This window comes from Bradyrhizobium sp. 14AA, from assembly GCF_054185205.1.
The window spans coordinates 56,311-256,023 of sequence record NZ_JAVAYM010000012.1; the positions used below are offsets into that span (position 1 = coordinate 56,311).

At 64.1% G+C, this 199,713-nt stretch carries 181 protein-coding genes and 4 pseudogenes (1 of these 185 only partly in view); 85 read left to right on the top strand and 100 right to left on the bottom strand.

Annotated elements, in window-relative coordinates:
- The 4 genes from RAD15_RS21850 to RAD15_RS21865 all read right to left on the bottom strand — a co-directional run.
- Positions 1–594, bottom strand: partial view of a DsrE family protein gene (locus RAD15_RS21850; RefSeq protein WP_458180243.1) — the 5' portion only. Its footprint begins 6 nt before the window's first position; 594 of the gene's 600 nt are visible here — the first part of the coding sequence; its start codon is at positions 592–594; its stop codon lies beyond the left edge, outside the window.
- 36 nt (positions 595–630) lie between these two features.
- Positions 631–1,251, bottom strand: coding sequence for a hypothetical protein (locus RAD15_RS21855; RefSeq protein ID WP_458180244.1), 621 nt, complete (start codon positions 1,249–1,251; stop codon positions 631–633).
- Positions 1,248–2,294, bottom strand: a complete 1,047-nt coding sequence (locus RAD15_RS21860; protein WP_458180245.1) for a TAXI family TRAP transporter solute-binding subunit — start codon at positions 2,292–2,294, stop codon at positions 1,248–1,250. Before RAD15_RS21860 ends, RAD15_RS21855 begins: the two co-directional genes overlap by 4 nt.
- A 92-nt stretch (positions 2,295–2,386) precedes the next feature.
- A complete protein-coding gene (locus RAD15_RS21865) occupies positions 2,387–3,826 on the bottom strand; it encodes a hypothetical protein (protein ID WP_458180246.1) in 1,440 nt (479 codons plus the stop codon).
- A gap of 269 nt (positions 3,827–4,095) precedes the next feature.
- On the opposite strand from RAD15_RS21865, the gene RAD15_RS21870 reads away from it, so the two are divergent.
- The 4 genes from RAD15_RS21870 (at position 4,096) to RAD15_RS21885 (ending at position 8,976) form a co-directional block, all read left to right on the top strand.
- A complete protein-coding gene (locus RAD15_RS21870) occupies positions 4,096–5,739 on the top strand; it encodes a polysaccharide biosynthesis/export family protein (protein ID WP_458180247.1) in 1,644 nt (547 codons plus the stop codon).
- Complete coding sequence (locus RAD15_RS21875; RefSeq protein WP_458180248.1) at positions 5,736–6,590, top strand: methyltransferase domain-containing protein; 855 nt, start codon at positions 5,736–5,738, stop codon at positions 6,588–6,590. The genes RAD15_RS21870 and RAD15_RS21875 overlap by 4 nt, the downstream gene beginning before the upstream one ends.
- Before the next feature lie 240 nt (positions 6,591–6,830).
- Positions 6,831–7,688 carry a class I SAM-dependent methyltransferase gene (locus RAD15_RS21880; RefSeq protein WP_458180250.1) on the top strand — a complete coding sequence of 286 codons (858 nt, stop codon included), beginning with the start codon at positions 6,831–6,833 and terminating at the stop codon, positions 7,686–7,688.
- A gap of 196 nt (positions 7,689–7,884) precedes the next feature.
- The gene (locus RAD15_RS21885; RefSeq protein WP_458180251.1) at positions 7,885–8,976 is read left to right on the top strand and encodes an acyltransferase family protein; all 1,092 of its coding nucleotides are present in this window, start codon (positions 7,885–7,887) and stop codon (positions 8,974–8,976) included.
- Between the two features lie 83 nt (positions 8,977–9,059).
- Here RAD15_RS21885 and RAD15_RS21890 read toward each other — a convergent pair whose 3' ends face one another.
- The 9 genes from RAD15_RS21890 to RAD15_RS21930 all read right to left on the bottom strand — a co-directional run bounded on the left by RAD15_RS21890 (position 9,060) and on the right by RAD15_RS21930 (position 20,630).
- Complete coding sequence (locus tag RAD15_RS21890; protein ID WP_458180252.1) at positions 9,060–10,391, bottom strand: lipopolysaccharide biosynthesis protein; 1,332 nt, start codon at positions 10,389–10,391, stop codon at positions 9,060–9,062.
- 5 nt (positions 10,392–10,396) lie between these two features.
- Positions 10,397–11,659, bottom strand: coding sequence for a glycosyltransferase family 4 protein (locus tag RAD15_RS21895; protein ID WP_458180253.1), 1,263 nt, complete (start codon positions 11,657–11,659; stop codon positions 10,397–10,399).
- A 14-nt stretch (positions 11,660–11,673) separates the two neighbouring features.
- A complete protein-coding gene (locus RAD15_RS21900; protein ID WP_458180254.1) occupies positions 11,674–12,432 on the bottom strand; it encodes a hypothetical protein in 759 nt (252 codons plus the stop codon).
- Complete coding sequence (locus RAD15_RS21905) at positions 12,419–14,275, bottom strand: hypothetical protein (protein WP_458180255.1); 1,857 nt, start codon at positions 14,273–14,275, stop codon at positions 12,419–12,421. The genes RAD15_RS21900 and RAD15_RS21905 overlap by 14 nt, the downstream gene beginning before the upstream one ends.
- 119 nt (positions 14,276–14,394) lie before the next feature.
- Positions 14,395–15,561, bottom strand: a complete 1,167-nt coding sequence (locus RAD15_RS21910) for a glycosyltransferase family 4 protein (RefSeq protein ID WP_458180256.1) — start codon at positions 15,559–15,561, stop codon at positions 14,395–14,397.
- 44 nt (positions 15,562–15,605) lie between these two features.
- Positions 15,606–16,295 carry a glycosyltransferase family 2 protein gene (locus tag RAD15_RS21915; protein WP_458180257.1) on the bottom strand — a complete coding sequence of 230 codons (690 nt, stop codon included), beginning with the start codon at positions 16,293–16,295 and terminating at the stop codon, positions 15,606–15,608.
- Between the two features lie 95 nt (positions 16,296–16,390).
- On the bottom strand, positions 16,391–17,647 hold the full coding sequence (locus RAD15_RS21920; protein WP_458180258.1) for an FAD-dependent oxidoreductase: 1,257 nt from the start codon (positions 17,645–17,647) through the stop codon (positions 16,391–16,393).
- A gap of 218 nt (positions 17,648–17,865) precedes the next feature.
- Positions 17,866–19,410 carry a glucosamine inositolphosphorylceramide transferase family protein gene (locus RAD15_RS21925; protein ID WP_458180259.1) on the bottom strand — a complete coding sequence of 515 codons (1,545 nt, stop codon included), beginning with the start codon at positions 19,408–19,410 and terminating at the stop codon, positions 17,866–17,868.
- A gap of 2 nt (positions 19,411–19,412) precedes the next feature.
- Positions 19,413–20,630, bottom strand: a complete 1,218-nt coding sequence (locus RAD15_RS21930) for a carboxylate--amine ligase (RefSeq protein ID WP_458180260.1) — start codon at positions 20,628–20,630, stop codon at positions 19,413–19,415.
- 205 nt (positions 20,631–20,835) lie between these two features.
- On the opposite strand from RAD15_RS21930, the gene RAD15_RS21935 reads away from it, so the two are divergent.
- The 6 genes from RAD15_RS21935 (at position 20,836) to RAD15_RS21960 (ending at position 31,349) form a co-directional block, all read left to right on the top strand.
- On the top strand, positions 20,836–22,008 hold the full coding sequence (locus RAD15_RS21935; RefSeq protein ID WP_458180261.1) for a glycoside hydrolase 5 family protein: 1,173 nt from the start codon (positions 20,836–20,838) through the stop codon (positions 22,006–22,008).
- Entirely contained in the window at positions 22,005–23,009 is a 1,005-nt protein-coding gene (locus RAD15_RS21940) for a glycosyltransferase family 2 protein (RefSeq protein ID WP_458180262.1), read from the top strand. The genes RAD15_RS21935 and RAD15_RS21940 overlap by 4 nt, the downstream gene beginning before the upstream one ends.
- A 57-nt stretch (positions 23,010–23,066) precedes the next feature.
- Complete coding sequence (galE, locus tag RAD15_RS21945) at positions 23,067–24,173, top strand: UDP-glucose 4-epimerase GalE (RefSeq protein ID WP_458180424.1); 1,107 nt, start codon at positions 23,067–23,069, stop codon at positions 24,171–24,173.
- 676 nt (positions 24,174–24,849) lie between these two features.
- Complete coding sequence (locus tag RAD15_RS21950; protein ID WP_458180263.1) at positions 24,850–27,180, top strand: family 16 glycosylhydrolase; 2,331 nt, start codon at positions 24,850–24,852, stop codon at positions 27,178–27,180.
- A gap of 109 nt (positions 27,181–27,289) precedes the next feature.
- Positions 27,290–29,938: a type I secretion system permease/ATPase gene (locus RAD15_RS21955; RefSeq protein WP_458180264.1), complete on the top strand. Its 2,649-nt coding sequence runs from the start codon at positions 27,290–27,292 to the stop codon at positions 29,936–29,938.
- A complete protein-coding gene (locus RAD15_RS21960; RefSeq protein ID WP_458180265.1) occupies positions 29,925–31,349 on the top strand; it encodes an HlyD family type I secretion periplasmic adaptor subunit in 1,425 nt (474 codons plus the stop codon). The genes RAD15_RS21955 and RAD15_RS21960 overlap by 14 nt, the downstream gene beginning before the upstream one ends.
- A 178-nt stretch (positions 31,350–31,527) precedes the next feature.
- Here the strand turns inward: RAD15_RS21960 and RAD15_RS21965 are convergent, their stop codons facing one another.
- Positions 31,528–32,421: a LuxR C-terminal-related transcriptional regulator gene (locus RAD15_RS21965; protein ID WP_458180266.1), complete on the bottom strand. Its 894-nt coding sequence runs from the start codon at positions 32,419–32,421 to the stop codon at positions 31,528–31,530.
- 708 nt (positions 32,422–33,129) lie between these two features.
- On the opposite strand from RAD15_RS21965, the gene RAD15_RS21970 reads away from it, so the two are divergent.
- The gene (locus RAD15_RS21970) at positions 33,130–33,837 is read left to right on the top strand and encodes a LuxR C-terminal-related transcriptional regulator (protein WP_458180268.1); all 708 of its coding nucleotides are present in this window, start codon (positions 33,130–33,132) and stop codon (positions 33,835–33,837) included.
- Positions 33,838–34,439: 602 nt separating this feature from the next.
- On the opposite strand, the pseudogene RAD15_RS21975 reads toward RAD15_RS21970, so the two are convergent.
- The 5 genes and pseudogenes from RAD15_RS21975 to RAD15_RS21995 all read right to left on the bottom strand — a co-directional run.
- Positions 34,440–34,529, bottom strand: a pseudogene (locus tag RAD15_RS21975) (SDR family NAD(P)-dependent oxidoreductase); the annotation flags it as partial.
- Positions 34,530–34,588: 59 nt separating this feature from the next.
- The gene (locus RAD15_RS21980) at positions 34,589–35,968 is read right to left on the bottom strand and encodes an ANL family adenylate-forming protein (protein ID WP_458180269.1); all 1,380 of its coding nucleotides are present in this window, start codon (positions 35,966–35,968) and stop codon (positions 34,589–34,591) included.
- Positions 35,955–36,200 carry an acyl carrier protein gene (locus RAD15_RS21985; protein WP_458180270.1) on the bottom strand — a complete coding sequence of 82 codons (246 nt, stop codon included), beginning with the start codon at positions 36,198–36,200 and terminating at the stop codon, positions 35,955–35,957. Before RAD15_RS21985 ends, RAD15_RS21980 begins: the two co-directional genes overlap by 14 nt.
- A 35-nt stretch (positions 36,201–36,235) precedes the next feature.
- Positions 36,236–38,089, bottom strand: a complete 1,854-nt coding sequence (locus RAD15_RS21990; protein WP_458180425.1) for a long-chain-acyl-CoA synthetase — start codon at positions 38,087–38,089, stop codon at positions 36,236–36,238.
- A gap of 60 nt (positions 38,090–38,149) precedes the next feature.
- Entirely contained in the window at positions 38,150–38,419 is a 270-nt protein-coding gene (locus tag RAD15_RS21995; protein ID WP_458180271.1) for a phosphopantetheine-binding protein, read from the bottom strand.
- 241 nt (positions 38,420–38,660) lie between these two features.
- Between RAD15_RS21995 and RAD15_RS22000 the strand changes: the two genes are divergently transcribed.
- From RAD15_RS22000 to RAD15_RS22030, 7 genes are all read left to right on the top strand, one after another.
- Positions 38,661–39,887 (top strand): acyl-CoA dehydrogenase family protein, encoded by a 1,227-nt coding sequence (locus RAD15_RS22000; protein ID WP_458180272.1) that lies wholly within the window; start codon positions 38,661–38,663, stop codon positions 39,885–39,887.
- A gap of 25 nt (positions 39,888–39,912) precedes the next feature.
- Positions 39,913–40,854 carry an amino acid--[acyl-carrier-protein] ligase gene (locus RAD15_RS22005; protein WP_458180273.1) on the top strand — a complete coding sequence of 314 codons (942 nt, stop codon included), beginning with the start codon at positions 39,913–39,915 and terminating at the stop codon, positions 40,852–40,854.
- A 95-nt stretch (positions 40,855–40,949) separates the two neighbouring features.
- Complete coding sequence (locus RAD15_RS22010) at positions 40,950–42,224, top strand: O-acetylhomoserine aminocarboxypropyltransferase/cysteine synthase family protein (RefSeq protein WP_458180426.1); 1,275 nt, start codon at positions 40,950–40,952, stop codon at positions 42,222–42,224.
- A 27-nt stretch (positions 42,225–42,251) separates the two neighbouring features.
- On the top strand, positions 42,252–43,406 hold the full coding sequence (gene metA, locus RAD15_RS22015; protein ID WP_458180274.1) for a homoserine O-succinyltransferase MetA: 1,155 nt from the start codon (positions 42,252–42,254) through the stop codon (positions 43,404–43,406).
- Positions 43,407–43,416: 10 nt separating this feature from the next.
- Positions 43,417–44,277: an acyl-CoA acyltransferase gene (locus RAD15_RS22020; RefSeq protein WP_458180275.1), complete on the top strand. Its 861-nt coding sequence runs from the start codon at positions 43,417–43,419 to the stop codon at positions 44,275–44,277.
- A 318-nt stretch (positions 44,278–44,595) separates the two neighbouring features.
- A complete protein-coding gene (locus RAD15_RS22025) occupies positions 44,596–44,916 on the top strand; it encodes a hypothetical protein (RefSeq protein ID WP_458180276.1) in 321 nt (106 codons plus the stop codon).
- Between the two features lie 525 nt (positions 44,917–45,441).
- Positions 45,442–46,731, top strand: coding sequence for a c-type cytochrome (locus RAD15_RS22030; protein ID WP_458180277.1), 1,290 nt, complete (start codon positions 45,442–45,444; stop codon positions 46,729–46,731).
- Between the two features lie 5 nt (positions 46,732–46,736).
- Here the strand turns inward: RAD15_RS22030 and RAD15_RS22035 are convergent, their stop codons facing one another.
- Both RAD15_RS22035 and RAD15_RS22040 read right to left on the bottom strand, forming a co-directional pair.
- Positions 46,737–47,036, bottom strand: coding sequence for a hypothetical protein (locus RAD15_RS22035; protein WP_458180278.1), 300 nt, complete (start codon positions 47,034–47,036; stop codon positions 46,737–46,739).
- Positions 47,037–47,086: 50 nt separating this feature from the next.
- Entirely contained in the window at positions 47,087–49,057 is a 1,971-nt protein-coding gene (locus tag RAD15_RS22040; protein ID WP_458180279.1) for a 4Fe-4S binding protein, read from the bottom strand.
- A gap of 218 nt (positions 49,058–49,275) precedes the next feature.
- Between RAD15_RS22040 and RAD15_RS22045 the strand changes: the two genes are divergently transcribed.
- From RAD15_RS22045 to RAD15_RS22090, 10 genes are all read left to right on the top strand, one after another.
- A complete protein-coding gene (locus RAD15_RS22045; RefSeq protein ID WP_458180280.1) occupies positions 49,276–49,962 on the top strand; it encodes a biotin/lipoate--protein ligase family protein in 687 nt (228 codons plus the stop codon).
- Complete coding sequence (locus RAD15_RS22050; RefSeq protein ID WP_458180281.1) at positions 49,959–50,498, top strand: DUF6505 family protein; 540 nt, start codon at positions 49,959–49,961, stop codon at positions 50,496–50,498. Before RAD15_RS22045 ends, RAD15_RS22050 begins: the two co-directional genes overlap by 4 nt.
- Complete coding sequence (locus RAD15_RS22055; protein ID WP_458180282.1) at positions 50,495–51,502, top strand: DUF6352 family protein; 1,008 nt, start codon at positions 50,495–50,497, stop codon at positions 51,500–51,502. The genes RAD15_RS22050 and RAD15_RS22055 overlap by 4 nt, the downstream gene beginning before the upstream one ends.
- Positions 51,499–52,014, top strand: coding sequence for a DUF3305 domain-containing protein (locus tag RAD15_RS22060; RefSeq protein WP_458180283.1), 516 nt, complete (start codon positions 51,499–51,501; stop codon positions 52,012–52,014). Before RAD15_RS22055 ends, RAD15_RS22060 begins: the two co-directional genes overlap by 4 nt.
- Positions 52,011–52,622, top strand: coding sequence for a DUF3306 domain-containing protein (locus RAD15_RS22065; protein ID WP_458180284.1), 612 nt, complete (start codon positions 52,011–52,013; stop codon positions 52,620–52,622). Before RAD15_RS22060 ends, RAD15_RS22065 begins: the two co-directional genes overlap by 4 nt.
- Positions 52,623–52,759: 137 nt before the next feature.
- Complete coding sequence (locus RAD15_RS22070; protein ID WP_458180285.1) at positions 52,760–53,539, top strand: molecular chaperone TorD family protein; 780 nt, start codon at positions 52,760–52,762, stop codon at positions 53,537–53,539.
- 29 nt (positions 53,540–53,568) lie between these two features.
- On the top strand, positions 53,569–53,778 hold the full coding sequence (locus RAD15_RS22075; RefSeq protein ID WP_458180286.1) for a twin-arginine translocation signal domain-containing protein: 210 nt from the start codon (positions 53,569–53,571) through the stop codon (positions 53,776–53,778).
- Positions 53,779–53,792: 14 nt separating this feature from the next.
- Positions 53,793–56,735 carry a formate dehydrogenase subunit alpha gene (locus RAD15_RS22080; protein ID WP_458180287.1) on the top strand — a complete coding sequence of 981 codons (2,943 nt, stop codon included), beginning with the start codon at positions 53,793–53,795 and terminating at the stop codon, positions 56,733–56,735.
- Positions 56,736–56,747: 12 nt separating this feature from the next.
- Complete coding sequence (fdh3B, locus tag RAD15_RS22085) at positions 56,748–57,344, top strand: formate dehydrogenase FDH3 subunit beta (protein ID WP_458180288.1); 597 nt, start codon at positions 56,748–56,750, stop codon at positions 57,342–57,344.
- A 39-nt stretch (positions 57,345–57,383) separates the two neighbouring features.
- Positions 57,384–58,385 carry a formate dehydrogenase subunit gamma gene (locus RAD15_RS22090; RefSeq protein ID WP_458180289.1) on the top strand — a complete coding sequence of 334 codons (1,002 nt, stop codon included), beginning with the start codon at positions 57,384–57,386 and terminating at the stop codon, positions 58,383–58,385.
- A 31-nt stretch (positions 58,386–58,416) separates the two neighbouring features.
- Here the strand turns inward: RAD15_RS22090 and RAD15_RS22095 are convergent, their stop codons facing one another.
- Positions 58,417–58,620 carry a hypothetical protein gene (locus RAD15_RS22095; RefSeq protein ID WP_458180290.1) on the bottom strand — a complete coding sequence of 68 codons (204 nt, stop codon included), beginning with the start codon at positions 58,618–58,620 and terminating at the stop codon, positions 58,417–58,419.
- A gap of 356 nt (positions 58,621–58,976) precedes the next feature.
- On the opposite strand from RAD15_RS22095, the pseudogene RAD15_RS22100 reads away from it, so the two are divergent.
- A pseudogene (locus RAD15_RS22100) lies at positions 58,977–59,165 on the top strand (SDR family NAD(P)-dependent oxidoreductase); the annotation flags it as partial.
- A 32-nt stretch (positions 59,166–59,197) separates the two neighbouring features.
- Here the strand turns inward: RAD15_RS22100 and RAD15_RS22105 are convergent.
- From RAD15_RS22105 to RAD15_RS22135, 7 genes are read right to left on the bottom strand one after another with little or no spacing between them, the layout of a single operon-like run.
- Positions 59,198–60,196 (bottom strand): FAD:protein FMN transferase, encoded by a 999-nt coding sequence (locus RAD15_RS22105; protein WP_458180427.1) that lies wholly within the window; start codon positions 60,194–60,196, stop codon positions 59,198–59,200.
- Positions 60,197–60,206: 10 nt separating this feature from the next.
- A complete protein-coding gene (locus RAD15_RS22110; RefSeq protein WP_458180291.1) occupies positions 60,207–60,749 on the bottom strand; it encodes a nitrous oxide reductase accessory protein NosL in 543 nt (180 codons plus the stop codon).
- Complete coding sequence (locus tag RAD15_RS22115) at positions 60,746–61,573, bottom strand: ABC transporter permease (RefSeq protein ID WP_458180292.1); 828 nt, start codon at positions 61,571–61,573, stop codon at positions 60,746–60,748. Before RAD15_RS22115 ends, RAD15_RS22110 begins: the two co-directional genes overlap by 4 nt.
- The gene (locus tag RAD15_RS22120; RefSeq protein ID WP_458180293.1) at positions 61,570–62,490 is read right to left on the bottom strand and encodes an ABC transporter ATP-binding protein; all 921 of its coding nucleotides are present in this window, start codon (positions 62,488–62,490) and stop codon (positions 61,570–61,572) included. The genes RAD15_RS22115 and RAD15_RS22120 overlap by 4 nt, the downstream gene beginning before the upstream one ends.
- Complete coding sequence (locus RAD15_RS22125) at positions 62,487–63,827, bottom strand: nitrous oxide reductase family maturation protein NosD (protein WP_458180428.1); 1,341 nt, start codon at positions 63,825–63,827, stop codon at positions 62,487–62,489. Before RAD15_RS22125 ends, RAD15_RS22120 begins: the two co-directional genes overlap by 4 nt.
- Before the next feature lie 31 nt (positions 63,828–63,858).
- Positions 63,859–65,808 carry a TAT-dependent nitrous-oxide reductase gene (nosZ, locus tag RAD15_RS22130; protein ID WP_458180294.1) on the bottom strand — a complete coding sequence of 650 codons (1,950 nt, stop codon included), beginning with the start codon at positions 65,806–65,808 and terminating at the stop codon, positions 63,859–63,861.
- A gap of 23 nt (positions 65,809–65,831) precedes the next feature.
- Complete coding sequence (locus RAD15_RS22135) at positions 65,832–68,051, bottom strand: 4Fe-4S binding protein (RefSeq protein ID WP_458180429.1); 2,220 nt, start codon at positions 68,049–68,051, stop codon at positions 65,832–65,834.
- 268 nt (positions 68,052–68,319) lie between these two features.
- Between RAD15_RS22135 and RAD15_RS22140 the strand changes: the two genes are divergently transcribed.
- The gene (locus RAD15_RS22140) at positions 68,320–69,204 is read left to right on the top strand and encodes a ferritin-like domain-containing protein (protein WP_458180295.1); all 885 of its coding nucleotides are present in this window, start codon (positions 68,320–68,322) and stop codon (positions 69,202–69,204) included.
- Between the two features lie 39 nt (positions 69,205–69,243).
- Here RAD15_RS22140 and RAD15_RS22145 read toward each other — a convergent pair whose 3' ends face one another.
- The gene (locus RAD15_RS22145) at positions 69,244–69,396 is read right to left on the bottom strand and encodes a hypothetical protein (RefSeq protein WP_458180296.1); all 153 of its coding nucleotides are present in this window, start codon (positions 69,394–69,396) and stop codon (positions 69,244–69,246) included.
- A 223-nt stretch (positions 69,397–69,619) separates the two neighbouring features.
- Between RAD15_RS22145 and RAD15_RS22150 the strand changes: the two genes are divergently transcribed.
- From RAD15_RS22150 to RAD15_RS22165, 4 genes are read left to right on the top strand one after another with little or no spacing between them, the layout of a single operon-like run.
- Positions 69,620–70,966, top strand: coding sequence for a hypothetical protein (locus RAD15_RS22150; protein ID WP_458180297.1), 1,347 nt, complete (start codon positions 69,620–69,622; stop codon positions 70,964–70,966).
- A 12-nt stretch (positions 70,967–70,978) separates the two neighbouring features.
- Complete coding sequence (locus RAD15_RS22155; RefSeq protein WP_458180298.1) at positions 70,979–71,488, top strand: DUF2249 domain-containing protein; 510 nt, start codon at positions 70,979–70,981, stop codon at positions 71,486–71,488.
- Positions 71,485–71,808 (top strand): metal-sulfur cluster assembly factor, encoded by a 324-nt coding sequence (locus RAD15_RS22160; protein WP_458180299.1) that lies wholly within the window; start codon positions 71,485–71,487, stop codon positions 71,806–71,808. Before RAD15_RS22155 ends, RAD15_RS22160 begins: the two co-directional genes overlap by 4 nt.
- Positions 71,809–71,824: 16 nt before the next feature.
- A complete protein-coding gene (locus RAD15_RS22165; RefSeq protein ID WP_458180300.1) occupies positions 71,825–72,373 on the top strand; it encodes a DUF2478 domain-containing protein in 549 nt (182 codons plus the stop codon).
- Between the two features lie 12 nt (positions 72,374–72,385).
- On the opposite strand, the gene RAD15_RS22170 is transcribed toward RAD15_RS22165, so the two are convergent.
- Both RAD15_RS22170 and RAD15_RS22175 read right to left on the bottom strand, forming a co-directional pair.
- Positions 72,386–72,982 carry a UbiX family flavin prenyltransferase gene (locus RAD15_RS22170; protein ID WP_458180301.1) on the bottom strand — a complete coding sequence of 199 codons (597 nt, stop codon included), beginning with the start codon at positions 72,980–72,982 and terminating at the stop codon, positions 72,386–72,388.
- A gap of 11 nt (positions 72,983–72,993) precedes the next feature.
- Positions 72,994–74,523 carry a UbiD family decarboxylase gene (locus tag RAD15_RS22175; RefSeq protein WP_458180302.1) on the bottom strand — a complete coding sequence of 510 codons (1,530 nt, stop codon included), beginning with the start codon at positions 74,521–74,523 and terminating at the stop codon, positions 72,994–72,996.
- A gap of 101 nt (positions 74,524–74,624) precedes the next feature.
- Here RAD15_RS22175 and ubiT point away from each other — a divergent pair, with 101 nt between their 5' ends.
- Genes ubiT through ubiV form a run of 3 tightly spaced genes read left to right on the top strand, consistent with a single transcriptional unit; the run spans position 74,625 to position 77,078 of the window.
- Positions 74,625–75,152, top strand: a complete 528-nt coding sequence (gene ubiT, locus RAD15_RS22180; protein ID WP_458180303.1) for a ubiquinone anaerobic biosynthesis accessory factor UbiT — start codon at positions 74,625–74,627, stop codon at positions 75,150–75,152.
- Positions 75,153–75,169: 17 nt separating this feature from the next.
- Positions 75,170–76,147 (top strand): ubiquinone anaerobic biosynthesis protein UbiU, encoded by a 978-nt coding sequence (gene ubiU, locus RAD15_RS22185; protein ID WP_458180430.1) that lies wholly within the window; start codon positions 75,170–75,172, stop codon positions 76,145–76,147.
- 25 nt (positions 76,148–76,172) lie between these two features.
- Entirely contained in the window at positions 76,173–77,078 is a 906-nt protein-coding gene (gene ubiV, locus RAD15_RS22190; RefSeq protein WP_458180304.1) for a ubiquinone anaerobic biosynthesis protein UbiV, read from the top strand.
- A gap of 157 nt (positions 77,079–77,235) precedes the next feature.
- Here the strand turns inward: ubiV and RAD15_RS22195 are convergent, their stop codons facing one another.
- From RAD15_RS22195 to RAD15_RS22210, 4 genes are all read right to left on the bottom strand, one after another.
- Entirely contained in the window at positions 77,236–77,745 is a 510-nt protein-coding gene (locus tag RAD15_RS22195; RefSeq protein ID WP_458180305.1) for a hypothetical protein, read from the bottom strand.
- Positions 77,746–77,916: 171 nt separating this feature from the next.
- A complete protein-coding gene (locus RAD15_RS22200) occupies positions 77,917–78,216 on the bottom strand; it encodes a hypothetical protein (protein ID WP_458180306.1) in 300 nt (99 codons plus the stop codon).
- 36 nt (positions 78,217–78,252) lie between these two features.
- The gene (locus RAD15_RS22205) at positions 78,253–78,756 is read right to left on the bottom strand and encodes a flavin reductase family protein (RefSeq protein ID WP_458180307.1); all 504 of its coding nucleotides are present in this window, start codon (positions 78,754–78,756) and stop codon (positions 78,253–78,255) included.
- A 48-nt stretch (positions 78,757–78,804) separates the two neighbouring features.
- Entirely contained in the window at positions 78,805–79,887 is a 1,083-nt protein-coding gene (locus tag RAD15_RS22210; protein ID WP_458180308.1) for an LLM class flavin-dependent oxidoreductase, read from the bottom strand.
- Between the two features lie 166 nt (positions 79,888–80,053).
- On the opposite strand from RAD15_RS22210, the gene RAD15_RS22215 reads away from it, so the two are divergent.
- Positions 80,054–80,971 (top strand): LysR family transcriptional regulator, encoded by a 918-nt coding sequence (locus RAD15_RS22215; RefSeq protein WP_458180309.1) that lies wholly within the window; start codon positions 80,054–80,056, stop codon positions 80,969–80,971.
- 9 nt (positions 80,972–80,980) lie between these two features.
- On the opposite strand, the gene RAD15_RS22220 is transcribed toward RAD15_RS22215, so the two are convergent.
- Positions 80,981–81,865, bottom strand: a complete 885-nt coding sequence (locus RAD15_RS22220; RefSeq protein ID WP_458180310.1) for an SMP-30/gluconolactonase/LRE family protein — start codon at positions 81,863–81,865, stop codon at positions 80,981–80,983.
- A 109-nt stretch (positions 81,866–81,974) separates the two neighbouring features.
- On the opposite strand from RAD15_RS22220, the gene RAD15_RS22225 reads away from it, so the two are divergent.
- Positions 81,975–82,661, top strand: coding sequence for a TetR/AcrR family transcriptional regulator (locus RAD15_RS22225; RefSeq protein ID WP_458180311.1), 687 nt, complete (start codon positions 81,975–81,977; stop codon positions 82,659–82,661).
- A 21-nt stretch (positions 82,662–82,682) separates the two neighbouring features.
- On the opposite strand, the gene RAD15_RS22230 is transcribed toward RAD15_RS22225, so the two are convergent.
- Positions 82,683–83,660: a tripartite tricarboxylate transporter substrate binding protein gene (locus RAD15_RS22230; RefSeq protein WP_458180312.1), complete on the bottom strand. Its 978-nt coding sequence runs from the start codon at positions 83,658–83,660 to the stop codon at positions 82,683–82,685.
- Between the two features lie 177 nt (positions 83,661–83,837).
- Here RAD15_RS22230 and RAD15_RS22235 point away from each other — a divergent pair, with 177 nt between their 5' ends.
- The 10 genes from RAD15_RS22235 to RAD15_RS22280 all read left to right on the top strand — a co-directional run bounded on the left by RAD15_RS22235 (position 83,838) and on the right by RAD15_RS22280 (position 94,759).
- Positions 83,838–84,608, top strand: coding sequence for an enoyl-CoA hydratase/isomerase family protein (locus RAD15_RS22235; RefSeq protein ID WP_458180313.1), 771 nt, complete (start codon positions 83,838–83,840; stop codon positions 84,606–84,608).
- Position 84,609: 1 nt separating this feature from the next.
- Positions 84,610–86,733: an acetate--CoA ligase family protein gene (locus tag RAD15_RS22240; protein ID WP_458180314.1), complete on the top strand. Its 2,124-nt coding sequence runs from the start codon at positions 84,610–84,612 to the stop codon at positions 86,731–86,733.
- Between the two features lie 62 nt (positions 86,734–86,795).
- On the top strand, positions 86,796–88,013 hold the full coding sequence (locus tag RAD15_RS22245) for an ABC transporter substrate-binding protein (RefSeq protein WP_458180315.1): 1,218 nt from the start codon (positions 86,796–86,798) through the stop codon (positions 88,011–88,013).
- A gap of 56 nt (positions 88,014–88,069) precedes the next feature.
- Positions 88,070–89,281 (top strand): acyl-CoA dehydrogenase, encoded by a 1,212-nt coding sequence (locus RAD15_RS22250; RefSeq protein ID WP_458180316.1) that lies wholly within the window; start codon positions 88,070–88,072, stop codon positions 89,279–89,281.
- A gap of 46 nt (positions 89,282–89,327) precedes the next feature.
- On the top strand, positions 89,328–90,101 hold the full coding sequence (locus RAD15_RS22255; RefSeq protein ID WP_458180317.1) for an SDR family NAD(P)-dependent oxidoreductase: 774 nt from the start codon (positions 89,328–89,330) through the stop codon (positions 90,099–90,101).
- A gap of 36 nt (positions 90,102–90,137) precedes the next feature.
- Positions 90,138–91,169: an acyl-CoA dehydrogenase family protein gene (locus RAD15_RS22260; protein ID WP_458180318.1), complete on the top strand. Its 1,032-nt coding sequence runs from the start codon at positions 90,138–90,140 to the stop codon at positions 91,167–91,169.
- A gap of 11 nt (positions 91,170–91,180) precedes the next feature.
- Positions 91,181–91,954 carry an SDR family NAD(P)-dependent oxidoreductase gene (locus RAD15_RS22265; RefSeq protein ID WP_458180319.1) on the top strand — a complete coding sequence of 258 codons (774 nt, stop codon included), beginning with the start codon at positions 91,181–91,183 and terminating at the stop codon, positions 91,952–91,954.
- Between the two features lie 13 nt (positions 91,955–91,967).
- Positions 91,968–92,783: a carboxymuconolactone decarboxylase family protein gene (locus tag RAD15_RS22270; RefSeq protein WP_458180320.1), complete on the top strand. Its 816-nt coding sequence runs from the start codon at positions 91,968–91,970 to the stop codon at positions 92,781–92,783.
- Positions 92,780–93,247, top strand: a complete 468-nt coding sequence (locus RAD15_RS22275) for a tripartite tricarboxylate transporter TctB family protein (RefSeq protein ID WP_458180321.1) — start codon at positions 92,780–92,782, stop codon at positions 93,245–93,247. Before RAD15_RS22270 ends, RAD15_RS22275 begins: the two co-directional genes overlap by 4 nt.
- A 12-nt stretch (positions 93,248–93,259) precedes the next feature.
- On the top strand, positions 93,260–94,759 hold the full coding sequence (locus tag RAD15_RS22280; RefSeq protein WP_458180322.1) for a tripartite tricarboxylate transporter permease: 1,500 nt from the start codon (positions 93,260–93,262) through the stop codon (positions 94,757–94,759).
- A 39-nt stretch (positions 94,760–94,798) separates the two neighbouring features.
- On the opposite strand, the gene RAD15_RS22285 is transcribed toward RAD15_RS22280, so the two are convergent.
- Positions 94,799–95,368, bottom strand: a complete 570-nt coding sequence (locus RAD15_RS22285; protein ID WP_458180323.1) for a RidA family protein — start codon at positions 95,366–95,368, stop codon at positions 94,799–94,801.
- Between the two features lie 104 nt (positions 95,369–95,472).
- On the opposite strand from RAD15_RS22285, the gene RAD15_RS22290 reads away from it, so the two are divergent.
- A complete protein-coding gene (locus tag RAD15_RS22290; RefSeq protein ID WP_458180324.1) occupies positions 95,473–97,794 on the top strand; it encodes a molybdopterin guanine dinucleotide-containing S/N-oxide reductase in 2,322 nt (773 codons plus the stop codon).
- Between the two features lie 225 nt (positions 97,795–98,019).
- Here the strand turns inward: RAD15_RS22290 and RAD15_RS22295 are convergent, their stop codons facing one another.
- The 6 genes from RAD15_RS22295 to RAD15_RS22320 all read right to left on the bottom strand — a co-directional run bounded on the left by RAD15_RS22295 (position 98,020) and on the right by RAD15_RS22320 (position 106,160).
- Positions 98,020–99,006, bottom strand: coding sequence for a helix-turn-helix domain-containing protein (locus RAD15_RS22295; RefSeq protein ID WP_458180325.1), 987 nt, complete (start codon positions 99,004–99,006; stop codon positions 98,020–98,022).
- A gap of 361 nt (positions 99,007–99,367) precedes the next feature.
- Complete coding sequence (locus tag RAD15_RS22300; RefSeq protein WP_458180327.1) at positions 99,368–100,420, bottom strand: alpha/beta fold hydrolase; 1,053 nt, start codon at positions 100,418–100,420, stop codon at positions 99,368–99,370.
- Between the two features lie 76 nt (positions 100,421–100,496).
- Positions 100,497–101,453, bottom strand: a complete 957-nt coding sequence (locus RAD15_RS22305; RefSeq protein ID WP_458180328.1) for an alpha/beta fold hydrolase — start codon at positions 101,451–101,453, stop codon at positions 100,497–100,499.
- Positions 101,454–101,611: 158 nt separating this feature from the next.
- Entirely contained in the window at positions 101,612–102,313 is a 702-nt protein-coding gene (locus RAD15_RS22310; RefSeq protein ID WP_458180329.1) for a type 1 glutamine amidotransferase domain-containing protein, read from the bottom strand.
- 177 nt (positions 102,314–102,490) lie between these two features.
- Positions 102,491–103,198: a hypothetical protein gene (locus RAD15_RS22315; RefSeq protein WP_458180330.1), complete on the bottom strand. Its 708-nt coding sequence runs from the start codon at positions 103,196–103,198 to the stop codon at positions 102,491–102,493.
- Between the two features lie 118 nt (positions 103,199–103,316).
- Positions 103,317–106,160 (bottom strand): ATP-binding protein, encoded by a 2,844-nt coding sequence (locus RAD15_RS22320; protein WP_458180331.1) that lies wholly within the window; start codon positions 106,158–106,160, stop codon positions 103,317–103,319.
- A gap of 305 nt (positions 106,161–106,465) precedes the next feature.
- Between RAD15_RS22320 and RAD15_RS22325 the strand changes: the two genes are divergently transcribed.
- From RAD15_RS22325 to msrA, 7 genes are all read left to right on the top strand, one after another.
- Positions 106,466–107,134, top strand: a complete 669-nt coding sequence (locus tag RAD15_RS22325) for a sensor histidine kinase (protein ID WP_458180332.1) — start codon at positions 106,466–106,468, stop codon at positions 107,132–107,134.
- 35 nt (positions 107,135–107,169) lie between these two features.
- Complete coding sequence (locus RAD15_RS22330; protein WP_458180333.1) at positions 107,170–107,859, top strand: VOC family protein; 690 nt, start codon at positions 107,170–107,172, stop codon at positions 107,857–107,859.
- A 137-nt stretch (positions 107,860–107,996) separates the two neighbouring features.
- On the top strand, positions 107,997–108,845 hold the full coding sequence (locus RAD15_RS22335; RefSeq protein ID WP_458180334.1) for an enoyl-CoA hydratase/isomerase family protein: 849 nt from the start codon (positions 107,997–107,999) through the stop codon (positions 108,843–108,845).
- Positions 108,846–108,940: 95 nt separating this feature from the next.
- Entirely contained in the window at positions 108,941–109,363 is a 423-nt protein-coding gene (locus RAD15_RS22340; RefSeq protein ID WP_458180335.1) for an OsmC family protein, read from the top strand.
- Between the two features lie 21 nt (positions 109,364–109,384).
- A complete protein-coding gene (locus tag RAD15_RS22345; RefSeq protein WP_458180336.1) occupies positions 109,385–109,843 on the top strand; it encodes a cupin domain-containing protein in 459 nt (152 codons plus the stop codon).
- Between the two features lie 48 nt (positions 109,844–109,891).
- Entirely contained in the window at positions 109,892–110,995 is a 1,104-nt protein-coding gene (locus tag RAD15_RS22350; RefSeq protein ID WP_458180337.1) for a mandelate racemase/muconate lactonizing enzyme family protein, read from the top strand.
- Between the two features lie 33 nt (positions 110,996–111,028).
- Positions 111,029–111,544 carry a peptide-methionine (S)-S-oxide reductase MsrA gene (msrA, locus tag RAD15_RS22355; RefSeq protein ID WP_458180339.1) on the top strand — a complete coding sequence of 172 codons (516 nt, stop codon included), beginning with the start codon at positions 111,029–111,031 and terminating at the stop codon, positions 111,542–111,544.
- A 19-nt stretch (positions 111,545–111,563) separates the two neighbouring features.
- Here the strand turns inward: msrA and RAD15_RS22360 are convergent, their stop codons facing one another.
- On the bottom strand, positions 111,564–114,401 hold the full coding sequence (locus RAD15_RS22360; RefSeq protein WP_458180340.1) for an ATP-binding protein: 2,838 nt from the start codon (positions 114,399–114,401) through the stop codon (positions 111,564–111,566).
- A 298-nt stretch (positions 114,402–114,699) separates the two neighbouring features.
- Between RAD15_RS22360 and RAD15_RS22365 the strand changes: the two genes are divergently transcribed.
- Positions 114,700–115,689: a Bug family tripartite tricarboxylate transporter substrate binding protein gene (locus RAD15_RS22365; protein ID WP_458180341.1), complete on the top strand. Its 990-nt coding sequence runs from the start codon at positions 114,700–114,702 to the stop codon at positions 115,687–115,689.
- A gap of 6 nt (positions 115,690–115,695) precedes the next feature.
- On the opposite strand, the gene RAD15_RS22370 is transcribed toward RAD15_RS22365, so the two are convergent.
- The 7 genes from RAD15_RS22370 to RAD15_RS22400 form a co-directional block, all read right to left on the bottom strand.
- Complete coding sequence (locus RAD15_RS22370; protein WP_458180343.1) at positions 115,696–116,853, bottom strand: MFS transporter; 1,158 nt, start codon at positions 116,851–116,853, stop codon at positions 115,696–115,698.
- Between the two features lie 60 nt (positions 116,854–116,913).
- On the bottom strand, positions 116,914–118,242 hold the full coding sequence (locus RAD15_RS22375) for an ATP-binding protein (protein ID WP_458180344.1): 1,329 nt from the start codon (positions 118,240–118,242) through the stop codon (positions 116,914–116,916).
- Positions 118,239–118,949: a response regulator gene (locus RAD15_RS22380; RefSeq protein WP_458180345.1), complete on the bottom strand. Its 711-nt coding sequence runs from the start codon at positions 118,947–118,949 to the stop codon at positions 118,239–118,241. Before RAD15_RS22380 ends, RAD15_RS22375 begins: the two co-directional genes overlap by 4 nt.
- A gap of 91 nt (positions 118,950–119,040) precedes the next feature.
- Positions 119,041–121,002, bottom strand: a complete 1,962-nt coding sequence (locus RAD15_RS22385; protein ID WP_458180346.1) for a MacB family efflux pump subunit — start codon at positions 121,000–121,002, stop codon at positions 119,041–119,043.
- A gap of 1 nt (position 121,003) precedes the next feature.
- Positions 121,004–122,236 carry an efflux RND transporter periplasmic adaptor subunit gene (locus tag RAD15_RS22390; RefSeq protein ID WP_458180347.1) on the bottom strand — a complete coding sequence of 411 codons (1,233 nt, stop codon included), beginning with the start codon at positions 122,234–122,236 and terminating at the stop codon, positions 121,004–121,006.
- On the bottom strand, positions 122,233–123,675 hold the full coding sequence (locus RAD15_RS22395; RefSeq protein ID WP_458180431.1) for an efflux transporter outer membrane subunit: 1,443 nt from the start codon (positions 123,673–123,675) through the stop codon (positions 122,233–122,235). Before RAD15_RS22395 ends, RAD15_RS22390 begins: the two co-directional genes overlap by 4 nt.
- 1,227 nt (positions 123,676–124,902) lie before the next feature.
- The gene (locus RAD15_RS22400; RefSeq protein WP_458180348.1) at positions 124,903–125,268 is read right to left on the bottom strand and encodes a hypothetical protein; all 366 of its coding nucleotides are present in this window, start codon (positions 125,266–125,268) and stop codon (positions 124,903–124,905) included.
- A gap of 295 nt (positions 125,269–125,563) precedes the next feature.
- On the opposite strand from RAD15_RS22400, the gene bamA reads away from it, so the two are divergent.
- Both bamA and RAD15_RS22410 read left to right on the top strand, forming a co-directional pair.
- The gene (bamA, locus tag RAD15_RS22405) at positions 125,564–128,077 is read left to right on the top strand and encodes an outer membrane protein assembly factor BamA (RefSeq protein WP_458180349.1); all 2,514 of its coding nucleotides are present in this window, start codon (positions 125,564–125,566) and stop codon (positions 128,075–128,077) included.
- Between the two features lie 156 nt (positions 128,078–128,233).
- On the top strand, positions 128,234–129,160 hold the full coding sequence (locus RAD15_RS22410) for a helix-turn-helix domain-containing protein (protein ID WP_458180350.1): 927 nt from the start codon (positions 128,234–128,236) through the stop codon (positions 129,158–129,160).
- Between the two features lie 34 nt (positions 129,161–129,194).
- Here RAD15_RS22410 and RAD15_RS22415 read toward each other — a convergent pair whose 3' ends face one another.
- The 7 genes from RAD15_RS22415 to RAD15_RS22445 all read right to left on the bottom strand — a co-directional run bounded on the left by RAD15_RS22415 (position 129,195) and on the right by RAD15_RS22445 (position 136,263).
- Entirely contained in the window at positions 129,195–130,115 is a 921-nt protein-coding gene (locus RAD15_RS22415; protein WP_458180351.1) for a catalase family peroxidase, read from the bottom strand.
- Positions 130,116–130,278: 163 nt separating this feature from the next.
- Positions 130,279–131,511 (bottom strand): hydantoinase/carbamoylase family amidase, encoded by a 1,233-nt coding sequence (locus tag RAD15_RS22420; RefSeq protein WP_458180352.1) that lies wholly within the window; start codon positions 131,509–131,511, stop codon positions 130,279–130,281.
- Positions 131,504–132,289: an ABC transporter ATP-binding protein gene (locus tag RAD15_RS22425; RefSeq protein WP_458180353.1), complete on the bottom strand. Its 786-nt coding sequence runs from the start codon at positions 132,287–132,289 to the stop codon at positions 131,504–131,506. The genes RAD15_RS22420 and RAD15_RS22425 overlap by 8 nt, the downstream gene beginning before the upstream one ends.
- Positions 132,286–133,059: an ABC transporter permease gene (locus RAD15_RS22430; RefSeq protein WP_458180354.1), complete on the bottom strand. Its 774-nt coding sequence runs from the start codon at positions 133,057–133,059 to the stop codon at positions 132,286–132,288. Before RAD15_RS22430 ends, RAD15_RS22425 begins: the two co-directional genes overlap by 4 nt.
- Positions 133,060–133,129: 70 nt before the next feature.
- Positions 133,130–134,074, bottom strand: coding sequence for an ABC transporter substrate-binding protein (locus tag RAD15_RS22435; RefSeq protein ID WP_458180355.1), 945 nt, complete (start codon positions 134,072–134,074; stop codon positions 133,130–133,132).
- Between the two features lie 105 nt (positions 134,075–134,179).
- Entirely contained in the window at positions 134,180–134,908 is a 729-nt protein-coding gene (gene hutC, locus RAD15_RS22440) for a histidine utilization repressor (protein WP_458180356.1), read from the bottom strand.
- Positions 134,905–136,263, bottom strand: coding sequence for a formimidoylglutamate deiminase (locus RAD15_RS22445; RefSeq protein ID WP_458180357.1), 1,359 nt, complete (start codon positions 136,261–136,263; stop codon positions 134,905–134,907). The genes hutC and RAD15_RS22445 overlap by 4 nt, the downstream gene beginning before the upstream one ends.
- A gap of 82 nt (positions 136,264–136,345) precedes the next feature.
- On the opposite strand from RAD15_RS22445, the gene hutI reads away from it, so the two are divergent.
- From hutI to hutU, 3 genes are read left to right on the top strand one after another with little or no spacing between them, the layout of a single operon-like run.
- Positions 136,346–137,560: an imidazolonepropionase gene (hutI, locus tag RAD15_RS22450; RefSeq protein WP_458180359.1), complete on the top strand. Its 1,215-nt coding sequence runs from the start codon at positions 136,346–136,348 to the stop codon at positions 137,558–137,560.
- Positions 137,557–139,116, top strand: coding sequence for a histidine ammonia-lyase (gene hutH / locus RAD15_RS22455; RefSeq protein ID WP_458180360.1), 1,560 nt, complete (start codon positions 137,557–137,559; stop codon positions 139,114–139,116). Before hutI ends, hutH begins: the two co-directional genes overlap by 4 nt.
- Before the next feature lie 12 nt (positions 139,117–139,128).
- On the top strand, positions 139,129–140,799 hold the full coding sequence (gene hutU, locus RAD15_RS22460; protein WP_458180361.1) for a urocanate hydratase: 1,671 nt from the start codon (positions 139,129–139,131) through the stop codon (positions 140,797–140,799).
- Here the strand turns inward: hutU and RAD15_RS22465 are convergent, their stop codons facing one another.
- The gene (locus RAD15_RS22465; RefSeq protein WP_458180432.1) at positions 140,800–141,420 is read right to left on the bottom strand and encodes a TetR/AcrR family transcriptional regulator; all 621 of its coding nucleotides are present in this window, start codon (positions 141,418–141,420) and stop codon (positions 140,800–140,802) included. It lies immediately after the preceding gene.
- A 256-nt stretch (positions 141,421–141,676) separates the two neighbouring features.
- Here RAD15_RS22465 and RAD15_RS22470 point away from each other — a divergent pair, with 256 nt between their 5' ends.
- From RAD15_RS22470 to RAD15_RS22505, 8 genes are read left to right on the top strand one after another with little or no spacing between them, the layout of a single operon-like run.
- Positions 141,677–142,537 (top strand): FAD binding domain-containing protein, encoded by an 861-nt coding sequence (locus RAD15_RS22470; RefSeq protein ID WP_458180433.1) that lies wholly within the window; start codon positions 141,677–141,679, stop codon positions 142,535–142,537.
- The gene (locus RAD15_RS22475; RefSeq protein WP_458180362.1) at positions 142,534–143,055 is read left to right on the top strand and encodes a (2Fe-2S)-binding protein; all 522 of its coding nucleotides are present in this window, start codon (positions 142,534–142,536) and stop codon (positions 143,053–143,055) included. The genes RAD15_RS22470 and RAD15_RS22475 overlap by 4 nt, the downstream gene beginning before the upstream one ends.
- Positions 143,052–145,427 (top strand): xanthine dehydrogenase family protein molybdopterin-binding subunit, encoded by a 2,376-nt coding sequence (locus tag RAD15_RS22480; RefSeq protein ID WP_458180363.1) that lies wholly within the window; start codon positions 143,052–143,054, stop codon positions 145,425–145,427. Before RAD15_RS22475 ends, RAD15_RS22480 begins: the two co-directional genes overlap by 4 nt.
- Positions 145,428–145,450: 23 nt before the next feature.
- Complete coding sequence (locus RAD15_RS22485; protein ID WP_458180364.1) at positions 145,451–146,692, top strand: ABC transporter substrate-binding protein; 1,242 nt, start codon at positions 145,451–145,453, stop codon at positions 146,690–146,692.
- 11 nt (positions 146,693–146,703) lie between these two features.
- The gene (locus RAD15_RS22490; RefSeq protein WP_458180366.1) at positions 146,704–147,579 is read left to right on the top strand and encodes a branched-chain amino acid ABC transporter permease; all 876 of its coding nucleotides are present in this window, start codon (positions 146,704–146,706) and stop codon (positions 147,577–147,579) included.
- Positions 147,576–148,574: a branched-chain amino acid ABC transporter permease gene (locus RAD15_RS22495; RefSeq protein ID WP_458180367.1), complete on the top strand. Its 999-nt coding sequence runs from the start codon at positions 147,576–147,578 to the stop codon at positions 148,572–148,574. The genes RAD15_RS22490 and RAD15_RS22495 overlap by 4 nt, the downstream gene beginning before the upstream one ends.
- Positions 148,571–149,326 carry an ABC transporter ATP-binding protein gene (locus tag RAD15_RS22500; RefSeq protein WP_458180368.1) on the top strand — a complete coding sequence of 252 codons (756 nt, stop codon included), beginning with the start codon at positions 148,571–148,573 and terminating at the stop codon, positions 149,324–149,326. Before RAD15_RS22495 ends, RAD15_RS22500 begins: the two co-directional genes overlap by 4 nt.
- Positions 149,319–150,038: an ABC transporter ATP-binding protein gene (locus RAD15_RS22505; RefSeq protein ID WP_458180369.1), complete on the top strand. Its 720-nt coding sequence runs from the start codon at positions 149,319–149,321 to the stop codon at positions 150,036–150,038. The genes RAD15_RS22500 and RAD15_RS22505 overlap by 8 nt, the downstream gene beginning before the upstream one ends.
- A gap of 2 nt (positions 150,039–150,040) precedes the next feature.
- Here the strand turns inward: RAD15_RS22505 and RAD15_RS22510 are convergent, their stop codons facing one another.
- The 6 genes from RAD15_RS22510 to RAD15_RS22535 form a co-directional block, all read right to left on the bottom strand.
- The gene (locus RAD15_RS22510) at positions 150,041–152,050 is read right to left on the bottom strand and encodes a putative bifunctional diguanylate cyclase/phosphodiesterase (protein WP_458180370.1); all 2,010 of its coding nucleotides are present in this window, start codon (positions 152,048–152,050) and stop codon (positions 150,041–150,043) included.
- A 293-nt stretch (positions 152,051–152,343) separates the two neighbouring features.
- Positions 152,344–153,228, bottom strand: a complete 885-nt coding sequence (gene blaBJP / locus RAD15_RS22515; RefSeq protein ID WP_458180372.1) for a BJP family subclass B3 metallo-beta-lactamase — start codon at positions 153,226–153,228, stop codon at positions 152,344–152,346.
- A 171-nt stretch (positions 153,229–153,399) separates the two neighbouring features.
- Entirely contained in the window at positions 153,400–153,684 is a 285-nt protein-coding gene (locus RAD15_RS22520; protein WP_458180373.1) for a TonB-dependent receptor plug domain-containing protein, read from the bottom strand.
- A gap of 64 nt (positions 153,685–153,748) precedes the next feature.
- Positions 153,749–155,170, bottom strand: coding sequence for a hypothetical protein (locus RAD15_RS22525; RefSeq protein WP_458180375.1), 1,422 nt, complete (start codon positions 155,168–155,170; stop codon positions 153,749–153,751).
- Between the two features lie 171 nt (positions 155,171–155,341).
- On the bottom strand, positions 155,342–157,918 hold the full coding sequence (locus RAD15_RS22530; RefSeq protein ID WP_458180376.1) for an autotransporter family protein: 2,577 nt from the start codon (positions 157,916–157,918) through the stop codon (positions 155,342–155,344).
- A 507-nt stretch (positions 157,919–158,425) separates the two neighbouring features.
- Complete coding sequence (locus RAD15_RS22535; protein WP_458180379.1) at positions 158,426–158,719, bottom strand: hypothetical protein; 294 nt, start codon at positions 158,717–158,719, stop codon at positions 158,426–158,428.
- 161 nt (positions 158,720–158,880) lie between these two features.
- Between RAD15_RS22535 and RAD15_RS22540 the strand changes: the two genes are divergently transcribed.
- Positions 158,881–159,690: a substrate-binding domain-containing protein gene (locus RAD15_RS22540; RefSeq protein WP_458180380.1), complete on the top strand. Its 810-nt coding sequence runs from the start codon at positions 158,881–158,883 to the stop codon at positions 159,688–159,690.
- Here RAD15_RS22540 and RAD15_RS22545 read toward each other — a convergent pair.
- The 6 genes from RAD15_RS22545 to pstS all read right to left on the bottom strand — a co-directional run bounded on the left by RAD15_RS22545 (position 159,664) and on the right by pstS (position 163,634).
- Positions 159,664–160,362, bottom strand: coding sequence for an ABC transporter permease (locus RAD15_RS22545; RefSeq protein ID WP_458180382.1), 699 nt, complete (start codon positions 160,360–160,362; stop codon positions 159,664–159,666). The two genes, RAD15_RS22540 and RAD15_RS22545, sit on opposite strands and share 27 nt — an antisense overlap.
- Positions 160,363–160,535: 173 nt before the next feature.
- Positions 160,536–161,228 carry an aquaporin gene (locus RAD15_RS22550; protein ID WP_458180383.1) on the bottom strand — a complete coding sequence of 231 codons (693 nt, stop codon included), beginning with the start codon at positions 161,226–161,228 and terminating at the stop codon, positions 160,536–160,538.
- The gene (gene arsC, locus RAD15_RS22555) at positions 161,228–161,638 is read right to left on the bottom strand and encodes an arsenate reductase (glutaredoxin) (RefSeq protein WP_458180384.1); all 411 of its coding nucleotides are present in this window, start codon (positions 161,636–161,638) and stop codon (positions 161,228–161,230) included. The genes RAD15_RS22550 and arsC overlap by 1 nt, the downstream gene beginning before the upstream one ends.
- A gap of 17 nt (positions 161,639–161,655) precedes the next feature.
- Positions 161,656–162,135 (bottom strand): ArsI/CadI family heavy metal resistance metalloenzyme, encoded by a 480-nt coding sequence (locus RAD15_RS22560; RefSeq protein WP_458180385.1) that lies wholly within the window; start codon positions 162,133–162,135, stop codon positions 161,656–161,658.
- 11 nt (positions 162,136–162,146) lie between these two features.
- Complete coding sequence (locus RAD15_RS22565; protein ID WP_458180386.1) at positions 162,147–162,491, bottom strand: ArsR/SmtB family transcription factor; 345 nt, start codon at positions 162,489–162,491, stop codon at positions 162,147–162,149.
- An 87-nt stretch (positions 162,492–162,578) separates the two neighbouring features.
- Positions 162,579–163,634: a phosphate ABC transporter substrate-binding protein PstS gene (gene pstS, locus RAD15_RS22570; RefSeq protein WP_458180387.1), complete on the bottom strand. Its 1,056-nt coding sequence runs from the start codon at positions 163,632–163,634 to the stop codon at positions 162,579–162,581.
- Positions 163,635–164,037: 403 nt separating this feature from the next.
- Here pstS and RAD15_RS22575 point away from each other — a divergent pair, with 403 nt between their 5' ends.
- The 4 genes from RAD15_RS22575 (at position 164,038) to RAD15_RS22590 (ending at position 168,266) form a co-directional block, all read left to right on the top strand.
- Positions 164,038–164,889, top strand: coding sequence for a 3-hydroxybutyryl-CoA dehydrogenase (locus tag RAD15_RS22575; protein WP_458180388.1), 852 nt, complete (start codon positions 164,038–164,040; stop codon positions 164,887–164,889).
- 143 nt (positions 164,890–165,032) lie between these two features.
- Positions 165,033–165,497 carry a group III truncated hemoglobin gene (locus RAD15_RS22580; RefSeq protein ID WP_458180389.1) on the top strand — a complete coding sequence of 155 codons (465 nt, stop codon included), beginning with the start codon at positions 165,033–165,035 and terminating at the stop codon, positions 165,495–165,497.
- Positions 165,498–165,743: 246 nt separating this feature from the next.
- A complete protein-coding gene (locus RAD15_RS22585) occupies positions 165,744–166,397 on the top strand; it encodes a QcrA and Rieske domain-containing protein (protein WP_458180390.1) in 654 nt (217 codons plus the stop codon).
- A 141-nt stretch (positions 166,398–166,538) separates the two neighbouring features.
- On the top strand, positions 166,539–168,266 hold the full coding sequence (locus RAD15_RS22590; RefSeq protein ID WP_458180391.1) for a methanol/ethanol family PQQ-dependent dehydrogenase: 1,728 nt from the start codon (positions 166,539–166,541) through the stop codon (positions 168,264–168,266).
- 266 nt (positions 168,267–168,532) lie between these two features.
- On the opposite strand, the gene RAD15_RS22595 is transcribed toward RAD15_RS22590, so the two are convergent.
- The 7 genes from RAD15_RS22595 to xoxF5 all read right to left on the bottom strand — a co-directional run bounded on the left by RAD15_RS22595 (position 168,533) and on the right by xoxF5 (position 176,402).
- On the bottom strand, positions 168,533–168,793 hold the full coding sequence (locus RAD15_RS22595; protein ID WP_458180392.1) for a hypothetical protein: 261 nt from the start codon (positions 168,791–168,793) through the stop codon (positions 168,533–168,535).
- Between the two features lie 57 nt (positions 168,794–168,850).
- Positions 168,851–171,163, bottom strand: a complete 2,313-nt coding sequence (locus tag RAD15_RS22600) for a molybdopterin cofactor-binding domain-containing protein (RefSeq protein WP_458180393.1) — start codon at positions 171,161–171,163, stop codon at positions 168,851–168,853.
- A gap of 1 nt (position 171,164) precedes the next feature.
- The gene (locus RAD15_RS22605; RefSeq protein ID WP_200499076.1) at positions 171,165–171,617 is read right to left on the bottom strand and encodes a (2Fe-2S)-binding protein; all 453 of its coding nucleotides are present in this window, start codon (positions 171,615–171,617) and stop codon (positions 171,165–171,167) included.
- Between the two features lie 611 nt (positions 171,618–172,228).
- On the bottom strand, positions 172,229–172,792 hold the full coding sequence (gfa, locus tag RAD15_RS22610) for an S-(hydroxymethyl)glutathione synthase (protein ID WP_458180394.1): 564 nt from the start codon (positions 172,790–172,792) through the stop codon (positions 172,229–172,231).
- Between the two features lie 34 nt (positions 172,793–172,826).
- Complete coding sequence (locus RAD15_RS22615; protein ID WP_458180395.1) at positions 172,827–173,936, bottom strand: S-(hydroxymethyl)glutathione dehydrogenase/class III alcohol dehydrogenase; 1,110 nt, start codon at positions 173,934–173,936, stop codon at positions 172,827–172,829.
- A gap of 61 nt (positions 173,937–173,997) precedes the next feature.
- The gene (locus RAD15_RS22620; protein WP_458180434.1) at positions 173,998–174,486 is read right to left on the bottom strand and encodes a c-type cytochrome, methanol metabolism-related; all 489 of its coding nucleotides are present in this window, start codon (positions 174,484–174,486) and stop codon (positions 173,998–174,000) included.
- Positions 174,487–174,596: 110 nt separating this feature from the next.
- Positions 174,597–176,402: a lanthanide-dependent methanol dehydrogenase XoxF5 gene (xoxF5, locus tag RAD15_RS22625; protein ID WP_458180396.1), complete on the bottom strand. Its 1,806-nt coding sequence runs from the start codon at positions 176,400–176,402 to the stop codon at positions 174,597–174,599.
- 512 nt (positions 176,403–176,914) lie between these two features.
- On the opposite strand from xoxF5, the gene RAD15_RS22630 reads away from it, so the two are divergent.
- Entirely contained in the window at positions 176,915–177,883 is a 969-nt protein-coding gene (locus tag RAD15_RS22630) for a helix-turn-helix domain-containing protein (RefSeq protein WP_458180397.1), read from the top strand.
- A gap of 39 nt (positions 177,884–177,922) precedes the next feature.
- Here the strand turns inward: RAD15_RS22630 and RAD15_RS22635 are convergent, their stop codons facing one another.
- From RAD15_RS22635 to RAD15_RS22660, 6 genes are all read right to left on the bottom strand, one after another.
- Complete coding sequence (locus RAD15_RS22635; RefSeq protein WP_458180398.1) at positions 177,923–178,348, bottom strand: hypothetical protein; 426 nt, start codon at positions 178,346–178,348, stop codon at positions 177,923–177,925.
- A 135-nt stretch (positions 178,349–178,483) separates the two neighbouring features.
- Positions 178,484–179,485, bottom strand: a complete 1,002-nt coding sequence (locus RAD15_RS22640; protein WP_458180399.1) for a Bug family tripartite tricarboxylate transporter substrate binding protein — start codon at positions 179,483–179,485, stop codon at positions 178,484–178,486.
- A gap of 99 nt (positions 179,486–179,584) precedes the next feature.
- The gene (locus RAD15_RS22645; RefSeq protein WP_458180400.1) at positions 179,585–180,601 is read right to left on the bottom strand and encodes an FUSC family protein; all 1,017 of its coding nucleotides are present in this window, start codon (positions 180,599–180,601) and stop codon (positions 179,585–179,587) included.
- A gap of 256 nt (positions 180,602–180,857) precedes the next feature.
- Positions 180,858–181,784, bottom strand: coding sequence for a substrate-binding periplasmic protein (locus RAD15_RS22650; protein WP_458180401.1), 927 nt, complete (start codon positions 181,782–181,784; stop codon positions 180,858–180,860).
- On the bottom strand, positions 181,781–182,137 hold the full coding sequence (locus tag RAD15_RS22655) for a c-type cytochrome (protein WP_458180402.1): 357 nt from the start codon (positions 182,135–182,137) through the stop codon (positions 181,781–181,783). The genes RAD15_RS22650 and RAD15_RS22655 overlap by 4 nt, the downstream gene beginning before the upstream one ends.
- 10 nt (positions 182,138–182,147) lie before the next feature.
- Positions 182,148–183,812 carry a methanol/ethanol family PQQ-dependent dehydrogenase gene (locus tag RAD15_RS22660; protein ID WP_458180403.1) on the bottom strand — a complete coding sequence of 555 codons (1,665 nt, stop codon included), beginning with the start codon at positions 183,810–183,812 and terminating at the stop codon, positions 182,148–182,150.
- Between the two features lie 337 nt (positions 183,813–184,149).
- On the opposite strand from RAD15_RS22660, the pseudogene RAD15_RS22665 reads away from it, so the two are divergent.
- The 4 genes and pseudogenes from RAD15_RS22665 to RAD15_RS22680 all read left to right on the top strand — a co-directional run bounded on the left by RAD15_RS22665 (position 184,150) and on the right by RAD15_RS22680 (position 186,206).
- Positions 184,150–184,541, top strand: a pseudogene (locus RAD15_RS22665) (calcium-binding protein).
- Between the two features lie 172 nt (positions 184,542–184,713).
- Complete coding sequence (gene pqqA, locus RAD15_RS22670; RefSeq protein ID WP_012029362.1) at positions 184,714–184,794, top strand: pyrroloquinoline quinone precursor peptide PqqA; 81 nt, start codon at positions 184,714–184,716, stop codon at positions 184,792–184,794.
- A 228-nt stretch (positions 184,795–185,022) separates the two neighbouring features.
- Positions 185,023–185,892, top strand: a complete 870-nt coding sequence (locus RAD15_RS22675) for a hypothetical protein (protein ID WP_458180404.1) — start codon at positions 185,023–185,025, stop codon at positions 185,890–185,892.
- Positions 185,893–185,996: 104 nt separating this feature from the next.
- Entirely contained in the window at positions 185,997–186,206 is a 210-nt protein-coding gene (locus RAD15_RS22680) for a hypothetical protein (protein ID WP_063688494.1), read from the top strand.
- Positions 186,207–186,216: 10 nt separating this feature from the next.
- Here RAD15_RS22680 and RAD15_RS22685 read toward each other — a convergent pair whose 3' ends face one another.
- Genes RAD15_RS22685 through RAD15_RS22705 form a run of 5 tightly spaced genes read right to left on the bottom strand, consistent with a single transcriptional unit; the run spans position 186,217 to position 189,880 of the window.
- Complete coding sequence (locus RAD15_RS22685) at positions 186,217–186,564, bottom strand: hypothetical protein (RefSeq protein WP_458180405.1); 348 nt, start codon at positions 186,562–186,564, stop codon at positions 186,217–186,219.
- Between the two features lie 26 nt (positions 186,565–186,590).
- Positions 186,591–187,394 (bottom strand): pentapeptide repeat-containing protein, encoded by an 804-nt coding sequence (locus tag RAD15_RS22690; RefSeq protein WP_458180406.1) that lies wholly within the window; start codon positions 187,392–187,394, stop codon positions 186,591–186,593.
- Positions 187,395–187,442: 48 nt separating this feature from the next.
- Positions 187,443–188,171: an ABC transporter ATP-binding protein gene (locus RAD15_RS22695; protein WP_458180407.1), complete on the bottom strand. Its 729-nt coding sequence runs from the start codon at positions 188,169–188,171 to the stop codon at positions 187,443–187,445.
- On the bottom strand, positions 188,161–188,898 hold the full coding sequence (locus tag RAD15_RS22700) for an ABC transporter permease (protein WP_458180408.1): 738 nt from the start codon (positions 188,896–188,898) through the stop codon (positions 188,161–188,163). Before RAD15_RS22700 ends, RAD15_RS22695 begins: the two co-directional genes overlap by 11 nt.
- Before the next feature lies 1 nt (position 188,899).
- Positions 188,900–189,880 carry an ABC transporter substrate-binding protein gene (locus RAD15_RS22705; RefSeq protein WP_458180435.1) on the bottom strand — a complete coding sequence of 327 codons (981 nt, stop codon included), beginning with the start codon at positions 189,878–189,880 and terminating at the stop codon, positions 188,900–188,902.
- An 87-nt stretch (positions 189,881–189,967) separates the two neighbouring features.
- Between RAD15_RS22705 and RAD15_RS22710 the strand changes: the two genes are divergently transcribed.
- Positions 189,968–190,327, top strand: coding sequence for a hypothetical protein (locus RAD15_RS22710; RefSeq protein WP_458180409.1), 360 nt, complete (start codon positions 189,968–189,970; stop codon positions 190,325–190,327).
- A gap of 157 nt (positions 190,328–190,484) precedes the next feature.
- Here RAD15_RS22710 and RAD15_RS22715 read toward each other — a convergent pair whose 3' ends face one another.
- Positions 190,485–191,303: a quinoprotein dehydrogenase-associated SoxYZ-like carrier gene (locus RAD15_RS22715; protein WP_458180410.1), complete on the bottom strand. Its 819-nt coding sequence runs from the start codon at positions 191,301–191,303 to the stop codon at positions 190,485–190,487.
- 53 nt (positions 191,304–191,356) lie between these two features.
- Positions 191,357–192,283, bottom strand: a complete 927-nt coding sequence (locus RAD15_RS22720; protein WP_458180411.1) for a quinoprotein relay system zinc metallohydrolase 2 — start codon at positions 192,281–192,283, stop codon at positions 191,357–191,359.
- Between the two features lie 128 nt (positions 192,284–192,411).
- On the opposite strand from RAD15_RS22720, the gene RAD15_RS22725 reads away from it, so the two are divergent.
- Positions 192,412–193,293 (top strand): substrate-binding domain-containing protein, encoded by an 882-nt coding sequence (locus tag RAD15_RS22725; RefSeq protein ID WP_458180413.1) that lies wholly within the window; start codon positions 192,412–192,414, stop codon positions 193,291–193,293.
- Positions 193,290–193,847, top strand: coding sequence for a PQQ-dependent catabolism-associated CXXCW motif protein (locus tag RAD15_RS22730; RefSeq protein ID WP_458180414.1), 558 nt, complete (start codon positions 193,290–193,292; stop codon positions 193,845–193,847). Before RAD15_RS22725 ends, RAD15_RS22730 begins: the two co-directional genes overlap by 4 nt.
- Before the next feature lie 115 nt (positions 193,848–193,962).
- Here RAD15_RS22730 and RAD15_RS22735 read toward each other — a convergent pair whose 3' ends face one another.
- From RAD15_RS22735 to RAD15_RS22760, 6 genes are all read right to left on the bottom strand, one after another.
- Positions 193,963–194,262, bottom strand: coding sequence for a copper-binding protein (locus RAD15_RS22735; RefSeq protein ID WP_458180415.1), 300 nt, complete (start codon positions 194,260–194,262; stop codon positions 193,963–193,965).
- Between the two features lie 136 nt (positions 194,263–194,398).
- The gene (locus RAD15_RS22740; protein ID WP_458180416.1) at positions 194,399–195,013 is read right to left on the bottom strand and encodes a hypothetical protein; all 615 of its coding nucleotides are present in this window, start codon (positions 195,011–195,013) and stop codon (positions 194,399–194,401) included.
- On the bottom strand, positions 195,010–195,858 hold the full coding sequence (locus tag RAD15_RS22745) for an ABC transporter permease (RefSeq protein WP_458180417.1): 849 nt from the start codon (positions 195,856–195,858) through the stop codon (positions 195,010–195,012). The genes RAD15_RS22740 and RAD15_RS22745 overlap by 4 nt, the downstream gene beginning before the upstream one ends.
- Positions 195,855–196,661 carry an ABC transporter ATP-binding protein gene (locus RAD15_RS22750; protein WP_458180418.1) on the bottom strand — a complete coding sequence of 269 codons (807 nt, stop codon included), beginning with the start codon at positions 196,659–196,661 and terminating at the stop codon, positions 195,855–195,857. The genes RAD15_RS22745 and RAD15_RS22750 overlap by 4 nt, the downstream gene beginning before the upstream one ends.
- Entirely contained in the window at positions 196,658–197,650 is a 993-nt protein-coding gene (locus RAD15_RS22755; protein WP_458180419.1) for a YVTN family beta-propeller repeat protein, read from the bottom strand. Before RAD15_RS22755 ends, RAD15_RS22750 begins: the two co-directional genes overlap by 4 nt.
- A complete protein-coding gene (locus RAD15_RS22760) occupies positions 197,635–198,816 on the bottom strand; it encodes an ABC transporter substrate-binding protein (RefSeq protein WP_458180421.1) in 1,182 nt (393 codons plus the stop codon). The genes RAD15_RS22755 and RAD15_RS22760 overlap by 16 nt, the downstream gene beginning before the upstream one ends.
- 60 nt (positions 198,817–198,876) lie before the next feature.
- Between RAD15_RS22760 and RAD15_RS22765 the strand changes: the two genes are divergently transcribed.
- Positions 198,877–199,449: a DUF3280 domain-containing protein gene (locus RAD15_RS22765; protein WP_458180422.1), complete on the top strand. Its 573-nt coding sequence runs from the start codon at positions 198,877–198,879 to the stop codon at positions 199,447–199,449.
- Positions 199,450–199,595: 146 nt separating this feature from the next.
- Here the strand turns inward: RAD15_RS22765 and RAD15_RS22770 are convergent.
- Positions 199,596–199,713: pseudogene (locus RAD15_RS22770) on the bottom strand (IS5/IS1182 family transposase); the annotation flags it as partial.

Consider the following 199,713-nt stretch of genomic DNA (forward strand, 5'->3'; position numbering starts at 1 on the left):
TTTGACGTAGGTCCAGCCCATCTCCTGCAATTCCATCACGCGCACGACGCCCGATTTCACGATCTCGGCCTGACGAACGATCGGTATGTCCTTGTTCTCGGCCTTCTTCATTTTCTCCTGGGTGTTGCCGCAGGCCTTGAACGAAACCTCGGGCGTGCTCAGGGCCATTTCCTCGATGCGCGTCTTTACCGGAGATGTATCTTCGCGCAGCATGTGCAGGCCTGGTCCAAATGTGACGACCTCGATCTTCACCTTTTCGCCGGCGTCCTTGTAGTATTGCGCCACATTGGTTGCGTTGTTGAGGGCGAGATTCATTGCCGGGGGATCGTTGGTATTCACCTGCAGAATCAAATGATGTTCTCTCGCCTTGGGTGTCGCCGCCCCCTCCATATGGGCAACCGCGGACCGTTTCCGTGTCACCGCCGTCCGCTTCGCTGCATGGTCTCTCACATGCGTTGCCCTTTGCTGAACGGGTTGCGCGTCTGCCGGCGTCCAGTATCTTCCGCCCTGTTCAGCGCTCGCAAACGATGCGGAAACCAGAACGGCAATGGCTGCCATCGCGAACGCTTCGGCAATATGTTGGAACCTGATCATTATCCACCTCCATCGAAGAAATTCATAAGCCCACCATCAATGATTGGGCGTCGCAATCGCGCGCGGCCATTTGCACGCCTCTGCCATCTTCGTGCGTGCCGCGTCGAGCCCGGCGAGGGAGAACGTTCCGTCATGGGCGGCGCCGCCCCGTGGCGAGAGCAGGACGACAAGGTCTCCACTGTCCGGAAGCGACTGCAGCAAGCGAACAACGTCCCCCGTGAACGCAATGCCAGGCCCGGACGCGGGGCTGGCTGCCGCGACTTGCACGGCCGGGTTATCGTTGATGCGATAGGAAATTGCACCGTCGCCGCCTCCGCGGGAGATGCCGGGTCCCGTGAGCACCAATTCGGTCCGGCCGCCGCGACAGCGAATCGACAATTGCATCGCGGTCTCGGCGGTCCCGCTGCGTGACGATGTCATAGCAGTCGCGATCGGAGAGTAGTCTATCGGCGAGGTCGTCTGGCTGACGATCCATTCATCTTTGGAGGACTGGCGATGTTGGGGTGCGACGGCGCGCGTCAATTTGTCCAGGCACTCGGGGCGCTCCGTGTGTGGCCTTTGAAGGCAGGAGCGCAACTCTGTCATCGCATCCTGGGCCGACGCTGTGCCGACCGTAGCCCCGAGCGCAATGAGAAGCAGGATGGTGACACGGTTCATTGCAATGCTTGTGTTGCACGGTGCTGACGATCCAGCCAAGCCTGCGCCGCAGGGACGCGCGCGAGACCCGGAACTGTCGCAGCGAGGTTGATGGATTTCCATTTCGGGTCGAAGCCGGGCGCCTGCAGTCTGTCGATCCGTGAGAACAGATGATCGACGAAGCGTGAGACACGCTCGGAGCGATTCGATTTGGTCGGCCAATTGAAGGCGACCAGGGCAGTCGGCACCGCGACCGTCGAGACCCGCTCGCCCGGCTTGATCAGATTGGGATAGTCGGCTTCACCGAGGGCGGCGGGAAGGTAGTAGTCCTCGAACCTGCCGTCGTAGGGGAGGGGCAGGAATTTGAAGCCCGACTCCCAGCGGCCCCGCACGAAGGCATCCACCGGCTTCGATGTAATGAAGACAACGGCTGCCATCTCGCCCTTGCGCATCTGCTCGAGCGCGACCTGGTGCGGAATGAACGTTTTTTCCACTTCGAGATTGAGGCGGCTAAAGATCAGCGGCCCCGAATAAGCCGCGGCAGTGCCCTGCGTATTGAAGTTCACCTTCTTGCCGGCGAGATCGCTCAAGCTCTGGATCTCCGGCCGAACGAAAATGTGCAGCTCCGACGGGAACAGATTCAGGACATACGCAATTCGTCGCTGGATGTCCGGCACCTGGCTCTTGTATTCCTCGAGCGCGTCGGAATTGATGATTGCCGCGTCGATGCCGCGCAAATAGAGCAGGGAGTTCACGTTTTCAGTGGCTCCGCGAGTGACGACCGGCAGAACGTGCAGGTTATCCCCGTCGTCGACCACACGTGCGATCTCCGCCGCCAGGCGGATCGGTGCACCCTCGAGCAAGCCTCCGGCCAGGCCGATCGTCCAGGCATTCATAGAGATCGCCTCAGGCCTTGGCTGCGGCGGTGGTTCGGGCCGTGCCAGGCGAACCTTGTGCGGCCGAGTATTTTGCGGCCGGGCATCCGCCCACGACTGGAAGGTCAAAAGAAATGGTACGAATGCCGCGAGCAAGAGCAGCCGATGCAATCCAGCAAGCCTTTTCATCGACCAACGTCCTCCATACATGCTCATGCGCGCCGGCGCTTTCGAATCTCGATCGCGCGTGGCCGTCTGGAAATTGGCCGCACCGGACCGCGCTATCGACCCAGCGCTTCGAATCGCGCCTTCGCCTCCTTGATTCCTCCGGCGTCGGCCCGCGCATAGAGATCCCGCGCCTTGGTCGCGTCCCCATGAGTTCCATACGTTCCATAGCTTGGAAGGATCAGCGGATCGTAGGTTTCCGCGAGCACGAATATGGCCTGCGCGTTGCCCGTTCCGGCGACGTGCTCCAGCACGATCCGCGCCCCGCCGATGTCTCCCTGCTCAAGCAGCAGGCTTGCACGTGCTAACAGCCTCGCTACTTGCGCCGCTTCGTCGGGATTGACCCGGGCCTCCACTGCGTCGCGCGGCGTTGTGGTCTGATCGTGGACTGGCCCGTCCCGCATGGGCATTTCATGGACGAGCTCGCTTTTGAGTTGTTGCGTTGGCGCTCCGGTTGCCTCCCCACGCATATCCGTTCCGCTCGTCGCCGGCAGCGACGCGGCGGAGGGATATCTCGCCGCGAACGCGCCGTTGTCGAGGCGCGCCAATGCGATCTCCGTTTCCAGTTCCTGGACCCGCTCGCGCTCACGCTGCAACGTGTGGCGCAGCTCGGCCAAGTCTCGCTCGCGGGCCTGCTTGACCCGCAGGACATCCTCGCCCGCCTTGGATGCTCGCTCGGTCTGCGCGTCAAGTTCGCTGGTTGCTTTCGCAAGATCCCGTGCCAGCTGCTCGGCCCGATCGTGCTCCGGTTGCTGCGACTGCCCCGATGAGGCGGTGCCGCTCTCCTGCGCTTGCTTAAGCTGTGCCGCTTTCTCGCTGGCGGCAGCTTGGGCTTCGTATGCGTAGATCTTGCTGCGTGCGATCGAAAGATCCTGCGCCAGCGCTTCAGCTCTTTCATGCTCCTTCTGAACCGACCGTGTCCGCTCCGCGGCGGCCGTTTTTGCCGCCTGTGTCAGCCCGGCGACTTCATCGCTCGCTTTTGCCGCCCGCGCCGTCTGCGCATCGAGATCGCGTTGCGCCGCCGCCAGGGCCCGCTCGAGCTGGTCGGCTCGGTCGTGCTCCTGCGCGAGACCTTGCAGCAGCTCGATATCGTGCTTTGCACTGCCGAGCTCGCATGACAGCGCTTCGGGCTTGCGCGGTTCCGGCTCCAGAGACTGCTGCGGCTTTCTGCTGTCAATCTCGGTCGCTTGCGCAAGTCGAATTGAGTTGTCCTTGCTGTGGCGATACGGCGGCAGCGCACTGAATGTGTTGCAACCCTCCAGCCGGTGAGGGGCAGGGCAGCTGGAGACATTCGCCAGTCGTGCATCCACGCCGTATCGCGCTGGATCGGCGGACACCGTCGCGCCCGGCATTGACGCCATCACGAGTACCGCCGTCGCCAGCCGTGGAATCGTCGACCGTTTCCGCATGGGCAGACGTCGTTCCATCTCCGGCGCGCGACGCGGCGTGTCTGCGACGTCGCCGTCGGCCAAAGGAAGAATAACCGTGCGCCTCATTTGCAATCGTCCGTGGCACGATGAGCGATTGAGTGCAGATGCCTGATTATGCGCGCTGCCCGTCCGCGTTCCTATAATCCGCATGGAGGAGCCTTGCTTACCCCTTTTTGCTGCTCGGAAGGGGTACCTCCAGGGATGCCCACAAAGGGTCGTTGTGTCGGTGATCACCAGAGGCCACGATGGCGGCGTTGTCGTTCTGGTTGCTCACGTTTTCACCTAGTAGCGGGGGCAGGACGGAATTGCCGCCATTGAAATCGAGACCATTCGCCATGGACGCCAAAGGCAATTCAGAGCCTGCTGTTCGACGGCCCAACATGTCTCTCCGCAGAGGAAGAAAAAACCTGCTGCTGCTCCTCGGAGCGGTCTCCGGGGTCGCCCTGGGGGTGGGAACGGTCAAGAATTGGGAAGCGATCGAGGTTGCCTCCGCAGGCCTCGCGCAGTCGCTTTCCGCTGCAGGCGGCGCGCCGGGAACCCAGTCGGTTCACGCTGCGGCTGAATCTGCCGTCGTGTTCGGATCCCAGATGCTGCCCGCAACGACGATCGACACCAGCGCAACTCCCGCTGCCTCTACCATCACTGGGCCTCCGAAAATGGTCGGGACGCAGGTGGACACGCCGCCGGCAGGCCTGTTCGTCGTCGGGGACCGGCTCAAGCTGGCGTTCTACGAGCAGGTGGATGTCGAGGAGGACAAATGGGGGCGCCCATCGTCCGTGTCGGCTCTGCGCGGCATCCTCCAGCGTCCGGAACTGAGCGGTGAATATGTGGTCCAGGCGGACGGCACGATTTCCGTGCCGTTGCTTGGTCTCATTTCGGTCGTCAACCGGTCAGCGCAACGGGCGCAAGACGCCCTGGCGGAGAGCTTCGAGCAACTGCTGGGTCGCAGGGGAATGGTCACCATCCTGTCGGTAGAGCGTTCTCCTATTTACGTGCTGGGGCCGGTCAAGAACGCCGGCTCGTTCAAATACGTGTCGGGCATGACGGTCCTGCATGCGATCGCGTTGGCCGGTGGGCTCGACCGCGGCACTAACGACCCTTGGCAGAAGATCGAAGCCGTGCGGGAAATCCAGAAGCGCAGCGGCGCCGCTGATGCCATGCTGAAATTGTTGGCGCGCGCGGCGGTGCTTAAGGCCGAGCGCGACGGGACCGACACCAAGATCCCGCCCCGGCTGCTGGAACTGGTCGGTTCGACCGAGGCCGCCAATATCGTCAACGAGCAGAGCGACCGACGCAAGGCCGTTGCCACGGCCCGCAAGAATCGTGAGCACGCCATCCTGACTGCATTGGATTCGGCCAAACAGGATGTTGCGGTTTATGGGCGCATGGAGGCGCTCGATGAACTCGTCAAATTGCGACAGGATCGCGTGAACAGCATGCGCGCACTCGTCGACCGTAATGTTCTCAGTATGACGGTGCTCAACCAGGTGCAGACCGAGTTGACCGACGCGGAGCAGCGCCGGAGGGATGCGCTCAATCAGTACGGGATGGCCAAGCAGCGCCTTGTTTCCATGGAGGCCGAGGCGATGAAGGTGCAGGCCGATGTCAAGAGCGAGTTGGAGACCGAGATCGAGATGGTCGAGCGTCAGATCTCGGACAATGAGCGCGAGTTCAACATCAGCGAAGGGGTCCTGGGCACGTTGCCGGCGACACGCGCCCAGTTCGCGAAGGAAGCGAACCGCGTAACCTACGAGATCGTGCGACAAACGGCGACCGGGCCGGTCGTCATCGTGGCGAGCGGGACGAGCGTGTTAGTGCCTGGCGATCTCGTTAACATCATCACGGGTGAAACCGAGAAGGCGCAGGCCGGTGGGGCGGTCTCGGCCGCGAAGGAGGACAGATCGACAGCGGAGCGCGTCGACCACTCGGAGACGACGACGGGACGCGCCGTTGCGGAGCAGAGGACTGGCCCGAAGTGACGACCGTCCAGGATATTCGTGAGCAAGGGATGGCTTCTATGGATAGGTTCGTCGGAACGAAGCAGGAGGGGGACGCTCTTCAGGGCCGGGGCGTGCTCCAGTCGACGGACGAGTGGGAAGCACGTAACGGCCAGCTTGCGGGTAGCTTTAGCGACCTGATCAATGAGCATGTCCGCTTTCGCACAGGCAACGCGCTGGACATTGGATGCCAAAACGGGGAACTTACCGACCGCTATGCCTCCGCGACCGCGCTGCATTGGCAAGGCATCGAACCGGACATCGGCCGCCCGACGCGATCCGCGGCAGGTCTGGAGATGCTCCCTGGCGTCGCTCACGCGCTGCCATTTGGCGATCAAAGCTTCGACTGCGTCACCTTGGCGAATGTGTTCGAGCATCTCGAGCCGGCCTTGCACAACGCGAGCATGGCCGAGATCTACCGGGTCTTGGCTCCGGGCGGAATCCTGGTCGGGCAAATTCCCAATCCATACTTCCCGATCGAATCTCACAGTCGTCTGCCGTTCTTTGGCTTCGTGCCATACAGGCTCCAGCCGCTGTACTGGAAGCTGACGCCGACGGGGTGGGACTTCGAGAAGGCGCACTTCTTTATCGTCACCATCCGGCATGTGAAGAAAGCCGCCGCCGCGACAGGCCTTTCGGTCGTGCTCACCAAGAATTTCAACTATCGGCCCGAGGCTATTCCCAAAGCATTGCGCTTGGCTGCTCGGCTTCACAGCCATCTGGGCATTGTGCCTTGGGCATGGCAATTCGTCTTCCGGAGATTGCCGGCGGGGCGTACTGCAAAGCAAGAGAAGGGCAGCCGCACGCTCGCAAACCAGCAGATCACTCCGTAGTGAGGGAGCCGGCGGTTTCGAGCCGCGGTGGTCGATTGTATGCTGCATTTTGAGTCATGGTTGGGCGTGTCCCCCGTTCGCCAACGTCAATGGGGGCATAGACGAGAGGTGGCGCCGGCGAGGAACATCGACGGTTTGCCCGAGCCTGGACCTTCCGGGCCCTCAACTGCAAACGGACCTCTCCAGCCGGGCGCTACGATTTCAGACCGCAAAGACGATAGATTGGAATTCGGAGCGCCCATGGCGGTCATGCTGAAGCCAGACTACAGGGCAATCCAGCGCCGCTGGAACGACACCCGATCTCCCGATCGCCTGATTGCTCACTATGAACTCGAGCGTCGGCTCGCGGACCGCCTGCGATCCGCCGCCCGCGACGAGCGTTGTCGACTCTATGCCGAGGTCTATTCGGAGCTGTTCAACAGTCTGCCGGACCATCCCCAACAAAGAGGGGGCGGCAGCTCGCGGCTCGAACGGGTTGTGAGACAAGTCAGGCTCCTCAAGCCTCTGATCGCACACGGTGGCGTGTACTTGGAGATCGGCGCCGGCGACGCCCTGCTGCCCTACGCGCTGTCAAGAAACGCCCGTGAGGTGCTCGGTCTCGACGTCACGGACGCTCTTGTGAACTTCACCACGGCTCCGGCCAATTTCCGATTTTTGAAGACGGACGGGATCGACATTCCGCTCGCGGACAACTCCGTCGATCTGGCCAATTCAGATCAGCTCATGGAGCACCTCCACGTCGACGACGCCAGAGACCAACTCCGGGAGATCCATCGGGTGTTGAGGCCGGGCGGGCATTATGTATGCACGACGCCGAGTGTCGTCACGGGCCCGCATGACATATCGGCTGTTGTCGACGATGTGGCGACCGGAATGCACATGCGCGAGTATGACTATCGCTCCCTCCGCGCCTTGATTCTCATGGCGGGCTTCCGCCGGGTCAAGTTCCCCCTGGTCATCGCTGGATATCGGCTCGCGACGCCACCTTATTGGCTGTTGCGCGGCATCGAACGGGCCCTGGGACGGCTCCCGGTGCATATGCGACGCAATCAATTGGTTGGCGTCTTGATGGGCATCACGGCAATAGCAACGAAATGACTGCGCCGCGTTCTGTCGAACACCAACCGTTCGAAGGATCATCGCACATTCAGGCCTGCTCGACTGCAAGGCGGTCGCCGCGGCGATAGAAAGTGCAGAAGCACGAACTGGCGGAGTAGCCCTTAAGAAAAGAGGCGGGTCGCCTGCACTTCGATATAGTCTGCACGTTCCGCGGGAAAGGCCGGATCTACGTCCCATGAGCGCGTCGAGGAATCATCAAATCCAGGCCTTACGTGGAATTGCCGCCTCGCTGGTCGTGCTGAGCCATGCATTGGACGTTCTCGTCGAACATCACGTTCTGCCCGAGTGGTTTAGGCCGGTTGGGTTCAGCATTGGTGGTCTTGGGGTGACGACGTTCTTTGTCATCAGCGGGTTCATCATGGTGACTATTTCCTATGATGACTTTGGAAGCGTCTCCAAGGCAATGAGTTTCGCCAGACGCAGGCTTGTCCGTGTCGTGCCGACATATTGGATTGCTACATTTGTCGCGTTCGCGCTTTACCAGTTTGCGCCACTTTCCCGAGGCGCCTCGCTCAACGATCTCGCCAATTCACTGATGTTTATCCCTTACCTGAGTGTCCCCGGCCTGGACATGCAGCCGGTACTCGGGCAGGGCTGGACCTTGAACTACGAGATGTTCTTTTATGCCTTGTTGACTGTCGCGCTGATGTTGCCGCGGCGAGCCGGTCTGGTCGGTGTCTTTCTCGTTCTGTTTGCTGTCGTCGCCGGGGGATCGTTGGCGAAGCCGCTCTCGGACTCTCGGCCGGCTCAGACACTGTTCACTTTTTTCTCCGAACCGATCATCTTGCTCTTCGCGGCCGGCGCCGCCATCGGCCTGCTGAAACAGGCCTTGGGCGAGCGCGTCGTTGTCCGGTATCCGATTTGGATCGCGGTGGCACTGCTGGGGGGGCAAATCCTGGTGAACATCGTTCTTCGGCTCCCGTCGCGTCTACCGTTTCCGGAAGTCATCCTTATCTGGATGGCTGGCGCGATGGCTGTTGCGGCATGTGCGTTCGCGCCGCCCGTCTCGGGTGGCAGGCTTGAAGCCGTTGCCGAGGCCCTGGGGGATGCATCGTATAGCACATATCTGTTCCACATCTTCCTGGTGACGGCGCTGAAGATGATAATTCCCATTACGACTGCGACTGCCGTGTTCTTTGTCCTGGCGGCCTTGCTGTTGTCGAACCTGTTCGGTCTTGTATTCTATCGAACCGTCGAGCGGCCGATTGGCGCCCGGCTGCGAAAATCTTCAATGAGGCGAGAACTCCTGCCTGCTCGGGCCAGCTGAATTGCCACTCATTTGCGAAGATTTTGCAGGCCGCACTACGGCGCTTGGCGCAGATCGGCGCGCCTTCTGCGGCCGAGGCCAGCTCAGGTCTGGAGCAGCTTGGAGGCCGGGCCTTCGCGCACCTGGTGGTCGGCCGAATCCAGCGTTGTCGCGAAGAACAAGACGAGAGCTGCGCATGCACCCTCGATGCTGATGGCGATCGTCCAGGCCACGACCAGACCTTGAAGCCCGCCAAGCTTCGCGCCAGCAATTGCGAAGCACAATTCCAGCAATCCGCTGAACGCGAACCAATGCGATGCTTTGCCCATCTTGTCGCGAAGTCGCGCCAGGCTGCAGGCATGATACTTGAATGTGGAGCCCACCAGACTGAATCCGAGAAGGCACAGGCTCGAGCCGGCGATCTTCGGATAAGCCGGGTTAAAGAGCGCCAGGATCTGCTCCGAATAGAATAAGACGATGCTGGCGCAGACCAGTGAGAAGAGCAGTGAGACCGCCAGCGACACAAGCATATGGTGCCGGAATTGCGTCGAGTTTGCTCTGATCACGGGGAACAGGACCGTGGACATAGCTGCGGGAATCGTGCCGGCCATCGTAACCAGCATCCACAGCGACACGAATGCGGCATTGGCGGTCGCCGACAGGAGAACGAGCACCAGGTAGGGCATGATGATGACGGGCGCCTGGATAGTGACATCGAGTGCGTAATGACCGAAGACCTTGTGCCGAAGGACGTGAAGTGCCCGGAAGTCGGGTGGCCCAACGAGGCGACGAGCTTCGCCGCGGGTCAGGAGATCAAGACCAATCCAGGATATCAGTAGCCCGGCCACCCATGTCAGGATGATCGCGGCGTTGGACGTGTAGCCAGCGGCGGCGGCAGCGGCGATCAGCATCAGCTTGAACGTGGAGAACAGCACTTGCCGGATCATCCTGCTGGTGCTGCGCAGATTGCCCACGAGTGCCGCGTCACCGAGTTCACTGGGGACGCTCAGGCTGCACCCGAGGACGAAGGCAATGCCAACGAGCCAACCTTCAATCGGGCTGCCGGAGCTGTTGAGCTGCGCTTCCCCGAAAGCAAACAACAGGGCCAGGCTGAGCGCCAATCCTAGCCCGATCGATGCTGCTGCGCTCACGAGGCCGGACGCCCGGCCCGGGTGCCGGCCGATTTCGCCAATCAGCAACGTCCCCAACCCGGCCTCTCCCAGGAGACCGATAAGGCCCATCACAGACAGGAGAGCGGAGGCCTTGCCGATCACCTCCGGCGCAAAGAGCCGGGCAGCAAGCCACCAATAGGCAAATCCAAAAGCAGCCATGGCCACCGTCCCGATAGCCATAGCGCCCGAGTTGGTAACGAAGGTGGCGCTTTTCTGCACCGTCCTGAGGAGGTGTGTCGTTGCAGCTCGGGTGAGGGAGCGCATCAGGCTCACCCGAATGTTGGTGCGCAGGGAGCACGATCCCGCGCGACAGCTGGGTGCAGCACATCATGGTAGACCTGCTCGATCCTGGTCACCACCGCTCCCGCCTTGAGCCGTTCGACCCGAGCGAGACTTCGCGATGCCATACAGATCAGCATGGCGCGGTCGTCAAGTAATGCTTGCATCGCGCTGGCCAGAGCCTGCGGGTCGCCTGGCGGAACGAGAAATCCGGTTTTGCCGTGATCGACGAGATCCGGCATGCCGCCGACGTCGGTTGCGATAACCGCCTTGCCGGACGCCATCGCTTCCATGATGACGGTCGCGCAGGCTTCCGGCCCGACCGACGGCAGGACGCCGAACAGCGAGCGGTGCCATGCATGCATGATGGCGGAGTGCGGCCAGTTGCTGAAAACGCGGACGTTCTGCGGAAACTCCGCTGGCGTGTCGCCGACCCGGCGGCCGACGAGAACCAGCGATGGCGCTTGCTTCAGGCCGGCGTAGGCTTTCAGGAGAACGTCAATGCCCTTGAGCCGCATCATGTCGCCGACGAACAGGATGAATCCGTCCTCGGGCAGCTCCCGCAGGCAGGGATCTTCCGCGCCGAGCACCCCGACATCGTCAGGCACAAAGTTGGGTATGACCTCGTACGGAGCACGGCCGTCAGTCAGACCGGTATGACGTGCCACCGCATGGCTTACCGCGATGAAGCGGTCCACCACCCTCCTGGCGACGAAGCTTGACGCCCAATTGCCCAATGTTGTCGCAGCGGCCTTTGTCGCGCCGTAATGCGCGGCGGCGCAGGGCAGGCACTTCGCGAGCCGCGGCCCTTCGCACAGATGTGTGCCCAGATGCATGAAGTTCTTCTTGGCGCAGACAAGGCCATAGTCGTGCAGGGTCACGACGAGCCGAGCGCGACCGAGCACCTTGAGCGGCAGGAAGGAGGCGTAGATCCAATTGTGGGCATGGACGACGTCCGGCCGTTCCTGAGCGATGAGCTGCTTCAGAGCGAAAACGAGTTCGGGATCAGGAAACGGCGGCGCGTGGCGGCGTTCGGAATCGGTGTGAAGGACTGAGAGACGTTGAAGCGTGCCGCGCAACCGATGCACGCGGACCGCGCCGTCCAGCTCGCTGTCCGGCGATCCAGCGTGCATCAAGGTACCGATACTCACGTGATGGCCATGCTGCGCCAGCGTCCTGCCGAGGTTGCGAACGTGCCGCTCCTCGCCCCCGATCGCCGGAGGATAGAATTGCGACAGCAGCAGGATGCGCATTGTCGAGCCTCGTTCTAGCGACGTGGCACCAGGGTCGAAACGCTGCGATAGAGTCGATTGTCGTCCGGGCGGTAGAGCCGAGCCTCGGCCTTTTGCGAGGTCTCCGCGACGGGAACTGGAAGCTGTCGCAACCAGGTTTCGCCCGGCGCGATCGTGAGCGATTGGAAAACGGCAAACAGCCGCCCGTCGAGACTTATTTCCACGTCGAAACGCTGAGTCTTGGTCTCAGCGCTGCGGACACCGACGGTAATCCGACCTGGGCCGCCACCTGTCGATGGCAAGATCCAGAACGCGGTATAGCTGAATTGTCGGTAGGTCGCATCGTCGCGGGCGGCCAGCGCATAAGCACCGGTGGCCAGGAGCACCGCGACGGCTATCGCGGCACCCTGCCAGAAGCGGATCTGCACCGAACCGGGCCAGGGCGGCAAATCGGGAGCGCCGCTGCGATTGTCGGCCACCAGCGTTGCGCCCAACGTAATGGCGCAGAACCAGACCGCCCAGCCGAGCGGCGTCAGGAAGCCTGCAGCGTTCAGGACGAAGCCGCCGGCGATGCCGACGGCGAGGCTCGTGCCGACAGCGTAGGCGAGATGCTCAGACAACGAGGTGGTCTTGATGCCGATCGCCCGCAGCGTGGCATGGCCGGAGACAAAAAACACCATCGGGGCGCCCAGAACTGTGCGCAGGAGCAGGCTGCTGCTAAGGCAGACCGCAGCCAGCGTGGCGAGTGCCCAAAGGAAGGAAACCAGAAGGTCCCGGTGGCTACGAATTCCCATGCAATTCCCTCACGTCGTAGATGACGATCCAGCCGTTGTCGTAGATGCGCGTGATGCCCTCGATGTCGTTGAATTTGAGCAAATCGTCGCCGGAAAGCGCCTTTCCGTGTCGCGTTTGCCAGGGCTCGAAGTAGAAGCCGAGCACCGGAGGGGCCGTGGACAAGCGCAAATCCACCAGCAGGAAATCAACCTCGCTTCTCGCCAGCGCCCTGAGAACATCGGGGTCCAACGTTCCGGCTTCGAACAATCGTGCGGTATCAACGCCTTCGACGATCTTGACCCTCGCGTCCTGCCGCCCGTAACTGGCAAGCAGAAGGCGATTAACGCGATCGGCGGTGAAGCGATTGCCGGCTGCGAGCCATTCGTTGGTCCAGCGTGCCGTTTCGATCCCCATGGCCTCGACGGATTGCTGGTCGGCCCCGACCTTGTAGCGTCCCCTGATCGGGTCGAGTGAAGAGCTTGTGATGCCGCCCATGACGATAATGGAGAGCGCAACAGCCGGCCCTATGCGGCGCCATCCGCGCGCCTCGCGACCCTGCCAGAAGTGGACGACACTCACAGCGACGACCAACCCGACCGAGATGAACACGAATGTTCCCATGCGGTGCGCGATCTCCCATGCCGTGAGCGTCAGCCGGAAGATCACCAAGACCGGGAAGCCGAAGGCCAGTAGCGCGAGAAATACGATGCGGCTGTCGCGCCAACGTCTTCTGAGAATGTCCTCGATCGAATACCAACCCGTCCGCGCACCGCTCGACGCGGACATGGCAAGCGACCTGAAGAAGCCCGTCGCCAGTCCGAGCGACAACAGCAAGACTGCCGTGGCGGTGGTCAGCCGCATGCCAAAGGGCTGGGACAACGTGTCGAGATGCTCCGGCCGAGGCGGGACTCCGCCCATGAACTTCCGCAGTAATGCGCTGAGACCGGTTTCAACCGCCGGCCCGAGATAGCCCGAAAGGGGATTGCCGCGGGCTAAGACCCAGAGGACCGGCAGGGCGACTGCGAGTGTCGCGATGAGGACGATGAGGATGGTGGCTAGTTTCGCGTTGATCCGCGATGGACCCTGTCGGCGCAAGGCCTCGAAGGCCGCCAGCATCGCGAAGTAGATGGCGACGAAGGCTGCGGTGACGTGATGCGTAACCGCAAGGCTCGCCAACAGCAAGGCAATCAGCCCGAGCGCTCTCAGTCTCGCTCGTTGGTCGAAATCCCGCGATGCCGCTTCGACTGCGAAGGTCAGCACGCCCAGCACGACGCCCAGGCTTTCGTATGAGAACATCGAGTCGAAAACGGCGAAGGTCGTGCAGCCCATGTAGGCCAGACAGGCAACGGCCGAAATGCGGGGCGATCCCGTGATGGCTTCGTAGAACAGAAACAGGCCAACCACGAACGTGCCCTTCAGGATGACCAGGAGCAGCGTCCCCGCCAGGAAGACGGACAGGCCGGTCAGATTGACGATGGCTGTCGTCAGGATCTCCAGGGCGGGATACGTCGGGCCGATCGGAAGAAGCGGATTGGACAGGAAGAGCCGGCGCGCGGTCAAGAGATCGTCGGCGGCGACCCAGTGCAAGAATTCGTCATGGCCGATGAAGCTCGTCGGGGAATACACGGTCTTGTAATAGAGCAGGGTCTCGGCGAGCAGGAACAGCAGGAAGAGGCGTTCACCCCGAGCAACGCTGGGCCAGCCAATGCGAAGGCTGATCGGGATGACCAGCAAGACGACGCCAGACCAGAAAAGCAGCGGCGCCACGTCGTAGGCTCGGCGGCCGGCCGCGTGTCCCGCCACGACCAGCAACAAGGCCACGGACGCGGTCAGGCACAAGGCCGCGATCCATTCGTAGCTCACCGGCCGCGTCGGGCCATCGGAGCTGCCGCCGTGAAGATCGGGACCGATGATCGCCGAAACGAATTGGACTCCGCTCTGGAGCGGACTTGGCCCCGTTGACGCGGTCAAACGAGCCGGCATCATCGGCGTCGTACCTTCGTCGCAGGGGGCCATGATGGGATGCTGCCGAGCGAAAGGCGATGCCTGGACCGGCTGCTCAGAATGTCGTTGTGAACATCGTCATAAACTTCGCTCAGCGCTTGTGCACAGGCATCCCAGTCCGGCAGCGCCCAATCCGGGACTTCGCGCTGGACCTCCAGCTCTTCGCCCATTGCAGCGGCCAGGTCGCTCGGGCTTGCATCGCGCGCAGTCGCTCGGCAGAGTCCTTTGGACGCCAGCTCTCCGAGCCCGGATGTATCGCTCACCAGGACCGGACGCCGCAGCGACAAGGCTTCCATTACGGCGACCGGGTGGGCCTCGTATTCGCTGAACAATACGAACAGCCCGGCACTCGCCAGGAGGTCCGCCATTTTCTGGCGGTCGGATCCGGGAATGGTCGCGATCGTGACCTGTTTTTCAAGGCCAAGCTTCGCGACGAGGCGCCGCAATTCTGCTTCATAAGGACCCGATCCGGCGATGTGGAGCCGGGCGTCCGGCACCCGTTGGATCAACTCGGGCATGGCTGCAATCGCCCGGTGATGGCCCTTGTAGCGCTCGAGCCTGCCGCCGGAGACGATCAGATGAGGCTCGATCCTCACCCCGGGACTCGCGGCCGGCATTGCCGCGCCGTTTGGAATGACGACGAAGCGCTCGCGCGGCACGCCCATCCTGGCGCTGAAGAAGCTGGCTTCGAATTCGGAGACGCCGATCAGCCGTGCGGCCCGGGTCACGAGCGGCCGGAGTATCGCTTGCTGGGTCCCGCGCATGGCATTGCGGAGCCGCGAGGAATGTCCGCCACTGTGGAAGGTCAGGACAAATGGCAGGTCGCCACGAATGGCCGCAACCAGCCCGATCGGCGCCACGAAAGTGTTGTAGCCCTGGAAATGGATCAGATCCCAGACACCGCGCCGGATCGTGGTGTAGATGCCGGGCGAGACGTACAGGTCCGATTCCCTCGGCCAGGCCCGCACGCGCTGCACGCGCATGCCTCGCATATATTCCTCAACCGGCAGCTCTCCTGAGGGATCCGTGGTGAGTACATCGACCACGTGGCCGCGCGCTACGAGACGGGGCCCGACCTCGTGGATGTGGGTTTCGATGCCTCCCGTGAAGGGGTAGCAGCGGGCGGCAACCATCAGGATTCGCATGGGCTATCCCTTCACCAGACGATCCCTCGATCGTCCCCAGCCCTTCATGGATATCCATAGGCGACCAGCGAGACTGGCGAAAGCACGCGCTCGCGCAGGATCGTCTTGAGGACGCGCCAGCCGTCCGGGATCGCGCGCAGATTGCTCTCACCACTGATGCGCGGCGCCTCGAAACTCGCCACCTCGACGATGTTGAGGTGGTTCTTCAAGGCCCGCACATTGATGAGGGTTTCGATCTCGAACCCGTCGCAATCGCAGTCGAGCGTGCGGACGTGCTTGGCCCAGAACGCCATGTATCCGTAGCAGAGATCCGAAAATGCGCCGCCATACAGCAGCCGGACGATCTGGGTCAGGCCCCAATTGCCAAGCATCCGGAACAGCGACATATCGTCGGTACCTGCACCCTGGAGAAAGCGCGAGCCCTTGACCAGATCCGCGCCGGCGATCAGCGCGCTCACGAAGACCAGGGACTCCTCCGGGATCATGGAGCCGTCGGCGTCGATCATGACGATGATGTCGCCGGTCGCAGCCCGGAATCCCGCCCGCAGAGCCGCGCCCTTTCCTCGTCGAGGTTCCATGACAACATTCACGTCACGCATTTGGCGCGCCACCGCGACCGTGCTGTCCGTCGAACGACCGTCAACGATAATGATCTCATGCGCCCAGTTCGGAATGCGGGGCAGCAGCCAAGGGAGGTTCTTGGCTTCGTTGAGTGTCGGGATGACGAAGCTCACACGAGGCAGAGTCAGCGACCGCCCCAGTGCGATATCGATCGGGGCGGGGGTCGGCGCGACCCCGATATGGGCGAGGATGCTGGGGACTGGAGCATTCATGGCAACACCGTTCGGTCAAGCGGCCTGAGCTGGAGCGCGGGCCGGTAGCGCGCCAGGACAGCCGAGAGATGGCGGGCGAGATGCCGGGCTGGATGATCTGTGCCATAGACAAAGCGACACACCGGACCAAAGCTGTTTGCCGCGGCCGGACCGATGAAATGCAGACCCGGCACGGTCGTCTCGTAATGCGCCGAGAGTTGCGGAGCCCCGTCGATCAATCGCATATGCTGCAACAGTGTCTGGTTCAGGAAGCGTAGCCGGCTGATGTCCACCTTGTAGCCGGTTGCAAAGATGACGTGCTCGGCCGTTATCGAACGCTGCGTGCCTCCGGGTTCAACCAGGTTGAGCGTGACCTTGCCGTTATGCGCCTCAACGCCACGGATGCCATAACCGAGCCATGTCGGAATTTTCCCGACGACGCGGTCTTTCACGAAAGCGCCGCCCAGCGGGCCCAACGCCCTGTGGTTGGCGAGCCGGACGCGCAAGTCCTCTGACAAATGCCGGATCAGTTGTGGATACTTGGCGCAGGTCGCCAGTGTCCAGCCATGGCCAATGCCGCTCATCGGAACGATGGTGCGCGACAACCAGGAACGGTGCCGCGGGCCATCGGCGAATTGTAGCTTTGGTCGGCGCGCAACGAGCGAAACTTGAATCCCTCGTTCGTGGATCAACGCCGCCAGATCGGATGCCGATGATCCGGATCCGACTACGACGACCTCTTTTCCGTCGAAATTTTCCAGCGAGCCGCAATCGCCACTGTGAGAGCATAGATCGGCAGGCAGATGTGCTGCCTCCGGTGGCAGGAGCTTGAAGGGCTGCAGGCCGATCGAAAGCACGACGCGGCGCGCGTCAACCGTTTCGCCATCGTCGAAACTGGCGCGCAGGAAACCCGATCCGGGGTCTAGTGCGATCAGGGTCTTGCGCTCCACGGCAGGCACATAACGCGCCTGAAACGCTTCGCCGTAGTGGACGAACCGGCTCAGCGGAAGCGGCATCAGCTCGTCATGATAGGGAAGGGCACGTTCGGAGCAGAAACTTTTCAGGTCGAACTCCGAGTCCGGGTCGGAGAGGTTCGTCGCCCAGGGATAGGATTTGAGCAGCATGCCAGGAGGCATGTTGGCTTTCCAAGGGCCCATGGGCTCCCCGAAAATCCGATGCTCCACGGCGCGTCGGCGCAGATGCGCGGCGAGCGACAATCCGTAGGGGCCAGCTCCAATGACCGCCACATCTACGAACGTGCTCGACCTCGTCATTGCAGCCTCACGCAAACGGTACAACGCGTATGAGATGAAGGGAGATAGTGGTCTTGGGCGCTTCTCCTGACCTGATCGGCTCCGGAGCATCCCCGATGGCATGCCGCAAGGAAAGCACGATAGTTGGTTAGCTCTTTGTGATTATGCCTTCACGCCGGTACTGGCCGTACAGGGCCCCGCATCTTCGACGCGACGCTCGGTTATCATTGGCAGCTGCTTCACCGGGTTGCCAAATCCGACTCGACCGCGACAGGAGCTTGCCCATGGGCGATGGTGGGGCGGGATGCGAGCGGGCCATAGGAGGCAGAGACCTCTCGTAAGCCGTTGACGTTACCGAACAGATCCAGGACTTCCAGACCGGACTGGCGGTTGTATGTGTGGCATCCGAACGCTCCGGTCCTGACGCGGCCGACCGGCGTCTGTACGAACGTCGACCGATCGAGCGCGTCGATCTGACAGAATGTCACCGCGCCGCCATACTGGCGCGAGCAATCCTGAACCGGGCGCAGCGTGCGCTCACCGTGCTGAATAAAGGCGCCTGCGGGACGGCTGAGAGTCGCGTCGATCAACACGGGGTTGTTTACATGCGGCGTCCATATCCCCGACAGGCTTTCGGCACGGTAGATGCTGAGGACGTCCCAGGACGTCGATCCCCACATTCTCGGGCTGCCGAAGAACCAGAAGCCGCCCGCGTGCTGCAGCGGCGTGGTGTCGTAAAATTCGAAGCCTTTGGCGAGGCATGCCTCGCGCGTCCATCGGTATGGAAATTCCACGGCTCTATAGAGGCTGACAGACCTGGTCGCGCCTGACTCCGGAATCATCCAGATCTGTCCATCATGCTCGAACACGAACGGGTAGGAGAGGTGATGGGTCTCCTCGATGATGATCTGCGGCGGGGTGGTGCCCTTCTGGTCCGCTGCCGCAACGGCAATGCATCCCCGGCGCTTGGTGTTGAGATACTGTTCGACAAAGATGAAATGCCGTCCTTTGTGTTCAAACGGGAAGGGGTCGGCGAGATAGCCATTGGCTTGCGAAGTGAGGACACGAAATTGCGCCTCGCGCTTCTCGAGAAGGCTTGTCTCTTCGTCGAAACGCCATGCGATTCCCCACGTCTTGCCACCCCGTGCAAGGAGATCTACGAATCTGATTGCCTTCGATGCGGCCGTGCCAGTCGCAAATGCCAGGGCCGAGTACGCGCCAAAGCGCCGGGGAGCCTTTGCCCAGGTCCCGCAGGCATCGGGCGCGGCTTCATCGTGCAAGGCCTTGAGGATCAGCGTCACGGCGCAGGATAGCGCGCTGTCGAGGCCTGCCGCGAACACGTCGCGGTCTAGGCGGGCCGGTCGCGCGGTCCATGAGCCCGAAGGCGACGCCGAGTCGTGCAGGTCAACGACAAGGTCGTGGTCATCGGCGAGCGCGGCTAAAACGCCTATCTCGCCGGGGACGCCGTTGAAGAGCGGCGTCAGCACGCGTCCCCCTGCCGCCAGCTGTACCTCGCCGCTGAAATTTATCACCGTGTCGGCATTGCCAATGGGAAGCGACGGAAGAGATCGCAGCTCCGTTTCAACGGGGTTCGTGGCGTCCGCGCCAAAGCCGTAGACCAGCCGTTCGAGATCGATCAGCAGACGACATATCGGCGGCAGAGGGCGTTGCGTAGCCGCAAACGCGCAGTAGACCTCGTTGCCGCGCGTTCCGGCAATTGCCTCCGCCAGCCAGTGATGCCAGCGCAGAAGCCGTGACGGATCGAGATATAGGCAGATGCGCATTGTTACTCTCGCCCCACAAAGGGATGCCTGATCGCGGCCGTTCCGAATTTCTGGTGCAGCACCGTAACCCACGGTCGCAGATGCATTGTCACACCGTGTGCCGCGTTGTGCGGATAGTGAACGCATGCCGGCAGCGGGTCGTCGCGGCGCCAATAACCATCCACCACAATGGACCGAGGCGGGATCGATCTTGCACTCCGGCGCGCCCGTTCGATCCAGGAACTCTGCCAGACCATTCGACCGTCGACCGGCTTGTCAGGAAAGGGCCGCAGGTCAAGTTCGTGCCGATAAGCTATCAGCGGAATATTGACCCCGGCGAGCGTTGCGACCTCTTCTTGCCAATCAGTTCGCCCGACCGTCGGCTCGATGATCAGGAAGCGTCCGCTCCTGGCGTCCTGCTTGTATTCGATACTGCCAAATCCAAAGTAGTTCAGCTGGTCGAGAATGCCTATGGTCGTGCGCTCCAGCTCCTTGTTGGCTGCGGCCGTGCAGAAGGCCGTGCTGCCGGTACCCTGCGGCGTGCTGGCGAGCTTTCGTCCAGTGAACATGCCGAGCGTCTCACGGTCGCGACCCCGGTAGAACAGGCAGAAGAAGATGTTGTCGTCCGGTCCCGCGACTATTTCTTGCACCAGGACCTCGCCGACTTGAGGCAGGAGCCTCTTGACGGCTGCGATTGCGTCGGCGGTATTCACGGCCGTGATCAGGCGGGGAGCGTGTCCGGCGTGGAAGTGGCGTTTGTCCGCGGGTTTCAGGATCATGGGAGGACAAAGCGCTGCGATCCTCGGGACTTCCGAGAGAGACTGCACGACCACGCCGTTCGGCACCGGCCAGCCGTGCAAGCGGGAGTTCTCGTGAAACCTGGCTTTGTCATGCAGCATGAGAACCGTCTCGTGAGCCGGCAAGCGGAAGCGATAGAGCCTCTCGAGTTCTTTGCGATGCTCCGAGATCGTAAGCAGTGCTAGCTCGTCCGTGATGGCCAGGAAGGGCGGCTCGCCTATCCGGCGTTGAAGATCGCGCAGAAAGGCAATGAAGGCTGGGCCATGCAGGGAGTCCGTGAGGCCCCGATGGGCATAACGCGACCACAGCGCCGGCTTCCAGCGCTTGCAGTCGACGACCCAAATGGGCATCCCGCCCAGGGCGAGGCTGCGGCACACCCCAAGGCCGTTCAGCTCGCCACCGATCACGACGGCGGGGACGCGCCGCTCCGATGAGCGGGACACTTGGTTGGTTGCCGACGACACAGGACCCTACCGAGACGACCGGGACCGCCAAAGCATCACTATGCCTGATTGGCGGCGGATCGTGCGGCTCCAGTGGAGGTAATCCTTCGGAGCGGTTGCGTTCCGCCGCGGGCGAAGGTCACGTGGAGGGATGAATGTCGATTGTAAACAGGCGAGCAACAGGCTTCGCGACTTCGGACTGCGAATGCTGGTATTCGCATTGCTGTCTGCCCCGGCCTTGGCGAATGCCACGGACAATCCATCGGCGACATCCTTCATCAAGATTTCCGGCACGAACTTCACGCTCGACGATCGACAGTACTTCGTCGTCGGCGTGAATAACCACTATCTGACGTACAGCTCGCGGAATGAGGTCATACGGGTTCTCGATGACGCCGTGGCGATGGGGGCGAATGTCGTTCGCATCTTTCTCCAGCCAGTGATCGGGTCCTTTGATGGAAGCACCGCCACGATCTGGAATTGGAAGGTTGGGGGCGATGCCAGTGATCTCGCCGTTAAAGGTACATACCTGCTCTACTGGGATCCTCGCACTGGCGGGATGGCGATCAATGACGGCGCCAATGGCATGCAGAAGGTCGACTTCGTCATTGCCGAAGCAAACAGGCGGCACCTGAGGCTGGTCATCGGCTTCCTGGATTTCTGGTCTTACACGGGCGGCGTCCAGCAGATGCGGGCCTGGTATGGGAGCCAGGACAAGTCCGGGTTTTTCTTCAAGGATCCCCGCACGAAGCGCGACTACAGGAGCTGGGTCAGCCATGTCGTGCAGCGGGTCAACCTGCTCACAGGGCTCGCATACCGCGATGATCCGACCATCATGGCCTGGGAGCTGATGAACGAAGGCAACGCGGAGCCCGAAGCCCTGCGGTTGGCCTGGACTGCCGAAATGTCGGCCTACGTGAAGTCCCTCGACCCCAATCATCTCGTCAGTTCGGGGCATGCCAACGTTGAAGCGAAGCTATCCGACTTGACCATCCCAACCATCGATTTCGGGACCTGGCACGGTTACCCGCTGTTTTACAAGCTCACCGTCAAGCAATTCAACGACACGATCACGGAGTTCTGCCAGTTGGCAGCGCGTGCGAGGAAGCCGGTCCTTCTCGAGGAATTCGGCTATGCCCGCTCCAACCCCGACTCGACGCAGGCCTACGCGATGTGGCTCGACACGCTTGCGCGCGATCCAAACTGCGCCGGCTGGATGGTGTGGCGGTTGGTGTCGCGGCAGGACAGCGGACGCTATCCCATCGACGAGTACGACCAGTTCGATATTCGCAACGATGGAAGCGCAATCTGGAATGTCTTCAAGGCCGCGGCGGGGCGGGTGGCGCAGGTCCGGAAAACTGCCGCGAGAATCCCATGATCGAAGCTTCCGTCGTGATCTGCGCGCATACGCTCGACCGCTGGAACGAGTTGACGCGTGCGGTCCAGTCTGTCCGCACCCAAACGCGCGCCCCGCGCGAGATTGTCGTGGTGGTGGACAACAACGAAGCCTTGCGGGTGCGTGCCGCACGGGAGCTCTCCGGGGTGACCGTCCTCGCGAATGCGAAAGAAGCGGGCTTGTCGGGCGGACGCATGACGGGAGCGGAATGTATCACGGCGCCTGTGATCGCCTTTCTCGATGACGATGCCGCTGCTGACCCGCACTGGCTGGAGGACATGCTGGAGGCCTACAAGGATCCGACCGTGCTCGGGGCAGGCGGCCCGGTTGAGCCGCTGTGGCAGGCGCCTCCGCCCACTTGGTTTCCCGGTGAATTCCGCTGGATCGTCGGCTGTACCTACACCGGCATGCATGTCTGCGACGGGCGGATCCGCAATCCGATCGGCGCCAACATGTCGGTGCGCGCCGATGTGCTGCGTCGCGCCGGAGGGTTCACGTCGGAGCTCGGGCGTCGCAAGCAGGGGTTTTCCGTCAGCGGCCGCGGGCGGATCGGTGGCAAGGCCGAAAGCTGTGAAGAGACTGAGTTCTGCATACGGGCCGCCCGCCTGCACCCTGGAGGGTATTGGGCCTATCGTCCAGGGGCGTGCGTGCATCATGCAGTGCCTGCCCAGCGCATGACATGGAAGTACTTCGTTCACCGTTGTTTGGTGGAGGGCAGCGCCAAGGCGGTATTGGCGGGCCTCGCAGGTTCGAAAGATGGCCTCCGGGCCGAAGGGCGCTACGTCCGCGAGGTTCTCCCGCGGGCAGTCGTGGCGAACCTGCGGGCGGCCATGCACGGCACGATCGGTGATGCGCAAAGGGCTGGGGCGATCATCGCGGGCTTCACCCTTACGGCGTTCGCTTACGCCGCGGCCCGCCTCGGCGGAGCCACTGAAGAATTCTCGCGGCACTTGGCATCGCGAGTCCGGGTTTGGAGAGCCTAGCTGGCACGGACCCAGGAGCGGCACGGGGAGCGTCGGACGAACGCGGAAGGTATGAAGATGATCCTGGTAACCGGAGGTGCCGGCTTTATAGGGTCCCACGTCTGCATTGCGTTACTGGATGCCGGGCTCGACGTCGTCGTCCTCGACAATCTCTCCAACAGCAACAAGGCCTCGCTCGAGCGGGTGCAGTCAATCTGTGGGCGATCGCTCGTCTTCAGACATGCAGATATTCGGAATGAAGAAGTGATCTGCGGCACGCTGCGTACCTGTGGAGTGACGGCGGTCATTCACCTTGCAGGGCTGAAGGCGGTAGGCGATTCCAGTGTAAGGCCCATGACCTACTACGAGAACAACGTCCTGGGAACGATGCGCCTCCTGTCAGCCATGAAGAGGGCGAATGTAAAGACGCTCGTATTCAGTTCGTCCGCCACCGTTTACGGGGTCCCCAGATATCTGCCGCTCGACGAGAAGCACCCCCTCGATCCGACCAATCCGTACGGTCGCACAAAGCTCGTCATCGAAGAGATGCTGAAGGATCTCTACAGGTCCGACCAGAGTTGGCGTATCGGCAATCTCCGCTACTTCAATCCCGTCGGCGCGCACGAAAGCGGGCTCGTCGGCGAAGACCCGCTGGGTGTTCCGAGCAACCTGTTGCCCTTTGTGGCGCAGGTGGCGATCGGGCGGCGGGAGAAGCTGCAGATCTGGGGAGACGACTACGACACGCCTGATGGAACCGGAATCCGCGACTTCATTCATGTGGTGGATCTCGCGGCTGGTCATTTGAGCGTCTTGCGCCAGCTCAGACAGCCGGGTCTGATCACGATCAATCTTGGGACGGGTAACGGCAGCAGCGTCCTGGACGTCGTTCGTACATTTGAAGAGGTAAGCGGGCGATCAATCCCCTATGAGGTCGTGGAGCGCCGGGCCGGTGATGTGGCCGTCTGCTATGCCGACCCGACCTTTGCGAAGGAGGTGCTGGGGTGGACATCGACGCGATCGTTGGAGCAAATGTGCGTGGACCATTGGCGCTGGCAATTGCAGAACCCCAACGGCTATCATTGTAGCGACCTTCCCAAGGTTCTTGAGCAATTCAAGCGCGTCCGCCACGTCCTACCGCCTGTGGCCGAAATGCGGGGAAGAGCACCGAGGGGCCGGACCGCATGAGACGCGTCCGCCTGTATACCGCCCATCGGAGGTAGCTCGTAATGACCCCAAATCTCCACGTCGCAGCACGAGCCTGCAGGTAATATGGACTCCGCATGGGGACTTGCGATGCCACACTATCGTGCATTCGTTCTCGACGAACACGGCCAACTGGGGAGCGTGGTCAATCTTCATTGCCCTGACGACGCGTCCGCAACCGAGCGGGCCGGGCGGTTAGCGAACGGCCACGAGGTTCAGCTTTGGCGCCTGGTCGCCGAGCTCAAATTTGACGATCCGCAGCAACGACACAAGCGGCGGAGTTTCCGCGCACCAATGCACTAGGCTCAGCCCTTGCGTGCGCTGGCCTCGCGTCCTTGAAAGTTCGCGTGCGCATCGACCGCGACATCAACATCCAGAGACAACGCTTGCGTGCGGTCAACCCGTGCACCACGCGGGCCGAAAAGCGGCCGTCGCATACCTACGTATGCCGGTTCCGCCTGCAAAATTCACATTTCGAAACTTTTTTCGCCACGTTTGATTAATACCCCCGTCTCGCGTCCAGCAGTCGGGGGGCACATCAAAAACCCACTGCTTTGAAATCTGCTCGGAAAGCAGAGCTTTCCAGCATGCGGTATGTCGCGCGCATTCGCGCTGCGGCAGTGGAATTCCCTGTTATCAACGTCAAGAGGATATCGGAATGACCCTTTCCGCGCCCGCGGGCTATACGTCGAGCGATCTCGTCTTCCAGGATGACTTCTCCGGAACGACGCTCGATAGCTATTGGCACACCTACATCACGAGCAACGCCGCCAACGGTTGGGCGTGGAATGACAATGGATCGGGCGGCAGCTTCGGCGGGTATTACTATGCCGACTACGATATGCCGAGCCAGGTATCGGTATCGAATGGATCGCTGGATCTCACGGCAATCAGACAGCCCATCACCGATCCGAAGGGGCAGACGTACCCGATAACCTCCGGTGTGGTCAGCAGCTACGGCAACTTCGAGTTCAATGGCGGCTACCTCCAAATCAGCATGAAGGCGCCGAGCGGCGATGGTGCGTGGCCGGCCCTCTGGTTGCTGCCGGGCAAAGGCGCTGGCAGCAGCGGCGATAATTTCGAGATCGACATGCAGGAGGGCGGATTTACCGAAGGTTCGGGGCCGGCAAACCAGGCCCTCTCCTGGCACATTCACACGCCGTCGGGGACGTTCGGCGGCGTGACCGACACGGGTGTCGATCTCTCGGCTGGCTTCCATACCTACGCAATCGATTGGCAGCCCGGCAAATCGATCACCTGGTATTTCGACGGGAAGCAGATCGGGCAGGTGACGAGCGCCCAGACAGTGATTCCGAATGAGCCGATGGAATTGATCATGAACAATGGCGTCGCGAGTTCGGACGCGACCGGATGGCATTCGACGCTCGATAGCACTTATCCGTCATCGACGCAGATGCAGGTGGACTCCATCCAGCTTTATCAAAAGGCTGGTACTGGCGAAACCGTCACCGGTGCGAACGTCACTCCGGGATCGACCCCGACGACGCCCGCGATCCAGCCGGCGGTGACGCAGGCCACGGCTACTCCGGGGACCGGAATCGAGCATGCCGGCGATGTCATTACGCTCGCGCTTGGCTTCAACGAAGCCATGACGGTGACCGGAACGCCCACGTTGTCACTCAACGACGGCAACGTCGCCACCTATGTGGGTGGTTCAGGCACGAGCACGCTCACCTTCAAGACCACGGTTGCGACGACCGACACGAATACCTCGGCGCTCGCCATCACCGGTGTCAATCTTCCGAGCGGTGCGGCCATCAAGGATGCCTCCGGTGTCGCGGCGAACCTGTCGGGTGCGGTGAAGACGTTCACCGGCCTCCAGATCGATCCGATCTTGCCGGCGGTGACGCAGGCAACGGCTACTCCGGGGACGGGCACCGAGCACGTCGGGGACACGGTCACGCTGGCACTCGGTTTCAACGAGGCGGTGACAGTGACGGGCACGCCGACGCTGTCGCTCAATGACGGCGGTACGGCCACTTATGCCGGTGGTTCGGGCACGAACGCGCTCACCTTCAAGACCACGGTCGCCTCGACCAACACCAGCACCTCGGCGCTCGCCATTACCGGGGTCAACCTCTCGAGTGGTGCGGCAATCAAGGACGCCTCCGGTGTCGCTGCCAATCTCGCTGGCGCCGTAAAGACGTTCTCCGGTCTGCAGATCGACCCGACGTCAACCACCCCGACCACCCCGACCACCCCGACCACCCCAACCACGCCAACGACGCCTTCCGTGGCTACGCCTGTCCTCACCATCGCGGATGACTCGCTCTGGGTGGCCGGAAGAGGTGGCACGGTCGATCTCGGGACGAAGGTGACAACGACCGATTCCAACGATCTGGTGACCGTGAACATCACGGGGTTGCCAAGGTATGAATCGATCACCGACAATCTCGACGGTCAAACGTTCCGGGGTAAAGACATTACGTTGACGGCCGCGCAGGTCGACAGCGGACTGACGCTGACTTCGACCTACAGGGGCGGAGGGCATCCGGTTGCGACACTTTCGCTGACGGCAAGTGCAAAGGATCCGTCGACCGGTGCGGTTGCGACGGCGTCGCCGCAGACCATCACCGTGACGGACCCTCGCCCGGTGGCGGCCACGACCACAACGACTACGGCGGCCGCGACTCCGACGACCTCGCAGACGAGCGAGTCCACGGATCATCAGCAGACGGCCGCTACAAACGCGGGGTTCCTGGCAAGCCAGGGCTTTGCGCAGCTCCAGCAGCATTTCGACCCGGCAGCCAGCACGCTGGCAACGACCGCCGCCCATCCGATTGCTGCGGCAGATCATTCGTCTGCGAGCGGCACCACGGTAGCGTCGCTTGCAAGCCAGGCCTTTGCGCTGCTGAACCAGTATCTGGCCGCTCACACCGGCCAGGTGGATCCCGGTCAGATCGTGGCTGCCGTGTCGCAGGCGACCAGTTGGGGGCACGACACGTTGTTGGCCAGACCGCAACACTAAGGCCGTGCCGCACCCAGGCTCAGCGCCTGGGTGCGGCACCCTCAATGTTTGGAAATGCATGAGAAGGAACATCGTACGCGGCCGGTAGCCGCGAAGGGTTGAGTAAAAAATGGCGATCCAGAATGGAAATGCCCATGCCGCAGATCTCGGGCTTCGATCCCTGGCTCTGTTCCTGCGCCTTCATGGCGTGAACGCCGAGCCGGACCAGCTCCGCGACCGTTGCGGAGACAGCGCAATCGGCATCCATGCGATGCTTCGCTGTGCCCGCGATTTCGGATTGAAAGTCGCTTCGCGCACGACACATTGGAAACAGCTCGCAGGCATCAGCCTTCCCGGAATCGCAGGGCTGCGTGATGGCGGCTTCCTGTTGCTCGGGAAGGTCGAGGATGACGCGGCGCTTGTGCTGCATCCGACCTCGCCACATCCGAAGTTGATGCCGCGCGCGGAATTTGAAGAGATCTGGGACGGCCGCCTGATCCTGAGCGGATCTCAAAGCCTCGTCGGCCGGGCGCAACATGCATTTTCCGGTCTGATCGCGCACGGGCGCGATCTGGCCGGCCGTGCCGGTGGCGTCCTTGCGCGCGCATATCCCTTCAATCGTCGCCAGATGCCGGTCCAGGAGCCAGGCTCCGAGCCGGCGGATGGCGATGAATCGGCGCTGATTGCAATGGCGATATTGCTGCGTTGCCATGGCATTGCGGCCGACCCGGAGCAAATTCGCCATCGCATGGGCGCGTCGCGTATCGGCGTGACCGAAATCCTGCGTTGCACCAGGGAGTTCGGCCTCAAGGCCCGGGCACAGCGGTCGAGCTGGAACAGGCTCGCCGTCACGCCGTTGCCGGCCATCGCAGCCCTGCGCGATGGCAGCTTCCTGATCCTGGGCAAAGTCATCGACGACAAGCTTCTTGTCCAGCGTCCATTGTCTTCCCGTCCTGAAGCGATGACGCAGGCCGAACTGGAGGCCATCTGGGACGGCGACATCATCCTGATGACCCGACGTGCGGCCCTGACGGATCTCTCCAGGCGATTCGATATCGGCTGGTTTCTCGGGGCGGTCCACAAGTATCGACGCCTTCTCGGCGAAGTGCTGATCGCGTCGTTCTTCCTTCAGGTCTTTGCCCTCGTCGCCCCGCTGTTTTTCCAGGTCGTCATCGACAAGGTGCTGGTGCATCGAAGCATCAGCACGCTCGACGTCCTGGTCGCGGGCCTCGTCGCGTTGACCTTGTTCGAGACCGTTCTCGGCACGTTGCGCGTCCATCTGTTCGCGCACACGACGAACCGCATCGACGTCGAGCTCGGCGCCCGGCTGTTTCGTCACCTGATGGCACTGCCGATCGCCTATTTTCAGACACGCCGCGTTGGCGACTCGGTCGCTCGCGTTCGCGAGCTCGAGAACATCCGTCAGTTCCTGACGAGCTCGGCGCTCACGCTTGTCGTCGATCTCCTGTTCACCGTCGTCTTCCTTGCGGTGATGTTCTACTATTCGACACCGTTGACGCTGATCGTTCTGGCCTCATTCCCGTTCTACATCGGAATCTCCGCCGGCGCCGCGCCGCTGTTTCGCCGCCGCCTCGATGAGAAGTTCAATCGGGGCTCGGAGAACCAGGCCTTCCTGGTCGAGAGCGTCACGGGCGTCGAGACCCTGAAGGCGATGGCGGTCGAGCCGCAGATGCAACGCCGCTGGGAGGAGCAACTCGCCGGCTATGTGGGGGCGAGCTTCCGCGTACTCAGCCTGAACAATATGGCGAGCCAAGCGGTCCAGATGATCAACAAGCTGGTCACGGCCGCAACGCTCTACTTCGGCGCCAGGTTCGTAATCGGCGGCGACCTGACCGTCGGCGAGCTGGTCGCGTTCAACATGTTGGCGGCGCGAGTGAGCATGCCGGTGCTTCGGCTCGCGCAGATCTGGCAGGATTTCCATCAGGCCCGGCTGTCGGTCGATCGCCTCGGCGACATTCTCAACACCATTCCGGAGCCAAGCTTCAGTTCGGCTCGCGCCGCGCTACCGGCGATCCGCGGCAAGGTCGTATTCGACCACGCGACCTTCCGCTATCGCGCCGATGGGCCCGAGGTGCTGCACAATGTGTCCTTCGGCGTCGAACCCGGCCAGGTCATCGGTATCGTGGGCTCTTCGGGCTCGGGCAAGAGCACGATCGGCAAGCTGATCCAGCGGCTCTACGTGCCGGAGAGCGGACGCGTGCTGGTCGACGGCGTTGACCTCGCAACGGTCGACCTGACCTGGCTTCGGCGCCAGATCGGCGTGGTCTTGCAGGAGAACGTGCTGTTCAACCGCTCGATTCGCGAGAACATTGCGCTCGCCGACCCGGCCATGCCCATGGAGCGCGTCATCGAGGCGGCCTCGCTCGCCGGCGCTCACGACTTCATCCTGGAGCTGCCGGAGGGCTACGATACCATCGTGGGCGAACGCGGCAGCAGTTTATCCGGCGGGCAGCGCCAGCGCGTTGCGATCGCTCGGGCACTCATTACCAACCCGCGCATCCTTATCCTCGATGAGGCGACCAGCGCGCTTGACTACGAAAGTGAGCGCGCCATCCAGCAGAACATGAGACGGATTGCCGCGGGCCGGACTGTGTTCGTCATCGCTCACCGGCTCTCGACCGTGCGCAATGCGAACCGGATCATCACGCTCGAGCACGGCCGAATCGTCGAGGACGGCAGCCATGACGAGCTGATCCGTTCGAACGGACGTTACGCAAACCTCCACTACCTGCAGGCCGGCATCCATGACGTCCGCTAGTCGAAATATCGTTCCGTTTCCGAGAGCCGAGGTTCGGCGGCGCGAGCATGAGATTGCATTTCTGCCCGCGGCGCTCGAGATCACCGAATCTCCGCCGTCTCCGATCGGTCGCGCGATCGGGGCGAGCATCATCGCGGTGTTTTGCGTCGCGTTGTTGTGGGCATCTCTGGGCAGCGTCGATATCGTCGCCACTGCGACCGGAAAAATCGTGCCTGGCGGGCGCACCAAGCTGATCCAGCCGTTCGAGACGGGCGTTGTTCGCGCGATCCATGTACGCGACGGTCAGAGCGTCAAGGCCGGCGACGTCCTGATCGAGCTCGACCCAACGATGACGGAAGCCGATCAGGAGCGCCAGAGAAGCGATCTCGTCGCGGCCGAGCTCGACGTCGCGAGGCTGCGTGCAGCGCTGGCTGACGATCCGCTTGCCGCCTTCCGATCACCGCAGGGCGCAAGTGCCGCGGAGATCGAGATGCATCGCCAGTTTCTGATCAGCCAGCGCGCGGAACAGAGCGCCAAGCTCGCGGAGATCGAGCGTCAGCAGGGCCAGAAGGAAGCGGAGCGGGCGACCACCTCGGCGAGCGTGGCGAAGCTGCAGGCGACGATACCGGTGCTCCAGGAGCGGGTCGACATTCGCAAGAATCTGGTCGACAAGGCCCTGGCTTCGAAGGTCGTCTATCTCTCCGAGTATCAGGAACTGGTCGGCCTTCAGCAAGATCTGGTCCTCCAGCAGAGCCGACTCCGCGAAGCCGACGCCGCAATCGCCTTGCTGAAGGAAACGAAAGAGAGAACCGCCGCGGAGTATCGGCGCACGACCTATGACGCACTCGCGAAAGCCGAGCAGAAGGCGGCAAGCGCTGCGCAGGAAGTAGTCAAGGCGGAGCGGCGCACCAAGCTCCAGCATCTGACCGCGCCGGTTGACGGCGTCGTGCAGCAGCTCGCCGTTCACACGGTGGGGGGAGTGGTGACGCCGGCGCAGGCGCTGGCGATCGTGGTCCCGAGCGAGAGTCAACTCGAGATCGAGGCCATGCTCTCCAACCGTGATATCGGGTTTGTCCATCCCGGACAGAAGGCGGAGACCAAGATCGATACGTTCAACTTCACGCGCTATGGGCTGCTGCATGGGGATGTGCTCAGCGTGTCGACGGATGCCATCACGCGCGACAGGCAGGGCGGATCGAACGACCGCGCGTCGGGGACCGCGCAGGGCAGCAGCGAGCCGAAAGGCCAGGAGCTGGAATATGCGGCGCGCATTTCGCTCGATCGCACGCATATGCAGGTGGAGGACAAGCTCGTCAAGCTCGGCCCCGGCATGGCGGTGACGGTGGAGATCAAAACCGGCTCGCGCAGGATCATCAGCTATCTTCTCTCGCCGCTGGCGAGATACAAGCAGGAGGCGTTGCGGGAGCGTTAGGACAAGGCGCAACTCCCGCAGCGCCAGTTGCTCCGTGCGTTCCGAGGAGACCGTCGTACCCCACGTCGCGTTCACGCGAGCAGGCGCAAAATCCCGCCGGGGCGACTGTCGTGAAGTCGACGAACATGTCGCCGCGATGCGACAACTCGCTGACTGCAATCGTCTGCCGGCCGTTCGGCTATTTGTACAGCCGTACCGCTGCGCCCGTTCCTCGGGCCGTCCCCTTGTGGAGGAGACCGTCGACAGGAGGAGCCGCGACGTGACTTGACGGGCGGACCAAGGCAGCGGTCTCGTTGAGATGCTCCGGTTCGGGGATCGCCCCGAGAGGCTTGACGACACTAGCGCCGGCATGAACGCCCGCCGGCACGTGGTCATTTGCGGCTCGCACCTGCGATCCATGGTTCATTCCCCAGATCGCTGCCTGCGTCCGGTTTTGAACCCGTATCTTCCGCAGGATCGCCTTGACGTGGACCTTCACGGTGGCCTCGGCAATATCGATCTTTCGAGCAATGCTCTTGTTGGAATCGCCTTCGATGAGGCAGGAGAGAATTGCCTTTTCGCGTGGAGAGAGCTGCGGCAAGATCGCATCCTCCTGAGCGACAAAGAGCGCATGCCCGTTTTGGCAGCGCTCCGTCGTTTCGCGTTCGCGATTGCCGTCGAGCGCGAACGACAGGAATGCAGGCGGGAAGACCGTCTCACCCATTGTCACGAGTTCGACCGATTTGATGAAGGCGTCGCACGAATTGACGTTGACGAAGTAACCGCTGGCACCCGCGCGAAATGCGGAGGCAAGCTCGACTGGCCGATAATCGTCCGACACGATCGCAATGGGCGCGTCGGGATACCGATCTTTCAAATATCCGATTTCCGATACCGCAAGATCAAAATTGTCGCCGGTGTGCACGATGAGGAACATCAGTTGCTTAGCTTGAAGCGAGCTTGGCAACTCCTCCGGGCACGAGGCCGATATCGGCATGCGAAAATTTGCGGCGTGCAGAATTCTGGCAATACCTTCTCGGATCAAAACGCTCTTTCCGATAAGAACCACTCCGTAAGATTGACGCCTCCTCATGTTGTCCTCCAGCCGACGCAATGACACAACAGAAACGCAACTCGATTCAATCTCATAAAGAATGACCAGCCTTTCTTTGGTTGGTCGTTGTTTGGTGGTTGGTCGTTTTCGCTCGGCCTGCAGACTTCCACTATTATATCGAGTTACTCCGAGTGGAGCCTCCCGTACCCGAACGTCATCGGTTTTGATCGCTCCATATTGTTGAAGCTTTTAGGAATGTTAATTGCGAATTGCTGATCGCCCTATATATCGTTCGTTATAGGCGCGGGGGCATGTCCCAGCGAATGCGGTGAGCCGAAGCCGCATTCTGGCGCAGTCTCTGCGCGAATTAGATGATCATGCATATTCGAGGGTGAAGAACTGGGCTATCGCCTGCCATGCCGCGTTGCGCGACGCAGCCTGGGGGTGAGTTAACGGCACGGTCTATATCTGACGTCGAGGGAATTCGCGGCTGTGCGCGCATTGCGGCTTGCGCCGTGGTCGTTCATCTCGATGGGTCACGCGGTTCTTTCGGGGCACCCAGGTCGCAAATTGTGGCGCGGGAGCCGAAAAGCAAGCAGAGAAGCGCGTCAAATTGCCTTCTTATTGCATTGCGGCATCGACATCGCTTGTGTCAGGAGAAATTTCGAATGATGCTGCCCCTAAAAATGGAAAGAGCAGCAGGTTCATGGCGTTGGACTCGGGGGGGCGTCCCGCGAGGAGCGCCCAATGCGACGTACCAGGGTAGTTATTGCGGACCGGCATCCGGTCGTCTTGCAGGGGCTGAGCAACGTCATCGGCGCCCTGACTGACTTTAGAATTGTTGCATCTTGCAGAGACGCTGCAAGTTGCATCGAGGCAATTCGTAACTTCGCCCCAGATATCGCGATCGTCGATCCGGCGATGCCCGAATTCGGCGCGCTGTTGGTTTTTTTGACCGTCACTTCAGAAAATCGTTCGGCAGAAGCTCGTGCGACACATCTGGTCCTTTTTGCTTCGAGTGAAGATTGCGCGCCGTTGTTGGAGGCCGCGCCCGTAACGTGCAGCATCGTCCTGAAGGACACAGAGCCGGAAGCGCTGGTGCAATCCTTGCAGCACATAGCCAATGGCCACAGCCTACTGCCGGCGACATCATCCGACTTGATCCCATCGCAGGGGCGGCCCGAGAATCTGGACGATGCATTGACAATGCTGACGGACCGAGAGCGTCAGATCATGCGTCTGGTCTCAGAAGGTTTGTCGAACAAGGAAATCGGGCGGCGGTTAAACATTGCCGAAGGCACCATCAAACAGCATCTTCACAGCATCTTTCAAAAGCTTGAAATCAGTAATCGGACGGTGCTCGCGGCCCTTGCCATCGCGCAACATGATCGTGCGGCCGCTCCCCGGGAGAAGACTGCGCATCCCGGGGGTAGTCCGACGCGCGAAGAGTGCTGAGAGAGCCGCACGCTCCGCGATTCCGGCTGGTGGCCCTAGCGCAATGGCGGGCCATTTCTATCAATTGCCCCGGCATCGGCCGGGGATTGTCGATAGTCGCGCATCGCCGGCTTTCTTGAAGGCATGCTCAGCCGCGCCTAAACGCCGATTTCGCGCGACTCGATTGACCAGGAGATGTGCGGGAAGCTTAGTGGGTAGTCCGTCAGGACGGGCCACTGATCCGGAATCGCAGTCCGCGTATCGGGAGGAAAGTGCTCTCATGAACATCTGCGGCTCTGGGTCGATCGCGGTTTGGCCGTTGTCAGGTAGAGTATAGTCGCGGTCCGTAGCGAACGGCTCCAGTTCATCGCAGAGGTGTGCCACTGGGTTTCGGCACATTCGGAGCGGCGGCCCTGGTCCTTCCTGCCTGCCCCCCCTGCGATCAGGGCCGTTCTCTCTTCTCGGCCAGCAAGCAGAATCGCATCTCCACGGTTGGGACGAAATTGCGCAGACGCATCCCGATGTCCCTCGAATTTCGCCGCACCGTCGAGGACATGGAAGTTGGAGCGCGATTGGCGACGGATAATTCTTCGTCATCACGTATGAGGCCCCCTGGTGCCGGTTCAGGCGGTGTTGCCCGCGCCGACGGTCACCATGGTGCCGGTGATGTTCCGGCCACCCTCACCAAGAAGATATTCGACTACGGAAGCGACTATACGGACAGGCCGCTGTAGCCGGTCGAGGCCCTCTGCTGCCGCCTGTGAGAAGGACGTTATGCATCGGTGCGTGCCAGTTTTCCCGCCGCGGTGAGCTCTAGCCGTTCGACGAAACGGATCACCGCGGGCACCTTCCATGCTGCGAGGTGATCCCTGCACAGGCTGAAAATCTCGGCGCGGATCGTCTCGTGGCGGTTCTCATCGGTGCCGTCCGCGAGGACGACATCGGCGACCACAATGGCACCCGTAATCGGGCTTCTGCGAGATCGCGCGCGCGCCATCCGAACGGATGCGTGCCGGTTGATCGCTGCCTCCACGTCCTCCGGATGCACCTTCAAGCCGCCGATGTTGATGATGCCGCCTCGTCGCCCGACGAAGTGATATCGTTCGCCGCGCAACTCGACAATGTCGCCGGTATCGACGAAGCCCTCGGCGTCAACGAGCGGCGGCGCATCCGCCCCGACATAGGCGCGCGCGGTACGCTTGGAGCGGATCCGCAGCGAGCCGTCGACTACCTTCATCTCGACGCCGTTGCGATGTCCGATCAGGTCGGCAGGAAAACCCTCCCGCCCGTCGTCCACACTGAAACCGACGCCAGCTTCGGTCGATGCATAGGCGTGCCCGATCGACGCATGCGGAAATGCCTGAGCCAAGCCGTCGAGCACCGCCTGATCGGCGATTTCGCCGGACAAGCGGATATAGTCCGGCGAGAAGTCGGCGGAGGCTCCGCTCATCAGGAGCTTGCGCCAGTGCGACGGCGTTCCGGAGATGTGGGTGACGCCGCCCATGCGTAGCCGCGCCACATGCGCCGCGACGGTTTCCCCCGGCTCGGACAGCACCATCGATCCGCCGCCGATCACGGCTCGCAAGAAGATTTGCAGGCCGCCATAGCGGCGAATGTCGTAGAATGTCGCCCACGTGGCGTCGCGGTAGCGCGCCGGCCCGTCGGCGATGATCGCGCCGGCCAGTCCATCGAGCGTATGTCGGACGATCTTCGGCAGCCCCGACGTCCCCGAGGTCAGCATCAACCATTCGGTCGCATGGTCGACCTTCGATCTCGGGCCCTTCCGAACGGGCAGGTCGATGCCGACAACCGTGCATTTTCCGGCACCGCGTTCGGATACCGGCCGGTCGGTGACGATGGCATCGATTCCAGCCTGCTCCACAAGGATCGGCAGGCGCTCCCAATCGACGTCGGGCGGGCATAGGAGCATGCGACGGGCGACGCCGTCGAGCTCGATCATGGCTAGTGCGGACAGCAACTGTCTCGACGTGGCGAGCAGCACCGAGCGGCCGGACAGCTGGCAGGGACCGCCAATCAGGCAGCTGTACTCGACCGTGTCCGTCAGAGATACACTTTGCCGGGCATCGGAAATCGTGCGATCTTTTCCCTCGCCGCGATAGTGACGTAGCGCGATGATGTCAGGCGGGGACATTCTCGTAGGCTCTGACAAATTCACCGACGGTAGACGGGAAGGCTGCGTCCTCGGCAACGGTGAAGGGGTCGACACCGAGCTCGTCCTCCAGTCGGGCAACCAGGATGGCGAAGGCCAGCGAATCGAACCCGGTTTCGTTTAAGGACAACTCATCGACAAGCGGCGGAAGCGTGACTTTCTGCTCTTCGGCGATCTGCTCCATCGCGGAGAAGATCCTTGCTTTGATCGACATGGTACAAACCTCACATTTCGACTTCCGAGACGATGTTAGAGCCTGATTGCGCCCTCAACGATGCGCGCGTAGACGGCCGAGTCGATCGAACGATAGTCACCAGTCACCGGATCGCGCACGAATAGCGGATCATCCACGACCGAAGGATCGAATCCCTCGCGGATCAGCAGCTGCTTCTTCTTCCTGAAGGTGTCAGTCGTATCCAGCGCCCGGCACAATCTGACGAAGGCTGGAATTGCATAAGGCGGGAGCTGATGGGAAAGCTGTTCGCTGAATAATCCGAAATCGAAGTCCTGGTCCACCACCAGGGCCGCCATGCCGGCGCGGCCGTCGGCCCCAGACACGGCGACTCCATAAGTCGAGGCGTCGAGAATGCCGGGACAGCCCGTGATTGCATCGTTCACTTCGCTGGTCGCGACATTCTCTCCCTTCCAGCGGAAGGTGTCACCGACGCGGTCGATGAAGTGCAAGTAGCCTTGTGCGTCGCGCATCATGAGATCGCCGGTGCGGAACCAGGCGTCACCCACCGAGAAGACGTCGCGCAGAATCTTTTTCCTGGTCTCGGCGAGATCTGTGTAGCCCTCGAAGGGCCGCCCGTCGCAATCGGCGCTGCTGATGCGTCCGATTGCCTCGCCGGTCTCGCCGGAGGCGCAGGCGATGCAAAGCCCGTCGGAGTTCCGGACCGGGCTGCCGCTATCGGTGTCAACTTTGACGATCGAGGCGGGAAACCGATGCGCCAGAACCGGCGGGATCCGGCCGATCGCGCCCGGTTTTCCGTCGATGTTGAACAACGAAAAATTGCCTTCCGTTGCGGCATAGAATTCGAGAATCTGCGGAATTGCAAAGCGGTCGGCGAAGGTCTCCCAGATATCGCCGCGCAATCCGTTGCCGACAGCCAGCCTCAACCGGTGTCGCGACTCTTCTTCAGATGCTGGCGCCTTCAGCAAGTAGCGGCAGAGCTCGCCAATATACTGGAAGATAGTGCAGTCGAAACGCGCGACATCGTCCCAGAATCTGCCAGAGGAGAATTTCTCGGCGATCGCGACCGAACCGCCCGCACAGAGCATGCTGCAGGGGGCCGCGACACCGCCCACGGAGTGATGGAGCGGCAGGCAATCGTAGAGACGATCCTCTGTCGACGCGTCCGTCAGTCCGGCAAACCAGCCGCCCCAGGCGAGAACGCGGCGATGACTAACGTTCGCCGCCTTCGGCAGACCCGTGGTGCCCGAGGTGTAGATCAGGAGCGCACGTTCATCGATCGTGACGTCGCCCCGTTCGGCGGAGGACAGGGGGCGCGGCTCGAAGGCGGCGAGCGCCGCATCCAGATCGCCGCCTGGATCGCCTGAGCCGAGGTTCCAACGTTGCGGCACGCGGTGCAGGTGAGGGCGCGCGCTCTCGAACGCATCCACGCAGTCGGCAGCGAGAATGAGGTGATCGGCCTGAGCGACGTCGATACAGTGCGCGAGCGAGGGACCGACCAGCCTGGTATTGATCAGTGCCACTGTCCCGCCAACGCTGCTGATACCCAGCCAGCATGCGAGGTAGTCCGGCCGGTTCGGCATCAGCAGGCAGACGGTGCGGCCGGCATGGAGGCCGATGTCCCGCGCCCAACGCGCATACCGGTTGATCCGGTCGGCGAGTTCTCCATAGGTGAAGGACTGGCCATCCGAGAGCAGGGCGGGTCGGCCGGATTGACGCCTTGCCCAATCCTCCACGATGTCCGCGAACAACCGATGCGGCTGGCCTTCGAGCCGTGCGGTTATTGCGATGGCTTGCAGCCAAGTCTTGGCGGCGGAGCGTCCGCACGGCGCAGCGGCGCGTCTGATCGCGGGCTGGATCAAGGCGTCCCTCGGGGCGAAGCTATGCGCGTGCGCTGTATCGGCGTCCATGCGCACCCGCTCGATGCGATCTGCCTTGTTGTTCGAAGCACGACCTCTGTTCAACTTGCTTCATCCCGACCCGGATCCGATCTGATTGACAATCATCCCCTCGATCGCCTTCACCGATTGAAAGTTCTCGGGCGTGATCTCGAATTGAGGAAGGATGAGATCGAACTCGGCTTCGACCTTGAGCATCAACTCGACCATGCCCATCGAGGTCAGTCCAATGTCCACGAGTCGCGACTCCGGGTGGACATCGGCGATGATCGCGTTCTGCTGGAGCACGCTCCTGACGACCGATAGAACGCGGTTCTGAACGTTGACGGCGAAGTTGTGCATTTCAGCCGGTCTCCTGCCGCGGCCAGGCGTGATCATTCGGTGGGACGATACCCAACTGTTCCTCCGGCCAATAGCTCTGCTTCGGAGGTACCTCGCCCGGGAGCGGATGTTTCTTGACACCCACTTCTGCGCCAACGACGCGGCAGCGGAAGTGGGCTAGTTCTCGATTTTGATCGGAATTTCATCTCGATCTGGCTCGCATCGTCCAATTAGAGAAGCATGAAACGGGAGGCTCTGGCCCATGACTGTCCAGGAAGTCCAGTTCCGTAACGTCGCCACCGAAATTGGCCGAATAGCATTCTCTCCCGACGGCTCCTCCTTCCAGCAGCGAACGGCAACTGTCGCGGAGGTCGCTGCGGCGGAGGCGGAGACGGTCGATCGCGAGGCGTGCTTCCCTCGGAAGGCGATCGCCGCGGCGCGCAAGGAGAGACTTCTGGGAGCTCAAATTCCGATCGAATTCGGCGGAGGCGGTGCGTCCATCTCCGAGGTGGCCGATATGTGTTACGCGCTCGGCCGTGCCTGCGCTTCGGTCGGGATGATCTTCGCGATGCATCAGACCAAGGTCGCATGCCTCGTTCGCCACGGCACGGGCAGCGGCTGGCACGAGAGTCTCATGCGCCGCGTGGCTGCCGAGCAGCTGCTGCTGGCATCGTCGACAACGGAAGGCCAGAATGGCGGAAACATACGCTTCAGCTCGGCCGCAGTGGAGCACGCCGGCACCGAGATTTCGCTGGTGCGCGACGCGACGGTGATTTCGTACGGCGCCGAGGCGGACGGCATCATCACCGTTGCTCGCCGTTCCGACGCTGCCGCCGGATCCGATCAAGTGCTGCTGGCCATCACCCGTGACGAATATACGCTGGAGCGCACCCTCTCGTGGGAGACACTCGGCATGCGTGGGACCTGCAGTGCCGGCTTCAAGCTGAATTTCAAGGGAGCTGCGGACCAGATATTCCCCGTGGCATACGAAAAGATCCATGCGCAGACGATGACGCCCGTCGCCCATCTGTGCTGGTCCTCGGTCTGGGCGGGAATCGCGGCTGCGGCGGTGGACCGAGCGCAGCTCTTCATTCGCAAAGCCGCCCGCGGGGCGGGCGGCAACATGCCTCCTGGCGCGGCGCACTTCACCTCCGCCAAGATGACCCTGACGAAATTGCGTGCCATCATCGCCGCAAATCTCAAGTTCTATGAATCTCGCGAACGGGACGTACGCGCGCTGTCGTCCGTCGACTTCCAGTCTTCGATCAATCTTCTCAAGGTGGAAGCTTCCGAGCTTGCGGTTGCGGCAGTCATGCACGCGATGCGCACTTGCGGCCTGTCCGGGTATCGCAACGACACCGACGTAAGTATCGGCCGCCACCTGCGTGATGTGCTTTCCGCTCCAATCATGATCAACAACGATCGCATTCTCGCCAGCATGGGCACCGCCACGCTGATGAGCGCGGTTCCAGACTCTCTGTGCGATTGATGTTTTTCTGAAGGGGAAGGGCGTGATGAACATCGCCATTGTTGAAGCGCCGGCGGACGCCAATCCGCCTCCGGCCGATCCGTTGGACCATCTTGCCGATGTGCTGTTCCATGAGATGGGCTCTCCCGGTGTCTACGGCCGCACCGCGCTTTACGAAGACGTCGTGGAGCGAATTGCGGCGGTGATCTCGCGGAATCGCGAACCGGATACCGAGGTGATGCGCTTCCCGCCGGTCATGAATCGTGCCCAGCTCGAGAAGTCGGGTTACCTGAAAAGCTTTCCCAATCTCCTCGGCTGCGTCTGTGGCTTGCACGGCAGGGATAGTGAGATCGATGCGGCGGTCAGGCGTTTCGATGCCGGAGGTGACTGGACCGCATCGCTGTCACCGGCCGATCTCGTCCTGTCGCCGGCCGCCTGCTATCCGGTTTATCCGATCGCGGCGAGCCGAGGGCCCGTGCCGGCAGGGGGCTGGAGCTTCGACGTGGCCGCCGACTGTTTCCGTCGCGAACCCTCGCGCCATCTCGACCGGCTGCAGTCCTTCAGAATGCGCGAATTCGTCTGCATCGGGGGGGCTGATCACGTCTCGGCGTTCCGGGAGCGGTGGATCATACGTGCGCAGAACATCGCCCGGGATCTCGGGCTGACCTTCAGAATCGACCATGCCAACGACCCGTTCTTCGGTCGGGTCGGGCAGATGATGGCGGTGAGCCAAAAGCAGCAGTCGCTGAAGTTCGAACTGCTGGTGCCTCTGCGTTCCGAGGACCGACCGACCGCCTGCATGAGCTTCAACTACCACCGGGATCATTTCGGCACGACATGGGGCATCGTCGATGCAGCCTCCGAGCCGGCCCACACTGCCTGCGTGGCGTTCGGAATGGACCGTCTCGCCGTCGCCATGTTCCATACCCACGGCAAGGACGTCGACCTGTGGCCGGTCGCGGTGCGCGACCTGCTGAATTTCGCGTAGACCGATCGCTGGGCGCCTTCAGCAATCGAGGAGTTCCGATGCGCCAAGGAAGTCGGGAGCTAGCCCGGGATCGGAGAGCCCAAGGGCCAGCTACCATGAGGAGAGAGACTCTCGCCGTCCACGGCGGCTTCGAAAGCGATCCGGCAACGAAAGCCGTTGCCGTGCCAATCTACCAGACGGCTTCCTATGCATTCGACAGCGCCGACCATGGAGCCGCGCTCTTCAACCTCGAGGTAGACGGTTTCCGTTATACCCGGATCGGCAATCCAACCAATGCCGTGCTGGAGAAGCGCGTCGCCGCTCTCGAAGGAGGCATCGAGGCACTCAGCGTGGCCTGCGGTCAGGCCGCGGTGAACTATGCAGTCGTCAACATTGCGGAGATGGGCTCCAACATCGTCTCGGTTCCGCAGCTCTATGGCACCACACATACGCTGTTCGCACACATCCTGCCGAGGCAGGGCATTGCGGTCCGTTTTTCGGAAGACGACCGGCCGGAAAATATCGAAAGGCTGATCGACGATGATACACGGGCAGTGTTCTGTGAGAGCGTCGGAAATCCTGCCGGAAACGTCTGCGACATCGAAGCGATGGCCGACGTCGCGCACCGCCACGGCGTTCCGCTGATCGTCGACAACACGGTGCCGACACCGATCCTGCTCCGGCCGATCGAATTCGGCGCGGATATCATCGTGGAGTCGCTCACGAAATTCATGGGCGGACATGGCACCACGCTCGGTGGAATCATCGTCGACAGCGGCAGGTTCCCGTGGACGGAGCATCGCCGGCGCTTCCCGATGATGAACGAGCCGGAGAAATCATACCACGGGCTGGTCTTTACCGAGCGATACGGCGCCGCGGCCTACATTGCGCGTTGCCGCGCCGTCTCGCAAAGGACCACCGGCGCCGTGCTGGCGCCGATGAACGCCTTCCTGTTGCTCCAGGGCATTGAGACGGTCGCGCTCCGGATCGAGCGGCATGTCGCGAATGGTGCAATGGTCGCGCGATTCTTGCGCGATGACGGCCGGGTCGCGTGGGTGAATTATGCGGGCTTTCACGACAGCCCCTATTTCGCGCTGACGCAGAAGTATCTGGATGGTCGAGCGTGTTCGCTGCTGACGTTTGGCGTCGCGGGGGGCTTCGAAGCCGGCAAGCGGTTCTATGACAGGCTGAAGCTCTGCAAACGGCTGGTCAATATTGGCGATGCCAAAACGCTCGCCTGCCATCCCGCATCGACAACGCACCGGCAGATGTCGGCCGAAGAACAGGACAAAGCTGGCGTGCGCCCGGAGATGATCAGGCTGAGCGTCGGAATTGAGCACATCGAGGACATCCTCGCGGATCTCGATCAAGCCCTCTGCGCCGCGAACTGATGTTTCGTCAACCGTGAAGGCATTCGAATGACTGTCTTGATCGACATAGATTCATACGAACATCACCTGCTCTCGAGAGCGCCCAGCAACGCCGGTGCGAAAACGGCCGCGGGAAGCGGAGGAGAGTGTCTCGACATCGGGATCATCAACAACATGTCGGATGCAGCGTTGATGTCGACCGAGCGCCAGCTGTTCGACCTGCTCAACGCGGCTGCCGGACGACTTTGCGTCAGGCTGCATTTCTATACAATGGAGTCGACACCCCGTTCGGAATGGGGGCGCGATTACGTGCGCCGATACTACCGCGACATGGGCGATCTGCTGAACAGGAGACTGGATGGAGTGATCGTGACAGGCGCCGAACCCAGGGCCGCCAGCCTGACGGAAGAACCATATTGGACCACCTTCGCCGAGATCGCCGACTGGGCGACGGAGAATACCGTGTCGTCGGTGTTTTCCTGCCTGGCCGTCCATGGGGCGGTCCTGCACCTGGACGGCGTTGCGCGCCACAAGCTGCCTGCCAAATGCTTCGGTGTCTTCGCTCAAGCAAAGACGAGCCAGCATCCGTTGATGCAAGATGTGCCGAGGACCTTCCGGATACCGCATGCCCGGTGGAACGAGGTGCAGGAGGAGGATCTCTCGAACTGCGGGTATTCGGTTCTCACCTGGTCGACGGAGGCTGGGGTCGACTGCTTCGTCAAGCAGCAGAAGAACAGCCTTTTTGTCCATTTTCAGGGACACCCGGAATATGAAACCCAGAGCCTGCTGGGTGAATATCGAAGGGACATGGGGCGATTCCTCCGGGGAGAAAACGAAGTCTGTCCGACGATACCGAGGGGCTATCTGAACGAGGACGCGGAAAAGATGCTGATTGCCTTCCGGCAGAAAGCCCTTTCCGACAGACGCCCAGAGCTTTTTTCCGACTTTCCGGCCGATCAGCTGGCGAGGGACCTGAGCAACGTCTGGCGTCTTCCGGCCCAGCGCATATACCGCAATTGGTTACTCTACATCGTGTCGCAGCGAGCCCGTCGCTCAAACTCATCGGGAGCGCGAGAGGCGGCTCTCTCTTCGGCCGGAATTCCGGCACGTCGCCACCGGCGCAAGTTGGTTGCCGTTCGATCAACTCATCTGGCGCGTGCGCCGAACCCGGCGGCAAAAAGGCGGCTCGGATACCACGAGTGAGAGTTCGAGCATGATCCGATGTCGAGAGATAGAAGTAGTCGATCTCGACGCCATCGCCGAGCTTCTGGCAAACGGCTTCCCGATCCGTCCGCGCGACTACTGGATCAACGGTTTCCGACGCCTGTCTGTGCGCGAGACGCCCGACAGCTTCCCCCGCTTCGGCTATATGCTCGAGCATGACCGGACGCCGGTCGGTGCTCTGCTGTTAATCCATACCGCAAGGCACGATGGTGAAAGCGTCTCGATCCGGTGCAACCTCTCCAGCTGGTATGTGGAGCCTGCCTTTCGCAGCTACGCACCGATGCTGACCAAGGTCGCGCAGCGACACAAGGATGTTACTTACGTCAATATCAGCCCGGCGCAATGGACTTGGCAAGCCATCGAAGCGCAGGGGTTCCGCCGCTATTGCGGCGGCCTGTTCTTTTCTTTTCCGGCGATATCGCGCCCGGTCAAGGCTATGCGCGTGGAGGTCGTCCGGCGAGGCACGCAGGCGATCGACGGATTGTCCGAGTCCGATGGCGCGTTGCTGGCACGCCACGCGTCCTACGGCTGTCTCGTCTTGATATGCCGCGCCGCCGATGGCCGCGCCTTTCCGTTCGTTCTGCAGCCGATGCGGGTCGGTCGCATCAGGTTGCCGTCGATGCAATTGATTTATTGCGCCAGTGTAGCCGACTATATCGTGTGCGCCGGCAACATAGGTCGCTTTTTGGTTCGACACGGCTGGATGGCGATTGCTCTCGACGCCAATGGACCCGTGACCGGCCTCGTCGGCATCTACAGGGAGCCGATCGGCCGCAAATATTTCAAGGGTCCCCACTGCCCCCGGCTCGCCGATCTGTCGGATTCTGAACTCGTGATCTACGGGTCGTGACTTCATCGTTCCAGAAGCGTCGTTGCTCGATGCGATGCATTCTCGACGCGTGCAGACCTGACTTCCGATTGCGCATCTAAAGCACGCGATAGTTCGAGCCGCCGATCCGCTGCTTTGCGCACGATCTCCCGCCAGCGTACATCTTGCGTGATTTCGGTAACGGATCGCGCCTGGCGCTAATTATTTTCTATGCGCCAGGGGGCGATTGTATCTTGCCGGAATCAAGTGCCTCAGAGACGCACCCCGGTCGTAGCAAACGCTTGGGCGACGGGTTCCTGGACCTGATTCAAGAGCACCATTCCCGCAATCGCGATCACCATGGCCGCGACGCAGCCAAGAAGAAAAGCCTTCATCCGCAGCCTCCGTCGATCGAAACGTCAAGGTGTTTATACGACACCGCTTGCCGCGAGCAAACTCGTTGATCGCATCAGGGGAGAAGCGTTCCTATGGGCTCTTGAAGATGGGATCGACGGAAAATCCATCGCCCATCAAGCCGAGGGACTGAAGCGTCGCGCTATTCAGGTCGACTTCCAATATCGCAAAGAGAAGCGCAAGCACGATGGCAACGAGGATCAGGAAGGGCGACGCTTCTCGGGAAATGGGATCTTGCGGCCCATCAAGCGCGCGCAGAGCGCGTAGCCGCGCCATCATCCGCAGAAATGGCCGCGTTGGCCCCTGCATGTCAGTCGTCCCTGACGTGACCAGCAAGAGACTAGTCTCCGGACCGCCGGCGTTCAAGCGGAGGATGCGCGAAGTCAGGTTATTGCAATGCACGCTCCGGAACGCAGGGCGGTGTTGCCCGGTTTAGTACACGCACCGGAGGATCCGACGTGAAACTGCCAACAACGATCTTGTGCTTCGCAGCACTCTGCTTCTTCCAGAGCGCCTCCGCCCAACCTGCGCAAACCAACTCATCTGCGGGACCAACCCCGCCCGAGGAAAGGGGCCAACCACAGCCGCAAGGCTGGACGGGCCCAATCAATACAGGTTCGGGTGGCGCGCCCGCCGAAAGTCCCCAAGGTCAGAGTCCGCCTGGAATGCAGGCCGCGCCTCACGGATCGTCCAAGAGCACGACGGCACCGGCCAAGTAGATCGGTTCGGTTATTCTCCTCCGTCGGCTCTTCTGGCAATCTTGAGAGCGTGAACGTGACGCGGCGAGGGTCAATGAGACTACCTTTCTGCGCGGGCGGCGCCGCAGCCTTGTGGGCCATCTTTGCCGTATCATCCGTGCACGCCGACATGGCCGGACACGGCGGCCCCGTACGGGCGCTCGCCATCTCCCCCGATGGGGACGGTCTTTTGTCGGGCAGCTTCGACACAGCGGCCATTCGCTGGTCGCTAAAGACTGATACGGCGGAGCAAGTGCTGCGGTATCATGCTGATGCTGTCAACGCTGTCGCTTTTCTGAAGGACGGGACCATGGTCACGGCCGGTGCCGATGCACGAATTGCGCTGTGGACGGCAGGCCGGCAGCAGCCGGACCGGATATTCGAGGGACATGTCGGTCCGATCGCCGCGCTCGCGGTCTCTCCGGAGGGGGCGCTTCTCGCGTCGGCTTCATGGGATCGGACGGTGCGGCTCTGGTCGCTGTCGGACGGCGCGTCGCGCGTGCTCGAAGGGCATTCGCAGAACGTCAACGGCGTCGCTTTCACGCCGGATGGCAGGTCGATCGTCAGCGTCGGCTATGATCTTACGTTGCGCATCTGGCGTTTGCCGGATGGCCAGCCCGAAATCGTGGCGTTGCCGGCGCCGCTCAACGCGGTGGCCGTGGCGCCGGATGGTGAAATCGTCACAGGCGCGGTCGATGGCATGCTGCGGATGCTGACCACTGACGGCAAGGTCAGCGGCGAGGTCGCGGCCAGTCCTACACCGGTGGTGGCCTTGACGATGTCGGCGGACGGTACATTGATTGCCGCGGCCAGCATCGGCGGCACGGTGGCGATCATCGATCGCAAGTCGCGCGGCCTGCTGCGAACGCTGGTCGGGCCGGGCGCCCCGGTGTGGTCGGTCGCCTTCCTGCCGGATGGCGAGACGCTGATGACGGGAGGTGCGGACGGCAGGATCAGGCGCTGGAACGCGCGCACCGGTGATCCCATTGGTTCGAACCTTGTGGGAACGCCGGCCGATCCGCTCGGCGCCTATGCGGACGATCATGGCGCGGATGTATTTCGGGCGTGCGTTGCCTGTCACACGCTGTCGGACAAGGAGGCGCAACGCGCGGGCCCGACCCTTGCGGGACTATACGGCCGCAAGATCGCATCGCTCCCGGGCTATCGCTTCTCCGATGCGCTGAAGACCATGGACATCGTCTGGACGCCGGAGACGGTCGCAAGACTATTCGAGGTTGGACCGAACGCCTATACCCCCGGCACCAAGATGCCGGAGCAGCGCATCGGTTCGGCCGAGGACCGCCGTGCGCTGACCGACTTCCTTGGCCGCGCGACGTCGCGATAGCGACATCAGATCGAGTCCCAATTGTCCATCGGGAGATCCCTCATCTCCGGATGTTGCTTGAGGATCTGAATGACGTCGATGTTGGGGTGCTCCTTTAGAGCTTCCGCAACGCAGTGATTGACGTATTTCCGGCGCGACAGCCAGGCGACCTTCTTACCCTTGGCTTCGGCCTTGCAGGCGAGGATCGCTTGCTTCACGGCGATCTTCTGCGCCTTGGTAGGGGGAGGAGCGGCAGCTTCGGCCACTCCGCCGGCGAGAGCGACGGAGATCATGCACGTCGACAGCGCTGTGATCAAACGAGACATGGTGATGCTTCCTTGGTTTCCGACCCTGCGAAGATGTCCGTTAGTTTCGTCTAGTCCTTGCCATCGCGCTGGCGCAGATAGTCATCCGTCGTCCGCGGCGGCGTTCGTTCGGGAATGCCCTTGAACGGATCGAATTGCTGTTCGCTCATGGCGATGACGCGGCAGTCCGCGCACATCCTGAGTGCCTCGAGCCGCTTGTCGCCGGCCGGATACATCCAGTGCCGGCCTTCGAGCTTGGCGGCGACGCGGTCGATCGTGCTCTTGACGCCGAAGGCTGTGCCGCAGCGGACACAGAGCGCGGGCTCCTCTTCCTTGATGATCACGGCGGGAGCGCGGGCCGCCCGGAAATCGATCTGCGGCTTGAGGCTGATGACGCTTTCCGGACAGGTGCTCTGGCACAGGCCACATTGCACGCAGGCATCCTCGACGAACTTCAGCACGGGCCGCTCGGGATCGTCGCGCAGCGCGCCGGTTGGGCAAACCGAGACGCAAGAGAGGCACAGCGTACAGCCGCTGGTATCAACGCTGATTGCGCCGATCGGCGCACCGGGCGGCAGGGCAATCACGTCGACCGGCTTCGGCGCCAGACGGTGCAGCTCGCTCAGGGCGAACCGCAAAAGGTCGCGCCGCTTGCCGACCGTCTTGAAGGTCGCGTGCGTTGCGACCGCTGCGAGCGCGCCGATATCAGCCAAATGCTCGCCGAGGAAATCGGGATCGTCCGTTTCGATGGTGGCGAGGCGACGGCCCTCGAAGCCGAGGCCACCAACGATCGCTTCGGCCATGCCGATCGTCTGCGTCAGTCCGGTTACATCATGGCGTGGTCTTGCGCGCAGCAGGAACCGTACCGCCGATACGCCATAGGCAAAGGCGCCGACGATCGCCTCCAGCCCGAGTTGGGTGAGTTCGTTGACGGCAAAGGGAAGCACGTTCGCCGGCAGGCCGTCGCCGTATCGCGCCAGGGCTTCGATCAACGGCGTGCCATGCGGGCTGTCATGAAAGAGCAGAACTGCATTCGTGCCACCGGCCTCGTGGTACGTGAGCAGCATGGCTCGAATTCTTTGTAGCTGCGTATCGGCGGGCGGAAGCGCATAGGATGCCGCGCCGGTCGGGCAGGCGGCGGCGCATTGGCCGCAGCCCGCGCAGATGTTCGGATCAATTTCGACATGATTGCCGACGGGCGTGATCGCCCCGGTCGGGCAGAGATCGAGGCAGCGATGGCACCCCGTGCGGTTCGAGCGCGAATGGGCGCAAAGACCGGGCGTAACGTCAACATATCTCGGCTTGTCGAAGCTGCCGACGAGATCACGGGCGGTCAGCACGGCGCGAAGCACCGCGGCGGGATCGTTCGGATCTCCGCGAAGATAGCCGTCGCGCAGCTCGTGTGCAGGAAATAGCGGTTTTCCGCCGGAAAAGTCGAGCACGATGTCGCAGCGCGAGGTGACCCCGCTTCGCGGCGCGTCCAGCACGAAGCGATCGCGCGAGGAGGGGCGGGGACGCGCATAATCGTCGATCGCAAGCTCGAAGGCGCCGAAATGTCCCTTCGCGGAGCGGATCGTGCCCTTCACGATCGGGAAGATCGATGCAGCGGGTGGCACCATCTCATCGAGCTGCTTCAGCATCACCGTGACGTCGAGGTGATCCGCAAGCAGGCGGCCTGCCTCGATCGCAGCCTCATCGCGCCCGTAGACCAGGACCACGCCCTCGCTCGACAAGGTAACGAGCGGATAGTCCGGGGCCGGGATGGGAGCGGATGCGAGCAGGGCGGCCATTTTCGCACCGGCCCTTGCGCCGTCCCGCGACCATCCGGCCGTTTCGCGAATGTTGACGAAGCTGATCGCATCAGGCCGCTCGGCGGCCTCCTCAGCAAACTGCGCGGCCTGCTGCGTGCAAGCGACCGTCAGCGCGCCGCCACCGGCGGCTGCGTTACGGAAGTGATCGAGCTCGGCGCCGCAGAGATGGCGAAAGCCTTTGACGTCGCTGTTGGGGCATCCTCGCCGGATCGTGGTCACGTCGAGACGCATCGTGTCTTCGCACGAGCAGATCAGGACGGTCTTCGATGGCTGCTCCAGGGTAACCCCTCCGCCATTCGGGCGCCGACGACGGACTCGCGCCGGCCCTTCACCTCGTATAGACATTATCCACCGGGAAGAAAAGGAAAGCGGAGGACGGCCTGCCGTCGATCCCAGTGAGCCACGTTTCCCTGGCGGAACCGATCCACCTCCCGCCGCCGTTCACATTGGTGCGGTTGCGCGAGAGTGGCGACGCTTTTGCCCACGCATGCCGCATTGCACCGGAGAGTGGCGCCGGGACGCTCGTCTATGTTGGGCGCTTTGACCTGGCGGAGTTCGCCGTGGTGCTCGAGCCGGCCGAGCCGCTGCGTAGCGCGCGGCGCGCGTTCTACGCCGGCATGGTTGCGCTCACCGATGCCCTGCGCGCCTGTGCGCCGCCGAGCAAGCCGATCGCGATCGGCTGGCCGGACGCCGTCAGGATCAACGGAGGTCTGGTCGGCGGCGGCCGCATGGGATGGCCTCTCGCGGCCGTTGAGGAGGAGCCGCCGCCCTGGCTGGTGTTCGGAGCGATGATCCGGACGATTGCCATGAATGACGACGAGCCGGGTGTTCATCCGCTCGCCTCGGCGCTCGACCAGGAAGGCTTTGGTGAGGCCGGCGCGGCGCAGGTCACGGAGAGCTTTGCCCGGCACCTGATGCTGGCATTCGATGGCTGGCAGGCGGACGGTTTTGACGGCGTCGCGCGCGAATATCTTTCCCGCATGCCGCGCGAGCGGCAGACCGTTCAGCGCATCGACGATCGCGGTGATCTCCTCACGCGCCGGATCGGGATGGGCGCGATCGAACGTGGCGACCTCGTGCAGGCGCTCGCCGCGCCATCCTGGCTCGATCCGGTACGCGGAGGGCCGCGGCTGTGAAGCTCCTGCGTACTATCGCGCTCGATCCCTCCGACACCTTCGTGTTCGACGTGGCGGCGGAGCCGGGTGAATGGGCCGTCTCCGGCGCTTTTCGCTTCTGGGATCGCGGTGGCGGAAAGCTCGAAGGCAAGGAGCGCGCGGCGTTTCGCAGCGGTTTCCTCGGGGTGCAATCCTGGGGCTGGTCGACACTGACGCAGATCGTTCCGGCGACCGAGGAGGATTACCGCAGCCTGGTCGATCTCCTTGCCGGGCAACTCGTCGATCGTTTCGGAGCGCCGGACATGGCGACTGCGAAGACGGCCGCGGAAGAAGAGGTGGCATTTTCGCGGTCGCTCTGCAGCCATCCGATCAGCTCCCTTATTGCGGTGCACCGGACGGCAAACGACGGTGAGGTCCGCGAGTCCTTCCGCCGACTGCAGCTCCGCGAAGGGCATCGGCATGGCAAGGCGTTCTCGTTCATGGAAATGGAGGATGACATCGAGCCTGACAGCGGTCTCAAGCTTGCGCATCTGGGCCGGGGGCCAACCGCCAGATGAACGATTTCTGGATCGCCTGCGGCCATCATCTGCTCGAGCGCGACGAGAGCGGTGGACTGTGCGTCACCGACGAATTCCTCAAGGCCTATATTGCCCGTCCCGAACTGATGCCGCCGGAGGATGCGTGCCCGGTTGAACGCAGGCTGCACCGTGAATTGCTCGCCGACCCGCGCCAACCGGTCAGCGTCGGCGACATCGTCGGGATTGCCGATCCCGACGCCCGGGAGAACTGGCAGTTCGTGCTGGCCTTTCGCGATCTCCTGTTGCGACATCCGACGCTCGAAGCCGCCTATCTTGCATCGGTGCGATCAGGCGCAAACGACCTGCCGCCGCTGTTCGTCAATCAGCTCGTGCATGTCATCCTGCGCAATGCGCTTGATGGTTGCGACGACCCGTTCGTGCTGCGTGCGGCCGAGCTGTTCTTCCGGATGCAGCGGATCCTTCCGCATGAGCAGGCCCTGCTGCTCGGTGACGAGGAGATCGTCGGCGGCCGGAACCCGACCCCGGTGCTCTCGCTGATGTCGATGCTGGGCGCCACCACCGATGCGGTGGTCGACGTGTTGAGCGAGGAGAATGTCGGGGCCTATTGGCAGCGCAGCGACCAGTTCGACATGGCCCTTGACCTCACGGCCGGCGGACGCGGACCAGCCGCGCTGGCGCAGGCGATGACGCGCTGGATCTCCCATCTGCTTGGCATCGACGTCGTGATCGAGCCGCTGCGCGCGTTGCAGGACGCGAAGCTCAGCTGGTATGTCGGGCTCGATGCCGATGCCACCAAGCTCGGCGACCGCCTCTGGCATGGCGAGGAACTCGATCAGCCCAGCGCCGATCGATTACTCGCATTGTTCCGCCTGACCTTTGCGGATTCAAGCCGCGCGCTTGACGATGTCGGGGACGAGCCGGTCTACCTGATTTTGTCGATGACGATGGATCAGAAGCTCCGGTTGAAGCCGCAGAATCTGCTGACCGGGCTGCCGGTGAAGCACCTGGAGATGGTGACATGAGCCCTGCGGCGTCGCCATTGTTGTCCATTGCCATCGGCGTCGTGGTCGAGCGGCGCAAGGCTGACTCGCCCTGGGTCGATTTCGTCTGGCGTGGGATTGCCGTCCTGCCGGACGAGCCGGCCACAAGACCCTGGACCGTGCTTCGCGAGCAGGACGGCACGACGCTGTTCTACGCCGGAAGCGCGACCGTTGATCTCTATCCGTCCGAGACGGCACGCTATCGCGACAATCTCGCTTCCGGCAGTCCGAGCATCTGGACTGTGCTGTCGCCTTCGGAAGGCGCCTGGCCCTACGCCGTCACCGCGGTTACCGCCGATCCCGCGGAGGGCGAGGGTTTTACCGAAGCCGCCGACAATCTCGTCGAGGCCGTGCCGATGCCGGAGGTGCTGCGCGAAATCATTGAAAGGTTCGTGGCCGAGCACCATGTCGAGCGGGAATTCGTCAAGCGCGAGCGGCGCCGCGCCGACCCGGAGGCGCTGGCGCGCCGCGAACATGAAGGCGGACAGGAATGAGTGACGAGGAGTTCCTTGCACGCTGGTCACGCCGCAAGCGCGAGTCGCAGGCGGAACCGGCGGAGCCTGTCGGGCCGCAGCCCACGCCGCCGTCCGAGGCCAAGGACGACGAGAGCGAAGTCGATCTCTCGAGCCTGCCGTCGATCGACGACATCAATGCTGCGACCGACGTCACCGCCTTCCTGAGCAAGGGTATTCCGCAGGAGTTGAGCCGTGCGGCCCTTCGACGCGCCTGGGCGGCCGATCCCGCCATTCGCGACTTCGTCGGGCTCGCCGAGAATGCGTGGGACTTCAACGATCCGACCGCGATGCCGGGTTTTGGGCCACTCGATTGCTCCTCGGAGGAACTGGCCGCACTCGTCGACCGCATCGTCGGCGGGGTGCGTGAGGCGGTCCGGTCTCTCCCCGAGGGGGCGATTGAAACCGCGGATTCTTCAGCGCAATTGCATCAAGCCGATACGACAGCCGTATCCGACGTCGTCGAGCCGCCGGTCGAAGCGGAATGCCCGGCGATCCCTGCTGCAGCGCAACCGACGGTGGCGGACAGATCTGCGGATTTTGCCGAGCCCGTCAGGCCGCGTACGCATGGCGGTGCACTGCCGCACTGAGCAGCACGACCAAAGACTATAGGCCGGGGCTATGGGCGGGCGATTGACGGTTCGTGGAACCAGGATTACGCTTCTCCTTAGTGCTTTGTTAAAAAAGCAATAATCAAGCAGACGGGACTCTTGGATGGGAGGTCCACGTGCGTGATGACGGGCTTGATCGCGCGATCGATGCCGCAGGCGGCATAGCCCAGCTTGCGCGCAAAATCGGCATCAGCCAGCCGTCCGTCTCGAACTGGACTCGCGTGCCCGCACAACGGGTGATTGCAGTCGAAACCGCCACCGGCGTTCCTCGCAACGACCTGCGGCCCGATCTCTACAGCGAACAAGTCGTCCCCCCAGAGCTCGTCGATCCCGTCGATGCTGCGCGTGCGCAGGAATACGCGCTGCTGGCAACGCTGCTGTCTGCGCCGCCGTCGAGACGATTGCTTGACCGGCTTGCCGCACTGACTGGTGATGCAACGCCACTCGGGCGCGCGCATGTGACGCTCGCCGACGCCGCCTCGAGCACCGTTGCAGCGAAGGTCGAGCGCGAATATTTCGATCTGTTCGTGGGGCTCGGTCGCGGCGAATTGCTGCCTTACGCCTCCTATTATCTCACCGGCTTCCTCAACGAACGGCCATTGTCGCGCCTGCGTGCGGACCTGGCGAGGCTCGGCATCGAGCGGGTTGCCAACAATTCCGAACCCGAGGATTCCGCCGCCATCCTGTGCGAGATCATGTCGGGCCTTGCCGACGGACACTTCGGCGTCTCGTCCGAGGCCCAGCGCGCCTTCTTCGAAAAACATGTGTCGCCCTGGATGGCGCGGCTGTTCGCCGACATCGAGAGCGCCGGGAACGCCCGTTTCTATCGGGCGGTCGGCGCGCTCGGTCGCACCTTCATCGGGATCGAGACGGAAGCATTCACATTCGCCAACTGATCGACGCGCGTCGGTCCGGGAGAGATGCGATGAGTGAAGAAACCAAAGCCAAGGTCGGACGCCGCGACTTCTTGCGTAAGGTCGGCATCGGCACGGTCGGCGCCGGCGCGACGCTCGCGACGCCGTTGGTCGGCTCGGCGCAGGCGGACAGCGAGAAGGACGATGAGAAGCGCAAGGCGCGCTACAAGGAATCCGACCACGTGAAGGCCTATTACCGCGTCAATCGCTATCCGGCTTGAGAGGGAGGCTGCCCGTGCTTATCAAGCGAACACACCAGCGTTCCGATCACCGCGGCACCGTCGCGAACACCCTGGCAAGCCAGACCACCGGTCTCGACCGCCGCACCTTCCTGCGCCGGTCCGGTCTTGCGGGTGGCGCGCTCGCGGCACTCGGCGCCATGCCGGTTTCAGGCGTGCGCAAAGCGGAAGCGGCCGTGGCGGGTCCGCTGACCGTCGGCGCCACCGTCAAGAAGAGCATCTGCACGCATTGCTCGGTCGGATGCACCGTGACCGCGGAGGTATTGAACGGGGTCTGGATCGGCCAGGAGCCGAGCTGGGAGTCTCCCATCAATCGCGGATCGCATTGCGCGAAGGGCGCTTCCGTGCGCGAGCTGGTGCACAGCGAGCGGCGTCTGCGCTATCCGATGAAGCTCGTGAATGGCCAATGGACGCGCGTCTCCTGGGACACCGCGATCAATGAGATCGGTGACAAGATCCTCGAGGTTCGCGAAAAATCGGGCCCGGATTCCGTCTATTGGCTCGGCTCGGCCAAGATGACCAATGAAGGCTCTTATCTGTTCCGCAAGCTCGGGGCGTTCTGGGGCACCAATAACACCGACCATCAGGCACGCATCTGCCATTCGACCACGGTCACCGGCGTCGCCAATACGTGGGGCTACGGCGCGATGACCAATAGCTACAACGATATTCGCAATGCCAAGACCCAGATGATCATGGGAGGCAATCCGGCGGAGGCGCATCCGGTTTCGTTGCAGCATCTGCTCGAGGGCAAGGAGCTGCAAAAGGCCAACTTCATCGTCATCGACCCGCGTATGACGCGCACCGCCGCGCACGCGACGGAATACGTGCGGATGCGTCCGGGCACCGACATTCCGGTGCTCTATGGCATCATGTGGCACATCCTCCAGAACGGCTGGGAGGACAAGGAATTCATCCAGCAGCGCGTCTACGGCTTCGACGATCTCCGCAAGGAAGTGGAGAAATGGAATCCGCAAGAGGTCGAGCGCGTCACCGGCATTCCCGGCGAACAGCTCAAGCGGGTGGCCAAGATGTTCGCCACCGAGAAGCCGTCGACACTGATCTGGGCCATGGGCCAGACCCAGAAGACCGTCGGCACAGCCAATGTGCGCGCGAGCTGCATCCTGCTGCTCATGACCGGCAATGTCGGCGGACGGGGCATGGGCGCCAATATCTTCCGCGGCCACGATAACGTGCAGGGCGCGACCGATGTCGGACTCGATATCGTGACGTTGCCGTTCTACTACGGCCTTGCCGAGGGCGCCTGGAAGCACTGGTCGCGGGTCTGGGAAGTTGACTACGAATTCCTGAAGTCGCGCTTTGATTCCAAGCAGATCATGGAAACTCCCGGCATTCCGCTGACCCGCTGGTTCGAGGCGGTGACGCTGCCGAAAGATCAAGTCGCTCAGAAGGACAATGTGCGGGCCGTGTTCGTTCAGGGACACGCCAGTAACAGCATCACGCGCATTCCGGAGTCTCTCAAGGGCCTGAAGGCGCTGGAGCTGCTTGTCATTGCCGACCCGCATCCCACGACCTGGGCTTCGCTGGCGGTGGAGGCCGGCCGCAAGGATGGCATCTACATTCTTCCGGTGGCCACGCAATTCGAGTGCAAGGGATCCCGGGTCGCCTCGAACCGCTCGCTGCAATGGGGCGAGCAGATCGTGAAGCCGATCTTCGAATCCAAGGACGACCTCGAGATCATCTATCTGGTGGCCAAGAAGCTCGGCTTCGCCGACCAGATGTTCAAGAAGATCAAGGTCGAGAACAACCTGCCTGAGGCGGAAGATGTGCTGCGCGAGATGAACCGTGGCAGCTGGTCGACCGGCTATTGTGGCCAGTCGCCGGAGCGGCTCAAGGCGCACATGAAGAACCAGGCGAAGTTCGACATGCTGACGATGCGCGCGCCCAAGGACGATCCCGAGGTCGGCGGCGATTATTACGGCCTGCCGTGGCCCTGCTGGGGCTCTCCGGAAGTCAAGCATCCCGGCACGCCGCTGCTCTACAACACCAATCTCGCGGTGATGGACGGCGGCGGCACGTTCCGGCCACGCTTCGGCATCGAGCGCGAAGAGAAGCTGCCGGACGGAACCACGCGCAAGGTCAGCCTGCTGGCCGACAAATCCTATTCCAAGGATTCCGAGATCCAGGACGGCTATCCCGAATTCACGCTGGCGAGCCTGAAGAAGCTCGGCTGGGACACCGATCTCACCGAAGCGGAGATGGCCACGATCATGAAGGTCAATCCGACCAATCCGGATTCGGTGTCGTGGTCGCTCGATCTCTCGGGCGGCATCCAGCGGGTCGCGCTCAAGCATGGCTGCGTGCCTTATGGCAATGGCAAGGCTCGCATGAACGCCTTCGGCCTGCCTGATCCGATTCCGGTCCATCGCGAGCCGATCTACACGCCACGCGTCGACCTCGTCGAGAAATACCCGACGCTGCCCGATGCCAAGCAGTTCCGCATGCCCAATATTGGCTTCTCGGTGCAGAAGGCTGCCGTGGAGAGGGGGATTGCCAAGCAGTTCCCGCTCATCCTCTCCTCGGGCCGTCTGGTCGAGTATGAGGGCGGTGGCGAGGAGACGCGTACCAATCCGTGGCTTGCTGAACTGCAGCAGGACATGTTCATCGAGATCAATCCGGCCGATGCTGCCGATCGCGGCGTCAAGGACGGCGGCTGGGTCTGGGTCACGGGCGCGGAGAACAATTCCAGGGCGAGGATGAAGGCGCTCGTCACCGAGCGCGTCGGCAAGGGCGTCGCCTGGATGCCTTTCCATTTCGGCGGCTGGCTGGGAGGCAAGGATCTTCGCAGCGCCTACCCGAAGGGGACTGATCCGATCGTTCTTGGCGAAAGCGCGAACACCATCACCACCTACGGATACGATCCCGCGACGGGTATGCAGGAGCCCAAGGTCACGCTTTGCCAGATCGCGGCGGCATAAGGAGCAACGACGATGGCCCGTATGAAATTCCTCTGCGACGCCGACCGCTGCATCGAATGCAATGCCTGCGTCACTGCTTGCAAGAACGAGCATGAGGTGCCCTGGGGCATCAACCGGCGCCGCGTCGTCACCATCAATGACGGCAAGCCGGGCGAGCGCTCGATCTCGATGGCCTGCATGCATTGCACCGACGCGCCTTGCGCGGCGGTGTGTCCGGTGAACTGCTTCTACACCACCGCCGATGGCGTAGTGCTGCATTCCAAGGATCTCTGCATCGGCTGCGGGTATTGCTTCTACGCCTGTCCGTTCGGCGCGCCGCAATATCCGAAGGTCGGAAACTTCGGCTCGCGCGGCAAGATGGACAAATGCACCTACTGCGCCGGCGGCCCGGAGGCCGACGGCAGCAAGGAGGAATACGAGAAGTACGGCGCGAACCGCCTGGCGGAGGGCAAGCTGCCGCTGTGTGCCGAAATGTGCTCGACCAAGTCGCTGCTCGCCGGCGACGGTGAGATCATTGCCCAGATCTACAAGGAGCGCGTCATGAAGCGCGGCTACGGCTCGGGCGCGTGGGGCTGGACGACCGCGTATCGCGAGACGATCGAATCCTGAAATGGACAGCCGAAGGGCGCGCAACACCGGGAGGACGTGATGGCGTCATTTGAGAGGATCATTCGCCTGGCTTTCGGCGCGTGCGCGCTGCTTCTCTTGGTCATGGCGGCGCCCGCAAGTGCTCAGCAGGTCAATCCGACCGCGAGTGCGGTCAAGGAGCAGCAGCTTCTGCAGGAGCTCAACCGGATCCAGGGTCGCGTCAGCATTCCCGATCAGCGGTCCGGCGTTCTCGAGCAACCGCAGGGGCGGGAATGGCGGGAGTTCCGCAATGTGACATTGCGCTGGGTCGGCGGCGTTGCCATCCTTGGCATGATCGCGATCATCGTGATCTTCTATCTCACGGTCGGGATGGTACGTCTCCAAGCCGGACGGTCGGGCCGCACCATCGTGCGCTTCAACATGTTTGAACGCTTCGTGCACTGGATGACCGCGAGTTGCTTCATTGTCCTGGCCATTTCCGGGCTGAACATCACGTTCGGGCGGCCATTGCTGCTGCCGCTGATCGGCTTCGAAGCTTTCTCCGAATGGTCGCAATGGGCAAAGTACGCCCACAACTATCTGAGCTTCCCGTTCACCATCGGCGTCGTCCTGATCTTCCTGATGTGGATCGGCGGCAATATCCCGAACAAGGTGGATGTTGATTGGGCCAGGCGCGGCGGCGGCCTGATCGGTCACGATCATCCGCCGGCCTATCGCTTCAATGCCGGCCAGAAGATGATCTACTGGATCGTCGTGATCGGCGGCGGTCTGGTTGCAATCACGGGGTACGCGCTGATGTTCCCGTTCTATATGACCGGGATCGAGGCCATGCAGATGGCCCAGATCGTCCACTCCATTGTGGCCGTGCTGTTTGTCGCGGCGATGATCGGGCACATCTATATTGGCACCATCGGAATGGAAGGTGCGTTCGAGGCGATGGGCTCAGGCGAGGTCGACGTCAACTGGGCGCGCGAACACCACAGCCTCTGGCTCGACGAGCAGATGGCGCGAACGGGACCGAACGACGGACGGCCGCACCCCGCAACCGCGGCGGCCGAGTAAAACGGGACGGCCTGAGAGCGGACGGTGCGCTCTACTGAGCCGGCTCTTTCGCAAACAGGACAGAGCGGTCCTGCATCTCCTGTTCGGGGAGCTTGCCAGACTGAGCCGTCTGCAGTTCCTGGATGGATGGCATGCCGCTCTGACCGAAATGGAGCAGTGCGTGCGATCTGAGCACATTGGTGGCCGCACCGGCGACAACCAAGGCTGCAATGAGCGAGAGCATGAGGCGTTTCATGCGCATCTCCGTCTGCCATTTCCACCCGATACGACGGATACACGCAGATTGTCTCGCGCGATGTGAGCCACTTCACAGCTAGCGGTTCCACAGTCGTTGAAGCAACCCGGCGGCAGATGGGCGCCGAATGCCGGCGTTAGCTCAGGCTTGGTCTCGGAGCAGACCCTTAGGGTTGCTGCTTGATGGAGAGAGCAGGGAGCGCCGCTTTCGGCGCAGAGCGACGGTTCGGAAGCATCGCCCCAACATCAAAGCTCCGCACCGCTGCGCGAGACGAGCCGCGTCCGACTGGCGTGCCTGAACCGCGACCGGCAGCATGGCGATGTCATTGACATCGGCTCATTCATCGACCGTCGCTGGTCGTCAATCCGAACCTGCTCGGCGACGGCGCCTACGGCGCGGCCAAGGCCGGCGTGAAGAACTTCATGACCTCCCTGCACAACGCTTATCGTAACCAGGGCATTCGCGCGACCACCATCCTGCCGGGCGAGACCGATACGCCGATCATGGACAATCGCGCGCGGCCGCCGCTTGAAAGTGAGTTCGCGGGAGGCAAACTTTGGCGCGATGCGCTGGTTCGTCAGGCCACGATCTCGAAAGCGGCTCCGGCCGCGTCGATCAGATGGACCCGTTCGATGCCGGTCTTCGGCAGCAGCGAGCGGATCTGCGCTTCCGGCATCAGGCTGAAGGCGGTGGACAGCGCGTCAGCCGCAGTGGCACTGGCTGCGACCGTGGTGACGCTGCGATAGAGGCTGGCGCAGCCGCCATTGGTCGGATCGAACAGGTGGTTGAAGCGGCCCGCGGGATCGAACCGGAACCCGTAGCCGCCCGACGTCGACACCGCGCGATCCACAATCCGGAACGTCGTCTGGATTCGACCGGCATGGCTGGGATCGGCGATTCCGATCTCCCACGCGGTGCCATCCGGTCGCGATCCGATCGTCCGGGTCTCGCCCATGTCGACGAGGCTCTGCGTGATTCCCTGTGAGCGCAACAGATCGACGATCTTGTCGGTGACAAAGCCCTGCGCGATGCCGTTGAGCGTGAGCTCGGCACCCCTCGGCAGAACGATGCGATCCCGTCTGATCGACATGCGCTGATAGCCGACATGGCTGAGCGCCGCCGTCACCGCCGTCTGCGGCGGACCGGCGGGGTTCGCTCCCGCAGTCGAAAAGTGCTCGACATAGAGCTTCCACAGCGGCTGCACGGTCGGATCGAACATCCCGTTCGTCAATTCGGCGTAGCGGCGTGCGTCCGAGAGCAGATCGACCAGCTCCGGCGCCCGGTCGACCAGGATTCCGGTCCGGTTCAATTCGACCAGCGCGGAGTCCGGCAAATAGAGGCTGAACAGGCGCTCAAGGCGCCGAGCTTCAGAGCACGCCGCCGCGATCAGGCGTTCCGCTTCGGCTCTTTCCTGATGATGGATCTTCAGGGTTGCGGTCGCGCCCAGCATCGTGCCGTGCCAGATCGCGGCATCCGTATTCTTCGAAGTTGCGGCACGTCCGAGTGGCGTGAGCCCCAGGCCTGCCGCTGCGGCGCTGATGTTGATGAACCGTCGTCGAGAAAGCATTCGCATGATGACGCTCTCCTCAATCGGCCGGACCGCGCCCGGAAACGCCATCGAGCGGTGTATTCTCGTCGCCCGATCCGAGCACATAGGCGCGCGGCACGTCTGCGAATGCGACGATGCGTCCACCGTTCTCGGCGACGAACGTCTCTGCCGCCGACCTTTCCGAGAACGGCACCGCCTCGTCGCCGCCCATGCCGCCCTTGACCCGGCTCCCGATCACGAACTGCGCCTTGCGTGCCTCGATCCAATTGTCGGCGCCGGGTTTGTCCCAGTTCGGTGCCTTGCCCATGTCGGAGACGTAGATCGCCTGGATGTCCTTGGGCTCGTCCGGCAGCATGGTGAAGGCGAGGGTGTCCCGAACGGATGAGAACCACACGGGCTCGATCAGGCTGGCAGCGAAGATCTGTCCTTTCGGTCCAGGATGCTCGAGCACATTCATGCCGCAGTAGTGGCCGATCAGTTCTGCCGTCATTCTGTGGGGCGACGGCACCCGCGCCGCCTGCTTGTCGTCGCAGCCGACAAGCAGGAACGGAAGTACGATCGCCAGCATCAAGCGCTTCATAGCTCCCTCCGTGAGAAGGCGAACGCGGCGAGGACCAATGGAATGAAGGTCCAGGACAGCAGCGCGATCAAGAGCATCTGGGACGAGAGGGTCGTGCTCTGTGCCAGTCCCGCCATGCCTGCAAACGTGCTGACATTGGCGAAACCCGTCAGGTTGAGCAATCGATAGACGTCCGTCGGGTTCAGCAGCAGCAACGCATCGAGTCCGACCGCCGAAAGGGTCCGTCCCTGATCCACCGCGAGCAGCCCGAGCAGCGCCATGTCGTAGATCAGAACCAGAAGCAACCATAGACCGATGCAGATGCCGGCGGCGGTGCCGCGGTCTCGTACCAGCGCGCTGACGAGATAGCCGATCGCGACGAATACGGCGCCCAGCAACACCGACGAGCCGATCATCGCTGCGAAGGCCGCGAAGCTGTCGGAATCGATCCGGTTGCCGGCGGCGACCAGGGCTGCGGCGGCGATGCCGTAGCCGAGGCAGGTCGCGAACGCGAGAACCGCGAGGTGGCCGAGAAACTTCCCGAGGAGCACCTGCCAGCGGGCGACCGGATAGCTCAGCAACAGGAGCATGGTGCCGCGCTCCATGTCGCCGACGATGGCATCATGCGAGATCAAGAGCGCGATCAGCGGAATCAGGAAGATCGTCAGACTGGAAAGGCTGACGATCACGACGTCGAGGGCGCGGACGCCGAGCGTGCCTGTCGGAGCGCTGCCCAAAAATGTCAGCGACAGCGCCAGTGCGGCGAGCAGCAGGGTCGAGGCGAGGACCCATCTGTTCCGGACCGCCTGGTGGATCTCCTTGCGTGCGATGATCAGGGCATTCATGGCGTCCGCTCCGCCTGTCGCAGGAAATGCGCGTAGAGTTCGTCGAGCGTCGGTGGGATCACGTCGAGATCCTCCACCTCGGTTCCCGACGCGGTGGCCCTGTGCAGCAGCTCGATCTTTCGTTCGGGCTCCGTGTCGATCTCGACAATGTGACCGTTCAGACGCCGGGACGGCGCGTCGGCCGGCAGCCAGGACGGCAACTCGCCGGGCGAGAGGCCGGCGACCTTCAATCGTATCTTGATCGGCAGCCGGGCGATGTTACGCAGCGCTTCGATTGATCCGTCCGCGACCTTGATGCCGCGGTTCATGATGATGACCCGCCCGGCGCGCTCCTCGAGTTCGGTCAGGGCGTGGGAGGACAGCAGGACCGTGGTGCCCGCGGCCGCAAGGCGCTGAATCACGTCGTAGAAGGTCTGACGCAGTTCGGGGTCTAGTCCTGTCGTCGGCTCGTCCAGCAGAAGCACCCGGGGATGCCCGATGAGAGCCTGAGCGAGACCCAGGCGTTGGCGCATGCCTTTGGAATAAGTGCCGACGCGTCGACGCGATGCATCGCCCAGGCCGACGTTGTCGAGGAGATCCAGCGCGCGGGCCACGGGCTCCCGCTTGAGCCTGGCGTAGAACGCCTGGGTCTCGCGGCCGGTGAGGGCGGTATCGAACGAGACGTTCTCCGGGAGGTAGCCGAGTTGACGCCGGCCGGCGAATTGTCCCGCCGCGGGATTGTCGCCGAGGACCTCGATCGCTCCGCTGGTCGGACGGATCAATCCCAGCATCAGCTTCATCAGCGTGGTCTTGCCTGCGCCGTTATGGCCGATCAGCGCGACGAGTTCGCCCTGGTCCAGCTCGAACGAAGCGCTGCGGACGGCTTTGACGCTGCCGTAGTCCTTGATGACGTCACTGATGCGCACCGTCTTGGTCATCGGGCCTCCTCGGCCGTACGGCGCACGGGTGGAGATATGAGAGGGTGGCTGTCGACGACGCCCCCCGGCAGCAGGGCCGGGAATTGCGCCTGCGCCCAGCGGATCACCTGGACGGCGGGGCTGTTGATGAGGAGCTTTGCGGCGGGCGCCGTCCACAGCACGCGATCGATGAGGTCGTTCGGCCGGTACGCCGTGTCGGCGATTCCGTCGCCGTTGAGGTCGAACGCCGGATTGTCGCTCCAGTAGTTGCCGCGCCCGCCGGTCGACCAGTCCAAATGCCGGGTGCCGACGTATTTTACCTGGTTGGCATTGTTGACGAAGGCGTTGCCGGTGATTTCGTTGCCTTCGGAGCCGGCGGTGAAGTGCACGCCGATGGCGCAGCGCTCGAACCAATTGTTGCGGAACTTGTTGTGATTTGTGTTGTAGATGAACACGCATTTCTCCGGACCGTTCCGAAGATTGCGATCCCGCTTCGCCTGCGGAAGCATGCCTCGCTCGTCGTCCGGACCGTCTTCCGCCTTGACCGTCATCGTGCTTAGCGGGCCACCCGTCACCCGGTTGCCGTCGATCTCGGCATAGTTCGCGTAGTTGAACAGGAGCCCGTGGTCGCGATCGTGATCGGAGATGTTGTTGCGGATCACCAGCCGGTTCGAATACATGATGGCATAGCCGACATGGTTGCCGATCGAAACGTTGCCGCTGACTTCGCTGTCGTTGGTGTACATGTAGTGGACCGCGAAGCGGACCTGCTCGAAGCGGTTGTTGACGAAGCGATCCTTGCGGCTTGAAATCGAGAAGATGCCGTCGCGGCCGTAGCGGAAGGTGTTGTCTGCGATGGTGACGTCTGGCGCATTCCAAAGCGAGATGCCGTTGCCGGCCTCGCTGAGGCGCCAGCCACGCAATCCCTCGATCTCGTTGTGGACGACCCGCGAGCCTTGCGCGCCATGCACATAGACGCCGAACAGGTTCCCAACCAGATGGTTGTTTTCGACCTTCGCGCGTTCGGCGGTCTTCTGAAGGAAGATTCCGGAATTCATCGCCTGCAGATCTCGCCCTGATCCTCGGATGGTCAGGCCGCGGACAGTGACATCGGGTGCGCTGACGGTGATGACATTGTCGGTGCCGTCGCCATCGAGCACGGCGCCCCCGGTCCCGACCAGCGCCAAAGGACGGTCGATCCGGACAGAGCCGTGATATTCACCCGGGGCAAGTTCGACGACGTCGCCGGCGCGCGCGCCATCCAGCAACGCTTGCAGCGGCCGGCCCGGCACAGCCGTCAAGGTCTCCGCGTCGGCGAAGCCGGCAAATCCGGCGGCGACCAGCGCCGCCGGAAACATGTGTGACAAGAGGCCCACGAGGTCGCTCCGATCAGACCGACTTCGGTTCGACGAACATGCGGCCCTTCATCTCCATGTGCATGGCATGGCAGAACCAGGAGCAGTAGTACCAGTAGACGCCCGGTTTATCGGCCGTGAACGTCACGGACGCCGTCGCCATCGGTGCGATCTCCATCTGGATGCCGTAGTTCACGATGCAGAAGCCGTGCGTCAGGTCCTCGACCGCGTCGATATTGGTGATGAAGACGGTCACCTCGTCACCCTGTTTGACCTGGAACTGATCGAGGCCGAAGGCCGGCGCTGTCGCCGTCATGTAGACGCGGACCTTATTGCCATCCCGAATGAGCTTGGAATCGCCCTCGAGGTTGATTCCATCGGCCTTGGCCTGCTTCACCGCGTCCGCGAACATCGGGTCTGCACGGTCGAAGATCGAGATCGGATTGATCTTGGAGCGGTGGACGATGGTCGCATCATGCGGCTCGGCGAAGCTCGGGCCATCGTGGACCAGAATCATCTTGTCTCCGGAGATGTCGATGAGCTGGTCATTCTCGGGCTTCAGCGGACCGACGTTGAGGAAGCGATCCTTGGAGAACTTGTTCAGCGAGATCAGCCACTTTCCGTCGGCCTCCTTGGTCTGTCCCATTGAGGAGTGGTTGTGACCGGGCTGGTAGTGCACGTCGATCTTCTGGATGATCGGATCGACCTTCTCGCCCTTGAACGCGCGTTTGGCGAGCTCGATGTTCCATTTGCAGACCTGGCTGTCGAGGAACAGCGTGGTATAGGCGTTGCCCTTGCCGTCGTAGGCGGTATGCAACGGGCCGAGGCCAAGCTCCGGCTCGGCGACGACGACGTCGCGCGGCTTGATCTTGTCGTCGAACAGCTGGTCGAACAGGCGCACGTCCATCACGGTCACGGTGGGCGAGAGCTTTCCGGCGGCGACGACATGGATACCGTCGGGAGCCGTGTTCATGCCGTGCGGATTGTTCGAGACCGGAACGTAGCGGGTATAGGGCGAGCCCTTCCGGCCGTCGATCACCGGCACGCCGTTCATTTCCTTGAAGTCGCCCTTCTTGACCGCCTCTTCGATCCGCTTGATGTTGAAGATGACGACCCAATCCTGCTCGTTGGCCGTCATTTCGGCCAGCGTCACGCCTTCCTCGCCGTTGTAGCAGGTCGCGAAGCAATATTTGCCTTGATAGTCGGCGTCGACGTTGTCCAGATTGCCGCTCACCATCACCTGCCAGGCCACCTTCATGGTGTCGCCGTCGAGCGCGGTGAAGATGGAGTGGTATTCCTTCGCATTGTCCAGGATCTTGCCGTCGTTCGGCAACGGTACACCATCCTCGCCGTTGGCGAACACGTAGCCGGTGCGCGGATATTTCTGCAATCGCAGGCCGTGGACCGTGTGCTGGTTCGGCAGTTCGACGATCTTGTCGCATTTCATGATGTCGAGCCGCACGCGCGCGACGCGACTGTTGGCCTTGTCGTTCATGAAGGCATAACGGCCGTCATAGGTGCCGTCGGTGAAAGAGATGTGCGGATGGTGGAGGTCGCCGTTCATGAACGTGCCGCCGCGGTTCTTGAGGAATTCGCGGGTCGCGGGCTGCATCCCTTCCGTCAGGACCTTGAGGCTTTCATTGGTCTGGCCCCAACCCGTCGCGCTGCACCGGTTGAAGACCGGCACGCGCATCAGTTCGCGCATTGACGGAAGGCCGATGATCCGCATCTCTCCGGATTGGCCGCTCGAGAAGAACACGTAATATTCGTCGAGCTCGCCGGGCGCGACCTCGGCCTTCTGCACGGCCGGCCGTGCAGCCGGGGCTTTCGGTGCGGCCGCCTTGGTCTGCGCGTCCGCGGGCGAGACGAAGACGCCGCCGTCCTTCAGCGCCGCTCCGCCAGCCAGGCCAACGCCCGCTGCGGCCGCCGTAGTTCCCAGCACAGTTCGTCGGCTGACGCCCTTTGCTTTTTCGTTCTCGCTCATGATTGCCTCCTTGGCATTCGGTTTCAGGTTGCTGGTGGAGAGACGACGGGTGATGCGCTGACAGGCTTGCCGCCGGCGGTAATGACGGTCGCGGGACCTTTGCCGCCCGCGCGCATCGAGGGTGACGACAGCGCCTGGCGCTTCTCCCGCTTCAGCCGCACCTGGATCATGTGCGGGCAGCGGTGGTCGTCGTAATAGAGCTCTTGGCAGTGCATGCAGTAGATGCACTCGTTGACGTTGATGTGCCCCTCGGGGTGGATCGACTGCACCGGGCATTCCTTGGCGCAGCGCTGGCAGGGCGAACCGCATTCTTCCCAGCGGCGCAGCCATTCGAACGTCCTGATCCGTCCCGGGATTGCGAGCGCGGCGCCGAGCGGGCAGAGGTAGCGGCAGAAGAAGCGCTCGATGAAGAGGCCGATGACGAGAAGCGCGCCTGCGTAGGCGACGAACGGCCAGCTCCGCCAGAACTTCAGGATGATCGCGGTCTTGAACGGCTCGACTTCCGCGAACCGCTCGGCCATGTCGACCGAATAGAGCGAGAGGCCGAACAGCCCGATGAAGACGATGTATTTGATCGGCCACAGCCGTTCGTGCAGTCCCCACGGCACCGTGACTTGCGGCACTTTCAGCCATTTCGCGGCGGTGTTGGTGAGCTCCTGCAGCGCGCCGAACGGGCAGAGCCATCCGCAGAACGGACCGCGGCCCCAGAACAGAAGAGCCGAGGCGGTTGCCGACCACAGGATGAAGATCAACGGCGCGGCGAGGAAGAACTCCCACTTGAAGCCGGTCACCAGCGAGTTGGCGAAGGTCATCACGTTCACGACGGAGAGCTGCGCGTTCGCGTACCAGCCGAGCCAGACCAGGACGAAGGCGAGATAGGCCCGCCGGACCCAGTTGTAGAACACAGGGCGGCGAACCAGCAGGTTCTGGAAGAAGAAGATGCCGGTGAGCGCTGCCAACATCAGGGCGGTGACGCCGATCGAGACGGTGTTCGAACGCCAGATCCGCATCCAGAGCGGCTCTTCCCCGTCCGCCGGCGCGGCGACGGACGCCTGCGGCGCGACGTTTTCCGGCACCGTCGCGGCACGCTGCTCGCGTCGCATGTAGCGGTCCGGCAAGACGTAGTTGAGATCGAAGGTCAGGAACGCCTTGTCGCGTCCGCCGAGGCTACGCTGGACCAGCAGCTGAAGCTGCCACGGCTGTGTCGGGTCGAGCGTGAATTCCGGAGGCGTGACGAACAGGCCGACCTCCTTGAACTCCGGTGCACCGGCCGCCGCGAGGTCACCGAGGCGGGTGTGGTTGCGGTCGCGGAAGCGGGTGCTGTTGCCCTCCTGCAGGATCTCGATGCGGTCGAAGATGCCGCCGCGGACGTAGGCCGAACCCTTGAAGGAGTAGGTGCCGTTGCCGGCGACTACGATGGCCTGCTGCCCAGGCTTCAGGTTGTCCTTGAGCCGCTGATAGCCGTCCTCGCCGAGCAGGCTGCGGCCGATCGTGGGTGCACTGACGAGCGCCGCGTAGAGATCGATGAAGGTGTCGCTGGTCTCGCCTTGCTCCGGATACCGCGTTGCGGTGGCGTTGCCGGACTTCGCGAAGGCCTCGTTGATCTCGCCGATGCTCAGATGCAGCCGGCGTACCGAGCCGTCGCCGACGAGGCTTTCCCAGTCCCGTAGCTCGCTATGTTCGAGATCGAGCGTCGTGGTGACGGGCGGCGCGGCGGCCGAAGCTGCGGCCGAGTGCCCGCCGCCGACGCGCCCGGTGCGGATCAGCCGGACCGCGGAGCGCACGATGCTGTCGCTCATCACCAGGACGGTGACGGTCGCGCCGCTCACGATGTCGACCTGCGGCGGCTTCTCCGCGCCGCTCGCGACAGGCTTCATGTCCTTTCCGATCAGCGCGTTCATGGCCGCGACGATGCGGGCCTCCGGAATGCCGACCAGGACGATCGGCTCCTTGTGGTCGACCAGCTTCACGCCGGTGATGACGCCGTTCGGGTCGATTCCGGCCAGCATGTGGATCGGCTTGCCGGAATACCCGATGGAATTCGCAAAATCAGAGTTGAGGAAGACGAATCCCTGCAGCTGATCGCCGCGGTAGACGGGAACGAGAGGCGGGTCGCCCTGCGGGGGGCCGAACCGATCGGCGGATGGAAAGAAATCGGCAGGCTGGACCTTGGACAAGAAACCCGCGATGCCGCCGGCCGCGCAAGCAGCGTGCGTCCAGAGAGTCATCAGCGCGCCGAGCATGACGGTCAAAATCAGACCGCTGCGCAATCCCCGCGACAACTCCTGAGGACACCAGGCCATGCGGCACCTCAGCGCGAAGCGGCGCATCGATCGACGATGCGCTTCGCTTCATTGTCTGATCTTCGAGTAGTGGACCTTGCCGCTGATGGCCCGAATGGGATCGACGATCCAGCCATCGAATTGACTCCTGTTCGTTGTGGTTGTCTATTCGCCCGATGGCCTATCGAGTTTGATCTAGGACAAATAAACTGAGCCAGGCAGGTGTGTCATGTTGCTCGCGAAGACTCTGCTCCTGGAAACCGAGCCGGCCGGAACCGTGCACTCGCTCGATGAATTGTTCGCACTTGCGCACGCCATGGAGCTGGAGGCCGCAACGAGATACACGGACCTCGCCGAGGAGATGCGGCGCCAGAGGAAGGACGGTTTGGCGGAGGTTTTTGCAAATCTCGCTGCGGCAGAGCGCGAGCATGTTGACAGTGTCACAAAATGGTCGCAGTCGCGCCGGCACAAGGCGCCCGATCCCGCTCTTGTTCGCTGGGATATCCCCGAAACGCTGGACGCGGAGGCGGCGGCGGAGATGAAGGCGTCGCGGCTGATGACGCCGTATCGCGCCTTGGCGATGGCGGTACGCAACGAGGAGCGTGCATTCGCCTTCTGGGCTTATCTGTCGGCCTATTCGAAGGAAGCCGAAATCAAGAAAGCCGCCGAGGCGATGGCGCAAGAGGAGCTTGGCCACGTCGCAACACTCAGGAAGGAGCGGCGCCGCGCCTATCACCGCGAGCACGACGAAATGCGAGAAGGCCGGCAAGGTAGCGCCGCAACCGGCCACATCGACGCAGGCGAGCTCGAACGTCGGCTTGCCGTACTTGTCGCTGAGCTCGAGTACGTCCGCACCGGCGTGGAGGCCAACCGCGCCCACGAACTCCTGATGGAAACGACCGAAATGGCCGCCGAAGCCGCAGGAGTCGGGCGATTTCCTGCAACCCTTGCACGGGGCGATGCCGAGCAGATCGCAGAGACGCTGGTAGACGCATATCTCGAGGGCGCCGAGACCGCCGGCGAGCCGGCACGTCTCGACAAGCTGCAAGGGCTTGCCGGGCGCGCAATCGCGCGGCTCGCCTGGTTGCGGTCCCTGAACGAGAGAAGCCCGTAGTGTTCTGACTGCGGTGCGTCGTTCTGGGACACGAAACCGCTAGCCGGAGCGGGCTTCCGATTCCGAGGATCCGCCCGGCTTGAGGCGGGTGGTGTTCTCCCGGGAGCGCGGGGCCGGCTCGATCTCGTCCATGATCTCTCGCAATATCCCCACGACCACGGTCTCGAAGAACCTTCGTTCGACCCTGGCCACTTTGCGGCTCCGCCAGCGTAGCCTTCGCAGCTCCCGCAACCCGTCCCCCCGATTTCCCAGTCGCAAACTCATCGGCTGCCGGACCGCAGCGATCCTTGCGCTGACGCAAAGATGACCGCGAAAGGCGCCGGACTTTGTGCCTCGACAAAGAGTCCATGGCCGCAGCGCTTACCTTTCTCGAGCGCTGGCACGGATGGTGCGTGCAGGCGATGGGAAGCACGTCGTGGTCGGAACCAGCCTTTGTAAATGGGCCATCAGCTACTTCGCGGCCGCAATCGCGTGGCTGCTGCTCGCGGAAATCCTGATGGTCGCCGGATTCGGCTTTCCGAACGACGATATCGGAGGGCCGGACACGCTCGTCGTTGTCCACGTGGTCTGCATCGGCTGGTTGAGCATGGTCTTGTGCGGCGCGCTGTTCCAGTTCGTGCCGGTGCTGGTCGCAAGGCCGCTCTATGCGGAGCGATGGGCGCTGCCGGCGCTGGCACTGTTGATGCTTGGGCTGACGATCTTGCTTGCAGGCTTTCTGGCCCTGGGCGGCCACATCAACGGGTCGTACTGGCTGCTTCCCGCCGGAGCGAGCCTGTTGATTGCCGGCTTCGGGCTGGTCGTTGCCAATCTGGGCATGACGCTCTGGATGGCCCGTCCGCTGCAGGGGCCTGCGCGGTTCGCTGCGGTCGGGCTTGCCTGCATCTGTGTTACGGCGGGATTGGGCGGCACATTCTCCCTGGTGCTCTCTGGAACGGCCACGGCTGCGCAATGGCCGGACCTGTTGGTGGCGGGCGTTCCGATCCACGCGATCGCGGGGCTTGGGGGATGGCTGACATTCACCGCCATGGGCGTGAGCTACCGCCTCCTTGCGATGTTCATGCTCGCGCCCGATGGCGAGGCGCAGCTGGGCCGGCTTGCCTGGTTTGCGGGAGCCACCGCGCTGGCCGTCAGTATTGTCGGTGGCGTTGTCGCACTCTGGCGCGCAACCGGACTGAACCTGGTGCTGCTGCTCGCGGGAGCCGCGGCGCTGCTGTCGCTGATTGCCTATGGCCGCGACGTGCTCGGCCTGTACAGGACCCGCAAACGCCGCGCGCTCGAGCTCAATACCCGCATGAGCGTCCTGTCGCTGGCAAGCCTCGCCGCGGCCGCAATCCTCGGCGCAGCGTTTCTTGCCACAGGCTCCGCCGGGCCGCATGTCGGAGCGCTCGCCTTTCTGGTCGCGTTCGGCTGGCTCACCGGCCTCGTGCTCGCCAATCTCTACAAGATCGTCCCGTTCCTGACCTGGCTCGAGACCTACGGTCCGGTGATGGGCAAAGTGCCGACGCCCCGCGTGCAGGATCTCGTTGCCGAGCGCCGCGCCTCAAAATGGTTCGTCCTGTTCTTTGCCGGGAGTTGGGCGGCAACGCTGATGCTGCTGATCGATGCGCCACTCGGCTTCCGCGTGGCACTCGCGGTCGTGACGCTTGCGACGATCGGCCTGAGTGAGGAGCTCATCAGGGCCCGGCGGCTTGCGGATGTGGCGGAGCCGTTGCGCCTGCCGACCGGAGCAGCCGTGCCTCACCTTCTGGTCTCGCGAAACTGAAAGGAGACTGCAATGACCGAATTCATCGACGTCGACGTCCGGCCGATCCTGCGTGCAGGCGGCGAGCCGTTCTCGATCATCATGGCTGCACTCGATCGGCTCGAGCCGGGGCAGAGCCTGCGGCTCTATGCCCCCTTCAAGCCAGTGCCCTTGTTTGACGTCATGGCGAGCAAGGGCTTTGCGCATCGGGAAGCCGAACTCGAAGGCGGCGAATGGGAGATCCGGTTCGTGCCCGGCGCCGGCTCCTTCGAAGCGGATGAGCTGGCGCCGGCCGCGCCGACCGATGGCGATTGGCCGGAGCCCGTGGTCCATCTCGACAACCGCGATCTCGATCCGCCGGAGCCGATGGTTCGGATTCTGGCCGCGGCGGAGCAACTTGCGCCCGGGCAGACGCTCTCCGCGTTGCTCAGTCGTGAACCGGTCTTCCTGTTTCGCGAGCTGACCAGGCGCGGCCACCAGTGGCGCGGCGGCTTCACGCCGCAGAAGGACGTCTATCAACTGACGGTGCGGGTGCTCGCATGACGACTGGGGATGGAGATCTCGTCGCGCAGATCAGGCAGGCGCTGAAAGTCGTGATCGACCTGGAGCTCGGCCACAACATCGTCGACCTCGGCTTCATCTATGACGTATCGATCGACGAAGGCGTCGCGCACATTACCATGACCGCGACGACGCGAGGCTGTCCCGCAGCGTCCTTTCTCAAGGAAGGCGTCGCCAACAGTGCGTGCCTCGTTCCGGGCGTGGAGTCGGTCGACGTCACCATGACGTTCGATCCGCCCTGGCAGCCCTGGATGATCGCGGCGGACGTGAAGGCATCGCTCGGCTTTGCCGAGGTGAACTGACGAGAGGCGAATTTCGATGACTGCCATGCGTTCTGCAACAGCCGCAGGAAAAACCACGATCGCGCCAATGCTCGCGGCGATCGTCTACACTGATAACGTATACCCCGATGCAGCCTTTGCCGCGCTGGTGGCACGATGCCGCAGCCTTGGTCTGTCGCTGGCTGGCGTTTTGCAGCACCGCGTGTCGGAAGCCCCCGACCGGCGATGCGATGTCCTGCTTGAGGATCTCAGCACCGGTCACTGCACTTCCATCTTCGAGGATCGCGGTGCGAGCGCGGCGGGTTGCAGGCTCGACGAGGCGGCGTTGACCGAAGCCGCTGCCCGAATCGAGGGAAACATGGAGAGCAGGCCGGATCTCCTTATCCTCAACAAATTCGGCAAGGCGGAGTGCTCGGGTGGCGGTCTGCTCGACCTGATCGCCAGCGCGATGGATCGTCAGATTACGGTGGTCATCGGCGTGCCCAGAACAAATCTGCAGGCATGGAGGGATTTTGCCGGCACGCTGAGCGTCGAGTTATCCGAGGACGTCGACGGGATCGAGCAATGGGCAGCGAAGTTGAAGTGAGGACTGCGCTGCCTATACGCCTTCGGAGCCCGAGCCGGACCAGCTTCTTGCCGGCGTACGTAGGTTTGGCAAGTCGAGCAGGTTGATCGCCCGGGCAGCAATCTGGTCGACCATTTCGGTCAGCGACTGCGGCCTCAGATAGAAGGCCGGCATCGGCGGGGCGATGATCGCGCCGATCTCGGTCGCCTGCAGCATCGTCCGCAAATGGCCGAGATGCAAAGGGCTCTCGCGCACCAGCAGCACCAGCCGGCGTCGTTCCTTGAGCTGCACGTCGGCGGCACGTACCAGCAGATTGTCGAGCTGTCCCCAGGCGATGGCCGAGAGCGTGCGGATCGAGCACGGCGCCACGATCATGCCTGCGATCGGATACGAACCGCTGGCGATCGAGGCGCCGATGTCGGAATGAAGATGATGGCGGAAGGCGAGGGCGTGCAGCCGATCGATCGCGTCGGCGCCAACCTCTTCCTGCAGCGTTCGCTCGGCCGCCGGCGAGACCACGAGATGCACCGCGCAGCGTGGATTGTCGGCCAGTAGCTCGACGATGCGGACGCCGATCGCGGCGCCCGAAGCGCCGCTGATGCCGACGACGATGCCTTGTTGCTCGCTCACTTGCCGCTCGCTCATGTGAGGACCGGCGCGCTTGCCGGCATGCCGCTGAGGCCGAGGCTCGACCACATCGCATCGACGCGCGCGGTCACGGCAGGATCCATGGTCAGGGGAACGCCCCAGTCGCGATCCGTCTCCGGTGGAATCTTCGTGGTGGCGTCGATGCCGAGCTTGCCGCCGAGACCGGATTTCGGCGAGGCAAAGTCGAGATAGTCGATCGGCGTGTCGGTGAGCGTCACGAGATCGCGCGAGGCGTCGCTGCGCGTCGAGATCGCCCACATCACGGCGCGCCAGTCGCGGATATCGATGTCGTCGTCGACCACGATCAGCAGTTTCGTGTAGCTGAACTGCGGCAGCATCGACCACAGGCCCAGCATCAGCCGCCGGGCCTGGCCGGGATAGCGCTTCTTGATCGCCGCAATCGCGATGCGGTAGGAGCAGGCCTCCGGCGGCAGCCAGCAGTCGGTCACTTCAGGGAATTGTTGCCGGATGAGCGGCACGAACAGGCGGTTGAGGGCTTCGCCGATCCGCGACGGCTCGTCCGGCGGCCGGCCCGTGAAGGTCGAGAGATAGACCGGCTGATGTCGGCTGGTGATCGCCGTCACGCGCATCACGGGGAATTCCTCGACGGAATTATAATACCCGGTGTGATCGCCGTACGGCCCCTCGGGCGCGGTTTCGGTCGCGGAGACGAAGCCCTCGATGACGATTTCCGCCTCGGCGGGAACGGCGAGCGGAACGGTGAGGCATGGCGTGAGGTCGGGCCGTTCGCCGCGCAGAATTCCGGCGAAGCGCAGCTCGGATAGCGTCTCGGGCAGCGGCAACACTGCGGCGAGGATCGTCGCGGGATCGGCTCCGATGACGATCGCGACCGGCATGTCGCGGCCGACAGCCTTCCATTGCTGGTGATGGCGGGCGCCGCCGCGATGGGCGAGCCATCGGATGATGGCGCGGTCGCGACCGAGCACCTGCATGCGGTAGACGCCGACGTTCTCCTCCTGATCGGCGGTCGCGGAGTCCGGCGGCACAGTGATCACGAGCGGCCAGGTGATCAGCGGCGCCGGCTCGCCGGGCCAGCACATCTGCACCGGCAATCTTGCGAGATCGATATCGGGGCCCATCGCGACGCGGTCCTGCACAGGCGCCGCCGCGCGCGTGCGCGGACGCGTCGCCAATGCGGCGCGCGCAAGCGGGACCTTGTCCCAGGCATCTCTGATGCTATGCGGCGGTCGTGGCGCGCGCAGATCGGCCATCAGCGTGCCAAGCTGTTCGAGGCGATCGGGCGTGATGCCCATTCCCCAGGCGATCCGCTCGACCGTTCCGAACAGGTTGGTGAGGAGCGGCATGTCCGACGGACGACCGTCGGCCTTGACGGGCTGCTCGAACAACAGTGCCGGCCCATGCGCCTCCAGGACCCGCCGATGGATCTCCGTGATCTCGTGGACGACGGAGACCTTCTCGCGAATGCGTCGCAACTGACCCCGGCTTTCGATGAAGCGCAGGAAGTCGGACAGGTCGCGAAAGCGCGGAACATCACGTTGCAACTGAACCAGCTCCTCAAAAACTCAGAGCTAGCCGGGTTGATTGCGGTCTTCATTGTTCCGGCTCAAATACATCGGCGTGCAATCCGTCCAGATGTGTGACCATGAATGACCCGTTCGCCGCATCGCCCGGCCCGTTGCCGACGATCCCGCCGCTTGTCGCATTGGCCATGCGTCCCCTGCCACTGCTGCCGTTGCAGCTCGTTCTCGCCGGCGTCCTGCAGAGGGTCCACCGGCGCAACCCGGCCATATTCGACCGGCTCAGCGATCACGCGCGCGCGCGGTTCGGCATCAAGCCGATCGATCTGCCGCTTGCCTTTGTAGTCGGGGCCATGCCGCCGCGCCTGACCGTCGTGCGCGACTTGCCGCAAGGTCTGGATGCACGGATCTCGGCCTCGCTCGCCAATCTCCTGGCCCTGCTCGAGGGGAGGGTCGACGGCGACGCCTTGATGTTCTCGCGCGAGCTCGTCGTCGAGGGCGATATCGAGGCGGTGCTCGCGCTGCGCAATGCGATCGACGACGCCCAGCTCGATCTTGCGGCCGAACTGTCCTCGCTGTTCGGCCCGCTGGGCGCGCCGGCAAGGCGCGCGTTCGAGGCCGCTCGCGGCCGCGTGATCGGGTCATCTACTTAAGGCGAGGAATTGAGATGATGGAGCTGATCTGTCCTGCCGGGACGCCGGCTGCGTTGAAGAGCGCCATTGATGCCGGCGCCGACGCGATCTATTGCGGCTTCAACGATGAAACCAACGCACGAAATTTTCCGGGGCTGAATTTCAGCCGCGACGAGCTGCGCAAGGGGATCGCGCTGGCGCATGGCCGCGGCGCGAAGATACTGGTCGCCATCAATACTTTCCCGCGCGCCTCCGCCGTCGATATCTGGCACCGGGCGGTGGACGATGCGGCGGGCGCCGGCGTCGATGCGTTGATCCTCGCCGATATCGGATTGATGGATTACGCCGCCAGGCGCCATCCGAACCAGCGTCTGCACGTCTCGGTGCAGGCCGCGGCCGCAAATCCGGATGCGATCGCCTTCTACGCCGAGAATTTCGGGGCGCGGCGCGTCGTGCTGCCCCGTGTCCTGAGTGTACCGGAGATCGCCGAGATCACGCGGGAGTCGGCCTGCGAGACCGAGGTCTTCGTGTTCGGGGGCCTCTGCGTGATGGCTGAAGGGCGCTGCTCGCTGTCGTCCTATGCGACCGGAAAATCGCCGAACATGCAGGGAGTCTGCTCGCCTCCGAGTCACGTCGTCTACGAACAGACCGCGGAGGGGACCAAGTCCAGTCTGGGCGGATTCACCATCAACCGGTTCGGGGCGAGCGAGCCCGCCGGCTATCCGACGCTGTGCAAGGGGCGCTTCTCGACCGCGCAGGGGGCCGGCTACATTTTCGAGGACCCCGTCAGTCTGGATGCGACGACGCTGCTCAGGGGTTTGCGTGATGCCGGCGTGACCGCGCTCAAGATCGAGGGACGCCAGCGCGGCCGCGCCTATGTCGAAAGCGTGGTGCGCCATTTCCGTCATGCGCTCGCCGCGCTCGAGAGCGGGAGTGAGGCGGACATTGCCGGCCTGAAGCCCTTCACCGAAGGGCAGGCCTCGACTGTCGGCGCCTATCGCAAGACGTGGCGCTAATCTTTCGAAGATGTGAGGTCCAGCGATGCAACTTAGCCTCGGTCCAGTTTTGTACAATTGGGCGCCGGAACGCTGGCGCGACTTCTATTTCCGTATCGCCGACGAAGCGCCGGTAGACGTCGTGTCCGTGGGCGAGATCGTCTGCTCGAAGCGCTCGCCGTTCTTCGCAACCCACATACCGGCCGTGGTCGAACGGCTGCAAAGCGCGGGCAAGCAGGTCCTGCTGGGTTCGCTGATCCTGGTCTCGCTGCGGCGCGAGCGCCGCCTGACCGAAGAGCTCGTGGCGACCGAGGATGTTCCGGTCGAGGTCAACGACCTGACCTGCCTTAGGGCACTCGCAGGCCGGCCGCACGCCATCGGGCCGTTCGTCAATATCTACAACGAGGCGAGCGCGGCTTTTCACGCCGCGCGCGGGGCAACGCGCATCTGCCTGCCGCCGGAATTGCCGCTGTCTTCCGTGGCAGCGATTGCGAGCGCGATTTCCGATGTCACGGTCGAGGTGTTTGCGTTCGGCAGGGTGCCGCTGGCCATCTCCGCTCGCTGCTATCACGCGCGCCTCCACAAGCTCGCCAAGGACAATTGCCGCTTCGTTTGCGAGAAGGACCCGGATGGCCTGCTTCTGAACACGCTGGAGCAGCAGGACTTCCTGACCATCAACGGCGTGCAGACCCTGTCTCATAGCTGCGCCAATTTGCTGGGCGAGGCGGGTCTGTTGCGCGAGAGCCACGTTGGCTCGCTGCGCCTGTCGCCGCAGGATTGCGACATGGTCGCCGTCGCCAGGACTTTTCGCGACGTGTTGGACGGCCGTGACGACGCCGACGGCGGCAACCGCCGCCTTGCCGCAGCCTATCCTGGCGTGCCCTTCTCGAACGGGTTCCTGTGGGCAGAGCCGGGCCATGTCTATCGTCGGGCCCGATCGGGAGATGCGTAAGGCCTTAGGCCATCCGCTTGCCAGCCCCGATCCGTTGAAGAATTCGCCGAGGGCTTCGACGCAGGATTTCGTTGCCCCCTCGCGCCTGCTGCCGCGCGCGCGGGCCAACGGCTGGCGGGGCCCCGCCGCCCTGGCCGATGGCTGCAGCTGCGGCTCGTCAGAACGCGGTCTTCTTGCCGATGATGCCGACATAGCTCGATCGGACCAGGGCACCCCAGCGTCCGTCCTTCTTGACGATCACGTAGAAGGAATCGGCCGACAGTATCGGCTTGTCGTTGGCGTCATAGCGCGTAAATCGCGTGACGAAGTGGAGCTTGTCGTCGGATTTCTGCACCAGCTTGCGGTATGTCCACGCCGAACGTGCCCATGCCGAAGCTTGCGCCAACTGTTTCGCATCGTTCGATTGGGCATATTCTTCAGGCGTATTCCAGATCTGCACCTGACCGCCGGCGATCCGTATGTGCGGGTAATGGACCGTCTTGGACCAGGCGACCGCATCTCGCGAGTTGAATGCCTGCACGAACTCGTCGAGATAGGCGCATCCCTGCTTCAAAAGCTCGTCATCTCCGGGATTCACGCACTCGTCGTCTGCCTGGCTCTGAGCGAGCGCAGCCGTGCTGATGCCTAAACCCGCACACGCAAGCGCCAGCAATTTGCGAATTTTCACGCTGGGACCTCCCTGATCGATTGGTTCGACCTGGTTTCGCTATGATTGACCGAAGCGTTGATCGACGTCCGATCCTAAATGGACGGAGCGCCGAGGCAATGCGGGCCGATCAGAAAATCGGACAGGGGGGCCGACAAGACGAGCTATCTTGCCGGCTTGAGAATGGCAGCCCTAAGGCACGCGTTCAATATGAGCCCGGATCGCCTCTCGCTCGACATCGATCCAGCCATGCGCGCGGGCCTTGGCCACCATCTCCGCGTAGCGCTGATCCCAGCCAGCATCGTCAGGGCGGCCCGCCAGGGTCGGGACCAGATCGATCGCGACCAGCGCATCACGATCGTCGAGAAGGGTGATCCCTTTCCAGCCCTGCGTTTCGGGATGCGCAACGGCATGCAGCACGAGCTTGAAGTTGCGGAAGTCGAACGGCTCGGTCAGCCGGACAATGCCGCCGTCGAAGCATTCGATGATCACGATGCCGCTCCTTCAGGCCGTTGGCGATGATGCCTGTTACGCTTGCGGCAGCGCCCGCAGCGCTCCTTGAAAATTGACGAGAGGATCGCCGTTCCCGCCGCGCGTCGCCACGATCCTGCCGATGAAGAGACCATGCGTGCCGACCATCTGGTGATGATGCAGCACGCATTCCAGGACGCCGATCGCTGGCTCGAGCAGCGGCACGTCGAGAACGCCTTGGGTCCATGGCGCCGTCGCGAAGCGGTCGATGCCCTTGGCGCCCCCTGCGAACCGCAGCGCCAGGTCTTCCTGCCCGCTGCCGAGGAGGCTGACGCCGAAGCAGCTATTGGCGAGGATGGCCGCATGCGTTTCGGAGCTCGCATTGACGCCGACGAGCAGACAGGGCGGTTCCATGCAGAGCGAGGTGACGGAGCTGACCGTCAACCCGCGGCGCGTCGCTTCCGTGCCGGTCGCCACGATTGCGACGCCGCTCGCGAGGTTGCGCATGGCCAGCCGAAACTCGGCGGCCTCGACCGAGCGGACATCGGTCATTTGAGACATCTGGCATCCCATGACGTACCTCCGAACCGCGTTCCTCGCCGGGTGCGCTTACGCCGAGACCGCTTCGCCCGCGACCTTGCCGCGGCCGGATTTCAACTCCTTCCGGATCGCGGGAATGATCTTGGCGCCCCACAATTCGATCTGGCGCAGCATCGTGCGCTGATCGAAATCGCCGAGCTGGGTCTGAACCGCGATGTGTGTCGGCTTGAGGATGCTGATCTCTTCCAGCATCCGATCGATCACCTGGTTGACGCTGCCGACGGGCAGGTTGCTGCGCATCGTCTCCAGGCTCATGTCGTTCGGACCGGCCTCTTCCTTGATCAGATAACCGTCGTCGCTCTGGGCGCGCCGGAACTTCAGGCTCTCGGAGAGCCTGCGCTGGAAGCGCGCATTGTCCAGATAGGACTGGATCTCGCTGTCATTGTCGCTGGCATAGGCGCAGCGCAGGAAGCCGAAGCGGGTGTTGTCGATGGAGCGGCCTTCGCCGGCTGCGATCCCCTCGAGACGTTCGCGCAGGGCCTTGATGGCGTCGAGGCCGTTCAGCAGCGCGGTGACGAACAGATTGTGGTTGTCGCGAATGGCGCGGCCGAGCGTCTCGCCGTGGCCGGAGGTGACCCAGATCGGCGGCATAGGCTTCTGCACCGTGCGTACCGCGATGGCCGTCGGCGGCATCTTCAGGTGCTCGCCGGAATATGAGAAGATGCGCTCTTTCAAGCCGGCGTGAAGCACGTCGTAGAATTCGGCGAACAGCGCGTGCGAATGGTCGAGCTCCACGCCAAAGCGATCGAACTCGAACTTCTGGTAGCCCGAGCCGATGCCGAGATCGAGGCGGCCGTTCGACACCGTATCGGCAAAGCCGATCTCGCCGAGCAGGCGGGCCGGATGATACAGCGGTAGCACGCAGACGGCTGTGCCGAGGCGGATGCGCTTGGTCAGGCCGGCGCAATGCGCAACCATCATCAGCGGCGAAGGGCAGAGGCTGTAATTGTTGAAATGGTGCTCGGCATACCAGGCGGTATCGAAGCCGGCGTGCTCGGCTGCGACCGTCTGCTCGACGGCGTTGTTGATGACCTGCTGCGAGCTCTGATGATAGCCGCGCTGCTGCGCCAGAATGAATACGCCGAATTCCATCGGTTGCGTCCTCCACCTTATCTCGGTCGCCTTTGCGATCCCCGCGGTCGCTCTTGCGATCCGCCACCGTCGCTTTTGCGACGCGTTCTCAGCAAGCTAGGGCCTTGAGCTTTTTCGAACAATTGACGTAATCTGAGCATGTCCTTTGCAGAATCTGAAAAGATCGATGAATCGCCTCCAGGCCATGGAATTGTTCGTCAACGCGGTCCGCGAGGGCAGCTTTTCCGCGGCCGGGCGCCGCGTCGGGCTCTCGCCGGCGTCGGTGTCGCGCTATATCGGCGAGCTCGAGGCGCAGCTCGGTGTACAACTGCTCAACCGCAGCACGCGCCATCTCGGGCTGACCGATGCCGGCAAGATCTTCTTCCAGCGCACCGAGCAGGTGCTGCACTCCATCGAGGATGCCGAAGCCGCGGCGCTTGCGCTCCAGACCGCGCCACGCGGAACGCTGCGGGTGCACTCGCGGACGCTGTTCGGCATCAAGGTGCTCTCGCCGCTGATCCCTGGCTTTCAGAAGCTCTATCCGGAGTTGAAGGTGGAGCTGCGTCTGTCCGAGCGGCGTCCCCAGCTTCGCGAAGATGAATTCGACGTCGACTTCCAGATCCAGGCGGCGAAAGACCCGGGCCTCATGCAGCGAAGGCTGCTGAGGAGCGAGCGGATTCTCGTGGCGTCACCGGACTATGTCGGCCGGATGCCGAAATTGCGCGAACCGGAGGACATCACCCGGCACAATTGCCTGACCTACTGGATGGGTCCGGACGACGTGGTCTGGAAGTTCATGCACAGGAACAGGCTACGCGAGATCGTCGTGCCGTCGTCCTTCAGCAGCAACAACGGCGTGGTGCTGTGCGAACTCGCCGCGAGCGGGCACGGCATCGCCCTGCTGGATGATTACACCGTGGCAGAGGAGTTGAAGAGTGGACGCCTGATACGTCTGCTGTCGGGCTTTCGGGTGACGAATTCCACCTTCGACGAGGGCATGTATGCGACGTTTCTTCAGAGCAGCTATCTGCCGGAGAAGATCAGGGTGTTCGTGGACTACATGGCCGAGAACGTGCCGAAGCAGGTCAAGCGATCGGCGCGTTAGCCGGGAACGCTAGTCCGAGCTAAACCTGTACGCCGGCAGCCCGCAAACACCGAGGCCTTCGACGGCGAACAGGCCGCCCGCATCCGGGTGGTCGTCCCTGAGGGCGTGGCTGCGTGAAATCGACGTCACGAAGAGATTATCGAGATCGGGCCCTCCGAACGTCACGCTGGTCGGATGACGGGTCGGCATGTCGATCGTCCGCACGATCGTCCCGTCAGGCGCAAATCGCGCGATCTTGCCGATGCGCACGAGCACGGACCAAAGATAGCCTTCCGAATCGATGGTTGCGCCGTCGCAACCCGATTGCTGCGCCTCCGTATCGACGAAAACGCGCTTGTTCGCGAGAGGGCCGTCCTGGCTGTAGTCATAGGCCCAAATGATCCGCCTTGCGCTGTCGGCGAGATAGAAGGTCTGGCCGTCCGGGCTGAAGCATGGTCCGTTGCTCACGGCGAGGTCCGTCTCCAGCAGCTCCACCGCGCCTGATGCGTCCAGGCGATAGAGACCGCCGAGCGGCGCCTCGTCCTGGGCGCGGTCGCCGTGCATCGTGCCCGCCAGGAAACGCCCTTGGGGATCGGCCTTGCCGTCGTTCAGCCGCACCTTCGGGTGGTCGAGCCCGATCGACGGGCCTTCCGTCAGTGCGCGCGGGCCGAAATCGTAGCGCGCAAATCCATGGCGTAGCGCCAGGATCGCGCCGCCATCGCCTCGCAGGGCCATCGAACCGATCGGCGCGGGCACGCTGAATTCGTCGACCGCGCCGGTGACGGGATCGTGCATGTGGATCAATCCGGCCAGCGCGTCGATCCAGAAGAGGCACTTCCGGCGCTCATCCCATACCGGGCTCTCGCCGAGCTGGTCCTTTGTCGCGCCGATGCGCGTGATCCGGATTTCGCTCATGGTTCCTCATGTCGGGTTCGCCGGGCTTGACCGATCGGTCTGCGAAAAACTAGTTTCATTCTGAAGGTTCTCAGGTTGGCGCCCAGCTGACGGATGGATTGCGGATTGCATGACTGAACTGTCGACAATGAAGGATGGCGCTGCGAACCAGGCCGAGGCCTCTGATCGCGTGCTTCAGATCCTCGCCGAGGCCGGACGGCTGTTCGCCAGCAAGGGATTCGAAGGGACGTCGATGCGCGACATCGCGCTCGCCTGCGGCATCTCCAAGTCGCTGCTCTACCATCATTTCTCCAACAAGGACGAGATCTACGCGCGCGTGGCGGTCGGCTCGACGCTCGAACTCTATCTGTTCGTGCGCGATCGCATTCCGGACGGGCCGCCGTCGCAGAAGATCCGCGCGTTCATGGTCGCCACGGCGGAGTATTTCCGGCGCTACCGCTGGGCCTGGATCGCCTCCACGACCGCCTTCTGGAACGATCCGGACCGCCAGCGGCACAAGGAACGGCTGACGCGTCGCGATCGTTTCGAGAATTTTCTGCGTGGCCTGATCCAGGAGGCCATCGACGCCGGCGAAATCCGCAAGGTCGATGTTCCCATGACCGGCCGGCTGATCCTCTCCTCGCTCAACTGGATGCATCGCTGGTACAATCCCAACAAGTCCGCAACCCCCGAGCAGATCGCGGACATCTTCTTCGATATGATTTTCAACGGGCTGCGCAGCGGTGAGTTGGTCGAGCTTCCCGGCGCGGAGCCACCCAAGGAGCCGTCCAGGACAGGTCGGCGCAAATCGCGCTGACCTGGCTGTGGCGGCCATGTCTCATTCCAAGACGATGTTTTGTGCCTTGATCACCGGTCCCCAGAGCGCAGCATCCTTGGTCAGCTGAGCGTCCAACCGATCCGGTGCGCCGGTATCGACCATCAGGCCATCGGTATCGAGTTGCTTTGCGATCTCGGGCTTCTGCACCGCGGCGTTCGCTGCAGCGTTCAGCCGCGCGACGACGTCGCGGGGCGTGCCGGCGGGCGCGTGCAGGGCGGTCCAGAACGATGCCGTGAGGTCGGGATAGCCGGATTCGGCGAGCGTCGGGATATTCGGGAAACTCGCCATACGTTTTTCCGAGGAGAGCGCGAGGATGCGAAGCTGGCCGCCGCGCGCATGCTCGATCACGGCGGCTGGCGTTGCGAAATTGAGGTCGCATTCCCCCGACAGCGTTTCCATGATCGAAGCCGGATTGTTGCGATAGGCGACCTCGGTGACCGCAAATCCCATCGACTTGCCCATCATGATCCCGAACAAATGCGTGACGCTGCCGGGACCGAGCGTGGCGTAGAACAGCGGCTTGTCGCGGCCCTTGGCGTAGGTGACGAAGCTCTTCACGTCGGCGGCCGGTGTCCGCGCGTTCACGGTCAGCGATAGCGGCCCGTTGCAGAGCATGGCGACGGAGGCGAAGTCCTCGAGCTTGTAGGGCAGGTTCTTGCGCAACAGGACGTTCAGCGAGATCGGCCCGGTGCCGCCGGCCAGCAGGACCGATCCGTCCTTCGGCGCGCGCGCGACATATTGCGATCCGACGATGCCGTTGGCGCCCGGCTTGTTGTCGACCAGGACCGGCTGGTCCAGGGTTTCCGCCATTGCCTTCGCGATCGAGCGCATCAGGCTGTCGATGGAGCCACCCGGAGCATAGGGCACGATGATGAAGATCTGCGACGAGCGCGCCCTGACGATCGCAGGCGCGCCAAGCGGGGTGGCGAGGGCGCCGGCGATCAGAGCTGTCGCCTGGCGTCGGCTGATCCTGGGCATGGGAATCCTCCTCAAGGTCGTTGTTTGTTGTTCCGGAATCTATCGACTGACCGATCGGTCGGTCAATAGAAGATCGGCAGGATATTGCCAGCCGCGTTCGTTGGTGCTATCAGCGCAAAAAGCTGACCGATCGGTCAGGCGTAACAAGCAAGACAAGCAGAAGCCCAGGAGGAAGCCATGTCAGAAGATATCGTCACCCTCGAAGTGTCCGACCACATCGCGCTGGTGACGCTGAACCGTCCTCCCGTGAATGCGCTCGATCGCGCGATGCGCGACCGCATCGTGGCCGTGTTCGACGAGATTTCCGAGCGCAGCGACGTCAGGGTCGCGATCCTGACCGGTGCCGGAAAGGTGTTCTGTAGCGGCGCTGACCTAAAGGATCGTCCAGATCCGACTAAGATCGGCGCGTTTCACAGCCATAACCGGATCACGCGCGAGACCGGCAATTGCATCCGTGAATGTTCGAAGCCGGTCATTGCGGCGATCAACGGCGTCGCGCTGGGCGCGGGTGTCGGCCTGATGGCCTCCTGCGACATTTTCTACGCCTGCGAGGAGGCCGTGTTCGGCATGCCCGAGATCAATGTCGGGCTCGCCGGGGGCGCGGCCATGCTGAACACGCTGTTCGGCCGCTCGCTGATGCGCCGCATGTTCTTCACGGGCTATCGCGTGCCGGCCGCCGAGCTCTATCGTCTCGGCATCATCGAGGCCTGCACGACCAAGGAAAACCTGATCCCCGAAGTGATGAAGCTCGCCCGCGAGATCGCGTCCAAGAGCCCGATTGCGATGGAATACGCCAAGAACGCGGCGAACATGGTTGAGCTGATGCCGCCGCGGGATGCCTATCGCTTCGAGCAGAACATCACGATGGCATTGTCCAAGACGGAGGACGCCAAGGAAGCGCGGATGGCGTTCCTGGAGAAGCGCGCGCCGGTGTTCAAGGGGCGCTGAGATGCGGCCGGGAGAAGGTCTCGACGCGCTGATGTCGCCGCGCTCGATCGCGATCATCGGCGCCTCGCAGGAGGCGACCAAGATCGGCGGGCGGCCGGTCGACCTGCTGCGCCGTCACGGCTATGCAGGCCGCATCTATCCGGTCAATCCGAAGGCCGCGACGGTGCAGGGCCTGAAGGCCTACGCTTCCGTCGCCGAGGTGCCGGAGGCGCCGGACCTTGCCATCATCGCGGTTGACGCGGAGCGCGCTGGCGAGGCGGTGGAGCAGTGCGCCGCACGCGGCGTCCGCAGCGTCGTCGTGTTCTCGTCGGGCTTTGCCGAGCTTGGTGAGCAGGGCCGCGTGATGCAGGAGCGGCTGCGCGTGGCCGCACACAATGGCGGCATGCGCCTGCTGGGGCCGAACTGCCTCGGCGCGGTCAGCATCGCCGAGAAGAGTATCGCGACGTTTTCGATCGTGCTCGAGCACAGCATGCCGGCGGCCGGTTCACTCGGCATCGTGTCGCAGAGCGGCAATCTCGGCAGCTACACCATGCGGCTCGCCAGTGAGCGGGGCGTCGGCGTCAGCCGCTTCATCACCACGGGCAACGAATGCGACGTCGACATCGCCGACGGCATTGCCTGGATGGCGCGCGATCCCGCCACCAAGGTCATCCTGTGCTGCCTCGAAGCGTGCCGCGATGCCGGCCGTCTGATTTCCGCGCTGGAGGAGGCGCGCGATGCCGGCAAGCCCGTCATCGCCATGAAGATCGGGACGTCGGCGGCAGGCCAGGCCGCCGCCGCTTCGCACACTGGAGCCATGGCGGGATCGGACGCCGTGTTCGATGCGCTGTTTGCCCGCTGTGGCGCGGTGCGCGTCCGCAGCATCGACGAGCTCATCGATCTCGGTCATGCGGCATCGATCCTGCTGCCGGACCGGCTGCCGAAGGGACCGGGTGTGGCGATCCTCACGGCGTCTGGCGGCTTCGGCGTGCTACTCGCGGATGCCGCGCAATCAGTCGGGTTGACGCTGCCGGAACTCGGACAGGACACGCAGCGGAAAATTCTGGAGCTGGTGCCCTTTGCTTCGGCCCGCAATCCGGTCGACGCCACGGCGCAGATGTCGAGCCGTCCCGATCTTCTGGCGAAGATCATGTCCGCCGTCGTGGCCGACGAGCGCGCCGACACGGTGATCCTGCCGCTGCCGTTCTCGCTGCATCTGCCGCGCTTGCGCTCGATCTATATGGACACGCTGCGCAACATCCGCGCGGAATTCCCGCACCGTCCGGTCATCCTGTGCGTCGACGGTCCGAAGGACGCGTTGACCGAGCTGCACGCGCTCGGCTTTCCGACGGTGGAAAGCTTCGATGGCTGCTGCGCGACCGTCGCTGCGCTGGTGCGATTGCAGGCGGTGTCGCAGCGTCCGCAGGAGGCGCCCGCGGCAGTTGGGCCGGCGGGTCCACTTGCCGCTGATGCGTTCCGTCACGAGCTTGGCGCCAAGCGCGCGCTTGCCGATGCCGGCGTTCCGGTCCTGGCCGAGCGTCTCGTGCAGGACGTCGATGCGGCGGCGCGTGCCGCCACCGAGATCGGCTATCCCGTGGTGCTGAAAATCGCATCGCCCGATCTCCCGCACAAGACGGAGGCCGGCGGCGTGGTCGTGGGCGTCGGTTCGGAAGCCGAGGTTCGGCGCGCCTATGCCCAGATGCGCGATCGCGTCGCCACCAGGGCGCCGCACGCCACGATTGATGGTGTGATCGTGGCGCCGATGGCCAAGGGGATCGCCGAGCTGATCCTCGGTAGCCGCATCGATCCGGTGTTCGGGCCGGTGGTGATGGTCGGCCTTGGCGGCATCTTCGCGGAGATCCTCCAGGACTCCGCCGTGCAGATGGCGCCGGTCAGCGAGACGCAGGCCATGGCGATGCTGACATCGCTCAAGGCGTTCGCTGTGCTCGACGGCGCGCGCGGCCGGCCGCGGGCCGACCTCGCAGCCGCGGCGCAGGCCCTTGCGGCATTGTCGCGCTTTGCCGCCGAGCATGCCGACACGATCGCCGAGATCGACGTCAATCCGCTGCTGCTGCGCGCAGAAGGCGAGGGAGCCGTGGCGCTCGATGCGCTGCTGATCCCGCGCGGTGCGCCGCCAACCCACTGAACTCAACAAATAGAGCCGGCAGAAGCCGGCCTAGAGGAAACGTGTAAAAGCAGGAGGAAGCAGTGAAGAGATCGATAATCACGGCGCTCGGCATGATTGCCTTGCTGCTCACGATTGCGCCGCTGTCCGCACAGGGCATCTCCGGCGACGTCGTCAAGATCGGCATCATGAACGACCAGAACGGTCCCTATGCCGACAATTGCGGCCTCGGCTCGGTCGCGGCCGCCAAGCTCGCGGTCGCCGATTTCGGCGGAACGGTCGGCGGCAAGAAGATCGAGCTCGTGATCGCCGACGACCAGAACAAGCCCGATGTCGGCGTCGCCATCGCGCTGCGCTGGCTCGACAATGAAGGCGTCGATGCCATCGTCGGCTGCTCGGCGTCCTCGATCGCGCTGGCGGTGCAGGACATCATGAAGAACCGCAAGAAGCCCTACTTGCTGGCCGGCACGGCGGGCTCGTTCTTCACCAACGACAAATGCTCGCCGATGACCACACAATGGGTGGTCGATACTTATGCCCAGCCGAAGGCCACGGTGAAAGCGCTGCTCGCGCAGGGCATCGATACCTGGTTCTTCCTGACGGTCGATTATGCCTTCGGCAAGGCCTGGCAGTCGGATGCGACGAAGTTCATCGAAGCGGGAGGCGGCAAGGTGCTCGGCTCGGTGCTGCACCCTCTGAATTCGTCGGATCTCTCCTCGTTCCTGCTGACGGCGCAGGCCAGCGGCGCCAAGGCGATTGCGCTCGCCAATTCGGGCGCGGACTTCGCCAATGCGATCAAGCAGGCGCAGGAGTTCGGGCTGACCAAGTCGCAATTGCTCGTTCCGCTCGGCCTCATGATCAGCCAGACGCATGGGATTGGCCTCAAAGACCTCCAGAACGTGCGGCTGACGACGCCCTTCTATTGGGACATGACTCCGGAGAGCCGGGCCTTTGCCAAGCGCTATGCCGACGCGACCAACGGTCAGCTGCTCAACGAGGGCAAGTCGGCCACCTACAGCGCCATCACGCATTATCTGAAGGCGGTGGCCGCGGCCGGTTCCGACGATGGCGATGCCGTGATGCGGCAGATGAAGAACACGCCGGTCAACGATTTCGAGATGAAGAATGTCGCGATCAGGGCCGACGGCCAGGTGATGCGTCCGCTGTATGTCGCGCGGATCAAGGCGCCGGCGGAGTCCAAATACACTTACGACTATTACGACATCACCGGCACGATCGCGCCCGACGATGCGTGGCGGCCGGCGTCGGAGAGCGCCTGCGACCTTCTCAAGTCGCAGTGACGAGCGGACGGTGCGGCGGGCATGGCGGCACATAGGGCGAAAGCAGGAAGCAGGCGATGAGTGTACTTGAAGCGGTATCGACGCAATCCATCGCGGGCGAGAACCTGACGGGCGTAGCCTATCGCGATGCGATGCATCGCTGGCTGCATGCCAATCTGCCCGGCAGTTTCCGCAGCGACAGCGCCGCTTTCGCCTCGCCCACGCTCCAGCAATCCGTCGCCTGGGAGGCGGCGATGTACCGTGCTGGCTTGACGGGCATCACCTGGCCGCAGGCCTATAGCGGGCATGGCCGCACCTTGCGCGAACATCTCATCGCCAATCAGGAGATCGGCCGGCTCGCGATGCCGGAGAGCGTCAATTCGATCGGCAAGGAGCTCGCCGGTCCCATCATTCTCGCGGTGGGGACCGAAGAGCAGAAGCGCCGCTTCTTGCCCGCGATCCTGGAGATGCGCAACATCTGGTGCCAGGGATTTTCGGAGCCCGAGGCCGGCTCCGACCTCGCCGGGCTTCGCACCCGCGCCACGCGGAGCGGCGACCAGTGGCGCATCAATGGCCAGAAGATCTGGACTAGCGGCGCGTACCGGGCGCAGCGTTGCCTGGTGCTCGCGCGCACCGGAGCACTGGAGGACCGCCATCGCGGCCTTGCCATGTTCGCGGTGCCGCTCGATGCGAAGGGCGTGCGGGTGCGGACCATCAAGTCGATCGACGGACGCGAGAGTTTTTGCGAGGTCTTCTTCGACGAGGTCGAGGTCGCCCAAGCCGATGCGATCGGCGCGCCGGACGAGGGCTGGGCCGCCGCCATCCGCGTGCTTGAGATCGAGCGCGCGACCAACCGCATGTATCGCGCCTGGCGATTCGAGAACGAGCTGCGTCATCTGATTTCGGCCTGCAAGGCGGATCCGACGTTGTCGCAGATGGTCGCGGACCGGCAGTATGCGGTCAGGCTCGGTGAGGTCGCGGTCGAGATCGAGGTGCTGAAGGCGCATGTCGAGACCGCCGTCGACGCGCTCGCGAACGGCGACAAGATCGGCGCGCGCGGCAGTCTTGCGAAGCTCTACTGGAGCGAATCGCATCAGCGCTTCGCGGCGCTCGCGATTGAATTGCTCTCGCAGGCCTCGTTGCCGCAGAAGGCGGCAGTCAAGGTGGCGCGGCGACGCTTTGAGGCCATCTACCTCCAGGCGCGCGCCGAGACCATTTACGCAGGCACGACTGAGATCCAGCTCGGCATCATCGCCGATCGTATCCTCCAGCTGTCGAGGGGCAAATAATGGTCTCCCAGCTCATGGCCTCGTCGCAAACCGCAAGGAGCCGCTGATGTCCGACGGCCGGAGCGGAGCTGCGGGCTTGCTGAGAGATCGCCTCGTCGTGGTGACGGGAGCGGGCCAGGGGATCGGACGCGCAATCGCGCTCGGCCTTGCCGCCGCCGGGGCGAGAGTTGTCCTGACCGATCTGCGACAGGACCGGGCAGAGTCCGCCGCTCGCGAGATGAGGGACGGAGGCAGGGAGGCGGTCGCCTATTCTCTCGACGTGACGGATGCTCAGGCCTGTAGCGAGGTGGCGAGGCGCGTGGACGAGGAGATCGGTCCCGCCGACGTCATCGTCAACAACGCCGGCATCATCATTCGGGAGCCGATCGACAGCCCGCGCGCGCACGAAAACTGGCGCCAGGTGTTCGACGTGAACGTCAACGGCACTTTCAACGTGGTTCACGCCTTCATTCCTGCGCTGCGCAAGACGCGGGGCGCCATCATCAACGTTGCTTCGGTCGCCGCCTTTGGCGGCATGGGCGGCACGCTCGGCTATTCGCCGTCCAAGGGAGCGGTGAGGCTGTTCACGCAGGCGCTTGCCCGCGATCTCGCGCCTGACGGCATCAGGGTCAACGCCGTCGCGCCCGGCATCATCGCGACCGAGATGAGCGAGTTCACGCGCGACAATCCGGCGAGGCTCTCCGGCCTGATGGCGCGCACCCCGATGAGGCGCGTGGGCCAGCCCGACGAGATTGCCGGGCCGGTGATCTTTCTCGCCTCGGCGATGGCGTCCTATGTCAACGGCGTCATCCTGCCCGTCGATGGCGGGTATCTCGCCTAGCGAGCAGTTGCAGTCGCACAGTTCTTGAAGAGGATAATGATGACCATGGCCGGCGAAGGACTTCAGCCCGACGAGTTCGCGGCAACCGCAGCGCGCGCAGTGATCGCATGTGCGGGTTTGGACGTGCGCGAACAGGCGCAGAAGCTCGCCGATGATGGCCTGCTCGGCGTCCTCGCCGGGGAGGAGGTCGGGGGACTTGCGCTGCCGCTCGGCTTCGCGGTTCCGGTGATCGCGGCTGCAAATTCCGGATTGCTCGGGTTTCCGCTGCTGGAGTCCATTCTCGTCGGCCGCCTGCTCCAGCCGTCGCTGACGCGTCTTGCCGCTGCGATCGTTTCCGGGGAGACATTGGCGACGATCGCCTGGCAGGGTGAGGCCACCGCCGAACGGGAGGGCGGATTGCTGCTGCTGAGCGGCTCGGTCGCGCGCGCGCCCTGCGCGGCGCAGGCTGACTACATCCTGGTGCGGATGAAGGCGGGCACCGCTGCATTGATCGCGACCAATGCCGAGGGCATTGTGGTGGAAGAGGCTGAAGGCCTCGATCTGACGGTGCCGGAGCATGCGGTGCGGCTGGAGAAAGTCGAAGTTCCCATTGGCTCCATCCTGCCGGCCGACACCTGGGACTTGCTCAACTCGGACGCCAATTTGCTCCGCGCCGCGGCCATCCTGGGATCGGCCGAGGCATGTCTGTCGCTGGCGCAGGAACATGCGTCGACGCGCCGTCAGTTCGGCCACGCACTGTCCTACAACCAGGCCATCCGTCACGCGCTGGCGCGCCAGAAGCTCGGGCTCGAGAGCATCCGTCACGCGATCACCCGGAGCCTGTCCGGGGATGGCGGCCCCGTCCAGCGCGATGCAGCGTTCCTGGCAGCAGCGACCTATGGCAGTTCGATCAGCGAAGGCGCGCTGCAGATCCACGGCGGCATGGGCTTTACCTGGGATGTCCCGGTGCATCGTCATTTGCGCCGCATCCGCACGCTCCAGGCGCAAGGCGATGCCAGTGGCCTGATCGGCGCGTTCGGACGCCGTTACGTATCGGAAGTTGCTCCGTTTGCTGAAGCGGGAGCGTGAAGGAGATGACCATGACCGAGACCAGGGATCAGACGCTCGCAGGCCGCGTCGCACTCGTCACGGGTGCCGGAAACGGCATCGGCCGCGCAACGGCGCTCAAGCTTGCCGCGCGCGGCGCGATCGTCGGCATCAACGATCTGAAGGCGGAATTCGTCGACGCCACGGTGGAGGCAATCAAGGCCTCGGGCGGCAACGCGGTTCCGGTGGCGCAGGACGTGTCCAGCCGCGACGGCATGCGGCAAGCCGTGCTTGGATTGGCCGAACGGCAAGGGCGTTTTGACATCCTCGTCAACAACGCGGCCTGGGTCCGCTATCAGTCGGTCGCGGACATCGCGCCGGAAACCGTCGAGCGCATGCTCAACATCGGCTTCAAGGCGGTGATGTGGGGCATCCAGGCCGCCGCGGAGGTCATGGATGCGCAACGTGGTGGCGCCATCGTCAACGTCGCTTCGGTGGCCGGTCTGCTGTCGGCCAAGAACAGCATCGTCTACAGCGGGATCAAGGCCGGTGTCATGGGCATCACCCGGGCTGCCGCGGCGGAGCTCGGCGAGCGCAACATCCGCGTCAACGCGGTGGCGCCGTCGGCTATTCCGACCGAGGGAACGATGCGCAACCGCAACGCCGAACTCGACGCGCGCCGGATTGCGCGGACGCCGCTGGGGCGGCTCGGTACGGTCGACGACATCGCCAAGGCGATCTGCTTCCTCGCCGGCGACGAGAGCAGCTTCATCTCCGCGCAGGTGCTCACCGTCGATGGCGGGATCACCCTGACGAACATTGCCTGACGGTGCGATCACGATGTCCCATCTGACGCCGGAACAAGAGGTGTTGAAAGAAGCCTACATCAAGGCGCGCGGCTATTGGCGGCCCTGGACGGAAGGCCTGCTGCGTTTCGATCCCGAGTTTCTGCAGACCTACGGCAAATATGCAGGCTATGCCGCAGAGAAGGGACCGCTGTCTCGCAAGATGTGCGAGCTGATCTACGTCGCCCTCGACGGCTCCTCGACGCATCTGTTCCGCTCCGGGCTCGCCCTCCATCTCCGGCTTGCGCTTCAGGAGGGCGCGTCGGCTCGGGAGATTATGGACGTGTTTCGGCTCGCGACGGCGCAGGGGCTGGATGGCTGCAATCTCGGCATCGGCATTCTCGCAGAGGAATTGGCAAGCGCGGGCCTGGACGTCGACCTCCCAGCGCTCTCGGACAAGCAGAAGGCGCTGCGGGATGCCTACGTAGCGCAATTCGGGGATTGGCCTGACTTCTGCGAGCAGTGGCTGCGGCGCGATCCCGGCTATTTCGCCGTCTTGCTCGATCTCCTTGCGGGCGGACAGTCTGAAGGCGGTCTGGACAAACCATCGCAATGCCTGATCTCAATCGCGCTGAATGCCTGCTTCACGGCGCTCGACCCGCATGGGCTGCGGGTCCAGATCAAGCGGGCGCTGCGGCTCGGCATCGGCCAGCGCGAGATCCTTCAGGTTCTGCAGATGACCGCGCACCTTGGCGTCCACGCCTGCGCCTTCGGCGTGCCCGTCCTGATGGAAGCGCTCGATGAGCGCTCCGGGAAGGCCGGAGCGAGCGAGCAGAGCGAAGAAGCGGGCGAGCGAGGAGGACGGGAATGAAGGGATTGGCGATCCGCAATCAGAGGGCATTCGCATCCGGCACTCTGTTCCTTGCCTTTGCAATCTTCTTCTTCGTGACGGCGCTACAGTACCCCGCAGGTACCGCCGCGAAGATGGGGCCTGGATATTTCCCGCGCCTGCTCGCAATCGTGCTCGCCGTCATCGGTGTTGCCGTTATCCTCAGTGCAGTGAGGCCCAGCGCGGGCCGGGAGGCGCTGCGCAACTGGGATATCAAGGGACTCGCCTGGATCACCGGGTCCGTGATCCTGTTCGGTGCTCTGCTATTCCCGCTCGGTCTGGTCGGCGCTCTGTTCGTGCTGATCATGGTGTCGAGCAGGGCCAGTCACGAATTCACCTGGATCGGAGCGCTGACGAACGCGGCCGTGCTCATCGCGCTGTGCCTGGCCGTCTTCGTCTACGGTCTCGGGCTGCCGCTGCCCGTGTGGCCTTCACTCGTCAACTGAGCGAGCCGATCGATGGATCTCTTCCACAATCTGGCGATCGGCTTTGCCACGGCTGCCCAGCCCGTCAACCTGCTCTACGCCTTCTTCGGCTGCCTGCTCGGCACCCTGATCGGCGTGCTTCCGGGCCTCGGTCCGCTCGCGACCATCGCGATGCTGCTGCCGATCACCTATGCGCTGCCGCCGGACGCCGCGCTGATCATGCTCGCCGGCATCTATTACGGCGCGCAGTATGGCGGCTCGACCACGGCCATCGTCGTCAATCTGCCCGGCGAGTCCTCGTCCGTCGTGACCACGATCGACGGTTATCAGATGGCGAAGCAGGGCCGCGCCGGTGTGGCGCTCTCAACCGCCGCGATCGGCTCGTTCTTCGCCGGATGCGTGGCGACGCTCGCGCTGGCAGCCCTTGCAGGCCCGCTGACCGCAACGGCCCTGCTGTTCGGCCCCAAGGAATTCTTCGCGCTCATGATCCTCGGCCTGATCCTCGCCTCGGTGCTGTCGAGCGGGCCGTTCATCGAGGGCATCGGCATGGTCGTGCTCGGCATGTTGCTCAGCCTCGTTGGCACCGATTTGAACAGCGGCAGCCAGCGCTTTGCCTTCGGCGTTCCCCAGCTGTTCGACGGTCTCGATTTTGTGCCGCTGGCGATGGGCATCTTCGGCTTCGCCGAGATCGTCAAGAATCTCGAACAGGACGACAAGCTGTCGCTGGTGACCCAGAAGATCACCAATCTGTTTCCGACCCGCGAGGATTTCCGCCGCATGGTGCCAGCGATGCTGCGCGGCACGACGCTCGGCACGCTGCTGGGAGTCCTGCCCGGCGGCGGCGCGGTGCTCTCGTCCTTTGCCTCCTATACGCTCGAGAAGAAGCTGTCGCGGCATCCCGAAGAGTTCGGCAAGGGTGCCATCGAGGGCGTCGCAGGCCCGGAATCCGCGAACAACGCCGGCGCGCAAACCTCGTTCATCCCGCTGCTGACGCTCGGGGTTCCCTCCAACGTCGTGATGGCCCTGATGGTCGGCGCCATGAACATCCACAACATCCATCCGGGCCCGGAGGTGATGACGAAGAACCCGACGCTGTTCTGGGGCCTGATCGCCTCGATGTGGGTCGGCAATCTCATGCTGCTGATCCTCAATCTTCCGCTGGTCGGCCTCTGGGTGAAGCTGCTCACCATTCCCTACCGCTATCTGTTCCCCGCGATCATGGTGTTCTGCTCGATCGGCGTCTATTCCATCAACAGCGGAACCTTCGAGGTCTATGAGGCGGCCGTGTTCTGCGTGTTCGGCTACGTCCTGATCAAGCTGCAACTGCCGGCGGCGCCGCTGCTGCTCGGTCTGGTTCTGGGCCCCGCGATCGAAGAAAACTTCCGCCGGGCCATGGTGTTGTCGCGCGGCGATGCCACCGTGCTGCTCACTTCGCCGCTCTCGGCGAGCCTGCTGGCTGCGGCCGCCATCGCGATCCTCCTGATCATGCTGCCGACGATCCGCGCGCGGCGCGAGGAGGCGCTCCAGGAATGATGTCGGGCAAGAAGGTCATCTGACCGGCCGCGCGCGCTCCTATTGCCGGGCCGCGATGGCGGTCATCTCGAGCTTGACGCCCGGACCGAGGTCGGCGACGCCGACTGCAGCGCGCGCCGGCAGATGAGCTTCTGCGAAGTGCGCCTTCCAGGCCGCATTGAACTCCGCCTTCTCTTTCAGGTCCGTCATGTAGATGGTCACCTGCAAGACGTTGGCTGAGTCGGATCCGAGGGTCTTCAGCAGCCGCCCCAGCTGCCCGAGAACGTCGTTAGCCTGGCCCGACATGTCGAGGCTGGTGTCCTCGGGGACGATTCCGCCGATGTAGAGCACACCGTTGTGCTCGACCACTTCGTGGAGCAGTCCTTCGTAGGGCAAGACGCGCTGGATCATGATGAGACCGGTGTTGCTTGAGGGGATGGGCGGCATATCGCACATTTCCATGTCGGTGTCGTTGGATGAGATTTCGCGCGCTTGCAAACGGCTCGACCGGGACATTCCGAAGGCGATCCGATAAGGCTTTGAAAATAAATGAATAAATTGGCGACAGAATCGTCGTCGATGGCCCGCCGAATGTTCACCAAGATGTCCTTGCGCACGAGAGCCCAGCATTTCCGCCGGCCCTGATCCCGACGACATCGGAGGATGGATCGGTATACTGCCACCGGAATTGACTCGGGGGCGGCTGGACCGCGCCCCGGAACAAGGATCAGGCGATGGACGATACGATTGGCTTCCCCGACCCCGGCCTCGACCTGTCGGACGGCTTCAAGCCGCACACCTCGCATTGGGGCGTGTTTTCCGCGCGCCAAAGCGAAGCCGGGCTTGAGGTGAGGGCCTATGCGGGCGATCCCGATCCGAACGGCATCATCGATAATTTCCCCGGCGCGCTCCGTCACCAGGCGCGCATTGCCCAGCCGGCGATCCGCCGCGGCTGGCTCGAGCGCGGGCCCGGTCCGGACGATCGTCGCGGCCGCGACGAATTCGTCTCCGTCAGCTGGGAGAAGGCGCTCGATCTCCTCGGCGGCGAGCTGTCGCGCATCCGTGACACGCGCGGTCCCGGCGCCGTGTTCGGCGGCTCCTATGGCTGGTCGAGCGCGGGCCGCTTCCATCACGCCCAGAGCCAGGTGCATCGCTTCCTCAACATCGCGATGGGCGGCTATGTGCGCTCGGTGAACACGTACTCCTCCGGCGCGTCCTCGGTGCTGCTGCCGCAGATCCTGGCGGGCTACGAGGACATCACCAAGCGCAACGTCACCTGGGAGCAGATCGCCGCTGACACCGACATCGTGCTGGCGTTCGGCGGCATGGCGCTGAAGAATTCGATGGTGGCCGGCGGCTCGATCAGCAAGCATGTCGAGCGCGGCGCCATGGAGGCGGCGCGTCGGCGTGGCTGCGAGTTCGTCCTGGTCAGCCCGCTCCGTGACGATCTTCCCGTCGAAGCCGGTGCCGAATGGATGACCTGCGTGCCCGGCACCGACACCGCGCTGATGCTCGGCATCGTCCACACGCTCGTGAGCGAGGGGCTGCACGACCAGGCTTTCCTCGATCGCTACACCGAAGGTTGGCCCGTCTTCCTGCGCTATCTCACCGGCGAGAGCGATGGACAGGCAAAGCACGCCGAATGGGCCGCCGCGATCTCAGGCGTCGCGGCGCAGACGATCCGCGAGCTGGCGCGTCGCGTTGCCGGAAAGCGTGCGCTGATCACCGTCTCCCATTCGCTCCAGCGCGCCGAGCATGGCGAGCAGCCGGTGTGGATGGGCATGGTGCTGGCGGCCGCGCTCGGCCAGATCGGCCTGCCCGGCGGCGGCTACGCCTATTCGCTCGGGGCGATCGGCTATTACGGCCGTCGCGTCAACGACGTGCCGGGGCCGACGCTGGGGCAGGGCCGCAATGGCGTCGCCGATTTCATTCCGGTGGCGCGCATCGCCGACATGCTGCTCAACCCCGGCAGCACCTATCGCTACAATGGCGAGACGCGCACCTATCCCGACATCCGTCTCGTCTACTGGGCCGGCGGCAATCCCTTCCATCACCACCAGGACATCAACCGCCTGCGCAGGGCCTTCGCGCAGCTCGACACGTTCGTCGTGCACGAGCTCGCCTGGACCGCGACGGCGCGGCACGCCGACATCGTGCTGCCCGCGACGATGACGCTGGAGCGCGAGGACATCGGCTATTCCACCAATGATCCGCTGATGGTCGCCATGCACCGGATCGCCGAGCCGTTCGGCCTTGCGCGCGACGACTACGATATCTTCGCCGATCTCGCCGACCGCCTTGGCGCGCGCGAACCCTTCACCGAAGGCCGCACCTCGCGGGAGTGGCTGCAACATCTCTATGAGCCGACTCGCGCCTCGCTCGCCAAGCGCGGCCTGGAGGCGCCGAGCTTCGACGAATTCTGGCAACGCGGCAGCCTGGTCGTGCCGCAGCAGCCCGACGACGGCGGCCGGCTGCGCCGCTTCCGCGAGGATCCGGCCGATCACGCCCTGCCGACGCCGAGCGGTCGCATCGAGATCTTCTCGCAGAAGATCGCTGCTCATGGCGATGCGGATTGCCCCGGTCATCCGGTCTGGCTGGAGAAGACCGACATGCCCAAACCCGGCGCGCCGTGCTTCCTCGTCGCCAACCAGCCGGTGACGCGCCTGCACAGCCAGCTCGATTTCGGCGGCCATTCGCTTGGAGCGAAGCATCGCGGCCGAGAGGTCGCGCGCATGAATCCGCGCGATGCTGATGCACGCGGCATCAAGGACGGCGACATCATTCGCCTGTTCAACGATCGCGGCGCCTGCCTCGCCGCAGTCCACGTCACCGACGGCATCGCGCCCGGCGTGGTGCAGCTGCCGACCGGCGCCTGGTACGACCCGATGGACCCCGAGGACGACGCGCCGCTCTGCGTGCACGGCAATCCGAACGTGCTCACCCGCGATGTCGGTACTTCATCGTTCGCGCAGGGCTGTACCGGTCAGCTGACGGTGGTTGAGGTCGAGAAGTTCACCGGCAACCTGCCGCCGATCCGGGCGTTCGATCCGGTGTAGGAAGCGTCGGTGTCGTAGCCCGGGTGAGCGCAGCGATACCCGGGAAACCCCGTGCAAAGATCCCGGATATCGCTGCGCTCATCCGGGCTACGCGCATCTCGATTCTTCTGCTCCGTCATGCGAGCGCAGCGCGCACCAAGAAAAAGGGGCCGTCCTGTGTACGAGCAGGAACGGCCCCGAGAGGCTCGCGGGCCCGGGAGGAGGAGGGCGCGAGCCGGCCGGATGCTACGCCGCTGCGCTGGCGATCCAGTCCCCCGCCGGAGATAGACGGCGCCGTGGCGGCGCTTCGGCCTCACGGTGTTCACCCTTGCTGACGAGCCGCCAGCGTGCCGGAGACTGGCCGCTGATGCGCTTGAAGACGGTCGAGAAATGCGCCTGCGTGCTGAAGCCGACGGCGAGCGCGATCTCGGCCAACGGCCGCTCGGTGGTTGCGAGCAGCGTCTTGGCATGCCCGATGCGGTGATTGAGCAGATATTCGCGCGGACGATAACCGGTCGCGGCGCGGAATTGTGCCGCGAAGTGCATCCTGGACAGGCCGGCGACATTGGCGAGCTCGGACAGGCTGACGCAGCGGTCGAAATGATCCGCGATATATTGCTCGACGCGGCGCAGCCGCCATTTCGGCAAGGCGTTGACCCTGGCGCGCGGCAATTCCAGCCGGGTGAGATGCATCGCAAGGGTCTGGCCGATGCAGCGCATGAACTGGTGATCCGTAGCGTCAGCATGTTCGACGAGCGCCTTGGCAAGCTCGGCCGCGAGCGGGTCGCGCAACAGGACGAGGTCGTGCAGTCCTTCGGTCGCGGGGAATTGCTCCGGAAAATGGTCGGTGGAGATGTGGAAGTGCAGGAAGGCGCATGGCGACTGGAATTGTGCACCGAGAGGCTTCGACGGCGCACTGACATAGAGCGTGCCCGCCGGCATGGTGCCGTCGAAAATGATCTGGCGGTCCCGGGTCAGTTTCACACGCGTGGTCTTCAGGGCGATGCCGACGAAATAGCGGTCCTCGGGCGTCGTCGCTTCGTGCAACGAGATGTCTCGCAGGTCTTCCCATCGCGAGATCACGATGTCCTCGAGGGGCGCCTCCGGGTTGCGATCGACCTGACGCCATTGGCCCTCCCGGGCGATCGCCTGTGTTGCTTCAAGGACCTCGAGATCTCGCGGGCTGCGCGGAAAATCGATCCAGGCACGCGCCGCTTGCAAATTGGTCAACATCGTTCGTCCTCTCCTGGCTTTGCCGCTGTTTGCGACCGGCAAACGCGGCAAAACCCACGCTTTCCATGCTGAGAGGATAGGCGCGCGTTGGCCAGGAAGCCCGTTAGTGGTGATTAGGATCTGTTAGTTTTTGTGCACGCATGTCGGGTGCGACGGCTGGTCGCAGACAGTGCAATTGTGTCAAAGTTTCCAATTGTTTGGGCGCGATTTGAGAATTCGCGCGGCGATCGGTGTGCAGGCATGAGATCGGCCCAGTGCGTTCACTGGATCCGCGGCTCGTGCTGAATGAGCGGATTGCTTGATCAAGTGGAAGCGAAAGCCCGACGGATTGATCGGTCCGCCGGGCTTCGTCTGCGTGGTGCTAGCTTGCGGCCGCCACGTCGAGGATCGCATCGGCAAAGGCCTTCGGCGCCTCCTGCGGCAGATTGTGTCCGATGCCGCCCTTGATGCTCCGGTGCGAATAGTGCCCCGAGAATTTCTTGGCGTAGGCCGACGGCTCCGGATGCGGTGCGCCGTTGGCATCACCTTCCATGGTGATCGTGGGCACGGTGATCACGGGAGCCTGCGCCAGCCGCGTCTCGTATGCGTCGTATTTCGCCTCGCCCTCGGCAAGGGAGAGCCGCCAGCGATAATTGTGGACCACGATCGCGACATGATCCGGATTGTCGAACGCCCTGGCGCTGCGCTCGAAGGTGGCATCGTCGAAGTGCCATTGCGGCGAAGCGAGCTGCCAGATCAGCTTCGAGAAGTCGCGGCGGTATTTGTCGTAGCCTTCGCGGCCGCGCTCGGTCGCGAAATAGAACTGATACCACCATTGCAGCTCCGCCTTCGGCGGCAGCGGCATCTTGCCGGCCTGCTGGCTGCCGATCAGATAGCCGCTCACCGAGACCATCGCCTTGACGCGTTCCGGCCAGAGTGCAGCGACGATGTTGGCGGTGCGTGCACCCCAGTCGAAGCCTGCGACAGTGGCCTTCTCGAGCTTGAGCGCGTCCATCAGCGCGATGATGTCGGTCGCGATCGCCGCCGGCTGCCCGTTTCGGATTGTCGTGTCGGAGAGGAAACGTGTGCTGCCATAGCCGCGCAAATAGGGGATGATCACGCGATGGCCGGCCGCCGCAAGCAGCGGTGCGACGTCGACAAAGGCATAGATGTCGTAGGGCCAGCCGTGCAGCAGGATCACCGGCGGACCGTCGGCGGGGCCCGCCTCGGCATAGCCGACGTTGAGGAGGCCGGCGTCGATCTGCTTCAGGGACCCAAACGCCGTGTTGGTTCCCGGCTTGACACCGCCGGCGGGCTTAGCCGGCTTGGCCGTCTCCGCAGCGGCCGGCGCGGTCAGCGAAAGCTGGGCTGCTGCGAACGTCATGGCGGCGCTTCCGAAGAAGCGGCGGCGTTCACGGTCGATGTTGTCGGACATGTATTTCTCCTCTCGTCCTTGCAAGACGCGCGGCCGCTCGCCGCGCTGTCGCACCTCGTATCGTCGATCGTCGACGTCAGCCCTTGGGCCCGTCCAGTCGCGCCAGGAAGTCGCGGACCAGCGCGGCGATCTCGTCGGTGGCTTCATCCAGCGCGAAGTGTCCGGCTTCGAGAATGTGAATCTCGGCATCCGGCACATCGTCGCGATAGGCGGTGGCGCCGGCAACGGTGAAGGACGGGTCGTATCGGCCCCAGACCACCAGCGTCGGCGGCCGCGTCTTGCGCAGCCAGTCCTGCCATTTGGGATAGGAAGCGACGTTGGTCCGGTAGTCCAGGAACAGCGTGGTCTGGATCTCGGCCTGGCCGGGATGCGTCAGGAACGCGTATTCGTCGGTCCAGGTGTCGGGATCATAGCGCTCGGGGTGCGGGCTGGAGCCGAGATGCCGCTGACGCGTCGCCTCCAGGGAAGTGAAATTGGCCTTGAGTGCGTCGATCTCATGCGCGGGATCGGCCCAGTATTTGCGACGCGCCTCCCAGAGCGGGCTCAAGCCTTGCTCATGCGAAACGGCATTCTGGACGATGATCGCGCGGACGCGTTCGGGGTGGGCCAGCGCCATGCGGAAGCCGACAGGGCCGCCATAGTCCTGCATGAACAGGACGTAGTCGTTCAGGCCGAGCTTGTTCGTGAGTTCACCCATCACGCCGGCGATGTTGTCGAACGTATAGGCGAAATCGGACGGCGGCGGCGCGCTGCTGTTGCCGAAGCCGGGATAGTCCGGCGCGATCAAATGATATTTATCGGCGAGCAGCGGCAGCAGAGGCTCCCACATCCGCGACGACGAGGGAAAGCCGTGGAGCAGCAGCACCGTCGGCGCGTTGGCTGGCCCGGCCTCGCGGTAGAATACCTTGAGGCCCTGGATGTCGACGGTGTGATAGCTGATCGAGCGCCGGCTCGATCGCAGGTCGTCCGCCGAGGCCTGCGCGGTCGCGCAGGCGATGGCGGCTGAATGGGCAGGTGCAACCGGAGTCTTCATGTCGTTGCGCCTTCTATATCTCAAGCGATGGTCGAGGGAAGATGGCTGGCTGGCAGCCACGAAGATGTGTTGGCCGGCAGCCGCCTCCTTTCTGAAGGATATCGCGGCGTCGAGAGGCGCCATCGCGGGCGCCTCTCGAAATCGACTGCTTCGAGAACTTACGAAGCGCGCGCCATCGGCTTGCCCTTGAGGGCAGCCAGCAGGGCCTCCGCCGCCGGGCCCGAGGAGTGCGGGTTCTGGCCTGTGATGAGCTGGCCGGCCTTGACGACGTGCACGCCCCAGTTTGCCGTTTTCGAGAAGACGGCACCGAGCTTCAGCATCTCGTCCTCGACGAGGAAGGGAACCACCTTGGTCAGGCCGACGTCCTCTTCCTCCCCGTTGGTGAATCCGGTGACTTCCTTGCCCTGGACCAGCGGCTTGCCATCGGGCGTCTTGACGTGACGCAGCGCACCGGTCGAATGACATACGACGGCGATGGTCTTGCCGGCGGCGAGGAACGACTCGATCAGCTTGACCGAGTGCTTGTCTTCGGCGAGGTCCCACATCGGGCCGTGACCGCCGGGATAGAAAACGGTGTCGAAGTCTTCCTGCCTGACGCTGTCGAGGCGCACGGTCTTGGCGAGCTGGGCTTCCGCCGCTGCGTCCGCCTCGAAGCGCCGCGTCAGGTCGGTGCGGAACTCGGGCTCGTTGCTCTTGGGATCGAGCGGCGGGCGACCGCCCTTGGGCGAAGCGAGGGTGATCTCGGCGCCGGTATCCTTGAAGACGAAATAGGGAGCGGCCAGCTCTTCGAGCCAGAAGCCCGTCTTGCGTCCGGTGTTGCCCAGCTGATCGTGCGAGGTGATGACCATCAGTATTTTCATGACGTCGGTTCCCGTGATTGCATTGCTGGATGACGCGCTTTCACGTGGCGAAGGCGCGCCGGTTGCAAGTCTTCGTCGAGCTCGTGCGTTCGCGCTCGCAAACGCAATCTGCACCCAAGTCGTGCGGTTGGCTCGTTATGTCCTGTTAGACGTTGCGAGTGCGCGCGTATGTCGCGGCTACTCGAAGACGGCGTCGAAGATCTCGACGTCCATCAGCACGGGCTTGGCGATGACGGTTCCGTCCGGTCGCAGCGTCTGCGCACGTCGAAGCGTCGGCACCACGATGCCGCCGAAGCTGTCGTGAGCCCAGGAATAGTGGGCGACCTTCGTCCCGAAGAGATCGTGATCCGTCCGCCGTTGCAGCGCGCTCTCGTCGAAATAGAAGATCTGGTCGGGCGCGAGCGTGATGAGGTGTGCCGGGAACTGTGCCCGCAGCCGGCGCCATGTCTCGCTGCTCTCGCGCCACGGCGTAAGCTCCTCCGTGACGACGTCGGGATGGGCGAGGAGGAATGGACTGGTCAGATAGTTCCAGATCGCGACGCCACAGAAGAAGACGAGGTGCAGTTCGTCCGCGAGCGCAGGAGAGCCGGCCTCGGAAAATGCCAGGCTCGGATTACGCCAGGTCCGCAAGACCTCGCCATCCAGGCTTTCGATCGTGATCGCATCCGGCTGAAAGGAGCCGGAGTATTCGCCTCCGGTAATGCCGGTGAAGCGGACCGATTGCGTCCGGATCGAGCCTTCCGCGGTCACGTCCTTGAATTCCCGGGCGTGGCCGGCACTGGAGAACAGCGTTCCGCCGACGGACAAATGGAGCGTGAACCGGTTCAAGCTGTTCCAGCGGGCGAGGCCGCCGCTGGCATCGATTACATCGTCGAGAAGGGCCATGTCCCGCCATATCCACCGTGAGGTGACACCACCATGGCGAGGTGCATGCGGCTTGGCGTGTTAGAAGTTGTTAGGAGTTGCGAGCGAGCAGTATGGCTGTATCTCGTTGAAGATACTCTCAATTCAGGGTGCCAAGGAGCTCCCTCGCGGCGACCAGATCGCGGCTCTGGAGGCCCTCCTGATAGCGCGCGACGAGCGGAATGAGCAGGGCGCGCGCGTCGGCGGCCTTGCCGGCCCGGTCCCAGATGCGGCCGAGGCTGATCGCGCCGCGGAGCTCCCAGCCGAGCGCGCCTTGCCGGCGCGACAGATCGAGCGACTTGCGCAAGGTGCTTTCCGCCTCGGCCGCGTTGCCCGACTGCGCAAGGATGTCGCCCTTGATCCTGAGCATCTCCGGCATGTCGAAGGATTCGCCGTGATCGGGGATCTCTGCGATGGCCTCGTTGATCGTCTGCAAGGCCTCGCCGGGCTGGTTCTGGACGGCGAGACCCTCCGCGAGCGCCGTCGCAAACACCGTCGTCATGATCCGGTGCCGCGTCGCGTACAGCGTGGCCTGGCTGCGGCGAAGATGTTCGATGCCGGCAGCGACCTCGCCGCGGCGCAGCAGCAACTCGCCCTTCTGGCCAATGCCGACCGCATGATAGGGGCCGAGGAAGTGCCGCGCGGAATGGTCGATCAGTCGCTCGATCAGGGTTTCGGCACTGGCCCAGTCGCCGACCCAGAGGAACACATAGATGGTCCAGATCAGGGAGATGCCGAGGGTGAGCGGCTGTTCGAGCAGCTCGGCCTCGCGCACCGTGTATCTGGCCGCCTCGATCGCACGATCCGGCCGGCCGGTGAGCCACAGCCCGCGCGCCAGCGCCACCAGCGCGACGATGCGGTCGTCATAACCGAGATGGCCGATATTTTGCCGCTGCGAGCCGGGATTGTGCACCATCGCGCTCTCGCAGAACTGAACGGCCTTGTCCTGGTTGCCGATCAGATGATGCGCCACGCCCAGCATCCATTCCACGTTCAGCATGGCGGCGGGATCATTCAGCTTGCGCGCAACGCCTTCGCCCTGCTCGCCGGTTTCGAGTGCGCCGTGAAAATCTCCGACCCTGGTCAAATAGATGTGCAATCCGCGCAGCAGCCACAGCTGCCAGTGCAGATCCTCGAGCTCGCGGGCAAGCTGGAGACTGCGCGTGAACGCCGACCGGACCGCTTCGGTGTTGCCTTGCGTGAACATCACGGAGACGCCGAGCGCGGCCTGTAGCGTCATCTCCTGGCGGCTGTCCAATGGGCTCGTATCGGAAGCGGCCAGCGCCTGCTGGGTCCAGCGAAAACACTCGGTCAGCAATGTCAGCTCGAGGAAGAATTGCGCCGCCGAGGCGGCCAGATCCACGCCGATGGTCCGGTCGCCGCCGTCCGAAAAGCTGAAGGTCAGTGCGGCCCGGACATTGGGCAGGTGGTCGGCATAGGGAAGGAAGCCGCCCGCACTCTGCATGCCCGTGGATTTGAGCGCGATGTCGCGCAGGAAATCGCGGAAATACTCTGCGTGGGCGCGCGCGACGCGCACCGCTTCCCCGTGCTCGACGAGCTTGTCGCCGACGAAGGTACGCGTGGTGTCGAGCAAGCGGTAGCGCAGTCGCCGCTCCGCGGGCGAGGTCGCGATCAGCGATTTCGAGAGCAGGTTGGAGATCGCCTCGACCGCTTCGGATTCGCTGATGCCCTGGCACGACGCGATGGCAAGCGCGGCCTCCAGGGTGAACGGCCCGACGAACACCGACAATCCGCGCAACGTCGCGCTTTCGGCCGCCGGCAGCAGATCGTAGCTCCAGGCGAGCGCGGCGCTCAGGGTCTGGTGCCGCGGGATCGCGGTGCGCCGTCCCCGCCACAGCAGCGAGAACCGGCTGTCCAGCAGCGATGCGGTCCCGGCAATGCCATAGGCGTTCACGCGTCCGGCCGCGAGCTCGATCGCGAGCGCGATGCCATCCAGCCGCCGGCATATCTCGGCGACGAGCGGCGCATCCTCCTCGCTGAGCTCGAATTCGCTCAGGCTTTCGGCAATGCGCTCCACGAAGAGCTGGCTTGCGGGATAGGCAAGGATGTCGGCGATGCCGAGCCCGTCGCGCTCCGGCGGGCAGTCCAGCGGAAACAGCCGGTGGACGCGCTCGCCCTCGGTGCGGAAGGATTCGCGGCTGGTGGCGAGAATATGAAGCTCGCCCGCTTCCCGGACGATGTGCTCGGCCAGGGGGGCGAGCTCGTCGAGGATATGCTCGCAACTGTCGAAGACCAGCAACATCCGCCGGCTGCGCAGGAATGTCAGCAGGCCGGGCATCGGGTCGTCGGAATTGACGGTCAGGCCCAGCGTGGCCGCAATCGTTCCGGGAATGAGCCGGGTGTCCGTCAGCGCGCCGAAATCCACCAAGAACACCTGGCCGTCGAATGCGGCGAACTCGCCATGCGCGACGGCGAGCGCGACCGAGGTCTTGCCGATCCCGCCGGGGCCGACGACCGTGACGAAGCGATGCTGGGCGAGCTCGGCGGAAATCCTCTCGACCGCATCGTCTCGCCCGATCATCCTGGCCAGCGGTGAGGGCAGCGAGCGGGGCGAAGCTGCGGGCGAACTGGTCCGGTTCTCCGAAGGGGCAGCCCGGAGCAGCGGGGCCACGAAACAATAGCCGCGCCCGGGCACGTTGACGACGTAGCGGGAGCTTTCGCCGCTATCGCCCAACGCTTTGCGCAACGTCGTGATGTGGAAGCGCAGGCTGCCTTCATCGACGTTGACGTCGGCCCATACGCGCTTGATCAACTCCCGCTTGTCGACGACCTCGCCGGCGCGCTCGGCGAGAAAAATCAGGATGTCGAGCGCACGTCCGCCGAGGTGAAGCGGGGCACCGTCCTTTTCGATGAGGCGCGACTTTGCGAACAGCCGGAATGGCCCGAAGGAAATAGCCGCATCCTGGTCGTCAGTGTCCGGCACGCGCCAATAATTCCAGTGAAGGGGCTGATGTCTGCGCTCTGATCTACCAGAACGACGTCATCAGTAAACTGATCGAAAGTGGCGAAATCGCGTGGTATCAGTCGCAAATTTTGCTTAAACGCGAGCAGCTTATGACGCGACCGCGACAATTCGTCAGTGCGCTTGACCCTCACGACGAGGGCCTCCGCTGCGAAAGTATGATGCCTGCGATCATAACAGAATCTTGCAACGTCTAACGCGCCAAGCGCGCGCGATGCATCCAGTATGGCTTTCGAGTTAGGTCCTGTTCCAACCGGGAGGCTATCATGTCCGCTATCGGCCCCAAGTCGGACGGCGGCACCGTTCGATCTCAATTCGTCGCCGGTCTCGACGATCAGTCGCGTGATTGGGAACTCGTGCTGAGGGAATCCCACCATCGCATGAAGAACACGCTGACGCTGCTGGGTGCGTCAGTCCGCCGCGATTTCTCGCGCGCGGGCACGAGGGACGTGTCGCTTGCGGTGGACCGGTTCGAGCGTCGCATCGTCGCCTTCGGCAGGCTGTATCAGCTGCTGTCCGACAACGACGATCCATCGATGGTCTCGGTCGAGAACTTCTTCGAAAACCTGTGCGAAGCGATCTCCGAGGCCGTGCTGGAGCCGGCGGGAATCCGCTGCGAGGCCGCGATCGAAGGCGGCACGTTGCAGGCATCGCAATGTCACCGGCTCGCGTTGATGCTGACGGAGCTGGTCACGAATGCGGCAAAGCACGCCTTCCCGAACAGGAACGGTGCACTGATCCGCATCGACGTCGCGCGCCGCGACGGCGCCTGGGTCTGCACGGTGGCGGACAACGGCATTGGTGCGACCGGTCCGCTCCGGGGCACCGGCAGTCGCATCCTCGAAGGGCTCGCCCGCAGCATTCATGCACGGCTGCATGGCGAAGCCGGGCGGGGCGGCACGCGGGTGACCATCGTGATGCCGGTCGCCACCTGAAGGACAGCCTCAACTCACACCACGGGAGTTCGAACATGGCCACACTCGACATCGACCGCGACGCCGCGGCCAAGTCTTCGAAATCACATGATGACGATATGAAGCTCGAAGTCGTCGTCATTCCGGTGTCCGACGTGGATCGCGCCAAGGCGTTCTATGCGCGGCTCGGCTGGCGACTGGATGCCGATTTTGCGTCAGGCAGCGAATGGCGCGTGATCCAGTTCACGCCGCCGGGTTCGGCCTGCTCGGTGATCTTCGGCAAGAATGTCACGGCGGCGGCGCCAGGCTCGGCGCGCGGCTTGTATCTGATCGTCTCGGATCTGGAGGCCGCGCGAAAGGATCTGCTCGAGCGCGGCATTGCCGTCAGCGAATCTTTCCACGGTGCCGGCGACGTTCATGCCGGGCCTGACGAGCCATACCTGTTCGGCAGCGTCCGGGTCAGTGGCGCTGACCCGAAGCGGGGCAGCTACAGCTCATTCGCGTCGTTCAGCGATCCCGACGGCAATGGCTGGCTGTTCCAGGAGGTCACGACGCGACTGCCAGGACGCATCGCGGCGGACGACACGAGATTCGCATCACACACCGATCTCGCCGCGGCGCTGCGCCGTGCCTCCGTGGCGCATGACGAGCATGAGAAGCGCACCGGCGGGCACGACGAGAACTGGGCGGACTGGTACGCCGACTACATCGTGCGCGAGCAGGCCGGCCAGCCGCTGCCAACCTGAAGCAACTGCATTCTCGGCTCACGGCGCGGCCACTTCGCCGCCTGTGGGCAGCCTGCGCTGTTCTCTGCGGAAGTGCGCGCCGCGTTCCGTCTGCTGCGTCGGTCGATCTGAAATCAGCACATATCAGGAGCGAAACCATGAACCGTCCCGAACCCATCGTCGCCACCGAAGACATCCGCCTCGAGCGCCGCCTGCCGTCCTACTGGCGCGTCACCTTCAACATGCCGCCGGTGAACATCTTTGGCCCAAAACAACTTCCGCTGCTGGGCGATATCGTCACGAAGATCGAGACCGATCCGGACGTGAAGGTCGTGGTGTTCGACAGCGCCGTCGAAGGTTTCTTCATCACGCATTACGATTTTCTCGCGCCGCTGGAGGACTCTCTCGGCATCCCGCCCGGGCCGACCGGGCTTCAGGCGCTGCCCGACATGCTGGTGCGTCTCAGCCGAGCGCCTGTCGTCTCCATCGCCGCGATCCGGGGGCGTGCGACCGGTGTCGGCAGCGAGCTCGCGCTTGCCAGTGACATGCGCTTTGCCAGCCGCGAGAAGGCGATCCTGTCGCAATGGGAGGTTGGAGCGGGCCTCGTGCCCGGCGGCGGGCCTATGGCGCGGCTGCCGCGCCTGATGGGTCGCGGCCGCGCGCTCGAAGTGCTGCTCGGCGCCGATGACATCCACGGCGACCTTGCCGAGCGCTACGGCTATGTGAACCGCTCGCTGCCGGATGCCGAGCTCGACGGCTTCGTCGAGGCGCTGGCCATGCGCATCGCCTCCTTCGACAAGGAGGCGATCGCCGAGACCAAGCGTCTCGTCGACGTCGCGAGCCTGCCGCCGGATGCCGAGATCAAGCCGGAGTGGGACGCGTTCATGGCAGCGATCGGCCGCCCCGCGAGCCAGGGCCGCCTCAAGAAGCTGATGGCGCATGGCTTCCACCGTGCCGGCGACGTCGAGAACCGGCTCGGCTTCCATTTGGGGCAGATCGGGATCTGAAGGAACCGCTATGGCGCCGGGCCGGTTGGAGTGGCGGCAGGCGGCCATGCCGAGTCGCCTTTCCACCGGTGATCAAACAAACCAGGAGAATTGAGATGATCCGCAAGGCGAAAGCAGTATGGAAGGGCACCGGCCGCGATGGCACGGGCCATCTGTCGAGCGAATCCGGCGTGCTCGCGGAGACGCCCTATTCGTTCAAGACCCGTTTCGAGAACGAGAAGGGGACCAATCCCGAGGAATTGATCGCCGCGGCCCATGCCGGCTGCTTCACCATGGCGCTGGCCTTCGGGCTTCAGCTCGCGGGCTTCACGCCCGACGAGCTGTCGACGGAGGCCGCGGTGACGCTCGAGCCCGAAGGCAAGGGGTTCAAGATCAGCAAATCCGCACTGACTTTGCGCGCGAAAGTGCCGAAACTCGACGACGCCGGCTTTGCCCGCATCGCCGGCGAGGCGGAGAAGAACTGCCCGGTGTCGAAGGTGCTCAACGCCGCGATCACGCTCGACGCCAAGCTGACGTGACCAAATGCAGGGAGCGGTGCCATGTCTCTTCAAGATCTGCCTCGTCAAGATCTGCCTCGCCAACATCAACCGGATGAAGACAGGTTTCGGGTGATCCTGCCCGAGGACGTCGCATGGCAACCGTTCCCCGCATTCCCGCCGGGCGCGCGGCTGGCCGTCATGGTGGGACATCCAGCTGAACCCGGACCCTATGTGGTCCGGGTGAAGGTGCCGGGCGGCACCAAGCTGATGCCGCACAAGCATCCGGAGGACCGCATCTACACGGTCATGTCGGGTGTATTCTACATCGGACTCGGCGAAAGTTTCGATGGCGACAAGGTCAAGGCCTATCCGCCGGGCAGCGTCATCGTCCTGCCGGGCGAGACCTGGCATTTCCATTGGGCGAAGTCCGGCGAATACGTCACCCAGGTTTCCGCGATCGGCCCATTGGGTCTAGAATATCACGATGACCACGATGATCCGCGTCAGCAGAGAGCGTGACTGGCCTTGATCCGATCCAGCCGCTCAACGGCATAGGAAGGCTTTCAGATGATCATCACTGGCGTGGAAGCCGTTCCGCTGAGGATTCCGTTCAGGGCCGGTACCAGATCCGAAGCGTCGGCTTGGGGTGACAGCAATCTTCCAGCCGCCGACGCGCTGCTGGTCCGGGTGACGACCGATCAGGGGGTGACGGGATGGGGTGAGGCGTTTGGCTTTCGTGCCGTGGCTTCCGCCAAGCTCGCGATTGACCGAATGATCGCGCCGCTCTGTATCGGCAAGGATGCCACTGGGATCGAAGCCTTGATGCTGGACGTGCAGAAGAAGCTGCATGTCTTCGGGCGCGCTGGTGCTCTGGCCTTCGGGATTTCGGCGGTCGATATCGCCCTCTGGGACATCGCGGGGAAGGTTGCCAACACGCCGCTGTATCGCATGCTCGGTGGCGGGCCTGCGGATCTGCCCTGCTATGCCAGCCTGGTTCGCTATTCGGATCCCTCGCTCCTTCGTGCCGGTGTCCGACAGGTGATCGACGCCGGCTTCGGCACGATCAAGCTTCACGAGATCGAACTCGCCGCGATCCGGGCGGCGCGCGATGAGGTGGGGCCCGGAATAGCAATCACGCTCGACGTCAACTGTCCCTGGACCCTGACCGAGGCACGCGCCATCGCGAGCGATCTGAGAGCGGTCAATCTCAAATGGCTGGAAGAGCCGCTCTGGCCGCCGGAGAATTTCGCGGGCCTTGCCGAGTTGAGGCGATCGGAAGGCATACCCATCGCGGCGGGCGAGAATGTCTACACGCTGATGGATTTCGAGCGTCTGCTGGCGGCGAAGTCGGTCGACTTCGTTCAACCGAGCCCCGCCAAGATGGGCGGCGTGAGCGAATTGCGGAAGGTCTTTCCGCTCGCCGCGGTCCACAACACCGCAGTGATGGCGCACTCCTTCTACGACGGCCCCGGCCTGCTGGCGGCGATCCATGCGACCGCGGCACTCGGTTCGGCCGATTCCATGATCGAGTGGCGCTGGTTCGATCTCGAAGCCACGATCTATGGTGCCGCGCTCGAGCCTAAGCGCGGCCGCGTCGCCGTCCCCAGGGGGCCGGGTCTTGGTCTTGATCCGGATCCCGATGTCGTGCGGAAATATCGGCTGGACCTGTAAGCGATTGCATCTCGATCAAGTGGAGACATGAACATGACGACTGAGCGCGCTGTTTTGGCTGGAGGTTGTTTCTGGGGCATGCAGGACCTGATCCGCAGGCAACCGGGGGTGATCTCCACCCGCGTCGGCTATACCGGCGGCGCGGTGAAGAATGCCACCTATCGCAATCACGAGGGCCACGCCGAGGCGATCGAGATCGTCTTCGATCCCGCGAAGACAAACTTTCGGACCATGCTGGAGTTCTTCTTCCAGATCCACGATCCCACCACGCTCAATCGCCAGGGCAATGATCGGGGCACGAGCTATCGCTCCGCGATCTTCTATACCAGCGACGAGCAGAAGCGGATCGCCCAAGACACCATCGCCGACGTCGAGGCTTCCGGTCTGTGGCCCGGCAAGGTGGTGACCGAGGTCGCGCCTGCGGCTGAGTTCTGGGAGGCCGAGCCCGAGCACCAGGATTATCTCGAGCGCTATCCGGACGGCTACACCTGCCACTTCATCCGGCCCGACTGGAAGCTGCCGCGCCGCGCGACAGCCGTGGGAGGCTAGACCTCGTTGGCGCGCGCAGTCAGGCGCGCAATTGCGCCATCAAGTCGCGCGCGGTGCGGATGTCGGCGATGTCGGCGCCTTCCGGGAAGGACCCGGAGACGTTCTCCAGAACGGCCCGAGCGTCCGCGCTCTGGCCGGCCCCGATCTTGAACCGCGCGAGGCTGGTTGCAGAGCGCAGCTCCCAGAAGCGCGCGCCCTGCCGGGCCGCCATGTCCATGGCCTGGCGAAAGCGCGCCTCGGCGTAGCCTGAATGTCGCGCGCTTCTGAGCATCAACTCGCCCTTGATCCGGATCAGCTCCGGCAGATACCAGAGCTCCTGCCGGTCGTTGCAGCGGGTCAGGACATCCTCGATCACGTCGAGGCCGCGGTCGATCTGGTCGGCCTCCAGGAAACCGGCCGCGAGCTCGCCGAGCAGGGGGAGAAAGCGCGGCAGGAAGCGCGCATCGCCGGCGTGATTGAGCTCTTCGCGCAGCTGCGGCAGTCCGGTCGCGATATCGCCGCGTTTTGCCATGACCGCCGCGTTGAAGGCGCGCGCCCACAGGCCCCACAGCCGAATGGCGTGGCGCTCGGTGTGTTCGAGCAGCTCGGCGCCGTGGCGCTCCGCGGCCTTGAAATCGCCGGACCAGAAAGCGATCGGGCAGGCGGCCTGTCCCAGCACGCTGCAGAAGGTCAGCGCGTGGCCGTTGGAGCGGCCTTCTTCGATGTTTCTGGCGGCGAGCGCCTGGGCCTGATCGGCGAAGCCCTGGAGCCACAGGATACGGGCGCGGAAATATTGCGTGGATATTCTCAAGTCGAGCGGGAAGATCTTCGGCTTCTCCGCCAGCACATGCAGTGACGCATGCACCCGGTCGATGCGCAGTCGGGCGTCGTTCTGATCTCCGAGATAGTGCAGCGCGACCGCCGTCAGCCGGTCGCCGAGCATCACATCGGTCCTGTCGGGCGAGTTCGCCGCGGCATTCGCAAAACGATCGGCGAGCGTCCGGGCCTTGCCGAACTGTCCGTTGTTGAACTGGTCGATGCACAGGCCCCACAGCGCACGCAGGCGGAAATCCTTGTCGTCGAGCCTGTCGGCGAGTTCGAGAGTCGTCTCCAGGATCGGGCGCGCCTCGCGCGCGCGACCCTCGCCGTACATCAGCGACCAGCCGAGTGCTGACAGCAGCTGCATGCGGATGCGGTCATCGCCGGTGTCTCCGAGCGCCGCCAGTGCCGTTCTGCATCGTTTCCGACATTCGGCGAACAGCGAACGGCGCACCCACAGCGTCACCGCGGCTGCCGTCAGGGCGATTCCCAGCGCAACGTCGCCGTCGGGCGCGAACGCCCAGTCCAGCGCCGCGCGCACATTGTCCAGCTCCGCGCCATAGACGCTCAGCCATTCGGGCAGCGGGGCCGATGTGTCGGCCTCCGCGTGCGCGAAGAGATCGCGAAAATGCTCCGCGTGGCGGTGCGCGAACTGCCTGGTTTCGCCGAGCTCGTTGAGCTTCCCGAACGCGTAGGTGCGCGTGGTGTCGAGCAGGCGATAGCGCAGCGTCCGCGAGCCGGACGGCGCGATCAGCGATTTGGTGACCAGATTGTCGATGGCCTCGAGCGTTTCCGATTCGCTGAGGCCGTCGCCGGATGCCACTGCGGCGGCCGCCTCCGGCGCGAACGGCCCGGCGAACACCGACAAACGTCGCAATGTGGCGCTCTCGGCAGGAGGGAGCAGATCGTAGCTCCAGTCGAGCGCCGCGGCGAGCGTCTGGTGGCGCGGCACGGCCGTGCGGCGGCCGCGCCATTGCAGCGAAAAGCGGCTGTCGAGCAGCGATGCGGTGCCGGCGATCCCGTAGGCATTGACCCGGCCAGCCGCGAGCTCGATGGCCAGCGCAATGCCGTCGAGGCGGCGGCAGATGCTCGCGACGAGCGGCGCCTCTTCGGCACTGAGCTGGAACGGACCCGAGCTCTGCGCGATGCGCTCGACGAAGAGCTGGGCCGCGGGGTAGGCAAGGACCTCGGCGACATCGAGCCCTTCGCGCTCCGGCGGACAATCCAGCGGGAACAGCCTGAAGATCCGCTCGCCTTCACTGCGAAACGATTCGCGGCTGGTTGCGAGAACGCGAAGCTGCGGCGCTTCGCGAACGATGCGCTCGACGAGCGGCGCCAGATCATCCAGCACGTGCTCGCAGCTGTCGAAGATCAGCAGAGCCGGGCCGATCTTCAGGAATGTCAGCAGGGCCGGGGTCGGATCCTCGGCGCTGATGGTCAGTCCGAGCGCGGAGGCGATGGTGGTTGCGACGTGGCTGGCATCCCGCAGCGGACCGAAATCGACAAAGAAAACCCGCCCGCCGAAATCGGGGGAACGGCGATGCCCGACGGTGACGGCGACGGCAGTCTTGCCGATGCCGCCCGGGCCGACCAGGCTCATGAAGCGATGGAGCGAGAGTCCGTTCGATATCTTTTCGACGACCTCTTCCCGTCCGATCATCTTCGAGAGCGGCGTGGGAAGGGAGCGGGGAGGCAGGATGTCGATGGTGGGCTGTACGGCGGACGGAGCGGCCTGAGCGAACGAGGCGACGAAGCAGTAGCCGCGCCCGGGCACATTGACGACATAACGGGCCGACTTGCCGGTGTCGCCGAGCGCCTTGCGCAGCGCTGCGACATGGAAGCGCAGGCTGCCCTCGTCGACGTTGACGTCGGCCCAGATGCGCTTGACCAGCTCCCGCTTGTCGACGACTTCCCCCGGGCGCTCCGCGAGGAAAATGAGGATATCGAGCGCGCGGCCGCCGACATGAAGCGGCGCGCCCTCCTTTTCCAGGAGCCGGGACTTCGGAAACAGTCGAAATGGCCCAAATGAAATGGCCGAGTCTTCGCTACGATCTGGCACGCGCCATTACCCCCGCGACGGGAGTCAGAGGTATTTCTTTCTGGTCTATCAGAACGAAGCGTACAGTAAACTGGCCGAAAGCAGTGGGCAGGGCCGGCAGCCCTGCGCGGGCAGCTTGGGTTCGCCATGTCGTCGAAATAATGCTTGAAAACGAATGGCTTAGGCGGATGCGACAAGGCGATGACGGCGCGGCTCGTCCGGACGGAGCATTGACTGCGGTGACGGATTGCTGCGATTGGACGGTTCGCGAGCCGGTCCCGCCTCGACAGTGACTGCTGCCGGCTTCCGGAATTCGGACATGCCTTCCTTCTCGCGACGACATTTCGTCCATGCGCTATCGGGCGCAGCGGCGCTGGCGGCCTTTCCGCGCAGCGGACAGGCCTCCGATTATCCGTCGCGTCCCATTCGCCTCGTGATTCCGTACGGGGCGGGCGGATCGGGCGACCAGATCGGGCGTCCCTGGGCGGAGAAGGTGTCGTCGCTGCTTGGACCGGCCTTCGTCGAAAACATCAGCGGTGCGGGCGGCGCGATCGGGACTGCGACGGTCGCGCGGGAACAGCCCGACGGCTACTCGCTGCTGCTCGGAAACGACAGCACGCAGGCCATCATTCCGTTGATGTCGCAGAATCCGTCCTACGCGATGGGCGATTTCCGGGCGATCTACCGCCTCATCAGCAGTGCGCTGGTTTTCGCCATCCACCCGTCGGTGCCCGCCGCAAATCTGCGCGAGCTTGTCGCCTACGCGGCGGCCAATCCGGGTAGGCTGTCTTACGGCACGCCCGGCATCGGGAGTGGCAATCATCTGGTCGGGGAATCCTTCAAGCAGCAGGCGGGTGGTCTGGACATCGTCCACGTTCCGTATCGGGGCATCGCGCAGGCGAGCAACGACCTTGTCAGCGGCCAGATATCGCTCGTCATTGCCGTCATGTCGGTGCCATTGCAGCAGCTGAGCCAGACCGGCAAGATTCGGCTGCTCGCGGTCGCCACCGAAAGGCGGCTGAGCAGCGCGCCCGACATTCCGACTGCCATCGAATCCGGCATGCCGGGCCTGCGTTATGACGGCTGGTTCGGCCTGTTCGCGCCTGGGCACACCGACGATGCGATCATCGCGCGGATCGCGCAGGCGACGCGCCTCGCCATGGCCGATCCGGCGCTCCAGGCAAGCTATCGCGCCCAGGGCATGGAGCCGGACGGCGATTCGAGCCCGGACAAATTCCAGCGCATTGTCGAGGCCACGTCGGCGAGCCTCGCGCCCGTGATCAAATCGATCGGACTGAGCAATCCGTGAGGCCGTTCACGCGTCGACGGGTGCCTGGCGCTGGTCGGCCGTGACGATGCGGGCCGACAGCGTGACGAGACCCATCAGCCCGGCCAGCAGCCAGAACGCCGTCGGCAATCCGCCAATGCGAGCGACGAAACCGACGCCGGCGGGACCGATGAGGATGCCGGCATAGCCCGCGGTGGTGATCGCCGCGACCGCGAGCCCTGTCGGCATCACCGTCTGCCGGGCGGCGCGGCGGAACAGCACCGGCACGAGGTTCGAGGCGCCGAGGCCGATGAACAGGAAACCCGCGATGGCGACCGCCGCGACGGGCGCCGTGAGCAGGACCACGAAGCCCGCGACCGCGATGAGGCTGCCCCAGACCAATGTCTTGAGGTCTCCGATGCGCGCGACGACGGCGTCGCCGCCGAGCCGTCCCATCGTCATCGCGATCGAGAACACGATGTAGCCGATCCCTCCCTGCGCCTCGGAGACGAGGCCCGCGCCGATCACGAGCAACGCGCCCCAGTCGAGCATCGCGCCCTCGACGAGGAAGGTGATGGCGCCGAGCAGCGCCAGCAGCAGCACCGAGCCGTGCGGCAGCACGAACAGCGGTCCCTCCTGCACCTGCGCCGAGCGGAGCAGGCGCGGCCATGTCGCCAGCATCGCGATCAGCATCAGGGCCGAGCAGATCAGCGTGCAGGCGAGCGCGCCGAGTTGCAGCGAGAGCAGCGCCGTCATCAGCGCCGATCCTGCGAAGCCGCCGATGCTGAACAGGGCGTGGAAGCCGGACATCAGCGGGCGCCCTGCGGCGCGTTCCACTTCGACCGCATGGATGTTCATGGCGACGTCGATCGAGCCGAGCGCGGCACCGAAGGCGAACAGCGCGAGCGCCAGCGTCGCGGGCGAGCTCGCCACCGCCAGCAGCGGCAGCGCCAGTGCAAGACCGAGCCCGCCCGCGATGATGATCGGCCTGCTGCCGTAGCGCGCACTCAGGACGCCGGTCATCAGCATCGCGACGACCGAGCCGATGCCGAGGCTGAGCAGGAGCAGTCCGAGCACGCCGTCGTCGACGCCGAGCCGCGTCTTCGCGAACGGCACCAGCGGCGCCCAGCACGCGATGCCGAAGCCGGCGACGAGGAAGGCGAGCCGGGTCGCAAGGCGCGTCGCCGGCCGGTCGGCAGAAGACATGAGAACCCCGGGGACGTGGCAAGGAGGGCGCGATCCACAAGCCTGACGATTGCCGCGACTTTATGTCCGGGAAGCGTCCTTGCTCGCGCCGGTCTTTGCGAGCCGCAGGCGCACGCGCAGGCCGTTCGGTTCGTTGTCGAGCAACTCGAGCGTTCCGTCATGTGCGGTCACGATCGCCTGCGCGATCGAGAGGCCGAGGCCAAATCCGGCCGTCTCGTCCATGGTGCGGGCGTCCTCTCCGCGCACGAAGGGTTCCAGCATCGCCGCCTTCCTGCCGGCGGGAATGCCCGGGCCGTCGTCCGTGACGTCGATGATGAACTGATCCTCCGATATCAGCAGCGCGACCTCGACGCCGGTTCCGAAGCGCGTTGCGTTCTGGACGAGATTGGTGACCGCGCGGATGATTTCATCCGGCCGCAGCACGAAGGCGGCCCGGTCGGGGCCGGAATAGGTCACGGCATGTCCGGAGTCCGAAAATTGCTCGCAGACCATCTGAAGCAACGCCGCAACGTCGACCAGCGTCGGCTTGACGGGGCTTTCACTGCGCAGCAGCGAGAGCACCGATTCGAGCATCGACTGCATCTGGTCGAGGTCGCGCACGGTTTGCGTGCGCTGCGCCTGATCCTCGATGTATTCCGAGCGCAGCCGCAGGCGCGTGATCGGCGTGCGCAGGTCGTGGCTGATGGCCGCGAGCATGCGCGTCCTGTCGTTCATCAGCGCGGTGATGCGCTCGCGCATCCGGTTGAGCGCTCGTGCCGCGGACTTGATCTCCTCCGGGCCGTTCTCCGGCAGCGGCGCCGACGACCGGCTCAGGCTGAAATCCTCCGCCGCGCGCGCGAAAGCCGATAGAGGCGAAGAGAGCGCGCGACCGGCCCAGACGCCGAGCAGCGTGATGCTCGCCACCAGGAACAGCAAGGTGGAGGTCCAGAGGCCGCTGACAAAGGCCGGCAGTGCGTGTGATGCGATCGTGACTTCGAGCACGTCGTCGTTGGCGAGATAGAACCAGACGCGCTCACCGTCCGAGCCGGCGCCATGGACGCGTTCGGCCCGGACACCGAGCGCGGAGGGGATGGTCAGCGGTGTCCGCACCGGCAGCGGTGTGGTGGCTGCGGAGCCGTTCTCGCGCAATTGCAGCTTGAGCGCCGGAAAGGTTCGGCTGACGCTGTCGAGGACGAGCGCGCGCTCGGCGTGCGGCGTGTTGGTGATGATCCGAACGATCAGCTCGATCTGCTCCAGCGGAGAGTCCGTCAGCAGCTTTGGCTGATTGAGCAGAAAATATCCGCCGATCAGGACATGGATCAGGATCAACGAGCCCAGGATCAGGGCCGCGATCTGGCCGCTGATCCGCCTGAAGCTGAAGAGTGCCACGATGTCGGCGGTGCGGCTCATGCTTCCTCCACGATCGGCGTGAAGACATAGCCGCCGATGCGGACCGTTCTGATCACCGAACCGGTCTCGGTCCTGTCGAGCTTGCGGCGCAACCGGCTGACCAGCACGTCGATCCTGCGGCCGTAATTGCCGTTGGAATGGCCGCGCGTCATGTTCAGCAGGCTGTCGCGGGTGAGCACGCGGCCGGCCCGTTCGCAGAACGCCTGCAGGAGATCGAACTCGGCGCTGGTCAGCGGCACCTGCGCGCCTTCGGGGTCGCGCAATTCCCGCAGGCGAAGGTCGATGGTCCAGCCCTGGAACTTCAGGCGCGTCGCGCTGGAGGCGGCGACGCCGCTCGATTGCCGGCGCAGCACCGCGTTGATCCTGGCGAGAAGCTCGCGCGGATTGAACGGTTTCGGCAGATAGTCGTCGGCTCCCATCTCGAGGCCGAGGATACGGTCGAGATCCTCGCCCTTCGCGGTGAGGATGATGATCGGCGTCATGGACTCCATGCGCACGCGGCGGCAGAGGCTGAGACCGTCCTCTCCCGGCAGCATCAGGTCGAGCACGATCAGGTCGACCTTGCTCTGCGACAGATACCGGTCCATCTCCTTGCCGTTCGTAACGGTGCCGACCGAGAACGAATGCTCGCGCAGATAGCGCGCGATGAGGTCGCGGGTCTGCTGATCGTCTTCGACGACCAGGACGGTCTGGGTGCTGTTGGTCATGACTGAAATTGCATCGGGGATACCGATCGTTGGTCGATTTGCGGACGATTGTCTCGTCCGAAGAACTACGGTCATGGTGTAATCCTTAAGGTCAATCGCGACTCAGCGCCACCACGGGGTCGAGGAAGGCGGCGCGGCGGGCGGGGAAGAAGCCGAAGGCGATCCCGATCCCGGTCGAGGTCAGGAACGCCGCGCCGATCGAGAACATCGAATAGCTGACCTGGAAGCCGGGCACCGCGGTGTTGATGGCGACGCCGAGCAGGATCGCGATCAGGATGCCGGCAATCCCGCCGATTGACGAGATCAGGGTCGCCTCCACCAGGAACTGCTGGAGGATGTCGCTGCGCCTGGCGCCGACCGCCATGCGCACGCCGATCTCGCTGATCCGCTCGGACACCGACACCAGCATGATGTTCATGACCCCGATGCCGCCGACCACCAGCGAGATCACCGCGATCGCGGCGACGAGGAAGGCGAGGGTCTGGGTCGTGCTGGTGATGGTGCGGCGGATGTCGTCGGTGTTGAGGATGACGAAATCCCTGGTGTTGTGGCGCTGCGTCAGCAGCGTGGTGACCGCGTCCTGCGCCAGCGCGGTCGAGATCTCGTCGCTGATCCGGAGCAGGATGCTGCGCAGCGCGCGATCGCCGGTGAACTGGGCCTGCACGGTCGTGTAGGGGAGATAGACCGAAAGGTTCTGGTTCGAGCCGAACCCACCCTGCTGCTGCGCGATGACGCCGACGATGCGGCACGGCACCTTGCCGAGCCAGATGACGCGGCCGACGCCTGCGGTCTGGTCGTCGGCGAAGAATGTCTTGCGGGTGTTGTCGTCGATGACGGCCTGGCGCTCGATGTTGCGGACGGCGTCGGTGTCGAACAGGCGGCCCTTCGCCAGCTTTGCGCCCTTGACCTGGAAATAGCTCTCGCCGACGCCGTTCACCAGCACGTTGGATTCGTTGCCGCGGTACCGGACCGTCGTGCTGGTCGAGACCGTCGGCGTGACCCCGGCGATGAAGCTCTGCCGGTCGAGCGCGCGGGCATCGTCGAGGACCAGCGTCTTGATCTTGCCGGCCCGCGCGTCGCCGAAATCCTTGCCCGGAAACACCTCGATCGTGTTGGTGCCGAGGCTTGCGATGTCGGACAGCACCTTGCGCTGGGAGGCGTTGCCGAGCGCGACGACGGACGACACTGCGGCAATGCCGATGATGATGCCGAGCATGGTCAGGAAGGCGCGCAGCCGGTGCGCCGCCATCGCGACCAGCGCCATCCGCGAGGCCTCGCGCAGGCGCCGCAAGGCGCCGGACCAGCCGGGGCCGCTGTCCCATGACGTCCGCGACACCGCGGCAATCGGTGCCGACGTGCCTGCGGTCTCCGTGCGGCGATCGGAAACGATCCTGCCGTCCCGCAGCTCGACGATCCGATCGGCCCTGGCGGCGACATCGGCATCGTGAGTGACGATGATGATCGTCCGCCCCTCGCGGTGCAGCTCCTTCAGGATTTTAAGAACCTCTTCACCGCTGCGCCGGTCGAGCGCGCCGGTCGGCTCGTCCGCCAAAATGACTTCGGCGCCGTTGATCAGGGCGCGCGCGATCGAGACACGCTGCTGCTGGCCGCCCGACAGCTGGTTCGGTCGGTGGCCGCGCCGGTCGTTCACGCCCAGCCTTGCGAGCAGTTGCTCGGCGCGCGTGCGGCGCTTGCGCGTGTTCATCCCGGCATAGATCGCGGGGATCTCGACGTTCGCGGCGGCCGAGAGGTCGCCGAGCAGATGATAGCGCTGGAAGATGAAGCCGAAATGCTCGCGGCGCAGCGCCGCCAGCGCGTCGGCGTCGAGCTCGGAGACGTTCTTGCCGGCGACGTGATAGGTCCCCGATGTCGGACGGTCGAGACAGCCGAGGATATTGAGCAGCGTCGATTTGCCCGATCCCGACGAGCCGATGATCGCCACCATCTCGCCGGGCTGGATGCTCAGCGAGAAATCGTCGAGCGCGGCCACGCGTGTGTCGCCGGTCGAAAATTCCCGCCGGACGTTCTCGAGGGCGATGATCGGATCGGTCATGTCAGGGACCTCCCCCTCCCGGCGGACCGCCAGGCATGCCGTGCGATGCGGTCTGCTCGTTGGCTTCGCCGGTCACGACCCGTTCGCCCTCGTCGAGGCCGGACTTGATCTCGACGGTGGTGCGGTCGTTGAGGCCGGTCCTGACCTCGCGCTCGCGAACGTCACCCGACGCGGCGAGGGTACGCACCGTGCTGCGGCCGTCCGATTTCCGCATCACCGCGAGCGCCGGGATGACCTTCACGCGCCTGGCTTCGCCGGTGACGATGTGCACCTCCGCGGTCATGTAGGTCCGCAGCGCATAATCCTTGTTCGGAACGTTGAAGACGCCGATGTAGTAGATCGCCGTGCTGGTCGAGCTTGATGAACTGGACGAGCTCGATGACGTCGTGGTCGAGGAGAAGCTGGCGTCGTTCTTGATCGACTCGGGTGCCGGCTCGATCTGCTCCAGCCGGGCCTCGTAGCGATGGTCCTGGTCCCCGAGGATGGTGAAGTAGAGCGATTGCCCCGGCCTGACCTTGACGATGTCGGCCTCGGAGATTTCCGCCCGCACTGTCATCGTCTCGAGCTGGCCGAGAACGACGATGGTCGGTGCGGACTGCACTGCGTTGACCGTCTGTCCTTCCTGAACCACGGTCGCGAGCACCGTCCCGTCGATCGGCGCGGTGATGCGGGTGTATTCGAGGTTCACCCGCGCGGTCTCGACGCTGGCTTCGGCGCCGACGATCAGGGCCTCGAGCGCCGCGATCTGGGCGCGGGTCTGGCGCACCGTCGCATCCGCGCTGTCGAAATCGCTGCGCGACGTCGCGCGCTGAGCCAATGTCGCCTGCTGGCGTGCGAGGTTCGCCTCGGCCAGCACCAGCGCAGCCTCCTTCTCGACCTTCTGCGCGCGGTAGTTCTTCAGCGAGGCTTCCGAGTTGCGCAGATCGTTCTGCTTGGTGACGGGGTCGATCTGGGCGATGGCGTCGCCGGCCTTGACCGTGTCGCCGACGCGGACGTTGAGCGCGGTGATCCGGCCCGACACCTGTGCGCCGACGGCGGTCAGCCTCGCCGGTTTCAGCGTGCCGCTCGCCAGCACTTCTTCGCGCAGATCGCTGACGGTGACGGGGGCGGTGATGTAGGATTGCGCTTTGCTCGATGTCCCCGGGGAACGCGTCGCCAGGACCATGCCGGTCGCGGCGACGGCAATCACCGTGGCGGCGATCTTCACGCGCTTGACGGTGATGAACTCGGTCACTTCTGCGCCTCCCGCATGTGTGGCCCCGTGTTGGTGTCCACGATAACAGGCGTCGACACGTCGACCGGATCGGCCCAGCCGCCGCCGAGCGCCTTGGCCAGCGCGATGTAATCCTTGGCCGCGGACACCTTGCTCTGGATCAGCGAATCCTCGGCCGAATAGAGCGAGCGTTCGGCGTCCAGCACGTCGATGAAGCTGGCGCTGCCGGTCTCGAACAGCGATCGCGACAGCTTGGCGGCCTCGCGGTAATTCTTCGCCGCCTCCGTCAGCTTGCCGGCGCGCACCCGTTCGCGCGACAGCGAGACGAGCGCGTTCTCGACGTCCTCGAGCGCGGTGAGCAAGGTCGAATGGAACGTCACGAAGGCCTGGTCGCGTTGCGCCTCCGCGATCCTGACGGTCGCCAGGCGCTTGCCCGCATCGAACACCGGCACAGTAACGGAAGGCCCGACCGACCAGCTCAGGCTGGAATATTTGGCGAGATCGCCGACACGTAGCGCGGAAGTGCCGACCGAACCGGTCAACGACACCGCCGGGTAGCGGTCGGCCTCGGCTGCGCCGATCTTGGCAGTGGCCTGCGCCAGCTTGCGTTCGGCGCTGGCGACGTCCGGACGGCTCAAGAGCAGATCGGCCGGAAGTCCGGTGGGCAGCGGCATGCGCGGTGCGGGCACGGGCGCGGTCCGCGCCATCAGCGACGCGACGCCGTCCGGCGGTCGCCCGAGCAGGATGCCGAGCCTGTGAATGTCGGCCGCGAGCGCGGCCTGATAGGTCGGAACATTGGCTTCCGTGCTCGCGGCCTGCGCGGTCGCCTTGGCGAGATCGACGGCGTTGCCGCTGCCGGCGTCGTATTTGCTGCGGGTGAGCTTTTCGGTGTCGCGTTGCGAGACCGCGGTCCGCTGCGCCAGCGCGATCCGGGCCTGATAGCCGCGCGCCTCCACGTAATAGGCAGCGACGTCGCCGATCAGCGTGACGAGGCTGTCGCGCAGATCCTCCGCGGCGGATTGCTCGCCGCGCAGCGCCGCTTCGATGCTCCGTTGCGTGCCTCCGAACAGGTCGAGCTCCCAGCTCGAATCGAAGCTTGCCTGATGAAGCGTGTAGGGCGAGGTGTCGACGACGGCCGAGGCGGAGCCCGCGCTTGTCTTGTTGTCGGTCACCGAGGCTGTGCCGCTGACGGATGGAAACAGGCCTGCGCCGGTCTGCTGGACCGTTGCGCGCGCCTCGCGCACGACCGCCTTGGCTTTGGCGACATCGGGGTTGGCTTCGACGGCCTGTTCGATCAGCCGGTTGAGCAGGGGATCGCGCAGGCGCAGCCACCACCGATCGAGGCTGCCGGTATCCCGCCGCGAGGCCGGCTTGGTGCTCCAATGCGAAGGCAGGTCCAGCCCGGGTGGGCCGGCATAGTCCGGGCCGACCGCGCAGCCGGTCAACGAGCCGATCAGCATCAGCGCGACGCAGGCCGATCCGGCGCGCGACAGAACGGCGCGCAGCAGGGTGGGCGTCGAATGATGGTTCTCCTTTGCGGATGGCACGGGGACTAGGACGAACAAATCTGGCGGCATCAAATCGGCTGGGATCCATTGGCCTAGCCCGGGAAGGGATGGGCGCCCGTGGCTCTCAGACGAGGCAGGACGAGGCGGGAACCACTAGCCGGGCGATCGTGGCCTTTCGGCAGCCCGAATGTTGCTGGATGTAAACAGATGTTACGGGGTATCCCGGTGCAGCCGGCGGAGCAAAACATCGGCCCTGTTTCGCCGCCCCGTCAACCCTTTCCCGCAAAAATATTCCACTTTACCGAAATTCGGATTTGACGTAGGTATTGCCCATCCTGGCTCATCCTTGAGGGGCGATCTTGTGGTCGTCATTTTCGCGAGCCGGGCTTGCGGTGGACGCGGCAGCGCCGGGCGAGAAAGTTAAGGGCAGGGCGGATTGCTCTCCGTGAGCCCGAGGCTTCGCGCCGGATGAGCGGCGTTGCTAGGCTTCGTCTCGTCTGTAAGTTTCCGGCTCTGTCGACAGGGTCGGGAAAACTGCGGCGAAATGGCGGGCCGTGCGTACGGCAAAACCGTGTGGTCCTGGCCGTCGTTGCTACGGTCAAGCCCTGGCGAATGCGGCCCTCGCGTCAACCGGCGCGCTGTCGGCGACTTTCGCGGGGGTGAGGGAGGCCAGAACGAACTCGGCTCCCGGGAGAGCGCGGCATAAGCCGTCCGACCATCGCGCAGGGAAGGCCGAGTGATTGGCTACACCTGTATGCTGCTGTGCGGTCTCCTTTGCGCATTATTCGCGCAGCAGACCGCGGGTGCCAGCCGGCACCCGGCCTTCCCTGCGCCCTCTTGGATTGGAGGGGCGAGTGACGAAGCAAAGCTCGGGCGAATTGCGCCGCGAGGATGCGAAGGCGTGTCTGAAAGCCACACTCGCCGTCATCGCCCGGCTTGGCCGGGCGATCCAGTACGCCGCGGCGGTTGTGATGGAATCGAGACGGCGGCGATTACTGGATTCCCCGCCTGCGCGGGGAATGACATCGTCATCTGGAGAACCAGCCCATGTTCACACTCCGTCATTGCGAGCGCAGCGAAGCAATCCAGAATCCCTCTGCGGAAAGGCTCTGGATTGCTTCGCTGCGCTCGTGCTCGCAACGCTTCACGCGTTGCAGAGCGTCCGGGACACCAGCCCGCTCACCACGAAATCGGAATCTTCTGCGCAGATCCGCCCAGATCCGAGTCCGGGCTCAGGGGCTGGCGGTCGAGCGGCCGGTTGTTGTTTCCCCGGGCGAACGAGGTGCCCGGCGGCAAGGCATAATCGGTAAACTTGCGCTCACCGGGAAGCACCTCGGTCCCTCCATCCAGCCACGACCGCTTGCTTACATAGATGCGCGTGTGCGGACCGGATTGGTAGGACTGGTTGGGGCCGCGCGGACCATACTCGTAGACGGCACGCGGCGTTCGCGATTGATCGCGCTTGCCGGTGGTAGCGGCATGCGCGGAGAGGGTCGAGGCGAGCAGGGCGACCAGCACCGTTCCGGTCGTGACAATCGCGTTCATCGGCAAATACCCCATGCGAGTTCCTGACGTCGTCGCCTCTCGCACCGGCTTGAGAATCTGTAAAGCACTCGGGCGTTACGCGATGTTGCTGAACCTCCGCTTGGGCAAGCCGCGTTCGCTGCGGATTCAATGTCGGTCGGCGCCGCCGATGGCCGGCGCAGTCGTCGTGGCCGCAACGCGCACGCGGCTGATCGGCCAATCAAATTCAACGACCGGAAACAGTACAGCAATCCGAAAGCCACACCGCGGCCACAGCCGTCTCGTTTCAGAGCAGGAGGTGCTCTTGAGGTGTGGAATGTCGGTTTTGCGGGCCTGGCTAGTCGCTGCAGTGGTGAGTGGTGTATCGATTGCGAGTTCGTTGCCCCTCGTGCTGCTGCCGCGGCCGGCAGCCGCGCAGGCGGTGGAGACGATCGTCGTCGAAGGCAACCGCCGCGTCGAGGCCGAGACGGTCCGCTCCTATTTCAGGCCCGGTCCAGGCGGACGGCTCGATCAGTCCGCGATCGACGATGGGCTCAAGGCGCTGATCGGAACCGGCCTGTTTCAGGACGTGAAGATCAATCGGGCCGGTGGCCGCGTTGTGGTGTCGGTGGTGGAAAACGGCGTGATTGGCCGTGTCGCCTTCGAGGGCAACAAGAAGATCAAGGACGAGCAGCTTTCGGCCGAAATCCAGTCCAAGCCGCGCGGGACCTTCTCCCGGGCGCTGGTGCAGTCCGACACGCTGCGCATCGCCGAAATCTATCGGCGCTCGGGCCGCTACGACGTGCGCGTCACGCCCGAGATCATTGAGCAGCCGAACAATCGCGTCGATCTCATCTTCACGGTCGAGGAGGGCGCGAAGACCGGCGTCAAGTCGATTGAGTTCGTCGGCAACAGCGCTTTCTCGGCATCGCGCCTGCGCGACGTCATCAAGACACGCGAATCCAACCTGCTGAGCTTCCTTGCCAGCGGCGATATCTACGATCCCGATCGCGTCGAGGCCGATCGCGACCTGATCCGCCGCTTCTATCTCAAGCACGGCTTCGCCGACGTCCAGGTGGTGGCCGCGCTGACCGAATACGATCCGGAGAAGAAAGGCTTCCTCGTCACCTTCAAGATCGAGGAGGGTCAGCAGTACCGTGTCGGCTCCGTCGATTTCCGTTCAAGCATCGCCAATTTCGACGCGGGCTCGCTGCGCAGCTTTTCACGCGTCAGCGTGGGCGCGCTCTACAACGTCGAATCGATCGAAAAGTCGACCGAGGAGATGCAGATCGAGGCCTCGCGCCGCGGCTATGCCTTCGCCGTGGTCCGTCCCGGCGGCGACCGCAATTTCGAGGCCCACACCGTCTCGGTCGTGTTCAACATCGACGAGGGCCCGCGGACCTATATCGAGCGCATCAACCTGCGCGGCAACACCCGCACCCGCGACTACGTGATCCGGCGCGAATTCGATATCTCGGAAGGCGATGCCTACAACCGGGCGCTGGTCGACCGCGCCGAACGGCGGTTGAAGAACCTCGACTACTTCAAGAGCGTCAAGATCGTCACCGAGCCCGGCTCGTCGAGCGACCGCGTGATCCTGATCGTCGACATGGAGGAGAAATCGACCGGCGACTTCTCGATCTCGGGCGGGTACTCGACGAGCGATGGTGCGCTGGCCGAGGTCTCGATCTCCGAGCGCAACCTGCTCGGAAAAGGGCTCTATGCCAAGGCGTCCGTCAGCTACGGCCAGTATTCGCGCGGGATATCGCTGTCGTTCGTCGAGCCGTACCTGCTCGACTACAGGATGGCGCTCGGTTTCGACACTTATTGGAAGCAGCAGAAGTCGAACAGCTATACCAGCTATGGCGTGACGACGCTCGGCTTCTCGCCGCGCATCGGCCTCGCCTTGCGGGAAGACCTCTCGCTCCAGCTTCGCTACTCGCTCTATCAGCAGAGCATCACGCTCGCCAGCGTCTACAACAACTGCAACAACAATGCGTCGAACACCTCGCTCGCATTCAACCCGACGCCGGCCTACATCAAGAACGTCCTGGGCGGCGTGGACCCGACCAACAGCAGCGATTCGAGCCTCTATGGATACGGCTGTTACGGCGACGGCGAGTCCAGCCTGCCGGTCCGGAAAGAGCTGGCGAACGGCCCGACCTGGACATCGGCGCTCGGCTATACGCTGAACTACAATACGCTCGACAACACCAAGAACCCGACGGAGGGACTGCTGATCGACTTCCGTCAGGATTTTGCCGGGGTGGGTGGCGACGTGACCTATCTGAAGACGGCGCTGGACACCAAGTACTACACTCCGCTCGTCTCCGATATCGTCAGCGTGATCCACCTCCAGGGTGGTCTCCTCAGCAAGCTCGGCAATCAGGACCTGCGCATGCTGGATCATTTCCAGATGGGCCCGAACCTGGTGCGTGGCTTTGCCTCCAACGGCATCGGTCCGCGCGACATCACCTACTACAATTATGGCGCGAGCGGCGATGCGCTCGGCGGCACGAAATACTGGGGCGCATCGATGGAGTTGCAGATGCCGTTCTGGTTCCTGCCCAAGGAAGTCGGCTTGAAGGGCGCGGTCTATGCCGATGCCGGCTCGCTCTGGGGGTACCAGGGGCCGACGTCGTGGACGGCCACCGGCGAAGTCAGCACCAAGGCCTGTCCGACCTGCGGACTGCAATATGACGACGGCAACACGGTGCGCTCGTCGGTCGGCGTCGGCCTGATCTGGGCCTCGCCATTCGGGCCGCTGCGCTTCGACTATGCCGTGCCGCTCACCAAGGGCAAATACGATATCGTGCAGGAGTTCAGGTTCGGCGGCGGCACGTCATTCTAGCGATTCGCCCCGGGACGGCATCGTGCATTTGTGAAAATGCGTGATGGGGTTCGGGCTTGGGCGCGTGGACAGCCGCTCGGGGATGTTCGATAATGCACCGCGAAAATTGCGGGACACTGTGGCCTGCACTCGGACTTCCGCAGAAAGGTCACTCCGATGACACAGGCAGGCGCCTACGGACAGAGGCTCGGGCAGTTCCTGCGTTTAAAGGAGGCGCCGCCCTCCCTGGTCACGCGCTCGCTGCGCAGCGCCGAGCTCGCTGTCACCGAAACCCGGAATGACCGTCCGGTGCCCGGTCTGTCCGGTACGCTGACCGCCGAAGACGCCTTTCTCGTCAGCCTGAAGCTTCACGACTACCCGGACTGCGAGCTCTGGGAGCGCGGCAGATGCGTCATGAAGGCGGACGTCCGCGCCGGCACGACCTATCTCTACGATCTCAAGCACGATCCGCGCTATGTGATCGACAAGCCGTTCCACTCCCTGTTTTTCTACATTCCGCGCTCGGCACTCGACGGCATCGCCGAGCAATGCGGTGCGAAGCGCGTCGATGAGCTCGATTGCCGGATCGGCGTCGGCCATGACGACGAAGTGGTTCGTCACATCGGGGCCTCGCTGCAAAACGGGCTGCGCCGGCCGGACGAAGCCAGCCAGCTCTTCATCGACCACATGATGCTCGGTCTGACCGCGCATGTTGCCCATGCCTATGGCGGGCTTCAGCGCACGGCTGGACCTGCCCGTGGCGGCCTCGCGCCGTGGCAGGCGAGACGTGCCTGCGAGAGGCTCGAGTCGGACCTGGGTGGCAAGCTCTCGCTGCAGAAGATCGCCGCCGAGCTCGACCTCTCGGTCAGCCATTTCTCGCGCGCATTCCGCATCTCCATCGGCCTGCCGCCGCACCAATGGCTGCTTCATCAGCGGGTGAAGGCTGCCAAGCAATTGATGAGCGTTCGCGACCTGCCGCTGTCGGAGATCGCGATCTCGGCCGGGTTTGCCAACCAGAGTCACTTCACGCGGGTGTTCTCGTCCGTTGTCGGAGCCAGCCCGGCAGCATGGCGCCGGGAGGCGCTCGGCGCCCCCGAGCGGTGAGACGTGGGCCCGGGCGCTGCCGGTCCTTGCGTCCTCAGCGACGTTTGGTCAGCGAGATGGTGTAGGCCGCGCGCCGCGCGGCAAAGATCTCGTCCGGCGGATGACCGATGCCATCGGCGAGATTGGCCGGATTGAAGATGGACGCGTCGCACGCTTCGTTCGGCTCGAATCCCGTGATCACGATCGTGCCGAGACGCACCTCCTCGCGATGATCCTCATCCGGCCAGCGCATGGTCACGTCCATGGTGGGATCGCCGGGGCGGTCGAGCAGCGCCATCACGTTGAAGCGGGCGTGGCCCGCGGCGATCCGCGTGCGCAGATCGTCCAGCAGGAAGTCGACCGGCTTCGTCCGGACTTCGTCCTCGCTCAGGGTGATCTCGCCGCCGGCCGGGACGACCTTGAACTTGATGAACCGCGTCTCATTCTCCGCATTGGTCGCGGGAAAGGAATGCACGCCCCAATAGGTCGTGCCGGCAAGACTTCCAGGCAGCGGACGTGCGGCGACATAGTTGGCCTGATTGAGAGTCTCGGGATTGGCCGCCGAGAACGCCTTGACCTTCGCCATGTCCGGCTTGCCATCGGGCCCCGGAATGCGCGCCTCAAGGAAGGCCAGCATCTGGTCGAGCGTTCGTGCAAAATGCACGGGCGCGCTCTCCATGAGCATGTCGGATCGGTAATCGTCATTGCCGAGCTTGAAGCTGAAGCCGCGCAGCACCAGATTGTTGGTATCGGCGACGTCAGGATGACCGCCGCCGACCGAGAAGCGTGCCAGCACGCGCGATGGTCTTATGAAGCTCTGCGATCGCGTGACCTCCCCCGCCCGATCCGAGGGAGTGTATGTTCCGCGAACGCACCGGCCCTTGGCGAAGCTGGCGCGCACTTTCGGCGGATTGCCGGCGATGGCCTTCAGGGCTTCGACAATGGAGGCGGGCGTTGCGGCGGGGACGTCGGACATGGTGAGCCTTCTCGCGTGGGGCGGGCAGGCTAGGTATTGTGCGAACCAGTGTCTTTCCCAAATCGATCGCACGTTGCCCGATCCTGCTCAAGCTGCGTGCAAGATCGAACAAATGCGTTTGGTCGCGATCCCTGTCAGCCGGGTGCGGGAGGACCGCGCTCGCCTAAGCGCTCAGTATCCGTCGGCAGGCGTCGACAAACACCTCTGCGCCGGTGACGATATCAGCGTCGGCGGTGTTTTCGGTCCAGTGGTGGCTGATGCCGCCGATCGACGGCACGAACAGCATGCCCGCGGGCATGACGGTCGCAAGCATCTGCGCGTCATGGCCGGCGCCGCTGGGCATACGGATGGAGCGGCCGCCCGCAACGGCCTTGCTCGCGGCTTCGATCGCATCCTGAAAGCCGGAGTTCATCATGGCCGGCGCGCCGGTGCGCAGCTTCTCCACGGTGACGGTGCAGGGGCCGTGCGCATTGGCTTCGTCCGCCATGGTCCGCAGCAACTGCTCCAGCCGCGCAATGGTCGCCGGATCATCGTCGCGGATCTGGAACAGCATTTCTGCTCCGCCCGGAATGATGCTCGGCGCACCGGGATCGAGAGTGATGCGACCGGTCGTCCACACCGTGCGAGGGCCGCAGGCGGCGGGAAAACGTTCGTCGATGGCCACGCAAAATCTGGCGAGTGCGAGACCCGCATCCTTGCGTGCCGCCATGCGCGTGGTGCCGGCGTGGTTCTGCTCGCCGACAAAATTGATCCGGTATTGCCAGATGCCGACGATGGAGGTCACGACGCCGATCGCGAGGCTGCCGCTTTCGAGCGTGTCGCCCTGCTCGATATGCGCCTCCAGATACCCGACATGTCGTCCCGGCTCGGCGGTGACGCGTGGGCGTCCGGCGAGCCCCATGTCGCTGAGTGCATCGCGCATGCTGCGGCCGCTGGTGCGGTCGCGCGCGGCATCGACGTCGGCCTCGGTCACCTGCCCGACATAGGAGCGCGAGCCGAGGAAGTGGCCGAAATGTCCTTCCTCGTCGCACCAGGCGGCAACTTCGACCGCGCCCTTGAGCGATGGATCGGCGTTGAGCACGCGCGCGGCTTCGAGCGCATAAACGACGCCGAGCGGGCCATCGAGCCAGCCGGCATAGTTCTGGCTCTCCAGATGCGAGCCAGCCAGCAGCTTCGGCCCGGGCTTCGCGCTGGTGCCGAAGACGTTGCCGATGCCATCGATCGCCGCGGAGAGGCCAGCTTCGGGCAGCTTCTGAACCAGCCACTCCAGCGAAAGCCTGTGCGGCTCGGAGAACGTCGGTTTGTGCACGCCGGTCTTGTAGGTGCCGATGGCGCGCAGCGCATTGAGGTCGGCGAGAACGCGCTGGCCGTCGGCGAGCGGTTGAGCGTCAGGCATGTTCGGCAACCTTCAGCGCCTCGGTGCGGATCTCCTCGACCAGCCGTTCCTTGAGCTGGACGAATTCGGGCGTGGTCTTGATCTTGTAGGAGCGCGGATGCGGCAGGTCCACATTGATCTCGGCCTTGATCCGGCCGGGACGCGCGCTCATGACGATGACGCGGCTGCCGAGGAAGATCGCCTCCTCGATGTCGTGAGTCACGAACAGCACCGTCTTCTGGTCGCGCTCCCAGATCCCGAGCAGCATCTCCTGCATCAGGGCGCGGGTTTGGTTGTCGAGTGCGCCGAACGGTTCGTCGAGCAACAGGATCTTTGGATCGTTGGCGAGCGCGCGGGCAATTGCCGTGCGCTGCTGCATGCCGCCGGAGAGCTGCTTCGGCCAATGGTTCTCGAAGCCGGACAGGCCGACCTGACGGATGAAGGCGTCGGCGATCTTGTGGCGCTCCGCCTCGGATACGCCGCGCTCGCGCAGGCCGAAGGCGATGTTCTCGCGCACGGTCAGCCAGGGAAACAGGGTGTAGGACTGGAACACCATGCCGCGATCCGCACCGGGGCCGGTGACCTCGCGCCCGTCGAGCGTGACGCGGCCGCTGGTCGGACGGTCGAGGCCCGCCACGATGCGAAGCAGCGTGGACTTGCCGCAGCCGGAGGGGCCCAGGATGGTGACGAAGTCGTTGTTGCCGATGACGAGATCGGTCGGCTCCAGCGCCCTGGTCGGCGCGTTGCCGTGGCGCGCGGGGAAGGTGCGCGAGACCTGTTCGATCTTGAGCGTGGTCATGCCAGCCTCCACGGAAACAGCCAGGCGTTGAACGCCTTGAACAGGAAGTCCGAGAGGAGGCCGATCAGCCCGATGACGATGATGCCGAAGATGATCTGGCCGGTGTTGAGCAGCGCCTGGCTGTCGGTGATCATGTGGCCGATGCCCGAGGACGAGCCGATCAACTCGGCGACGATGACGTAGGTCCAGGCCCAGCCCAGCACCAGCCGCAGGATCTCCGCGATCTCGGGCGCGGAGGAGGGCAGCAGTACGCGGCGGATGATACCGCGGTCGCTGGCGCCGAGTGTGTAGGCTGCTTCGACCAGATCGCGCCGCGTTGTGCCGACAGTGACGGCGATCATCAGGATGACCTGAAATACCGAGCCGATGAAGATGACGAGCAGCTTTTGCAACTCGCCGATGCCGGCCCACAGGATCAGAAGCGGGATGAAAGCGGAGGCGGGCAGATAGCGGGCGAACGAGACGAAGGGTTCGAGGAAGGCTTCAACCGGTTTGTAGGCGCCCATCAGCACGCCGAGCGGCACCGCGATGATCGCCGCCAGCACGAAGCCGCCGACGACGCGCCAGATCGTCATGCCGATATCGTAGACGAACCCCTGCTTGGCGAGCAGGTCATAGCCCTCCTGCACCATGGTCAGCGGGTTGGCGAGGAAGGTTTTCGAGACATGGCCGCCGAGCGTGGCCCACGACCAGAGGGCAACGAACAGCACGAAGAATGCAAGGCCGTAGGCCACGCGCTGCTTCGACGTCACGGGATCCAGGGGACGCATCGATACCTATCCGGGCGGTGAACAAATTGCCGGCCCCGCCGCAAGACGGGGCCGGAAGCTCGTGGAGAGTTTACTTGATGTAGCTCGCGTCGAAGAGGTCCTCGACCTTCGGCGCGGCCTTGATGATGCCGATCTCGAGCAGGAGCTCGGCGGCCTCCTTGTTGAAGGTCAGGAAATCACCCGCGAAGAACTTCTGGTTCGCGGCCTTGTCCTGCCAGCGCAGATATTTTGCCGAGTTACCGAACTGCTCGCCGCTCTGCTTCACGTCGGCGCCCATGATCTCATAGGCCTTGGCCTGGTCCTTGGCGATCATGTCGAGCGCCTCGAAATAGCTGTCGGCAAGCGCCTTGGCGGCCTTGGGATTCTCGGCGAGGAATTTCGGCGTGCAGCCGAAGGTGTCCATGACCATCGGGTAGTCGAGCGTGGTGGCGATGATCTTGCCCTTGTCGGGCGCGGCGCGCACGGTCGACAGATACGGCTCATAGGTCATCGCGGCGTCGTTCTGGCCGGAGACGAAAGCCTGCGCGGCCGCAGCCGGCTCGAGGTTGACGACGGTGACGTCCTTCACGGTGAGACCGTTCTTCTTGAGCATCCAGGCCAGTGCGAAATACGGCGAGGTGCCGGGCGCGGAGGCGGCGACGGTCTTGCCCTTCAGGTCCTTGATCGCGGCGACGTCGTTGCGCACGGCCATGCCGTCGGCGCCAAAGCTCTTGTCGAGCTGGAAGATCTGCTTGGTCGCGACGCCGTTGGCGTTCCAGGAGATCCAGGTCTCGACGGTGGTCGCCGCGCATTGGATGTCGCCGGACGCGATCGCGAGGTGGCGATCCTTCTGCGGGATTTTCTTGATGGCGACGTCGAGGCCATTTTTCTTGAAGATGCCCGCCTCCTTCGCCAGCGTCAGCGGTGCGAAGCCGGTCCACCCCGAGATGCCGATACCGACCTTGACGTCGTCGGCGAGCACGGGGGTGGTGGCCGCAAGCGCAATGATTGTCGCAAAAATTGTCGAACTACGCATGATTGTCGTCCTCTTGCCGATCGATGGATTGACGTCCTGTTGATCTCTGTCGGTCCATATGGACCGTTGCCCGAAGCGTTGCACGATTTGTGCCGACATATCCTCTCAGCCCCCCTTGAATCGGGCGACAAGGCGGTGAGAGTCACCGGGATAGAGCAGGCGCACCGCGGTGATTGTGCGTGCGCTGCGCCAGGTATAGCGGTCGATCACGAGGCAGGGCGCGCCGACCGTGATGTCGAGCGCCGCCGCCGTGCGATCGTCCGCCACAATGGCGCTGATCGTGTGCTCGGCCTCTGTCCATGGGACATGGTGAAGCAGCCAGGAGCCGGGCGGCTCGCGCGAAAAATCCGCGGTCGCTGCGTCAGGCACGGACGCAAGATCGATCAGCCTGTCCTCGACGGCAAAGGGCACGTTGTCGGCGCTGTGACGGCAGGTGATCGCAACCACCTTGCCGGCCTTCTTGACGCCGAGACGGTCGCGGTCGGCAGCGGTCGCCGCGCGCAGCTTGCGGCCGATCAGCTCATACCCGTAAGCGCGGCCGAGCGCGGTGATCTCGGCGCGGATGTCGGCGATCTTGAGCACGGCCGACTGATGCTGCGGCCGGCGCACGAAGGAGCCGGCACGTCGCCGCCGCTCGATCAGATCGGCCTGCGCCAGCTCCGACAGCGCCTTATTGACGGTCATGCGCGAGCAGCCGTAGCGGGCGACGAGTTCGTGCTCGAACGGAATCCGATGCCCGGGCGGCCACTCGCCGGTCAGGATACGCTTCTCGATATCGGCGCGGATGCGCTTGTAGAGCGTCGGCTTGTCGGTGGCATCGGTGGCGAGGCTCATGCGAGAAGCCTCCGCACCGTCGCGTTGAAGCGTTCGCGCGCGGCCGGGCGCAGCCGATGCCGGCCGCCTTCGACGACCTTGTCGCCGCCGGCCCAGACGCAATCGATCGCGCCGCTGCCGGCAGCAAAGATCCAGCCGTCGATCACGGCATCGCCCTGACGTCCCGCCATCGACGGATGCGCGTTGTCGAGCGTGACGATGTCGGCGCGTGCGCCGGGTGCGAGGCCGACTGTCGTCTGTGCCAGTGCCTGTGCGCCGCCCGTGAGTGCGTGGTCGAACAGCGCGCGTCCCGTCGAGCGACCTGCGCCGCCGGAGAGGACGTTACGCTGGCGGTGCTTGAGCCGCTGGCCGTATTCGAGCTGGCGCAATTCGTCGGCGACGCCGACCAACACGTTGGAATCGGTGCCCACGCCGAACGCGCCGCCGGCAGCAAGAAATTCACGCGCGGGGAAGATGCCGTCGCCGAGGCTCGCCTCCGTGATGGGGCAGAGGCCGGCCACCGCGCCGGTGCCCGCGAATGCACTGACTTCCTCATCCGTCGTGTGGGTCGCGTGAATGAGGCACCAGCGCTGGTCGACGGGCGCGTGCTCCAGCAGCCACTGCACCGGACGTCGCCCGGACCAGGCCAGGCAGTCTTCGACCTCCTTCACCTGCTCGGCGGCATGAATATGCACCGGCCCGCCATCCGCGAGCGGAATGATGGCCGCGAACTCGTCCGGCGTGACCGCACGCAGGCTGTGAGGGGCGATGCCGATATTGGCGTCTGGCAGTGATGCGATCGCCTTTCGCGATGCGGCCATCAGCGCAGCGAACTGATCGACCGAGCAGATGAAGCGGCGCTGGCCGTCATGCGGCTCGGTGCCGCCGAAGGAGCCATGCGCATAAAAACTCGGTAGCAGCGTCAGCGCAATGCCGGACGCCTCCGCCGCCTGCGCAATGCGCGCGGCCATTTCGCCGAGGTTGGCGTAGTGTGAGCCGTCGCGATCATGATGCAGATAATGGAATTCGCCGACGCGGGTAAAACCCTGCTCCAGCATCTCGACATAAAGCAGCGTGGCAACGGCGGTAACGTCATCCGGCGTCATCGCCAGTGCGAAGCGGTACATCGTCTCGCGCCAGGTCCAGAACGTATCGGTGCTGTCGCCGCGCAGCTCCGCAAGTCCGGCCATGCCGCGCTGGAACGCGTGGCTGTGCAGGCTCGCCAATCCCGGAAGCGCGATCCCGTGGCGCTCGTCGCCCGCGGCCGGCGCCACGCCCGGCGTCACCTCGGCGATCGCGCCGGCGGTGATCACCACCTGCACGTCATTGGCCCAGCCCGAGGGCAGGAGCGCAGAGGCAAAATTCAGTCGGGACATGATGACACGCCGGCTGGACAGAACCACCTTACGATTATATGTCTAGACATATAAGTCAAGCATCCCACGAAGGGACCGTCGCATGGCAGAGCGCTTCGACCGGATCTGGCACAATGCCCGGCTCGCCACGATGCGGGCCGACCGTCCCGATCTCGGCGAGATCGAGCATGGCGTGATCGCCACGCGCGGCGGCCACATTGCATATGCAGGCGCAGTGGCGGACTTTCCCGTTGATGCCGACGCGATCAAGCGAACGGACTGCGAGGGGCGCTGGATCACGCCGGGCCTCGTCGATTGTCACACTCATCTCGTCTATGGCGGCAACCGTGCGCATGAATTCGAGCTGCGCCTGAAGGGCGCGAGCTACGAGGAGATCGCGCGCGCCGGCGGCGGCATCGTCTCGACGGTGGCCGCGACGCGCAAGGCGAGCGAGGCCGAGCTTGTGGCAAGCGCGCTGCCGCGACTCGATGCGCTGATCGGCGAGGGCGCGACCACGGTCGAGATCAAGTCCGGCTATGGCCTTGATCGCGAGACCGAGATGCGGCAGCTCGCTGCCGCGCGCAGTCTCGGCCGCCAGCGGCCGGTTGCGATCCGCACCTCCTTCCTCGGCGCCCATGCGCTGCCGCCGGAGGCCGGAGGCGACAAGGATCGCTACATCGATCTCGTCTGCAAGGAGATGCTGCCGGCGGTCGCAAAGGCGGGTCTTGCCGATGCCGTCGATGCCTTCATGGAAGGCATCGCGTTCTCGGCCGAGCAGACCACGCGGGTGTTTGAGACGGCGAGAGGGCTTGGCTTACCAGTCAAGCTTCATGCCGACCAGCTGTCGAACCTCGGCGGCGCAGCGCTCGCTGCGAAATTCTCGGCGCTCTCCGCCGATCACCTCGAGCATACCGACGAGGCTGGCGCGGCTGCGATGGCGAAGGCCGGAACGGTGGCGGTGCTGCTGCCCGGCGCGTTCTACTTCATCCGCGAGACGCAGAAGCCGCCGGTCGAGGCGTTCCGCAAGCATGGCGTTCCCATGGCGCTCGCGACCGACTGCAATCCTGGCAGCTCACCGCTGACCTCGCTCCTGCTCGCGATGAACATGGGCGCGACGCTGTTCCGGATGAATGTCGCCGAATGCCTCGCCGGTGTCACTCGCGAAGGCGCGCGGGCGCTCGGCGTGCTCGATGAGACCGGCACGCTAGAGGCCGGCAAATGGTGCGATCTTGCGATCTGGGACATCGAGCGCCCCGCCGAGCTCGTCTATCGCATCGGCTTCAATCCGCTGTACGGCCGGGTGTGGAGGGGACAGTGACCGAGCAGGGGACGTCAATCGTCGTCAAGCCGGGAGCGGTCAGCCTCGACGATCTCGCGCGGGTGCTCGAGGGCGCTCCTGTCCTCCTCGATCCGTCGTTCTGGCCGCGCGTCGAAGCGGCTGCGGAGATTGTTGCGAAGGCGGCGCGAGCGGATGCACCCGTCTATGGCATCAACACCGGCTTCGGAAAGCTGGCCTCAAAGCGTATTCCGCCCGACCAGACCGCGCTGCTCCAGCGCAACCTCATCGTCTCGCATTGCTGCGGCGTCGGGCCAGTGACGCCCGAGCCGATCGTCCGTCTGATGATGGCGCTGAAGATCGTCTCGCTCGGACGTGGCGCTTCCGGCGTGCGCCGCGAGGTGATCGAGCAGTTGCAGGCCATGCTGGCGCGGCGCGTCTATCCACTGGTGCCGCAGCAGGGCTCGGTCGGTGCCTCCGGCGATCTCGCGCCGCTCGCGCATATGACGGCGGTGATGATCGGTGAGGGACAGGCAATCGTCGACGGCAAGACCGTGTCCGGTAGCGAGGCGCTTGCCGCCGCCGGCCTTGCGCCGCTGACGCTTGGTCCCAAGGAAGGCCTTGCGCTGATCAACGGTACGCAGTTCTCGACCGCCTATGCAATTTGCGGCGTGCTGCGAGCATTTCGCCTGGCGCGCGCGGCGCTCGTCACCGGCGCGCTGTCGGTGGATGCGGCGATGGCGTCGACGGCGCCGTTCCGTCCCGAAATCCAGGCGCTGCGCGGCCATGCTGGCCAGATCGCCGCGGCCGCGACGCTGACCGCGCTGCTGGACGGTAGCGATATCCGCCTGTCGCATCTCGAAGGCGACGAGCGCGTGCAGGATCCCTATTGCCTGCGATGCCAGCCGCAGGTCGCGGGCGCGGCGCTAGACCTGATCACGCAGGCCGCGCGGACACTGATCGTCGAGGCCAATGCCGTCACCGACAATCCGTTGGTTCTCGTTGAGACCGGCGAGATCGTCTCCGGCGGCAACTTCCACGCCGAGCCGGTAGCGTTTGCCGCCGACGGAATCGCGCTCGCGCTGTCGGAGATCGGTGCGATCAGCGAGCGGCGCATTGCAACCCTGGTCGATCCCGCGCTCAATTTCGGCCTGCCGCCGTTTCTGACCCCCGATCCCGGCATCAATTCGGGCTTCATGATCGCAGAGGTTACGGCCGCCGCGCTCTATGCCGAGAACAAGCAGCGCGCGGCTGCCTGCTCGATCGATTCGACGCCGACCAGCGCCAATCAGGAAGACCACGTCTCGATGGCCGCGCATGCCGCGCGTCGCTTGTCGGACATGGCCGACAATCTCGCCGCCATACTCGGCATCGAGCTTCTGGTCGCCGCCCAAGGCATCACGCTGCGCGCGCCGCATGCGACGAGCGTGCCTCTTGGTGCCGTCATCGCCGCGCTTCGTGAACAGGTGCCCGCGCTCGGCGCCGACCGCTACATGGCCGGTGATCTTGCCAAGGCCGCCGCGCTCGTCGAGGCCGATGCGCTGCCGATCGTGGCGCTGACCATGCTTCCAACCGATCCGTTTCCGCGACTTGACTAAAGGGTGTTCCGCATGAACCGCCGACTGGATAATGACCGCACCATTCGCGCCCCGCGCGGCAGCGACATCAGCGCCAAGAGCTGGCTGACCGAAGCGCCGCTGCGCATGCTCATGAACAATCTCGATCCTGATGTCGCCGAGCGCCCGAGCGAGCTCGTCGTCTATGGCGGCATCGGCCGCGCCGCGCGCGACTGGGAGAGCTTTGACCGGATCACGGCCGCCTTGCGCAAGCTCGAGAATGACGAGACGCTGCTGGTTCAGTCCGGCAAGCCGGTCGGTGTGTTCCGCACCCACGCCGACGCCCCGCGTGTCCTGATTGCGAACTCCAACATCGTGCCGCACTGGGCGACGCTCGATCATTTCAACGAGCTCGATCGCAAGGGCCTGATGATGTACGGCCAGATGACGGCGGGCTCCTGGATCTATATCGGCAGCCAAGGCATCGTGCAGGGCACCTACGAGACCTTCGTCGAGGTCGGCCGGCGCCATTACGGCGGCAGCCTTGCCGGCAAATGGATTCTCACCGCCGGGCTAGGCGGCATGGGCGGCGCACAGCCGCTGGCCGCGACCATGGCCGGCGCTTCGATGCTCGCGGTCGAATGCCAGCCGAGCCGCATCGAGATGCGCCTGCGCACCGGCTATCTCGACCGCCAAGCCGCGACGCTCGACGAGGCGCTGGCGATCATGGCGGAAGCCGCGAAGACGAAGAAGGCAGTCTCGGTGGGCCTGCTCGGCAATGCCGCGGAAATATTCCCCGAGCTGGTCCGCCGTGGCGCCAAGCCCGACATCGTCACCGACCAGACCAGCGCGCATGATCCGATCAACGGCTATTTGCCGAAGGGGTGGACGCTCGCCGATTGGGAAACCAAGCGCGCGTCCGATCCGAAGGCGGTCGAGCGGGCCTCAAAAACCTCGATGGTGGAGCACGTCCAGGCCATGCTGGATTTCCACGCGCAGGGCATCCCGACGCTCGACTACGGCAACAACATCCGCCAGATGGCGCAGGACATGGGCCTGAAGAACGCGTTCGATTTCCCCGGCTTCGTGCCCGCCTATATCCGTCCCTTGTTCTGCCGCGGCGTCGGGCCGTTCCGCTGGGCCGCGCTGTCGGGCGATCCCGAGGACATCTTCAAGACCGACGCCAAGGTGAAGGAGCTGATGCCTGACGACAAGCACCTGCACAATTGGCTCGACATGGCGAAGGAGCGCATCAAGTTCCAGGGCCTGCCGGCACGAATCTGCTGGGTTGGCCTCGGCGACCGTCACCGGCTCGGCCTCGCCTTCAACGAGATGGTGGCGCGAGGCGAGTTGAAGGCGCCGATCGTGATCGGCCGCGATCATCTCGACAGCGGCTCGGTGGCAAGTCCGAACCGTGAGACCGAGGCGATGAAGGACGGATCGGATGCGGTGTCCGATTGGCCCTTGCTCAACGCGCTGCTCAATTGCGCCAGCGGCGCGACCTGGGTCTCGCTGCATCATGGCGGCGGCGTCGGCATCGGCTATTCGCAGCACGCCGGCATGGTGATCGTGGCCGATGGTACGCCCGAAGCCGCAAAGCGCATCGAGCGCGTGCTCTGGAACGATCCGGCCAGCGGCGTCATGCGCCATGCCGACGCGGGCTACGACATCGCGATCGACTGCGCCCGTGACAAGGGGCTCGATCTGCCGAGCCTGTCGAAGTAGCTACCCGCTCACCAGCAGCTTCGGCATCGTCGTCTTCGCGCCGTCCATGAAGGTCTCGACGGCGTCGCGGACGATCGCATCGAGATCGGGCGGGATCGGCGTTTCATAGATGAACTTGCGGATGGCGAGATAGAAGATGCGGCCGTGCAGGCCCCAGAACAGTTCCGTCTCGCGTTCGCTGAGCGGGCGGGCCTTGGCATCGGGCAGCTTCAGATCGTGGCGCAGCTCGGCGGCCGCAGGCTCGATGATCTCGCGCCTGACGATGTCGAGATAGCGGCCGGTGATGCCGAACGACTTCATGCCGGAGAAGACGAAGATCCGTACCCAATTGTATTCGAAGACGCGTTCGACATAGTCGAGATAGAAGCGCGTGAGCCGCGCCTCCAGCGATCGCGAACGATCGCGGATCATCGGCCCCCAGTCGGGCGACCAGCGGCTGAGATAGACCTCCTGGTAGACCCGCTCGATCAGCGCTTCCTTGCTCGGGAAGTGGCGATAGATCGCAGAATGCGTGATGCCCATGCGCCTGGCGAGCTCGCGGGTCTGGCCCTCGAAGCCGTGCTCGGCGAAGAAGCGGATCGCCTCGTCCACGATCGCGCGCTCGCGGTCGGCCGCGCGCATGTTGCGGCGCTTTGGCGCGGACTTGCCGCCTGCCTCGGTTCGCTTCCGGGCCGGTCGCTTCGCCGTCTTGTGCGCTTTTCGGGCCATTTCGTCGCTAAATCGTCCGTCCAGCTGCCTTCATAGCGCAAGGCGCATTTGTGACCAAATGGTCATTTCCTGTTGACCGTCCCTCGGCGGCATGTCAGGATTTTGAGACCAGATGGTTACAAATCTGGGCATCCCGGCTGATGAGCCGATGGATCTCGAGGAAACGGCAGTGAAGGCGAGGGCTTTCAGCTATTTTCGTGCTGCGACGATCGACCAGGCGCTGGATGCTCACGCACGCGCCGGCGATGACGCGCGCTTCATTGCCGGGGGCCAGAGCCTCGTGCCGGCGCTGTCGCTGCGGCTGCAGGCGCCGCGGCTCCTGATCGACATCACGCACATTGACGAGCTGCGCGGCGTCAGGCGCGAGGGCGACACCTTGCGCATTGGTGCGCTGACCCGCCACTGCGAGATGTTGAGCGAGCCGCTGATCGCCGAGTTCGCGCCGCTGCTGCATGCCGCCGCGCCCTTCGTCGCCCATCCCGCCATCCGCAACCGCGGCACGTTCGGTGGCAGCGTCGCGCTCGCCGACCCCGCATCCGAATTTCCCGCGATGACGCTGGCGCTCGATGCCGAGATCGAGATCATGGGGGCTTCGGGCCACCGGCGCGTCAGGGCCGACGACTTCTTCATCGACCTGTTCGAGACGGCGCTGCAGCCCGGCGAGCTGATCACCGCAATCTACGTTCCGTTGTTCAGGGCTGACCAGCGCTTTGCGTTCGACGAACTGGCGAGGCGGCGCGGGGATTATGCGCTGGTCGGTTGCGGCGTGCTTGCGACCTGCACCGGCGATCGCATCGACGATATCCGCATCTCCTTCTTCTCCGTTGGCAACACGCCGATGCGGGTGAAGCGGGCTGAAGCAACCCTGATCGGCGCAAGCCTGGATGCGGAACGCATTGCCGCGGCGCAAGCCGCGCTCGAAGGCGATCTCGCGCCACCGGAGAGCGACGAGGTGCCGCCGGCGATGCGGCTGCATCTCGCCCGCGTGCTGCTCGGCCGCCTGCTCAGGCGTCTCGGGGAGGGCGCATGAGCGGCTTTGACGAAACGCTTCTGGATGGCGCGGACGAGACCGTGCGGGTCCGCTTCGTCGTCGACGGCCGCAAGGTCGCCTGCGAGGTCGCGACGCGCGCGACGCTGGTCGATTGCCTGCGCGAGGAGCTCGAGTTGACCGGCACGCATGCCGGTTGCGAGATGGGTGCCTGTGGCGCCTGCCTGGTGCAGCTCGACGGCCGCGCCGTGCATTCCTGCCTGATGTTCGCGGTGCAGGCCGACGGCGCCAGGATCGACACCATCGAAGGGCTCACTGAGAGCGGTGTGATCGCCGACCTCCAGGCCGAATTCCACCGCCGCAACGCGTTGCAATGCGGCTTCTGCACGCCCGGAATGCTGGTCAACGCCCACGAGCTGCTCTTGCAGGTGGCGCAGCCGAGCCGCGAGGACATCCGCGACGCCCTGTCGGGCAATTACTGCCGCTGCACCGGGTATGAAGCGATCGTCGACGCCATCGCCGCAGTCGCCAAAGCGCGCAGCGAAGGAGGCGCGACATGAGCGCGCCGCTGACCTCGCTCGATCGCCCGAATTCCTATATCGGCCGTTCGGTGCCGCGGCCGAACGCCAAGCGGCTGCTCGCGGGCCGCGGGCGTTACATCAGCGACCTCCGGCTGCCGCGCATGCTGTACGCCGCCTTCCTGCGCAGTCCACATGCGCACGCGAAGATCGTCTCGATCAATACCGAGCAGGCCCGCGCGCTCGAAGGCGTACATCTTGTTGCGACGGGAGCCGATCTCGCAAGGATATGCACGCCCTGGACCGGGACGCTCGATCATTTCAAGGGCATGACCTCGGCGCCGCAATTGCCGCTGCCGCTGGATCGCGTGGTCTGGGCCGGTCAGGCCCTGGTTGCAGTCGTTGCCGAGAGCAGGGCGATCGCGGAAGATGCGCTGGAGCTGATCGAGGTCGACTACGAGGACCTTCCTGTCGTCGCCGACATCGACGGCGCGCGAGAGCCCGGTGGCCCGGTGATCAATCCCGGCAGCGCCAACAATGTCTGCTTCCGCAGCCAGCTGGACAACGGCACCGTCAACGACGCCTTCGCGAACGCGGCCTATGTGGTCGAAGAGGAGTTTTCCTTCGGCCGTCACACCGCGGTGACGCTGGAGCCGCGTGCCATCGTTGCCGATTACGATCCCGCCGCCGGTGCGCTCACCGTGCATCACGCCACGCAAACGCCGTATCAGTTCCAGGATCTCTATTCGCGCCACTACGGCATTCCCGAGGCCCGCGTCCGCGTGGTCGCGACTGATATCGGCGGCTCCTTCGGAATGAAGCTGCATGTCTATCACGAGGACATGGCGGTGGTCGGTCTCTCGATCCTGCTGGGGCGGCCCGTGAAGTACGTCGCCGATCGCATGGAGTCCTTCGTCTCCGACATCCACGCCCGCGACCATCGTGTTCATGCGCGTATGGCGCTGGATGCCAAGGGCGAGATCCTGGCGATGGATGTCCTGGATCTGACCGCGGTCGGCGCGTTCTCGACCTATCCGCGCACCAGCGTGGTCGAGGGCAACCAGGTGATCCGCCTGATCGGCGCGCCCTATCGCTTCAAGAACTATCGCGCCGCGCTGGAGGTGATCTTCCAGAACAAGGTGCAGACCAGCCAGTATCGCGCCGTCGGTCACCCCATCGCCTGCGCCGTCACGGAGCGGCTGGTCGACATGGCAGCAAGCAAGATCGGCCTCGATCCCTTTGCCATCCGCGCGCAGAATGTGATCGCCGATGATGCCTATCCGCAGACATCGCCGACCGGCTACCGCTTCGAGGCGCTGTCGCATCAGGTCTGCCTGAAGCGCCTGCACGAGCTGATGGACTACGATGCATTGCGCGCCCAGCAGACTGACTTGCGCAAGCGCGGCATCTATCGCGGTATCGGCATCGCGGCTTTTGTCGAGATCACCAATCCGAGTCCGGCATTCTATGGCGTCGGTGGTGCGCGCATCTCTTCGCAGGACGGCGCGATTCTCAGCCTGACGCCGTCGGGCGAGGTGCGCTGCCTGATTTCGGTCACCGAGCAAGGGCAGGGCACGGAGGCGATCATCAGCCAGATCGTCGCCGATCAGCTCGGCATCGCGCAGGAGCACGTCAAGGTCATCACTGGGGATACCGAAGTCACGCCGCATGGCGGCGCGACCTGGGCCTGCCGCGGCGCCGGCATTGGCGGCGAGACCGCGCTGCAGGCCACGCGCGTGCTCAAGCGCAACATCCTGGAGATCGCTGCAGTCATCCTTCAGGAGCAGCCTTCGGCGCTCGACATCATCGATGGCGAGGTCGTCGACGCCGCGACTGGGAATCAGCGGATGCCGATCTCCGAGATCGCGCGCATTGCCTATTTCCGCTCCGACACGCTGCCGCCGGGTACGCAGGCGCAGCTCACGGTGAGCCATCACTTCGCCCCGCAAGGCTATCCCTTTGCATTCACCAACGGCATTCAGGGCTGCTCGCTGGAGGTCGATGTCGAAACCGGCTTCATCAAGGTGTTGAAGCACTTCATCGTCGAGGATTGCGGTCGCGTCATCAATCCGATGCTGGTGGACGAGCAGCTGCGCGGCGGCATCGTGCAGGGGCTCGGCGCGGCCCTGTTCGAGGAGTGCCGCTACAGCGACACCGGCCAGCTCATGAACGGCTCGCTCGCCGATTACCTCGTTCCGATGCCGATGGAGATGCCTGATATCGTGATCGCGCATGTCGAGACGCCGACCGCCGACACGGAGCTCGGCGCCAAGGGCGTCGGCGAGGCCGGCACCGCGGCGGCGTCCGCCTGCGTGCTCAACGCCGTCAACGATGCGCTCGCGCCGTTCGGTGCAGCGATCAATTCGATCCCGATCACGCCGACAAAAGTCCTGAAAGCCCTGAAGCGTTTCTAGAAAAAAGACAGTTGGAGGAAGTCATGCCCAAATCCGGTTCGATCCCGAAAATATCCCGCCGCACCGCGCTCGCCGGCCTGTCGGCAAGCGCGGCCCTGCTCGCCATGCCCCGTCTCGGCCGCGCCGCGGACGAGACGATCCGCATCGGCTTTCCGACGCCGCTGACCGGGCCGTTCGCCGCGGAAGCGCGCGACCAGGTCAAGTGCGCCGAGCTCGCCGTCAAGCTCGTCAACGACAAGGGCGGCATCGGTGGCCGCAAGGTCGAGCTTCTGGTGCGCGATGACAAGCTCAATGCCGGCGAGGCCGCAACGCGTACGCTCGAGCTGATCGAGAAGGACAAGGTTCACGCCGTGGTCGGCGCGCTCTCTAGCGCCGTGCAGCTCGCGGTCAACGAGGTCACCCGGGCCCGCGGCGTGATCTACGTTTCGATCAGCCAATCCGACACCATCAACGAGGCCAAGGATTTCAGCAAGTACACTTTCCACGAGGCGCTCAATCCGCACATGACCACCGCTGCGGTGGCGCGGCAGACCCTGAAGAAGGGCATGAAGGTCGCCCATCTCGTCGCGGACTACGCCTACGGTCACGAGATGCTGCGCGGCTTCAAGCGTGCACAGGCGACGATCGGCGCCGACAATGTCGGCGAGATCCTGCACCCGTTCGGCGCGGCCGACTATTCCACCTTCATGCCGCGCCTGATGTCGATGCGGCCTGACGTGCTCTGCATCTCCAATTTCGGCCGCGACCAAGCCAACGCGATCAAGCAGGCCGTGGATTTCGGCGTGAAGCAGCAGATGAAAATCGTGGTGCCCGTCATCCTGCACAACCAGCGGCTCGCGGTCGGCCCCGACGTGTTCGAAGGCGTGGTCGGCGGCGCCAACTACTACTGGGGCCTGGAGACGCAGAGCAAGTCGGCAGCCGCCTTCAATGCGGCTTTCAAGGCCGCCAATGGCGGCGCGATCCCGACCGATTACGGCGCCTACGGCTATTCCGGTGTCGGATCGCTGCTGGCAGCCATGCAGGCCGCGGGCGGCACCGACACCGACAAGGTCGTCGATGCCCTCGAGAAGCTGCAATACGATCTGACCAAGGGTCCGCAGCACTATCGCAAATGCGACCACCAGTCGGTGCAGTCGGTGCTGGTGCTGGAGTCCAAGAAGAAATCCGCCATGGCGAACGACAACGATCTGTTCGCCATTCTCGCCAACGACACCGGCTCCGACGAGATGCTGCGCAGCTGCAGCGAGCTCGGCCACGCCACCTAAGTCTTGTGACGATGGACCTGTCGCTGATCATCATGCAGCTTATCTCCGGGATCACCCTTGGGGCGGTCCTGGTGATCACTGCGCTTGGACTGACGATCGTGTTCGGCATGCTCGGGGTGGTGAACTTCGCCCATGGCGCTCTGTTCATGATCGGCGCCTATGCGGGGCTGTATCTGGCCTCTCTCACCGGAAGTTTCTGGTGGGGATTGCTGCTCGCGCCCATCCTGATCGGCGCCTTCGGGATGGCGATCGAGTTCGTTCTGATCCGCAGGCTCTACGGACGCTCGATCGACGATCCGCTGCTGCTCACCTTCGGCCTCAGCTACATCCTGGTCGAAGGCGTGCGCATCGTGTTCGGCAGCGACGGCATCCCGTTTCCGACCCCGCCGCAGCTGATCGGCGTGCTCGACCTCGGCATCGGCTTCTTCCCGCGCTACCGCCTGTTCGTCATCGCGCTGGTGGCGGTGGTGCTGCTGGTGCTCTGGCTGACATTGGAGAAGACCCGCGTCGGCCTGATCGTGCGTGCGGGCGCTCGTGATCCCACCATCATGCAGGTGCTGGGCGTTGATATCGGCCGCGTCTGGCTCGCGATCTTCGGCCTCGGCGTTGGTCTGGCTGCACTTGGCGGTGTACTCGCCGGCCCCATGCGTAGCGTCAATCCGGAGATGGGCTCGCTGGTGCTCGCGGAAGCCTTCGTCGTCACCGTGATCGGCGGCCTTGGCTCGATCGTCGGAGCGGTCGTCGCCGGCCTCATGGTCGGCATCTCCATCAGCATGGTGGCGCTGTTTGCGCCTGAAATGGCGACCATCGTGATGTTCGCGCTGATGGCGGTCGTGCTGCTGATCCGCCCGCAAGGCCTGTTCGGCGTGAGAGGGAGGACGGCGTGACGTCACCATCGTCCGGCGAGGCAGTCGCCAAACCCGCGGTCAGCGGGCTCGGCTGGGTCCTTGACCAGCGTGTGCTGCTCTCCATCGCGGTGCTGGCCGTGCTGCCGTGGCTGCTACCGTCGCAAGCGCTGGCCGTCAACGTCCTGATCTACGGCGTCGTGGTGATGGGTTACAATCTGCTGTTCGGTTACACCGGGCTGCTGTCGTTCGGCCAGGCCGCGTTCTTCGGCGCTGGAGCCTACTTCACCGGCATTGCAATCGGCCGCTATGGCGTGCCGTGGTTCGCAGCGGTTCCGATCGCCGTGCTTCTCAGCACGTGTCTCGCGGCTCTCATCGGCCTCGTCTCGACGCGGACCCGCGGCATCTATTTCTCCATGGTGACGCTCGCACTGGCCCAACTCGTGTATTACGTCGCGCTCCAGGCCTCGTCCTTCACCGGCGGCGAGAACGGCCTGCGCGGCTTCACCGTCGACCGCATCAACCTGCTCGGCTTGCAGGTCAATTTCCTCGACCCGGTCAACAAATATTACGTGCTGATGGCCTTCGCGGCGCTGGCCATGTGGTTCCAGTCGCGCATCCTGAATTCCCCCTTCGGGGCGGTCATCGAGGCGATCCGCGAGAACGAGCAGCGGGCGCGGGCGTGCGGTTATGACGTCGAGCGCAGCAAGCTGATCGTCTTCATGCTCTCGGGCGCGATCTCCTCGCTCGGCGGCTGCATGCTGGCGCTGCATCTGTCGATCGTGCCGCTGGACATCCTGCACTACCAGACCTCGGGCATGATTGTGATGATGGTGCTGCTCGGCGGCGCCCGCAGTTTCTTCGGGCCCTTTGTCGGAGCGGCGAGCTTCCTGATCCTGGAGGACGTCATCTCGCTCTGGACGCCGCATTGGCAGATCTTCGTCGGCGCGATCTTCGTGCTGTTCGTGCTGTTCCTGCCCAAGGGGATCTGGGGAACGCTGCTGGACGCAATCGGCATCGGAAAGGTGCAGCAATGAGCGGCGAGCTGCTTCGCGCCGAGGGGATCGGCAGACGCTTTGGCGGCTTCGTCGCGCTGGAAGGCATCACCGTGTCCTTTGCGGCGGGACAGCTCACCTCGATCATCGGACCGAACGGCGCCGGCAAGAGCACGTTCTTCAACATCCTCTCCGGCGCACTGACGCCGACGTCGGGCAAGCTGCACTTCAGGGGACGTGAGCTGAACGGCCTGCCGCAGCACCGCTTCGTGCATCAGGGCATCTCGCGCTCCTACCAGATCACGAACATCTTCCCTGACCTGTCCGTGCACGAGAACGTGCGCGTGGCAGCCCAGGCGCTGACCGTGAGCTTCGACATCTGGCGCAACCGTGCCCGGCTGACTGAACTGAACGCGCGCGCCGACGCGGCGCTCGAAGCGGTCGGACTGTTGGCCAAGCGAAGCGAACTGGCAAAATTCCTGTCGCATGGCCAGCAGCGGGCGCTGGAGATCGCGATCGCGCTGGTCTCGGAGCCGGAGCTGCTGCTGCTCGACGAGCCGACTGCCGGCATGGGACCCGAGGAAACCAAGGAGATGGTCGGTCTGCTCGAGCGGCTCGCGGACAAGCGCACCGTGCTTCTGGTGGAGCACAAGATGAAGATGGTGCTGGGCCTGTCCAAGCGGGTCGTGGTGCTGCATCACGGCCGCCTGCTCGCCGACGGCGCGCCCGACGAGATCAGGAGCAACCCGGAAGTGCGCCGGGTCTACCTCGGACAGAGTGAAGGCTATGGCTGAGAGCGCGCTGCTCGAAATCAACGACCTGAACGCCTGGTATGGCGCGAGCCATGTCCTGCACGGCATTTTCCTTCACGTGGAGGAGGGCGAGGTGGTCGCCCTCGTCGGGCGAAACGGCGCCGGAAAGACCACGACCTTGCGGGCGATGATGGGCCTGATGCCGAAGGCTGCGGGCCAGGTGCGCTTTGCGGGCAGGGAGCTTCTGCCGCTGCGTGCCCATCAGCGCTTCCATCTTGGCCTCGCCTATGTGCCGGAGGAGCGTCGCATCGTCCCCGGCCTGTCGGTCCGCGAGAATCTGCGGCTCGGCCTCGTCGCGGCCGGCAGCGAGATCGACGAGCGCGCGGCCATCGACGAGATCGCCGAAACCTTTCCGCGCCTGAAGGAGCGCCTGGACCAGGAGGGCGTGACGCTCTCCGGCGGTGAGCAGCAGATGCTGGCCATTGCCCGCGCGCTGATCGCCAAGCCAAAAATGATCCTGCTCGACGAGCCCTCGGAAGGCATCATGCCGGTGCTGGTCGAGGAGATGGGCGTGCTGTTCCGCCGCCTGCGCGACGAAGGCAAGACCATGCTGCTGGTCGAGCAGAACGTCGAATGGGCGCTACGGCTGGCCGACCGCGCCGTGATCATCGACCAGGGCGAGGTGGTGCACCAGAGCAGCGCTGCGGCCCTGCTCGCGGACAAGGACATCCAGGAGCGCTACTGCGCGGTCTGACTTCAGGCCACGACCTTGGCGCCGGCGCCGCCGAGGCGCTGCCGTTCCGCTGCGAGATAGTCCTCAATCGCGTTGCCCGGCATGGGCTTTGCGAAATAGTAGCCCTGGATGAAGTCGCATCCAAGGCGGCGCAGGGTGTCGAGCTGGGCGCGCGTCTCGACGCCCTCGACGACGCAGGCGATCTCCATGTCGTCGCACAAGCCCGTGAGCGACTTGATGATCTTGTGGCTCACTGGATTGTCGTTGACGTCGGCGACGAAGCTGCGGTCGATCTTGATCTTGTCGAGCGGCAGCCGGTGCACGTGACTCAGCGACGAATAGCCGGTGCCGAAATCGTCCAGCGAAATGCCGCAGCCCATGGCCTTCAGCGTCGCGATCGACTGCTGCGCGCGCACGAAGTCGAAAGTGACGGCGGTCTCGGTGATTTCGAAATCGATCCGGTGCGGCGGCAGTCCGCTTCTCTCGATGATGGCGATCAGCGGCAAGATGCCCTCTGCCGCGCAAACGTCGTGGGCGGAGAGGTTGAACGACAGGCGGAGGTGATCGGGCCAGGTTTTGGCGACGGCGAGCGCGCGGACCAGCAGCGCCTGTGTCAGCGGCCGGATCAGGCCGATGCGCTCGGCGGCCGGAATGAAGTCGGCCGGCGAAACCAGGCCGAGACGGGAGCTGTTCCAGCGTGCCAGGACTTCGAAGCCGGTGGTGTGCTCGCTCATGGCGTCCACGATCGGCTGGAACACCAGGTCCATCTCGGTGCCGAAATCGGCGGTTCGCAGCAAATTCTCGATGACGCCGCGGCTGCGGATCTCGGCCTCGAGCTCGCTCGAGAAGATCACGGTGCGGCCGCGCAGATGACGCTTGGCGTGATAGAGTGAATAATCGGCGCATTCGTAGAGTGCTTCCGACGTCGTCGCGGAGTCCGGGAACAGCGCAAAGCCGATCGAGCAGGACAGCCCGGTATGGGCGGTGTCGAGCTGATAGGGCAGCTTGACCTGGTCGCCGATGCGTTCGCCGAGCCGCGTCAGATCCGCATCATCCGGGTCGCCGCACACCACGAGACCGAACTCGTCGCCGCCGAGCCGGGCAAATTCCACTCGCTGCGGACCAAAACCCTCGCAGACCTCGCGGATGCGCCGGCCGGCTTCGATCAGGACGCGGTCGCCGACCGAGTGGCCGTAATTGTCGTTGATCGGCTTGAAGCCGTCGAGGTCGATGATTCCCACCGCGGCGCGAACGTTCCTGCGCTCGGCATCAACGAAGGCGCTCGACAGCTCGGCGAAGAAGCGGCGGCGGTTCGGCAGCTCGGTGAGGGAATCGAGATTGGCGAGGCGGAAGTTCTCGTCGGAAAGCGCCTGCGTCGCCGCCTGCTGCGCCAGCAGCGACTTGCGGCTGGCGACGAGATCGGCGAAGTCGCGATAGTAGATGAACAGCACCGTCACCATCGCGCCCGAGACCAGGAGGTTGTTGACGGCGATCGCCTTCAGCGTCGGCTCGCCCGTGGCGAAGAAGAACAGCACATAGGGGACGTCAACGACCAGCGTCACGATCAGCGCCGCCGAGCGCAGATGCATCAGCGAGAAGATGCAGCCGATCACGGTCACCGCCATGTAGAAGGCGACCTGACTCTTGGCGAAGGGATCGCCGTAAGGGTAGAGCGCGAACGACCATGCCGTAAAACCCGCGCCGATCGGCAGCGTCATCCAGTTGGTGGCGCGCAGATTGCGCAGGATGTCGGCATCGCTGCGCACGAGATGGCGCTGGCGCAGCCACCAGAACGTACGGAGCGCGGCAAGCACGGTCAGCACGGAGGGCACGATCATCGTGAGCCAGTCCGGCGCCACGTTCACATAGGTGTAGGCGACCGCGATCGAGTTGCTCATGAGGAGGAAGTAGAGCAGCGGGACCTGCTTGGAGAAGGCGGCAAACTGCGCGCGCGTCAGCTCCGGGTTGTCAGCCGGCACGCGAAACAGCCGTATCGCGGCATCGAGGTGAGACTTCCAATCGGCAACAGGCATTGCAATACGCGCCCCGGGTCCTTCAAAACCGGGCGATCTTGCACGGCGGGGGTAAAGGTCGCGTTAGGTGGGTTCCGCGGGAAAAGCCGGCGCAGGTTGCACATGGCCGCGGATTTTCCCGGGCACGTGCATTGGTGAGGTGCCGTTAAGGATATTGCGGCGGCGGAGTCGGGGCTTCGACGCCGATCATGCCGTTCGCGGCTACGTTTTGCTAACCATGCGCGTCGGCGCAGCGTATCGCCGCACCACACCTCTCCCGTCGGCGAATGGTGTGGTGCAGCGTCCGCTGGCCGCTATTTCTTCTCCAGCGCGGCGGTCTGCTTGGCGAGCTGCTTGTCGAACTCCTCCGACAAGCCGGTGGCGTAAGTTGCGAGCTCGCCCGGCTTGACGAACGGGTTCGGCGCGCCGTCCTTCATCTGCGCGCGCTTGGCCTGCATGCCGTAGACTTCGGGATGAGGCCCGAGCAGCACGTCGATCTTCATCGCCTTCACCTTGGCATAGGTCGCGCGGTAGTCATCGACGATGCCGGGGTGGGTTGGCTGGCCGACCAGGCGGTTCAGCGCAACCGTGCCGCTACAGAAGAACAGCACCTCGCGGTCCTGGCCAGCGTCCTTGACGGTCATCTCCCAGCTCGTGCAGCCCGGCGAGTGGCCAGGCGTTGCATGCGCGGTCAGCGTGGTGTCGCCGAGCGTGACCTTGTCGCCTTCCTTGACGGTGCGGTCGACCTTCGCGGGAGGGAAGGTGAGGTCCTGGTTCTTCTCGTCGCCGGGATAGTAGCCGCCTTCGAGCAGCGGCTTGTCGCGCTCGCCGGCGATGAGTTGCGCGCCGGTCTCCTTCTCGATCTCGGCGAAACCGCCGGTGTGGTCGAGATGCGCGTGCGTGTTGAGGATGATCTTGATGTCGGCGACCTTGAGGCCGAGCTTTGCGATGTTGTCCTTGATCATACCGGTCGACTGGGGCATCGCGGTATCCATCAGGATCAGGCCCTGCGATGTCTTGATGACGTAGACGGCGATGCCGTCGGTCCCGACATAATAGATGTTGCCGATGAGCTGGAACGGCTCGAATGGCGCCGTCCACTTCTTCATGGCCGTTGCCAAGAAATCCTTGATGGTCTGGGCCTGCGCGCCGGTTGTGAGGAATGCCAACGCGAACAGCGCGGCCGTGAGTTTCTTCATAGTTTGCCTCCCGGATTGTTCTTGTGGTTTTGATCGGGCGCGGATGTGGGATTGCTCGACCGGTGCGCAAGTTACGTCGCGGCCGGTGTTGCGGGCAACTGCTGCGTGTTTGGAAAATTTATTGCTCCGAGGCGGAATAACCCGGCATCGGTCGGAAGCCGCGCAGAACGCCTAGCGCCCGATCGTCACGCCGGCCGTGGAGCGCATGGCGTCTCTCAGGCTGGTCGCGTTCATGTCGTCGAGAACCTGCCGCGTCAGCACGGTGGTCTGGCCCGGGGTGTTGAGGATCGTCTCGCCGCGCGAGGAGGAGAGCCGATCAGCCTTGTAGGGCGCGGACGGATCGGTGGCGGGCGCGACAGCACGCGCATGGTGCGGCCGCTTGCTGGACGCGGCAAAGGCGCCTTGCGAGACGCAGAGGGCGGCGATCACGACCAGCGGCAAGGATTTTGCGGGCATGCGATCTCCCGGTTCCGGGCCGTCAGCCTAGCATATCGGGATCGACGCTGCCCGTGGAAAAGGATCAGGCTAGCGCGGCCAGTCGTTCCGGCGCCGGCTCGCGCATCCGGTCTTGCTTGCCGGGCTCGGCAAGCAGGGTGAAGCTGCGACGGCCCGCCTGCGCGGGTGCTTCGACGATGACGCCTTCGCAGACGATCTGGCCGCCGAGCATCTTGAATTCCAGCCTGTCGTAACGCGGCATCGTTTCGCCGGGCGCCGGTGCCAGCAGACCGACGCTGCCTTGGATGTTCAGCGCGGCCTCGCCATCGCCGTGAAGCCGCGGATTCCACATCTTGATCCCGGTATCTGCCCAGCGTTGCCGGATCAGCGCAGCGCGGTCCGAGGGTTCCGCAGCCCACGTCGGGGCCTTCGGTGCGCGGCGGGTTCTTGATCGTGCAGGCACCGCACTTGCAGCTGGTTCGCCACGCGCAGCCACCTCCGACGTGGCCACCGCGACTTCGTCGAAAACGACGGCCATGGTGGGCGAGGGATCGTCTGCATGGATCGGTTCAGCGTCTACGCTAACGCTTGGGGACGGCTCGCTGGCGACGATGATCTCGGGGATCTCTTCGGCCATCGGGCGTTCAGTCCCGACGAGCGGTACGGAAACGTCGTCGGCGCTGGCCGGCTCTGGGTCAACGGCCATCGTGGGGGACGGCTCGCTGGCGACGATGATCTCGGGGATCTCTTCGGCCATCGGGCGCTCACTCGCGACGTGCGGTATGGAGGCGTCGTCGGCGCTGACCGGCTCGGGGTCCACGGCCATCGCGGGGGACGGCTCGTTGGCGACGATGATCTCAGGGATATCAGCTTCAGCTACCGGGCTTTCGACCTCGGCGAGCGGTGCGGAGGCGTCGTCCGCGCTCGCGGGCTCGGTGTCCACGGCCATATCGAGGGATCGTTCGCCGGCGACGACGAGCCCAGATGTTTCAGCCTGAGGTGTTTCAGCCCCAGGTGCTTCAGCCTCAGGTGTTTCAGCCTCGGCCTCCGTGCTTCCGATCTCGGCGAGCGCTGCGAAAACGTCGTCGATGCTGACGGGCTCGGCGTCCGCGGCAATCTCAGGCGGCGCATCGCTGTCGACCACGGCATCGGAGGTTTCGATCGCGGGGCTCAGTGCGTCCGCGGGCGGAGCAGAGGGCTCATCTGCGATACTGATCGGGCCAGCGTCTTCAGCCGCGCTGATGACGATGTCGGAAGGTGGAGCGGAGACGCTCGCGACGTCGGGAACAGCGGTCGCATCGGCCATCACCGCAACCGCTGATATGGCGCCTGCGTCGTCGTGCAACGGGACAGCGTCGATCTCGGCGCCCGGAGAAACTTCGGCGGTGTCGACGATGAGAGCCTGTGGCTCATCCTTCGCGATCGGTGCGACGTCGATGCTACCGCTGAGCGGCGAGGGCCGAAGCCTGGCGAGTGCCCAATTCACCGCAGGGATGCGGCGCAGCAACGATATCAGTCTCGAAAGCACTGGGCGTTGTCCAAGAGATACTCGGCGTGAGGCAATCGCTGATTCGTCAGCAATATGGAAAACTGCCCCGGTCGTCACACCCGTGTCAATCTAGGCGGGACCAATTGCAGAACATCGCCGCCCACCGGATCCTGCCGAACGCCGCAGCGCTCACCAGACGAGACGGAAACCGCCGGTGCCCTTGTAGCTGTGATTGTCCGCGGGATCATCGACGCTCGCGCGATAGGTGATCTCGCCGAACACGGCATAACGGCCGTTGGCCCAGCTATAGGTGCCGCCGCCGCCGATGCTGCCCCACAGCCGGTCATTGCCGCTCGCGAATCCGGTGCCGGAGACATCGATCCTGGTGCCGCCGAGGAATTCGTAGTGCAGATTGCCGACGGCGTAGAGATCGGAGCGGACGATACCCGTGCCGTCGTTCCAGGTGCGCTGATGATTGAGCGACAGTCCGAGGCGGCCGAGCAGGCTGTCGGCGTTGCCCAGCGAGACCAGCGCACCGAAGCGGTCGGTGAAGGCATCGAAGCCGACCTTTGAATAGGCAAGCTGCGCCTGCGGGGCCAGCGAGAGGCCGTTGCCGATCGCGATCCGCCTGCCGCCCTCGACGCTGAACGCGTAGCCGAAGCCTTCATTGCCATGGATCATGCTGCCGGCCAGCACCGATGACAGGTCGCTGTGATAGAACATGGTCTGCGCCTGGCCATCGACATAGAAGCCGTCATGACCGTACCAGGTCGCCGTGGCGCCGACGCCCGTTCCCTGCGCGCGGATGCGGCCGTTGCCGAACACCGAATTGACGAAGGCCGTGGTCAGGCCGTATTGCGCCGTGAGACCGACGATCAGCCGGCCGCGCGCATTGTCGAGCGCAACGCCGTCGAGCCCGGCCTGCGCCTTCATCTCGTCGGAATCATAGCTCGAGCCCGTGGTGTTGGAAGGCCGCAATGCGCTCTGGCCACCCTCGATCCGGCCCCAGAATGCCGATTGTGTCCAGGAGCTGTTTGGCGAGCCCTCGGCCGTCTGCGCGGTATCAACGCCGGCGCGCGCCATCGCCTCGCTGCCGCCCCAATAGCGGTTGCCGGCGCGCTGCTGGAGGCCCGGCGCCTGGTTCATCCCGAGCAGCACCTGCGCGTAGTTCTCGTACAAGGGGACGCCGGCCTGGTAGAGCGGCCCGGCGAGCGCCGGTGTCGGCGGATTGATCAGGCCGGACCGCAAATACCAGTCGCCGTCCGCCGGCGTGCCGATGCCGTTCTTCTGCAGCGTGTAGGCATAGGCGCCGCCGACGACGGCCTGCTGGCCGCCAATGACGTAATCGCCCTGCAGCGCGAAGCTGCCGTTCGAGGCGCCGGCGACGTCGATCACCTTGATTCCTTCGACCGTCTGTGCGCCGCCGCCGCCGACATTGGTGATACGCAACATGGAGGCACCGGACGTTGCGCCCTGCACCACCAGGCGGTCGGTGATCGAGGCGTCGCCACCGAGAGTGCTGTTGAGGAGAACCGTACCGCCGCTGCCGACATAATTGCCGCTCACCGTCAGCGTCGTCCCCGGCGCGCCGCCGGTTCGCACCAGGCCGGCATTGTCGAGCGATGCGATGGTCTGGTTGAAACCGTTCAGGTCGAACGTCCCGCCGGCGGCGGCGACATAGGCGGATGCGGCGCTGAAGGCACCGGCGCTGCCTGCGCGCAGCGTGCCGCCGGTGACCGTGGTAGCGCCACTATAGGTGTTGATGCCTGACAGCGTCTGCGTGCCGCCGGTGATCGTCATCGCGCCGGTGCCGGAGATAGATCCCGCGAACGTATCGTTCGCATTCGTGATCGCCAGCGATTTCGTGCCGAGCGCGACCGTGCCGGTTCCGGCCAGGCTCTTGATGTGGGACGTGTCGACAATGCCGGAAATGTCGAACGTCGCGTTCGCAACGACGCGGCTCGAATTGGCAAGCGCATCATCGGAGCCCGCGCCCGCCAGCGCGAGCGTGCCTTGCTGGATCACTGTTTGGCCCGTGAACGTGCTGGCGGCACCCAATGTGAAGGTTCCGGCGCCGGTCTTGGTCAACCCGCCGACGCCGCTGAATCCGAGCGTGCCGACGTTGAACCCGCTCGTGTCGAACGTCAGCCCGCCCGCGGCAATGTTGTGCTGGTTGACCGTTCCGCCGAAGAAGCTTGCCTGATTGGCCAGCGCGACGACGACGGCATTGTCGTACGTCGCCTGACCATTTGCGTTGCCAACCGTAATGCGGCCCGTCTGCAGCGTGCCGCTGCTGATGTTGAGGATGCCCGTGCGATCTGCGGCCGGAATGCCGAGGACGATTCTGCTTGTCGCGACGACGGTCGCGCCGTTCGTAATGTTGAGAATGCCCGTGCCGGCGGCACCGACGGTGACCGTCGTGGCGTCCCACCGCGATCCGGCCCCCGTCACTGTGACGATGGCTGTACCTCCGGGAAGATCGCCCATCGAAACACTGTTCGTGCTCGTCAGCGTGCTGCCGTTCTGAATCGTGAGACTGGTCGTACCGCCGGCTGCCGTGCGAATAGTCATGGTGCCGGTCGCGCCGGTCGCACCGGGGCTGATGCCGAGGACGACGGTTGAACCCGACACGATGTTGACGGCGCCTCCGGCGATCGGGGCCGCTCCGCCCAACCAGTTTGTGCCCACGGTCCAGTCATTGCTGGTGGCACCGGTCCAGGTCTGCGCCGCCGCCGCGCCCGGCAAGAGCGCCGAGAGGGCGACCACCGAGGCGTTCATCAACAGCAGGCGGCGGAACCCGGCGCGTTTGCTTGTGAAGGATGGGGGATGGTGTGGATGCCTGCCCCGATATTCATTCGCTTGTCGTGAAAACGTCGCAGCCCCGATGCATTGGCGCATGGCGCACAGCCCTTGTTGTTGTTCTTTGCTGCGGCACCGGATGGCAGATTGCCAAACATCATCGACAGCGGATCGTGATTGTTACGGTATGTTGCTGGCTGCGATCGGGTCAACGCAGATTGCTGCTGTGCACTAGGGAAAAATATGCAGTGTGTTTCCGGTGCAACGTCAGGTCGATAAATTAATGCGGCAGTAACCACATCACGCGTGCCGCATGTACATTGATGACTTGCGCGGCGAGACGACGATCGCGGTCACGTTGCGCAACGTTCGAGAGAGCGAGCCGAGACTCGCGGCGCCACATGCTGCGGCTGATTCGCGAGTCGCGGAGAATGCGCTTGTCGCAAGGCCAGGGGCCGAGCTGTGCTTGGGGTTCTACCGCCCGCCGCTGCCTGAGCCGGAACCAGAGCCCGCGCCGCCACCGGCCTGGCTGCCCATGTTATTGGTGTTGCTGCCGCCGGCCGACGGCGACTGAGCGCCCTTGCTGTCGCTGGCCTCGTTCTGCATGTTCGACGAACGCCCCGTCGTCATCCCCTTGGTCGCGGGGCCGCGCGAGGAGGGGCCGACGTCACCCTGACCGGATGCGCCGGGGGCGGGTTGTGTCTGCGCGAAGGCGCCACCGGTCGCCAGTGCCATGATGCACGCGGATGCCAGAATGATCTTCTTCATTGCAGTCTCCTTGACGTTACATCCCGGACAATCCGCCTGCGCCGGCGACGTTCCTGATGATCTTCCGTCAACGCTTCAACTCTCTGCGGCCTAATGTCGGGGTTCCCGTCTTCATCGCCAGCGGCTATTCAGGACCGTCATTGTTTGTTGAGAGACGGCGCATGAGGAAGATTGTCACCCTCGGAGCAGCTCTGCTCTGGTCCACCATCGCGATCGCGCAGGATCGTACCATCACCGTGGCCTCGACGACCTCGACGGAACAGTCGGGGCTGTTCGGCCATTTGCTGCCGCTGTTCTCCAGGGACGAGGGCATCGGCGTGAAGGTCGTTGCCGTCGGGACCGGGCAGGCGCTGGACATCGGACGGCGGGGCGATGCCGACGTGGTGTTCGTCCATGACCGGCCGGCCGAAGACAAGTTCATGTCCGAAGGTCAGGGCGTGAAGCGCTTCGACGTCATGTACAACGACTTCGTCATCGTCGGCCCCAAAAGCGATCCCGCGAAGATCGCCGGCGGCAAGGACGTCGCCGACGCGCTGCGCAAGATCGCGGCGGCGAAGGCGCCGTTCATCTCGCGCGGCGACAAGTCCGGCACGCACGCGGCCGAGCTGCGGTTGTGGAAGGAGGCGGGCGTCGACATCGGTGCGGGCAAGGACAGCTGGTATCGCGAGATCGGCCAGGGCATGGGCCCGGCGCTGAACATGGCCTCGTCGTCGAACGCCTATCTGCTGTCGGATCGCGGCACCTGGCTGTCGTTTAGGAATCGCGGCGACCTCACGATCCTGACCGAGGGTGACAAGCGGCTCTTCAACCAGTACGGCGTCATGCTGGTCGATCCGGCCAAGCATCCGAACGTGAAGGTGAGGGATGGGCAGGCTTTCGTCGACTGGCTCGTCTCGCCGAAGGGGCAGGAGGCCATCGCCGGCTACAAGGTCGGCGGCGAGCAGCTATTTTTCCCCAACGCGTCCCACTAGCAGGAAGGCGACGGTCGACACCGCCACGCTGAGTGCGAGCAGGATCAGCCCGAGCCCGAGCGCCAGCGGCAAATCGCCCTTGCTGGTCTCCAGCGCGATCGCGGTCGTCATCGTGCGCGTGAAGCCGCGGATGTTGCCGCCGACGATGATGATGGCGCCGACCTCGGCGATCGCGCGCCCGAAGGCCGCGAGAAAGGCGGTCAGCAGCGAGGTCCGGCCAAGCGCGAGCAGCAGTGCCATGCTGCGCAGGGCCGACAATCCGTCGATCCGCGCGAGGTCGCCATACTCCGCCCACAGCAGGCTTGCCGGCCGGTGCACCAGTGCCACCACTATCGGCGTCGCGAGCAGCGTCTGCGCAATCACCATGGCCGTCGGCGTGAAGAGCAGCCCCGCCGCCCCAAGCGGGCCGGACCGAGACAGCAGGAGATAGAGCGCGAGCCCGACCACGACCGGCGGAAGCCCGAGCAGCGCATTGGTCAGCACGATGATGACCTGACGTCCGCGGAAACGGGTGATCGCAAGCGAGGCCCCGATCGGTGCGCCGATCAGCAGCGCGACAATGCTCGCCGTCAGGCTGACACGCACCGACAGCGCGACGATGCCGAGCAGCTCGGCGTCGGCCTCGCCGATCAGCGTGAAGGCGGCGCCGACGGATCGTGCGAAATCGTTCATCCGGCCCGACGCTTCTGCGCCGGGCGGAATGCCTCGGGATCGTCGATGTCGAGGCTGCACAATCGCTTCACGGACCGGTCCCTGCGAGTCTTGTCGATCCACAGAATACCCGGAAGGATTGGAAAACGCGATTCATCCAGAAGATGAATGTCGGTGCCGTGTCATGCAGGCTCTCAGGACGTGACCTGAGCCGCGCTTCGCTTTTCGGCGGCGCCGCCCCAAAGCCAGCGCCCGAGCAGAACGGCAAGACCGGCCCCGACGAGCTGAGCCGCAACGAAAGCAGGGATGCCGTGCGGGGCGATGCCCGTGAATGTATCGGACAGCGAGCGGGCGATCGTGACCGCGGGGTTGGCGAATGACGTGGACGACGTGAACCAGTACGCTGAGGTGATGTAGAGACCGACGGCACAAGGAACGGCGGTGGGCGTCCGGCACCCGACGCCAAGGATGGTGGAGAGCAGGCCAAAGCTGGCCACGGCCTCCGCAAGCCATTGTCCGGCACCAGTGCGTTCCGTGAGCGAAAGCTGGAGGAGCGGAAGCTCGAACATCATGTGCGCGATCCCGACGCCTGCGATTGCGCCACCGATCTGGGCGACGAGGTAGGGCGCTGCATCTGTCCATGCGGTTTCGCCGCGCAAGGCAAATGCCAGCGTCACCGCTGGATTGAAATGTGCCCCCGATATCGGAGCGAACATCAGGATCAACACCGCGAGGATAGTCCCCGTGGCGATCGCATTGCACAGCAGCGCGAGCGCGACATTTCCGCCGGAGAGTTTCTGGGCCATGATCCCCGAGCCGACGACGGCGATAAGCAGGAACGCCGTCCCAAGCCACTCCGCGAAGGCGCGCTGCGGAAGACCCGGCATCAGAGGCCGCGATCCAGCGTGACGCGCTCGCCGTCTTCCTTGACGAATTCGCCTCGCTGTGCCGGCAGCAGATCGAGCACGAGCTCCGACGGACGGCAGAGCTTTACGCCTGCCGGGGTGACCACGATCGGCCTGTTGATCAGGATTGGATGCGCCATCATCGCGTCGAGCAGTTGATCGTCGGTCAATGCCGGATTGTCGAGGCCAAGCTCCGCATAGGGCGCCGCCTTCTCGCGAACCGCATCGCGCACCGAAATCCCCATGCGCGCAATGAGCTGCTGCAACAGCGCCCGCGCTGGCGGCGTCTTCAAATACTCGATCACGTGCGGCTCGATGCCGGCATTCCGGATCATCGCAAGCGTATTGCGCGACGTGCCGCAATCGGGGTTGTGGTAAATGATCGCGTCCATGGCGGAAATCCTCGTGCTCAGCAGCAGGCCTTTGAGGCCGCCGGCGCCGCCTGCGGCGCGCAGCAGGCCGATTGGGTCTCCTGTTTCTCGTGAGCGACCCGCGCCTGGTTCTCGCCGCTGCCGTCGCCGTAATCGGTGCTCTCACCCGTGGTGTAGAAGGTCTCCCAGGCGATGCCGGCGGGATCGTCGATCCAGGATTTTTCCGACTTCGCGTAGCAACAGGTGGTCTGTCCCTGCTCGATGATGTCGCCGCCGGCCTGACGCAGCCGCGCATAAACCTCTTGCAGCTCCTCGCCGGTCTCGACCTGGATGCCGAGATGGTCGAGGCCGGCCGCGCGTCCGCGCGTCGAGATCGCAAAATTCACGCGGGGGTCTTCCAGCATCCATTTGGCATAGTCGGATTTCACGACCGAGGGTTCGCTGGCGAACAGGGCGGAGTAGAACCCGATCGAGTGGGAAAGATCGTCGACGGACACGTGAACGTGCAGGCGCTTCATGGTCTGTCCTTTCAGGCGGGCACTTTGCTGCGCTTTCGCGCGGGTTTCGACGGCGTGGCTGGAGCGCATGTCGTCCCGCCGCAACAGTTCTCGGTCAGGAAGCCGACGAGCGCGTTCATGGTCTCGAACCGCGCTGCATAGATCATCGAGCGGCTCTCGCGCCGGACGGTCACGAGCCTGGCCGTCCGCAGCCGGTCGAAATGGAAGGTCAGCGTGTTGGGGGCAAGATCCAGCGCTTCGGCGACCGCGCCGGCAGTCATGCCGCCGGGGCCGGCCTGCACCAGCAGTCGGAAGACGTCGAGACGGTTGTCCTGTGCGAGCGCGGCGAGGGCCGCGACGGCATCTGTCGTTTCCATATTTCAACGATTATGGAAATAATGGACGGCTGTCAATCGAGATTGTGGTGGTCTACCCCAATCTCGATTGACGGCGGTCGTCGACGTTCAGCGCTTCACGTTGGCCGATGCCGAAACCGTGGGGGCTGCTCCAATGCTCTGCTGCCAATAGCGTTCGATCTGGTCGATCAAGGTGGGCGGCAGCGGGACGTAGTTGAGCGTCTGGGCCTGGGACGTTCCGTTCTCCAGCGACCAGCGCACGAAGTCGATGGCGGCGGCCGATCGTTCCGGCGATTTCGGCGCCTTCGGCATCAGCACGAAGGTCGTGGCCGTGATCGGGTAGGCGTCTTCGCCGGGCGCGTTGGTGAGCACGAGATGGAAATCCTTCTCCGTCTTCCAATCCGCGCTCGAGGCCGCCGCCTGGAACGAGGCGGCGTCGGGGACGACGAAATTGCCGACGCTGTTCTGCACCATGCCGAAGGAAATCCTGTCGAGCCTTTGCAGCGCGTAGGTGTATTCGAGATAGCCGATCGAGCCGGGAACGAGGCTGACAAGCGAAGCGACGCCGTCATTGCCCCTGCCGCCGAGGCCCAGCGGCCATTCGACCGAGGTGCCTTCGCCCACGCTCGTCTTCCACTGCGAGCTGACCTTCGAGAGGTAGTTCGACCAGTTGAACGTCGTTCCGGATCCGTCGAGGCGATGGACCACCGTGATCGCAGTATTCGGCAATCTGATGTCGGGATTGATCGCGCGAATGGCCGGATCGTTCCAGGATTTGAGCTTGCCGAGATAGATGTCGGCGAGGACCTGCCCGGTGAAGCGGATCTGGCCGGGCTTGATGCCATCGATGTTGACCACCGGCACGACACCTCCGATCACGATCGGGAATTGCATCATGCCGAGGCTGTCCAATTCCTTGGGATCGAGCGGCATATCGCTGGCGCCGAAATCGACCGCCTCTTTCTTGATCAGGCCGAGGCCGATGCTCGAGCCGACGGCCTGATAGCTGACAGAGTTGCCGGTCTTCGCCTTGTAGGCGTCGATCCATTTCGCCATCACGGGCGAGACGAAGGTTGAGCCGGCTCCCTTGGTCTCGGCAGCCAGGCTTGGCGTGGCGACGAGCAGAGCGGCGAAAATGATTGGTAATTTCATGTGTCTCTTCATGTGCGCGACGCTAGCAGGTGGGGCACGAAGCCGATGTGGGCTATGTCACAATGGCGTCGCGCAGCATTCGCGCTGGCCATGGCGCATCAGTTACACCACACCCTTACCGAGCACCGCATCATCCGATTGATGTAGATCCGAGGAGGTCCGCAGCGCCGAGCGTCCAGCCGTCCACGCGCTGCGAGGTGCCGGGCAGGAGCGGCGCAAATTCAGGGCAAGCCGCCGGCTAACGCCCCAAATCATGCCCTTTCGCGACCGAAAGGCCGCTTTATTCCCGTCTTGGATGCTTTAAGGAAGGGGCAGGATCAGGTCGCCCCCGCCCGGCGGGGGTGCTAGACCCTGATGCAGGAACAATGGGCCCGGCCGCTGCCGGCTCGCCCGCAAGGATGAAGGATGTGAGGCAATGATCCAAACCGTTGGCATCATCGGGGCAGGGACCATGGGGAACGGCATCGCGCAGATCTGCGCGGCGGCCGGGCTTTCGGTCGTGATGGTCGATATTTCCGATGCGGCGGTGAACCGCGGGCTTTCGACCGTTGGCGGCAGCCTCGAGCGGCTGGTCAAGAAGGAGAAGATGTCGGCGGCCGATCGCGAGGCGGCGCTCAAGCGCATCACCGGCACGACCGATCGGGCGAAGCTTGCCGATTGCGATCTCGTCATCGAGGCCGCGACCGAGAATGAGGAACTCAAGGTCAAGATCCTGAAGGACCTCTGCGCCACGCTGTCGCCGCGCACGCTGCTCGCGACCAACACCTCCTCGATCTCGATCACCAAGCTCGCCGCCGCGACCGACCGTCCCGACCGTTTCATCGGCATGCACTTCTTCAACCCGGTGCCTGTCATGGCGCTGCTGGAACTCATCCGCGGCTTGCAGACCTCCGACGACACCCACGCCAAGGCGCTCGATTTCGCCAAGCGTGTCGGCAAGGTGGCGATCACGGCGAAGAACAGCCCGGGATTCGCCGTCAACCGCATCCTCTGCCCGATGATCAACGAAGCGATCTTCGCGCTCCAGGAGGGGATCGCGACGGCGGAAGAGATCGATGCCGGCATGAAGCTCGGCTGCAACCACCCGATCGGGCCACTGGCGCTGGCCGATCTCGTCGGGCTCGACACCATGCTTTCGGTGATGGAGGTCTTTTACAAGGGCTTCAACGACCCCAAATACCGTCCAGCCCCCTTGCTCAAGGAAATGGTCGATGCCGGCCATCTCGGCCGCAAGACCGGGCAGGGCTTTTACACCTACGGCGCCTGATCAAGGCGCTGGCGGCGGGTCTTCAGCGCTCGCCGCCAGATCCCGCAACTTGCGCTGCGACAAAGACGCCGCGCGCGATTGGCCCGACAATGTCGCGCGGGTAGCCTGCGGGAACGGGAACAACGGAACGGAAAACAGAGGATATGTCGGATCGACTGAAGGCCGAGCGCGAGGCTGCGGCCGCGCGGCGGAACCTGCTGACCCAGGATGCGATCGAGCGCACCGGGATCACCGAGGAGATGATCGGGGAGCTCGTCACCCGCTTTTACGGGCGCGTGCGAGAGGATGCTCTGCTTGGGCCGGTCTTCGCGATCGTGCAGAATTGGGACGAGCATCTCGCCAAGCTCAGGGATTTCTGGTCGTCGGTGGTGCTGATGAGCGGTCGCTATCATGGCTCGCCGATGCGGGCGCATCTGCCGCTGAGCCTGGTCGGCAATCATTTCGACCGCTGGCTCGACCTGTTCGAACAGACCGCGCGAGAAGTCTGCCCGCCGCCAGCTGCCGCGCTCTTCATCGACAAGGCACGACGCATTGCCGACAGTTTTGAGATGGCGTCGGCGACAGTCGCAGGCAGCATCGCTTCGCCGCGTCACGTGCTCAGGTCGTGAAATACAGAATGCCTGCCTGAGAGACGCGCGGGCACGCATCGCGCGATGGCGCGTCGCACCAATTCCAACATCATCGGTCTGATCTGCAAAATCATCATGCCGTTCGCGTGGTGCAACGTAGAATTCGTGAAAACGCGTTGAATGCGTTCATTCTTGCTCAATCAAAACGAGTAGAGCCACATTGATGCACTGCGGCGCCAATTCTTCGCCTTGTTTTCGGCAGAGTTCCAGCGCCTGCTAGCGTGCATGGCGCGCGCATCAATCAACAACACTTCATCATCGTCCGAGAGCATCGCGGAACCTGAAGTCGACGCGGGCATGGAGCAGACGCGGCGAACGCTGCTGCTCAGTGCGCTCGCGACCACCGCCTGTCTCGGTTGTTCCGCGCAAGTGCATGCAGGCGAGGACCCACCCGGTTCGGACGAGCGGCCGCAGAAGGGCGATCAGCTCGTCTTCTCCGAGGGCGAGCAGGAAGGAAAGCTCATCACCGCGGCCGATCTGGCGGCCGGTGGACCGCCGGTGCATGCCTGGCCGAAGGATCCCAAGACATCGGTGGTGCGCAGCGCTTCCCGGCTCAATGAGATCCTGATCATCAGGCTCGATCCCGCCGAGCTCGACGAGAAGACCCGCGAGCGTGCCGTCGACGGCATCATCGCTTATTCGGCGATCTGTGCCCACGCCGGCTGTCCCGTCACCGCGTGGGTGAAGAGCGATGTCGGCGACAAGGAGGTCTTCAAGTGCGTGTGTCACAACTCCGAATACGATCCTCGCGCGGGCGCACAGGTCGTATTCGGGCCTGCGCCGCGACGGCTCGCGGCGCTGCCGCTGGCGCTCGCTGACGGTTCGCTCAGTGTCGCCGGCAATTTCATCGGAAAGGTAGGTGGCGCGCAGCCAGGATGACGGACGGTGCGGGTCGTGCCCGCGTCACGAGACGCCGCATCCGCCGATGGGCGGACGGCGGGACGAACGACAAGAATTCAAGTCAAGAATTCAAACGGATGAAAAAGGGGAACGTCCATGAAAACGTCCAGAAAAACGTCCATGACCAGGAAGCAATGGTACCTGTCCGGCTTCGTCGCCTTCACCTGCCTCGCCTCGACCGCCGCCATATCGGGTCCGATCGAGAACTACGCACCGGTCACCGCGCAGCGGCTTGAGAATCCGGAGCCCAGCAACTGGATGCTCTATCGGCGCACCTATGACGGGCAGGGCTATAGTCCGCTCGATCAGATCAACACCTCGAACGTGAAGAACCTCACGCCGGTTTGGACTTTTGCCACAGGCGTGGTCGAAGGCCACGAGGCGCCGCCGATCATCAACAACGGCGTGATGTTCGTGGCGACCCCGATGGGGCAGGTGATCGCGCTGAACGCGAAGACCGGTGACGAATACTGGCGCTACAAGCGGCAACTCCCCGACGATCTGTTCCAGCTGCATCCGACCAGCCGCGGCGTCGGTCTCTGGGAGGACAAGCTCTATCTCGCGACCACCGACGATCACGTCGTCGCGCTCGACGCCAAGACCGGCAAGGTGGTGTGGGACACCAAGGTGCAGGACTACAAGAAGGGCCAGTACATGACCCTGATGCCGCTGATCGTCGACGGCAAGGTCATCGTCGGCGGCTCCGGCGGCGAGTTCGGCGTGCGCGGCTATGTCGCCGCCTATGATGCCAAGGACGGCAAGGAGCTGTGGCGAACCTTCACCATTCCTGGCGAAGGCGAACCCGGCCATGACACCTGGCAGGGCGACGACTGGAAGAATGGCGGCGGCTCAGCCTGGATGACCGGCAATTACGACAAGGACACCAAGACGATCTATTGGGGCGTAGGCAATGCGGCGCCGTGGCCCGGCGAGACCCATCCCGGCGACAATCTCTACACCTCGTCGGTGCTCGCGCTCGACCCCAACACTGGCAAGATCAAGACCTATCACCAGTATCACCAGAACGATTCCTGGGATTGGGACGAGGTCGAGGCGCCGATGCTGATCGACCTGCAGCGCGATGGCCGCAACATCAAGAGCCTGGTCCATCCGGGGCGCGACGCGATCTTCTGGGTGCTCGAGCGCACGCCGACCAAGATCAACTACGTCGCAGGCTGGCCGTTCGTCTCTACCGACGTCTGGAAAGGCATCGATGCCGAAACCGGCAAGCCGATCGTCGATCCCGCGCACAAGCCGGTGATCGGCAAGCGCGTCGAGTTCTGTCCGTCGCTGTGGGGCGGCAAGGACTGGCCGTCGGCGGCCTACAGCCAGAAGACCGGCCTCGTCTACGTGCCCGCCAACGAGAATTTCTGCGGCGGCTTCACCGGCGAGAAGGTCGCGCTCAAGCCGGGCGAGCTCTGGCTCGGTACCAAGCCGGAAGACATTGGGCTGAAGACAAAGCCGGGCGCGGATCATTTTGGCGAGCTGCAGGCCTGGGATCCCGTCACGGGCAAGAAGGTGTGGCAGCACAATTTCCCGAAGTCGCAGCTGTTCGGCTCGGTGACGGCGACCGCGGGCGATCTCATCTTTGCCGGTGGCACCAACGACCGCAACTTCCGCGCCTTCAACGCCAAGACCGGCGAGCTATTGTGGGAGCAGAAGACCAACTCCGGCATCATGGGCATGCCGGTGTCCTATGAGATCGACGGCACCCAATACGTCGCGATCCAGTCGGGATGGGGCGTGGACGCGCAACGTATCCAGGATGCGCTGGTGACCAACAACATCGGCATCGAGGCCAATGTGCCCCAGGGCGGCGTCGTCTGGGTGTTCGCGCTGAAGAAATAAGCTCCGCGGGCGGATCGAAAGAAGCGGAGCGTCAGGGGGCAAATGCGGCGGACGGCAACGTCCGCCGCATTTTGCGTGCGTCATGACGCTTTTGCCTCGCACACTCGTCATGCCCGGGCTTGTCCCGCCTGCGCGGACGTAGCCGCTTCGACGAGGCGAAGGCCCGGGCATGCACGTTCCTGGTGCCGAGGCAAAGGTCGTGGATGGCCGGGACAAGCCCGGCCATGACGATGCGGGAAGCGTTCGTGCGTAAAAGCGCTCGACAGCTACTTCCCCTGGCGCTCGACCTTGTCCTTCTCCTTCTGGTTCATCTCGCGAACCTTGGGATCCGGATTGCTCTGCCCGGTGGTCTGGGTGGTCGAGGCGGGCGGGGCGTTGGCGTTGGGAAGCGAGTTCTGATCCGGCGCGGTGGGGCGCGTGGCCGTGGCCGGCGGAGTGGTGTTGCTTTGGGCGAACGCGCCTGTGGTCATCATGAAAAAGGCGCCCGACAGCAACGAGACTGCGAGCGCCTTTGAGATGTTGGTCATCGATCTGCTCCTGTCAGATCGATGGAAACGGCGCGAGGCCGCGTTGTGTTCCCTGTTCTACGCTTCCAGTTGCTTGCCGAGCGGAAGGCTGCGGATACGTTTTCCGGTCGCCGCGAAGATCGCATTCATCAACGCAGGCGCGAACGGCGGAACACCGGGCTCGCCGACGCCGCTCGGCGGCGTGTCGGGTCCCGGCGGCACGATGTAGACGTTGGTGACCACAGGAGATTCGTCCATCCTGACGACCTGGAAGTCGTCAAAATTCTTCTGCTGCACCTTGCCGTCCTTGAAGGTGATCTCGCCGTATTTGGCGAGGCTCAGCCCCATGATCGCGGCGCCTTCGATCTGCGAGGCGATGCGCTCGGGATTGACATAGGTGCCGCAATCGATCGCGGTGTCGACCCGCGGCACGGACAGCTTGCCCTTGTCGTCGATGGCCACCTCGACGATGGTCGCGATGTAGCTGACGAAGCTGCGGTGCACGGCAATGCCGAGACCGTGGCCCTTCGGCACCTTCCGTCCCCACTCACCCTTCTCGGCGACCAGCTCGACCACCTTGCGCAGGCGTGCGGTGTCGATCGGGTAGCTGTCCTGGGGCTCGCCGTAGTTCCACAGGTCTTTCACGTCGGGTTTGACGATGCGCGGGCTGCCGATCAGCGCGAGCAGCGTTTCCTTCTGGTCGCGTCCCGTCGCGGTCGCGATCTCGCCGACCATCGACTGGACGGCGAAGGCGCGCGGGATGTTCGAGACCGATCGGAACCAGCCGATGCGGGTATGCGCGGCGGCTTCCGGATTCTCACAGGAGATGTTGGCGATCTCGAACGGCATGTCGACGAGGCCCATGCCGATCTCGAAGGGCGCCTGATGCACCGTGCCGGCGGCAAAGGTCGAGGCGATGCTGGGCGCCACGCTGCGATGGCGCCAGGCGATCACCTTGCCGCTCTTGTCGAGGCCGGCCTCGATCCGCTCGACCGAGACCGTGTGCAGGAAGCCGTTGTGAATGTCGTCCTCCCGCGTCCACTGCACCTTCACCGGCGTGCCGAGTTCCTTCGACAGCAGAGCGGCTTCGAGCGCGTAGTCGCATTTCGACTTGCGACCGAAGCCGCCGCCGAGCAGCGTGACGTTGACGGTGACGTTGCCTTCGGGAATGCCGAGCGTCTTGGCGACGTCCTCACGGGTTCCGCCGGGGCTCTGCACCGGCGCCCAGATTTCCGCCTTGTCGCCCTTGACGTCGGCAACCGCCACCGGCGGCTCCATGGGGACATGGGCGAGATGCGGAATGTAGTATTCGCCGACGATCACCTTGTCGGCGCTCTTCAGGGCGGCGTCCGCATCGCCCTCCTTGCGCAGGACGAGGCCGGGCTTGCGCGAGGCCTCTTCGAGCTCCTTGCGGTAGGCGACGGAGTCGTATTTGCCGTTGGCGCCGTCGTCCCAGGTCAGCTTCAGCGCGTCGCGGCCCTTGATCGCGGCGCCGGTGTTGCGCGCGATCACCGCGACGCCGCCGAGCGGCTGGAATTTCGACGGCCACGGCCAGCCTTGAACCTTCATCACCTTCTCGACACCCGGCACCTTCAGCGCCGCGGCCGGATCGAACGAAACCAGCTTGCCCCCGGTCACCGGTGGGCGTGCGATGACGGCGTATTTCATGCCGGGCAAGCGGACGTCGGCGCCGTAGCGCGCCTTGCCGGTGGTGATGTCGTGGAGATCGACGATGCCGATCTGGCCTTTGGTCAGATAGCGGAAGTCCTTGGGGTCCTTCAGCTTGAGGCCTTCGATAGCGGGCACCGATTCCTTGGCGGCGTCGGCGGCGAGCTCGCCGAAGCCGAGCTTGCGCCCGCTGGTGCTGTGGACGACCTCGTGATTGACGGCCTTGACCTCGGTCGCCGGCACGCCCCAGCGCTTGGCTGCGGCCTGCTCCAGCATGGTGCGGGCTGAGGCGCCGATCTGGCGCATCGGAATCAGGTAATGCCGCGTGCTGCGCGAGCCGTCGGTGTCCTGGTTGCCGAACTTGACCTCGTCGCCATGGGCCTGCTGCACCTTGACCCTGGACCAGTCGGCCTCCATCTCCTCGGCCACGATCAGCGGCAGGCTGGTGCGCACGCCGGTACCCATTTCGGAGCGGTGCCCGACGATGGTGACGATGCCGTCCGGCCCGACCGAAACGAACACGCGCGGATCGACCACGACGCCGTGCGGCATCTTTCCGGCGCCGGTCTCATAAGCGAGCGCCTGCCGCGACATCACGGGCGCGGCAAGCACGAAGCCTCCGGTGATGCCGAGCCCCTTCAGGATGCTGCGGCGCGAGACCTTCTCGACCCTGATATTCTTTTCGAAGCCGCGAAGCTTGCGGGGATTGTCGATGAAATTCATCTCACACCCCCGTCGATGCGAGGTGGACGGCGTTCTCGATGCGCTGGTAGCAGCCGCAGCGGCAGATGTTGCCGGCCATCGCCTCGCGGATCTGGTCATGCGAGGGCTTCGGGTTGTCCATCAAAAGCGCTGCGGCCTGCATGATCTGGCCGGCCTGGCAGAAGCCGCATTGGGGCACGTTGACCTGGCGCCAGGCCTTCTGCACCGGGTGATCGCCGTTCGGATGCAGTCCCTCGATCGTGGTGACTTCGCGGCCGGCGACGTCGTTGATCGACGTGATGCAGGACCGCACGGCTTCCTTGTCGACGATGACGGTGCAGGCGCCGCACAGGGCCTGGCCACAACCAAACTTGGTGCCGGTGAGCCCGGCCTCGTCACGCAGGAACCAGAGTAGCGGGAGATCCGGGTCACCGTCCCAGCTCTGTTCCTGGCCGTTGATCTTCACCTTGATCATGATCGTCCCTCGCTCTTCATAAGCATGCCAAAATCAAATCGCCGACGCGGGTCGGCGGTGGGTTGTGCGTTGTTGCGCCGCATCCTGCTAATCGTCCCGCGCGGGCAGATCCCGGAGGAAGGCAGGAAGGAAAATGACGATGTCTGGATGGATGTGCTCGATACCTCTCGTTTTTGTTCTTAATTGATTGAACTTCGTGCGGCATCGTGACGGCACGAACCTAGCAGAGATCGCACCGGCCGGGCGTTCACAGCCGAGTGTTCTCACCGGGAAAAGATTGCATTGATGGTTTGTCAAAAGCAGGGCGCGGCATCACGCCGCGTGCATTGCATCCTGCGAGCGCAACGAAAAAAGCTTCGTCCGCCAGAAGGACTGCGCGGACGAAGCAGGATGCCTCAGTCGAGGGAGGGAGAAACGCAGAGCCGCGGACTTCAAGCAGGAAGTTGACGGCACTGCGCAGTCATTCAGAGACCAGGACTGAGGGAGCCGACGGTTCTCGCAAGCACTCTAGGGGCGAGGAGACGGCTTTTGCCGCGATCGTCCGGGATGCAGCGTCCGCTCGGTGGTCGGAACCAGCGAGCGGACGGGCGTGGCGAGGGTGGGCGGCCTGCTCAGGCGGCTTTGGCTTTCGCCACGTGGGTCGCGATCGCGTCCATCAGCGCCGGCGACAGGCAGTCATAGGGCTCGAGCCCGATTTCCTTCAGCCGCGAACGGATGCCCGCCATCTGCTCCGGCTTCACGCCCGATTCGATGACGGAGGAGACGAAGGCGGCGAATTGCGGTGCCTGCGAGCCCTGCTCCTGGAACAGCTCGGGATGGATGAAGTCGAGGCCGTAGAACGGATGGCCCTTGTTCTCGATGCGGCCGTACATGTGGGTGCCGCAGGCCTTGCAGGCGTGGCGCTGGATCACCGCCGAGGGATCGACGATCTGGAGCTTGTCGCCGTTCTCGGTCACCGTGACGTTCTGGCGCGGCACCACGGCGACGACCGAGAAGTTCGCGCCCTGCGGCTTCCAGCACTTGGTGCAGCCGCAGGCGTGGTTATGGGCGACATCGCCCTTCACGGCGACCTTGACCGGATGGTCCGAGCATTTGCAGACGAGCGTGCCGCCGGCAAAGCTGCCACTGCCTTGTTTGACGCCGTTGTCGATCGAGGGATGGAGTGCAACAGTCATGGGTCGATCCTCCTTGGGGGTGACGCTTTTCGAGTTAGAACACGACGACTGAACGGATGGACTTACCCTCATGCATCAGGTCGAAGCCTTTGTTGATGTCTTCGAGCTTGAGCGTGTGGGTGATCATCGGATCGATCTGGATCTTTCCGTTCATGTACCAGTCGACGATCTTCGGCACGTCGGTGCGGCCGCGCGCGCCACCGAAGGCCGTGCCGCGCCAGTTGCGTCCGGTGACGAGCTGGAACGGGCGGGTGGCGATCTCCTTGCCGGATTCGGCAACGCCGATGATGACGGAAGTGCCCCAGCCGCGATGGCAGGCTTCCAGCGCCTGGCGCATCACCGTGGTGTTGCCCGTACAGTCGAACGTGTAGTCGGCGCCGCCATCGGTGAGGTTGACGAGATGCGGGACGATATCGCCGGTGATCTTCTTGGGATTGACGAAATCGGTCATGCCGAACCTGCGCCCCCAATCCTCCTTGGAGTCGTTGATGTCGACGCCGATGATCTTGTCGGCGCCGGCCATCTTGGCGCCCTGGATCACGTTGAGGCCGATGCCGCCGAGGCCGAACACGACCACGTTGGAGCCCGGCGTGACCTTGGCGGTGTTGACGACGGCGCCGACGCCGGTGGTGACGCCGCAGCCGATGTAGCAGCTCTTGTCGAACGGCGCGTCCTCGCGGATCTTGGCGACCGCGATCTCCGGCAGCACCGTGAAGTTCGAGAAGGTCGAGCAGCCCATGTAGTGGTAGATCGGCTTGCCCTGGTAGGAGAAGCGGCTGGTGCCGTCGGGCATCACGCCCTTGCCCTGCGTCGCGCGGATCGCGGTGCAGAGATTGGTCTTCTGGCTGAGGCAGCTTTTGCACTGCCGGCATTCCGGCGTGTAGAGCGGGATGACGTGATCGCCCGGCTTCACCGAGGTCACGCCAGGGCCGATCTCGCGGATGATGCCCGCGCCCTCATGGCCCAGGATCGACGGGAAGATCCCTTCGCTGTCGAAGCCGTCGAGCGTGTAGGCGTCGGTATGACAGATACCCGTTGCCTTGATCTCGACCAGGACTTCGCCGACCTTCGGTCCTTCCAGATCGACCTCGACGATCTCGAGCGGCTTCTTGGCTTCGAAAGCGACGGCGGCACGTGTCTTCATCGTAAACTCCTCAGATTCTTAGAGGGCGCCAAGAACCAGGTCTCGGCAGTCCCGGTAGCGTTCATTTCTTGCCCATGCAGGCGTCTTCCGCCTTGGTGTAGGCCTCTGGCTTCTCCTCCTTCTTGGAGGGACGCTGCCGGCCCCATGCTTCGGTGGAGCGGGCGCGCAGATAGACGTACAGGTCGTCCATGTAGCAGGCGACGTTCGGATTGTCGCCGAAGGCCGGCATGACGTTTTCCTGCGCGGTCGAGATGTTCTTGCGACCGGAGGCGATCACGCCGATGAAGTCGCCATAGCTCATCGACTTGACGGAATCCTTCAGCGCCGGCGCGTAAGTGGATCCCATGCCGTCGGGGCCATGGCAGACATGGCAGTCTGAATGATAGCGGCGGTATCCGGAGTAGGTGAACCAGTCCACGGTGCCGTCGGTAATCTTGTAGGTCGGGTTTCCTTCCTTATCGAGCCACTTTCCGTCCTCTTCCTTCTTCACGGCGGCCGGGTCGCCCGGACCGTCCGCGACCGCAATTCCTCCGGACGCGACCAAGAACATCACAGCAATGGCGGAGCAGATTTTACGCAAGAGATTTTCCTCGGAAGGCGTTCGATGGAGACGAGCCGGCGCGTGGAGTTCGTCCACGCGCCGGAGCGATGCTGAAGGGCCTAGTTGGGCAGCGAGAACACGGTCAGCGTACCGCCGAGTGCCGTGTAGTTGCTGAGCGCCGCATAGCCACCGACTGCGCCGAGACCGGCGGTCGGATCGGTCAGGCCTGCGGCGAGACCGATGCCGGCCCAGCCGCCCACACCGGAGAGCACTGCGACATACTGCTTGCCGCCGTTCTCATAGGTGGTGACGTTGCCGATGATGCCGGAGGGAGTCTTGAACTTGTAGAGCTCCTTGCCGGACTTGGCGTCGACCGCCTTCAGGTAGCCTTCGAGCGTGCCGTAGAACACCACGCCGCCGGCGGTTGCGAGCGCACCCGACCAGACCGAGAACTGCTCCTTGTTCGACCAGACGATCTTGCCGGTCTTGCCGTCCCAGGCGATGAAATTGCCCATGTGGCTTTCACCCTGCGGCGGATACATCGAGAGCGTCGCACCCACATAGGGCTGGCCCGCGGTGTAGCTCACCTTGAACGGTTCGTAGTCCATGCAGACGTGGTTGGTCGGAACGTAGAACAGCTGCGTGTCCGGCGAGTAGGCTGCCGGCTGCTCGTCCTTGGTACCGAGCGCGGCCGGGCAGATGCCCTTCACGTTGTGGTCCTCGCCCGCCTTGTCGGTCGAAGCTGCGTCGAGCACCTTCGGACGGCCGTAGGTCGGCGAGTTCTTGTCCATGTCAACGCCGGAGGTCCAGTTCACCTTCGGATCGTACTTCTCGGCGACCAGCAGTTCGCCGCTCTCACGATCCATGGTGTAGCCGAGACCGTTGCGGTCGAAATGCGTCAGCAGCTTGCGCGGCTGGCCGTTGATCTGCTGATCCGAGAGGATCATCTCGTTGACGCCGTCATAGTCCCACTCGTCGTGGGGCGTCATCTGATAGACCCACTTGGCCATGCCGGTGTCCGCGTCGCGCGCGAAGATGGTCATCGACCATTTGTTGTCGCCCGGACGTTGCTTCGGATTCCAGGTCGAGGGATTGCCCGACCCGTAATAGACCAGGTTCAGAGCGGGATCGTAGGACATCCAGCCCCAGGTGCAGCCGCCACCGATCTTCCACTGATCGCCCTGCCAGGTCTTCAGCGAAGAGTCGGCGCCGACCGGCTTGCCGAGCGACGTGGTCTTGGCCGGATCGACCTTGATCTGGTCATCCGGACCCTCGGAGAAGGCACGCCAGGCCTGCTTGCCGGTCTTGAGGTCGTAAGCGGTGACGTGGCACTGCACACCGAACTCGCCGCCGGAGATGCCGACGAGGACCTTGTCCTTGACGACCAGCGCGGCCGATGTACCGGTCTCGCCCTTGCTCGGATTGCCGTTCGTTGCCGACCACGCCACCTGGCCGGTCTTGGCGTCGAGCGCGACGAGGTTGGTGTCGGCCTGATGCAGGATGATCTTGCCGTCGCCGTAAGACAGGCCGCGGTTGACGGTATCGCAGCACATCACCGGGATGACGTTCGGATCCTGCTTCGGCTCGTACCTCCAGACGATCTTGTTCTCGTTGGAAAGGTCAATAGCGTAGACCTTGTTCGGGAACGGCGTGTGGACGTACATCATGTTGCCGATGATCAGCGGGCCGCCTTCATGGCCGCGCAGCACGCCGGTCGAGAAGGTCCAGGCGACCTGGAGCTTGCCGACGTTCTGGGCGTTGATCTGGTTCAGCTTGGAATAGCGGGAATTGGCGTAGTCGCCCGCCGGCATCACCCAATCTTTCGGGTTCTGCGACATCTTGATCAGCTCGTCATTGGCTGAAGCGCTGCCGACGGCGAGAGCCGCCGCGGAGCCAAGATAGGTCGCCAGTAGCACCTTGCGCATAGTTATTCCTCCGTTGGTCTCGTTTATTATTTCCGAAACATTGCTCAATCACCGGGCTTCTCGTCCGGCGTCTGCTCGTGCAGTGGTCACGATTGGGACCAGAAACGATGCTGTGCTGTTTCCTCCTCCGGATGAGAGCTACGGGTCCACGTGCAGGAGCGGCCCGTTCTTGTTGTTCCTGCCGCAATCCCTAACGTCTTCGCCATCGGGAAACTTGCCCAAGAGAGAAGCCGGTTTGCTTGACAGCGCACGGAGACGAAGTTTTTGATTTTGCAGTAGCGAATTCAGCGGCTTCCGTGTGCCTCCAGGACCGCCTTCGACGCTCAGGTTCCCCTTGACGGCGCTGCAACTAAGGCGGAGGATTAAGTTTCAAGGGTGGCAATGGAACGATGGCGCTCGTTTCAAAAGACCGCTCAAATTCGAGGTAAACGTCACGCAATCACGGCAGAGGGCTCCGGCAGCGCTGGTCGCGATTCGCGTCAATTCTCCGGATCAAACCAGTGGCTGGATTAATGTCCGACACAATTCACACGCTCTCGACGACCGGCATGACGCCGAAGCGGCAGATCCAGAGCTGGATCGACGGGCTGACGAGCTTGTGTGGGTATTTCGACGTCGATCCGCTGGAGGCGTCCTCGCTCGAAGGCCGCATCGATTATACCACCGTCTCGCGCCTGAAGCTCTGCCAGATCGAGGTGAGCCAGCATCGCATCGCGCACACGCTGGCGCGCGCCAAGGCCAACGAACATCCGTACATCAAGATCCACTTCCAGACCTACGGCGTGTCCTATTTCGAGCAGGAAGGCCGCCACATCGAAATCAACCCCGGCGACATCATCGCCTATGACGTCTCCTGCCCGCATTCGATCATCAGCCCCGCCTTCACGCGCCACGACGTGGTGATCGTGCCGAAGGCGCTGCTGCGCGACCGCGGCTTCCCGTCGCAGCGGATGCCGGCCTGCAAGCTGTCGTCGAAAACCGGGACGGGGCGGATCGCCCATGATTTCGTCCATGCGACCTTCGACGAGGCGGCAAAGCTGTCGGCGAACAGCGCGGTCGGCGTCGCCGATTCGCTGATCGACCTGCTGCTGCTGCCGCTGCGCGAGGCCGACACGATGTTCGACCGTGTCGGGCCCGAGGCGATGTATGTGCGTGCGCAGTTCTTCATCCGCGAGCACCTGCGCGATCCCGATCTGTGCATCGACCAGATCTCGACCGAGCTCGGCTGCTCCAAGCGCTATCTGCACATGCTGTTCTCCGAGCGCGGCACCACGGTCAGCGACTACATCTGGCAGGCGCGCCTGCAGAACTGCCGCCAGGAGCTCGAGGCTCACGCGGGCAAGACCATTACCGACGTCGCGTTCTCCTGGGGTTTCTCCAGCTCATCGCATTTCAGCCGCGTGTTCCGGAAATACTTCGGTGTGGTGCCGTCCTCGATCCACAAGGCGCAGCAGGGCACGGCGAGCTCGAAAGAGCATTAGGCGCACGCCGAAGAACCACCGGCACGGTGGCCAACGCGCTTACGTTGTCGTCGCAATGTAGGGAATGCTGGCCACGAGAGCGACGAGCAGCACCGCGTTGCCCAGCATTCCGCTCCAATGCAGCCGGCGCAACCGGCGCGGAGCGTCAGCATCCCCGGCGTCCCTCGCGCTGAGCTGGTCGTCCATCCGTTGCATGAACCAGCGGCGTCCCCAGATAGTCAGGGCGGTGCTCATGCCGACGCCGATCGCGGCGACCAGGCGACCGTCGAGGAGCAAAGCCACCGTTGCGATCACGCCGGCAACGCGCATGACCAGGAAATGGGCGTTGAACATTCCGCGCAGCAACTGGGCGACGGGCTGAATATCCAGCTTGACCAGCAGGAAGGCGGGTGAAGCCAGCGTGAAATAGCCCATCGGAAAGAGCAGGATGATCATCACGGCTACGGCAACGCCATCCGGTGTCATGCGATCGGCCCTTGTCGTCCGCGCCGAAGTCTTCCGGCAGCGGCGTACAATCATAGCGGGAAAATGCGTTTCCGACACTAGGCTTTGGTCGGACGCCGGGCCGAAAAGGGGCGGCCCCGGCACCATACCATGCCTTCAGGCCGGCTCTAGGCCGAGCGATTTCGCGCTCTCGATCCAGATCGGCAGTTCGCGCTGATAGAGCGCATTGCTTTCCTTGAAGCCGATTGCCGGTTCGAGCACGAAGGTCGCGAGAACTTCCTTCACTTTCGGATCGTTGTTGGCGGCAACGCACAGCTCCGCCAGGCGGTCGACGACCGGTTGCGGCGTCGCCTTCGGCACCGCCCAGCCGGAGAAGCCGCTGACGGTGAAGAACTTCGACGTCGCGCCCTGTTCGGGCAGCGTCTTCACGTTCGGAATCGCATCGACCTTTTTCGAATGCACCGCGAACACGGTGCCGCGATCGCTCTGCAGGACCGACTGCGCCGCGGTGTAGCTGCCCATCGCGGCATCGAGCGTGCCTTCGAGCATCCCTGTCCACATCGGCGCCTCGCCGCGGTAGTGGACCGGCTCGATATTGAGCCCGTATTGCTTGTTGAGCTCGTTGATCGTCATGTGCGGGGACGAGCCCGCGCTGTAGGTGCCGAAGTTCACCTTGCCGCTCTTGCGCGCGAAGGCGACGAAATCCTCCAGCGTCTTGACGCCGGTCTTGGGGTTCGCGACCAGCAGAAGCCCCGCGCCCGGAATGACGCTGACGAGCGCCAGATCCTTGTCCATGTCGTAGCCGGGATTCTTCATCACGACCCGGTTCATGATGTAGGTGGTCGAGATCGAGCACAGCACGGTGTGGCCGTCGGGCTCGGCGCGGGCGACTTCCGCGGTCCCGATCGCGCCGGATGCACCGGGCTTGTTCTCGACGACGACGGTCTTTCCGACCTGCTTGGAGATGAATTCGCCGTAGGCGCGCGCGAGCAGGTCGGTCTGTCCGCCGGCGGGATAGCTGCAAATCATGCGGATCTGCCGCGATGGCCAAGTGCCTTGTGATGCAGCTTGTGCCGAGGTGCTGCGCGCGACGAAGGGCATCGCGAGTGCGGCGGTGCCGGCGGCGACGAAGTGGCGGCGATCGAGTTTTGCGGACATGATTCTCTCCCGGATTTTTGCCGAAGGTACTGCATCAAGCTGGCGCCGCCATGGGCGGAAGGCGAGACAGATTGGCGCATTCGAACGCCGATTCTCGCGTCACCCGGGCGGGCGGCCCTTTCGCATCAGCCGCAGCCAGACGATCTCGGTCAGGGCCACCGCAATGAGGCCAAAGGTGCCGCCGATCAGGACGTTGACGATGCGCTCCTCCGCGATGCCGCTGGCGCCGCCGGCAAAGGACGCCGCCAGCGCGATGAAGAAACAGCGCAAGCCGAAGCCGACAATGTAGCGGGAGAACGAGATCAGCGTGAGGGTGGCCGCGAGCACCGCGAGCGCGTAGCCGATCCGGCTTTGCGGCAGCAGGACGCCGGCGAGGAAACCAAGCGGCACGCCGACCAACGCGCCGATCGCGCGCTGCTTCAGCTTGCCGGTGGAGGCGGCGAGATCGCCGACCACGACGCTCGCCGCCGACCACATCACCCATTGCCCCTGCGCGAGGTCGAGGATCTCGACCAGCGCCGCCGCGGCGAACACGGCCATGGCGGTTGCGAGTGCGGGCAGAAACCACTCGGTCGCGGGCGCTCCGAACGAGGCGGCGGCATTGCCGTCTCGCGGCTGGTCGTAAATCCGGATGCCGCAGACCAGCGCCAGCGCAATCGGAGAGGACACGACGATCATGCCGGCATGGCGCAGCGCTTCCGCGGCGCTGACGCCCTCCCGCACCTCGCAGGCGAGATAAACGGCGGGAATGAACACCCAATTGCCGAGCGTACGGAAATGTTCGCCAAAGCGCGTCACCGCCACCGCAAGGAAGCCGGCGAGCGCCGTCAGCACCGCGAATAGCGGCTTGACGGGCGCTGCAAGGAACAGCGCGGCAAAGGTGACGAGGATGGCGAGATAGTGCCACGCGACGACCTTGGGAGTCAGGTGCAGCCTGAGCGCAGGAATGAGCAACGAGACCGCGACGAGGCCGAGATTGAGCAGCGCCGTCTCGCGCGCGATGAAATAGGCCGCGACCATCGGGCCGACGACGATCAGCGCGCGCAGCAGTTCGGCGGTCTTGATCTCGCGGGAGAGGAGATCGCGCAGGCCTGCGGTGGTGGTCGGGGAATTCACAGGGCACCAAAGCGGCGGATGAAGCGCTACGCATAGCATGGAAATGACGTTGGCGGGTTGGTGTGAAGAGTGACGGCCGCGCCACATCCTCACGGTCATCGCCCGGCCTTGACCGGGCGATCCAGTACTCCGACAAGGTTGGGTTCAATCGAGGGGCCGCGGTGTACTGGATGCCCCGCCCCCGTGCGCAATTGCGCACTAGGCGGAGCATGACATCGATGATGTGCCGGCACCGCTGCTCGCCGCGAACGGTCCGTCACCGCTGAATGATCTTCATCCAGACGTCGCCGAGGATCGCGGGCTCGCGCGGCGGCAGGTAGGTGAGGCCGGCCTGCTTGCCGAATTCGGCGATCTTGCCCTCGGAGGCAAGCTCGCCCAGCACCTTGCTGACGGCGTCGATCAGCGCGTGCTCGGTGGCGAGCCCGACATAACCGCGGTTGGCGCCGATCGGATAGTAGTAGCCGGAAGGGGTAATCGCCGTGTCCGGATGCGCGGCGCGATGGGCGTCGAAGCGGCCGAGGTCGATCAGCGTCGCGTCGTAGTCGCCGCGTTGCAGCGCGCCGAGCAGATCGTCGCGGCCGGGAACGAGGTGGGTGATGCTGTCGATCAGGCGCCCCTTGTCGAAGGTCATCAGGACGGCATCGCCCAGCGATCCGCTCTCGATGACGAGGCGAAGGCCGGCGAGATCGCCGATGTCGCCGATCTTGCGGCCCTGCGCCTTGGGCCCGAGCACCACCGTCATCGGCGAATAGATGTAAGGCCGGCTCGGTGCGAGCACGCCGAGCGCGACGCGCCGGCGCCGGTCCTCGCGGGTGGCCCCGGCAAAATCCGGCAAGCGCGCCGTCTTCATGCCCGGCTTGACGAGGGAATCCGTCGTCAGCGCGTAGCCGCCGACCAGCGAGCAACGCCCGTCGGACAGCAGCGCATTGGCCTCGAGCTGCGGGCTGGAATCTTCATCCAGCTTGCTCTCGAACCACTGGATCGTCAGCGGCCGTCCCATCCGGTCCGCGATCGCCTGCGCCAGCAGCACGTCGAAGCCGGCGTCCGGCTTGCCCTTGTGATGCACCGAGAGCGGCGGCCGCTCCTCGTCGAGACAGATTCTTAGCGGATCATCGGCGGAGTGCGCAGCTGTCGCCGCTGCGAGAATCGCAGCAACGCTCCACGCGGCGATCCATCCCCTCATGGCTTCCTCCGGCTGGAGATGAAGGCCCAGAGATCTCCGATCTCGTCGTCGCTGAGGATATCGCCCCAGGGCGGCATCTTGTTGTTCTTGCCGTTCTTCACGGTGGTGACGAAGCGCGTCTTGTCGTCGGGAAAGGCGCGCAGGTCCGGCGTGATGGTGCCGGAGTTCATCATGTTGGGACCGTGGCAGTGCGAGCATTTCGAAGCATAGGTCGACTTGCCGTGGTCGATCTGTGCCTGCACGGGATTGCCGGTTGAATCGTCCGCGGGACGAACGGTCGCCGCAAGCGCGACCGTCAGCACCGCGACGGCGGCGATGACCGCCACCGTCCTGTGAGATACCTCTTTCAGCATCGCGCCGCGGTTACTGCTTGACCGCAAACACCCATAGCGAGCCACCCGGCGGCACTTTCGCCAGCCGCTCGTCGCCCGAGAACAGCGAGTAGACGCCGCCATAGCCGCTCGTGACGGCAACATATTGCACGCCGTCCTGCTGCCAGGTCACCGGCTGGCCCTCGATGCCGGAGCCGGTCTGGAACTGCCAGAGCTTCTTGCCGCTGTCGGCGTCGAAGGCCTCGAACTCGCCGGTCAGCGCGCCCGTGAATACCACGCCGCCGGCGGTCGACAGCACGCCGGAGAAGCGCGGGATGTCGGCGGGGGCCTCCCATTTCGCCTTGCCGGTCATGGGATCGATTGCCTTCAGATGACCGCGGGCGCCGTCACCCCATTCCCAGAGGTCGGTGAGGTCCATGCCGAGATACCATTCACCCTGCTTGAAGGTGACGGGCTCGGTCTTGTACCTGCCGCCGAAGGCGAGGGTGTTGGCGTAGGCGAGCCCGGTCTGCGGATTGAACGACATCGGCTCCCAGTTCTTGCCGCCGAGGATCGACGGATAGACCGTGACCTTCTTGCCCTCGCGCGCGTCCTTCGAGATGTCGGTCTCGATCGGACGGCCCGTCTTCATGTCGATGCCGGTCGCCCAGTTCACCTTCACGTACGGGTTGGCTGCGAGCAGCTTGCCGTTGGTGCGGTCGAGCACATAGAAGAAGCCGTTGCGGTTGGCGTCCATCAGCACCTTGGTCGGCTTGCCTTCGACGTTCATGTCGGCGAGGACCATCTCGGCCACGCTGTCATAGTCGAACGGATTGTTCGGCGAGAACTGGTAATGCCACTTGATCTTGCCGGTCTTGGGATCCATTGCCAGCACGGAGCAGGTGTAGAGATTGTCGCCGGGGCGCACCGCCGAGTTGAACGGGCCGGGATTGCCGATGCCCCAATAGACGGTGTTCAACTCGGGATCATAAGAACCCGTGATCCAGGTCGAGCCGCCGCCGAGCTTCCAGGTGTCGCCCTTCCAGGTGTCGCCGCCGGCCTCGTCCGGCGAGGGGATCGAATGGGTGCGCCAGAGATGCTTGCCGGTCGCCGGATCCCAGCCGTCGATGAAGCCGCGGGTGCCGAACTCGGCGCCGGAGATGCCGGTGATGACGACGCCGTCGGCGACCAGCGGGGCCACCGTCATCGAATAGCCTTCCTTGATGTCGGCGGCCTTCTGCCGCCACAGCTCCTTGCCGTCCTTGGCGTCGAGCGCGATCACGTTGGCGTCGAGCGTGGTGCGGAATACCTTGCCGTCGTAGAGCGCTGCGCCGCGGTTGATGATGCCGCAGCAGACGATGCGCGGGGTCTCGGCGGGATACTCGATCTTGGATTTCCAGATCTGCTTGCCGGTCTTGGCATCGACCGCCATGGTCGCGTTGTGCGATGTCACGTAGATCACGCCCTGGTACACCAGCGGCTGCGATTCCTCGCTGCGATCGTCGTTGAAAGAGTAGTTCCAGACCGGGACGAGGTTCTTGACGGTGTCCTTGTTGATCTGGTTCAGCGTCGAGAAACGCTGGAGATTGTAGCCCATCCCGTAGTTGAGAACGTTCGACGTATCAGTCGCACCCTTGACCAGCTGTTCGGCCGTTTGTGCGCTTGCACAAGTCGATGCAAGCATGACGAGGCTCGCGGCCATCGCAAAGCGTTTCATCCGTTCCTCCCAGTACGCGCGCCTTTTGACGCTGCGGCAGCAACACTCCGCCCGAATGCAAAACGCGTCAATACGAAAGTCGTAACTGCGATGCCGATATGTTGGACGCCAGATGCCGGTCACCTGACAGAAACCTTACAGACGACTCTCACTTGCGCGCAGACGCTGGAAAAATTTCGCGGCATGAAGCGGCAGCGAGTGCAGGCCGCGGAGCTTGGGGGGCGGGTTCCGGAAATTGTGCGGCGCAGGTTGTGATTCCGGACTTGAACCGCACCTCGCTTGTGGACTTATGTCGCTTCGATCTGCTCGAATCGGGCTCATGGCCAGGGAGGTTTCGATGATCACACGTCGCTCTGTTGCGCTTGCACTCACGATTGCAGTGTTGTCCGGTCCGGCCTGGTCGGCCTCGGGCAACGCGGTCAAGATGTTCGATACCGACAATGACGGCACGCTCGATCTTGCCGAAGTGAAGAAGGCGGCCAGCGCATTGTTCGCCAAGCTCGATCCCGATCGGGACGGCACGCTGGATGCGCGCGAATTGCGCGGACGGTTAACGGCGAAAGAACTCCCGCCGCCGATCCTGATCGCGACGGGACTCTCACGCTCGACGAATATCTGTCCGTGGTGGAGCAGCGCTTCAACGCCGCGAATCCCGACAAGGACGGAACGCTGGATGCGAAGGAGCTGAATTCCCGTGCCGGCCGCGCGCTGCTGCGATTGTTGAGGTGAGTGCGGTAGCGCTTGACTGGGAGCGAAGGCGATTTGCACGAGAGGGAAATTCGCGAGCAATATGCGACAGTTCGCTGTGCCAACGCTTTGATTCCAGGCTTGCGCTGTGCTTGAGGCAGCCCTAGGTTTTGCCCCGCGCGATGTCGCGCTCAATACCTTGGGGAGACCCCGAATGGCTTGGAAAGCTCCGAAGATCGTGGAAGTGCCGGTCGGCATGGAAATCAACATGTACGCCTGCGCTGCGCGCAAGTAAGACTGACGACCTGCTGCGGCTTCGATGGCGGATCGCCGTCGAAGCCGTGGCAGTGTCGGATCCTGCCCCGCCGTCGTCGTGCCTCACGCTTTGCCATTGACGCAAGGCCAGACCTGACCGGGCGTCGGAAATCCTCCCCAAAATCTCGATCGTGCTCTTGCTGCGTTGTGTTACGTTGACCCCTGGTCAGCGCCGCTGCGGCTTTGGCGCGCGCGTGCGGAACACGGAATGCGGATCGGGGCTCTCAGATTTTCGACGATCATTGCGTGCAGCGTCGCGCTCGCACCGGCGTACGCCAGCGCAGAAGAAGGCTTTGATACCGAGCACATCTTCGGCTTCATGATCGGCACCGACGTCGGCAATCCCGGTGAGCGCGAATTCCAGACCCAGACGACCGGGCGCTTCGGCAAGGGCGGCGGGACCTATCGCGCCCTCGCGCAGGAGGTCGAGATCGAGGTGGTGCCGCTGCCGAACTTCCGCATCGAGCTCGGCGGCACTGCCACCTGGCACGACATCACCGGCGTCCCCGATATCGACGACCGCCGCCAGTTCAATTTCCAGGGCGCCTCGCTCGACCTGCGTTACCGCCTGCTCGACCGCGAGCGCGCGCCATTTGGCTTGACCATTGCCGCAGAGCTCCACGGTGACCGCATCGACGAGACCAGCGGCGCGAAAGGGCGGATGTACGGCACCGACTTCACGCTCGCCTTCGACCGCGAACTGATCCCGAACTTCGCCATCGGCGCCCTCAACCTGATCTACCAGCCGGAATGGGCCCGCTTCGAGGTGGCAGGAGAGTCCGAGAAGAGCTCGACGATCGGAGCGGCGTTTGCCGGCCTGGTGCGCGTGCGCCCCAACGTGCTGCTCGGCGGCGAGCTGCGTTACTTCCGGCAATATGAGGGCATCGGCCTCGGCGAGTTCGCCGGCCAGGCCCTGTTCGTCGGTCCGACCGCCTATTTCCAGCTTTCCGAGCGGTCACGCCTGACCATGAGCTGGAGCATGCAGGCCTGGGGGCGCCCGGCCGGATCGGGCGGGAATCTCGACCTCGTCAATTTCGAACGCCACCAGGCGCGATTGGTGTTCGGGGTCAACTTCTAGCAAGACGGGTTCCGGCCCCATTTCTCACGCCGGTTTGAAACTTCCCACTCCTGGGAGCGTAGCCCTTTATGCTACTCTTGATCGCCCCGTGAGAGGATCCCGGCATGAACCCGATCGACCTGGTGGTGACTGTGTGTGCGGTGCTCTCGCCTGCGACCTGCGAGGAGCAGCATCTGGTGTTCAACTATGCGGGATCGCCCCGCCAATGCGTGATGGCCGCACCGCCCTATATCGCGCAATGGGTCGGCGAGCATCCGAAGTGGCAGGCCGTGCGCTGGCGCTGCGAATATCCGCACCCGAACGACAAGGCGTAAATCGGGCGCGCTACTTCGTACAGTCCTTCAGATCCTTGTCGGCGATCGAGAACACCGCGTCCGCCTTGATCTCGATGTCGCGGACGACGCACTGCCGTGAACTGGGATAGCTGACCTTGGCGTCATAGCGGCCGGGCTCGACGCCGGTGATGCGCAGCCGCTCGTCGTGGTCGACCTCCTTGTCCTTGTCGTTGAGACACTGGTTCGGGCCCCAATCGGTCTTGCCGGCCGGCGAGAGCTGGAAGCCGGAGATCGTCTCCGTCGTCAGATTCCAGAGACGGATGCCCTTGCCCTTGGCCTGCGCGGCGGCTTCGCCGGCAAGCGTCAACGACGCGATCAAAGCTAGAACCCAACGCATCAGCCAGTCCTCCCAAAGGCGGGCCATCATTCCCTGATCAGGCGCTCGCGGTTCTTTGCCTTGTCGAAATTTTTGGCGCGGTCAAGGCCGTTCAGTGTGATCAGCTTCGCCGAGACGAGATCGGCGCCGTCGAAATCGGCGTCGATGACGATGGCGCCCGTCAGATCGGCTCCGCCGAGTTGGGCGTTTTTCAGTGATGCGCCGCTCAGATCGGCGCCCCTGAGGACTGCGAATTCGAGGTCGACGCGCGACAAATCGGCGTTGCGCGCGTTCAGCCGTTCCAGATTGGCGGATCTCAGCACCGCGCGCATCAGCCCCATCGACTGGTTGCGCATATCGGCGCCCAGATGCGCGTCCGCGATCGAAGCGCCGACCAGGCTTGCGCCGGTGAGATCGGCAGCGATGCGCGCTCCTGACAGGTTCGCGCCGTCGAGGCGCGCACGGGCCATTTGCGAGGCGAACAGATTGGCGCCCTTCAGGCTTGCGCCGGTAAGATCCGCATCCAGCAGCCACGCCTGATCGAGGATTGCACGGTCAAGCCTGGCGTCTCGGAGTATTGTCTTGTTGAGCCGCGCGGCGCGGAAGACCGCGTTGGACAGGTCCAGCCCCGAGAGATCGAGGCCCGACAGGCGTTTGCCGGTGAAATCGGCTGGCTGCGCGGCGCTCGCTTTGGCCAGCACGGCCTCGACCTCTGGCCTGGTCATTTCGGACGAGACCATCGCGGGGGAGGTGAGGTCGACGTCACGCATCATGTCCTGCGCGCCCGCCGTCATCGTGACGAGTGCAAGACCAAGCGTTGCCAGCGTTGAGAGGGCGACCGTCCGCGTCATCATCAGCTCCGCCGCCGGCCCAGTCTAGCACGTCCGCCAGGCGACCGGCTATGAGACATCTCGCTCAGTGCGGTCGCCTTGAGTTCGTTGGGTGAGGCCGGCCTTGATCGCCGCAATCTCGGCTTCGCCGCGTCTGTCGCGCGGGATGCCGATAGGCACCTCGGCCACGATCCGCGCGGGCCGCGGCGACAGGAAGAACAGCCGGTCGCCGAGGCGCACTGCATCGTCCAGGCTGTGTGTCACCAAAAGCGTCATCACTGGCCGGCTCGCGACGAGCGTTGCAATCTCATCGCGCAGGCGCCCGGCGAGTGCGTCGTCGAGCGATGCCAGCGGTTCGTCGAGCACCAGAATATCCGGCTCGACGGCAAAGGCGCGGGCGAGCGCCACGCGCCGGGCCAAACCCAGCGAGAGCTCACCGGGATAGTGGTTGCGATGCGCTTCCAGCTCCAGGATCTTGAACAGCTCGGCGAGCTTGGCGTCAGCCACGTCGGGCGCAGCCAGCCGCACATTCTGCTCGACGGAGCGCCACGGCAGCAGTCGCGGCTCCTGGAACACCATGCCGATCCGCGCCTCCGGCGGCCGCGCGACACGGCCTGCAAAGTCGTGGTCCAATCCCAGGATGATGCGCAGCATCGTGCTCTTGCCGCAGCCGGACGGGCCGATCAGCACGCCGACCTCGCCGGGCTGAAGCGCGAATCTGACCGGCGCCAGCACCTCGTGCGTTCCGCCCGCGGCACTCCTGAAGGTCTTGCCTGTGATATCGACCTCAAGCCGCACGGGGCCGCCACCTGTTTGCGCGAGCTTCGAACGGCTGCACCAGCAAGGTTTCGATGACGAGCACGACGGCGGCGAAGGTCAGCGAATAGGCGAGCAGCCGTGGCGTGTCGAACAGCTGGAAGGCGACGCCGATCTCGAAGCCGACGCCGTTCGGACGTCCCAACAGCTCGGCGACCAGCACGATCTTCCACACCAGTGACAGTCCGGAGCGGGCGGCTGCGGCGATATAGGGCGCCAGCTGCGGCAGCACGACATGTCGGAACGCGCGCCAGCGCGGCATCGCGAATACGCTCGCCATCTCGTCGAGCGAGCGGTCCAGCGCGCGGGTGCCCTCGCGCAAGGTGACGACGGCGGTCGGCAACTTGTTGATGGCGATTGCCGTAATCGCGGCGGCCTCAGTCAGCCCGGCCCAGATATAGGCCAGCACGATCACGACCAGCGCCGGCAAGTTGAGCAGCAGGATCAGCCAGGGATCGCCGAGCCGGTCGGCGAGCTTCACCCGTCCCATGAGATAACCGATGGCACTGCCGAGCGACATCGCCAGCACGAAGGCGAGGGCCACGCGCGCCAGCGTGGCGCCGAGATGCAGGAATAGCGCGCCGCTCGATGCTTCCGCGATCATCACCTCGAGCACGGCCGGCGGGGAGGGCAGCTTTACGCCGCCGACGAACAGCGCGGCAATCCACCAGGTCACGAGGAACAGGGCAAACGAGAGAAGACGCAGCACCTCAGTCTCCGGGGAGCGCGTGATAGAACGTGCCGGGATCTAGCTCGGCTGTGGGGCCGACGAGATCGCGGCCGCCGATCTCGGCCAGCACGCGATACAGCACGCGCGCGTCTTGTTCCTCGTCGGCGATGCTCCGGCGCGGAATGCCGTCGCGGTAGCGGTCGCGATAGGTCTTGAGCAGGGTGGCATCGTTCGTGCCGGTGAGCGGCGCGATCGTGTCCCAGGCCGCGTCGGAGGTCACCAGCAGCTGCTTGGCCTTGCGGGTCATCGCGACGAAGCGCGCCACGGCGTCGCGATGGCTCGCCGCCCAGCTTTCGTCGAAGACGTAGCCGACCGCGGAGACGGCGCCCTTGGCGCCCAGCTTCGGCAAGATCTCCTCGATGCCGGCGAGGCGGCGAAAGCCCTTCGCCTCCAGCTGGGCGCAGAAATTCCAGAAGTTGAGGCTCGCATCCATCTCGCCGTCGAGCGCCTTGGCGGCGATCAGAGGCGGGGCGCCATAGACGATGGTCGCATCCGACTTCAGGTCGATGCCGTCCTGCTTCATCCGCGCCTGGAGCAGCAGCCAGCTCTTGTCGATCGCTCCGCCGGCCACCGCGAGCTTGCGGCCCTTCAGGTCGGCGAGCGTCTTGATCGGCGAGGATGCGGGTACCATCACCGCGCCGAGCGCACTGGAGTAGGGGTAGAAGGTCAGCTTGGCGCCCAGCGCACGCTCGCGCGACACCCACAGCCAGTCGGACAGGATGATGTCGGCGCTGCCTGCGCGCATCGCGATTTTGCCGGCCTCGGTGCTGGCGAGTTCGGCGACCTCCAGCGACAGGTCCGCCTCCTTGTCGAGGCCGCCGGCGCGGATCGCGGCCAGCTCCCAGGAAAATGTCCCGGTTTTCTGCACGGCAAGGCGGATGGTATCCGTAGCGCGGGCCGGTGCAGCCATCGTCAGCGCCAGTATCACCGCGAGCGCCAATATTCGTCCCAAAACTCTCATCACCTTGTGAGCCGTTTCCTCGAAGAGAGTGCTTTTCAGGACAATACGCATAGCATAGCTTTCGTCGCAACCAGCGGGAGAACGCGCATGAATCTGGCCGGGCAGCTACGACCGATTGTCGCCGCATTGACGGTGCTGGCGGCGACCGCATGCGTGGCGCGGGCGGAGGAGGCCAATGACTATCCCACGGCGGCGCGCGCCGAGTATGTCTATGGCTGCATGAAGGCCAATGGCGAGAGCCGGCAATCGATCGAGCAATGTTCCTGCTCGATCGACGTGGTCGCCTCGATCGTCTCCTATGAGCGCTACGTCACTGCCGAGACGGCGCTCAGCATGTCCCAGGTCCGCGGCAATCTCGGCGTCCAGTTCCGCACGTCGGAGCAGGCGAACTCAGCCGTGAATGATTTGCGGCGGGCGCAGGCGGAAGCCGAGGTGAGGTGTTTCTGATGCTGTCTTCCCTTCTCCCCTTGTGGGAGAAGGTCGCGCGCAGCGCCGGATGAGGGGCTCTCACGGCGCGCTCATTTGTGGAGACAGACCCCTCACCCGTCTCGCCGCGGTCGCGGCGAGCCACTCTCTCCCACAGGTGGAGCGGGAAGAAAGCGCCTTAAGTCCCCGGCTTCTCCACGTCCCATTCATTGCGGAACACGTGCCCGTCCGTGTCCTTCGCCTCCGCGCGGAAACGCTTGGCGCCGTTGGAGACGTAGGTGAAGCGCAGATTGGGATCTTCCGAGATCGAGATGCCGCCTTCCATCGACAGCACGGGGCTGTCGTCCTGCGTCAGCTTCAGCTGATTGACGAAGAAGGCGGGGATATAGAGCTGCGTGACCTGGTCCATCTGCAGGCCGGAATTGTTGGGATGGCCGATCATGATCTGCGCCTCGCGGACGCGGCTCGCCGGCGCCTCCTCGCGCGCGAACTGCCGGTAGCGCATCTGGCCGAGCCGGTTGTTGGCTTCCTCGGCATTCTTTCCTGCCGGCGCCGAGCAGCCGCCAGAGGCCTTCACATAGACTTTCGAGACATAGAGCTGGCCGTCGCTGAGCTCGGCGACCGCATGGACGTCGGTGTAATTGTTGACGCGCACGCGCGTCGAGATCTCAGTGACATTGGCATCGGAGCCGAGCTCGAACTTTGCGGCCATCGGCGCGGGATTGCGGTCGATCACGAGCGTGATCGAACGGATGCGGCGGGCATCGCCTGGCGACAGCTTGCTGCGCAGGGTCACCGGCACGATCGCCGCGTCCTCGGCGCGGTAGGGCATCTCGATGCCGATGACGGCGCTGCCGTCATTCATCGGACGGTTGCTGAAGATGTCCTGCACGAGGCCAGGCCAGGGATCGTTGGCCTCTTCAGCCTGCGCTGGCGCGGCAAAGGCGACGCCAAGGAGCAGGGCGATCAAGGGCAGGCGGCGTGTGCATCCCGTCATGGTCATGGTCCCGCGCGGACAAAGCAGAGATCTCAGACAGCCTAGCGCGCCCGCTACTCCCATTCAATTTCCGAAAATGCTGCGGTTGCGTTGCGGGCGTTGTAGTCGTCGAACAGTTGCCAATGCGGCCGTTCCGCTGCGGCCGCCTTGTCGGCGGCGGTCCGGATCGGCTCACCCTTCTTGTTCGACGCCCGGACGTCGGCCAGCAATATCGAGAGATAACGCCGCTCGTCGACGAGGGCTGCAGGCCACTCGCTCACAGGCCCGTGGCCGGGCACGACGCGCTGCGCCGGAATCCTCTCGAGTTCCCCGAGCAGGCCGAGCCAGCCCCGGATGCTGCCGTCCATCACCGGAATATGCCCGAGAAAGACGAGGTCGCCGGCGAACAGCGTCTTGGTGGTCTCGTCGAACACCGTCAGGTCGTTGTCGCTGTGCCCGGCGGGCCATGCCCGCAAGGTCAGGCGGCGCGATCCGAGGTCGAGCGTCATCGTGTCCTTCACGAGCAGGGTGGGCGGCACGATCTTCACGGGCGAGATCAATTCGTCGCCCATGATGCGTCTAAAATTGTCGAGATAATACGGCCCGCGGCTCGCCAGTGCCTGTGCCAGCTTGCTGTGGCCGACGAAGCTGGTTCCGTCGGCGGCGAAGGCGGCGTTGCCGAAGACATGGTCAGGATGACCGTGGGTGTTGATGACGTAACGGATCGGCTTGGCCGTGCGGGTCCGCACCGCTGCCCGCAGCGCCTCGCCCCCGCGGAGGCTGCCGCCAGTGTCGATCACGGCCACCGCGTCCTCGCCGATGATGAAGCCGACATTTGCGATGTCGCCCTCGTTCTCGCGGGTCATGAGCGCGATGGTCCCGGAGTGCACGAAGATTCCCGGTGCGACTTCGCTTACAGGCAATTCGGCCACCCCAGCGCGTGCTAGCGTTGCTGTCCCCAGCAGGGACAGGGCTGCGATCATCAAAGCGATGCGAGACACTTTTCCGCCTCAGTTCAGATGGTTTCTGCATTGCACTGCAACAAAGCGAAAGCCAGCACAAAGCCGGCAAACCATGGCGCGTCATGCGTTGCATGGCTAGCATTCAAACAAAATGAGGAGGAAGCGCGATGACGCAGGCCGGACGACATCGTCGCTGGTTGTATTCGCTGGTGTTGATGGCTGCATCTTGCGCAATGAATGGCATCGCCATCGCGCAGACGAGCGACAGCGGCGACCTTTCGTTCGAACTGGTCGACCCCAAGGTCCTGCGCGTCTGCGCCGACCCGCGCAACCTGCCGTTCTCGAACGAGAAGGGCGAAGGGTTCGAGAACAAGCTCGCCGAATTCCTGGCGGACAAGCTCCAGAAGAAGCTCGACTATGTCTTCTTTCCGCAAGCGACAGGCTTCGTGCGGATGACGCTGGGCGCGCATCGCTGCGACGTCATCATGGGTTTTCCGCAGGGCGATGACCTCGTCCAGGGCACCAATCCCTACTACCGTACGACCTATGCGCTGGTCGCCAAGGCCGGCAGTGGCCTCGAGGACGTCGATACGCTCGAAGACGCGCGGCTGAAGGGCAAGCATGTCGGCATCGTCGCCGGCACGCCGCCCGCGACCAACATGGCGCTTGCGGGCCTGATGGGGGACGCAAAGCCCTATCCGCTGATGATCGACACGCGCTTCGACAATTCGGCGCAGGCGATGATCGACGACCTCACGGCCGGCAAGATCGACGCCGGCGTGCTGTGGGGACCGATGGCCGGTTTTTATGCCAAGAAAGCCGGCTCGCTTCATGTCACGCCGCTGGTGAAGGAAACGACGGGGCCGAAGCTCGTCTATCGCATCGGCATGGGCGTGCGGCCCGCCGACCAGAACTGGAAGCGGCAGCTCAACAAGCTGATCCAGGAGAACCAGGGCGAGATCAACAAGATCCTGCTCGACTTCGGTGTCCCTCTGCTGGACGAGAACGATCGGCCGCTCGGCGCGGAGACGGCCAAGAAGACGCCATGAAGCGGTGCCTTGCTGCTGCGCTTGTCGTTGTCGCGTTCGCGGCGCCGGCATTCGCGCAGCAGCAGGAGCCGTTCGAGCCCGAGGGTTATCGCAGCGACAATTACCGCGCACCAGTGCCGGCGACGCTTGCCGGCGCGCGCGTGCTGACGACTGCGGCTGCTGAAGCGATCTGGCGTGGCAAGAGCGGCGCGTTCATCGACGTGCTGCCGCGCCCGCCGAAGCCGAAGAACCTGCCTGAAGGCACGGTGTGGCGCGATGCGCCGCGCAAGAGCATTCCGGGCAGCCTGTGGCTGCCGGATACCGGCTACGGCGCGCTGCCGCCGGCGATGGACGATTATTTCCAGCGCGGCCTCGCACGTGCCTCGCGCGGCGACAAGGCCGCGCTGCTGGTGATCTATTGCCTCGCCGACTGCTGGATGTCCTGGAACGCGGCCAAGCGCGCGCTGGCGTATGGCTACTCCAACATCGCGTGGTATCCCGACGGCACCGACGGCTGGGAGCACGCGACGCTTCCGACTGAGGAGGTGCAGCCGGAGCCGCGGCCTGAGCAGTAGAGGTCGTCATGCCCGGGCTTGTCCCGGGCATCCACGTCCTTCGTTCCGCATGGCCATACGTGGATGGCCGAGACAAGCCCGGCCATGACGCAAGGGGAGAGACGCGAAGCAACGCCTACTGCTTCTGCAACTTTGTCAGCGTTCCCGTCCCGTTGGTCTCGGTCGCCGAATAGTTCACCCGGTCGCCGGCATGGACGGCATCCAGCATCGCGGCGTCCTTCGCCTTGTATTCCTGGAGCGCGCCGGCACCGCCGGCGCTGCCGCCGACTGTGCCTTTCTGCGTCTGCTGGATCGAGATCGTGCCGTTGAGCCGATCGATCCGCGTGACCATTCCGGTCATGTCGTCAGCAAGAGCGCTGGTTGCGAGCATGCTGAGGGCCGCAGCGCCCGCGAAGATGAATTTTGCAGTTCCCATCGAGGCCTCCCGACGTCTAGGATTCACTTCGACAAGACATCCTAGATCGATTTGGTTCCGGCCGATACCGCGGCAAAACGTTAACGATGCCGCGGCCGATCCGGGAACTTTTCGTGAGCCGTCAGCGAGATTGACGCTATTCCATTTCCTGCTGGATCACGCGCCCGAGCGCGAACAGGCGCTGGTCGATGGCGGTTGGAACCTCGCAGACGAACCGGACCACCTTGTTGCGATCCTCGAAAATGCGGGTCTTCCAGATCAGCTCGTTGCCGAGCGCCTCGACCTTGGCGTCGTCGCGCGTCGCCGCGCCCTGGAGCGCCTGGAGCGCAAGCGTCTCCTCGCGGATCTTGTCGGCGGCCTCGCGCTGCTTGCGGCTGACGCGTTCCAACCCGATCATGACCTGGGAACGCTGCGCATTGAGCGTGTCGAACAGACCCGCGAACAGCAGCTTTGCGTTCGCAGTCTTGTCGGTGGCGGAGCCGGCCAGGAATTCCTTCACCAATTTCTCGGCCTCGTCCAGCGGCGTCTTGCGCGCCGACAATTTCGCGACCAGCGCGGTGATCTTCGTGTCGTTCTTCCACTTGCTCTCGGCGTCATCGAGCGAAGGACCGGCCCAGACAGCGGCGAGCGAGATCTCCGGGACCTTGGCTTGCGTGCAGGGCCAGTTGGGATAGCGCGGATCGGCCGCGTGCGCGGCCGTGCTCGCGCCTGCGAGCGCCAAAGCGGCCATGGCCAGAAACCGAACCGTCATCCTTCGCCTCCTGCGGGCGCCCGTCGCGCCAGCCCGCGTGAGGGATCATAGGCCAGAATCGCGCCGATCATGAAGACGATTGTGCAGGCTGCGACCACCGCCAACGAGATCCAGTTGATTTGCCCGTAGAGGGCAAAACGTATCAGCTCGACCGCATGAGTGAACGGATTGGCCTCGCAGAGATAGTAGAGATAAGGGCTGCCCTCCTGTACCCGCCAGAGCGGGTAGAGCGCGGAGGAGGCGAAGAACATCGGGAAGATCACGAAGTTCATGACGCCGGCAAAATTCTCCAGCTGCTTGATGCCGGAGGAGATCAGCATGCCGAGCGAGCCCAGCATCAGCCCTGACAGGATCAGCGCCGGCAGCACGGTAAGATAACCCGACGGCGGCGGGGTGATGTCCCAGAACCAGGCGATCAGCAGGAACGCATAGACCTGGAGCAGCGACACCGCGGTGCCCGCGAGCAGTTTGCAGAACAACAGGAAGCCGCGCGGCAGTGGGCTGACCAGCAGCGTGCGCATATTGCCCATCTCGCGGTCATAGACCATCGAGAGCGAGGACTGCATGCCGTTGAACAGCTGGATCATCGCCATCAACCCGGGCGCGATATAGACCTCGTAGAGGATGTAGGTCTCGTAAGGAGGGATGATGGAGATGCCGAGCACCTGACGAAAGCCGGCGGCGAAGATGAACAGCCATACCAGCGGCCGCACCAGCGCGGAGACGAAGCGCTCGCGCTGATGCAGGAAGCGCAGGCCCTCGCGCCAGACGATGCCCGTGAGGCACGTCATGTACTCGGCAGCCGAGAAGCCGCGCGGCGCGTCCCGCGTCGTGATGCTGCTCATGCGCCGCCTCCCGGCATGGTTTGCGCGCCGGTCAGGCGCATGAAGGCGGTGTTGACGTCCTGCGCGCCGGCCTCCGCGATGACGCGGCTCATCGGCCCCTGCGCCAGCACCTTGCCCTGATGCAGCACCACGAGATCGTCACTGGGCATGATCTCGTCGAACAGATGCGTCGCCCAGAGCACGCCGATACCTTGCTCGGTCACGAGCTGGCGGACATGGCTGATGATGTCGGCGCGCGCCTTGACGTCGAGGCCGACGGTCGGCTCATCCAGCAGCAAGAGTCGCGGCCGGTGCAGAAGCGCGCGTGCGATCTCCAGCCGCCGCATCTGGCCGCCCGAGAGATCGCGCACCTTGCTGCCGGCGCGCTCGTCGAGCCCGATGCGGCCGAGCAGCTCGGCGCTGCGTGCGGCGGCCTCGCGGCGGCTGATGCCGTGGAGCGCGGCGTGATAGAGCAGGTTCTGCGTCAGCGACAGATCCAGATCGAGCGTTCGCGGTTGGAACACGACGCCAAGCAGCCGCAGCGCCTCGCCGGGGCTCTTGCCGACGTCATGCCCGAAAATGCCGACGCGGCCGGACTGAATGCCGAACAGGCGCGTGATGAGCGAGAACAAGGTGCTCTTGCCAGCGCCGTTCAGCCCGAGCAGTGCAGTGAAGCTCGCGGGCTGCACGTTGAAAGACACGTCCATCAGCGCCCGGCGCGGGCCGTAAGAATGGCTGACGCCGTCGATCGACAGCGCCGGCACTGCGGCCGGATCAGGCTTCGGCGCCTCGTGTGGTTCGGTGATGGGAGCGGGGCTGGTCATGGTGCGATCGTGATGCCCCAGGGCAGTTCGCCCACCTGAATGGTCTTGATCACCTTTTGCGCGGCGACGTCGATGACGGAAACGTCGTTCGATACGCCGTTGGTGGTGAGCAGGTATTTCTCGTCCGGCGTGAATGCCATGTGCCAGACCCGCTGCCCCACCAGCAGGTATTTCGTCACCTTGCGCGTGGCGACGTCAACGACGGCTACGCGGTTGGCCGGGCCGAGCGCAATGAAGGCGGTCTTGTCGTCCCTGGTCATGCCGATGCCGACGGGCTGGATCGCCTCTTTCCGCAAGCCCGGAATCTCGAACGTGACCTTGCCGATCACCTCGTGCTTTCCGGGATCGATCACCGACACGGTGCCGCCGATCTCGGAGGACACCCACAATTCGGAAGCGTCGTGCTTGAACTCGGCAAAGCGCGGCCGCGCGTCCACCAGCACGTTGGCGACGATCTGACGCGAGGCGGTATCGATGAAATGCGCCATGTTGGTGGTTTCAGACGTGTTGATCAGCGTCTTGCCGTCGGGGCTGATGGTCATGCCTTCGGGCTCGACGCCGACCTGGATGTCGCCGAGGCGGGCACGCTTCTCCAGGTCGATCACGGTCACCGTGTTGTCGTTCTCGTTGGCGACGTAGAGGATCTTTCCGGCGGCGTCCTGGGCGAACAATTCCGGATCGGGACCGGAGGGCAGGCTGTCCACCACGGCTTGCGTCTTGGCGTCGATCACCTGGATGGTGTCGTCATCGCCGACCGCGACCATCACGAACTTGCCGTCGCGCGTGAAATCGATGCCGCGCGGGCGCTGGCCGACCTTGATGGTCTTGGTCACCGTCCATGTCTCGGTGTCGATCACCGAGACCGTGTTGCTCTTCTCGTTCGAGACATAGGCGATGAAGGCATGCGCGGGCGCCGCCGCCAGCGCCAGTCCGGACAAGAGCCCAACACGCCACATGCGCAACATCTGCGTCCTCATTTCAACTTGCATTTGCTCTCCGGGCGGTCGTAGCCGAGCGTGTCGAGCTCGGAGACCTGGTGCAGGAAACCTTCCTGCGGCGATACCGACACCACCATGCGGCCGTCGACCAGCAGGATCGGCTGGCGCAACTGGAGATTCCAGTCGCGCAGCGTCAGCCGCGTGCCCTTGAAGGCGGCGACCGAGAAATCGGGGCCCTTGATGAAGTCGGTGACCTTCTTGACGTCGCCGGAATTGGTGCGCGAAGTGGCTTCGCCGATCATGCGCGCCGCGGTCCAGGCTTGCATGTCGAGTGCCGTCATGCGCCGCGAGTTCAGCTTGATGAAGCGGTTCTGCATCTGGATCGCGCCCCACTGGTCCTGCGCCGCGTCCCAGCTTTTCGGCACGAGGCCGGCGGAGCCCGCGACGGGACGGGGATCCCAGGTGCGATAAGGCAGGTACGCGCCGAACACCTCGCTCTCGTCGGCGGCGACCAGCACGTCGTAGGCGGGCGCTTGTTGCGTGAACACCGGCATCTGGCGCTGGATCTGTGTGACGCCGGAGTCGGTGCGCCGCGCGCCGCCTTTGTCCTCGAAGGTCCGCTCCTGCACGATCTTGGCGCCAAACCGCGCGGCGGTGCGCCTTAGCGCATCGGCGAACAGCTTGTCCTCGTCATGCGAGCCCACCACCAGCAGCCAGCGCGACCACTTCTTCCACACCAGATACTGGCCGAGCGCGTCCGCCAGCATCGCGCGCGTCGGTGCGGTGTGAATCACGTTGGCGCGGCAATCGGCCTCGCGCAGCCGCTCGTCGATCGCGCCCGCGTTGAACAGCAGCGTGCCGCGCTCGCGCAGGGCGTCGGCGACCTTCAGCAGCGCATCGGCCGGCAGCTCGGCGATGATGAAGCCGTTCTTGTCGGCGAGCGCGGTCGCGGCCTGGACGACGTCCTCGCTTTCCTTGATGCGGCGCTCTTCCAGCGCAAACCGCTGGTTGAGGAATTTTCCGGTGGTGTTGTTGTCCTCGATGGCGAGGCGCGCGCCGGCGATGCCGTCATTCTCCGCGGGCTGCTCGACCAGCGACAGCGTCGATCTGGTGCCGGCGATGCCGAGATAGCCGACGCCGATCAAGGCAGGCTCCGCCGCGAACGCGCTCGTCGCAGCAAGACCGAAGCCGATCAGGCCGACCAACCATCGGATCATGTTTCCTCCAGGCGTTCTCCCCGGCTTGACCGCCGATGGAGAATTGTCTCTGCTTCGAGCATGACCGATTTGTCGGGGCATGCAACCCCGCATTTCGTCCCCGTGCGCGTAAGGCCTGGAATCACGATCATGCGAGCATTGATGACGATCGCCGCTTTGCTGTTGACGGGCTCAGTCGCGTTCGCCGATCCGCCGAAACTTGCTGTGTTCGATTTCGAACTGATCGACACCAGTCTGCCCGGCGAGTTCTACGGCTCCAAGCCCGAAGAGGCGCGGCTCCTGCGCATCAGCGAGCAGCTCCGCAAGGAGCTGACGGAGTCCGGGCGGTTCCAGGTGCTCGACATCGCGCCGGTCAGGGACGCCGCCCGTCACGCTAACTTGCAGGCCTGCGGCGGCTGCGACCTCAAACTCGCCGGTCAGCTCGGTGCCGACCTGGAGATCACCGGCATGGTGCAGAAAGTCTCGAACCTGATCATCAACCTCAACATCTATTTGCGCGACGTGAAGACCGGCAACATGATCGCGGCCGCCAGCGCCGACATGCGCGGCAACACGGACGAGTCCTGGACGCGCACGATGAGCTATCTCATCCGCAACCGGCTGCTGGCGCCGAATTACGGCAAGCCGGAGTAGGTCCTTCTCTCCGTGAGCGCCGCCGTGCCCTCTCCCCTTGTGGGCCTGTTGCGCTACTGCCTTTTGAGGCAGGAGACGAGAGAGAGAGGGCACTGTTGGCGCCAATTGTCAGGGCGAGACTGTAGTTGGTGCCCTCTCCGGGCGTCTCACGCGGCGATTGCGGCCCACCGCCTCATATTGAACGCGATGGAGGCAAGCAGGACTTGCCCGCTTGCCTTGGCGAGGCCGACGTAGCGGATGCAGGTGAGCCGCATCCGGCGTTTG

Bases quoted from the DNA above. Each gene is read 5' to 3' on its own strand.
- RAD15_RS21855 (WP_458180244.1), bottom strand. From the start codon at position 1,251: ATGAACCGTGTCACCATCCTGCTTCTCATTGCGCTCGGGGCTACGGTC.
- RAD15_RS21860 (WP_458180245.1), bottom strand. From the start codon at position 2,294: ATGAAAAGGCTTGCTGGATTGCATCGGCTGCTCTTGCTCGCGGCATTC.
- RAD15_RS21865 (WP_458180246.1), bottom strand. From the start codon at position 3,826: ATGAGGCGCACGGTTATTCTTCCTTTGGCCGACGGCGACGTCGCAGAC.
- RAD15_RS21870 (WP_458180247.1), top strand. From the start codon at position 4,096: ATGGACGCCAAAGGCAATTCAGAGCCTGCTGTTCGACGGCCCAACATG.
- RAD15_RS21880 (WP_458180250.1), top strand. From the start codon at position 6,831: ATGGCGGTCATGCTGAAGCCAGACTACAGGGCAATCCAGCGCCGCTGG.
- RAD15_RS21885 (WP_458180251.1), top strand. From the start codon at position 7,885: ATGAGCGCGTCGAGGAATCATCAAATCCAGGCCTTACGTGGAATTGCC.
- RAD15_RS21890 (WP_458180252.1), bottom strand. From the start codon at position 10,391: ATGCGCTCCCTCACCCGAGCTGCAACGACACACCTCCTCAGGACGGTG.
- RAD15_RS21895 (WP_458180253.1), bottom strand. From the start codon at position 11,659: ATGCGCATCCTGCTGCTGTCGCAATTCTATCCTCCGGCGATCGGGGGC.
- RAD15_RS21900 (WP_458180254.1), bottom strand. From the start codon at position 12,432: ATGGGAATTCGTAGCCACCGGGACCTTCTGGTTTCCTTCCTTTGGGCA.
- RAD15_RS21910 (WP_458180256.1), bottom strand. From the start codon at position 15,561: ATGCGAATCCTGATGGTTGCCGCCCGCTGCTACCCCTTCACGGGAGGC.
- RAD15_RS21920 (WP_458180258.1), bottom strand. From the start codon at position 17,647: ATGACGAGGTCGAGCACGTTCGTAGATGTGGCGGTCATTGGAGCTGGC.
- RAD15_RS21925 (WP_458180259.1), bottom strand. From the start codon at position 19,410: ATGCGCATCTGCCTATATCTCGATCCGTCACGGCTTCTGCGCTGGCAT.
- RAD15_RS21935 (WP_458180261.1), top strand. From the start codon at position 20,836: ATGCTGGTATTCGCATTGCTGTCTGCCCCGGCCTTGGCGAATGCCACG.
- RAD15_RS21940 (WP_458180262.1), top strand. From the start codon at position 22,005: ATGATCGAAGCTTCCGTCGTGATCTGCGCGCATACGCTCGACCGCTGG.
- galE (WP_458180424.1), top strand. From the start codon at position 23,067: ATGATCCTGGTAACCGGAGGTGCCGGCTTTATAGGGTCCCACGTCTGC.
- RAD15_RS21950 (WP_458180263.1), top strand. From the start codon at position 24,850: ATGACCCTTTCCGCGCCCGCGGGCTATACGTCGAGCGATCTCGTCTTC.
- RAD15_RS21955 (WP_458180264.1), top strand. From the start codon at position 27,290: ATGGCGATCCAGAATGGAAATGCCCATGCCGCAGATCTCGGGCTTCGA.
- RAD15_RS21960 (WP_458180265.1), top strand. From the start codon at position 29,925: ATGACGTCCGCTAGTCGAAATATCGTTCCGTTTCCGAGAGCCGAGGTT.
- RAD15_RS21965 (WP_458180266.1), bottom strand. From the start codon at position 32,421: ATGAGGAGGCGTCAATCTTACGGAGTGGTTCTTATCGGAAAGAGCGTT.
- RAD15_RS21970 (WP_458180268.1), top strand. From the start codon at position 33,130: ATGCGACGTACCAGGGTAGTTATTGCGGACCGGCATCCGGTCGTCTTG.
- RAD15_RS21980 (WP_458180269.1), bottom strand. From the start codon at position 35,968: ATGTCCCCGCCTGACATCATCGCGCTACGTCACTATCGCGGCGAGGGA.
- RAD15_RS21985 (WP_458180270.1), bottom strand. From the start codon at position 36,200: ATGTCGATCAAAGCAAGGATCTTCTCCGCGATGGAGCAGATCGCCGAA.
- RAD15_RS21990 (WP_458180425.1), bottom strand. From the start codon at position 38,089: ATGGACGCCGATACAGCGCACGCGCATAGCTTCGCCCCGAGGGACGCC.
- RAD15_RS21995 (WP_458180271.1), bottom strand. From the start codon at position 38,419: ATGCACAACTTCGCCGTCAACGTTCAGAACCGCGTTCTATCGGTCGTC.
- RAD15_RS22000 (WP_458180272.1), top strand. From the start codon at position 38,661: ATGACTGTCCAGGAAGTCCAGTTCCGTAACGTCGCCACCGAAATTGGC.
- RAD15_RS22005 (WP_458180273.1), top strand. From the start codon at position 39,913: ATGAACATCGCCATTGTTGAAGCGCCGGCGGACGCCAATCCGCCTCCG.
- RAD15_RS22010 (WP_458180426.1), top strand. From the start codon at position 40,950: ATGAGGAGAGAGACTCTCGCCGTCCACGGCGGCTTCGAAAGCGATCCG.
- metA (WP_458180274.1), top strand. From the start codon at position 42,252: ATGACTGTCTTGATCGACATAGATTCATACGAACATCACCTGCTCTCG.
- RAD15_RS22020 (WP_458180275.1), top strand. From the start codon at position 43,417: ATGATCCGATGTCGAGAGATAGAAGTAGTCGATCTCGACGCCATCGCC.
- RAD15_RS22025 (WP_458180276.1), top strand. From the start codon at position 44,596: ATGGCCGCGACGCAGCCAAGAAGAAAAGCCTTCATCCGCAGCCTCCGT.
- RAD15_RS22030 (WP_458180277.1), top strand. From the start codon at position 45,442: ATGAGACTACCTTTCTGCGCGGGCGGCGCCGCAGCCTTGTGGGCCATC.
- RAD15_RS22035 (WP_458180278.1), bottom strand. From the start codon at position 47,036: ATGTCTCGTTTGATCACAGCGCTGTCGACGTGCATGATCTCCGTCGCT.
- RAD15_RS22040 (WP_458180279.1), bottom strand. From the start codon at position 49,057: ATGCGTCTCGACGTGACCACGATCCGGCGAGGATGCCCCAACAGCGAC.
- RAD15_RS22055 (WP_458180282.1), top strand. From the start codon at position 50,495: ATGAACGATTTCTGGATCGCCTGCGGCCATCATCTGCTCGAGCGCGAC.
- RAD15_RS22060 (WP_458180283.1), top strand. From the start codon at position 51,499: ATGAGCCCTGCGGCGTCGCCATTGTTGTCCATTGCCATCGGCGTCGTG.
- RAD15_RS22065 (WP_458180284.1), top strand. From the start codon at position 52,011: ATGAGTGACGAGGAGTTCCTTGCACGCTGGTCACGCCGCAAGCGCGAG.
- RAD15_RS22075 (WP_458180286.1), top strand. From the start codon at position 53,569: ATGAGTGAAGAAACCAAAGCCAAGGTCGGACGCCGCGACTTCTTGCGT.
- fdh3B (WP_458180288.1), top strand. From the start codon at position 56,748: ATGGCCCGTATGAAATTCCTCTGCGACGCCGACCGCTGCATCGAATGC.
- RAD15_RS22090 (WP_458180289.1), top strand. From the start codon at position 57,384: ATGGCGTCATTTGAGAGGATCATTCGCCTGGCTTTCGGCGCGTGCGCG.
- RAD15_RS22095 (WP_458180290.1), bottom strand. From the start codon at position 58,620: ATGAAACGCCTCATGCTCTCGCTCATTGCAGCCTTGGTTGTCGCCGGT.
- RAD15_RS22110 (WP_458180291.1), bottom strand. From the start codon at position 60,749: ATGAAGCGCTTGATGCTGGCGATCGTACTTCCGTTCCTGCTTGTCGGC.
- RAD15_RS22115 (WP_458180292.1), bottom strand. From the start codon at position 61,573: ATGAATGCCCTGATCATCGCACGCAAGGAGATCCACCAGGCGGTCCGG.
- RAD15_RS22120 (WP_458180293.1), bottom strand. From the start codon at position 62,490: ATGACCAAGACGGTGCGCATCAGTGACGTCATCAAGGACTACGGCAGC.
- RAD15_RS22125 (WP_458180428.1), bottom strand. From the start codon at position 63,827: ATGTTTCCGGCGGCGCTGGTCGCCGCCGGATTTGCCGGCTTCGCCGAC.
- nosZ (WP_458180294.1), bottom strand. From the start codon at position 65,808: ATGAGCGAGAACGAAAAAGCAAAGGGCGTCAGCCGACGAACTGTGCTG.
- RAD15_RS22135 (WP_458180429.1), bottom strand. From the start codon at position 68,051: ATGCTCGGCGCGCTGATGACTCTCTGGACGCACGCTGCTTGCGCGGCC.
- RAD15_RS22140 (WP_458180295.1), top strand. From the start codon at position 68,320: ATGTTGCTCGCGAAGACTCTGCTCCTGGAAACCGAGCCGGCCGGAACC.
- RAD15_RS22155 (WP_458180298.1), top strand. From the start codon at position 70,979: ATGACCGAATTCATCGACGTCGACGTCCGGCCGATCCTGCGTGCAGGC.
- RAD15_RS22160 (WP_458180299.1), top strand. From the start codon at position 71,485: ATGACGACTGGGGATGGAGATCTCGTCGCGCAGATCAGGCAGGCGCTG.
- RAD15_RS22165 (WP_458180300.1), top strand. From the start codon at position 71,825: ATGACTGCCATGCGTTCTGCAACAGCCGCAGGAAAAACCACGATCGCG.
- ubiT (WP_458180303.1), top strand. From the start codon at position 74,625: ATGAATGACCCGTTCGCCGCATCGCCCGGCCCGTTGCCGACGATCCCG.
- ubiU (WP_458180430.1), top strand. From the start codon at position 75,170: ATGGAGCTGATCTGTCCTGCCGGGACGCCGGCTGCGTTGAAGAGCGCC.
- ubiV (WP_458180304.1), top strand. From the start codon at position 76,173: ATGCAACTTAGCCTCGGTCCAGTTTTGTACAATTGGGCGCCGGAACGC.
- RAD15_RS22205 (WP_458180307.1), bottom strand. From the start codon at position 78,756: ATGTCTCAAATGACCGATGTCCGCTCGGTCGAGGCCGCCGAGTTTCGG.
- RAD15_RS22210 (WP_458180308.1), bottom strand. From the start codon at position 79,887: ATGGAATTCGGCGTATTCATTCTGGCGCAGCAGCGCGGCTATCATCAG.
- RAD15_RS22215 (WP_458180309.1), top strand. From the start codon at position 80,054: ATGAATCGCCTCCAGGCCATGGAATTGTTCGTCAACGCGGTCCGCGAG.
- RAD15_RS22220 (WP_458180310.1), bottom strand. From the start codon at position 81,865: ATGAGCGAAATCCGGATCACGCGCATCGGCGCGACAAAGGACCAGCTC.
- RAD15_RS22225 (WP_458180311.1), top strand. From the start codon at position 81,975: ATGACTGAACTGTCGACAATGAAGGATGGCGCTGCGAACCAGGCCGAG.
- RAD15_RS22230 (WP_458180312.1), bottom strand. From the start codon at position 83,660: ATGCCCAGGATCAGCCGACGCCAGGCGACAGCTCTGATCGCCGGCGCC.
- RAD15_RS22235 (WP_458180313.1), top strand. From the start codon at position 83,838: ATGTCAGAAGATATCGTCACCCTCGAAGTGTCCGACCACATCGCGCTG.
- RAD15_RS22240 (WP_458180314.1), top strand. From the start codon at position 84,610: ATGCGGCCGGGAGAAGGTCTCGACGCGCTGATGTCGCCGCGCTCGATC.
- RAD15_RS22250 (WP_458180316.1), top strand. From the start codon at position 88,070: ATGAGTGTACTTGAAGCGGTATCGACGCAATCCATCGCGGGCGAGAAC.
- RAD15_RS22255 (WP_458180317.1), top strand. From the start codon at position 89,328: ATGTCCGACGGCCGGAGCGGAGCTGCGGGCTTGCTGAGAGATCGCCTC.
- RAD15_RS22260 (WP_458180318.1), top strand. From the start codon at position 90,138: ATGATGACCATGGCCGGCGAAGGACTTCAGCCCGACGAGTTCGCGGCA.
- RAD15_RS22265 (WP_458180319.1), top strand. From the start codon at position 91,181: ATGACCGAGACCAGGGATCAGACGCTCGCAGGCCGCGTCGCACTCGTC.
- RAD15_RS22270 (WP_458180320.1), top strand. From the start codon at position 91,968: ATGTCCCATCTGACGCCGGAACAAGAGGTGTTGAAAGAAGCCTACATC.
- RAD15_RS22275 (WP_458180321.1), top strand. From the start codon at position 92,780: ATGAAGGGATTGGCGATCCGCAATCAGAGGGCATTCGCATCCGGCACT.
- RAD15_RS22280 (WP_458180322.1), top strand. From the start codon at position 93,260: ATGGATCTCTTCCACAATCTGGCGATCGGCTTTGCCACGGCTGCCCAG.
- RAD15_RS22285 (WP_458180323.1), bottom strand. From the start codon at position 95,368: ATGCTGGGCTCTCGTGCGCAAGGACATCTTGGTGAACATTCGGCGGGC.
- RAD15_RS22290 (WP_458180324.1), top strand. From the start codon at position 95,473: ATGGACGATACGATTGGCTTCCCCGACCCCGGCCTCGACCTGTCGGAC.
- RAD15_RS22295 (WP_458180325.1), bottom strand. From the start codon at position 99,006: ATGTTGACCAATTTGCAAGCGGCGCGTGCCTGGATCGATTTTCCGCGC.
- RAD15_RS22300 (WP_458180327.1), bottom strand. From the start codon at position 100,420: ATGTCCGACAACATCGACCGTGAACGCCGCCGCTTCTTCGGAAGCGCC.
- RAD15_RS22305 (WP_458180328.1), bottom strand. From the start codon at position 101,453: ATGAAGACTCCGGTTGCACCTGCCCATTCAGCCGCCATCGCCTGCGCG.
- RAD15_RS22310 (WP_458180329.1), bottom strand. From the start codon at position 102,313: ATGAAAATACTGATGGTCATCACCTCGCACGATCAGCTGGGCAACACC.
- RAD15_RS22315 (WP_458180330.1), bottom strand. From the start codon at position 103,198: ATGGCCCTTCTCGACGATGTAATCGATGCCAGCGGCGGCCTCGCCCGC.
- RAD15_RS22325 (WP_458180332.1), top strand. From the start codon at position 106,466: ATGTCCGCTATCGGCCCCAAGTCGGACGGCGGCACCGTTCGATCTCAA.
- RAD15_RS22330 (WP_458180333.1), top strand. From the start codon at position 107,170: ATGGCCACACTCGACATCGACCGCGACGCCGCGGCCAAGTCTTCGAAA.
- RAD15_RS22335 (WP_458180334.1), top strand. From the start codon at position 107,997: ATGAACCGTCCCGAACCCATCGTCGCCACCGAAGACATCCGCCTCGAG.
- RAD15_RS22340 (WP_458180335.1), top strand. From the start codon at position 108,941: ATGATCCGCAAGGCGAAAGCAGTATGGAAGGGCACCGGCCGCGATGGC.
- RAD15_RS22345 (WP_458180336.1), top strand. From the start codon at position 109,385: ATGTCTCTTCAAGATCTGCCTCGTCAAGATCTGCCTCGCCAACATCAA.
- RAD15_RS22350 (WP_458180337.1), top strand. From the start codon at position 109,892: ATGATCATCACTGGCGTGGAAGCCGTTCCGCTGAGGATTCCGTTCAGG.
- msrA (WP_458180339.1), top strand. From the start codon at position 111,029: ATGACGACTGAGCGCGCTGTTTTGGCTGGAGGTTGTTTCTGGGGCATG.
- RAD15_RS22365 (WP_458180341.1), top strand. From the start codon at position 114,700: ATGCCTTCCTTCTCGCGACGACATTTCGTCCATGCGCTATCGGGCGCA.
- RAD15_RS22370 (WP_458180343.1), bottom strand. From the start codon at position 116,853: ATGTCTTCTGCCGACCGGCCGGCGACGCGCCTTGCGACCCGGCTCGCC.
- RAD15_RS22375 (WP_458180344.1), bottom strand. From the start codon at position 118,242: ATGAGCCGCACCGCCGACATCGTGGCACTCTTCAGCTTCAGGCGGATC.
- RAD15_RS22380 (WP_458180345.1), bottom strand. From the start codon at position 118,949: ATGACCAACAGCACCCAGACCGTCCTGGTCGTCGAAGACGATCAGCAG.
- RAD15_RS22385 (WP_458180346.1), bottom strand. From the start codon at position 121,002: ATGACCGATCCGATCATCGCCCTCGAGAACGTCCGGCGGGAATTTTCG.
- RAD15_RS22395 (WP_458180431.1), bottom strand. From the start codon at position 123,675: ATGCTGATCGGCTCGTTGACCGGCTGCGCGGTCGGCCCGGACTATGCC.
- RAD15_RS22400 (WP_458180348.1), bottom strand. From the start codon at position 125,268: ATGAACGCGATTGTCACGACCGGAACGGTGCTGGTCGCCCTGCTCGCC.
- bamA (WP_458180349.1), top strand. From the start codon at position 125,564: ATGTCGGTTTTGCGGGCCTGGCTAGTCGCTGCAGTGGTGAGTGGTGTA.
- RAD15_RS22410 (WP_458180350.1), top strand. From the start codon at position 128,234: ATGACACAGGCAGGCGCCTACGGACAGAGGCTCGGGCAGTTCCTGCGT.
- RAD15_RS22415 (WP_458180351.1), bottom strand. From the start codon at position 130,115: ATGTCCGACGTCCCCGCCGCAACGCCCGCCTCCATTGTCGAAGCCCTG.
- RAD15_RS22420 (WP_458180352.1), bottom strand. From the start codon at position 131,511: ATGCCTGACGCTCAACCGCTCGCCGACGGCCAGCGCGTTCTCGCCGAC.
- RAD15_RS22425 (WP_458180353.1), bottom strand. From the start codon at position 132,289: ATGACCACGCTCAAGATCGAACAGGTCTCGCGCACCTTCCCCGCGCGC.
- RAD15_RS22430 (WP_458180354.1), bottom strand. From the start codon at position 133,059: ATGCGTCCCCTGGATCCCGTGACGTCGAAGCAGCGCGTGGCCTACGGC.
- RAD15_RS22435 (WP_458180355.1), bottom strand. From the start codon at position 134,074: ATGCGTAGTTCGACAATTTTTGCGACAATCATTGCGCTTGCGGCCACC.
- hutC (WP_458180356.1), bottom strand. From the start codon at position 134,908: ATGAGCCTCGCCACCGATGCCACCGACAAGCCGACGCTCTACAAGCGC.
- RAD15_RS22445 (WP_458180357.1), bottom strand. From the start codon at position 136,263: ATGTCCCGACTGAATTTTGCCTCTGCGCTCCTGCCCTCGGGCTGGGCC.
- hutI (WP_458180359.1), top strand. From the start codon at position 136,346: ATGGCAGAGCGCTTCGACCGGATCTGGCACAATGCCCGGCTCGCCACG.
- hutU (WP_458180361.1), top strand. From the start codon at position 139,129: ATGAACCGCCGACTGGATAATGACCGCACCATTCGCGCCCCGCGCGGC.
- RAD15_RS22465 (WP_458180432.1), bottom strand. From the start codon at position 141,420: ATGCGCGCGGCCGACCGCGAGCGCGCGATCGTGGACGAGGCGATCCGC.
- RAD15_RS22475 (WP_458180362.1), top strand. From the start codon at position 142,534: ATGAGCGGCTTTGACGAAACGCTTCTGGATGGCGCGGACGAGACCGTG.
- RAD15_RS22480 (WP_458180363.1), top strand. From the start codon at position 143,052: ATGAGCGCGCCGCTGACCTCGCTCGATCGCCCGAATTCCTATATCGGC.
- RAD15_RS22485 (WP_458180364.1), top strand. From the start codon at position 145,451: ATGCCCAAATCCGGTTCGATCCCGAAAATATCCCGCCGCACCGCGCTC.
- RAD15_RS22490 (WP_458180366.1), top strand. From the start codon at position 146,704: ATGGACCTGTCGCTGATCATCATGCAGCTTATCTCCGGGATCACCCTT.
- RAD15_RS22500 (WP_458180368.1), top strand. From the start codon at position 148,571: ATGAGCGGCGAGCTGCTTCGCGCCGAGGGGATCGGCAGACGCTTTGGC.
- RAD15_RS22505 (WP_458180369.1), top strand. From the start codon at position 149,319: ATGGCTGAGAGCGCGCTGCTCGAAATCAACGACCTGAACGCCTGGTAT.
- RAD15_RS22510 (WP_458180370.1), bottom strand. From the start codon at position 152,050: ATGCCTGTTGCCGATTGGAAGTCTCACCTCGATGCCGCGATACGGCTG.
- blaBJP (WP_458180372.1), bottom strand. From the start codon at position 153,228: ATGAAGAAACTCACGGCCGCGCTGTTCGCGTTGGCATTCCTCACAACC.
- RAD15_RS22520 (WP_458180373.1), bottom strand. From the start codon at position 153,684: ATGCCCGCAAAATCCTTGCCGCTGGTCGTGATCGCCGCCCTCTGCGTC.
- RAD15_RS22535 (WP_458180379.1), bottom strand. From the start codon at position 158,719: ATGAAGAAGATCATTCTGGCATCCGCGTGCATCATGGCACTGGCGACC.
- RAD15_RS22540 (WP_458180380.1), top strand. From the start codon at position 158,881: ATGAGGAAGATTGTCACCCTCGGAGCAGCTCTGCTCTGGTCCACCATC.
- RAD15_RS22545 (WP_458180382.1), bottom strand. From the start codon at position 160,362: ATGAACGATTTCGCACGATCCGTCGGCGCCGCCTTCACGCTGATCGGC.
- RAD15_RS22550 (WP_458180383.1), bottom strand. From the start codon at position 161,228: ATGCCGGGTCTTCCGCAGCGCGCCTTCGCGGAGTGGCTTGGGACGGCG.
- arsC (WP_458180384.1), bottom strand. From the start codon at position 161,638: ATGGACGCGATCATTTACCACAACCCCGATTGCGGCACGTCGCGCAAT.
- RAD15_RS22560 (WP_458180385.1), bottom strand. From the start codon at position 162,135: ATGAAGCGCCTGCACGTTCACGTGTCCGTCGACGATCTTTCCCACTCG.
- RAD15_RS22565 (WP_458180386.1), bottom strand. From the start codon at position 162,491: ATGGAAACGACAGATGCCGTCGCGGCCCTCGCCGCGCTCGCACAGGAC.
- pstS (WP_458180387.1), bottom strand. From the start codon at position 163,634: ATGAAGAGACACATGAAATTACCAATCATTTTCGCCGCTCTGCTCGTC.
- RAD15_RS22575 (WP_458180388.1), top strand. From the start codon at position 164,038: ATGATCCAAACCGTTGGCATCATCGGGGCAGGGACCATGGGGAACGGC.
- RAD15_RS22580 (WP_458180389.1), top strand. From the start codon at position 165,033: ATGTCGGATCGACTGAAGGCCGAGCGCGAGGCTGCGGCCGCGCGGCGG.
- RAD15_RS22585 (WP_458180390.1), top strand. From the start codon at position 165,744: ATGGCGCGCGCATCAATCAACAACACTTCATCATCGTCCGAGAGCATC.
- RAD15_RS22590 (WP_458180391.1), top strand. From the start codon at position 166,539: ATGACCAGGAAGCAATGGTACCTGTCCGGCTTCGTCGCCTTCACCTGC.
- RAD15_RS22595 (WP_458180392.1), bottom strand. From the start codon at position 168,793: ATGACCAACATCTCAAAGGCGCTCGCAGTCTCGTTGCTGTCGGGCGCC.
- RAD15_RS22600 (WP_458180393.1), bottom strand. From the start codon at position 171,163: ATGAATTTCATCGACAATCCCCGCAAGCTTCGCGGCTTCGAAAAGAAT.
- RAD15_RS22605 (WP_200499076.1), bottom strand. From the start codon at position 171,617: ATGATCAAGGTGAAGATCAACGGCCAGGAACAGAGCTGGGACGGTGAC.
- gfa (WP_458180394.1), bottom strand. From the start codon at position 172,792: ATGACTGTTGCACTCCATCCCTCGATCGACAACGGCGTCAAACAAGGC.
- RAD15_RS22615 (WP_458180395.1), bottom strand. From the start codon at position 173,936: ATGAAGACACGTGCCGCCGTCGCTTTCGAAGCCAAGAAGCCGCTCGAG.
- RAD15_RS22620 (WP_458180434.1), bottom strand. From the start codon at position 174,486: ATGTTCTTGGTCGCGTCCGGAGGAATTGCGGTCGCGGACGGTCCGGGC.
- xoxF5 (WP_458180396.1), bottom strand. From the start codon at position 176,402: ATGCGCAAGGTGCTACTGGCGACCTATCTTGGCTCCGCGGCGGCTCTC.
- RAD15_RS22630 (WP_458180397.1), top strand. From the start codon at position 176,915: ATGTCCGACACAATTCACACGCTCTCGACGACCGGCATGACGCCGAAG.
- RAD15_RS22635 (WP_458180398.1), bottom strand. From the start codon at position 178,348: ATGACACCGGATGGCGTTGCCGTAGCCGTGATGATCATCCTGCTCTTT.
- RAD15_RS22640 (WP_458180399.1), bottom strand. From the start codon at position 179,485: ATGTCCGCAAAACTCGATCGCCGCCACTTCGTCGCCGCCGGCACCGCC.
- RAD15_RS22650 (WP_458180401.1), bottom strand. From the start codon at position 181,784: ATGAGGGGATGGATCGCCGCGTGGAGCGTTGCTGCGATTCTCGCAGCG.
- RAD15_RS22655 (WP_458180402.1), bottom strand. From the start codon at position 182,137: ATGCTGAAAGAGGTATCTCACAGGACGGTGGCGGTCATCGCCGCCGTC.
- RAD15_RS22660 (WP_458180403.1), bottom strand. From the start codon at position 183,812: ATGAAACGCTTTGCGATGGCCGCGAGCCTCGTCATGCTTGCATCGACT.
- pqqA (WP_012029362.1), top strand. From the start codon at position 184,714: ATGGCTTGGAAAGCTCCGAAGATCGTGGAAGTGCCGGTCGGCATGGAA.
- RAD15_RS22675 (WP_458180404.1), top strand. From the start codon at position 185,023: ATGCGGATCGGGGCTCTCAGATTTTCGACGATCATTGCGTGCAGCGTC.
- RAD15_RS22680 (WP_063688494.1), top strand. From the start codon at position 185,997: ATGAACCCGATCGACCTGGTGGTGACTGTGTGTGCGGTGCTCTCGCCT.
- RAD15_RS22685 (WP_458180405.1), bottom strand. From the start codon at position 186,564: ATGCGTTGGGTTCTAGCTTTGATCGCGTCGTTGACGCTTGCCGGCGAA.
- RAD15_RS22690 (WP_458180406.1), bottom strand. From the start codon at position 187,394: ATGACGCGGACGGTCGCCCTCTCAACGCTGGCAACGCTTGGTCTTGCA.
- RAD15_RS22705 (WP_458180435.1), bottom strand. From the start codon at position 189,880: ATGAGAGTTTTGGGACGAATATTGGCGCTCGCGGTGATACTGGCGCTG.
- RAD15_RS22710 (WP_458180409.1), top strand. From the start codon at position 189,968: ATGAATCTGGCCGGGCAGCTACGACCGATTGTCGCCGCATTGACGGTG.
- RAD15_RS22715 (WP_458180410.1), bottom strand. From the start codon at position 191,303: ATGACGGGATGCACACGCCGCCTGCCCTTGATCGCCCTGCTCCTTGGC.
- RAD15_RS22725 (WP_458180413.1), top strand. From the start codon at position 192,412: ATGACGCAGGCCGGACGACATCGTCGCTGGTTGTATTCGCTGGTGTTG.
- RAD15_RS22730 (WP_458180414.1), top strand. From the start codon at position 193,290: ATGAAGCGGTGCCTTGCTGCTGCGCTTGTCGTTGTCGCGTTCGCGGCG.
- RAD15_RS22735 (WP_458180415.1), bottom strand. From the start codon at position 194,262: ATGGGAACTGCAAAATTCATCTTCGCGGGCGCTGCGGCCCTCAGCATG.
- RAD15_RS22740 (WP_458180416.1), bottom strand. From the start codon at position 195,013: ATGACGGTTCGGTTTCTGGCCATGGCCGCTTTGGCGCTCGCAGGCGCG.
- RAD15_RS22745 (WP_458180417.1), bottom strand. From the start codon at position 195,858: ATGAGCAGCATCACGACGCGGGACGCGCCGCGCGGCTTCTCGGCTGCC.
- RAD15_RS22750 (WP_458180418.1), bottom strand. From the start codon at position 196,661: ATGACCAGCCCCGCTCCCATCACCGAACCACACGAGGCGCCGAAGCCT.
- RAD15_RS22755 (WP_458180419.1), bottom strand. From the start codon at position 197,650: ATGCAAGTTGAAATGAGGACGCAGATGTTGCGCATGTGGCGTGTTGGG.
- RAD15_RS22760 (WP_458180421.1), bottom strand. From the start codon at position 198,816: ATGATCCGATGGTTGGTCGGCCTGATCGGCTTCGGTCTTGCTGCGACG.
- RAD15_RS22765 (WP_458180422.1), top strand. From the start codon at position 198,877: ATGACCGATTTGTCGGGGCATGCAACCCCGCATTTCGTCCCCGTGCGC.